Genomic DNA, 230,686 nt, shown 5'->3' on the forward strand with positions numbered 1-230,686 from the left:
CCTCAAGCATTATTAAAACATGCTATTTAAACATGTTAAAAGCAGTCAGTATGATGATTTAGTTATGATAAATAATATCTATACCTGCTAAAAATGGCAGATATAAACATAAAAAACACAAGTTCATATTAATTTTTACTAAAAAGTACATCCTAATACTGTGAGATTAGAAATTTTATAGATTTATATCAATAGTTTTTAGTAATTCTAAGAGTATAGATAATCTAATACCCATATTATGTATGCGCTGTGAGTTTGAAAATTTATTTCAAGCATTTTAAAGTAGAGGGTTTAATCTTGAGTATATAATTTGACTAGTACTTGCTAAAATAAAAACAATTCCTAGCAAAAAACTCTTATTATTAGATATGGTTTGATATTATTGCTAATACTATTCAAAAGTTATCCTTCTAAAATAGAGACTTTGTTTTGTGGTTAAAATAATAAAACAACTAAATAACCCCAAGTTATGAAAAAAAATCATTGTGTACAGAAGGCATAGTATTTAAGTTTTATAAACTAAAATAACCTAAGTATATACAATTTTTTCTACTATTTTCAATTGATATTTGGAACTCTATTTTAAATGGGCTGTCTGTAATTTTTTCCTCAATTTTTTTAATTTGTGATTTGATTTTTTCTATAATAGATTCATTCCTTCTAAGAAGGAATATACTGATATTTATAATATATATAATTGAGGGCATATTTCCTCCTAAGAAAGTGTTTCCAACGCTAGAGTGCCTTATTAATCTTTGTTTTCTTCTAATGTTAACTGGCTTTTCTGTATAATTTATTACAGTACAATAGTCTTCTGAGAGTAATTTGTATAGGCTATTTATTATGCTATCTATAGTGTGTTTAGGGGCAGATTTAATATAAGTATTTTCTTGTGTTAGTTTGTATAGCATTTTATTATCTAGAACGTATATATTTAGTAGAACTTTTATACCATATTCAAGCACTTGAATAGCCAAACTATTATTGTTTTGGATATATTCTTGATACATGCTTTGTAATTTGGCGAATGGCTTAATTTTAAATACATTTATTTTTACGTTTAGAGTTTCTTGATCTTCATAAATATCTAATATGGTATATGATGATACATTGTCTATTAGTACTGGTATAAGCTTTATTTTTTCTAAAGGGTACTTCTGATTCTTTAGAAAGCTTATAAAATTATTTAGTGAGATACTTTTATTGATATTATTGATATATTTCATTTTAAGATTTTCCGAATATAAATACTGTTTTACATGTTAAAAAAATCTTCAAAATAATTTTCATCTATCTGATCTGAAATACCTTCTGTAGTAGAATTTTGATTTTTTTTAGTATTAGTATGTTGTTTTATTCCTATTTCTTCTTTAATAGCATCTGTATCAGCCATTATTTTATGATTTTCTGTAGGAGTTTTTTTTACTTCTGAAGATGTTTCATAAAAGTAATTTTTATTTACCTCAGAAAAAGAGTTTAGAAAGTTATTTTCTGGCATTTTTTCAAGTGTATGTAAGAACTTGTTATAATCTATATTATACATTTTTTCAGCTATACTCCATTCTATACTTGATGAATAATAATCTATAGTCTTATGTATATTACTAATAAATGGTGCTATTTTTTGATATAAAGGGAAAAAAACTTCTGGGAAATACTCTTTAGGATCAAAGTTTGCTAATAGATTCTGGATATCATTATAGACAATAGACGTTTCAAATATCCTTTCACTATCGATCAATGATTTTAAAACTTCTATTTTCTCAATAAGCGTTATCCACTTTAAAGAACCTTTAGTAGTATTGTTAATATTTTCTGATAAGGTTTTTTGTATATTCTGACTAGAAGAAGATTTATTTGTAGCTTCTTTATCAGAGCTAACATCAATCTCTTGATACTTTTTCTCTTCTAATAGTAGTGAGTCTTTGATTTTTTTAAGGGTTTTATTTAATCGTAGATTTGTATCAGCATCATAATTAAGATGATTTTCATCAAAAAAAAATATTATGTTTTGTACTAAATCTATAATTGATTGTATGTCTTTAGATGAAAGATTATTATAGTTTTTTATTTCTGCGAAATTAGTTTGAAGCATAAATAAAAATTTATTCATACCTTTTTCAGATAATTCACTTTTTTGTTTTGGGTCTGCAGGACTTATTTCTGTAAATTTAGTACTTAAAAAAGAGTAATATGAGCTAATAATTTCCGGTATCTTTTCAAGTTCAGCTAAGCTAAGACATATTTCTGAGTTTAAGGCTAAAAATAAATTGTATATATCTATATTTTTTGTGTCATTAATAATATATTGTATTTTTTTAATAAAAGATTTATATTCAGCATTTTCATATTTTGCTTGAATTTGCATGTTGCTGATAAGATTTATTTTATTTAATGTTACTAACTCGATATTTTGCAATATATACATGAGTTCACTCATGAGTATCCCCTTTTGTTACTAACTTAAGAAAATCAACAAACTTATAGCGAATAAACCTACTGGAACACTAATTATTAATAATATTTTTATAATTTTATGATATCTTCGCAATGGTGGACTACTATTAACGGAAATATCAATAAAATTGTTTAAATCTGTTTCAGAAAGTTTATCTAAATATTTATCTACTTCTTTCTTGTAAGTAAGAAAGCTGTGATTGTATATATTTTCATAGTATTTACCATAAAAGTCATTATGTAAAATAATAGACATTGTTTGATAGCAAATTTGAGGATATATGTTATCAGATAAAAGATTATCTATTATTTCGAATACATATTCGCCACCATTTTTTCTATCATAATACTCTAATTGTAGTAAACTCCAAGAAATACTACTTCCTGATTGTTCTTTAAGTAACATTAGTTTCTCATCAACGTATGCAAGTATCGGAAAAACTACATACTTACATATAGTTTCACTATATTTTTCTAAAAGCTCTTCTTGAAGAAAGAAAATATTTTTTCTTATATTATTTCGATAATAAGCTATTTGTTCATTGTCAACATTATGCTCTTTAGTAATTTCGCTGGTATTTTCTATTATATTTAGAATAATTTCTATTTCTAAAAAACTTTCCATTTTATAATCCTTTATCTTAAGTCATTCAAAACTATTTTCTTAATAAAACAAAAAGTGTTTTGACTTATAAATTTGCATATAATATTTACAAAAAAATATAAAAAATGTTTGTGTTTTTTGTTATATTTATCAGTTGTAGTTAAAATTAGTTCATTTGTAATAAGATTCACTTCTACATTTTGTAACAATTCTGATAAGAATGATATATTATTAGTATCGACCTTTAAAAGCTTTGCTATAGCTAGAAAAGTTGTTTTTGAATATATATTCTTAGAAATAATCATATCTACCATATTAAACATAGAATTATGATTATAATTATGTATTGCATTATTTATAATTACTGGTGATATATTAGAATTAATCGATGTTATTGCGTTTGAACTAATTTCAATTATATCAGAAATTTCAGTTATCTGTGTCCAGGTTGCGTATGTATGAACTTTTGTTTCTACTATTTTGTTGCTAAGTTGCGGAAAGACTACATTATAATTTAGAGATTGTGTATTACGATTAAAATAGTACTCATTTAGTCCTGAGAAAAGAAAACTGTCAAAAGTACATTGTTTGTTATTTTCATAAACTGATAGTACTTCAATAGCTTGAGCATCATCTTTTTGATAATGCGCAAGCTTAATATTAGAAAAGTTAATCAGAGCAGTAGTTGAATTAGAATAATCATTGAAACTATTGAATACTGGGATTAAATTTGCTTTGAATAAGGAATTTATTTTTTCTTCAGGATAATTATCAATCATAACTTTTAAGAATAAATCTATTTTCTTAAAGTCATCGTTTTTATATTTGAATAAATCTTTAATCTTTATATTAAATCCATACATTAAACTAGGTAAGTGTAAATTGAGAATTAATATTTCAGTAGGTCTTAGCTGTATGTTAATAGGCTTAATTTCTATATCTCTCGTAGCATAGCTATGACTTGAAAACTCAATTCTTGCAGTAGCAGAGTTACTAATTATTTGATTAAAAATATACGTTGCAAGAAAAGGATTCTGAATGCATAATTCTGGATCTAACCATATTGTTAAATTATCATATTCAAAGTGATTATAAAAACTTATGGATAAATTTAAAGATGTTTCATTTTGTTTTATAGTTTTAATTTCTTGAATTGGTAATACTATGTTTTCTGATTTTGTGCTATAAGTCAAAACTTTATTATTTCTTTTATCCTCTATGAAAAAGTGTTCATTGGGATAAATATAATAGCCATTATGTCCTTTATCCTTTACTTCCAATAAACATGACTTAGGAAGGAAATAATAAAGGCTACTATAGTACTTAAATAATAAGCTATTACTATAGTCATTTATTCTTTTATCTAAGTCACTTATTATATTATTACCTATTTGCTCAAAAGTTCTTTTAAGAATAACAGCTTCACTTGTAGTTAATTCTTTATTTAAACCATCCATATAAAAAACCTTATTAAGTTGTTTTTACATTTATTTGTCCACTACTAATAAAACTAACCATTCCTCCGGGAGCAAACATACACATTGCTTTACTATTCATTGTAGTTATGGGAGCATCCTCTAATAATGTTGTTGGGTTAGTAGGGATAAAAAGAGAAAGATTTGGGATACATACCCAAGGAAAGCTAAATGGGTTCATAGTAGGGTTAGCTGGGTTTGTACACCCAGCAAAAGGCAGTATGTTCGTTCCGAGTTTAGAGTCTGTAATATTTGAAGCAGGTAGGCTGCCTGACAATGTATTTACCCTAGTACTAAGATAAGTACCTGGAGCTAGGCTGAAAGAGCATTTAATTTGAGCTCCCATTGAAGGTACTAAAGTTGATGCGTTATCTGATATATTTAGCTGTGTAGGTGATAGCAGAGTTTTTATATTATTTAATTCTGAAACTAAATCATCTATCGAATTTTTAATACTTTTATCATTAGCTTTTATTTGCTCTAAGCGTTTTAACGAGTCATCTATATTAGCTAACATCTAAACTTTCCAGTAAATTTCTTGTTTATTTTTCATATTATCAAAAATTGAAGTATTTGCAACATCTTTGATCACTAAATAAAAATTGTGTGAAACTGGGGGGAGGTTATATATTCCTATTAATCTAGGAGATGAGTAATATGTTTTACATAAAAGCTGCATAGTCAAATTTTTTGCGGTTAATAAAGCTTTTTGATATTTGGCATTAGCAATACTTTTATTTATTTTGGCTAATTCTTTATCAATGTTAATATTTAAATTGTTAAGAACCGTTGTAGTTTTAATTTCTTTAAAATTTAAAAACTCTTTTTTATTTATAAATAAATTAAGTTTATATATATCTGCTGAATTTATAAAATTTTGATTATTAATTATATTAAGTTCTTTAGTTTTAAGTGTATTATAAGCTTCTATTAATAAATAGTTTGATTTGATAATATTTGAAATTTTTTTATTCAATATCTGCATATCTAGCTGAGAATTTCTAGATATCTCTATAGCTAGTTGATTGAAATATTTTTCAAAATCTAAAAAAGGCGAGATTAGTTCTAAGTCATTTTTTGATAATTGAATATTTATTATTGTTGCTACTTCGAGTAACATTTGAAAGTATTTATTAGCTATTTTTGTTAACAAAGTCGCAGGAGAATTTTCTATAATTGTTTGTAGGTGTCCTTTATAACTATCTTTATTAAAGAGATTTTTATATGGTTCATCTTTAGTATTTATTTTATTATAAAGAGTATTTGTATCAAAAATAATAGTCGGTAGATCTTTTAAAGAGTAAATTAATTGCTCTAGAGATTCAGGGCTTGCTATATCTACTTGTTGATAGCGAGGTGGAAAAAAAATATCATTTATACAAAAATCAGAAAAAAATCTAGATAGACGAAATACTTGTAACTCTATATACTCTATAATTGATCGTAAATCTTTAGATTGTTGTGTTGTTTGAATTTTATTTAAAGTTTCAATGTTGTTATTCTTCTCTACATAAATATTAACTATATCTAACTTTTCTATATCTTGCTTCGATGAGAAAAAAGCTTTTAAAAGCAGGATATCAGTATTGCATAGCCTATTTTTCTTATAAGAGCCATTTTTGATTAGATACGCTAGTTTTAGTAAACTTAGAATAGGATTTTTTTTTAGCGGTATGAAATTTTCTATAGTGTGTCCTTCTTTTAAGAAGGCGTTGAGACGATTAAAAAAAACTATATATTGATCAATTATAACCTGATTCGGGTTATTTATGGTTTTGCTATATATTTGCACAAGCTCATCTTTGTTTATGATAAATATATCTTCTTCAGTTAATTTATCAAATAGTTTAACTGTTAGTTCAGCAATATTTTTTATTTTTATATCTTCGATTTTCTCAGAAAAATCTTGACCTAAAGTTAGTTTGTATTTTTCTATAAGAGTTGTTAGACTCTTAAAATGAATTTTGATTTCCTCGTAGTTGTTTGAACTTGATATATTCTCTAGTATTACTGATATTGCCTCACTCAAATATATAGTTTTGTCTGAGGGAATATAATTTGTCAAATATTTTATCTCTTCAATAAGAAATGTAAGATTATAAACATCACTTCTTTTAGAAATTGGCTTATAGATAAACTCTTTTGTAATCTTTAGACAATTATCTAGCTTTGAAGTAATGGATTGATATTCTTGCTGATAATATATAAAAATATTCACAACTAGAATTTCAAAACTCTTATCTATATTATTCATGACTATCCTACCATAGTAGCTGCAGAGCCTTTTATACTTGCTGTGGCACTTCCTTTTATATTTACATTTACACCTTCAGCATTAAGACTAATATCAGCTTTGATACTAGTATTTAAGCTTTTTATACCAATATTCTGAGATGCTTTAATATTTGTGTTTGCAGAACTTACATTAATTGCATTAGATTCAATAGAAATGCTAGAATCATCAAGGACTATTGTCGAATTGCCTATTTTTAGAACAATTTTATTATCACTTAGCATGATGCTTGATTTTTTTGTTGCTAGGATTATTTCTTTCTCAGATATTGAGATTTTTGAGTCTTTAACATTTTTAATGATTTGTTTATCTGCGCTTGATTCTATAGACTCAGTTGCATTGGTAGTAATCTTACCAGAGGATTCTAGTTTTGTTGAGCAGCCTTTAGATTCATCTTTAATATCTATGAATAACCCTTTTTCCTCTAAGTTAAAAATATGGTCTGCTTTTGACATAGTAATATCCTTTAATCTTTTTCTATATTATCATTATTTACAATAAACTCATTTGTACTATCAGAATTTATTAAATATTTCCAATTTTTGGTCTTTTTATTTGGTAATATAAAGTACACGGCATAATTTTTATTATCTTTATCTAGAGTGAACTCATTTTTGCCTATTTTGAGATTGAATACCTTGATGTTATCGTTATAAATTCTCTGAGTAACTGACTGATAAGTATCAGAGTAGAAAATATTCTTGTTCGGTTGAGACTCTAGAACTATTTTTGTTTTAGGAACATTATTTTTGATATATAGACCATCACTTGTACAACTAGTAAGTCCTAATATTATAACTATTATTAAAAAAAGAGTTTTTAAAAAGTTATTGTACATTAGCGCCTCCTTGCTTTTTCCAACCTAGTATTCCTAAAATTTTTGACTCTACTTTAAAGCTTACAGAATATATTTTCCCCTTATGTTTTATTTTCCATGTGCAAATGTTATCTTGGCTACAGTCACCATCTTTGATTGCTTTTAGTATAGACCATTTACCTTGATAACTTATTTGGTCTGTACTTCCATCATCAAATTTTATAGTTATCGTTGTTGGCTCAGTTAAATTCCAATTGTATAATATTTTCGTACTTTCTGAGTATTCTATATTTAGTGAATTGACAAAGTTTTCCTTATCTAAAATAATGCTAAAGAAATTATAGTCATTATCTTTATTTGCAATTGGAGTCAGATCAAACTCAATAGGTTTTGGGTTTCTCTTATCATCCCATAGCAGCTTGTTTAAAGCATATACCTTATTAAATTTGATGAGATAATCTTGCTGTTCTGGGGTTGTCAAATCTTGGCTTTCCCATTTGTTAGTTTCATAATTATAAGTAAGTAACGGTTCCAGATATTTTACAAAATTAGAGTATATATAACCGTTATTATCAAAGTCTTTTGTTATTAGTTGATTTGAAACGACTTTATCGCTATTTTTGTTAAAAGGGAATTGACTATTTATTAGCTCGTATTCGAGGTTAACAGTATTGTCAAGATTGGTTATTGCATCTTGTATTGTAATTGCTCTGATAGTATCAATAGCAACATCAAGATGCTTCTTAAGTAGAATATATAAGTTATTATTATTTGGATCATTTATTGCCGATAAGTCAGAGTAGACTTTTTGTAAAGGTTTAAAGCCTTGTTTTATATCTTTATAAGTATTGGTATAGCCTTGTTCCCTTATTAGGTTATCAAGCTCCTTAAAGATATTTTTGTATTCTGTATAGCTGTTTGACTCAAGATAGTCATCACTTTCTTTGAAATAGTTATCTATAGGTGACCATAAGGAAACATCGTATTGTTGTTTACTATCTTGTTTAACTATACTGTTATCTGTCTTTTTATAAAATTGTTGAACATTGATTATTTTATTCGATTTACTATCTACTTCTTCATTTATTACTAGATTAGTATTTGCAGCATAAAAGTCAATCAAACTATTGAAAGAAGAGTCTTTTGATGACATTGCTAATAGATATAAGTTAAGAGAATTTTTACTTGTTATATTTTTATTAAATTCAGTATCGCTGTTAAGTTCACTAATCATCTGAGTATAAGCTTGAATATATTTAGAGTTATAATTGTTTATGGAACTTTTATAAATTGCTATCATAAAGTCAGGTTCTATATTGTAATTATTTTTTAGATTTTCAATAAGTCTATTAAATTTGTTATTGATAGGATCTATATTATCTTTTATATATTTTTTTGAATATATAGGCGATATTAGGATTCTTTTACTATAGAAATTAGGATTAAATTCCATATAAAGTTTTTTACTCACTGGACTTGTCAAAGGTAATTCTTTGTTGTTGTATGTAGAGTTAATAACGTTATTTAAAACATAGTTTATTAGCGAGATTGTTATTGATTGATATTGCTCCTTATTTTCATTAGATACTCCTTCAGCATTTTTCTCAAGAAATTTTATTAAGTAAGTGATATGATCTAGCATATCGCTGAAACTCTCAAATTTTTTACTTGTCTCTTTTTGATTAAATATTAATGAAACAGGCTTTGTAAGTGATTTAATGTATGAAGAATTACATAGTTTTTTTGACAAAATACCAATTTGTTCTTCATACAATGAGAAAATTTTATTTATCTCGATAGGGATTATATAGTTATGTTTTAGAGTATATATTGCGTTATCAATAGTACATCTATATAAGTATTTTGTATAAATATAGTTTATTATTTTAGCTCTTTGTATACTAGATATTCCTAAATATTCTGTGTTAAATCCTTGAGTACTTAAATAACCATCAGAATCAGCTCCTACTATGATAAGATGGTTATTATATAGTCTATTAGCTATATTGAGAACTAGTTGCATAGTTTCTATCTTTACCTTTGAACTAGTGTATTTCAGTACTATTTCAAGCTGGCTTTCAGATAAATTTGTTAGACTACTTATTACTTTGAGCATACTATCTAATTCAGGGAATGTGTAATGATTATTCATATACTCAAAAAATATCAAGAATGATGTCACCAGTAGCAAATCGTCAGTTCCACTATATTTTGGTAAGATTACATTCTTTAAAAGGTTGTTAGCATACTGTTCATAGATATAATGATATTTTATATTTTTAGGATAAATGCCTTCTAATAATAATGCATCATTAATTTTGTTTTTAAACTCTTGAAGTATTTCGTCGGTACTATTATTAGGTAGATCTTTTAGATTTTTAAGTGAGATTTTTTGTTTTAAATCAATTTGTTGGAAAATATTTATTATAAATATTAAGCTAAATAATAATGAGATGAAGTTTATAGTGATTCCTTTGGGAGAAGTGCTAAAAAATATAGCTTCTGTTTTTGCTGTTATATTATCAGGCTTATTTATGCTAAAGTTAAAAAATATTTCTTTATCGATATTACTAAACTCAGAATAAATTACCTTTAAGCATTTTCTAATTTGGTTGAGGGTTCTAACATTGAAATATTTATTGCTGACACTATCTTTTGAGTAAAGAATTTTATATAAAATTATTTGATCAACTTTCTTGTTAGCATTTTCATCTTTAGTAAGCTTAAATATTGATTTTTTACCAATTGATTTATTGAAGCTTTCAATATTTTCAGCGTTAGAGTTGCTATAAAATGAGACTATTAAGGTTTTAAGTCTTAATTTTGCTAAATCTTTGTATGTCTCCATAACTTTATTATCTTCATAAGTATGAGGATTTGCTATATCAAAACAGAAGTTTAATTTGTAAAAATGAAGATGGAGTTTTTTCTTAAGTTTTTTTAGGCTTTGAGTATTATCGTTAGCAAATATTACCGAAGTATTATTACTATCAATAGCTATTAATGGTAATTCATCATTATCAATAACTTTAGATTCGGGCTTTAATTTAATTATATAATCTCTTGCTGCGGAATAATCGCCATAGAATATATATAACTCACTTAATTTATTTTTTATTTTATGACTTTTAATCAGTGTTTTAGCTTGTTTTATGATATCCGATAAAGATTTCTTATTTGATGATTTGGATAAGTTGTGCCATTTATTTATAATAAAAGCACCGAAAACTAATAAAATGAGAGTTATTATTACTATAGAAATTACTATTATTTGATTATTTTTTATAAAATTCATATTTTAATTTCCTTTTGATTTATATCTTAGAAAAATTCCTTTTTTATCATTTATTAAAAAAGAGTTCTCACTAGTACTATTTAATTGCGTTAATGAGAAAGTCTCGCCATCACTTGTTTGGCAATAAGCAATTTCACAATTTTCTTTAGCACCTAATAACTGCCTTTGTAGGAGTTGTTTTTGCGCCTTTTCGGTCGAGATTGCTGAATTTGAAATTAATTCTTTAATTTCGCCTTTATTAATTGACTGTAGCTCAATCATGATAATATCACCATTTCTTAGAGGCATAAATTGGTTGTTGGCAGAATTTATATTTATCTTTGATGGAAGATATATAATAGGCTTCTCAGATGACTTGGTATAGAGCATCTCTTTAGCTATTTCTATAGCATATAAAATACCTGCTTTACTGTTTAATATTAAAGACGAACCTTTTTCATCTGATTCTTGAAATTCTGCAAAAGAACTTTCTTCTGGTTTATAGTTTTTAAAGAATTTATAAGCTTTTTTCGAGTCTTTATTTACATTTTCTCCAATTGTTATTTTACCAGTAATATAAAAACTATTGAATTTAATGTAAGCAGGATATTCTGGGTTTAGTTGCTCATAATCTTTTACAACATATTTTATAGTATTTCTATGAGTGAGGCTTGGGTATTTAATGTATGATATTTTTTCATATATATCAGACTCTGAATCACTTTGATAATGAAAATTAGATATGTTTTTATATAGCTCTTTAGTAGTATATTTGGTTCTTTTAAATGACAAAGTTTTTCTAATAATAAAAAAAATATTTGTATCACTTGAACCTAATAGATAATCACCATCATTTTCTAACTTCGTTAGGGAGATATCACTATCAATAAACGGTAGAGTATTTTTCGATATAAGCTCAAGTTCAAACTGGGGTAATTCTAATTCTTTATTATTATCAGGATCTTGTGAATAGTATGATATTGATCGTATATTATCTTGGTACATTTTAGAAAAAGCTTTTATTTTCGCATCTGAAATTGATTTTTCTTCTTTTCTAGGTGAGCTTATAACCATGTCAGGATTAACCTTATTCTCTTTTGTATAAAGTTGTGGTTTTTTTGAAACTAGTGTTTGTTTTTTCAAACAGCTTACATCATATACTGATAATTTGGTTTTTAAATCTTCATCTGAGTTAGCAATATTTTTTTGTAGTGAAGCATCAATCTCATCGGTGATATAATAAGTTAACTTGCCAGTTTTTTTATCACAAAAGTATTTTAAGAAACATTTGTTACACTTTAATTGCTCGATAAAAAAATCATAAAAGCTTCTGTTTAGAGTGGATATAAACACTTGAGGCATACGTGATTTTAGTTTATTACTTTTATTGGTATCTAATGTTAATAAACTATCAAAAAAGAAATTATCTTTAAATATATCATCTAAGCTCTTGTTGATGTCTATGTATGAAGGTTTATGAATCATCCATAATGATTTTAGAGGGTCATAAAAGTTTAATCTGAATTCTTTAATTCCTGACGAAAAATTCTTAGAGTATGAATATATACTATATTGATAATCTTCTTGAATATTAACTTTGTCAGGGGTTAAGGCTATTGCTACATAGCGAGTGAATCGCGTATGATGATCTTTTTTTGACTCTTTTTTAAAGAAATTAAAAGTGTCGTCTATTTTAATATCGATTAATAAAGGCTGATTTGGAATTAATAAGAAATCAAAATCTTTGTGATTATTAGTATAAGCTAGTTGAAACGTTAAGCTTCCTTCTAAGCCATATATATAATTTTGAATTTCTAAGCATTTTATATGTAAGTTATTTAGTTTAAGAGATTTTTCTTTAAATGATTGTTTGTTTTTTGATGAAATAAAATTTAGATCTTGAGGTTTAAAATTTGAGTCTAGTGGTTTTATACTTATCGTTAGCTCTTGTTTTTGGAGTAAAGAGTTATAGGCGATTGTTTTAGTAAGAATGCTTTCTAATTTGTTGAACCGTTTTAATATTTTTTTGTCTAGCTCATGAGATCTTTGTATTGCGTTGTTAAGAATATTCATGAGTATGTCTAACTTTCTGATATATTCAGATGGCAACTCCAGAATAGTTTCATTTGAACATGACTTTTCAATTTCATTAAGAGCAAAACTAAGTTTTAATTTGTCTTTATGGCTATTAGAAAAATATAATATATAATCAACTATATTTTGTTTTAACTTAGAGATCTTGTAGAATTTTTGGAATTTTTTATAGTCTAATTCTGATAATACACCGCTGTTATATAATGCTTTTGTATTTAATAACTGAGTATTCAACAGTTTAAAATCATTACAATTAATACTTATAAGGTAATCATTAATCTGTACAGCCACTTCTGCTAGAGACTGGTTACTTTCACTAACTTTAATTTCAGAAGCTAGTTTATATACTAAATTATGTATATTTAATTCCGATATTTTAGCTAGTACTTTCATCACTTTTGAACAAATCCTCAATTATAAAAAATCACAATAATAACTAACTCACTTATATTTATATTGTAGCTATGAATAGTTTAAATGACAAGCTATATAGACATTTATAACTCAATCAGCTAAGTTATTTAATTTTATACTTATTTTTTTGTATTGAGTATTAATTTTTGTATTTATACTGAGGTTATTGAGATGTTTATTGTAAAAAAAAGAAGTGAAAAAGTTAAAAAAAATTGAAAAAGCCCTTGCGTTGTAGTGAGGTGATGTGTATTATATGTCTTCACACGGCTGGCGGGTGATGTTAGCGGTTGAGAGGCAAAAATTTCTAGTGATATTTAAGAGGTATATTATATACAAACACTTTGTTAAAGAATTTGAGTATCAGTAGTTAGAGTAAGAATTTGATTTAAACTGAAGAGTTTGATCCTGGCTCAGATTGAACGCTGGTGGCATGCTTAACACATGCAAGTCGAACGGTAGCAGGACTAGCTTGCTAGTTGCTGACGAGTGGCGGACGGGTGAGTAACGCGTAGGAATCTGCCCATCTGAGGGGGATACCAGTTGGAAACGACTGTTAATACCGCATAGTATCTGTGGATTAAAGGTAGCTTTCGAGCTGTCGCAGATGGATGAGCCTGCGTTGGATTAGCTAGTTGGTGGGGTAAGGGCCTACCAAGGCCACGATCCATAGCTGATTTGAGAGGATGATCAGCCACATTGGGACTGAGACACGGCCCAAACTCCTACGGGAGGCAGCAGTGGGGAATATTGGACAATGGGGGAAACCCTGATCCAGCAATGCCATGTGTGTGAAGAAGGCCTTAGGGTTGTAAAGCACTTTAGTTGGGGAGGAAAGCCTTGAGGTTAATAGCCTTTAGGAATGACGTTACCCAAAGAATAAGCACCGGCTAACTCCGTGCCAGCAGCCGCGGTAATACGGGGGGTGCAAGCGTTAATCGGAATTACTGGGCGTAAAGGGTCTGTAGGTGGTTTGTTAAGTCAGATGTGAAAGCCCAGGGCTCAACCTTGGAACTGCATTTGATACTGGCAAACTAGAGTACGGTAGAGGAATGGGGAATTTCTGGTGTAGCGGTGAAATGCGTAGAGATCAGAAGGAACACCAATGGCGAAGGCAACATTCTGGACCGATACTGACACTGAGGGACGAAAGCGTGGGGATCAAACAGGATTAGATACCCTGGTAGTCCACGCTGTAAACGATGAGTACTAGCTGTTGGAGTCGGTGTAAAGGCTCTAGTGGCGCAGCTAACGTGATAAGTACTCCGCCTGGGGACTACGGCCGCAAGGCTAAAACTCAAAGGAATTGACGGGGACCCGCACAAGCGGTGGAGCATGTGGTTTAATTCGATGCAACGCGAAGAACCTTACCTGGTCTTGACATCCTGCGAACTTTCTAGAGATAGATTGGTGCCTTCGGGAACGCAGTGACAGGTGCTGCACGGCTGTCGTCAGCTCGTGTTGTGAAATGTTGGGTTAAGTCCCGCAACGAGCGCAACCCCTATTGATAGTTACCATCATTAAGTTGGGTACTCTATTGAGACTGCCGCTGACAAGGCGGAGGAAGGTGGGGACGACGTCAAGTCATCATGGCCCTTACGACCAGGGCTACACACGTGCTACAATGGGTATTACAGAGGGCTGCGAAGGAGCGATCTGGAGCGAAACTCAAAAAGGTACTCTTAGTCCGGATTGCAGTCTGCAACTCGACTGCATGAAGTCGGAATCGCTAGTAATCGCAGGTCAGAATACTGCGGTGAATACGTTCCCGGGTCTTGTACACACCGCCCGTCACACCATGGGAGTGGGTTGCTCCAGAAGTAGATAGCTTAACGAATGGGCGTTTACCACGGAGTGATTCATGACTGGGGTGAAGTCGTAACAAGGTAGCCGTAGGGGAACCTGCGGCTGGATCACCTCCTTAACGGAAATACGAAAAAAAATAAGTAAATAAGCTTTAATTGTTGATCAAGTGATTTAGCATAGTGTTTGTAGGTAATGTATTTTAGTGTGAATAAAATACGGGTCTGTAGCTCAGTTGGTTAGAGCGCACCCCTGATAAGGGTGAGGTCGGTAGTTCAAGTCTACTCAGACCCACCAATTTATGTTTTGTTGGGGCCATAGCTCAGCTGGGAGAGCACCTGCTTTGCACGCAGGGGGTCAGCGGTTCGATCCCGCTTGGCTCCACCAATATTTTATTTACATGAAAATAGAGATATTTAACAATTTAGTATAGAAATAGACTTAAGAAAATAAGTGCAAGCGGTGGATGCCTTGGCATTCAGAGGCGATGAAGGACGTGATAATCTGCGATAAGCTTCGGTTAGCTGGTAAATGAGCTATGATCCGGAGATTTCCGAATGGGGAAACCTGGCTAGAGAATAATCTAGTCACTCACTCGAATAGGGTGTAGAGCGAACGAGGGGAACTGAAACATCTAAGTACCCTTAGGAAGAGAAATCAATTGAGATTCCCGTAGTAGTGGCGAGCGAAGTGGGAGGAGCCTGGTATGATTTAGCTGTAATTATAGTAGAACAAGTTGGGAAGCTTGACGATAGAGGGTGATAGTCCCGTATACGAAATAATGACAGTGGAACTAAGCATACGAACAAGTATGGCGGGGCACGTGAAACCTTGTCTGAATATGGGGGGACCATCCTCCAAGGCTAAATACTACTGAATGACCGATAGTGAACTAGTACCGTGAGGGAAAGGTGAAAAGAACCCTTATAAAGGGAGTGAAATAGAATCTGAAACCGCTTGCATACAAGCAGTAGGAGCATGATTTAGTCATGTGACTGCGTACCTTTTGTATAATGGGTCAGCGAGTTACTTTTAGTGGCGAGGATAACTGAATAAGGGATCCGTAGCGAAAGCGAGTTTTAATAGGGCGATTAGTCGCTAGGAGTAGACCCGAAACCGGCGCGATCTATCCATGGCCAGGTTGAAGGTTAGGTAGTACTAACTGGAGGACCGAACCCAATACTGTTGCAAAAGTATGGGATGAGCTGTGGATCGGAGTGAAAGGCTAATCAAGCACGGAGATAGCTGGTTCTCCCCGAAAACTATTTAGGTAGTGCCTCGTGTATAACTCATTGGGGTAAAGCACTGTTTCGACAATGGGGGTTTTACGACCTTACTGACTCGATGCAAACTCAGAATACGATGAAGTTCAATCACGGGAGACACACTGCGGGTGCTAAGGTCCGTAGTGGAAAGGGAAACAGCCCAGACCGCCAACTAAGGTCCCTAAGTCATAGCTAAGTGGGAAACGAAGTGGGAAGGCCCAGACAGCCAGGAGGTTGGCTTAGAAGCAGCCACCCTTTAAAGAAAGCGTAATAGCTCACTGGTCGAGTCGGCCTGCACGTAAGATTTAACGGGGCTAAGCTATGCACCGAAGTTGCGGAATATATTTAGTATATTGGTAGGGGAGCGTTCTGTAAGCCGATGAAGGTGAACTGAGAAGTTTGCTGGAGGTATCAGAAGTGCGAATGCTGACATGAGTAACGTAAAATAAGTGAGATTCTTATTGGCCGAAAACCCAAGGATTCCTACGCAATGTTAATCAACGTAGGGTAAGCCGGCCCCTAAGGCGTAGCTGAAGAGTGAAGTCGATGGGAAACAGGTTAATATTCCTGTGCCGCTTATTATGAACGAAGGAGGGACGGAGAAGGTTAGGTAGGCCTGGCGGATGGTTGTCCAGGTGAAAGTATGTAGGTAGAGGTGCTAGGCAAATCCGGCATCTTGTTAATCTGAGATACGAGACGAAGTCAAACTTGTTTGACGAAGCTATTGATACCATGCTTCCAGGAAAAGCTTCTAAGTATAATTGTATAAGCGACCGTACTGTAAACCGACACTGGTGGGTAGGTAGAGAATACTAAGGCTATGAGATAACTCTGGTGAAGGAACTAGGCAAAATGACACCGTAACTTTGGAAGAAGGTGTGCCCTTGATGGTGATAAGACTTGCTCTTTGAGCTGTTGGGGGCTGCAGATACCAGGTGGCTGCGACTGTTTATCAAAAACACAGCACTCTGCGAAATCGTAAGATGAAGTATAGGGTGTGACGCCTGCCCGGTGCTGGAAGGTTAATTGAAGGGGTTAGCACAAGCGAAGCTCTGGATCGAAGCCCCAGTAAACGGCGGCCGTAACTATAACGGTCCTAAGGTAGCGAAATTCCTTGTCGGGTAAGTTCCGACCTGCACGAATGGCGTAACGATGGCCACACTGTCTCCACCAGAGACTCAGTGAAATTGAAATCGCTGTGAAGATGCAGTGTACCCGCGGTTAGACGGAAAGACCCCGTGAACCTTTACTACAGCTTTACACTGGACTTTGAATATTTATGTGTAGGATAGGTGGGAGACTATGAAGCAGCTACGCCAGTAGCTGTGGAGTCGTCCTTGAAATACCACCCTTGAATATCTGAAGTTCTAACTCAGGAGAAATTCGAGGACAGTGTATGGTGGGTAGTTTGACTGGGACGGTCTCCTCCTAAAGAGTAACGGAGGAGTACGAAGGTGCACTCGGTACGGTCGGAAATCGTGCCAAGAGTATAAAGGCAAAAGTGCGCTTGACTGCGAGAGTGACGGCTCGAGCAGGTACGAAAGTAGGTCTTAGTGATCCGGTGGTCCCGAATGGAAGGGCCATCGCTCAACGGATAAAAGGTACTCCGGGGATAACAGGCTGATTCCTCCCAAGAGTTCATATCGACGGAGGAGTTTGGCACCTCGATGTCGGCTCATCACATCCTGGGGCTGAAGCAGGTCCCAAGGGTATGGCTGTTCGCCATTTAAAGTGGTACGCGAGCTGGGTTCAGAACGTCGTGAGACAGTTCGGTCCCTATCTGCCGTGGGCGTTAGAGATTTGAGAAGAGTTACTCCTAGTACGAGAGGACCGGAGTGAACGAACCACTGGTGTTCCGGTTGTTTCGCCAGAAGCATTGCCGGGTAGCTACGTTCGGACGGGATAAACGCTGAAAGCATCTAAGCGTGAAGCCTCCTTCAAGATTAGATCTCTCTGATGTAAATCAGTAAGGAACGTTGGAGACTACGACGTTGATAGGCTGGGTGTGGAAGTATAGCAATGTATGAAGCTTACCAGTACTAATGATCCGAGAGACTTAAGTCTATTTCTATACTGAATTGTTAAATATCTTTATAATCCCAAAACACAGTTTTGGCGATGATAGCTTGTAGGAACCACCTGATCCCATTCCGAACTCAGAAGTGAAACTACAAAACGCCAATGATAGTCTGGCATTGCCCAGGTGAAAGTAGGTAGTCGCCATCTTCTTAGTTTATCCAAAGACTTATCGTGATAAGCTCAAATACAATGCCTCATAAAAATATGGGACTTGTTGTTTTTTGCATTTGTAAACTTATACATATTGCTAGTTTTTCTTCCTATGTAACTTTAAGAATTTTGTAAATAACTAGCAGCAATCTATTTTACTTTAAATTCTTTTTTACTTTTAAAAAAGATCAATTATAGCTATCTGCTGCTAGCTAACATGTTTTCGTTTTATGCAAGGTGCTGGAGAAAGTATACAAATAGATATTGTCTTTTAATGGGTAAAATTATATGTCTTTAGTTTTCCTACAGATAAAATAATCGAACATTTACAGAAGAAGATACTACTGTATATTAATGTCAATGATGAACCTTTGTTAATTTAAAAGTGCTTGAAAAATGTTTAAAATAATGTTTTTAGAAAATTAAAAATTGAATTAAATTTATGACTACTGTTATGAATGGTTGCATTATAAAAAATAATAAGTTTGATCCATTAAAAGGGATAATTACCAATACTAATACAATAACAAAGCCATATTTTTCTATACTATTATATCTGTATACTAGATTCACTGGTAATAAAGAGGAGATTATTCTACTACCATCTAGTGGTGGAATTGGTAATAAGTTTAATATCATAAGTACTACATTTATCATTATTCCATAAAAAGCCATACCTTGGATATAAGGATGTAGAGTTATGTATTTTGCTACTATTGCCCAAATAAATGCCATTATTAAATTTGCTAATGGACCAGCAATTGCAACTAAAGACATATCGAACCTAGGATTATTTAACTTAGAATAATCAATTGGTACAGGTTTAGCCCAACCAAAAATAAAAGGAAACCCAAACAAAAATGATGAGATAAGCATTAGTCCAGGAAATAAAATAGTGCCAAGAGGATCAATATGAGATACTGGGTTTAATGTTACTCTGTTCAATTTATATGCTGTATCATCACCACGAATTTTAGCTACAAAACCATGGGCAGCTTCATGGATTGTAATTGCAAAAATCAGAGGGATAGCTGCCATTAATGCAGACATCAAAATATGGTTAATATCCATCTATGAGCTATAAATCTATAACATTCATAATATCAAATTATAGAGACTTAATGAATAAATATGAAGTTTTAAATAAATAAAATAATTTAAAAATATCTAAAAAAATGTAAATAAAAGCTTAAATTATCTTTTTTGTATGATATAAGCTTAAGTGACAGCCTAACTATTTAAAATAACATATTTAAAAAACTGTAAGAAAAAAATAATCGCAATTGTTTTAGTTTCATGCGTATTAGCTTCATGTGTGTCAACATATGAGCCAATACTTGGAAATAACCAATCTCAGCAGTAATAATGTACAGGATATAGTAGCTATGAAAATGAATACATGGATTGTTTTTGATGACTTTAATATCTTGTATAATTTAAAATCAATGTCCAACTAAAAAAGATGCTAATAGTAACGTATAATATAGATTCTAAACGCATGTACATCAACCCACTTATTTAGTAAGTATAATTCCTTTACCATAATCTAAAAATAAGGTTATTCTTTAGTATGTAAAAAGTTTACAAACAAATTTAAATTCTATGATTTACATATTAATATTTTCAACTAGACGCTTAGAAAAATTATAATATTAAACTTCTTTTATTTTTAAGATAAGTAATAGCTTTTTGAAAGTTTATTATTACCTCCGCCAACTTTAATAAAGTAGTTAAAATGCAATAATTGCTGTAAAAAGGTTGTTGCAAATAATAAAAGAAGCTGTAAGATAAATACTTTAGGTGGGTCGTTTATATTAATAAAAGTATAAGTTTGAGGAGACTCGTTTGTATGGCAAATCAATATTCTGGAAATTTTGAGCAAATTGTTAAAAATAGATTTAAATGTTCAGCTAAAGAGATCTTATTAAAATGCCAAAGAGAAGGTCTAAGTTATCAAGATGCTGAAAAAGTTTTAGGTTTCAAGCATGTTACTATCAGAAAGTGGGCAAAGAGATTTGATATTAAGTTACCACCTAGATTTAGGTCTCACGATGAGCATCTTGAACAAAAAAGAGAGATTGCATATGTAAATCAATGTAAAACAAAGAAAATCAACAAGACAAATATTTTTAGTCGTTGTTGGATAAATATGAATCTTTATTCTGTAATTAAAGCTAAATTTTGATTGACTTGGATTTTGATGTTAGTTTGATTCTCATCAAATTTGAAATTAACGTTATTTCCAGAAGTTAAAACAATTACAGTTGAACCAAAGTTAAACCATCCAAGTATATCACCTTTACTAAATTTGATATTAAATTTATCACAGTTGTAGTTCCAAGCTTGTACACCTTTGTAGTAGTTTGGAGCAATTTTACCATGCCATACAGTTTCTATACCTGCAACTAAAAGAGCACCAACAAAAATTACAGCAACTTCTCCAATTAATGTATCAAAATAACAGATTAGACGTTCATTTTTTGCAAAGAGATTATCAACCCTCCTGGTTGTTGTTTTATTAACAGAGAAAAGTTTACCTGGAACATAAACCATCTTTGTAAGCTTACCATCTATAGGCATATGCACTCTATGATAATCTTTTGGTGAAAGATAGATAGTTGCAAATTTAGTAAAATTAGTTGTTGAGCTTGCAGCAATTAATGACTCTAATGAAAATAGCTTATCTTTAGCTTGAACTAAATTATTATTGGTTATTGTGCCGAATTGGCTTAATACACCATCTGCCGGTGATGAGATGACATTTTTGTCATTAGAAATAGGTCTTAAATCATCCTTAAGTTTTCTTATAAAAAAATCATTGAAAGATTGATATTTGTTTATATCGGTTTCTTTAGCTTCAGCTAAATTAATGTTGAATTTTTTGATAGCAAGTTTTATTAGATAGTTTTTAATAATTTTATTTTTTGAATCAGTAAGTTTACTAACTAAACGCGATGTTATAGCGTGAGGAAGTAAATATTGTAAATATATAAATAAATTGTCTTTCATTTTTTGCCTATTTATTTATTAAAGCTTTCATTAATATTAGTATATCACTGTGCTATAATTATAAGTCAATTTAATTAGTTAGTTATATTGCTAAAAATGAAAAATACTATCAAGATAGTTATTTTATTGAGTCTTGGGATGTTACTGCAAAATTGTACTACTAATGGTGTTGAGAATGATTTTTCGTATGAGAACTTGACGGATACTATAAGTGGTTCACTATTTAGAAATAGAAAGTATGATTATGCAAGAGTAAAAGTTTCCGAAGAACCAGCACTAAAAATTCCAACAGGATTAAATGGTGAAAAAATAAATCCCGCATTAAAACTTCCTGATGGCGATAATAATTATGCCAGATCACAAGTGACAGAAGCACAAAAACAAATGCTGCCACCAAATTATTCGGTTAAATTTGATATGGCTAAGATTATTAATGATCAAATATTAAAAGTTTCAATTAGTGTTATATATGATGATACAGGTTCATTAAAGCTTGTATTTAGAGAACCTTTGCCGATAACTATTAATCTTTTAGAGAATTATTTCAAAGAGAATCTTGATAATTATATTATTACTGCTGAGAAAGATGAGATACTATCTGGACATTTGATAACTATAAGAGATACTAAGAAGGATTTAATTTTTGTGATACTAGCTCGTAAAGTAGACGAATTATCAAGTTTAGTTAAAGTCAATGCAGTATTTATTAATGATGGCAAAACTTTATCTCCAAATCATATAGATGAAAGTGTTAGAATCTTAAGTGGTATTCGTAAGGATTTAAATAATACCGAACTTAAAAATGATAATAATATTCAAATTGCAAAACAAGTTGGGGCCAATCTGGTAGCTTCAGAGAAAAGTACTAAAAATGGTAGATCTAGTCTTGAAGGATTGTTAGGCTCAAAGAAAAGTACTTTTGTTGGTTCATACGATAGAACTATTTATAACTCCCTAGAGCAACAAAAAACTAATACCATCCAAGAACAACAAGATTACACACAAGCAGCGGTGCCAGCAGATGATAACATCTATGATAGTCAAACTCAAGCCCAAGTATTAAATACATAGGTGAATAGATGTATGATATTTCAGTTTTTATAGGAAGGTTTCAACCTTTTCATAAAGGTCATTTGCATAATATATTAGTAGCACTACAAAATAGCAAAAAAATTATCATAAATGTGGGTAGTTGTTTTAATGCGCCAAATATAAAAAATCCTTTTTCTTTTGAGCAAAGAAAGCAGATGATAGAAAGTGATTTGCAAATTACTGGAATTGATTTAGATATTGTAGTCATAGAGCCTTTAGCTGACTATTTTTATCAAGAACAAAAGTGGCATGATGAGTTACGTAAAAATGTTTATAAGCACGCTAAAAATAATAATAGTATTGCTATTGTTGGACATATCAAAGATAGTTCTAGTTATTACATGAAAAGTTTTCCTGAATGGGGTTATATTGCTGTTGATAATTACAAAAACCTTAATGCTACTGAATTTAGACAAAAGTTTTATAAGGGGATTATACTAAAACAATACATGTGTAGTAGTGATCCTAAGCTAGGCACTTATAATTTCTTGATAGAGTTTATGGCTACAAAGGCATATAAAGAACTAATTGCAGAAAATAAATATGTTATTGAGTGTAGAAAATTATGGCAAAATGTTCCTTTTAAGCCAAACTTTGTGACAGTTGATGCTTTAGTTATAGTAAATGATCATATTCTGATGGTGCAGAGAAAAGCTTTTCCTGGTAAAGGTTTGTGGGCATTGCCAGGAGGATTTCTAGAGTGTGATGAAACTATATCACAAGCTATAATTCGAGAATTATTTGAAGAAACAAATATCAGCTTAACTCAGGAACAGCTTACTATAGCAAAACGCTGTGAAAAAGTTTTTGACTATCCTGATCGTTCAATAAGAGGTAGAACAATTAGCCATGTTGGACTGTTCGTTTTTGATCAATGGCCAATCTTACCAGAAATTAATGCTACTGATGATGCAAAGGCTGCCAAATGGATGGCTTTGGATTCTATTATTGAAAATATCTATGATAAAATGCTAGAAGATTATTATCAAATTATCACAATTTTATTGGAAGAATGTGGTAAGAAACTATAAGGAGTTTTTTTATTATGGGTTTATCAGTTGTTATTTTGGCTGCAGGTAAAGGTTCAAGAATGAACTCAAATAAACCAAAAGTTTTACAAACATTAGCTGCAAAACCTCTAATTGAGCATGTTGTTAGTTCTGTTGAGAAGCTAAGCCCAGATAATATAGTTGTTGTCACAGGACATCTAAAAGAGCAAGTTGAAGATATATTACAAGGAAGAAATATAACATTTGTTTATCAACAGCAGCAACTTGGTACAGGTCATGCTGTGTTACAAACACTACCATATTTAACAGATCAGAAAGTTTTAATCCTATATGGAGATGTACCTTTAATTTCGACCGAGGTTTTAGAAAACCTAGTTGATACTACCAAAGATGTTGATCTTGGCGTTCTAACAGCATTTGTTGAAAACCCCCAAGGTTTAGGTAGAATTGTTAGAGATAGATTTGGTGCGGTTACAGAAATTGTTGAAGAAAAAGATGCTAATGATATCCAGCGCCAGATAAAAGAAATTAATACAGGAATTTACTGTGTTCATAAAAAATTGCTGCAAAAATGGTTGCCGCAGATAAAAGCAAATAATGTTCAAAAGGAATATTATCTAACAGACATAATTACATTTGCAAAAACTGATCATGTTTCGATAAATGTAACTCATCCAATTAATGAGTTTGAAATTTTAGGTGTAAATGATAGAGATCAATTGGCTAGCCTTGAGCGAGTTTGGCAAAGAAATGTCGCTAAAAAGATTATGGCTATGGGTGTGAGTATTGCTGATCCAAATAGGTTTGATGTGCGTGGTAACCTTGATGTTGGTAAAGATTGCTGGATAGATATCAATGTGATAATCAAGGGTAATGTAAGACTTGGTAATAATGTTGTCGTTGGTGCTAATTGTATACTCAAAAATTGTATTATCGAAGATAATGTTAGAATCAAATCTAATAGTATGATAGATGGTTCTATTATTCGTGAAGGTGCAATAGTTGGTCCTTTTGCGCGTGTTAGACCTGAATGTGATATTAAACAAGGAGCAGTTATAGGTAACTTCGTTGAGGTTAAGAAAACTGTTCTTGGTAGAGGTTCAAAGGCGTCGCATTTAACTTATCTTGGTGATAGTGAAATCGGTGCTAATTGTAACATAGGTGCTGGTGTTATAACTTGTAATTATGATGGTGTCAATAAGCATAAAACAGTTATAGGTGATTATGCTTTTATTGGATCTGATTCGCAACTAATAGCTCCAGTTAATATTGGTCAAGGTGCAACTGTTGGTGCTGGATCAACTATTGCAAAAGATGTTCCTTCTGATAATCTTGCAATTTCAAGAGCAAGACAGCGTCATATTGATACTTGGCAGAGACCTGTCAAGAAAACAGATAAATAAAAAAAAATAAGGTTTGTGTTATGTGTGGAATAGTAGGTGCTAACTCTACAAGAAATGTTACTAATATTTTAATCGAAGGTTTAAAAAAACTAGAGTATAGAGGTTATGATTCTGCTGGTTTGGCAATAATTGACGAAAAAAATCACATAGATATATGTAAAGAAGTTGGTAAAGTTGTTGAGCTAGAAAAATCTGTGCATAATTTAGTTAACTTTAAAGGTGATATAGGTATCGCTCATACTAGATGGGCAACTCATGGTAAACCATCTAAGAGTAATTCTCACCCTCATGCTTCTGAAAGCTTTTGTATAGTTCATAATGGTGTCATAGAGAATTTTGCTGAACTTAAAAAGATTCTAATTAATGATGGTTATAAATTCATGTCGGATACTGATACCGAGGTTATCGCCCACTTATTGCAAAAAGGGTGGCGTGATAATCTTTGTATAGTTGAGAATGTTAAGTATGTTATATCTATGCTTAAAGGAGCTTATGCACTAGCAATAATCTCACAAAAATTCCCTGATAAAATTGTTGCGGTACGCTCAGGCTCGCCACTTGTAATTGGCGTTGGTATAGATGAGAATTTTATTTCATCAGATTCGTTATCATTGTTACCGGTTACAAATAAATTTTCTTATCTTGATGAAGGTGATATTGCAATTATTTCAAAAGATGATGTTGAAGTTTTTGATAATAATGGTGTAGCAAAAAAGCTTAAAGTTGAAGAATATAATTACTCATCAGCGAGCGCCTCTAAAGATGGTTATAAACATTATATGCTCAAAGAGATATATGAACAGCCAGAAGCTGTTTCAAATACTATCTTAGCATCATTAGCTGATGACGAAATTAGTTTAGATAGTTTTGATAAAAGAGCTGAAGAATTATTTGAGAAAACTAAACATATTTGTATTGTTGCATGTGGAACTAGCTATAATGCTGGGATGACAGCAAAGTATTGGATTGAAAACTATGCAAAAGTTCCATGTAGTGTTGAAATAGCAAGTGAGATCAGGTACAGAGATAATGTTGTAGTTGATGGTTCTTTGTTTGTGAGTATTTCTCAATCTGGTGAAACAGCTGATACTTTAGAGTCGCTTAGAAAGAGCAAAAAGCAAAATTATGTTGGTAGTATGTGTATTTGTAATGTGCCAAATAGTTCGCTTGTGAGAGAGTCTGATATTGCTTTTATGACAAAGGCTGGTATTGAGATTGGTGTAGCTTCCACTAAAGCATTTACAACACAGCTAGTTGCATTAGCGATATTTACACTAGTAATGGCTAAACTCAAAAATAGTTTATCAGATCAGCAGATAGCTAAATATACTGAAGAACTCAAAAATATCCGAGCTTTGGTTATGGGAGCATTAAAACTAGATGCTGAAATAGATCAGATAAGTGAGTATTTTTCTGATAAAGAGCATACTATCTTTTTAGGGAGAGGATTATATTATCCTATAGCTATTGAAGGAGCATTAAAACTTAAAGAGATTTCTTATATCCACGCTGAAGCGTATCCATCAGGGGAGTTAAAGCACGGTCCTTTAGCTTTAGTTGATAAGAATATGCCAATAGTTGCAGTTGTGCCAAATGATGAATTATTAGATAAAATTTTATCTAATCTACAAGAGGTGCATGCTCGAGGTGGTAAGCTAATTCTTTTTGTCGATAAAACTATTAAAGAAAGAGTTAATTTCAATAACAGTATTGTATTAGAATTAGATACAGGTCATGATTTTAGCGCACCTGTAGTATTTACTATACCACTTCAGCTATTGTCGTATCATGTAGCTATAATCAAAGGTACAGATGTTGATCAACCTAGAAACTTAGCTAAATCTGTAACTGTTGAGTAAAGTCTAAACGTTTTGCTTTCTAATCATTTATTTTTTCGAAGATGCTAATCACCAGTCTGCAGTTAGTTTTAAACATAAGTAAAGTGGGTTTATGGACTTTAATAATCTGTTATGATGTAGTCATTCAGATAATGACTCAAAATGATTTTGATGAGCTATTTGAGATTGTCAAAGATCATGAAATATAGGTGCAACGTAATGATAAAATACGATGTGAGTTAAATGGCTTTAGAAGGTTATTTAAAAGCTTGGTTTTAACAATCCGCAAAATTTTATATGTTATTTTACTTAAAATAAATTGGTTAGTTCAACTAGATATTATGAATATAATTTTAAGTAATCATCAAATATATACCATTCTATACCAAAAAAATACTGTGGTACCGAACTTAAATAGAAAAGTTTAAAAGATACTGCTAGACTATGCTTTTAAATTTGTTGATGATGTGTTTTTTTGATGTCTGGGATAAAAACTTTAGCTCACAAAAAGCAGTAGCTAAGTTAGGCGCTAAAATTTATAACAGAGATGTTACAAGAAATAATTTAGTATTTAGATTGACTAAAAAAGATTGGCAGCATAGTATAATATTCTAGATTAAGTAAAAGTTCTTATCTGAGAAGTTCTTGCTCTTTTGATGGCTTGGCGTTTTGCTATCTTTCTTTTTTCTGTTGGCTTTACGTAGTGCTGTCTATCTCTAAGTTCTTGCTTGATACCAGCTTTTTCGCAAGCGCGTTTGAAGTTTCTTAAACTTATATCAAATGGTTTGCGCTCATCTACTCTAATACTTGGCATTATAGTACCTCAATATTGATAGCTTCAGGACCTTTTTTACCTTCTTGAGTTTCAAAAATAACTTGCTGACCTTCAGCTAGAGTTTCACCATTTAATTTTGATATATGTACAAATACATCTTTTCCACCATTTTCAGGCGTGATGAAACCAAATCCTTTTTGATCATTGAAAAATTTTACTGTACCTTGTGATCTATTATTCATTTTTATTCTCTTTAGTTTTTTTATTTATTTAGTTTTAGCTATAAAAGCTAGATTTATTAGTGTATGGAATTATCAAATGACAATTTAAGAGATTAAGCAAAAATTGAAATTAAATAACGAAAATTTAAATTGAGTAGAAATTTTCTTTACCCTTACGAAAGTAGATTGTAGTACAAAATACTACTAAAAGATATACGTAGCTAGCAAAATATTTAAAGTAATCTAAAATTGCTACTAAGTATTTGTCGAGACTACTAATTTGTATGAGCTCAAACTTAATCTAACTTATCTCTTCTAGCTTTGAGTAAACGCTTTAGCTTTATTCCATTGCTGTACTAGAGGTTTTAGAGCTTATATTTTTGTGCAAACTCAGTCTCTAAATCTATGTTATATGCATTGTTAGTTCAAGTAAAATTTTAAATGTAAGTTCTGCTTTTGATTTCTTTCTACATTATTTCATTTGTCATTCACCAATTTTTTATTTGCATACTATTTATTGATCGATTATATTTATTTTAGTTTTGCAATAATTTTAACATCCTTTCGTAACATCTATATATTCATCAACTGATGGTTTATAATATATAAAATAATAATTTCTTAAAATTAAATATTGATTGCTGATGAGTCAAATAATAATAAAAACTCCACAAGAAATAGAAAAAATGCGTGTTGCTGGTAGGTTAGCAGCAGAGGTTTTAGAAATGATTACTCCTTTTGTTAAAGAGGGAGTGACAACTGCAGAACTTGATAGAATTTGCCATGAATATATAGTCAAAGACCAGGATGCATATCCAGCACCGCTTAATTATAATGGTTTTCCTAAATCTATTTGTACCTCAATAAACCATGTTGTTTGTCATGGAATTCCAGCTGATAAAAAGCTTAAAAATGGTGATATAGTAAATATTGATATCACAGTTAAAAAAGATGGCTATCATGGTGATACAAGTAAGATGTTTATGATAGGCAAGCCATCAGTTATAGCTAAAAAGCTAGTTGAAGTTACTCATGAATGCTTATGGAAAGGTATAGAGGTTGTCAAACCTGGCAATCATTTTGGAGATATCGGTGCAGTTATAGAAAAGCATGCAAAGAAGTTTGGTTATTCGATAGTTGATGCTTTTTGTGGTCATGGAATTGGTGCTCATTTTCATGAGCCACCTCATGTTATGCATAATGGTAAGGCCGGTACAGGTGCGATGTTTGAAGAAGGAATGATATTTACAATCGAACCAATGATAAACATCGGTAAAAGAGCAGTGTCAGTGCTAAAAGATGGTTGGACTACCGTTACAAAAGACCGATCACTCTCAGCGCAATGGGAGCATACAATTTTGGTTACAAAATATGGGTATGAAGTCCTAACACTAAGAGAAGAAGAAAAAAACTAGTATGTCAAAACAAGTAGCTCAGAGGCTGGTAAATCAAAAGTGTAATCTTTTACGAGCCCAAAATGAAGAGATTACTGTCAATAAAGTTCGAAAACTTATTGGTGGTGGTGTATCTATTATTGATTTAGTAGAAAAGGTTACTTTATATAAAGAGGATAAAAAGCAAGCTTTAGCAGTTGCAGAGCAAGAAACACTAGAGATTAATCAGCCAGTGCATGATGAACTACTTGAAACTGTAAGAAGTACGCTAAAAAATTTTGGTGTTGATAGAGATAATATTGCTTTTAGTTTACGCAACAATATTATGCAATATATTCAACAACAAATATCTAAAAGTACTACTAAGCTCAAGTACAAGCAGGTTGAGCTTTCTAATAAAAATGATAGTTTAGAAATTTCTAATCTTAGCTTAGAACGTTGCTATAAAGAATTACTAGAAAAATATACTCAACTCAAAGAAGAAGTGTATAGTATAAAACAAAGTTATAATACGAAGTCTATCAAGTTCTTAGAAAAAGAAACAACAGATAAAATGCTCTTAGCTTGGGAAGATTTTAAGGGTATCAAAGAGCAATTAGCTAGCTTGGCGATTTATTCTAAGATTGCTGCGTATGATAAAAGTGGTGTTATTGTTATTAAGTTTCCAGCAACAGATTTTTTGACTCAAGAATGTAGAGCTGGAGTAAGTAGATACCTAAAGGCAAAAACTGTATTTGATTATAATATTCAAGCTTGGGTTCTCTCTGGCTTTAAGGATATTCTAAAAACTTTAGATTTTTTAGAAAGAAATAAGTTTGTTTTTTCAAAAGAACTACAAACTATAGCCTATCTTAGAAGACATAAGAGTTAAGCCTACAAAATGTTTTTGAACGCTAGTAGCTAATTGTCTAGTATAGTGGGCTTTGTTAATATATTATTTAAAAATAAGTTACTTAATATTTTCTGTATATACATGGATTTATTCTCAAGTTTAGAAAGAACTCGCTCTGTAGCTGAATTTTCCGAACAAGCATACCTAAATTACTCAATGTATGTGATCCTTGATAGAGCTTTGCCACATATTTCTGATGGTCTTAAGCCAGTACAAAGGCGTATCATATATGCGATGAGTGAAATTGGTTTAAGTCATTTATCTAAGTATAAAAAATCAGCGCGTACAGTTGGTGATGTCTTAGGTAAATACCATCCTCATGGTGATAGTGCTTGTTATGAAGCTATGGTATTGATGGCACAAGACTTTTCCTATCGTTATCCTTTTATTGATGGTCAGGGTAACTGGGGATCTATAGATGATCCAAAGTCATTTGCAGCGATGCGTTATACTGAGTCGCGTTTATCTAAATATGCGGTATTACTTCTAGATGAATTAAAAAAAGGCACTGTAGATTGGGTCAAAAATTTCGACGGGACAATGGATGAACCTAAACTTTTGCCTGCTCAGGTGCCAAATATTTTACTTAATGGTGCTATGGGTATTGCTGTGGGGATGTCGACATATATTCCACCACACAATATTACAGAGATTATAAATGCTTGTTTACAATTATTGTCTAAGCCTAATTCGATTATTGAGGAAATTCTTGAGATTGTCGAGGCTCCTGACTATCCTGGTGGTGCTAATATTATCAGTAGCAAACAAGAAATTGCCGAAGTATATAAGTCAGGTAATGGATCGATACGCCAGCAAGCAGTTTATGGATATGATAATCATGGTAATGTTGTGATTACAAAATTACCTCATCAGGTTTCGAGTGCCGCAGTAATGGAGCAAATTGCTAACGAGCTTAAGCAACAAAAAATTACTTGGATAAAAAATATCCAAGATGAATCAGATGATAAAGAGCCTGTGAAAATAGTCTTATATTCGGCAACGACAAAGAAGAATATCAAGAAAATAATGGAACATTTGTTAGCGACTACAGATCTTGAGAAAAGCTATCGTGTCAATATGAATATGATTGGTTTAGACAATCGGCCACAGGTGAAAAATCTTTTAGATATACTTAACCAATGGCTAGAGTATCGTAAGCATACCTTACGAAGAAGACTACAGGCTAGCCTAGATAAGGTTTTAGACCGTTTACATATATTAGAAGGTTTATTGGTAGCATTTCTAAATATAGATGAAGTTATTGATATCATTAGAAACTACGATGATCCTAGTTTAGAGTTAAAAAATAGATTTGAACTTTCTGAAATCCAAGCTGACGCAATTTTGAATATTAGATTACGTAAGTTAGCAAAGATTGAAGAAATTGAGATTAAAAAAGAGCAAATGGAATTGCAAAAGGAAAGAGAATTACTTGAGGGTTATTTAAATAGTGAAGTTAAGTTTAGAAACTTAATGAAGAAAGAATTCAAGCAAATATTAGTAAATTTTGGCGATTCTAGACGCTCGAAAATTATTGCTGTAGAAAAGGCTCAAGCTCTAAAAGAAAAGGATCTGATGCCTAATGAGAGAGTAACTATTATCTTGTCAAAAACTGGTTGGATTAGATGTGCTAAAGGTGAAAATATTGATCCGTCAGGTTTAAGTTATAAGCCCGAGGATAAGCCATTTTTGGTAACTTCAGGTAGTAGTAATATTAAGCTGGTATTTTTTAGTAAGCTTGGTAAGGCTTACTCTATGTATGTAGATAAATTCCCATCTGCAAGAGGTTATGGTGAGCATATAACTACATATATCCCGCTGGATAAAAAAGATCAAATTATAAATATGGCTTTTGTAAATGCTGCTGGATATTTCTTAATTGCTAGTGAAAGTGGCAAAGGTTTTGTGATACCTGCTGAAGATCTTATTACAAATAAAATAACGGGAAAAAATATTTTTGATGCTGATAATGTCTTTAAGTTTATACCATTTGAGCAAGATCATAAGGTGCTAGCTATAAGTTCACAAGGTAGGATGATTGTACGTGATTTTGCTAGTTTTGTATTACTTAAAAAAGGTAAGGGTAAATCAATCATTAAGCTAGATAAAAAAGACAAACTTAAATTTATTGAGCTATTTACAGCAAATCAAGAGTTAACACTAAATGCGGGTAAGAGATTTATTCGTATTGATAGTAAAAATATTGAGACTTACTATAGCGATAAGCCATCTGGTGGTGGAGTGCTATTACCTCAAGGTTTTAGAAAAATAACCAAAATTGATATAGAAACTATAGAGAGTAAACAATGAAAAAAATTGCAATATTAGGAGCAATGGAGATAGAGATCCAACCAATTTTAGATAAGTTAGATAGCTATGAGACTATAGAGTATGCAAATAACAAATACTATCTGGCAAATTATCAGGCTAAAGAGCTTGTAATAGCCTATAGTAAAATTGGTAAAGTATTCTCAAGTTTGACGGCAACGATAATGATTGAGCGCTTTGGTGTTGAGGCATTATTGTTTATAGGTGTTGCCGGAGGACTGCAAGATTTAAAAGTAGGTGATATGATTGCTGCAACTGCTACAGTACAACATGATGTTGATGTGACAGCTTTTGGTTATCCATATGGTAAGATTCCTATTTCAGAAGTTAAGATAACAACATCGACTCGGCTTTTAAAACAAGCTCAAAATGTTGCTAATGAACTTGATATTAAGCTACACACTGGTGTTATTGCTACAGGAGATCAATTTGTCCATTGTGCAGATAGAAAAGATTTTGTGATCAAAGAGTTTGATGCAAAGGCTATAGAAATGGAAGGAGCAAGTGTTAATCTTGTTTGTAATGAAATGGGCGTGCAAAGTCTAATTCTAAGAAGTATTTCTGATACTGCTGATGGTAATGCGCCTGAAAATTTCGATGAGTTTGCTAATATGTCTGCTAAAAGGTCAGCAAACTTTGTAATGCAAATGCTTAGTAATATATAAATTTATCTTTGTATTGTTTATTTTTCGCTGTTATTAATAAAGCTCTAGATATCTCAATAATACATACCACTAGCAAAACTGGGTCTAAGAGATAGTTCCATATATTACCCTGTAAAATACCATTAAAGAATGCAACAGTAGCGATAACAATAATAATATTAAATAATGTAAATCTATTAGAAATCAAAAGTAGTATTAGTCCATAGGTAAATACGCCAGCTAATACTAAATATGCGTTATAACCAATGTCGTAAAGCTTATATGACACTATAAAGAATAAACCATAAAATATAATAAGCATTAATATAAAAGCTGTACTGGTATATGGAAAAATAATAGTTCTCTTACTTATAAATGTAGTTACTATAATAAATATCAGTAAGATAAATGAAGAAAAGCTAAAATAGTTTATAAATCCAGTAACAAAATAAAATATAGTCTCATTGTCAGAACTTATATTTATAAAGTTAAAGCAAAGTAGTATTAATATTGCTAGTAGTAATAATCTTTTAGGTAGAAGAGTAAATATTCTCAAAAAAAAGTATATCACAAAAAGGTTGGCTGTCAAAAGGTTATAATAGTTAAGCATTAGAATTTTCTCCTTTAATCTCAACAACTCTTATTGTCCCTTTAGCTTTATTAGAAAATGCTAAAATAATATTACTTTGATACAAAGTAAGTGCAGGGTATGAAAGCTCTCCTTTAGATTTATTTGGGAATTTATAAATATTTTGCCACTGTTGAGAATTATCTGCTTTGAAGGCTAGACTAAGATTGGAACGACTATTAGTAGAATTGTTGTAGGCTAATAGGATACCATTTTGTATTTTTATTGCGGCAATACCAGAGTCTGGATTATCAAGTCGTGTTGGTTTTACTTTTGACCATGATATACCACTATCAACGGTTTCGTTTGTATATATTTTTTTTATAGGACTATGCATCTGTCTATATAGAGCCAAAGCATGAGTTTTTGATAGTCGAATTACTGTAGGTTGTAAATTTATGCTATCATTAGTCATTTCTGAAACAAATGTAAGTTCACCATCATTATTAAAGACAAACCATCTACCTTTGAGATTATTAAATTCTTTGTATACAGGAATCGCAAATCTATTATTATCTAGTTCGATTGCTGATCCTCTTGTTAATGTGCTGAAATTAAATACTGGTGAAGAGATTATAGTTTTTGGTGTATTCCAAGTTTTACCTAGATCATTTGAGTACATAATATTTAAAGAAGAAGTTACCCATCCACCGCTAGATGAGGTAAAAACTAACCACAATTTTTTTCCTTGAGAATATATAATTGGGTTACCTAAATGATGAATATGTTTCTTAAATATATATTGAAACTTTTGTTTATCCATAACGGGTCTGATTTTATCGAAGTGCCACTTTCCAGCTACTTTCTCAGCTATTGCAAGCATTATCTTAGTATTTGGCGCAGTTTCTTGATTGCCACTATACCAAGTAATAAAAAGTTTATTATCAATAGTTGTCATTGATGAAGCATGATTATATTTGAGATATTTTAGATTAGCTATAGTCTTAACATTTAATTTTTTTGCAATATTATTATTTTTAAGTGTAGATATAGCAAAATAATAATTATGTTGAATACGAAAGTAATAGAAAACTAACAACAAAATCAAGTATATAAAAGCAAATATAAAAAATAGTTTTAGCTTATTTTTCATAGTTTTAAGAAATAATTTTTAGTAGCCACATCGTATTATTGTAATTTAATTAAGCTAAATATACTAACTTTTGCTTATGAATATCTAGAAAGTTTTAGAATATTGATTTTAAATTATGATTATTACGACTGAGGCTTGATAATGATTAGTTTTTTAGTGTTAATAATGTTAGTATTTTAGTAGAATAATTTTCTAATAGTCAAGTTATTGTGATTAATAAAAAGTTTATATCAAGTTGCATGTTGATTTTATCTAGTGCTATTGGCTATAGTCTCACGACACAACAAGTTAAATATTCTCAAAAAGCCATAGATGCATTAGCTAAAAAAGACTATAAATCATATTTTTATTATAAATCGAAACTCAAAGATACTAGTATTTACCCATATTTACAATATAAAGAAATAAGTACAGATCCTAATATTTTTAAGCAATCAACAATAGATGAGTATTTCAAGCAAGATAATAGCTATTGGCAAAACCGACTTAGTGATGATTTAGCGCAATATTATGCCAAAAAACATGACTGGAAGCTCTTTGGCAAGTATTATAAAGGCGATTTAGGGGTACCTGGTAAATGTTGGAGTATGCAAGCAGAATATGAATTAGGTAAAAAAACTAAAGCATTAAATGAATATGGCCAACTTTGGCAGAATCGAGTGTATATGCCTGCTGCATGTAATAAAATCCAAAAATATTGGGATAATTCTAATTATAAACCAAGAGCTTATCTAACAACTAAAGCATATACTCTTGCTTTTGCCAATAAGTTTGATGATAGTCTGTGGTTATTAAATACTTATGTCAAAGATAATAAAGATTATCTCAATTATATAAGTGCATGGAAACAAGCTACTAAAGATTCGAGTAAATTAGACAGTTTTATTAATAGGTTTAATAACTATAATTATTTTGACAAAGTCATTGTTGATATTTCTAGAGATTTAATAAGAAAAGACGCCGAGGGCTATGCAAGAGTATGGGATAATCTAAAAAATAAAAGATATCTAAGCACAAAAGTAAAACAACAGTGTATCTCAGCAATAGTGGTAAGTTTTGCAAGATCTAAATCATCACAAGCAAAACAGTGGCTAACTAGAGTAGATAAAAAATATCTCGATACGACAGCTTTGGAGTGGTTATTAAGAGTTGATTTATACAACAATAACTTTGCGGATTATATAAAAACATATAGTCAACTTCCTACTAAATCACAACAAAACCAAGCATGGAAATATTGGCTAGCATATAGTTATGATCAGCTAGGTGAGAAACAAAAAGCGGAGAAAATCTTTGCTGAATTAATACAACAACCGCTTGATTACTATTCATTTTTAGCGTCTGATAGGCTTGGTAAACCATATAATTTTGGTAATGATACTGCTACGGCATTAAGTAATAGTAAAAAACTACTGGCAGAAGATGCTACCGCACAGGCTATCGATTTATATCAGGTTGGTCAATACAAAGATTCAACAAGTATTTGGAAATGGGCAATCAGAAATAAGCTTAGAGATAAGCATATTGATGAGATTAAACAACTTGCAAGTTTAGCTGAAGTTAATCATATGTATTATGCGGCTATATTTAATATGTCAGTTATTGGTAATTATAATAATATTTATATGCTCTTTCCTAAAGCTTTCATAACCACAGTTAATCAAAATGCCCAAAAATTTGGTATTGATAAAGCTCTTGTTTTATCAATTATGCGTAAAGAATCATTATTTGATATTGAAGCGTGTTCTTCAGCTGGAGCAAAGGGATTGATGCAGGTTACAGAGCCAACCGCAAAATTTATTGCCCAAAAATATAAATTATCTTTAATTGGTGATAAATCTCAAGGTATGACTGGTCAGATATTTATTCCTGAGAATAATATTAAACTAGGTATAGCAAATTTATATTTCTTAGAGAAGCTTTTTGATAAAAATATTGTACTAGATATAGCTGCATATAATGCTGGCCCAGGTAATGTTGCTAAGTGGCTAAATGAAAAGGAAGCCCCAGCTGCGATTTGGATAGAAAATGTACCATTTGGTGAGACACGGCACTACATTCGTAATGTGCTTGTATACATGATTGTTTATAATAATTTTGTATTTAAAGATAAAAAATATCATATTAGTAATTTTTTAGATTATAAAATATCTAATAAGCAAAGTTTTAGGAAATAGTACTAGCGACTACTAAAGAGTATTCTAAATCAACATTTTATAGAGATATAAATAGTATATAATCATAATAAATATTTTATTGTGTTTAGGAATTAGAGAATTGTGTGTATAATAAAACAATGTCAAAAGAGAAATTTCCTGGCGTATTTTTTGACATATGTGGGCTGTAACCCTAACAATTTAAATAACTTTAACCACCTCATTAGTATTTAATTTAGGTTTGTTTTATTATGTTACTCAAATGGCAATGAGTTTATCATTTTTTATGTTTAGTATTTTTGCAATTTTATTTGCGACATTATCAGATGTATTTACTGCTAAAAAGTACTATTTCCCCCAGAGTCTATTAATATTTGGATTAATCGGTTTAGGGCTATCAAGATAGTATCTATATTGTTTATATCTGTTTTGTTAGTTTGGGATTTGGTACTGGTTGTTATTCATCTATTGCTAGATCACTTAGTATCACTAAATGCTGATAATAACAATTAAATGAAAAAAGATTATTCAGTATTATCAATAATGATAATTGTTGCACCAATAGTTAGTACATATTTAGCATTGTCTCTTATTCCTATTTCATATAGATTTGCTTGTTTTTGTATGGTGATGATAGAAATATTATGGTTTATATTTTCAGTTAGCATATTAAGAGCTGATGCGCAAAAACAATTGTAATTTCAGCATCAAAAATGCTGTTAGGTTTTGTTCATGCTTTGTCACAACCAGGATATTTGTTGAGTGTCATGATTATAGCGATACTTTTTTTCTTTTTCGCTCGGTTGTTTTAAAGAGCTCATTTAAAGGATTATTTGTAGATGAATTAAATATATCTAATAAATGTTTTAAATCTGATTTTAGTAACATCTATTATATATTTTAAGGTTTTTAGCTATCGAATCAAGTAGAGAAAAGCCATAAGAAACGCTACAACCTTGGGATTTTAGCGATGGTTTTTATTTTTATAGCTCTTATAGTTTTTACAGGTGTCATCATAGTACTGTGACAACTCTGAATTTAATATGTTATTTTGTGGCTATTTTATACCTATGACAAACAGGTACGGCTATGAGTAATATTACTTAAAGGCCATGGGCACAGCTGCTACTATGATAATATTTTCTGTAGCATTGTGTATGTTGTCTATATGGGAGTTTTATGAAAGCTCATCTTAATATGTCTAACTATAATTTTATGCTTCTAGCATTGTAGGTTAGTTTTAGTTTGGCACTACTACTCAACATTATTGTAGTTTTTGGGGGTTGAGAGAAAGCAATGGTAACAAACGATCGTGTATTTTAAAGATATTTTTAAATATTTTAAAAAATACTGCAAACCTGATGTAACAAAGTTCTGTGAGTCGCTAGAAAAGCAAATACTGTATGTATAAATTATTTTAAGGCTAAGACTGTCTCTACATATTTGATTTAGAACATAACACGCCAACAAGAAAAACTGTAAGCCTTTCCAATGTGTTATTTGCTGCTAGATAATTATTAGGGGATTTTTGTTGATTAATTATATATGTTGATATGCTAAATATTAGGTACAGTGATGGTGTATACTCTTATATAGCTATTAATTTTATAATAATATTTTGCAGTTCTAGCAAGATACTTATTAATTTGAGTAGTATTTATTAATACTGGCTGACAAGAAAATTTTGATAAATTAATTCATAGTATAAATAGTATAAGTTTCGCTAACTTTATACCCAAAATTCGCAACTATAGTTCCACCATTTCTAAACATATTAGTTTGTTGCTTCCAACCACAATTAGCAATAAACAATAACTTTTTGAAGGTTTTTTGCTAGTATCATCATGATTATTAATGTTGAGTAATTTTTAGGTAATTTATAAAGACCACTAGTATCTTTTTTAAAATTGGATACCATATTAGTATGTGTAAAAACGAAAGCAAATAGTAAAACAAAGCCTAATATAAATAAAAAAACTTTTAGTAGTCATTATTTCTATAAAAGTTGTATAATGTCGGTTCTTTATTAAAAGAATTGTTACAGCAAAACTTATTACAATCATATAGTTTTAAGTTATTTATATTTATAACTAAGTTCATATTTTTAAAAAAGTATCTACAATGATTTCTCATCTTATAGTTTTATTGTCTATGATTGATAGTACTAGATAATATTTTTGCTATTTTAAGGTTTTTTATATGGCTATAGTTTTTTTATAAAAATATAATTAAAATATTAGTTTTGAGTATGTAATTTTTAAAAACCATTTAAGGAGCAGAGTTAAAATTATTTTTTTATTAAAACACCAGTTGTCTATAATTATGAGTAAATTATTGTTTCAACCGTATTTTAGCGATAATAAAGTCTTTATAGCTGCCTAGCTACTTCAAAGATATAAAATTTCCTTTTATTCCCATAAAATTAACATAGAAACATTAAATGACTTACTCTCAATTATTACTACAAGTATGCTTACAATAATAGTCTTTGGTAGTAGGTTATATAGTAGATGCTTATAATCCAGCTAGTAATGCTTATCACACTCTCATATTAACTTTATTGCTAAAGGATAATTCTTCACAAAATGCTCACTCTAATTTTATTTATGGTTTTATTTATGGAGTAGTTGCCACTATTGGTGTTAAGTCAGAAATATTTAATCAAAATGGTATATTGTTTATTTTTAAAACTACTATTTTAGTATTTAATTATAGTAATTTCTACTTTTATAATTGCCAAACTTGGTCAAGTAAGAATTTCATTAGCTAAGTTCACGAAAATATCAAGAAGTATATGAAAGATCCATATATGGACTGCAATAAGTTTACTGTTGATGAAATGCTAAAAAGTGTTCCTATCTATATAGGGGAATATAGTTTTTAAAACTGATATTTCTCCAGAAAATTTAAATACATTATGCAAAAAAAAATAATGAAAAGTATATATCATATGGGCACAATGGTAAGCATTTAATAAGTTCCTTATATATTGGCCTATAAGCTCATCTAAACACCTCTCTCTCAAGGAAACATTAGATGAAGTAGTTAAAAAAATTATGTTCTATCAAGAAAGAGTTATGCAGGTAATACCCTTTGGGGGCTTACAATACTTAGTGAAATCTCAGCAAAAGCAGTTTTTAACAATGATCCTTATACTCCTTATTATAGCGATTGATCTTCTTATAGGTATACTAGATAGTTTATTTGAAACACAACCTAGTCAAAATGTAATTTATAAGAATTTATATGTAAAAGAGATCACTATAAACAGTTTATTAATAAGTAGTTGAACACATTAGAAGTTATGGGAGTAGTAATGTTATTAGTGGCTAAACATCTACAAAATAGTATAGCAAACGTTGCTAAGTAACTTAAAAATGATGACGAAAAATTTGTTAAATATTTGGAACAAAATATAAATTAGTAAACTTTATGTAAAGTAATTTAAAAGCACACACAAGAAAAGAGAATAGATCATTATTAATCTACATCTGTCCGTTATGATATACAGTTGTAAATATAGTAACATAATCTGAACCTAAGTTAATTATAATTCCAGAAAATGCTTATTGGCGTGTAATATCATAAGGATATAAATATTCAATAATTTTTTAATCATTTTGTATTATAAATTTTAACGGTAAATATTGTCTGCATGCAGCTATTGGATTAGTAATACAATTTTGCGTGTTTCAAATTATATTTTTTTTGAAAAAAGTACTGGCATATATATGCTAAACGCACTCTGAAATGCTGTAGTATTTGGTTCATTATAGATGTTACCTTTAAAATTCAACAACGTTGTAATGGGGTAATTTATATCTGAACCCATTATTTATATCTATCTACACGTTATTTGCATATACTGTTATCATACAAAAAATATCGTTATCGATGAGCCTATTTGTTTAATCATAATTCTATCCAAGTTTTATTAATTCATAATTATAAATTTTCTGTTCATTCACCTCTGATAGCTGCTCAGTTTACTAATTATCAATGCATATTGAACTTTTAGAAAAAAATCTAAAGTTTGCAAAACTCTCAATTTCTTTTTTGTGTACAGAACCTAATAAAATAGATTGTTTTAATTATTGTAAGATTTTGTTTTTTCGTTTATTTTTAGTTTAAATAATACCTTAAGCTCGTAGCTTATATAGTTTTTGAATTTAAGTTAAAGTTAAAATGATAAAGTTTAAGCAAACAGATCAATTATTAAATAAGTTTCTAACTTAGGCTACTTTTATAGTAATATTTGTAGTTAAGTTCATAATTTAAAAAATATCTACAATGATTTCTCACCTTAGAGTTCATACTGGATTTTCTATTGTTGATAGTACAGTGCGCCTAGGCGATCTTTTTGCAAGAGCAAAAGATAAAAATATTGTTGCGATAGCTCTCACTGATGTGTGTAATTTGTTTGCGGCAATTAAGTTTTATAAACAAGCATTAGCTAGTGGGATTAAGCCAATCTTTGGTGTGGAACTGAAGATTGATACTGAATTTGGTATTGCTGATTTAGTGTTACTAGCAGAAAACAATTATGGCTATCAAAATATGGTTAATTTGATTTCTAGAGCATATCAACAAGCAGATAGATTTGGTTCAATCCCTATTATACCTAAAGCTTGGCTTAAAGAGGTAAATCTAGAACATATTATTTGCTTAAATGGTGGACAGCATGGGGAGTTAGGCAAAGCTATCTTAGCCAAAGATTATATTAAGGCAGATGAAATTATTACTCAAAACATTGCGATATTTGGGGCTAATAATTATATTATCGAAATTCATAAGTTAGAGTATGAAAATGAAGGTTTGTATAATGAAAAAGCTCTAGAATATGCAAGTAAGTATAATCTCATAGCTGTAGCAACAAACTTAACTGTATTTATGGAAGCAGATGATTATGGTATTCATGAAATTAGAGCTTGTATCAATGAGAAAACAACAATCTTAGATGAGTCGCGTAAATCTAAATTTACTAGAGAACAATATCTAAAATCAGCTGATGAAATGTATGAAACTTTCTCTGCACTAACAGTGCTTGTAGATAATACTCTAGCGATTGCAAAACGCTGTAATGTCACATTTGAACTAGGCAAGCCATGTTTGCCAACCATAGATATTCCGGTTGGTTTGACAGAAAAAGAATACTTTTCAAAATTATGTTATCAAGGCTTAGGTAAGCGTTTAGAAAAAATATTAGCTAATAAATCAGCTGATAAGCATGAAAATATCACAAAAGTCTATAAAGATAGGCTACAAAGAGAGATTGATATTATTTGTGATATGGGTTTTCCAGGATACTTTCTAATTGTTGAAGATTTTATCCGTTGGTCAAAAGAAAATAATATCCCAGTAGGACCAGGGCGTGGTTCTGGAGCTGGTTCATTAGTAGCGTATTCTTTGTTAATTACGGATATAGATCCATTACCGTATGGACTACTTTTTGAGAGATTTTTGAACCCTGAAAGGGTATCAATGCCTGATTTTGATATAGATTTTTGTATCCAAGGTAGGGATAGAGTTATCAAGTACGTTGAGCGAAAATATGGCAAAGATAGCGTTGCGCAGATTATAACCTATGGTACGATGGCAGCTAAAGGTGTTGTGCGTGACGTCGTGCGTGTAATGGGACAAAGTTTTAGTTTTGGTGATAGAATTGCCAAGCTTATTCCAGAAACACCTGGTACAACCTTTAAGAAAATTCTAAAAGAGGGAGAGCCATTATATGATGAAATGCGAGCAAATGAAGCAATTGCTGATGTTATTGAAAGAGCGCAAAAATTAGAAGGTTTGCCGCGTAGTTTAGGCAAGCATGCTGCAGGTATTGTAATTTCTCCAACGAAAATTTCAGATTTTGCACCGATATATTGTGAAGATAAAGGTGGCGATCTTGTTACCCAGTTTGATAAAGGTGATGTTGAAGATGTAGGTTTGGTTAAGTTTGACTTTTTAGGGCTAAAAAACTTAACGATTATCAATAATACTATTAAAAGCATTAAGGATAAAAGATCAGCTGATCAAAAGACTTTAGATATTGCTGATATACCCTTAGATGACAAAAAAACATTTAAGCTTTTGCAAGCAGGGAACACTACAGGAATATTTCAGCTTGAATCACAGGGTATGCGCCAGATTGTCAAGGATCTAGGTACTTCTAATTTTAAAGAGATTATTGCCTTAGTGGCATTATATCGCCCTGGGCCGATGGAGAATATTCCTACTTTTATTGATCGTAAGCATGGTAGAAAAAGAGTTACATACTTGCATCCTCTACTTGAGGAAGTGCTAAAAGAGACTTATGGTATCCCGGTATACCAAGAGCAGGTAATGCAAATGGCACAAAAACTAGCTGGATATACACTTGGAGCTGCCGATTTATTACGCCGTGCTATGGGTAAGAAAAAGCCTGAAGAAATGGAGCAACAACGTAAGATTTTTAAAAAAGGTGCTGCTAAATATCATGGCATCGATGCCAAACTTGCTGATGAAATATTTGACCAAATGGAAGCTTTTGCCGGATATGGTTTTAACAAATCTCATGCTGCTGCGTATGCACTAATTGCTTATCAAACAGCTTGGCTAAAAGCACATTATCCAGACGAGTATATGGCTGCTTTGATGTCTGGTGATATGGGAAATACTGATCAACTCGTTAAATTTATCCTAGATTGTAAAAATATGGGTATTACAGTCTTAGAACCAAATATTAATAAAAGTGTCTATGATTGTATAGCTATCTCAAAAGGTACAATCTTGCTTGGCTTAGGCGCTATCAAAGGACTTGGCAGTGAAGCAGTTAAAAGCATACTTACAGAAAGACAATCAGGTGGAGAGTTTAGCTCAATATTTGATCTATGCCGTAGAGTTGATTTACGCAAAGTCAATAAAAAAGCGCTTGAGGCTTTGTGCTTTGCTGGTGCAATCAAAGATATATCTAGAAATAGAGCTACAGCATTTAACTCTATTGAGAAAGCTATCAAAAATGCGGGTTATGTTAATGAGATGAACGCTGCTGGACAGGATGATTTATTTGGTTTTACAGAGCAACAGAGTGATACTGATACAGAGTTTGAAAAAGAATGTATAGTAGAAGAGTGGAACCTCAAAGAGTTACTAATCAATGAGAAAAAAGCTTTAGGAATGTACTTTAGTGGGCATATCATTGATGAGGAGAGTCATTGGCGCAATCATGTTAGCTTTAGTGATCTTAATAAGATTCAGCAGCCTAATATGGATGGTAATTTTGTGAGAATTATCGCAAGTATGATAACACCAGCTATACGCCGAAAGACTAAAACAGGAAAAGTTCTGTATATCATCAATATTGATGATGAGTTTGATAGAGCTGATTGTCTGATTAGTGAAGATGTTTTTGCTGCTGTTAAAGATAGCATTCAAGTTGATGATATCGTTGTTGTTGAGGGTAAAGTTAGTTGTGATGTACAGCGCGAGTGTAATAAACTAAGTGTAGACAAAGTCCAACTAATATCACAATATATTGATGAAAATTTTAGTAAAGTTGAACTAACATTAAGAAGTCAAAATGTAAATCCAACTAATCTCAAGAAAGTCCTTAGTAATCTCAAGGAAAATATAGACTCAACCAATACTCAAAAACAAAATACCTTAGAGATAACAATTTCTCTTGATGATGTTGTTGGTAAGTTTGATTATTTACAAAAGCCGTTTTCTATCTACAAATTTGTAAATGATGTTAGCAGGCTAATAGCCGATGGTAGTACTGTTAGTTTGAGTGTGGTTTAAATTTTAATATGTTATCCCTAAACTTGTTTGACTAATTTCACTAAGAGCTTTGAATAGTGACGTGTAATAGATGGTTTAGCTATATACTTATTAGCTAACATAAATAATGTTTTATATATAAAAGTGTTTATATCAGATATTAAGCAAAGGTTTATTAGCATAAAAATATGCTAGTTAATGACTTTACTTCATAAACTGGTGTACTACGAAGTAGCAGAAAATATTGAATCTGTAATATTAAGAGAAAAACAGCTTAATTGTTGGCAGAGAGATTGGAAGTTTAATTTGATTAATCATAAGTTTAGTGATTTTTACTATAGTTTGTAATAAAATGCTGAATACATACTCAGGATGACTACAAACACTATGTTTAAAATGTATATATGTTGTATGAATATCCAAATTTATACAATATAATGATCCAAATAACGAGGTCTTTTATCAAAAATGTAAACCTATAACAGACAAAAAGTGTTGAAATACAGAATATCATCACAGATATGCGTGAGAAAATGCATGTTAATGGTTATTGTACTTGCAGCTAACCAGGTTGGCTATGGTTATCAAGTTTTTATGATTGAGTTCGATAGCTATAATTACAAGGTATCCACTATATTTTGAAAGTGTGCCATACCAAGTATTTATAAACTCCAAGATTACGAAAAAAGCATCAAAGCAAAGAGTTTTTTGGTATAGTTGTTTTGAGTGTATTAGGTAATAAAAGAGGTAAACTTGCAGCATACACAAAGAGATTGAGTATGCAACATATAACCAAACATAGTGAGAAAATGGCTGGCAAACTTGATTCTGTAGCTGCTGTAATATTCAAGCATGAATTTAATCATTATTGTCTCTCTCTATGTTGATTTTATACTATAAATATGGGATAACGAAGAGCTGCAAGCTAAATTTTCTAGTGGGTGAGCTTAAAGCTTAGCAATTATGATTGATAATGTTAAGTAACGATAGTTAATCCAGCAAGATATATGCTAATCTTGTGGATTTGAGATTTTAGTGATTTTGTCACCTTTATTGCTTATATTAATTTGTTATCTTGGATTAATGTGGTACCCATAAGCTGCTTTTAGCAAAAATTAGTAAAATTTAACAAGTCTAATAAATTTTAAATAGTTAATTAGTTTCTCTATGATACAAAAAAACAGTTGTTATTACATAAGTTATGACAATTTGTTAGATGATTTTGAAATGTTTTTTATTGGCTTAATATGTTATTCTATAGAATAATTTTTATTGCTAAAAAAGGATTTTAATGTTTAAGAGCTTACCACTATTTATTGGATTAAGATATATTCGTGCAAAAAAACGTAATAGGTTTATATCTATTATTTCGGCAATATCATTTTTGGGTATTTCTTTAGGGGTCGCTGTACTTATCACAGTGATGTCAGTTATGAATGGTTTCGATCAGCAGATTAAGAACAGAATTTTAATGATGGTACCACCTTTAAAGGTTTATCAATTAGGTGGAGAGGTTACTGACTGGCCAACATTAGCCAAAGAAGTTGAGAAAAGTACCACAAGTGTCACAGCAGCCGCTCCGATAGTGGAGTCACAAGGGTTGCTTAGTGCAAATACTGCTGGTAGTACTACAGCATTTGTACAAATTCAGGGTATAGAGCCTAAGTATCAAACCAAAATAATCCCTGTAGCTGAGCATATAGTTGATGGTAAGCTATCATCATTAGATGATAACCAAAGATATAATATAATTTTAGGTAGTGTCTTAGCTAATAATTTAGGTGTTAAAGTTGGTGATAAAGTCACTTTAATTGTGCCAAAGATTAGCTTAACACCAGCAGGGATGATTCCGAGAATTAAGCAGTTTAGAGTATCTGGGATATTCTCTGTAAGCTATCAATACGATGCTTATTATGCTTTGATTAACATCAAAAATGCGCAAAAAGTTTTTGAAACAGGTAATTCGGTATCATCTCTTCAGCTAGGTGTAAAAAATATCTATGATGCGCCACTTGTGAAAAACAAGCTTAATGATGGTGCAATCCCCCCTTACTATTTCACTCGTGATTGGACAGATGAGAATAAATCTTTCTTTGATGCCTTAAAAATGGAAAAAACGATGATGTTTTTTATCCTATTGCTAATAATTACTGTTGCAGTATTTAACTTATTATCATCTTTAGTTATGGTTGTCACCGATAAGCGTAGTGATATAGCTATTCTTAGAACTATGGGGATGTCATCACGACAAATTATAACGGTATTTATATATCAGGGTTTTATTATTGGATTAATAGGTACAGTTATTGGTGTATTGCTTGGTATACTTCTTTCAACTTATGCTACAGAGATAGTTAATTTTATCCAGAATGTTACTGGTAAGCAATTTTTAAGTGCAAGTGTTTATCTTATAAATTATATTCCATCAGAGTTAATGTGGTCAGATGTTCTAAAAGTTACTTTAGTTTCTATGTTTTTAAGTTTCTTAGCGACACTTTATCCTGCTTGGAGTGCTTCTAAGGTTCAGCCAGTGGAGGCATTAAGATATGAATGATGTTGTTTTAAGTTGCAAAAATGTTTCAAAAAAATATACAGAATTTAAAACTGATATAGCTATCTTAAAAGATGTAAACCTTGAAATTAAAAAAAGTGAAAAAATTGCTATCCTCGGATTATCTGGATCAGGTAAGACTACACTATTAAATGTTTTAGGTGGACTAGATAAATGTAGTGCAGGTGAAGTATATCTGATGGGTGAGAGGTTTGATAATCAGTCTGTAAATAAGCGTGCAAAAATGCGCAATAAGCATTTAGGCTTTATTTATCAATTACATCATTTATTGCCAGAGTTTACAGCTATTGAAAATGTGATGATTCCATTAGTTATTACTAAAAAATATAGTAAAAAAGAGTCGATCAAACTTGTTAATAAAATTCTCACAAAAGTTGGTCTTGAGCATCGTGCTCATCATAAACCAGCTGAGCTTTCAGGTGGGGAGCGTCAGCGAGTGGCTATTGCTAGAGCATTGGTTACAAATCCAAACTGTATTCTTGCAGATGAGCCTACTGGTAATCTAGATAGTCAAAGATCAGAGAGTATATTTGCATTGATGCAACAGCTTAGTGATGATTTTGGGACTAGTTTTGTGATTGTCACACATGATGAAAAATTAGCTAGTCGTATGAATAAAATTTATAGCTTAGTAGATGGTGAATTAGAATTAGTCGAAAAGTCTAACTAGATTGTGGTTGCTATATTTTTACACTGCACTAATATATAGTTATTTCTATAAGTTCTAAAATTATGAAGACTGTTGTATTTGTCTATAAAGACACTCTAAAGTAATATAAATAAAAATTTTTACTAAAACTTAAAACCATCATGAGTATCATATTTAACAGTTGATGATTTTCTGAAGTTGTTGAAATTCTTGAAGAAGATTCTAGGATATTCTAAATCGTTTTAGATAGAGCTAGTTTCAATATTGAATTTTCATAATATTGCCCACTTGATACAAAAGTTGCAAATATTTGTGGCATCTGATTATAGTCAAAGTATTAAGCTTAATTTGTGTGACTTTAATCTAAATATCAACTTTTATACAGTATGATGTCTTAGCAGGTGAGGATTCTGACTTTCATCATAAAACTATCACAAATTACTTTAACTTATAATATTAAAACCTTTAACTTATTGAATTATGTTTTTACGTCATCTTTTAGCTAATGATGTCGTTAAACTACAAGAAAATAAAGCTCAATATGGCTGTATGCTAAATCATAATGCTGGTATTGTTGATGATTTGATTACTTATAAAGTTGATGCTGAACATTTTAGAATTGTTGTAAATGCTGGCAATAGAGAGTCAGATGTTGCATGGTTTATGGAAAATGCTAAATATTTTGATGTTACAATAATTACACAGACTGATCTAGCTATAGTTGCAGTACAAGGGCCAAAAGCTGTTGAGGTTCTTAAGCGTGTTGTTACTAAAGAAATTGCTGCTGAAATTGAAACACTTAAGCCTTTTTCATTTAAGTTTTTTAGTAAATGGATGATAGCGCGCACTGGTTATACGGGTGAAGATGGTTTTGAGGTAATTCTCCCTGCAGCGCAGGTAAAAAAAATCTGGAATAATCTGCTTGAAAGTGGCGCAAGACCTGCAGGTTTAGGTGCTCGTGATACGCTAAGATTAGAGGTAGGAATGCATCTATATGGTGCTGATATAGATACATCTACAACACCTTTAGAAAGGGGCTTGGGCTGGAGCGTTGATTTATCTGACCAGCATAGAGATTTTATTGGTAAGAAAGCATATCTTACTAAAAAAGCACAAGGATTTGATACTAAGTGGGTTGGTGTAGTACTAAAAGCAAAAGGTGTCCTTAGAGCAGGTCAAGAGATTGATTTTGATAATGGTGAAAAAGGCTATATAACAAGTGGTAGCTTTTCGCCAACTTTAAAAGTTGCTATTGCATTAGCTTATGTGCCTAAACAAGCTAATAACTCTGTGGTAAATATCAGAGGTAAAGAGCTAGAGATTGAGTTAGTTAAACCAAAGTTTGTTAAAAATGGTAAATCTTTGATATAAAGTACATAAGGTTCTTCAAAACAATTAATAGTAGTCAATACGGAGTTATAAAATGTTAAATGTTCCTAAAGAATTAAAATATACAAAGTCGCATGAGTGGGTCAAAATAGATGGCGATGAAGTGACTATAGGTATTACAGCGCATGCACAGTCTTTATTAGGTGATTTAGTCTATATTGAGTTACCAGAAGTAGGCAAAGAGAGTTTGCTACTGGTGATGATATTTGTGTCGTTGAGTCTGTCAAAGGAGCCTTTGATGTACATGCTCCTTTTGATGGTGAGGTAATTGAAATTAATGAATCTTTGATTGATAATCCTTCACAAGTAAATCATACACCATATAAAGATGGTTGGTTATTTAAACTTAAAATTTCTTATGAATTTCATTTAGCTGACTTGTTAACTGCTGATACTTATGCAAAAACTCTTGAGGATGCAAAAACTCTTGAGGATGCAAAAACAACAAATCTATTTTTTTAATCTTTTTATAAAATCTTGTACAAAGACGTGGGGGAAGTATGTCTTTTATTCCACATAAACCGGAACAAATTAAAAAAATGCTTGATGCTATAGGAGCAAACTCTATAGATCAATTATTTGATGAGATACCAACTCAGTTAAGAGCAGCTAAACTTAAAATAAAAGATGGTATTAATGAAATTCAGTTAGCAAATCTTATGAGAAAAAGAGCTAACAAAAATCATCATAATATAAACTTTATTGGAGCTGGTGCATATAGTCACTATATTCCAGCTGCAATATGGGATATTGTAGCTCGTGGAGAGTTCTATACCGCATATACACCGTATCAAGCAGAGGCTTCTCAAGGTAGTCTGCAGGTGATTTATGAGTTCCAAACTATGATGGCAGAGCTAACAGGTATGGATACCTCTAATGCATCTATGTATGATGGTGCAACTGCTCTAGCTGAGTCAGTACTTATGGCAATTCGCTCAAATAAAAAAGCAAGGTCACAAAAGATCTTAATTGCTGAAGCTTTACATCCTACTTATTTAAATGTATTAGAAACTATTACAAAACATCAAGGTATTGAAGTTGATGTTGTAAATCTTGATTCTAAGCTGGGTAAGGCTAATATTGCTAAACTAGCTGATTTTGCTGATACTAACTATGCTGCTGTAGTGATACAAAGTCCTTTTTAGGTCAAGTTGCTGATGTTGATAGCCTTACAAACTGGGCTCATCAGCGTGATGCTCTAGTAGTGGTAGTAATAGAATCCTATGTCTTTAGTAATCTTAAAACCACCAGGAGAATGGGGTGATAATGGTACGGATATAGTCTGTGGTGAGGGTCAGCCTATGGGTGTACCTCTTACTTCAGGTGGCCCATATTTTGTTTTATGACTTGTAAAATGCCTCATATTCGCCAAATGCCAGGTCGTATTGTTGGTAGAACAGTCGATTTAGATGGTAAAGAGGGTTTTTGTTTAACTTTACAAGCGAGAGAACAGCATATTCGTCGTGCTAAAGCGACATCAAATATTTGTACTAACCAAGGATTAAATGTTACAGCAGCAACTATTTACATGAGCTTACTTGGTGTGGAAGGCTTAGAAAGAGTCGCAAGTGTTTCTCATGAAAATACGAAAACTTTGGCAAATAAACTAGCTAAAATAGATGGTGTAAATATAAGATTTGATAATACTTTCTTCAATGAAGTTGTAATTAATTTACCTGTTAATGCAAAAGTATTTGTTGTAGAAATGGAAAAAGAAGGTATTGATGCAGGTTACTTCTTAGGTGAATATAGTAGTGATTTGACTAACTCTATTATGGTTTGTGCTACAGAGATTCATACACCTGAAGATATCAATGAATATATTACTACAACGAAAAAAGTTCTAGCTAGGTTAGGAGGTGTTAATTAAATGGTTATTTTTGAAAAAACTAGAGGGGTCAACTCACCAACTATAATGCCTAGCAAAAAGGGAGATATTGCAAGTATTCCGACAAATATGCTACGCACTAAAAAACCTATACTTCCAGAGCAAGCAGAGTTAGATGTTGTAAGACATTATACACAACTATCACGTAAGAACTTCTGTATAGATACTAATTTTTATCCACTAGGCTCTTGTACTATGAAATATAACCCGCGTGCAGCTCATAAGTATGCTTCACTTACGGGTTTTTTAGAAAGACACCCTTATGCAAGCGCTAAAAGTATACAAGGTACTCTAGAGTGTTTATATGATTTACAAAACTTAATCAAAGAGTTAATTGGGATGACTTGTGTATCTCTTGCTCCTATGGCTGGAGCGCAAGGCGAGTTTGCTGGTATAGCTATGATCAAAGCGTATCATCACAAGCATGGTGATTTCGACCGCGATGAGATTATTGTGCCAGATGCTGCACATGGTACAAATCCAGCAACTGCAAAAGTTTGTGGTCTAAAGGTTATCGAGATTCCTACCAAGAAAGATGGTGATATTGATATCGAGGCTCTTGACAAAGTTCTTGGCCCAAAGACTGCTGGTATTATGCTGACTAACCCATCTACAGTAGGCGTGTTTGAGAGAAGTATTGTTGTCATTGCCAAGAAGGTTCATCAAGCTGGTGGTTTGTTATACTATGATGGTGCAAACTTAAATGCAATTATGGGTAAAGCATCTCCTGGTGATATGGGCTTTGATGTCTTACACATGAACTTGCATAAAACTTTTGCTACTCCTCATGGAGGTGGAGGTCCAGGTGCTGGTCCAGTTGCCGTTAATGACAAACTAAAAGAGTTTTTACCAGTACCAATGGTTGGTAAAAAAGATGACAAGTTTGTATGGTTAGAAGAAAAAGATCTACCAAATACTATCGGTAGACTATCAGCATTTAACGGTAATATTGGTGTACTAATCAGAGCATATATCTATGGTACTATGCTAGGTGGTAATGGTCTGATAGAAGCATCTGAGATAGCAACTCTAAATGCTAACTATATGATGGCTCGTTTTAAACAAGAGGGCTTTAAAATAGCATATCCTGATAGAATGGCATCACATGAGTTTATTGTGACTTTAAAACCTGAATTTCAGAAATATGGTGTTACAGCTACAGATTTTGCTAAGTGCTTGATAGATAAAGGAGTGCATGCTCCTACTATGTACTTCCCGCTATTAGTGCCAGAGTGCTTACTTATAGAGCCTACTGAAACTGAAAATGTTGATAGCATTGAAAAGTTTATTCAAGCAATGGTAGAAATCAGAGAGGTTGCCAAACAAAACCCTGAATATCTGAAAGGAGCTCCATATAATCTACCGTCTCGCCGTTTAGATGATGTCAAAGCAGCGAAAGAGCTAGATATTGTTTGGAAGCCTAAGTAGTTTTTAAATATTCTACAATAGTGCAATTTTACTTTATCAAATTTTAATAAGGTTAAACTAGCTATACTTCATTTACAATATTAAATAATCTATTTAGCATAGATATATGATACTCTGTCTATATTAGAGTGTTCTAAATTCACTATAGAAACTAAATGAGAATTATTAGTATTAAAAAGCTTAGTGTATTAATTCTTACTCTTATATCTATCAGACAGTTGTTTTGGGCTATGCTCATACAATACTAATGCTTGAGAATAACTGTAGTACAGATGTGTTATACACTATCACAGATGTCCAGCATAAGTCTTCATTTAACAAGTATTAAAGCCACATCAATATTACACAACTAAAGAGTTATCTAACGATATTTTTTTACTTAACATCACTCTATGATATTAGCTTTAGATAATAGCATGAATCATATGGTTCTGTTAAATATATATTATCTAATAACTTTTTCTACTTTGGAGAGAAGGGTACTAATATGGTATTATTCAAAGATGCTATTGAAAAGGTAGTAGCGAAGAAAACAGTGATTGTTTGTCTACCTAATCTTAGTATAACGGGAGAGTCTAAGTTCTAAAAATAAAGCTTATACTGTTTTATAAGTTTAGTAATATACATACATACCTTCACCACCTATATGGAAAATATCATTTTATTGCAGTATTCTAGTAGATAGTTCATTTTATATAAGCGTAAAAATACTATTTTTGCTTGCTTTATTAGGCTTATGAATTGAGTATTTTGTTCCAAATCAGCAGATGATTAGATAGGAGTTGCATCAACTACTAAATCATATAGCCCTTCAAAATATATACCTAGTATACCTAGCTCTTTTCTTTTTTGAGCTACTTTTATCAGCATTTCTACCAAGAATGGTTACGTTGATACCCCTAAGTCTTGGATTACTTTTAAAGTAACTCTAGAAAAACTCTACCATTGCCATAAATTACAGCTGTTTTGATATCTTGTTTTAGACTCTTTAATACATTTTGTTAGTACAGCGTGCAAACTGTAGCAATCGGTATTGTAGCCATGAGTTTATCATCTTTGTTTTATGTAGTATTTATAAAGGCTAAAATTTGTTGAGCAAGTGGCTTAACTAGTCTAAAAATGGTATTTAAAACCATTATGAGCTAGTGACGTGTGCCACCATTTACAAAATGAGTTCTCTAAAATATCATCAGTATTATAAGTTTTAGCTGAAATTTTTCCACTAAAAGTAAAGTAACAAAAATTTAGACCAAGTTTTTGTATCGCAATATTGTTGTTCTATGCATTTATTAATTATTCCCAGATGTTGAGAGTAATATACTTAGTTTTAGTATTTAAAGGGATTTTAAATAAACTTGACATTTTTTTACCTATTTGTTTTTTAAAAAAAACTATCTAACTGTGTATAATCATTAATGAATAAGATTTTAAACCTGGAAGTTCACCAGAGCTTACTATTTGGATAGTTTCGGTACCAGCTTTTTCGTGATTTGCGACAATATGCCAAATTTTATTAGCTGGTATTGGCATAAATGCATTGATATCATAACCGTCTATAGAAGTCGCATTATAGATGACAATAATATCTTGCCAGCTATCGCCATTAGCATTATTTTTGAAATGTGAAATAATCACACCAGATTTAGAATCATGATGAGCTGTAGTCATATTTAAGTTCTTTTCTATAGTTTCACGGTCTTTCATTCTAAAAGCAGGATGCTCTTTTCTGATCTTAATAAGCCCTGCAATATAATCAAAGAATACTTTGTAGTGAAGCTTATCTGACCAATGAAAAGCATTGATACTATCGCCACTTTTGTAACTGTTGTGATCGCCTTGCTTGGTTCTGAGAAACTCTGAACCGCCGTGAATAAAAGGTATACCTTGCGCTGTTAAAACAATTCCTAAAGCAAGAGCATTTTGTCTAACAAAACGATGTTCAAAAATATTTTCAGGAAGGTTTTTACGATAATATCCATTGGGAATATCATGACTTTGGCTTTTTTCAACCTGATCCCAAAGGGTGTAGTTATCATGAGCATCGACATAGTTGACAGACTCACCAGGCATTGCTGTTAAGCTATAAATTGAGCCACGTAATCCTTCAATTACATTACTAATATTGCTAGGATTATGAGGATCTCCATTGATAAAACCATTACTAGGATTGTTATTGCCGCGAATAGCATCACGGAAATAATCGTTAAATATTGAGAATTGCTGATTTCTTTGGGTGCCTCTATGCGTACCATTTACTAGTGGTGAGTCGCCGCCTTTCCATGGTTCGCCATAGATAATTACATTTGGATTGATTTGCTTAACTTTGGTAACAATATTTTTAATTGTATTAATATCAATAAGTTCCATTAAGTCAAAACGGATACCATCAATTTTGTAGTTTTTGACCCAGTGAATCACTGAGTCTTGGATAAACTTGCTAACCATAGGCTTTTCACTTGCTAATTCATTACCACATCCTGAACCATTGGTGAAATTGCCTAGTGCATCTGTTCTGAAATAATACTTAGGTACAATTTTATCTAAATTTGAAGTTTCTGTCATATGGTTATAAACCATATCTATTATTACACCAATACCTCTTTGGTGAAAACCTAATATCATATTTCTAGCCCCTCTAATTCGTTGTAGTGGATCATAAGGGTTTGTAGAATAGCTACCATCTAGAGCATTATAGTTTTGTGGATCATAGCCCCAGTTCCGATTATCTTTTTCATTATTTTTTTCTTCATCTACTGATGAAAAATCAAAAATCGGTAAAAGATGAATATGAGTGACTCCAAGCTCAACTAAGCTATCTATACCTGTTGACACTTTTTGTTTTGTGACAGAATCTATATAGTAAGTATTATCCTCAACTGCACCTAGATATTTTCCTCTTAATTCTTCGCTGATACCACTTTCTGGACTAATCGTGAAATCGCGCATGTGTACTTCATAGATGATAGCATCTTCTCTATTTATGCAGTTAGGGTTATGTAATTGTTGCCATTGTTCGGGAGCAACTTTAGCATCATTAAGATCTACTAAGAAACCTTTCCTGCCGTTTAGACCAACTCCATAAGCATATGGATCAACCACATACGTTGTTTTAATAAATTTTTGACCTTTGTTATCCAAATCTTCAAAATGCAATCTGTAGATGTAATATTTGTTTTCATAACTTTTACGACAAATTTCTATATGATGAGTACCATGACTTCTCTCAGCTATTAGTTCATGGACAAAATCTGGTTGCTTTTTATTATTGTCTAAATCTTCGTTATAGAGTAGAACTTCAACCTTAATTGCTGTAGGTGCCCAAATTCTTAGTGATATTAGTTCATCACTAAAGCTAACACCAATACTATAAGGATAGTAGAAATTATTTAAATACTCTCCCATTAATACTTTTGCTGCAGCAAAAGTATTATTCGCTCTTATTTCTACAAGGTCATATGGATTTATGTGTGGTAAACCAGTAAATATAAGCTGCTTAGAGTGATGTTTTACGATTAAGTCAACATTTTCAACTTTTTTTGAATTTACCCAAAGTTCGAAAGATGTACCAATTCTAGGGATATCTGATAGATAAGCAATAATTCGAGAGGCTTCATTCATCACAGCATGTACTATCCTTGGATTAGTTTTATTGATGACGTCTTCTAGAGACCTATAGATTACAGCATTATCACCGTGAATAATATAGTAATTTTGATGTTTTTTTGAAATCTTAAAACAACTAGTTTGTTCCGCCCAATCATTATGCCAGTTTATATCCCAAATTCTCTTTCTAGCAATGACATTTTTATTTTGACAAAGTCCATATAAACCAAAATCACTTCTATGTGAAAGTGAAACTGTATGAGCTGGTCTATTTTTATTGAAATTCCATAAATCCCAGTCGAAATTCTTACCTTTGTATTGTTGATCTTTTTTTATAAAATGTACAAGTGAACCTTTTCTTTTTTCTTTAACAATAGTAAATATCCTTTGAGCCTTAAGTTCGGGATTATTTTTAGCAAAGCATAAGACTTTAACTTCTGTTAAATTACTGACACAAGGATCTATTAAAAGTTTACTATTAGCTAAAGTTATTTTTGAATTTTCAGGGCCAACATGCCATTCAACATCAACAATGTTTTGATAGCCAGTAATTGATTTTGTTATAGCAATTAGCTCTAGGTTAAAACCTGGGACTACATAATTTTCAGAAGCTTTAATTTCGAGAGTACCTTTTGCTACTTGCCAATTAAAGCTAAGTGGTATCAAATCATGATCATTTATAGAAACCTTAAACTCTTCACCAGCTAGGCTTACTAAGATAAATGAATATTTGTTTGTTCCTGCGTTAAGAGTTGATATGTTAAAAACATCTTTGGTTAACCATAAACTACCATCATCATTATCAGTAGTCCAAGTAAGCTTATACTCTTCAAGTTTTTGCCAATTATTAAAATTAGCAATTACATAACCATGTAAAAAACCATATGCTTGGATGCGAAACCTAATACTATTAGTTTCAAAATCCAGGTAAACTTGATGAGTTGCATTAAGGTGAGTAAAATTACCAAATTTATCTTGTATCCATATATTTCGATTTGTTGCTTGCATAAACTATTAAATCTCTATTGTAAAAAAATAGTTATTTGATAAGTTTGATTACGAGTGTTGCCATAGGTGGAATTTTGATTGTCACTCTCTGCTCAAAACCATGTAATGATTGTGGTTCGGTGAAAATATCTGCAGCCATAACTTGCCCTGAGCCACCGAATTCAAGACTATCAGAGTTGAATACCTCTTTGTATAACCCCGCATCTGGAACTCCTAAATGATAGTCATAATATGTCACAGGAGTAAAATTACAAATAAAAATCAGTTTTTGTTTATCATCTTTATTACTTCTGATAAAAGATAGAATACTTTGCTGAGAATTATTGGCATCTATCCATCTGAAACCATGATATTCATAGTCACACTGCCATAGTGCAGCTTCACTACAATAAAAGTCATTTAACTTTTTGAAAAAGTGAAGAGTTTGTTTGTGAGTATCGTATTCATTGATTACCTGCCATTGAAGTTGCTCATATTCACGCCATTCAATAAATTGACCAAACTCACTACCCATGAAGATAAGCTTTTTACCTGGATGTCCAATCATGTATGACATATATAAGCGTAGTCCAGCATATTTATTCCACAAATCTCCCCACATTTTATTGATCAAAGATTTCTTGCCATGAACTACCTCATCATGCGAGATCGAGAGAATAAACTTTTCTGAATAATGATATACCATAGAAAAAGTTATCAAGTTATGATGATGCTTGCGATAAACAGGATCTAGCGAAATATATCTTAACGTATCATTCATCCAACCCATATTCCATTTAAAGTTAAATCCTAAACCACCCTGCTCAGCAGGAGTTGTGATATCTGGCCAAGATGAAGATTCTTCAGCAATGGTAATAACACCTTTACAGGTGTATTTTAGAACACTATTTAGCTCCTTAAGGAAAACTATACCTTCAAGATTTTCATGACCACCATAAATATTAGGTATCCACTGACCATCTTCTCTATCATAATTAAGATAAAGAATATTTGACACTGAATCAACACGCAATCCGTCTATATGAAACTCATTAATCCAGTACATCGCATTTGAAATCAAAAAGCATTTTACTTCATTTTTGCCTAAGTCGAAATTATGCGTTTCCCAACCTTTGTTAATTGCTTTTGTTGGCTCTTGATATTCATAGCACGGACTACCATCGAAGTATATTAATCCATGTTGATCTTTACAGAAATGTCCTGGTACCCAATCTAAAATTACGCCTATGTCATCATTGTGTAGCTTATCTATTAGACGTTTTAAGCCAATTATATCGCCATGACGACTATTCACAGAATAAAATCCAGTTGGCTGATAGCCCCATGAAGCATCTAATGGGTGTTCGTGTAACGGCATAAATTCAACATGAGTATAGCCCATGTCTTTGATGTATTGAGGTAGAGTTTCACTTAGATCATCGTATGTCATGAATTTACCATCTTTAGTTTTCCATGAAGCTAAATGTAGCTCGTAAACATTCATAGGATTATCATAGTAGTAAGTTTTAGAACGTTTTTCTAGCCATTTGTCATCACTCCAATTATATTCTGTTTCTGTAGTGATTATAGAAGCTGTATTTGGTCTTAATTCAGAGAAAAAAGCATAAGGATCACTTTTATAGACATAATAATTAGTATCTTTGTTAGTTACTACAAACTTATATTTATCACCATTTTTTGCATTTGCGATAAAAACACTCCACAATCCTACTTCACTAATACCACTCATGTAGTTGCTACCTTGAATTTCCCAGTTACTGAAATCACCAATAACACAGATACTTTTAGCATTAGGAGCCCAGGTGGTAAATCTTATACCATCAACACCATTTTCATGAGTTTTATGAGCTCCCATAAAATTATAAGCATATATATGTTTGCCTTCGTGGAAGTAATACTTATCTTGATCGCCTATAGCAACATTATGGCTTTGTTTTGAATTTTCATTTTTCATAAAAGCTCCTAAAATTTTTAGACTATATAAAGTTCTTTTAAATACTTTATTAATTACAATCTTAATAGTTTATGTTAGCTTAGTAAACTATAAAAATAATTTTACAAATAATACAATTATTGGTTATTATAAATTCAAGGAGATAGTGATAAGATGAGTGATATATGTTTTTAATTAATAATGCTACCTAACATTGACTAGAGCTCACTATTTAGGTGTATATTTAACCGATAAATACTAGGGTAAAAAATGGCGATTCAAACTATATCAACCAAACCTTTTGCTAATCAAAAACCAGGTACATCTGGACTACGAAATAAAGTTATAGCTTTTCAACAGCCAGCATATCTTGAGAATTTTGTTCAATCAATATTTAATTCACTGACTGATACCACAGGTAAAACTCTAGTAGTCGGTGGTGATGGTCGCTATTACAATGATATTGCAATACAAACTATTGTTAGAATAGCAGCTGCAAATGGTTTTGCTAAAATAATAGTTGGTCAAAATGGGATATTATCTACTCCAGCTGCTAGTTGTATACTTAGAAAGTACAATGCTGTTGGTGGTATTATATTATCTGCAAGCCATAATCCAGGTGGCTATGATGGTGACTTTGGTATCAAGTATAATGTTGCAAATGGTGGTCCAGCACCAGAAAAGATTACAGAAAAAATCTATCAAGAGACACAAAAAATTACTGAGTATTTGATTAGTGATGCTAAATATGATTGTTTTGATTTGACTAAGATAGGTACTTATAAGATAGAGGATGCAACGGTTGAAGTTATTGATTCAATAAGTGATTATGCTGAATTGATGCAACAGATTTTTGATTTTGATAAAATTCGTGAATTATTTGCACAAGGATTTAAAGTACGCTTTGATGCTATGAACGCTGTATCAGGCCCTTATTCAAAATATATTTTTGAGAATCTTTTAAATGCTCCTACTGGGACAGTGGTAAATGCGGAGCCTTTAGAGGATTTCGGTGGACATCATCCTGATCCTAATCCAGTAAATGCTGCTGATTTAGTCAAACGTATGCGTAGTGGAGAATTTGATTTTGGCGCAGCGTCTGATGGTGATGCTGATAGGAATATGATTGTTGGTAAAGAAATTGATGTATCGCCATCAGATAGTCTTGCCATTATGGCAGCAAATGCGCATCTTATTCCAGCCTATAGTGATGGTATCAAAGGTGTAGCTAGGTCGATGCCAACCTCAACAGCTGTTGATAGAGTGGCACAATCATTACAAATACCTTGTTACGAAACTCCTACTGGCTGGAAGTTCTTTGGTAATTTACTTGATGCCGAAAAAATCACTTTATGTGGAGAGGAAAGTTATGGCACAGGTTCTGATCATGTTCGTGAGAAAGATGGCGTTTGGGCAGTACTTTTCTGGTTAAACTTAGCTGCTGCAACTAACAAAAGTATTGACCAGCTTGTAGTTGAACATTGGCAAAAGTTTGGACGTAATTTTTATTCAAGACATGACTATGAATCTATAGATAGTGAAATTGCTAATAAGATCATGGTTTCATTAAGACAAAACTTACCAAATTTAGTAGCGAATCAGTTTAATGGTGAGTCTATAGAAATTGCTGATGATTTTAGCTATACCGATCCTATAGATGGCTCAGTATCAAATCATCAGGGAATAAGAATTATTTTTGCCAATGGCTCGCGTATTGTATTTAGGTTATCTGGTACAGGGACTCAAGGTGCTACTTTACGCGTTTATCTAGAAAAGTATCAAGCAGATAGTAGTAAATTTACTGTACCAACACAGAAAGCTTTAGCAGATTTAATTGATATTACTGAACAGCTAACCAAGATTAAGTCTCTAACAGGTATGAAAGAACCGACTATAGTTACTTAACTAAAAATTTTTTTAACACAAAGGAGCTTTATGATATGGATAATCATAATTCATCACCACAGTTGTACAAAAAAACTATGGCATTGGTTTTAGCTGGGGGGCGTGGATCGCGTTTGTACAACTTAACTGATACTAGAGCAAAACCAGCAGTATACTTCGGAGGTAAATTCAGGATTATTGATTTTGTTTTATCTAACTGTTTGAATTCTGGTATTCGTAGGATAGGGGTAGTAACTCAGTATAAATCACATTCACTATTACGCCATTTACAGCGTGGCTGGGGCTCTTTACTTGGCGATCTAAATGAATTTATAGATCTTTTACCAGCACAGCAAAGGGTTGATGAAGAGCATTGGTATAGAGGTACAGCGGATGCTGTTTACCAGAATATCGATATTTTACGCTCATATGGTCCTGAGTATGTGATAATTCTTGCTGGTGATCATATATACAAGATGGATTATTCAGTTATGCTTAGAGATCATGTTAAAAGTGGTTATAAGTGTACTGTAGGATGTGTTGAAATTAATAAAGAAGAAGCTTTTGCATTTGGTATAATAGGTGTTGATAAAGAGCGTAGAATAACTGGTTTTATAGAAAAACCAAAAAAAGATGCGCCTACTATGCCAGGAGACCCTAACAGATGTCTAGCAAGTATGGGTATCTATATATTTAACTCAGACTACTTATATAGCTTGCTTGAGGAAAATATTGCTAATAAGGCATCAAGTCATGATTTTGGTAAAGATATAATCCCAAGGATAGTTAAGGAGAACCAAGCTTTGGCTCATCCATTTAGTATGTCTTGTGTGCCAAGAGGTGACGGTGTTGAGCCATACTGGAGAGATGTTGGTACTATTGATGCTTTCTGGGAAGCTAACCTTGATTTGGCAACAAATATGCCTGAGCTAAGTATCTATGATAAAGATTGGCCAGTTTGGACAGCACAAGAACAGCTACCACCAGCTAAATTTGTTCCCGATAGAAAAGGTAAGCATGGTGTTATTACCAATACTTTAGCTGCTAGTGGCTGTATTGTTTTAGGTTCAGAGATATCAAAATCGCTTATGTTTTCAAACGTTAGAATCTCGTCTAACTGTGTTATAGATCAGTGTGTGATTATGCCTGATGTTGTTGTTGGTGAGAATTGTTGCTTGAAAAAAGTCATAGTAGATAGGGGTTGTGGTATTCCTGATGGTATGATTATCGGTGAGAATCCTAAAGAGGATGCTAAAAATTTCTTTAGAACTGACAAAGGGGTGGTATTAGTTACTAAACAAATGATTGATAATTTAAAAAAATAAATTAGGGTAATAAGAGACTATGCGAGTTTTACATGTATGTAGTGAACTATATCCACTACTAAAAACAGGCGGATTAGCAGATGTCACAGCAGCTTTACCTCCAGCATTATCTAAGTTTGGTGTTGATAGTAGAGTTTTAGTTCCTGGGTTTCCAGAATTTATTAATGCTGTTGAGAATAAAGAGCTTTTGCTTGAGCTTCCAGGACGATTTGGTAGTGATGAAATAGCAGTTTTTTTAGCTAGGATTCCTGACTCAAAGCTTAATATATATGTAATTGATGCTCCTAGTCTATATAATCGCCCTGGTAATCCTTATGCAGATAATAAAAATCAAGCTTATTCAGATAACTACTTAAGGTTTGCTTCGTTAGCTTGGATTGCAGTAAGACTTTCTGAGGGGTTAGATTCTCATTGGAGACCAAATATAGTGCATAGTCATGACTGGCACGCTGGGCTAGTACCTGCATACATAAAGGCAAGTGAAATTGCTACGGGGATTAAAACTGTCAAGACTGTCTTTACAATACATAATCTCGCGTATCAAGGACTTTTTCCACTAAGTGTTTTCTCAGAGCTAGATTTGCCAGATCATTTCTTAAGCATAAATGGTTTAGAGTTTTATGGTCAAGTATCTTTTATGAAGGCAGGATTATACTTTGCTGATAAGATTACTACAGTTAGTCCAACATATGCTAAGGAAATACAGACTTATCAACATGGATGTGGTCTTGAGGGTTTGCTGGCAGATCGTCACAATGACTTATATGGCATTTTAAATGGGGTAGATCCACAAATATGGAATCCTAAAAAAGATTCTTTGATTGTTGCTAATTACTCGATTACTACAGTGGCTGCAGGTAAAGCAAAGTGTAAAACAGCTCTGCAAGAAATGACAGGTCTAGCAAAAAAAGAAGATGCTCTTTTGTTTGGTATAGTAACTCGTCTAACTGAGCAGAAAGGCTTAAATCTGTTAATTGAAGCTTTAGCAGAGATAATAAATAGAGGCGGACAGGTAGTATTGCTAGGTAGTGGTGATAAATATATTGAGGATATTTTTGTAGCTGCTGCTAAAAAACACCCTAAGTCAATTGCTGTACAGATAGGTTATGATGAAGAGCAAGCTCATCGTATAGTTGCTGGTTCAGATGTGATACTGGTACCATCACGCTTTGAACCATGTGGTTTAACACAATTATATGGTTTAACTTATGGTACTTTACCATTAGTCCATAAAGTTGGTGGATTAGTTGATACTGTTACAGATTCTTCTTTGGAGAATTTAGCTGAAGGTACTGCTACTGGATTTGTCTTTGATGAATTTAGTGTTGAGAGTTTGTTATTAGCAATTCGTAGGGCATTTGCTTTATATAATCGTAAGACAGATTGGAAGAAAGTTAGAAAAACAGCTCTGCAACAGAAAGTAACTTGGGACTCATCAGCTGAAAAAATATATCAAATATATAAAAATTTAGTCCGAAAAAATAGTTAAATAATATTGTTATATCATTGTATAGAAAATATTTTAATGACATTATATTCTTTATTGAAATCAATATTTTAAACTCAAATCAATTTCTTATTAAAGGTTTTGTATAATGAATGAAATAAATCAAATTAAATTATATCTTGAAAAAATATTAAATTGTGATGTAAGTGCAGCAAATGATCAAGATTTGTATTATGCATTACTAATTTATGCTAAAGATCAGATTGTAAAACTTCCAGAGCAAGACTATAAAAAGAAAATTTATTATATTTCTAGTGAATTCCTAATAGGTAAAATGCTAATTAGCAATCTGATAAATCTAGGCGTGTATAATGAGGTCTGCCAAATACTAAAAGAAAGTGGCAGAGATATTGTACAGATTGAGAAGTTTGAGCCAGAGCCATCACTTGGTAATGGTGGTCTAGGTAGATTAGCCGCATGTTTCTTAGATTCTATAGCATCACTAGGTATTCCTGGTACAGGTATTAGCTTGAATTATAATTATGGTTTGTTTAAACAAAAGTTTAAAAACCATTATCAAAATGAAAAACCAAATCCATGGATTGAGAAATTAGGCTGGTTAAATAAAAAAGACACTAGATATAAAGTTGATTTTAATGACTTTAGTGTTGAATCACAGTTATATGAGATTGATGTTGTTGGCTATCAAAATAATTTTGTCAATAAGCTATGTTTATTTGATATTACTAGTGTTGATACAAGTATCATTGAAGATAATATTACTTTTGATAAAACAGCTATTGAGAAAAACTTAACATTGTTCTTATATCCAGATGATAGTGATGAGGCTGGTCATCTTTTAAGGATTTTTCAGCAGTATTTTATGGTTAGTAATGCGGTGAGTTTGATTTTATCTGATATAACTAACAAAAGCTATTCATTAGCAAACTTACCAGAGCATGCAGTTGTTCAGATTAATGATACGCATCCTACTTTAGTTATTCCTGAGCTAATTCGTAAATTAGTGGCTAGTGGTATCGATATCGACAAAGCTATAGATCTTGTAAGTAAAACAGCAGCTTATACTAATCATACAATTTTAGCAGAGGCTTTAGAGAAGTGGCCTTTGAGATATTTAGAGAAAGTTTTATCTAAAGAAATTATAGATATCATTAAGTATTTAGACAAAAAAGTAAAACAACAATATAAACAGCCAGAGTTAGCTATCATAGATGCTAATGACTATGTGCATATGGCGCATATTTGTATTCATTATAGCTTTAGTGTTAATGGCGTTGCAGCATTGCATACAGATATTCTTAAAAAAGCTGAGTTAAAACATTTTAATGAGATATATCCAAATAAGTTTAATAACAAAACTAATGGTATTACTTTCAGACGCTGGTTATTACAAGCTAACCCAGAGTTAACTGCTTATTTAAAAAGCTTGATTGGTGATAGCTTTGTACAAGATTCTAAACAACTTGAGAAACTATTAGCATATCATAATGATAAAAATGTCTTAGCTAAACTTGATGAAATTAAGAAAACTAAAAAAGCGCAGTTTATTGAGTTTGCTAGCTATTATTCTGGGGTTGACCTTTTAGAAAATGGTATATTTGATGTGCAAATAAAGCGTATTCATGAATATAAACGCCAACAAATGAATGCTTTGTATATCATTCATAAATACCTTGAGATTAAGTCAGGACTATATCCAAAACCTAAGCGACCAATCAATTTTATCTTTGGTGGAAAAGCAGCGCCTGCGTATATAATAGCAAAAGATGTTATTCATCTTATTTTATGTTTACAAGAGCTTATAAATAACGATGCTGATCATTATATACGAGTTTTATTTGTAGAAAATTATAATGTTAGTATTGCTGAAAAATTAATTCCTGCAGCTGATATATCTGAGCAAATCTCATTAGCATCAAAAGAGGCTAGTGGTACTGGTAATATGAAATTTATGCTAAATGGTGCTATTACACTTGGTACTATGGATGGTGCTAATGTTGAGATTGCTGATTTAGTAGGAAGTACAAATATTTATACTTTTGGTAAAGATAGTAACACTATTATTGATTTATATAAAACTAGTGGTTATAAAGCTATTGAGTATTATAATAATCCAGTTATTAAAAATGCTGTAGATTTTATAACTTCACCAACAATGTTGACTATTGGTGATAAAGATAAATTAACCAGACTATTTAACGAGCTTATAAATAAAGATTGGTTTATGACTTTAATTGACTTGATTGATTATATTAAGATCAAAGACAAAATGCTTAGAGATTATGAAAATCGCGAAGATTGGTTAAGAATGAGTTTAGTAAATACTGCTAAGTCAGGCTTCTTTAGCTCTGATAGAACTATTGGACAGTATAATAAGTATATCTGGAAAATCTAAGGTTACTTGAATTCAAATAAGAGAAAATCTATGAAAAAAGCTGGATTATTGTTAGCTATTGCAAGTTTACCTAGTCAGTTTGGTATAGGCGACTTAGGTGAGAGTGCTTATGAGTTTGTTGATATTATCAAACAAATAGGTACTAAGATTTGGCAAGTATTACCACTTACCCCATTAGGTTTTGGTAATTCGCCATATCAGTCTAGTTCTTCTTTTGCAGGTGATGAAATATATATTGCTGTTGATAAGCTAGTAGAGATTAGCTTATTGGATAGTAAAGATCTTAATCATTTTAATGTAGATGCAGGTATTATCGAGTATGATGCTGTCAGAGTTCACAAAAACCAGTATCTAAAAAAAGCTTTTGGAAATTTTAATAAATCACAAAACTCAGAGCTTAAATCAGCATATCAAAAGTTTATAACTGAAAATGACTGGGTTAAGAATTATGCTATCTTTAAAGCTTTTAGAAAGGCTAATGATAACCAAGCTTGGAATTTTTGGCCTCAAGATTATAAAAGTTGGATTAAAGAAAGGACTATAGGATTTGAGCAGTTTCAAGAAGAAATAGATTACCAAATATTTTTACAATTTATCTTCTATAAGCAGTGGTTTGAGCTAAAAGATTATGCTAATAAAAATAATATTGAAATTATGGGTGACTTACCTATCTATCTAGGTTTTGACTCTGCTGATGTATGGGAACATCAGGAAATGTTTTTATTAGATGAAAATCAAAATCCAACTTTTGTGGCTGGTGTTCCTCCTGATTTTTTCTCAGAAACTGGTCAATTATGGGGAAATCCTTTATATAATTGGGATAGGTTACAGGAAACAAATTTTGACTTTTGGATTGAACGTTTAGAAGGTAACTTTAAACTATTTGATATTATTAGAATTGATCATTTTAGAGCATTTGATACATATTGGCAGATTCCTGCAAGCGCCAAAACTGCGGTGACTGGCAAGTGGGTTGAAGCGCCTGGATATGATTTTTTTGATACAGTATATAAGCGTATTCCTAATGCTAATATTATTGCTGAAGATTTGGGAGATTTGCGTCAAGAAGTATTTGAATTGCGTGATCACTATAATCTAAAGGGCATGAAAGTCTTCGCATTTCATTTTGATCTTAAAACAGCTAGATTTATTGATGGTAATAATATTATTGCTTACTCAGGTACTCATGATAATAACACCTTAAAAGGTTGGTATTTCGATGAGCTAAATAGATATCAAAGAAAACTACTAAAGAGAAATTTTAAGGCAAATAATAACAATATTTTTAGGAAAATAGTTAAATATTTACTTAGCTGTACAGCTGAGTATGTAATCTTGCCGCTACAAGATATTTTAGAGTTAGGTAGTGAGGCTAGACTAAATACTCCTGGTACAGTTGGTTCGCCTAATTGGCAATGGAAATTGGTTGATTTTTCATCACTAACAATTAAAGCAGCCTGGTTATCACAGCAGTTAGCTAATTCTAAGCGCTGCTAATATTTTGATACTTTTATAAGATACTTATTGATAGCTAAATGTGATAAAATCTTTTACAAAATTATAATTATGTGAAGATTTTAATTAGTATGCTTACATTTCAAGAAATTATTTTAAAGTTACATCATTATTGGGCGTCAAAAGGTTGTGCAATTATTCAACCATTAGATATGGAAGTGGGTGCTGGAACATTTCATCCGGCAACTACGCTAAGAGCAATAGGTCCAGAGCCTTGGACAGCTGCGTATGTACAGCCATCAAGAAGACCTGCAGATGGTCGCTATGGTGAGAATCCAAATCGTACGCAACACTACTACCAATATCAAGTTGTGATGAAACCATCACCAGATGATATTCAAGAGTTATACCTTGGTTCGCTTAGAGAGCTTGGTATCGATCCATTAGAGAACGATATTCGTTTCGTGGAAGATAACTGGGAATCACCAACATTAGGTGCTTGGGGTCTTGGTTGGGAGGTATGGTCAAATGGTATGGAGATTACACAGTTTACATATTTCCAGCAAGTTGGCGGTCTTGAATGTAAGCCGGTGATGGGTGAAATTACTTACGGTCTTGAGCGACTAGCAATGTATATCCAAAGTGTTGATAGTATGTATGATATCTTATGGGCAAATACGCAGAATGGTCCTCTGTATTATCGAGATGTGTTTTTGCAAAATGAAGTTGAGATGTCAACTTATAACTTTGAAGAGGCAAATGTTGATGAGCTATTTAAGCAATTTGATTTATTAGAGAAAGAAGGTTATCGATTAGTTGAGAAAAATCTGCCTATACCTGCTTATGAGTTTGTGTTAAAAGCATCACATACATTTAACTTATTAGATGCTCGCCATGCAATATCTGTTACAGAAAGACAAGGCTATATTCTAAGAGTTAGGAAGTTATCTCTAGAAGTTGCTAAAGAATACTACAGTGCTAGAGAAAAACTAGGTTTCCCTGCTTTTAAAAAATAATTTTCAAGATTTTGTAACTTACTATGTAAGTTTTAGCGTATACTTATTTTGCAATAGTAGAAAAAATTATGAAAAACTGCCTAGCATATGTTCACGCTTTATTGCAAGCCGCAAGCTCGAACAGTTGTAGAGATTGATACTATGACTTTAACAATAGCTTACACAAAGTACTTTGGTTGCAGTGAAAAAAATGAAAAATCAAAATCAAATATTAGAATTCCTGGGAATTAAGGCTTTAGATGATAAAAATATTCTAATTCAATCACTCTATTTAGATAGTCGTAAATGTGATGATAAATCAGTATTTATAGCGCTAAAAGGTCAAATTACTGACGGTAATAAATATATTGCTAATGTTTTGGCTAAAGGCGTAAGACTTGTTTTATCTGATAATCCTAAGCTAGCTAATGGAGAAAATATTTTTTTTGTAGATAATCTAAAGGATAGGCTCAGTGAATTAGCAAAATGGTTTTATGATTATAGGAAACCACAGAATATAATAGGAATAACAGGCACAAATGGTAAGACTTCTATTTCTAATTATATTGCACAGTTTTTAGATTTAAGTTCGCAAAAAACATTACTTTTAGGTACAAATGGCAATGGTATATATCCTGTTTTGAAAGAAAGCACTCATACAACGCTAGATGTTTTATCATTATATGAGGTTATATTTAGATTTAACTCATCTGATAAAGTAATACCATGTCTTGCTTCACAATCCACCCCTTCATACTTCAGCAATCTCAGTGACCATGAAGGTGAATTGAGAAACTTAGTAATGGAAGTTTCTTCACATTCATTAGATCAAAAGCGTGTTGCTGGTTTAGATTTTGATATTGCAGTATTTAGTAATCTTAGTCATGATCATCTTGATTATCATAAAACAATGGATAATTATTTTGAGGCTAAAGCTAAGTTATTTAAGTTTAAAAGTCTAAAAAAAGCTGTAATAAATATAGATGATGAGTATGGTCAAAAGTTTTGTGAAATTTGTTATTGCGATGTTATAACTGTTAGCTTAAAATCAAAAAATGCTGATGTCTATATAAGTGTAAAAAATATACATAATATGCAAATAAGCTTTGATTTGTATATTTCTCAAAAGCATATAGGTACTTATCAAACATCTTTGGTTGGTGAGTTTAATCTAATGAATTTAGGTTTAAGCCTAGGTGCATTGTATAGTTATATTGCTAGAGAACAACTTTTAGCAAGTATTGCTAGCATTAAGCCAGTAAAAGGTCGTATAGAAGTTATTGAGTTAGATAATAGTACTAAGGTTATAATCGATTATGCACATACTCCTGGTGCTTTAGAAAAAGTATTACAGACTTTAAAACAATATTCAAAATCTAATTTGTGGTGTATATTTGGCTGTGGTGGTGATAGAGATGTAACCAAAAGGCCTAAAATGGCTCAAATAGCTGAGAGATATGCTAACAAAATAGTAGTTACAGAAGATAATAATCGCTTTGAGAATATTGAAAATATTTTTAGTGATATTAAGAAAGGTTTTAATAATCCAGAAAACCATATTTTTATTACCTCTCGTGAAAAGGCTATCAAGTATAGTATAGAGAATACAAGTCAAGGTGATATTATTCTTTTAGCTGGCAAAGGTCATGAGTGTTACCTTGATAAAAATGGTGTTAAAGAGCATTTTGATGAGCGAGATATTGTAACTAAGTATAAGTTCCAGTTCAAGTGTTGAAGGAGAATGTTAAAGTATTATGGAGAAATAAATGATTAAATCACTAAAACAATTAGCAACCCAAGCAGATTTGGAATATTTTGGTGAAGATGTATCAATACAAACAGTAGCTATCAATTCAAATGAAATAAGACATGATGGTCTATTTGTTGCAATTGTGGCTAATCGTGATGGACATGAGTTTATTCCAAATGCTATTGCTAATGGTGCCAAAGCAGTTTTAGTTTCAAAAAAGCAAGATTTAGATATTCCGCAAATAGTTTGTCAAAACACTATAAAAGGCTTACGAGCAATAGCAAAAGAATATCGTAAGTCATTAACTATGCCAATAATATCTATAACAGGTAGTTGTGGTAAAACATCTGTTAAAGAAATGATTGTAGCTCTACTTGGTGAGAAAAAAATCCATTTTACTCGAGGTAATCTAAATAACTACCTTGGTGTGCCAATGACAGTATTAGAAACTTTACAGAATGCTGATTTTACAGTTATTGAGGCTGGGACAAATGTTGTTGGTGAGATAAAAGCCGCTGCTGATATCATCCAGCCAAATATAGCAATGATTACAAATATTGGTGCTTGTCATATTGAGAACCTTAAATCTCTTGATGGTGTAATGATAGAGAAGGGTGAGCTTCTAAAGGCATTACCTAAAAATGGCTACTGTATCGTAAATCTTGATGATGAAAGAATTATAAATTATGCTAAGCAACTTGAGTGTAAAAAGCTTACCTGCTCAATGACTAATCCAAAAGCTGATATTTTAGTATTAGATTATAAAGTGACATCAAAAAGTTATGCTGTTAAGATTAGAATCTTTGATAAAGAGTATGATTATCAACTACCAAATATTGGCAAGCATAATTTGTTTAATAGTGTCTTAGCTATATCTAGTGTAATTGCTGCAGGGCTTAAGCCAGAAGAATTTCTTACAAATACACAAAATATCAAAAGCTATAAAGGTAGATTCTCAAGTGAGCATCTTACAGATAAGCTAATTTTGGTTGATGATACTTATAATGCTAGTGCTGCTGCTATTGAGGCTGCTATCGAAGATTTAGCAGAATTTGATGGTAAGAAAATCATTGCTATTAGTTCAATGCGTGAACTAGGTGACGAGGCTGAAAATTATCATAGAAAGATAGGACAGTGGCTTAAAAAGGTAAATTTAGATAAGATATTTTTATTTGGCGAGAAAAATCTAATAGATTATGTTTTAGCAGAATATCCAAACCAAAATGCTAAGTACTATGATTCCAAAGATGAGCTTAATAATGATTTAACTAAAGTATTGGATGAATATAAATCACAAAATACTAAGCTAACTGTCAAGGGAGCTAGAAGTTTTAAAATGGAAGAGGTTGTGGCTTTTGTTAAGCAAAGAAAATAGATGGGATTCTATTTTGGAATGAAATTCTATCTTTAATAATATTCAAAACTCGTCTAAGCGGTTTTGGGAGCTCCCCGTAGCAACTGTCGCAGGTATTTTAGGGTATCTTCTTTATCATTATCATTACTTTAACCCATATTGATTACCTTGAGAAATCTTTTGCTTCTATTCGAGCTTGAGAATGTGATCTTAAGCTAGGTACTCTGACATATACGCCTTCAACAGGAATAGTTTTTTTAGGTTCTAAGATTTTGTGTTCTGTAGCTACTTTAATAATTCTTCTTTTGTCTATCCATTTGGAATAGCAACATTCATCCGAGGCAGGATATTATAAGCTAAAGTTTGTACAGTTTTTTTGTTGAGGGATTTTAAATGAGTCTTTTTAGAATATCTTCATTTACATCATTGGCCTTGCTCAAAAGATCTGTTTGCTGGTGGGTATTTTGTATCGCTGCAGAACCGGCTACTGAGATTGTTTGATAAGTACTAGAAAACCAATTCAACAAGATCTTCTTTAAGTAGCCCATCTATAGCTAGTGATATTAAACTAACAGTACAGTTTTACTACCTATAAAATCTTTTTTATCATTTCAATGGCATAGATTATTTGGTTATGATTTAGAGGATCTGAAACTAGAGTACTACTTTGATCTAAGCGTAGTGAAAGATGCAGCATCTATACAAAAAACCTGCCAGCCATAAGCTCTTAGTTTATGAGGACTTCTTTTTGGTGTATTTACTACCTTGGCAATTCATAAGTATATACATTTTATTAGGTTACTCAATAAATATTGGCATTTTATAACGTGTACCATATTGTTGCATCAATCCAGAAGGATGTTGTCCTACTTGAGATGTAGAAAAAAATGTTGGTGAAATATCATTTAAATATTTTGACTCGATCATACAAGACATAAAAATTGAGCCAACTATATTTCCGCGCCATCCAAAAAAAACTAACTTTAAGCATGAAAACCATCATAATCTAATTAGTGATAAAATTTACTGTTAAAGTATAATAACAAAAGTTAGTAAATTCGCTAAAGCTAGCTAATATGAGTATTTATGCTAGCTCTCAAGGATCATCAGAGATAAGTGTGACATTTGCAGTAAAGCCAGAAGATGAGACTCGTGGTGTTCATGCAATGCGCTGTCACTATAAAATACTGTAAGTGATGATATCGCAATTAAGGTAATTGGTACTAATATAGGTAAAGCTTTTATCAAGCAGTTTAAGCAAACTTATGAGAGAAGATGGTATATGGTATAAATCTATGTATTAGTCGTTACTACTAATTCAAAGAAAATGCGTATATCTTATGAAAGTTACTATTTGAAAATATAGATAATTTGCTTGAAGAGAATACATAGCAAGTTAATTTAGAAGAGTTAGTTGAATTTATGTCCTCGCATCAAAAAGGTATACGTGTAGTTACACCAAAATATGCAAACTCTGGTAGTTATGAGTTATATCAAGAGCTAAGAAAAGTTGCAAAACAAAATAGTACTAGTTTCTTGTATGAAACAAATGTTTGTGCCGGTTTTCATTTGATAATTACATTAAGAAGTATGGTCCAAGGTGGTGATGATAATGTTAAAATCATCAAAGGAATTTTCTCCGGTACATTAAGCTATTTACATAGTTAAGTAATGGTGTGATTTTCTCTGATGCAGTTAAGATAGCTTATGATGCTATAGATAAGAACTATCTATAAGACAAGATTTATTAGGTATGGATGTTGCTAGAAAGACAGTAATCTTAGCAAGAGAAATAGGTCTAAATATAGGTCAGGTCTAAAAGATTTAGTTATCGAAAATTTTAAGAGAATGTAGTGTTGAAGAGTTAGATAAGATTTGTAATAATGCTTTTACTTTTGGTGTGTCAGTACGCTTAGATAAGAACGCATCAGTTTTAGAACTTTTTCATGGTCTAACTTTGTCTTTTAAAGATTTTGGTGCCAGATTTTTAGCAAATTGTTTAAGCTCTATAAATAGCAATAAGCTATTTACATATTTTAATTGCAACTTCTGGCGATATTGGATATGCGGTATTAGGCTGTTTTTTTGGCTAAGCAAATGTGGGCTTTCCAATTGATAAAATATCAATGAGCTTAAATGCTTAATGATACTGTTGTTGACTATATAGAGACTGGTAAGTTTAATCTTAAAGCAAGTATTGAAACACTATCAAATGCTGTAGATGTTGGTAATCTTGAAAGACTTTTATATCTATTAACAATGTCAAAGCAGTTTGTGCCTCTGATTTCTAAATTATAGAAGAGATAAAGCAAGTTGATCGCCAGTATGATGAAATTGTATGTTCATATACTGAGACTGGCTTTTTTTGGCAAAAGAGGTCACTTTTATGCTAATAAAGATTATATAATTTATAATCGTAGCAAACTCTACACATCCAGCTAAATTTGATGGTGTTGTTGAGCTGATATTAGATATACAAATGCCCCCTTCAGCTTTACAGAAGCTACTATACAAAGGTTTCAATACAAAGGGAAAAATCAATAAGTCTATGGATAAGCTTTATGAGGTTTATGCAAAAGCTTTTGAGTTATAAGCTGCTATAAAATTATCGTAATGTAGTAACCTGTATAATCTCACAATCTTTAGAAATTTTTATATAATTACCGTCTTTGAACCAATCGCCTAGTACATATCTAGTGTAGTCATTTGCAATATGTATTGCCATTTTATGTGTATGACCATGAATAACAATATCATAACCTTTACGATATTTTTCTATACCTATAGAAGTGACATCTACATTTGGGTGTTTGAGGTTTTTTGCATAACTAGTTTTACGCACATTTTTTGCAGTATATTCTCTTATAAATAGCGGTAATCTTTTAAAAATAAATCTTAAAATAGGGTTGTATGCGATCCATTTTCTATACCACTGGTAGCTTTTATCATTAGTACAGAATAAATCGCCATGTGAGAAAACTATTTTTTTATCAGTAATATTTAGATAAAAAGGATCTTTAATTAGTGTAATGCCACTTTGTTTAGCGAACTTTTGGCCAATTAAAAAATCGCGATTACCGTGCATAAAAGATATTTCTAAGCCTTTATCAGAGGCTAGTTTTAACCAAGCTGTAATCTTGTGATAGAAATCATCTCGATGATTATCTCCAATCCAGTAGTCAAAAAAATCACCTAATATAAAAAGTTGATTCTGCTGTGATGTAATATTATCTAGAAATTTTTTAAAAAGCTCTGCCATTTCAGTACAATTTGTATTTAAATGTAAATCAGAAATTATATAAATATCTTTGTTATGAGCCATATTTTTGACGATATTGTTTAAATTTATTAATCATGGTTCCATCAAGATTTTTTTTAACATACTCAAAAATACTTTCAAAGTTTGTCACAGCTAAAACTGGGATGTTAAAGTCTAGAGATATTTTCTTAGTTGCTGAAATATTACTATCTTTAGCTTTCTCCTGGCGATCTATGGATAGTACAACACCAGCTATTTCAGCATGGATGCTTTTAAATTTGTTGTATGACTCATAAAAAGCAGTACCTGCTGTCATTACATCATCAATAAGTAATACTTTTTTGTTTGTCATATCAGCCCCAACAAATATGCCACTTTCACCATGGTCTTTTACTTCTTTACGATCAAAGGCATACGGTATATCGATATTGTATTTTACAGCTAAAGTAGTTGAAATAGCTGCAACTAAAGGTATTCCCTTGTATGCTGGACCAAATAAAATATCGTATTTGATATTACTTTTTATAATTAACTGTGCATAGTAATCAGCTAATGATGCAAGCTGTCTACCAGAGTTAAATAAACCAGCATTGAAAAAATATGGACTTATACGACCTGACTTGAGGGTAAACTCGCCAAATTGAAGTACTTTGCTCTCAAGAGCAAACTCTATAAACATTTTTTATCCTTAAACTTTAAATCTACTATAAGTATAAATAATAACTTTGACAATACCAAGTCAATATAACTAACAACTAAAGTAATATTGATTTAATCTTAGTAAACTACTATAATCTAGCCACTTAATATTATAAACGTTTTTAAAAAAAGACTGAATGTCAAAACATATTCATATTTTAGGTATTTGTGGTACCTTTATGGGTTCACTAGCGGTATTAGCAAAACAAAAAGGTTATAAAGTAACAGGTTCTGATGCTAATGTTTATCCGCCAATGAGTACTTATCTTGAATCTCAAGGTATAGAAATATTGCAAGGATTTGATTGCTCTCAGTTAGAGCTAAATTCTGATGAGATTATTATTGGTAATATTATGAAGAGAGGTATGCCAATAATAGAAAAAATACTTGCAGAAAAGTTAAACTATTTTTCAGGTCCTGAGTGGCTATATCAAAATATCCTTAAATATAAAAAGGTTATTGCAATAGCTGGAACACATGGTAAAACCACAACTACGACAATGACTATAAAAATACTTGAACAAGCTGGATTAAATCCAAGCTTTTTGGTTGGTGGTGTTAGTAGCGATTTTAGGGTTTCTTCACGCTATACGGATTCTCAGTATTTTGTTATTGAAGCAGATGAATATGATACTGCTTTTTTTGATAAGCGTTCAAAGTTAATTCATTATGATCCAAATATTTTTGTGATTAATAATATTGAATATGATCATGCTGATATTTTTAAAGATGTTGATGCGATATTTTGGCAATTTCATCAACTACTTAGAAAAATGCCAGCTACAGCAAAGATTATTTACAATGCTAAGGATGATAATGTACAAAAGGTAATATCTATGGGTTGTTGGTCAGAGCTTATCAAAGCAAATTCAGCCGATGGATTTTTTATAACTAAAAATAACTCCGACTACTCTAAGTTTGAATTAGCTAGTGATGGTAGTAACAGTATCCAAATATCATGGGGTTTAATAGGTGAGCATAATGCTTTAAACTCTATGAGTGCTTATGCTGTAGCGAAGCAGCTTAATATCTCTGGTGGAAATATTAAGCAAGCTTTAGATGGGTTTAAAGGTGTTAAAAGACGCCTAGAAGTATTGTCACATCGAGATAATGTTACTTTGTATGATGATTTTGCTCATCATCCAACTTCGATTAAATTGACTTTAGAAGCTGTACGTAATAAAGACAAAGATGCCTATGTAGTGGCTCTTATTGATCCACGTTCAAACACTATGCGTCAGGGGGATAATAAAGATAATCTTTCAGTATCAATAACACAAGCTGATAAAGTTTTGCTGTATAATCATAGTCTATTAAAATGGGATGCTAAAGGGCTGCTCAAAAATATTGATAATGTTGATTTTATCATGGATATTGAAGATTTTGTTACACAAATAAATGACTTACTAAATATTCATCAACACAGAAACTTACAACTTGTGATGATGAGTAATGGCTCATTTGATGGCTTAAGAGAAAAGCTAGTAAAACTTTTGGAGGCTAAATGAGTATTTTAATTTATGGAATTAATGCTGTTGATAGCTTGATAGTATCAGATCAGGCAAAAGAAATATTAGTGTTAAAAAAACAAAATCTTAATCCTAAAATAAAAGCTATCATTGTTAAAGCAAATTCAAAAGATATAAAAGTTACTTTTATTGATGATTTAAAGTTACTTCCTAGCCGTATTAGAAAAGATGCTAATCATCAGAATATTTTTGCACTAGAAAAAAAAACTTTTAAAACTTATACGGAAAATGACATTGAAAGCTTAGTTCCACAAGATAAAAATGCATTTATTTTGATATTAGATAATGTCCAAGACCCTCACAATTTTGGTGCATGTATTCGCAGTGCACATTCAGCAGGGATTGATTTTATAATTATTCCAAAAGATAATAGTGCGCCAATAAATGCGACTGTTAAAAAAGTTGCTTGTGGTGCTGTAGAACATACAAAAATTGTCATAGTTACAAATCTAGCGAGAGCTATTGAAAAGCTCAAAAAACTAGATGTTTGGATAGTTGGCTTAGCTGGTGAAGCTGATGATAGCTTATATGCTATGAACTTAGCTGACCCTATAGCAATAGTTGCTGGTGCTGAGGGAAGTGGTATGCGCCAGCGTACAAAAGCAAGTTGTGATTTTTTAGCTAACTTACCAATGTTAGGTGAGGTCTCTAGTTTAAATGTTTCAGTAGCTACTGGTATAGCATTGTATGAAACTGTTAGACAAAGAATAAGTATTATTTAGCCTCTAATAAGAGTTTTATTTTTGAACATTTATTTTGTGTGATATATACAAACTAATTAGAGTAGGACTACAATTAAAATTGCAAAAAAAATAGATCATAAAAGATAAAAATGCTCCGATAATTAATCGGATAATGAAACTTAAGATTGTATTGCTTAATATTCGTTACATCATGGTATCTTTCCAGCAATCATATGTAAAAGTTTTAAAAGATTCATAGTTAATATAAGAAACTAATTTTAGTAGAATGAAATCTATAAAATATATTATTCATTACTACACTCATAATCGTAGCAATATTAGCAAGGATAATAAAACCACAAAACTACTATCATGTAAGGCACATTTATGTGTAATATACAAGTGCTACTATATATAAGAGCAAACAATGAAGATATAACAATACGAAACTTATAATAGTCATTCGCATCATTGACTCCATTAATAAAAGCTAGCTGGTAGTAGTTTTTTATATTGTTTTGTCATTTTTAATCTTTAAACTTATATTTTTATAGTTAAGACTTAGCTTTTTTATACCACTAAGTGGTATAAAAAGTACTATTGTGATTAAATAATAGTCAATTGTTGTATAGGTAAGTTTGATACAAGCTTGAATTGTGTATGACAATATGAGAATAAATCGTAACAAAAATACTAAGAAGTGATACACTAAGATCAATACGTGTAAATACTTTAAGTTTAACTGATTCACTAAATTTTTTTAATATTCTCTTTATTGTGAGCGTAATATCATATAAATAAGCTTAGAGAAAGCATTTTTCAGAAGTTTCCCAAACATCTTGCTCTCATCAATATAGAGTTCTCTTTAGATAAATCTACTATTGCAAAACTTTATAAAGAACCTGCTTTATTAGAGTTTAAAAATATATAATGAAGAGTCTTTTAATAACGTATTTGGTAATATCAAGAAAAATAAAAGAATAGTTTACAAAGAGCAGTTACGTTTTGAAAGAAATATTTTACCACTAACTTAATAATAAGTAGAATACTAAACTTATAAAGATGAGAGTTTTATCTTTTATATAAAGATGTTTATTTATATCAAAAAACTAGCGTTAAGAGTATAACTATATCTTAAAGATTTCTAAATATTGATAAAAAAGCATAGTTATGGTAGCATATAACGGTTTTATTTTTAATATTTTTTATAATATATGAAGTCTGCAATGAATCTGCACGCAAAGAATATTTTAATCCCAGTGCTTATTACCACGATTATAATAGATGTAATGGGTGCAGGGCTTGTTTTCCCTATTATGCCGTCGTTATTTTTTGGTCAGTCATGTATTACTTTTGGTGATCCAGGCGGTAACTTTCAGAACTGGTATTATTCAATAGCTTTGGCATGTTGGCCATTAGGCTTAATGATCGGCTGTCCTATTATTGGTGAATTATCAGATAAGTATGGACGCAAAATTATCCTAATTGTTGCTTTATCAACCACATGTGTATCATATATTTTATCATCATATGCTATATACTCACATCACTATCTATTATTTGTAGCAAGTAGATTTGTTTGTGGTTTGGCTGGAGGAGCTTTCGAAATTGCTCAAGCTGCAGTCATTGATATATCTACAGAAGAAGATAAGTCTAAAAATTTAGGTTATATTACGATGGCAGCATCTTTAGGTTTTGTTGTTGGTCCGATAGTTACAAGTTTTGTTTCAGTAATGAATGTCAGTCATACATTACCGTTTATTTTTGCAGCGATATTATCACTGATTAATATTGTTTTTATAGCTATTATCATGACTAAAGATTTACCGAAGAATCCTGGTTTAGTTATTCAACTTGGAACAATCTACAAGACAATATCATTTTTATTATCTGATAAGCGTGTTAGATTAATTGGAGTAGTATATTTATTAGTTCAATGTGCGTGGGGATTTTATGGCCAGGGCATAGCATTGTTTTTAAATTTGACTTATAGCTATACAGTTTCACAAACAGGCGCCTTTTATGCTCTTATGGGATTATCTACAGCAGTCGTGAGTATTGTTATTCAACCTATAATTTTTGCAAAGTTATCTAATCAGATAGCTTTTGTAAAAGCCGCAGTTATTTGTGGTATAGGTTTTATTTTTGTGACTATTTTAATTAATCAATTCACACAATGGTTGCTGACAATAGTTTTATCAGCATCTCAACTTATTTGTTATACAGCTCTTTTAACAATGATTTCAACAGCAGTTACTGATAAGGAACAAGGTAAGGCAATGGGTGCTGCTGGAGCTGGTTTTGGTTTAGCTTGGTTTTTAAATGATATTATGATGGGACATCTTACATCAATATCTCTGAGTTTGCCAATTTCATTTGGTGGATGGATGTATTTTACTGCATCGATTATCTTTGTAATTTTCTATTAAAATATTGCGTGAAAGAGTACAAAAATCATCATTATTTGATTATTTTTATTAACTTTAGGTTAATATATTTTTAAAATGTAAGCCTAACTTTGGTAAGCAAATAGTCTTTGATAAGGTTAATTTAGAAAAATTTCAAAAGGTCAAAGAATTTGCTTGATAAGTCGTAATGCTCCAGGGTAACATCACTAATAAAAATTATTGAAGGTAAGGTAATACCCCAGACGGTCGTGAGGTTATTGTGTATAATAATGCTATTGTTTAAAGTATGATTCAGGAAGTTCATAGTGATATGCAAGGAAGTGTAGCTGATGTTATACCTCAAGGTAGTAATTCAGGTAGAGTATTTATCGCATACCAGCAAGACTTTAGGGTCAAATCCATAATCTGCTGAACTTGAACACTTACATAGTTATATCGATGAGAATCATGATTCTTTATTAATTCGTTAAAGAAAATTTCTCAATAATGTTGCTAAAAGTATAGTCTAATTAGATAGAGGACATTTGTATTGTTTTGATGGTAAATTATACTAAGTTTGTTGAGAAAAAAGCAAATACTTGATGCTCAAGAAAAGGCCTAATAGTGAGTTTAGTAAAAAGTAAGCTCAAGAAGAAGCGTGGGGTCGTTAGAGGATTAAAGCATGACGTACAAGAAATGAATGGCGAGTCAGAGCTTTAGAGCAGATGAGTCATGAAAGCAAACAAAAGCATGATTGGTAGCTGATGTTGAAGTTGCTCAAGTTGGATAAATCATCGAAAAAGATTATTCAAGCTGACAAGATTTATTTTGAATATGCTGGTAAGTATTTATTTAAAGATTTTTCAAGGCTGTGTGGCAAAAAAAAATTTTTAATTGTTTGCTTAGGCTGGATAAACTATCTCAAGGTACTCTAGCAGATAATATTAAATTTTTTGCTTTGATCATTTACATTATACACTTACCGATTACACATCAAGCTGGTGGTGAAAAGAATCGGCTTTTACTGGCAAAGATTTTATTAAAACTTAGCAATATCATACATAGTCCTTGATGAACCGTCAAATGACTTGGATATAGAGACTTTAGAAATACTTGAGGAAATGCTTATAAATTATCAAGGTACAATAATTATAGTAAGTCATGATATAGAGTTTATAAATAATATTACCAAGAATAATATATTGAGCAATTTTTAAAATAAGCTGACTTATGAACAAAAAAAACAACTACGCACAATCTGCCAAATCAGATAGAAAAAATTGAGTCTAATATTGAGATTAGACAACAACAAATGTCACAACTAGATTTTTATCAAAAATTCCAGCAGGGGATTGCAAAAGTATAAAAGTAATTAGAAGATTTAAACCGCGATCTTGAACAAAAATTGGAAAGAAGATTTTAGAATTAGAATAATCAAAATATAGTTAGGTATTTATGCCTATCATAGAGCATATGTAAGTTTAATTTTAATTGTTTAGTTTAACTATGACTACCAAAGATATAAATTCTAGAGATCTCTCAGAGAAGAGAAAAAAGTTTTAGCACAATTACCTCACTAGCTGAGTTTACTGAGCGTTATGGCTACAATAATCATTGTTGATATTCTTATTTGATCGGTAAGTTTCAAATCTCTCAAGATTTATTAGCATCTTTAGTTGGTACAACTTTTTCAATGGTTTATATCTAAGTTATTCTGGTGGTTTTGTTGCTGAGAAATATTTAGGCTATTATCGTCGTGTACTGGTTATTAGATTCTTTTTTTTTGTTAGGCTGGTTTTTTTATACTAGCATATTCAAGTAGTTAGATTATTATATAATTTATGTTTAAGTTTTGTTTATGTCATTACTGGTCTTATAAAATCAAATATGTCAGCTTTTATTGGTAGATTTTACGATAAAAGTCTAGCCTAAAATATTCAAATTAAGTAGTTTTGGTGTTTCTATACTAGATAAAATGATAATTACTTATTCTTTTAATGCTTGTGCATTGGTGTGCCTAAGTACTAAAACCAGTTTGTTTAAAGGTGATAGTTTTTTTTGTTTATCATAATCTGAAAACATAGTAAGAATCTCTTGATTGTATGGTATGTTGTGATTATTAAATTTGAGAAACACATAAGGTTTACTTATTTTAATAATGCTCCAACTAATAACATTTGATTATAAACAGGTCTATTACCTTATGACATATGTATGATTTAAATTATTTTTGATAAATTATTCAGCCTTGACAGCAATTTATTACAAAAGTTTTTAGTTGTAAGCTGAGGAGAAAAAATATGTTAAAGTGTTATAAAATATAAAAACTGTAATGTCTATTAAAATAAAAACCAATACAATATTATAGAATATTTTATCCTTTATATTGATTCAAATAAATAAAATAATACTGGTAATGTTAGCGACATTGTACATATTTGCAAACCTTATTTTAAATGTGTGTTGTATGGGTTTGCAAAATAAAAAAATACTAAAGGTATAAACCACACACCACTAAAAGACTAGTTAATTTTTCTAACGAAGTTTTATTTTTAAATAATATTTTTTTTTTGCCGTAAACCGAGAAAAATTATAAATCACAACGGTATAGATAATAACCTAAACTAGATAAATTGGATAACTGTGCGTATAGGATTCAAAATTATAGTTATATAACTACTTTCGGAGATATTTACTTCGCCAATAGCATATTTGATAGGTGCAAAGTGACTATAGTATAAGCTAATAAGTAAATAATTAAAGATATTAAAGTTTATAGTGATTAGTAAAAAAATAGAAGTAATTAATAAAAACCTATTTCAAATTTTGAGTACATTCCTAGAGCTGCTACTATAGCCAAAGTAATAGCAAGTCATTATCCAAAAAAAGCATTACATTTTGGTTAAACTTTACAAAACTATAATCCCAAAATACGCTAGATAACCTCGCTAATATATATTAAAAATAATATTAAAACCAAAGTTGTATTATGATTGAAATATAGCTTTAGAAGTTTATATAAAAAAAAGTATTTATATAAGCATACATATACAACTACATATAAGTCCAGATAAACATAGGGTTAAAAGTTATATTAGTACAAGATTTATTAGAAGGAACCAATAATTGGATGTTTATTGTAAACTATATTAAAGTTCCAAATATCCATATACAAAAAAGAAAAATAACATATAATAGTTTTTTCGAGTTTGATAACATTTTATGTATTCTTTGAATTAGTTTCTAAGAGTCACAATACGATTAAATACTAGCTTATGCTGAGAACAGTCTTTTAGGTCAGCAATGAAATAACCAACTCTGTTAAACTGGAATCGCTCTTCAACTTTGACATTTTCAAGAGATCTTTCAACTTTAGCATTTTTGATAACTTGTAATGAGTTTGGATTTAAAACATCCTCAATACGATCAGCATTTGCCGGATTTTCATCATTAAATAGGCGATCATAAATCCTAACTTCAGCATTAAGACAATTATTAGCATCAACCCAATGGATAATACAATTAGGCTTAATACCATCATTTGGCTTTTTACCACCTAGAGTTTCTGATAAATAAGAGCATTGTAGTTCTATAACTTCGCCATTAATATCAGTTATCACTTCTTGACACTCAATTACATATCCGTTTAGTAAACGAACTCTACCATTTGGACTAAATTTTTTCATATTTTTTTCTTGTTTGAAAACAAAATCGTCTCTTTCAATAAATATTTGAGATGATATTGTGATCTCTCGGCGGCCAAATTCTGGATCTTGTGGATGGTTTGGTACATCTAGATGATGGCTAGGCATATCTTTTATGCTTACTTTTATTGGATCTAAGACAACATTTTTTCTTAAAGCATTTTTGTTTAAATCGTCTCTAATAGCATCTTCTAAAACCGAAACGTCAATAACAGAATCTTGTTTAGATATTCCTATCGTGTCACAAAAATTACGAATAGATTCTGGAGTATAACCTCTGCGACGGTAGCCTTTTATAGTCGGCATACGTGGATCATCCCAGCCATTGACAAGCTTATTATCAACCAAATATTTTAGTTTTCGCTTACTTGTAATTGTGTAATTAAGATTAAGTTTTGAAAATTCAATTTGTTGTGGCTTTATCTCAAATTCTGTTTCCTCAATGACCCAATCATAGAATGGTCTTTGGTCTTGGAATTCTAAAGTGCATAGTGAATGAGTTATTTTTTCGATTGCATCCTCAAGTGGATGAGCAAATGTATACATTGGGTAAATACACCATTTATCACCTGTTTTAGGGTGGTGAGAGACCTTTATTCTGTATAAAGCTGGATCTCTAAGGTTTATATTGCCAGAGGACATATCAATTTTTGCTCTCAAAGTTTTACTACCTTCAGTAAATTTACCATTTTTCATACCTTCAAATAATTCAAGGTTCTCAGTGATACTGCGTTCTCTATATGGACTATTTTTACCTGGCTCTTTTAGCGTGCCACGGTACGTGCGTATTTCTTCTGCTGACAAATCACAGACATAAGCCTTGCCTTTTTTTATAAGTAATATAGCTAGTTCATACATTTTATCAAAATATTCAGAAGCAAAACGCGGTTGATTTTCCCATTTAAAACCAAGCCACTCTACATCTTCTTGGATAGCATTTATATACTCAATATCTTCTTTGTCAGGATTGGTATCATCAAAGCGTAGATTGCATTTACCACCAAATTCTTGTGCAATACTGAAATTAAGACATATAGATTTTGCGTGACCAATATGAAGGTAGCCATTAGGCTCAGGAGGGAAGCGAGTTAGAATACCTGAGACTTTCTTTGTTTCAATGTCTTTCTTGATGATATTTTTTATAAAATTAGTCTTGTTCACTTTAATTTCACTAGTCACTTTTGTCGTAGAAATAATTGCTTAAATTATAGTTTATTTAATAGTTTACTTTATTACAAAAACAATAACATTTTTTTTGAAAAAAAAATATATACTAGCTATAATTTTTACTTAATATTTAATTGCTTTGTAAGCTAAGGGACTTTTGTTAATGGATCCTTCAACCATAGATGAAAATAAGTATCTATATACTTGTGAAAATGTGCATAAAAACCTTTCTCTCGAAGAATTAGCAAAATATGCACATAATAGCGATGGTTTTATATGTTATGATGGTAAAACATTAGTGGTTGACAGTGGTGAGATCAAAGGTAGACTCCCTGATGATAAATACATTGTTGAGACTAAATATGCTATAAAGAATATCTGGTGGAGCGAAGATGGATCAGATAATAAAAGGTTAAAAAGAAAAAACTGGAAGTTAATCAAAGAAAAGCTACTTCAAGAATTAGCAACAAAGGATCTTTTTGTTGTTGATGGTTTTTATAATCATGATGAAAGAAATACCATAGCAGTTAGATTAATAACTACTCAGGCTTCAGCTGCTTATTTTTTAAAGTTAATATCGATAACTCCGAGTAAAAAAGAATTAGAGTCATTTGATCCACAATGGGTAATAATGCATTCATACGAAACGCAGATAGATGATTATCTAGATCTTAATTTAAACTCTCCAAAGGTAATAGCAACTAATCTCAAACAGCGAGAAAGTATATTAGTTGGGACTATGTATCTTGCTGAGATAAATAAGGCACTGTTATCAGTTATGAGCTATTATCTTTCATTGAATAATATTGGCGTATTTTACTGTGCTGTCAGTGTTGATACCGAAGCTAATAGTACGATGTTTTTTGGCTTATCTGGTAGTGGTAAAACAACGCTAGCTTTAGACCGAAATAAGAGTCTAGTTGCTAATGAGGCGATTGCCTGGACAGAAATGCGCGGTGTATATAGCTTAGAGTCAGGTTTGACAATTAAATCAGCAAGTTTTAAAAAAGATGATCTACGGATTAGAGAAGCATTAGCTGGAGATCTTTTGATAGAAAATCCTAACTTTGATGATAGTCAAAATATTATATTTGGTGAGAAAAGTAATTCACAAAGCAATACCTATGTGACTTTCCCGCGTGAAAACTTTGATAATGTTGTAAATACTGATAATCCTAATACAATAATCTTTCTTGTAAAAGACGCAAAAGGTGTGCTACCAAGAGTTGCAAAACTTAGTAAGGGTCAGGCAATTTACTATTTTTTATCTGGGTATACTTCTACTTCTATAGGTGTAGAGGCAGGTGTTACAGAACCTAAACCAGAGTTTACAAGTTGCTATGCACAACCATTTTTACTACTTAAGCCAACTAGATATGCTAATATATTACGCCAGCGCTTAAAGCATAGCAATGCTAAAATTTATATGATAAATGTTGGCTGGATTGAGGGTGATTATAAGACAGGTAGGAGAGTTCCTGTTGAGGAGACAAAAAAAATTGTTAACTACTTATTGACTAAACCGGAGAATGTTAGCTTTAAATTTACTCGTCAAAAGTATTTTAATTTTAAAGCTTTAACTTCAATAAATGATAATGGTCAAGAACTTCAACTTACCAATAATTGGATTGATAGCGCTGAATACAAAAAAGAATATAAATCGTTAGTAAGAGCTTTTATCAAAAATTATGAGCAGTTCGAAAATGATGATTTTGCGATGAAATATAAAAAATTCGAGCCAACTATCTAGAGACTGATTTTGACTCTATTAAAAAAATAACATATTATATGTATAAATACTCGAAGGTAATTAAACATTTTTAATATGCTGATTTATATTTTTGTATGGTTAAGCCGTTTCAAAGGTTTAGAAGTTTTTAGTAGTTATGTATCAGTAAGAATAATCATGATTTCGATAACATCGTTACTAATTACTCTTTCTCTTGGTAGGCCGATGATTAGGTGGTTACAGAAGATGCAAATAGGTCAAGTTGTTAGAGATGACGGTCCACAAAGCCATTTTTCTAAAAGAAATACCCCAACTATGGGAGGTATTTTGATTCTTTCATCAGTTATTATTTCTTGTATACTTTGGGGAGATTTGACAAGTATATATTTATGGATTTTGATTTTAGTGGTTATTTTCTTTGGAGCTATTGGATTCTTTGATGATTATTTGAAGCTGGTACTTAAGCATCCTAAAGGTTTAAGAGCTAAGTACAAGTTTGCTTTGCAATCAATTTTCTCAATAGTTTTGGCTATAGTTTTATTTTATCTATTGTCTAAGAATGGTCAGATAAGTTTATTAATACCGTTCTCAAAGAGTATATATATCCCAATGGGTATTGTTTTATTTGTGGTTTTGACATTTTTTATTGTCAATGGAAGTAGTAATGCTGTTAATCTTACTGATGGACTAGATGGTTTAGCTATTGTACCTGTTGTGCTTGTCGCGGCTGGATTAGGTATTTATGCATACATTGAGACTAATAGTACTTTAGCAAATTATTTATTGTTGAACTATTTAGGTAACTCTGGACTTGCTGAGGTGGCAGTTTTTTGTGCAGCTTTGTGTGGTTCTGGTTTAGCATTTTTATGGTTTAATTCTCATCCAGCGGAAGTATTTATGGGAGATGTTGGCTCGCTAACACTAGGTGCAGTACTTGGTGTAATTGCAGTGATTATACGTCAAGAGTTGATATTTTTTATTATGGGATTATTATTTGTTGTAGAGGCTTTATCAGTGATGTTACAAGTAGGCTCATATAAGCTTAGAAATGGTAAAAGAATTTTTAGAATGGCACCTATACATCATCATTTTGAATTAAAAGGTTGGCCAGAAACAAAAGTTGTAATACGCTTTTGGATAATTTCTTTGATACTTTTTTTAATTGGTTTAGCTGCTATCAAGGTTAGGTAATGTTTGGTTTTTATTTTAATTATAACAAGATAACCAAACTACTGATGGTTGGTTATGGCTCTACAGGTAAGTCTGTTTGTGATTTTCTCGCAGGTTTTATCGATATTACAGTTGATATATCGCATAATAATGATGAGTTTGTTAATTATGATTTAGATAATTATGACTTAATTACAGTCAGCCCAGGAATTCCTCTTAATAAGTCACCATATAGAGTGCTAGCTAAATTTAAAGATAAAATAGTCAGTGATGTTGACATATTTTATCAGTATATTAAGAATACTAAAGCTAAAACAATTGCTGTCACAGGATCAAATGGTAAAAGCACAGTAGTGACAATGACTGATTTTGTCCTTAAAGACCTTGGTTATAAAAGTATTCTTGTTGGTAATATTGGTACCCCAGCTCTAAATAAAATATATGAAAAATTTGATTACTGTATTGTTGAACTATCGAGCTTTCAGATAGATTTATTAAATTGTGTCAGATTTGACTTAGGTTGTGTTATTAATGTCTCACCAGATCATTTAGATAGACACCAAAATTTTGAGGAATATAAGCAGTCAAAACTTAATTTAGCAAAATTTAGTAATGATTTTTTTGTTTATGATGTACATAATAATGGCATCAAGTATGCTGGTGAATATCAAATAGTAAGAGGAGTTATCTATAAGAACTCGACAAAGCTATTAGATATTAATGAGACTAATCTGTTTGGTTGGCATAATTTAGAAAATATTATTGTGGTGCTAAATATCCTTTATAGGTTAGGCTTAGATATTAATCAATCAATAAACTCTATTAAAAAATTTAAAGGTTTAGAACATTGCTGTAAGATTGTAAAGAAAGTAAATGGCATAACTTATATAAATGATTCAAAAGGTACCAATGTTGGTGCTACAATAGCTGCTCTTAACAGTATAACAAATTCTAAAAATATCATATTATTATTAGGTGGAGTAGCAAAGGGTGGTGATTTTAGTTTGATAATAAAATCGCTAGATAAATATGTTAAATATGTCTATTTATATGGAGATGATAAAGAATATATTGAAAGCTGTATCAAAAGCTATTGTAAATATCAGCTATGTAATAATATGAAACAAGCTTTCGAACTAGCTAGTCAAAAAGCTCAAGATAATGAGATAGTATTATTATCACCAGCATGTGCAAGCTTTGATGAGTTTAATAGTTATGCACAGCGTGGTGAAGTTTTTCAAAATCTTGTTGCTCAGCTAGAGCAAAAAAGTTAGGAAGTAAAAGTGCTATATAGATTAAAGCTGTTATTAAGCAGGAAAAACTCAAAAAAAGAACGTGTAAGAGCCAAACTAGAGATTGATGTTTCAATTGTCTTTATAATGCTTGGTCTGCTTACTTTTGGTTGGGTGATGGTGACTTCTGCATCAATGATTGTTGCTCTAGATGACTACAATAATCCTTATTTTTATTCTATTAGGCAGGGTTTTTTTGCAATTATTGCAATCTTTTTGTTTTTATTAACTTTATTAGTACCAACTAAGAATTATGAAAAGAATTATAATACTTTTTTCTTTGTGATGCTGATTATTTTGGTTGCTGTACTTGTGCCAGGAATTGGAAAAAGTGTTAACGGTGCGCGACGCTGGATACCTTTGTTAATTATTAATATCCAAGTTGCAGAGTTAGCTAAACTTTTAACAATTATATTCTTCTCAGGTTATATCGCTGAAAATCTAAAAAAAATGGCTAGTTTTAAAGAAGGAATTCTCACACCAATCACTTTATTGGGTTGTATCGCTATATTGTTGTTGATGCAGCCAGATTTTGGCTCTACAGTTGTTATCTCAATATGTGTTATGGGGATGCTGTTTGTATCAGGTAACAAAGTGCGTTGGTATGGTTTACTTTTGGGTGCTATGGTTATGATGGCAGCAATGTTAGTAATTATATCACCATATCGAATGCACAGAATCACAGGTTTTTTACACCCATGGGAAAATGCTAATGGCTCTGGCTATCAGCTTGTTCAAGCGTTGATAGGTTTTGGACGTGGTGGCTGGTTTGGTGATGGGCTTGGCAATGGTATTCAAAAACAGTTTTTCTTACCAGAGGCACATACTGACTTTATCACTTCTGTAATTACTGAAGAGTTAGGTGTTGTTGGCTTGATGGTTTTACTTGCAGTGTATTTATTTATTGTGTTTAGAGCTATGAGTATTGCTAAAATGGCCTTTGAACTTAAGAGATACTATCAGGCTTTTCTTGCTTATGGTGTTGGCTTTTGGATTGCCTTTCAAGTTTTTGTTAATATTGGTGTTAATATAGGATTACTCCCTACTAAGGGGCTTACACTACCACTTATAAGTTATGGAGGAAGTAGTTTATTAATTATGTGTTATACATTAGGCGTCTTGGTTAGAGTTGATTTTGAGAACAAACTTTTAGCAGATATGATTAATCCACGCTATATCTACAAGAAGGTAAAATAGTAGTTATTGTAGTATAATGTTGTGATCTTTCTGATCTTTTAGCGCTTGTTTGGAGTTTAAGTATGCAAATTCTTTAACGCGTGATTGCGATATTGGGTCTTTTATATCAATATCAACAGCAGGGTGACACATTATTATGCCACCATCTTTAATTTCGGCGTAAGCTTCTAGAATAACTCTTCTAAAGTCTTGATTATTACTCTCTAACGAGTAGATACCAGAAAAACTTGAGTTATGTTTGATATTATTGTTTATTAACATTTTATAGAATTTTTTTGCGCCGCTATGATAAATTATTAGTGACTTAAAATTTGACTTATCCATTTTATATGTTGAGCGAATATATGTTTGCTTAGTATACATATTGAAATCTTTATATAGATTTATAACAGCTTTTCTAATCACTGGAAAATGATGAACATGCTGATGACCATCTATAAAATCAGGTAACTCACCCCAATGTTCGATAAATTTATTTATCTGAGCTTTCAACTCATTATAAACATGGTCATAACTTATTGCTCTGAGTTTTGATTTAACAAGAAGTTTTGATAGCGATAAAAATTTGCGATTACTAGTTATAGATTTTGGATTTGTAAAAGCACTACCCTCAGTTAAATTTAAATGTATGCCAACATGACTAAAATCATCATATATTTTTCTCAATTGAACAATTCCTAGTTTGAATGCTGGCATATTTGGCATACAGCTAGTGGCATTAATAATCTTTTTTTCTAAAAGATTAATAATAGCGCTGTTAATATTATCACTCATACCAAAGTCATCTGCACAAATTATTATTTTTTTTACCATAACTTTTATTTGCTAGTATAATTACTGCCTTTACTACTATATATTTTATACTTTCATAGTTATAATATCATTATAATTAAGCTTAATGTAGTTTGTATTTGTGATGACAAGTAGGAATGTTGATAAACCGATTGTTTATGCGGTGATACCAGTTTATAATGAAGAAGTACTAATAGATCCCTTTTTGAGGGAGCTAGCAGCTAAACTTAGCCAAATTACTATAAACTATAAAATAGTAGTTGTTGATGACGGAAGTTCAGATAATTCTAAGAGAATTATTCAAAAATTAGTTGATCAGATCAATATCAAATTTATTAGTTTTTCAAGAAACTTTGGTCAGGAGGCAGCTATTACAGCTGGTCTAGAAGCATCTAAAGATGCTGATGCTGCAATAATAATGGATTGTGACTTCCAACATCCTATTGAAATAATAGATCAGTTTTACAGCAAATGGTGTGAAGGCTACTCTAATGTTTATGGCGTAAGAACAAGAAATGATCAGAGTGCTACAAGAAGTTTTCTATCTAAGACATTCTTTAAGCTTAGCAATAAGCTTATGGGAGTGAAAATTCCTTCTAATGCTGGTTATTTTAGATTATTAGATAAACAATGTATAAAAGCATTTAATTCACTACCTGAGAATAGTCATTTTATTAGGGGGATTTTTGCATGGATTGGCTTTAGCTCTTATGCTGTCCCATTTGAGGTAGCAGATCGTAAAGATGGTACTTCAAGTCGCTGGGGATACAAAAAACTCTTTAAGCTAGCATTTACTGGTATATTCTCTTTCTCATCAGTTCCTCTTAGATTGATATCTGTTTTAGGTATTGTAATTTCAATATTTGCATTGACATACGGCTTTTATATTTTTGTTCAAAGCTTGTTCTTTAATAATGTCAATGTATCAGGTTGGCCAACTATAGTTGTGAGTATTATGTTCTTTAGTGGTGTTCAGCTTATTTCTCTGGGAGTTTTAGGTGAGTATATAAGTCGTATATTTGATGAGGCAAAAAAGCGCCCTAGATATATTATTGATGAATATGAAAGTAGAAATATTTAAAATCTTATATATTTTCTATTTTGTAACCCTGTTTATCTAATTGATCTAAGCTTTTATTTTTAGTTAGAAAGAAAAAAGTCTTTTGGTAAGTAATTGCTTACTTTTGTCGAGTTACCCAATTAATCTTATGCATATTAATATGCTTAAATACTAACATTTAATTAGTGTTATTTTAATTTTAATAGGAGCAAAAATTTTAACTTTATGTTTTTAAAACTCACTAAAAGTTAAGTAGTTTAATTATTAATAGTCTTCAATTTAGTTATTTTACAACCATGACTACAACATTTTTATTATAGCTACCTTTAATTTCAAAATTTATGCTAGGGTATGTTTGTTTTAATTTTTGTAACTGTTTTTCAGAAGTAAAGATAATAATATTTTTGTTAGTATTTAGCAGTTTATTAAATTCAGGATAAGTTATTAGATATTTAGGCCATTGACCATTATGTGCTTGTTTATATTGGTTTATGCCATAGTAAAATTCTCTTGCCCAGTTATCGATTTCAGGCTTATAAGTATTCCAGTTGTAAACTATGTAGATATTACCATTGAGTAATATTGGTAGATCTTCATCATAGCCTTTTTGTTTTAGCTCTTCTTTCAATATAAAATGTTTTGGTTGTGGCCTATTATAATAAACAAAGATAGTATCTGAATTAGAATCATTGAGTACCTTAGTAACGAGAGGCTCAGAAGTTCTTAGATCAAAATAAGGAATTACAAGTTGTCCTAAAATATTAAGTAGCATTAGAGCAAAAATTATTAGCGTAATTGCCTGTTTAATTTGATTTTTTAATGATAATTTAAGACTAAAAGCTATTATCAACGCAGTTACTACTACTAAAGTAGTATATAGCAAAGGTACTTCAGTATTTAAAAGAAGCTTTTGCATTAAAGAAAATACGATAATAGCAACAGCGGCTACTAGAAATATTATGCTTGTAATAATATGCATTTTTTTAAACATAGTAATATTGTCATTATTTTTAACTATTTTCTCAAATGATAATGCCATTAATAGTGATAATGGTGCAAATATAGGCAAAATATAGCTTACGATTTTTGAGCTGGGAATTGAAAAAAATACTAAAATTAACAAACACCAAGATGCTATTAAAAAAGTTGTGGAGTCTTGCTTTCTATTTTGCCAAATTATTTTTGTACCTTTAAATAATCTATTAAGGAGTAAGACACTAAATGGTAAGAATACAGCGAGGATGACTACAAAATAAAACCATGGTCCTATTGCATTGTTAAAGCCATGACCAACAAAGCGATAAAATTGTTGAAAATAGAAGAAAAAATATAAAAAGTCAGGGTTTTGTTGCTGTGCTAATACTAGCCAAGGTGTGACTATAGCAACAAATAATACTGCTCCTGTAGGTATATATAGTTCTTTTAGTCTATACCAATTATTAGTTATAAGCATCCAAATAAATATAGTCATGCATGGAAAGACAATAGACATAAGTCCTTTAGTTAGAAATGCTAGGGCAGAGACAAAATATGCTGTATACATAAGCAAGCGCTTAGCCTTAGCATTAGTCTGTTTTAAACTAGCTAGGCATAAAAAAAATGCAATCCAAAGTAGGTTAGCTACTATAAGATCCATATTTGCATAGTGAGCCTCAAAAAAATAAAGTACATTTGCAGATAAAATAAGACTAGCTAGAATTCCAGCAAAGCGCGAATAGAAGTACCTACCAAAAGTATATATCGAAATACATCCTAATATACCAAATAAAGCTTGAGGTAGCCTAATTGCCCATGGGTTAATACCAAAAAAATTGATTGAAGTAGCCTCAAGCCAATAATAAAGAGGCGGCTTATCTAAAAAAGGTACACCATTGATAGTTGGAGTAACCCAGTTACCAGAGCTTAGCATTTCGCGTGCTATTTCGGGATAGCGACCCTCATCGGGTATACTAAGATGGCGCCAACCAAGAAAGATAAAGAAATATACTATATATATGCTTAGTAAAATAAATATATCAAAATAGTAAGAATTTTTAAATTTACTCATGTTAGTATTTTCTGTCAAAAGCATGGGGTAAATTTAGCTGTAATTAATCAAAAACTCAAGAAAATATTAGCCTTAAGATTATTTGCAACTATATTTCACTGAATTGTTCTGGTTTTTCTTCTTCATTCTGAAATAGAAATTTATGCATTTGTTCTTTGAGAAATTCTTTTGCTTTTTGATCAATTAGATTTAAACGGTATTCGTTAATCAAGATGGTTTGATACGCTAACCATGCTTGCCAAGCTTGATTAGAGATTTCCGCATGAATTTTTTTACCTAGCTCGCCAGGTATTGGCTGAAATGGAATTGCATCTAACTCTTGATGATATTTTTTACAAAAAACTTTTGTCATATGATTTTACTCCTTTAATCTTAAATACATCGTTTAGGTTTAGGCAAACCAGCTAACTTAGCTGCTTGTACGGCTGGTGATACTGGAAATAACATTTGTAAATATAGACTACTACCTATTTTTTCATCGTATTTTTCCTTCAAAACTTTTACAAGCTCTCTAATTGCTGGCGATTTATTGGTTTGTTGATAAAATTGACGTAGAAACTTTATAACAAGTATATGATCTTGTGTCAGTGATATATTTTCTTGTGCAGCAGCTAAATTGCAGAAATTTATATCCCAACTTGCAAAGTCAAGTAAAAAGCCTTGCTCGTCTGTGTTGTAGTTATTCACAAATATGGTAAAATTTAATATAAGTTCTTACTATCTACAATTATAACAAATTAGAGTAGTTGTTTTAATCTATAAAAAGGCATATTTGATGAAAGTTACATTATATACAACAAAGTATTGTCCATATTCGCTTAGAGCGAGAATTGCTTTATCAGAAAAAAAAATGTCAACAGATATTGTGGAGGCTGGGGACTTAGAACCAGGTATGATCAAGAAGATCTCTCCTAATGGTGTTTTCCCTGTTTTAAGGGAGAAAGACTATAATATTAATAATAGAAAAGCATTGTTAATCTATATAGATGAGAGGTTTCCTGCTCCAAGTTTGTTACCAAGTGTGGTCAATGAGCGTATAAAGATACGCTTATCGCTTGATAAGATTGATAACGAGTGGTATCCAGTACTAGATCAAATTCGCAAGAACAGGACAAACGAGGCGAAGCTTAAATCGATATTCAAAGATTTAAAAGAAAGTCTACTAGTGATGGAGAAAGCTTTTACTGGATCAGAGTTTTTTATATCTTCTGGCTTTACTCTAGCGGATTGTTATATATCTGCTTTGATTATTTGTTTAGAAGCAGAAGGATTTATTCTAGATGAGGAGTATGGTGCAATTTATGAATATATGAAAAGGCTCTTTGCTAGAGACTCCGTTAAAAAAGCTAACTTAAAAGGTGGCACTGGTGAATCATTGCTTAAAACTCTAAGAGCACATAGATAAGGATATAATAGTATGTGGTATCAAAGTTTTATAAATTTTGTATTTTTTGCCTTTAGTACTTTGTTAGTTGTTGCTGCTATAATCTTTGTAATTGGTAGTTTTTTTTCATTATTAAGCAAAGCAAAACAAGAAGCTGTAAGGCTAGCTAAAGGTAAGCTTGAGATAAATAAAATAGCAGTTGAATATAAACAGACTAAACAACAGCTCTTAGAGACCTTACTTGAGAAAAAAGAGTATAAAAAGTTTTTAAAGGAGCAAAAAAAATTAAATAAGCAAGATAAGCCAAAACAAAAAGCTTTTGTTCTTAATTTCAATGGTGATATCCATGCTTCGCAAGTCGAAAACCTGCGTAATGAAGTTTCAGCTGTCTTAGCAGTAGCTAACTCAGAGAATGAGGTTATTGTTAGGATAGATAGTCCAGGAGGTGTTGTTAATGGTTATGGTTTTGCAGCAGCGCAACTAGAGCGCATTCGTCAGTCTGGAATAAATCTGACAGTTTGTATTGATCAAGTTGCTGCAAGTGGTGGCTACATGATGTCAGCTGTTGCACATAAAATAATAGCAGCACCATTTGCTATAGTTGGCTCTATTGGAGTTGTTGGCACTATTCCTAATATTAGAGAATTACTTGAAAAAAATGGCATCAATGTTGAAATGCATACTTCTGGAGAGTATAAGCGTACATTAACCACAGTTGGTATTAATACTGAAGAAGGACGTAATAAGTTTAAGCAAGATTTAGAGAGTATTCATGAGCTATTTAAAAAACATATTTTGGTATATAGACCAAGTCTAGATATTAATAAAGTAGCTACTGGCGAATATTGGTTTGGTAAAGATGCCCTTGAGTTAGGCTTGATTGATAAAATTCAGACTTATGATGATTATTTAATCGATTTACTTAACAAACAGTATGATATATATGAAGTAAGTTATGTTATAAAAAAAGAAAAGGGATTATTAAAGTCTAAGCTTAATATGCTTAAAAGAACTATAGCAAACTTCTTGTATGCACATAAAATAATATAGCATAAAAGTGTTATCTCTAACTACACATCAGCAACTTCTAGATAATTTTCTAGAGCAAAAAGCTAAGCATATACTGCATCATGCTTTTATATTCAGAGTAGAGGATGCTGTATTGCTAGATAGCTTTATTAACTCGTTGTGTCAATTATTGTTAGGTGAGAAAACACTTAGTTATAATGACTCGCCGTATATCAATATAGCAGCGATTGAAAATGATGAGATTAAAGTTACAGAAATTAAAAAAATAATCAAAAATTGCGAGTTGACCGCACATAATGATTTAGCAAAGATTATTATAATTCAAGAGCTTGATTTATTAAATGAATCAGCCGCTAATGCATTATTGAAAACTTTAGAAGAACCAACACAGAATACTTTTTTTTTGATGTTTACAAGAAACTACAATGGTGTTTTAGCGACTGTCAAAAGTAGATCTTTAGTTTATGATATCAAATTTACTCAAAACGATAAGTATAATTATCTAAAATATACATTTGATATGTCAAAAGATGCTATTGAAAAGTCACTACAAATGACACGTAATGATATAAATATAATTGCTAAAATTAAGCTTGAGCAACATTTTTGGCGACTGAGAAATAACTTGATTAAAGTGCTGGCTAATCAGGTTAATCTAAATGTGTTTCTGAAAGCAGATAACCTACATTTTAATGATACTCTTTATTGGTTAACTAGTATAGTTATAGATGTTTATTACTATAAACTTGATGAGCAAAACCAAGACATAGCAAACTATGATAAACTAGCAGTGATAAAATATCTTGCGGCTAAATTTGATGCTGATTATATATACAAACTGTATTCTAAAGCTCTAAAGGCACGAAGTTATTTTGTAAAATTTAAAAATGTAGATAAAGAATTAGTCCTAGAACACTTAATATTAGAAATTATAAAATAGGTAAAAATAAAATGGATGTAAAACAACAAAAAAAATTAAAAGCTCAAGTACACAGCTTAAAGCCAGTCGTTCTGATAGGTGAGAAAGGCTTAACAGAAAATGTAATTTTAGAGATTGACTTAGCTTTAGCATCACATCAATTAATAAAGGTAAAGGCAGGTCGTTTACCTAAAGAAGAAAAGCAACAAATTGCCAGTGAAATTACTCAAACCACAAAGTCTGAGCTTGTGCAGATTATTGGCAATATTATAGTCTTATATAGAAGAAACCCAAATAAAGGCAAAAGGTAGGTATAGAATATGAGTTTTCCAATATCACGTCCACGCAGACTTAGGATTACACAAGCTTTTCGCGATATGGTTGCCGAGACAACTTTAAATGTTGATGACTTGATGTATCCAATATTTGTCGTACATGGTCAAGGCATTAAAAAAGAAATTTCAAGTATACCAAATCAATATAACTGGTCAGTAGACAGACTTGATGAGTTGGTTGATCAAGTTGTCAAGGCTGGAATAAAAAGTCTAATGATATTTGGTATACCCAAAACTAAAGATCTTGTTGCATCGGAGAATTACGATCCTAATGGTATAACACAGCAGGCAATTAGAAAAATTAAACAAGTTGCTCCAGAGCTTGTAGTAGCTACAGATGTATGTATGTGTAGTTTTACACCACATGGGCATTGTGGGGTTTTAGATGAATATGATTATGTTGATAATGATAAAACATTAGAAATATTACAAAAAACAGCTGTTTCTCACGCGCAGGCTGGAGCAGATATTGTAGCACCAAGTGGGATGATAGATGGGATGATAATTGCAATACGACAAGTTTTAGATGAGGCAAATTTTGAGACTGTAAGTATTATGTCATATTCTGTCAAATATGCGTCTGCATATTATGACCCATTTAGAAGTGCTTGTAATTCATCACTTAATGGTGATCGTAAAACTTATCAGATGGATTATCGCAATAAGAAAGAAGCAATCCGTGAAGCGCTTGCAGATGTTGAGCAGGGTGCGGATTTTATTATGGTTAAGCCAGCATTAAGTTATCTGGATATCATCAATGAGCTAAATCATATTATAGATTTACCAATAGCAGCATATCATGTCAGCGGTGAGTATGTGATGATAAAAGCTGCCGTTAGTGCCGGCTTAGTTGATGAAAAGCTAATTACTATTGAAACACTTATATCGATGAAAAGAGCTGGCGCTAAAGTGATACTTACATATAGTGCTTTAAATATGGCTAATTGGTTAAAAGATTAAAATATTAAAATATGATAGATATAGTTTTATACGAACCAGAGATTCCGCCTAATACGGGGAATATTATTCGGCTGTGTGCTAATGTTGGAGCTAATTTGCATCTTATTGAGCCTTTAGGTTTTAAGTTAGAAGATAAACAACTAAGAAGAGCAGGTTTAGACTATCACAAGTTTGTCGATCTTAAGATTTATAAAAACTTCGCTGAGTTTTATCAAGAAAATAAAGATAAGCAAATTTGGGTATGTACAACCAAAGCAAAACAATATTATCATCAAGTAAATTTTGGTTGTGATGACGTTTTGCTTTTTGGCCCTGAAACTAGAGGTTTACCTGCAGATGTATTAGAGCTACTTAGACAAACACAGCTTAAGATACCAATGCATAAAAATAGTCGTAGTTTAAATTTATCAAATTCTGTGGCGGTTATTTTATATAGTGCTTTAAACAAAATCGGTTTTGAAAAATTAGGATTGTTATAGTATAGCAATAGCTTATAAATTCTGTCTTTTAATAGTTTTTTCTAGTCTTGATGTAGAATTATGCCTCAATCAGGATTCTATTATTACTTTAGTTAATAGTAAATATTATATGAGTAGATATTTTAAAAAACTGTAGTTGCTATAGCTATATTTTATTATTATATTTAGCTTGCTTGAGCAGCTTGACCAAATGTGTACATTGTCGAAACTAGTACTATTTGCTGTCTATAAAGCTGGAAGTTTATCAATTAGTGAGACATTTGAGAAAAAGAACCAGCTTTTAGTAAATTAGCGAATATAAAGAACAATTTTATAATATTGATAGTGTATATAAAACAATGCTACTGTGAATTAAGTTTGCTGAGTATGTACAAAAACTAATGTATGATCCAAATATTGATGCTGTGATTATTACTCATTATAATGATAGTATATAGTACAAACAGCGGTTTCCCTTAATCAAGTTTAGATGTAAAGAAACCTGTTGTTTTACTTAGTTACTGCCGTAAACAAACAGTCGATTGGTAAGCGTGTCTTAGTTGTGATGAATGAAGAAATTTTAACTGCAATTGCTGTTGCTAAGACTATTACAACAAATGTTGATACATTTCAAGTTCCAAATTATGGTAAATTAGGTACAGTATTATACTAATGATGTTGATATTATTATCAAAGTCCTAAATATGTTAGTAATAATTCAAATATCGATGATTTGCAAAAAATAACTGCCTTACCTAAGGTTTGTGATTTATGAATCAGCTGATATTTCTGCACAGTTTTTAGATAGTGTGTTGGCTATAAATATTACCTTGCAGGTCTTGGAGATGGTAATATTCTACATCTGATCAAGAAGATTTGCTTAGGAAAGCACGAGCTAAAGGTTTGTATTGGTACGTTCAAGTTATGTCGGTTCTGGTAAGGTTACTCATAACTATAATGTTTAAATTATAAAATATTTAGATTATAAATTTGATCTTGTATCCTCAGTGACTCTTTCGCCAGAAAAGGCGAGGATATTTTTGCATTTGTGCTTAATAAAAAAGCGTTTTTAAAAAGATCAAAAAACTATTCTATAGATTTTAGTAAGTTAATAAATAAAAGTTATTTTATTTACTAATAAGTTTTCTTTTAAATGGCTATAAACTAAAAGAAAAAAATGCAACAACTATTATGCTAATACCTATCACCAAAAAGAGCTGAATATATTTGTCTAATGATGATAAAGCATTTATGAAGAAACTTGTTCTTTGCTAACAGCTGTTATTTGTGCAATTAGGCCACTTAATATTGAGGCAAATGCTAAAAAAAACTACCATATTCCTATCATAAAGCCATTAACTTTAGCTAGAGCAAGTCGAGTAAACATCGATAACTACATTGCTTATATCAGGTTCGCCTAATGCCTGTAAAGCATATCTAGCAAATAACCAATATGATTTGAGTACATAATATATCGCTAGAATTGGTCTTAGTACAAAATATCCAGAAAGTTGTTTAAGGCTTGAAAAGTCTCATAGCGCCCCCTAAGATTAGATGATCAGTATTTTAAATTGTGAAAATATTACTGAAGATGCCATTTGTATATAATATGAATCATATATACTATGGCCTCACATAACTAAGAATAACTATTAGTTTAGCTACAAATAAATAAGAGCTAATAGTGCTTTAACTAATATATCATCACTGCTGCACCTATAATGACCCAAAATATGTAATATAAATTAAGCTTACACCAGCGTATGTTGAAATATGTTTCATTGTAAAGCTAAAGCCTACAAAAGTTACTATAGCAAAAAAGCCATAGAGATAACAACAAAACTAGTTTAATAGCCATATAAGAAATGTTTAAAAGCATTGCTAATTTGTTCTGAATCACTATGGTCATAACATTTAGATAGTAGGCTCGTTTGTTTTAACTTTAATAAAGCCCTGTGCCCACACAAATCAAGCCACATAAAGTTGTCTCTTTATCACCAATAGCCCCAAAAGTATATAACCACATAATAAGATAGTAAGACCAAAGACAAAATAGTTTTCGTTTTGATCCTAAAATAAAGTCGCCAATATAACCACCTAAGACAATAAAAGCACATACTAAATCGGCAAGGTTCATACGTTCGATTGCTTGACTTTCATTAAATGAGTACTTTCTTTTTGCAAATAGACAACTAAAATAGATATTAGAGCTTGATAACCAAAGCGCTCACATATTTTTCTAGCATAAAAATAGTATGAAAAGCCTTTGGTTACTTGAAGATTTTTAACATAAATTTACTTAAAACTAAAAATTATTAAATCTTAATGCTTAATTTATTCAAAAAGAAAATGATTATTTAAAATAATTAAAGATTATCATAAGTTGAAATTTATCTCTTACATTCTCTCTGGAATAGAGATACCTAATAAATCTGAAGCGATTGTCATAGCTTTAACAGTTGCCATACATAGAGCAATTCTTGCTTTTTTAAATGACTTATCATCAAGATTAATAATAGGACAATTAACATAAAATTTGTTAAAACTATTAGCTAATGAGTATGCATACTCGCAAATATGATGTGGTTGCGAATTTTCATAAGCTCTTTGTACAGCAATAGGAAACTGTATTAATTGCAACTGGAGTTTTTCTTCATGTTCATTATGTGCATTTACAACTTTGTAATCTTTTATTAGAATTAGAGATTGGATATCATAGTTTTCACCAAATATTTTTCTAAGAATTGATTTGGCTCTAACTGCAGTATATAAAAGATAAGGGCCTGTTTTACCTTCATGCTGCGCAAATTTTTCTAAATCAAAGATATAATCATTAGCATAGTTATTGACTAGGTCACCAAATTTAATAGTTGCCATAGCTACTTGATCAATAATACTATCATCGTGCTCGTCAGGCATCCTGTTTTTGGCATATTCTTTTGCTTGAGAAATTAAATCTGCCAAATGCATCACACCACCTTCACGAGTTTTAAAAGGGCGACCATCTTTGCCATTAACTGTGCCGAAGGCTACGTGTTTAAGTTTACATTTTTCACTGACAACTTTTGTTCTCTCAGCAACGCTAAATACTTGTTTAAAATGAAGAGACTGTCTTTTATCAACTACATAGATTATTTCATCTGGATCGAGATCTCTACTGCGTTGCCACAAAGTAGCTAGATCGGTAGTACCGTACATAAAACCACCGTCTTTTTTGATGACTATAAGAGGTGGTACACCATCTTTATTTGTATTTATAATCCAAGCACCTTGATCTTCATAGATAAAATTATTAGCTTTAAAGTAATTAATCATCTCATTGACAAATTTATTAGCATCACTTTCACCTAACCATAAATCAAAATGTACATCTAAGCTATCAAAATCTTTTTTAATTGCATCTATCGAAATTTTTACAAAATGTTGCCAAAGTGCAACATAGCCTCTGCGGCCTTGTTGTAATTCAAAGGTAGCTAGTCTAACTTTTTCCATTTCAATTATGTCAGATTTACATCTTTTCGAAGCACGAGGATAAATTTCAGCTAGCTCTTGAACAGTTACTGGTGATTCAGAAGGATACTCTCCGGTATAAGTTTCATCAAAATATGCAAGTTGTGGCGATTGTAGTTTTATTTCCTCTATAAGCATACCCATTTGCGTACCCCAATCACCTAGGTGTACGTCAGAGACAACAATATCATCATAGAATCGGTGGATCCTTTGTAAAGCATCACCTAAAAGTGCCGATCTAATATGACCAACATGCATTGGTTTAGCAACATTAGGACCACCAAAGTCAAGAACTACTTTTTTAGATGATAAATAATTTTGAGCACCAAACTTAACGGAATTTAAAAACTTATCTGTAGTATTAGCTAAGAATCTTGGTGCTAAAGTCATGTTTATAAAACCTGGTTTAGCAACTTCTAGTTTTGCAAAAACATCCTTGGCATCAATATGCTCTATTATCTCTTCGGCAATTATAAAAGGTGGTTTTTTTACAAATTTAGCTAAAGGCATAGCTCCATTACACTGAAAATGTCCCACACCTTCACGAGTTGAGGTTACAACTTTAGCAAAACTTTCTGCATAACCTAGTTTTTGGAATACTTTTGCAAGAATTTCTGATAAATAATTTTCTATATTCATTTTAATAGCCCAATTGTTTTGTTATATCTAGATTTTTAAATTAGAATGGAAATATCTTTCAAATGTAGATATAATACCACGGTTATTTTTTTAAAACTCAATAAATTAAGGCTTTCAAGGTCAATTATGTTAAATTGGATTAATAAGTATCTGTTGATGTGTTTTGGTACTGTATTGTTTACAGTGCAGGCAAATGCTGCGCGGATAATAAGTAATAACCCTATTAAAGAAGATTGGCAGTGTAAAGTTGTCGACGGCGAGTGGAGTTGTAAAAGAGCAAAGAAGCCAAAAAATGTTTTCAGTAAAGAGCTTATTACAGCAGAAAAAGAAAAAGCTATTGCAGATGATCTAGCATGGGTTAATAAGCCATCATATTTTGTTGGTGGATACTACAGTAACGATAGTCAGTTTACTAAAGCATTATGTGAGTCTAAAAAAACAGATCTTAGCTATGAGAGATCTGAGTTTGATAATGATGGAACATTAATAGCATCTGGAAATGTCCAAGTACTACAATGTGATCAGGAACTGTATGGTAATAATGCGATAATAAACTTAAATTATAATAACAGTGCTATAAGGTCGCTAGTTATGACTGGCAATGTTATCGCTAAGCAACCATCGACAGGTATAGTTATCCGTACTACAGAGTTAGATGCTGATATTATGAATAAAACTTATAGTACCGGTGAAGCATACTTTAGATTAGCACGCGAAATGCCTGATACTCGTATATATGATAAAGATCATTTTAGTGGTTATTTACGTGGTTATGCTAAAACATTCAAAAAAGAAACTTCAGGTGACCTAATACTCACTGATGGATATATTACCTCAGGTGATCCTTATGATAATGCTTGGAAAATTACCGGTAATAATATTGATATAGATACAAATACTGGAATGGCATATGTAAAGAATGGTTATTTTGAAATCCAAGATATTCCAGTAATGTACGTGCCATTTTTTTCACATCCAATTAATAATCAAAGAAGATCAGGTTTCTTGTTTCCAAGTTTTGTGCAAAATGCTAATTCTGGTATTGGTTTATCGGTGCCTTATTATTTTAATCTTGCCCCTAATTATGACTTGTTACTAAATAATGTTATATGGTCTGAAAGAGGTATAATGGAAAATGGTACATTCCGTTATATGACTAAATATTTCCAAGGCCAGTTTGAGGGCTCAATAGTGCCTTATGATTTTAAAAAAGGAAAAATACGTGGCGCCTTTACCTTATCAACTACAGGTCAGTATGAGAATTTTAATACAAACTTGAAATATGAGTATGTTAGTGATCAGAACTACTATAATGATTTTTCGGCTGGAAATATTAACTTAGTTACAAAGACATTATTAGATAGAGAGTTTAATCTAAACTATGGTAATGACTATATAGATTCTGGTATAACTGTATTAGACTATGGTGTTGTAAATCCAACTATTGACCTTGCTAATATACCTTATGCTAAACTTCCTGAGGCGAGGTTTAATGTAACATCAGATGGTTACACTCCTGATTACGTGACACTTAGTGCAAATACCCTAAATACGTATTTTTACAAATCACCATGGCCAGTTAATCCAAGTGTGAGTTCTGTAGAAGGAACTAATGTGAGTGGTTTTAGATCTTATGAAGCTCCAAAGATAAAAGGAAATTTTGCTAATAACTGGGTATATCTAAACCCATCGTTAGAAGTACCTATTCGTTATTATCAATTAAATAATAAAACTACAGATACTATTCAATTTAGTAAAAATAGTGTGACTAGTGTGTTACCTATATTTAATATTGATGCAGGGGCGTATTTTGATAGAGATTATACTACTGAGAATGGTTCATACACTCAGACCATCAGACCTAGACTATTTTATACTTATATCCCTTATCAGAATCAGAATGATATCCCTATATTTGATACGAACTTACAGAATGAGCAATATATGCAAATGTTTCAAGTGAATAGGTTTACCGGTTATGATAGGATTAATAATGCCAACAAGTTGACATATGCACTAGAGTCTTACATTACTAGCCAAGATGATGGAAGTACTTTAGCATCTGCTAAAATTGGTCAGATGGTGTATTTTGCTGATAGAAAGGTTAATTTGTGTCAAGGAAACTCAGCTTGTCCATATCCTGGCTTGGAAGATCCATATTCAAAAAATATTTTCTCACCTGTTATGTCATCTTTTGAGTTTCAGGTTATGAAAAATATTTATCTTTCAGCACAAATTAACTATAGATTCCAAACTCAAAAAGTAGATTATCAAGTCTATCAACTATCATATAAGGATGAAAATGAGAATATTTTCAATATTTCATATAATAATATTTTAGACAACTGGAACTCTATTACTCAGGAGCAAATAAACCAGGGACAAATGCCTCCATCTCAAGAAACTATCACTCTATCAACAGTTCTAAATGTTACTGATCATTGGGGTATTACATCATTATGGAACTATAACTTTAGGCAAAAGCTAATCTCTAACGTATTTGTAGGTGTTCAATATAATGCTAAGTCTTGGGCAGTTAGAGCTCTATGGCAAGCAAGTGCATATACCAATCAAGATCCTAACAATCCAACAAAACTTGGTGATTTGACTAATACTTATATGGTTGAATTTGAGTTAAAAGGCCTTGGAGGTATTGGTAATACTAGTAATATATCTTCATATCTACAACAAATAAATGGTTATAAAGTAGGAGAGTGGGGAGAAGGTGTGTAATGAAGAAGTTAATGATAATTATTTCGTTGGTCCTCATATTAACTAATGCTTATTCAGATATCTCTTCAGCTATGTTTCAAAACTCTTTTGATGCTACATCGGCAGTGTCAATCAATACATCAGATAAAAAGTATCTTGTAAACAAGACAGTTGCCATAGTAAATAGTAAACCAATTACATCTTTTGAGTTAGATCAAGAGGTTGCTAAGCTAAAAGCAATGCAGCCAAATTCAACTTTTAATACAGATCCTCTAAAACTAAAAAGACAGGCGCTACAAGACTTGATATCTCAAAGTGTTTTATTGCAACTTGCGGAGCGTAATAATATTACAATATCTAACCAACAATTAGATACCACAATACAAGATATTGCTGCAAAAAATGGTGTATCGATGTGGTCTTTAAAGCTTAATATCGAAGCAGCTGGTATGTCTTTTGATAGTTATAAAAAAAGAATTAGAGATCAGCTTATGATAAGCCGACTGCAACAGCAAGCTATAGCACAGCAAGTATATGTTTCCCCTGAAGAAATACAGAAATATATTAAAAAACATCAAAAACAGTTTGATAAAGAAATGGCTCCTATTAAGTTATATACGCTTAAAAATCTTATTGTGGCTTTACCAGATTCTCAAAAAGCGCGCCAAAAGAAAATAGATTTGTTTAAAAAACTAGCTCTTGCTGTCAATGACGGTAGTATTGATTTTTCTGAAGTTGTTAAGCAGTTTTCTCAAGCTTCAAATGCAATCTCTGGAGGTATAGTTAGTCAACAGGTTAAGTTTGATTCAATACCTGAGATATATAAGAAATATGTAAAAGGACTTAAAGATCATCAAGTATCGCAACCTTTTATAGTTAATCATACATTGCAAATGATATATATAGATAATCTTGATGAAAAAGCACCAATTTTAAGTAAAAAAGTAACAAAGTATTATGTTTATGCCATAGAGATAAAGCTCGATGGTAGTATGACCGAGGATGGTGCTAAAAGTTCTCTTGAAAGAGCAAGAATTGCTATTGAGAGTGGTCAAGAATTTGCTAAAGTTGCGATGAAATATAACCAAAATTATGATCATCCTAATGGTAAATTTAGATGGGTATCAGAACTTGATAGTCCACCTTCATTACCTCTTGCTGCGTTTGCACAAATTAAGCAATTAAAAGAAAACGAATTATCAGAACCTTTTCAAGCTGATGGTAAAACTTGGATGATTATTAAATATACCAAAACCAAAGAGTATGATGCTACTGAGCAGCTTAAAGAACAAAAAGCATTAGAAGCAATATTCTCTGAAAAGGCTCAAGAAATTTATAAAACTTGGCTAACATCAATGAAAGATGATGCATATATAGAAATACTCGAAGAAGATTTTAAAACACCTGAACTTTACTAAAATGCAATATAAGACAAAGGCAGAGAAATCGCTAGGACAGAATTTTCTACAAGATGAAAATATAATTCGTAAGATTGTTCAGCTAGCTAATATAAAAAAGCATGATATAGTCGTCGAGATTGGACCTGGTTTAGGGGCTCTGACAAGATATTTACTTTCAAGTAGTGATAATGTCAGTGTTGTTGAGTTTGATACAAGTGTTATTGATATACTGGTAGCAAATTGCCAAAAATATGGAATTCCACGTATATATAATCAAGATTTCTTGAAATTTGATATGTCTTCTTTGGAGAGTACATCAAATAAAAAAATAAAACTAATAGGTAATCTTCCTTACAATATTTCCTCACCAATCCTTTTTAAAGTAATCAAAGATAGTGAGAAAATTGTTGATGCTCATTTTATGCTACAAAAAGAAGTTGTTGAAAGAATAGTTTCTTTGCCTAATAGTAAATCCTATGGAAGATTATCGGTGATATTACAGTATCACTTTAACTGTAGTATGATTTTAAAAATTCCTCCCGAAGTTTTTTATCCACAGCCTAAGGTTGACTCAGCTATTCTACGACTTAAACCTAAAGATAATAAATTATTACTAAAAAACTACAATTTTTTTGAAAAAATTGTCAAACAAAGCTTTGCGCAACGTAGAAAAACTTTGCATAATAACTTAAAGTGTATATTAAAAGAGCGAAAAATTGATCATAACACACTGCGTATAGATACTAATCTTAGAGCAGAGAATTTAAGTGTTGGAGATTTTGTCAGCTTAGCAAACTTTTTAAGTTAAGGCATAACAACAAGATGGCTACATATGTTATTGGTGATGTACAGGGCTGTTACGATGAACTGCAATTATTACTACAAAAGATAAATTTTGATATACAAAAAGATAGACTTATTTTTGCTGGTGATATTATTAATAAAGGTCATAAGTCTCTTGAGACTATAAACTTTATCATGTCTTTGGGCAGTTCAGCGCAGGTTACTTTAGGTAATCATGAAATATTATTTTTAGCCGTTAGTTATGATTATTTACCATCAAACAATAAAAATACCTTTAATGATGTTATCAAAGCAAAAAATCTAAAGGAGATTCAAGATTGGTTGTGTAATCAAAATCTTTTAATAAGAATTGATGATATTTTTATAACTCACGCAGGAATTCCACATATTTGGTCACCTAAAAAAGCAATGAAAAGGGCAAATGAAGTAGAGTTTGTGCTAAAAAACCAAACAACTAGAAGACTTTTATTAGCAAATCTTTTTAACAATGAAGGTGATAAATGGGATAAGGAATTAGAGGGTATTGAAAGATGGTTATGTATTCTGAACTACTTCACAAGGATGAGAACTATTGATAAAAATGGTCGTTTGAACCTTAAATTTAGTTTAACTATCGATCAGATACCTGAAAACTTTAAACCATGGTTCAAATTAAAGCATAAGAAATTTACAAATAACTATAAGATAATCTTTGGACACTGGGCAGCTATCAAAGGTGAGACAAAAGATAACAATGTAATAGCTTTAGATACAGGATGCGTATTTGGAGGTAAGCTTAGTTGTTATTGTATTGAGACAGATAAAAAGTATGCAGTCAAAGCACTCAGAAGCTATAAGGATATTTAGATATATGGATATTTTAGTTATTAATGGCCCAAATCTTAATCTATTAGGTGCTCGACAACCAAAGTTTTATGGTCATAAGACTTTAACTGATATTAACAATAATTTGTTAGAAACTGCCAAAAAGAATAATATAAGTATTGATTTTTACCAGAGTAATCATGAGGGTGAAATTGTAGATAAAATACAGCAGACAGCTGCAAAAATTATCATTATAAATCCCGCGGCTTACACATATACAAGTGTTGCAATAAGAGATGCTTTTTTAGCTATAAATAAGCCTTTTATTGAAATACATTTGTCTAATATATATAATAGGGAAGAGTTTAGGACTAAATCGCTTCTATCAGATATAGCTTATGGATGTATATTTGGGTTTGGGCCAAATGGTTACATGTTAGCTTTAATAGAAGCAATAAATTATATAAATAATGAAAGGAGAGTAGAAAAAATGGACTTACTAAAAGCGATTGATAGAGTGGCTGAAATTCTTAACTCAAGTGATATAAAGGAAATCAGAGTTAAAGATGGTTGTTCAAGCATCTTTATGACAAAAAATAATACAGCAGCTATTACAGGTGTAGTTTCTACTGCACCTGTTGTTAGCAGCGTTGCTCCAGCTTTAGCGACTCCTACTGCTACTTCAACAGTTACTCCAGTAGCACCAGCAGATACAGTTGAAGAAATACATGGTGAAGAGATTAAGTCTCCAATGGTGGGTACTTTCTATAGTGCATCTTCACCAGATGCTGCTCCTTATGTTAAGGAAGGTCAAGAAGTTAAAAAAGGTGATGTGCTATGCATTATCGAAGCAATGAAAATTATGAATAAGATTGAAGCAGAAAGAGCAGGTAAAATTGTTAAAGTGATTGCTAAAGATGGTGAGCCTGTTCAGTTTGATCAACCTCTATTTATTATTGAATAATAAGCTATAAGTGATAATTGAAATAGAGACACTTCATAGTATAAACTTTTTTAAAGGTAATACAAAATGATTAAAAAAATACTAATTGCCAATAGAGGTGAGATAGCTCTTAGGATTTTAAGAGCTTGTAGAGAGCTGGAAATTAAGATAGTTGCTGTGTATTCTACAGCTGATGCTAACCTTATGCATGTTAAACTAGCTGATGAAGCAGTTTGTATAGGTCCTCCTGCTCCTAATCTTAGTTATCTAAATATCCAAGCTATTATAACTGCTGCTGAAATTACTAATGCTGATGCGATACATCCAGGTTATGGTTTCTTATCAGAAAATGCAAAATTTGCTAAAGCTGTTGAAGAGAGTGGCTTCATATTCATCGGCCCACGTGCAGAAAGTATAGAGATAATGGGTAATAAAGTTGAAGCTATCAAATACATGAAAAAAGCTGGTGTCCCATGCGTACCAGGTTCAGGTGGTCCATTAGGAAGTGATGAAAAGAAAAACTTAGAAATTGCTGATAAAATTGGCTACCCAGTTATAATTAAAGCTGCTGGTGGTGGCGGTGGTCGCGGGATGAGTATTGTTAGAAAGAAAGAAGATCTTATTAGTGCTATTTCTCTAACAAAGAGTGAAGCGAGAATAGCTTTTAATAATGATATGGTTTATATGGAAAAATTCCTAGAAAATCCTCGCCATATTGAAATCCAAGTTTTTGGTGATGGTGAAGGTAATGCCGTATACCTATTTGAAAGAGATTGCTCTACTCAAAGAAGACACCAAAAAGTTATTGAAGAAGCTCCAGCAATTGGTCTTACTGATGAGGAAAGAAAGCGTATTGGTGAGCAGTGTGTTAGCGCATGTAAGATATTAAAATATCGTGGGGCGGGTACTTTTGAATTCTTGTATGAGGATGGTGAGTTCTACTTTATTGAGATGAATACTAGAATTCAGGTAGAGCATCCTGTTACTGAGTCAATTACTTCTACAGACCTTATCAAAGAGCAAATCAGAGTTGCTAATGGTGAAGGTTTAAGCTGGAAGCAAGAAGACATAGCTATAGTAGGACATGCAATTGAGTGTAGAATAAATGCAGAAGATCCTGAAAGAATGATTCCTTCACCTGGTAAGATTGATATGTATCATCCGCCAGCAGGGCCGAGAGTGCGTGTAGACTCACATATATATTCAGGTTACGTTGTTCCCCCAAACTATGACTCAATGATAGCTAAGGTTATTGTGCGTGGTCATAATAGAGAGACAGCGTTACAGAAAATGTGTGCGGCTTTAGAAGAAATGGTGATTAATGGTATTAATACAAATATACCACTTCATCAAGAGATTCTAAATAATGAAGATTTTATTAAGGGTGGAACTAATATTCACTTCTTAGAGAAATTATTAGAGCAAAAAAACAAAGCTAAATAACTAAATCTATCTTATATTACATCTGCATTTAATTTCTACTTTTTTTCTTATATAATTGACTATTATTTATTAAATAATTAGTTAATCGTAAAATTTTATGCATAATTTTCAAACTTTTCTAAAAAGTGTTAGAGGTTCTCGACAGCTTAAACGAGAAACTATAGCTGATGCTATTAATTTATCAGTAGAAACTATACAACTTATAGAAGAAGCTGATAATGATAGTCTATTACTAAATTCTAGTAGTGTACTTAAGAATCAAATTAGGAGATATTGTGAATACTTAGAGGTTCCTGAGAAAAAAATAATATCGATACTTAATAAAATAGATATCCTTTATTATAAAAAATCCCGCTATGGTAAGTTAAAGTTTTTTGACTATATCAATAGATTAATAATACTAGTAATAGCAATAGCAATCATTATTTTAGTAACTCAACATATTAAAAAAAACATCAATACTATAACTCCAGAAAATTCAAAGACTGCTATTATTTATACTCCTATCAATTATGATATTGATAATTCTAAGCAACAACAGCCATCTCTACCTTCAAATACTAGTAATGAAAAAACTAATGATAATACAAATAGTAATCAAGCTATTCAGCTACCAGCAGCTACAGATACTTCAGCATTTGCGCCAAAAACATTAGTAGCTCATACACCACTGCAAATATAAATAATGTCGTGATTGATGATGAGACAACACAACAGCAATCAGAAAATAGTTAGATACAAATATAAAGTTTTGGATATACATAATTTATAAAATGAATCTTTAAAATAACATACTACTAAGAGTTGAGAACTATTCTACTACGTATATTAACTTTTGATTGACTTTGTTATATGGTTTAGTTCTTAGCATAGTTTATAATCTTTACTAGAAAGTCTTTTTAGTAATTAAGCATTAAAATACAATTAGATATTCATTTGTAAAATCATTTAAGCTGACACTATATTAAATATTTGGTCGTATTTTTACCTGTGTTGGTTTACCTGTTATAGTTTATTTACTAGATTATAAAAAAGTTATTGTTTCATGCTCGGATAAAATTTTTGATTTTTGTATTTATTTAACAATTATTATTAGTTGATTTAGGTTTTTGTATAAAAGTAAAAATATTGCTATATATAGGAAATAAAAAAGCAGAAAAAAGATGATTATGAGATTTTAAAGATATCAATGCTATATTTAAAGCCTTAGAAAACTTAGCGCTATAGTGGTTATCAGTAGTAAGATTTTGGTAGCTTTTCGTGTGCCTCTTACAGCTTAATGGGCTTTTAGTGAGGTTGCTTTTGCTGGCCTTAATCTTTCAAAAGTACTCTTCTGACAAATTTATTTAGTGGTACCATCAAAAAAAATTGGCACTTTAACTATACTAAAAGTTGATAATTATGAAACAGCACCAATGCATATACCAAACTCGGTATTTCTGAATACTTTGTCAAATGCATATACGCATAGTACAGTTTATAACTATTGATTATAAAAAATATCGATAAAATTACTATTTTTAAACAAAAAAAATTAGAAATAATTAAATCACATTCAAATATTGATCAAAATAAAACTCTAGCAGTCTCATTAGCATCAGGATGTATCAATATTTCTATTTCTGGTAAGTCAGAGGGAAGTTTTGGTAGTAGTGGCATTAATATACAAATTTATGCGATGGTTAATAAAGTTTTTTTAGTGATTTTATAAATGTTCATGATGAAATTTTTATTAAATATTGCTAAAGAATTAAACGACTTAAATATAGAGTCTGCGATAAATCCAGTTACGCTGCTACAAATATTAATAATCTAATCTAAAATACTGAGATTTTTTATATCGCTAATACCCTCTAAACTCATAAGTAGTCTATCAAAGCCTAAAGCAACTCCGGAACATTCAGGAATATTTTCTAAACACTCTAGAAGTTTAGTATCAATATCTAAAAGAGACTTTTGTTGTTGTTTTCTTGTTGCAAGATCATTCTCAAAGCGCTTTAATTGCTCTTTTTTATCTATAAGTTCATAGTAACCATTTGCTAGTTCTATACCATTATAAAAAACTTCAAATCTTGCGGCAACTAATTGATTATTTTTATCATTAATTATTCTAGCTAGAGCTGACTGGTGGACTGTATAGTCATAGATAAAATAAACAGTATTTTGCTGATTGAGGTTTTTTTCTATTTTATAACTAAAAAGAATATCTAAGCAATCTGCTATAGTTGGATTTTTAAAGCCATGAATTTCACCAACATTTTCTCTAACTAGTACTTGTAGTTCAGATAAACAAATATCGTGTGGATTAATGTTACAATATTTTTGAAATGCTTCTTGATAGCTTAAGTAGATAAACTCTAAATTTGCTTTGAGTATAGCAAATAACTTTTGCATTTCCTGCATTAGTTGAAAGTAATCTATATCTACACAATACCATTCTATAATTGTGAATTCATGATTATGTAACTTATCACAAGGTTCATCACGAAAAGCTTTACAAATTTGATAAATACTACCACTACCAGCTGCAAGTAATCTTTTCATTGCATATTCTGGAGAGCTTTGCAGATACTTTTTTCCAGCTAATGTATTTATAACAAATACATCTATAAATGGATCAGTAACCGCATAATCATATGCTAGAGGGGTATCTACTTCTAGGACATCTAAATTTTTGAAAAAATTACGAATCTTTGTAAGATATTCAGCGCGTTTTTTAATATTTTCTAAATTCATTTTATAACTCTAATTTTATTAATATTAGCTAATTCAAATTTACAATAATTATTATTTTCATCTATGATTTTTAGTCTAAGATCTTTAGAAATACCTTTGGTGATACCTTGATAGCTTTGATTAGCATAGTTAAAAATAATTTTTTTATCTAAGATATAATCATAATTAGCTAATTGTGCTAGCGCAGTGGTATCACTTGTATTAAAGCTATAAATAATTCTTTTAACTAAATCAACTATAACCCTAGAGGAGTTTAATTGTTGGTTATTTATGTTTGATAAAGATGTCCATTCGCGATCAATATTTTCATCAGTATTTGTCATATTGACATTAATACCTACACCAATAATAATATCAAAACCATATTTTTTGATATTTTTAGTTTCTATGAGTATCCCAGCAAGTTTTTGATCTTGAAAATAAATATCATTTGGTAATTTTATTTTTAGGTATTGTCGTAGATTTTTGGGTATATATTTTTTGATAGCTACTAAGACCCCTAAGGCTATTTTGATACTTTTAAGTGAATCAGCTGTGATAGCAGAATTACAATGAAATGCTAATGTTGAGTAGATATTATCTTTATCTTCAGAAATCCACTTATCACCACGACGACCACGACCTTTTGTTTGCTTATCTACATAACAAAAGTGATATTTATGTGTCAAATTTGTTGCTAATAAGTAGTCATTTGTTGAATCTATAGTTGGAAAATATTCAATTTTTATATCATCTATATATTGGTTAAGTTGCGTTTTTATGTAGTGATGATTTTTCATTTTTCTATAGTTTTAATATTAAGTGATAGACTTACCTATCTTAAGAATTTTTCTTTTTGTAACTCATAGCAGGCTTTTACATAGTCGCCGATAGCTAGCTGGTCTAGTATTTTATTGTAAGTAGCATTAAACCATATTGTTTTGATTGATGATAGATTTTTATAGCGTAATACTAGCTGAGTATGAATTTTATCTTTACCAATAAAGCGTAAATTTTAAGTCATAAATTGATTACAAAACAAAGGTTTTTCAAATTTTCCGCCAAAAGGTTCTAAAGCATCTATTTTATCTAAAGTTTCTAAGTTAAAATGATGCTTTTCAAGTTCAAGATCATACATGCTAGGCTTGAGAATTATATTTTGCTTAGTAACAAAGTTATTTCGCTTTCAAATAACTGATAGAAGTTGTTTTAAAATCAGATTTTTTATTGTTAAGCCTGCCAGTACCTTTATGACCATCATATTTAATGATTAGTTGTGGTTGTTTAACAGCTATACTATCTATCTAGATAGAGTTTTGATATGAATATTGTCTATGCTTAGTGCTGATCTTTTACGTTTGGAGAAAATAATTACTTGTTTACCAAACATTTCTTTAATTCTACTTGCTGATATGCCATGAATTCTAGAATGACCATCCTCCAGAAGTATACATGAGTTTTTTGCTGACTTAATTTATGCGATTGAGCTATTATGGCTTCTTGAGTAAGTTTTTTTTGAATGTGCGACTTCTAATAAACCAATAACCTTCCTTTAATCTATGACCAATATATGAGCGGATTTTTTCTTTAGCGTAACCAAATATTTTTGTTAAAGCTTCATATAAAATTGCGTGTGAAGTCTGACCATCACAGTCATGATCAGTTTCTAATCCAGTAACTTTATTATTTTGTAGTGCCTGATAGAGTCTTTATACAGCTTTTTCAATATCTTTGAATAAAAATGGTGATGATAAACCTTTGATTGAACCATTTAATATTAGCTCAATATTATCTATTCCTCTTACTTTAGCTGAGATTATTTTTGCCGTAAAAGAATTATAGCCTTTAGCTAGTAGAGTACTAAAGATATTGTTATCAATTTTTTTTGTTTGATTAGCATAGATTTATATCAGCCTGAGCTTTTTTACCTTTCAGATGATTTCTAAACATATTTACACCTGAGATAAATAGCAGACCTAGTGGTATTGCAAAGAATATTCCCCATAGCCCCCATATACCACCAAATATGAGAATTGCCGAAACAACACCTACGGGATGCATATCTAGAACTTCTGAAAAAAGTAGAGGTACTAACAAATTACCATCAAGTGCTTGGATTATAAAAAACACTATCAACATTGATACAAAAGTACCATTTAAGCCAAACTGCAAAATTCCTACCATTACAACAGGAATTGTAATAATTACCATGCCAACATAAGGAATTATTACTGATAAGCCAACTCCAACAGCTAAAAGTACCGCATAGTTTAGATCAAAGTAGGCAAAACCAATATATGTAAGAGTAGAAACGATAATAAGTTCGATTGCCTTTCCTCTTACATAGTCAGCTAGTTTTGGTTTTAGATCATTCCAAACATAGTATAAAGCACCATTTTTTTCTGGTAAAAATGATTTAAACCAATTAATCATTTTTTCTTTATCTTTGAGAAAATAAAAAACCATTAATGGTACTAGAAACAGATAAATTAGTACAGAAAATAAAACTGGTAATGTTGTTGCAGTGTTTTGTAAAATAAAAGAACCAACATTTGAGCTAATTTTTTTCCAATCAATACTATCAAACCAACTTACGATAAAATTTATACGTTCTTCTGTAAGGATTGTAGGATATTTTGCTGATAGTTCCTCTAAACTAGTTTTTAAACTTGATAATATATGTGAAGCTTGTTTTACAAAGTCAATAAGCTGATTAATGATAATTGGTAGTAATATAAATATTAGTGATAGAAGTGCTATCAAAAACATAATATAAACAATGTATACTAAAACTATACGCTTAAGCTTAGTAACTTTTTGTAAAATATTTACAAAAGTATCAAGTAGATATGCAATTACTAGTGCAGCCAGTATTGGAGCTATATAATCACCTAAAAAAGTTAAAATTAGATAAAAAAATAGCATTAAACCAACAAATACTATTGGCTCATTATTTTGATATCTGTTTTGGTACCAATCTTTTATAGTTTTTAAAAGCATTTATTATATAGAAAATTGTCAATTAAAGTGTTGATATTGTAACAGTTTTAGACAATATTTGAATATTTTTAGAGTGTTAAAGTTTTTTATAGGTAATAGATTTATTTTTTAATGGCTATAACTGCTGGAATAATTAGTGCAATGACAACACCGATAATAAGCATCATATCAAAGTTTAAAACTGAAATAGCCATATTATCTATGGGAATAAATCCAACAATTATCGCTACTAAACAGCTAAAGCATCCTAACAAAGCCATTATAATAGTTCCAAAAGAACCCTTCCATATTTCGTATTGACCTTCTTGAAGTGGCGAACTGATTTTTAGTTTTACAGCGGTGATAAACATCAAGATATATGCTATCACTGCTAGTTGTGCAGTTAAATCACTAAGATACCAATATGCTTCATTTACTGATGGCATAAAAATATATGAGAAACAAAATACAGTAAAAACAAGTGCCTGAGTAATAAGTATAGTATCAGGAGCATCATTCTTATTTGTTCTACCAAATATTTGTGGCAAGACGTTGTCATTACTAACAACCATAAAAGCTCTAGATAATCCCATAATCCAGGCCGACGTTGTTGTAAATGCACCAAATATCAGCGTTACTGCGATTATATAAGTCATCCATGGCATATTAATTTGACTAAAGAAGTAGTGGAAAGAAACCATCAGACCTGTAACGATATCAACATCACCAATTTGTAACTGACTACTTACTAATATCACCGCAATATTTAATAAAATCAAAGACCCTAATATTATTGAACCAGAAATTAGTAGGGCACGAGGGAAGTTTTTCTTAGCATTTTTAACATTTGCTGCGTGTATAGCGCTCATTTCTAAACCAAAAAGGCTAAACATTACTGTTATAAATAAAGCCCAGCTACTGATATTCTTACCTGATGGAATAAAGTCAGAAATATTTGGTACAACAAGCTCAGCAGCATGAGATATTGACCATATTATTGCTATTATGATGATAATAAACATTGGTAAAAGTGTACCAATAATGGCACCAAGTGTACTTATTGTACTTGATGTTTTGATGCCAAATAAATTAATTGCTGTGGCACTCCAAAACATCACTAAACTCATTGATATCATATACCATGGATTAGCGACTAATTGATTAGCATCTTGTCCTATTAGCGGTGCTATGACATAAGCAATCACTCCGGCAAAAAAACCGCAAATAGATGGAAACCAAACTAAGTTGTAAACCCACTGTAACCAGATAACTAAAAAACCTAATCTTTTACCAAATGCCTTTTTAACCCAGATATATATACCACCAGTTTCTTGTGAAGAGCCTGTAGACATCTCCGCTGTTAGTAGTGCACATGGAATCAAGAAGAAAATTCCTGCTAAAATATAAAAAGTTATAACGATCCAGCCTGCTTGAGCAGTGATAGAAATATTTCTTAAGCTATCAACAGCAATAATATTTATCATTATTAATCTAATAAGACCAAACTTTTTACTACTAATAATTTGTTCCATTATTTTACTTATTTATTTCTTCAATACCACGCTTTAGTATATACTTAAAGTTATTTTATAACAACTAGAGTGTGTGTTGCTTTTATGAAACGAAAGGTTTTTATTATTGGCCTGATAGTTAGCTTGTTTAATTTGGTATATTCAAAAGATGATTCATACATTTGTGATAATAAAATTCTTAAAACTCCTATCACAGCTACACAAACTAGAACACAGTTAAATTTTACTAACTGGGCAAACTATATATCTCCTAATATAGTACCATGCTTTTCAGAACTATCTAATACTAGAGTCAAGTATATTTATACCTCTGACGATAATATGACTCGTGCTAAAATAATGACAGGATCATCTGGTTTTGATCTAATCGAGCAAGGTGCACTATATCTAAATAGCGAAATAGTATCTAATGCTCTTATCAAACTTGATAAATCAAAGCTACCAAATCTAAAATATCGTAATAAAGTAATTTATGATAAAGTTTCACAGATAAATGATCCAGGTAATAACTATGCTATGGTATATAGTTATGGAACAACAGGGTTAGCGTATAACAAACAAAAAATAGAGCAAAGACTTGGTAAAGACGTGGTTCCTAATAGCTGGAAGTATGTTTTTGATAAAAAATACCTCAAACAAATAGCTCCATGTGGAGTTTCGTTACTTGATGAACCAGAGCAAATATTTGGAAATTATTTTTTCTATCATGGTATTGATCCAAATACGAATAACAAAGCTGCGTATGAAAAAGCAGCTTTAGATATTATTAGAAATGTGCGTCCATATATTAAATATTTTGATAGTAATAAGTATCAAAATGATTTCACTGCAGGTAACCTTTGTTTAGTTATGGGCTATTCTGGTGATGTAGTTAGATCTGTAGAAAGAGCAAAGTCAGTGAATCCAGATGTCACACTTGCGTATGTTATCCCTAAAGAGGGTACTAATATTTGGTTTGATATGCTAATGATACCAAAAGGAGCTAAAGATTTAGATAAAGCTTATGCTTTGATGAACTATATCATAGATCCATATGTATCAGCACAAAATAGTAATTATTTGTATCAACCCAATGCTGTTACGCAAAACAAAAAATATCTAGATGATATATTTGATAATACTAATATCAGACCTACTGATGAGATGATTAAGAAAATGTATGTTCTTAATATCCATGATGCAAAAATGCAAAGCTTTATTAGTAGAATATGGATGAATGTTAAATATGGCATAGAATTTACACCGAAGTATTATAATCCTCAAAAAAATAAATAATTCTTATAAATATTATCTTTTCTTTTAGCTTGATATTAGATTAGTGAAAAATTATATTCAATTTGAAGGGTATTAGCTGTAGCTGATTGGTTGATAATAATGGATGTATTTTGTTTTTATTTTTTAATTTCTGCTAGTATTCTATGATAATTCTTAAAACGAATAAGGTTGATATTACCAAGATTAACTTGTTTGACTATTTCACAACCTTTCGCTCCTTCTCTATGTGAGCAGTTTCTAAATTGACACATTCCTCTGTATTTTTTGAAATCTAGAAAACTATCGAAAAGCTCTTCTTGTGAGATATGCCAAAGTCCAAACTCTCTAATACCTGGAGAATCAATAATATTCGTAGTGTCATTAATTTCATACAGGGTTGAGCAAGTTGTTGTATGACACCCCTTTTTGGTCGAGCCTGGAACCTCAGTTGTGGCAGTGATTTTTTCACCAAGTATTGTGTTTAGTGTTTCAGACTTACCAACTCCAGACTGTCCTAAAAAAATAGCTGTCTTATTAGCAAGAGTATGAACTAACTGATTTATTCCAATGTTATTCTTTGCTGATATATAAAAAATCTTGTAATCTATATTTTTGTATATATCTACAATATTTTGTAGATGTTGTTTATCATCTTGAGACTGATCATCAATCTTATTGATGACTATTATAGGTTCAATATCACTATTGTGGAGAGCAGCTAAATATCTATCAATGTAATGTTCAACTGGAGCAGGTGAATGCGCGAGAATAATCACGGCATTATCAATATTAGCAGCAATATTTTTATTTTTACGCTGATATTGATTTGGACGTGATATTAGATTTTTTCTATCAAGTAGTTTAGTAATTACATAAGTGGAATTTGTGTATTCTAATTCGACATCATCACCAACTGTAAGTTTTCCCTTTAGGTGACTACGCTGTAATGCTGAAACTTTTTCACCAGTGGTGAGCTTCACAGAAATACTACCACCAAAATTTATTATGACTTTTGCTAGCAAAAATTATTAAAAAGTTATTTTTTATAGTTTAAATTATAAGCTTTTTTTATAAAATTGTTAATAATAGTTATTAAGTATATTTGAATAAAAATCGCTTGTTTGTTACTATCGAGAAATTAAGCAAAAAAATGTATTTATGAAAAAAAAGAGTAGGTAATGAAAGAATCAAAAATCTTAGTGTTGATAGCAATTGCAGTTTTTGGAACTACAGCAATGTCTTTTGCAGCAGATGTTGATAAGTCCAATTCAACAGACAAACTATCTCCAGAAGGTTATTGGGTTCAGTTTGATGAGGATAACGATGCTGGTCGTGGTATACCTGAAGGTATTATCCATACATATTTTGCTAAGAACGATAAGTATGGTAAAAAAGGTACACTACAGGTGGAAATCGTAGTGCCGCTAATGTATGTTGATTCATCTGGTAAGCCTACTAAACCAAGGGCTACCTGCTATAATTGTTCTAATGGCTCTTATAATGGTTTTAACTATAGAGGTAAAAATGCACCTTTAGAATGTTTTGTATTTGCAGGTAATATGCAACCAGAAGCTGGAACAGCTGTTGCTAACCAAAAAAGTGATGTTTATAAAAATGGTGGGGTAATAAACCCGAATGATGGTAAAGTTTACTCCTCAGAAGTCCAAGTCCAAGATGGTGGGGATACTATGTTTGCCAAAGCCGCATATATTGTTTGGGGTAAAGAGTTAGGTAGTAAATCTGCGCATTGGAAGAGAATAACAAAAGCTGACTATGAAAAAGTCAAGACAGATTGCGGTGTTACTGCTGATGGTCAGTATACGAATAGTGATACAAAAGTCACAAGCATGTGTACTAATTATCCAGTTGGTCAATTTGGTGTTAAAAGTCCAGTCTAATTAGTTTATATAATTACAAATTTTCTTTATACTATTTTTCTAAAAGTTAATCTAAATAATCTTTAATAATGTTGTGTAAGTTGATTGTTATAATCGTTACTATTTTTGTATTTTCTTTTGCTTATACAGAAGAAGATTGGCAAAATCTCTATGCTACTGGCTATTGGTTGCAGCGAGATAATGTTACAAAAACAAATGTTGCTGTTATTCATGCTTATTATAATCAGTATGGTAATTTAAATGCCAAAGTCTATGTACCATTATCAAATGTTGATGATGACATAATCCATGAACCAATTATTTACTGTGAAAAGTGTGGAAAAGGAGATGCTTATGGTAATATTTATGATTATTCAAGTGGCAAAGATAAATATCAAGGCTTAGAATTTGTTTGGAATGCTAAAAAAACTGACTCTGGAGATCCTGCTAAAGGTAAAGGTCCACTATATACAGATGGTGCGGTTCTAAATCCACATGATGGTAAATACTATCATATAAAAGCTAGAACAATAGAAAATGGTAAAAAGATTTATGTAAGAGCTTACTGGGGTTTTTTAGGTAAGAGCGAGTATTGGCAAAGATTATCTGCTGATCAAGCTGAAAAAATAAAAAAATTATGCGGTTTGACAGCAGATAATGTCTATACCTATGAGGGTAAAAACGGTAAGGTTAACGATAAAAAGCTATTTAAAGAATGTGCCACCAGAAACTTTGTAAGAGATCCTTTATAACAAAAATATGCAACCACAAAAACATGACTACCGTCAAATAAAAATTCTACCAGAGAGTCTAGCTAACCAGATAGCTGCTGGTGAAGTTATCGAAAGGCCATCTTCAGTAGTCAAAGAGCTTATTGAAAACTCTATTGATGCAGGAGCAACTCAAATAACAATTGAAATTCAAGAGGGTGGTAAGTCGCTAATTAGAATTAGAGATAATGGCAAAGGAATTGCACAACAAGATTTAGAATTAGCGTTAGCTCCACATGCAACAAGTAAGATTTATACCCTTGGTGAGCTTGAGGCTGTGGCTAGTATGGGTTTTCGTGGAGAGGCTTTGGCAAGTATTGCTTCAGTTGCTAAGTTAAAGATTATCTCTAAATGTCAAGATGCCCAAGATGCTTGGCAAATTAATAATCATACTAGAGAAGTTATCCCTGCTGCACATGTTACAGGTACAACAATCGAAGTTTGTGAGCTTTTTTATAATACTCCTGCGCGACGTAAGTTTCTTAAAAAAGATAATACTGAGTTTTTATATATTTATGATTTATTCAAGAAATATATGCTTTGCTATTTTGGTGTTGCTTTTAAGCTTATAAATAATGGTAAAGAAGTCAAAGATTTAATTGTAGCTGAAGATGCGCAACTTAAATATAATCGTGTCTTAGATTTGTATAGTCGCGAGTTTATTGAAAATACTATTTATGTAGATAAACAAGTTGGTGATGTTCATCTGTGGGGATGGATAGCCAGTCCAAGATTTAATCGAGCTCGTCCAGATATGCAGAATTTCTATATCAATGGGCGTATAATCAAAGATAAAATTGTTGCTCATGCGATGAAAAATGCTTATAAAGATGTGATGTATGGCAACAGATATCCTGCATTTTTACTTTATTTGGATATTGATTATCGTGAGGTTGATGTTAATGTCCATCCGGCAAAAAGTGAAGTGCGTTTTAGAAATCAAAAATTCATCTATGATTTTCTCTTTGGTAGTGTCAATAAAGCGATAACTACTAGTTCGGATATAAAAATATCCCGTCATCAACAAGTAACTAGTCAAGAAAAACATGCTAGTGATAACAACACGCTTAATATTGGTAATATGAGCTTGAATATTAATATTGAAGATGGAGTAGAGACTAATACAAATCTTCACTTGCTTGATAAAGATTTTGAAAAGCAAACCACAAAACAAAATCAAATTAGTATCTCACACCAGTCAAAATCTAGTGGCTTAGGTCAGGCTATTTGCCAAATCCATGGTATATATATTCTCTCACAAGTTGAGGATGGTGTTGTACTTGTAGATATGCACGCAGCACACGAGAGAATACTGTATGAAGAGATGAAAAAAACTTGGCACGCAGATACTGATAAATTTAAGCAGAATCTATTAGTGCCGCTAACTTGTCAGCTAACTAATAATATAGTTGCAACTATAGAAGAAAATCTAGAAGCCTTTGAAAAGTTAGGTTTTGTAATATCTATAGTTGCTGATGATGTTATACTTGTTAGGGCAACACCAATATATGTCAAAAATAAAGATATCCAAGATTTAATATCAAATGTAGCTACAGAGCTTAGCTCTTCTAGTAAAACAAAAAGTATCGAGTTTTATTTAAATCATATTTTAGCTACAGTATCTTGTCATGCTGCCGTTAGGGCTAATGATAAGCTTAGTATTCCAGAGATGAATCATTTACTTAGACAAATGGAAAATGTTGAAAATTCAGGGCAGTGCAACCATGGGCGACCAACTTGGGTGAAGCTTAATTTTGCACAGTTAGATAGTTTCTTTTTAAGGGGTAGATGAAAAACGACATATATCTAGTTCTTTTTATTTGTGCAATAGTTTCAAAATATATACTGTTCTTAAATTTACTTTATTTAATTAATAATCATTGATTATGATAATCGATACATAGTATCTTTTACATTAAATTTTAACGGCCAAAAGTTAGTGATTTTAAGGATATAACTATAAGGGACTAACTTATGACAGATTATACTAATTCTCAAGGGATTTAAAGCTTAACTAAGAGTTTCATTGGCTAAATTCCTTTTATCTATTAATTAGCTGCCTATTTAGCAAATGTAATTATACCAGGTATGCTCCAAGTAATCGTGATTTCGAAAGTGAATTTTCTATAATTCAAAACTTCATTAACAATTTTTATATTAGGGGTTGTGGTACTATATTACATATTTATAGGACTCATAGCTAACATTATAGGAAGGCGTCCTGTGGATGATATTAGGTTGTTTGTTTTTTTATTAAACACAATTTTTATTATATTTCACCAAATATTAGTTACTTTATTCTTGGGAGATTCTTATAAGATGGTTATGTTTTATAGGTACAATTGGTATGTCATTGTTTAAGAGATATTACTATAAATGGCCAAAGTTGTATGCACCACTTCATATTATGAAGTACGCAGCTTGATTAGTAGGTCCTTTGTTAGGTTAGATTATTGTAGAAATTATTCCATTGGAGAGTTGATTTTTCTAATTCTTGCGTTATTATCTGTCTTGGCCTTAAGGTGTATAATAATAGTGTTATATAGTGCGTCAAGACAAAATACTTAAGCTAAATTTCGTTAAAATTTATCGTAATTACGTTAAGCTTTTGATTTCATTTACATTCTTTATATGTGCTGTAAGTTTAGGCTTTAAAAGTGTTTCTTTTATAGTATGGCTTGGAATACCCCATCTATTCTATTTATAGAAAATTCTCATATTAGCACTATAGAGTATGGTTTATGGAATTTTTTTTTAGTTTTATTAGAAAGCTTTATAATGAGGAATAAAAGTAGAAGTTTCTCTCTAAAGGCACTTATAAAAATAGGCACTGTATTAGCATTAGCTTCATTAATTGTGTTTTGTTTATATGGATTTAGTCTTATGGTTTAGTATAACACCTTTAATAAGATTTACTATTCTCAGCAATTAGAATAGGTATACAGTCAGTAGCAACTAAAGTTTCAGCTGCTTATAAATATACTTGGTGAACAATCACTCTAAATATATCAACATCTCTATTTTCAATAATCAACATACTCATCAGTAGACATCAAATGATTAAAATGAGATAGGTTTTAAAATATGCTTCATTATTTTAAATCTAGAAGTAGACTATAAAGAGCAAGGCGACTATAAATATTTGGATTGCGAAGGCAAGTAGACATTATTTTAAAACTAAATAAACACTGTCATACTTAATAATTTTAATTATTGAATATTATATTACAGCTAATATTTAATTTAAAAAATGAAGAAGTATATTTTACTGATCTAGATTGTCTAAATATTTTTCTGCATCTAATGCAGCCATACAGCCAGTACCAGCTGAAGTTACAGCTTGTTTATAAATATGATCCGCGACATCGCCAGCAGCAAATACTCCTTTGATATTTGTTTGTGTAGCATCTCCAGCTAGTCCTGATTTGACTTTGATATAGCCATTTTCCATCTCAAGCTGACCAGCAAAAATATTAGTGTTTGGTGTATGACCAATAGCAATAAAAACACCAGCGACATCAATTTGAGATTCTTCGTTAGTTTTGATATTTTTTATACGCAGAGCATTAACCCCCATATCATCACCAAGTACTTCTTCTAATGTCGTATCCCAGATGATATTTACATTACCATTCTCTACTTTTCCCATTAGCTTATCAATAAGGATTTTTTCAGATCTTAGAGAGTCTCTACGATGGATTAATGTTACAGACTTAGTGATGGTTGATAAAAATAGTGCTTCTTCAACAGCTGTATTACCACCACCGACTACTGCGACATCTTTATTTTTGTAGAAAAATCCATCACAAGTGGCACATGCAGATACACCTTTGCCCATAAATTTTTCTTCTGATTTTAACCCTAGATATTTAGCTGTAGCACCAGTTGCTATGATTAGAGCATCACATGTATATTGCTCTACTTCACCAACTAGTTTAAAAGGTTTATTTTGTAGATCTACAGCATTGATGGTGTCATAGATTATTTGGGTATTAAACCTTTCTGCTTGTTTTTGTAATTTATCCATTAGTTCATGACCTATAATACCATTAGGCTCACCAGGCCAGTTATCTATATTTGTAGTAGTCGTAAGTTGACCTCCTGGTTGCATACCTGTGATTATCACTGGTTTTAAGTTTGCACGAGCTGCATATATTGCTGCAGTATGGCCAGCAGGACCAGATCCTAAAATTATTAGTTTATGATGATTTGCCATTTTGAGAAAATTGCTTAAATAAAACTATGAGCAAAATTATAGCATAGTGCTTAGCTAAGTAAAATTTATAAGTCTTCTAACTTAGGGTTGGCTTACCTAATTAAGTTAAATTTCCAATCTCTATGGTCAGTATTTGAGTTGTTTTTCCTTAATATAGCAGATTCAATATTTTCTGCTATTTACAATATACTAGCTGTTCGATATTTTTTTAGTAAAGTCCTCAACTAACATATTCTTATGTTGATATACTCCTTTGCATTCATTGTATCTAAGGTAGATCTATTCATTTAAAGAGTTTAATATGAGATCATGAAACAAGTTAAGAATTAAATTTAGCTTATAAGATATTTTATTTCAGCAAAATCATCAATATGAGCAAAGCTCTCTAAAGACTTAAGGTCAATACCATTATGATAGCCATAACTAACTATTACTACTTTTATATTAGCACCTTGTGCACATAAGAAATCACTCATTGAGTCACCAACCATTAAACTCTCATCCGGCTTAGAATTTAACTTATTCATAGCAAAAAGTAATGGTTTTGAGTTAGGTTTATAACTAGGAGTTGTATCACCACCAACAATAATATCAAAATAATCAAGTAGATTTAAATGTGATAGAGATTGTATAGCATCTTCCTCATGCTTATTTGTGACAACAGCCATCTTAATATTTTGCTGTTTCAAGAAGTCTAATGTTTCAAACACATTTGGATATACTTTGCTATTAGCACTATTTAGTGTTTTATAAGTATCACTTACTATTTTGACACCAACATCTGTGATAGATTCAATATACTTTTTATCAGTAAAATCTAATGCCAATACTTTTCTAACAGTAGTAGGATAGCCTTTGCCAATAATATTAGCTAAGACATCTTTGGATACTGGTTTAAGTCCAAAATACCTACGCATAGTATTTGTTGCGACTGTTAGATCGCCTACTGTATTTACAAGCGTTCCATCTAAGTCAAAAAATATGTTTTTTATCATAAGCTAAATAATAAGTTATTTTATAAACAAAATTATATATCTTTAAATTCAAAAAAAAATAAGTGATTCAAAACTTATTGATATGACTAATTTTGTTATTAAATCGTTAGTTTAGAATAGATTTACTTATCAGTTTGTGTTTTTTTGTAGCTATTTCATTAGTTTGACTAATTTAAATTTCTAAAGTGTAGAGCGACTATCTCGTCAAATTTTCTTAGAAGCAGAACAATGAATATTTGTTACTTTTGTACTAATCTAATATTTCTCTTACATTCTTCTAATTGATGCCATCACCTGGCATTACTTGTATTTGGCTACTAAATTATTGTTGCAGCAACTTTAAAGTTTCTAAACCTTTTATTACATTCATAGCAGTTCCTGATGTCAGGATTCTATTGAAACCAGAGTAATTATCTCTTGTGTAGATTTGTATATATCCGTAGTTAGATCAGTAACTCTATGAAAAGTTAGCTCTTTTGTAAGTTTAATAATAAATGGTTTTTAAAAAACTCCTGATCTACTTTATTATCTTTTGTTAATGCACCAATAACACCATCGACATCAAGCTTAAGCATAGTTTTTAGATTAACAAGCATAATCTGTTGATCTAATTGATCGCAATAAAATATCACTACCGCGATAGCGAATCATAGCTTGTAGAGTGAGCCTTTAAAATTAGTTTTAGCAAATTTTACTAGGCTAGGTGATGTGGTTCCCTAAACACTTAATGCTGAACAAAGTCCCAATCTATAAGCACCAGCTTGTGTTGTGCATTTAGGATTGATTGTGAGTTATCTGCACAGATTTCTAAGTTATCATTATTTAAGAAGTTTCACAGAGTTATATCCATATTATAGCTAGTTGCTTTTAAGAAAGTCTATTATAATAATGTTTTGCTATTTACTGGGTAAGTTATAGCATAATACTTTTTTCATGGCAGTCCTTCGACACTAGTCATGCAAAACTGCCTAGAACTTATGCTATCGTAGTTTAAAATAAATGGAAAATAAAAAACAACCAAGTCATTTTGAACTAGTTTTAAAATCTCAAGAAATTTAGCTATAATTATTTGTGAAAAAAATATTTTATTAATAAGTTATTGATCGTATATTTGGGTGGTAGTGCTCTAAAAGCAAATATTGAGTTATACAATATATAGTTTGTCGTTGGTGAAACTATTGAAAATACTTATGAGCAACTTAGAAAAAACTGGTTTAGTACTATTTAGTCTTTATTATTCATTAATTTTTCAATACCTGCAAAAGCTACATTAAATTATTACTGGACCAAGAAATATTTCCAATAAAGCCAAACGCATGAATACCTCCCATAATACCTATTAGTGAAGCAACAAAGCTAAGCTTAACTTTTTTGTTAATAATCCTAGGTTGCATTATATTATCTGTAAAAATATTTAGGCTAAAACCAATAATCAAAATAACAATAGCTTTTGTTGCACCATATATGACAAATACACTTGCGCTAATTAAGATATAAATTATGCCAACCATAAATGGTATCATTGAAGCAATGGCTGCTACAAATGCAAATAATATAGGGCTTGGTTATACTTAGCCAAAAGAATGTAATCGCCATAATACTACCTACAAGCATTACCGTTAGAAATATCGCTAAACTAACTCTACGAGTTATTACAATAGCAGTTGATACAAAACCTATCACTATCGTGAAAGTCTTTTAGAACAATTTTTTTAGAAATTTTTCTAAACTAGTGCTACTTATTAAAAACTGATAGACTAATAAGAGTGTTATCAAGAAATCAGTTACTAAACTTACTGAGGTAAAGCCGATGTACCTTATTGTGGGTAATATTTTTCCAAGATTAGAAATTAACACATCTTTATCTTGGTTAACCACGTTAATGAGTTTTTCAAAATGCTCATGAAGAGTATTGCCAATGTAAGGAATATTAGCTATTGATTTGCTTAATTGTGAGAAAGTTTGAAAAAGAGATTCACTATGTTGCAAATATGAAATAATTTCTGTAATTACATATGATAGGACAACAAGGAGAGGTATGAAAATACATAATAAAATAGCAATCACAATTATAAAGCTACTTTTATGTTTGCCAATATGTTGCTCTAGATATACTTGTAGTGGTGTAAGAATTATCGCAAGCAGACCAGCAAATAAAATAGGGTAGATAAAAGGATATAAAACCCAAGCAATTAACCCTCCTACTAAACAAATAATGCTTAATTTTTTGATAGTAGTGTAAGAAGTCATTTTAAAATTATAATCATCAGCGAAATTTATACTCTTGACTAAGAATAACAGTTTAATTTTTATTATTAAAGTTTATGTTATCAATTTATCATGGTTGTTGGTTACCCTGTGCATCTGAGAACTTTCCAGAATCTTCAATCTTTAGTGAGCTAATAACCTTAGTCATATCGTGTATACTTTTTTAACTTCTCTACCCATAGCAGTTTTAACCCAGTCGTATCTTAGACTTATAGTTATTAGTTTCAGAACATTCATCAGCAAATGTTTTAGTTAATATATTAAGTTGCTTTATAGATACGATAGGCATAGCCAAAATCAGCTTGTGTTTGACTTATGGATTCAGCTTGGCTAAATATTTATAACTATTGGTTTATTTGGTCTTAGTAAATTATTCTTAAAATTATGTATAAGATAAAATGGACTTGGGCAATTGGTTTTAAAAGCATTATTTACCCAATTTGGATTTGTATTAGATATGCTAATTCTTCTGTGGTGTTCTGGATAGATACTAGCTTATTTATAAGTATATCAAGCGTGATATGATTATATTTTTGCAAGCCTATTCTGATCTACGACATCTGTAACATCAAGTTTTCTCTATAAATTATATTATCATTATAGAACTTTAGTAAATTGTTGCAGCTCAGTAGCTTCAGCAAGAGCCATATAAATAGCTACAACGATATGGTTGTTTTAGGTAATACTTTTACCAGGACCTATTCATCTATTTGCATTTGTTATCAGAATAGTCTTTTGATTTATATTTGCCATGTTTTATTGATTTTCCCTTAGAGCATATAACACTGACTATGTCAATCTAGAAGCTGTTTGAATTGGTAATTCAACACTATGACACTAGCACCTAAAAGAGTTGTGTCTGTTATTTGTATTAGCTGAATTATAGGATTTTTGCTTAAGCTACTACTATCAAACATCATTGGTGATATTATGCACAACACCTACCATTCCACCTAAAAGACTAACAGGAACCATTATCACTGTTGCAATACCAATACTAGCAGCGTAAATAGAAGTCGTGATCTCACTATAGCACTATATATCTTTATTCACAATCTTTTGTCTTATTTATTATCTTGGTAGTCTAATTTTTTTAGGAGTTTGAGTATTTGGAGTTTTAGTTTGTGGTAAGTACTATAAGTAGTGTACAATAACATACTTATTTTTCTAAATATAATTAAATATTTTTTATATAGAATATACTATCACTTTAAATCAAAGTTGTAATAAATATAGGATATAAATTTAAAAAAATAATGAGAGAAAATTTTAAGAAGAAAAGATTACCAGCCAGTAATTTCTTTAAGCTTTTTGCCGATATCAGCAGGTGATCTAGTGTAAGCAATTCCAGCAGCTTCAAATGCAGAGAATTTCTCTTCAGCTGTACCTTTACCACCAGAGATTATAGCACCAGCATGACCCATACGCTTCCCTGGAGGAGCTGTAACACCAGCAATATAACCAATCACTGGTTTAGTAACATTATGCTTGATGTACTCAGCAGCTTCTTCTTCAGCTGTACCACCAATCTCACCAATTAAGATAATTGCTTCTGTTTGTGGATCATTCTCTAGAAGTTTAAGAGCTTCGATTTGGTTCATGCCTGGAATAGGGTCACCGCCTATACCAATACAAGTAGATTGACCAAAACCTAATTTAGTAGTTTGCGCAACTGCTTCATAAGTTAGAGTACCTGAACGGGAGATGATACCAACTTTGCCTTTCATATGAATATGACCAGGCATGATACCAATCTTACACTCACCTGGAGTGATTACGCCAGGACAGTTGGGACCAATTACTCTTACATCTTTATCTTTTAAGTACTCTTTAACTACTAGCATATCTAGGGTAGGAACGCCTTCTGTGATGATTACTACTAACTTAACACCAGAATCAATAGCTTCGATTGCAGAATCCTTTACAAATGGAGCTGGTACATAAATTACCGATGCATTAGCACCGGTAGTTTTTACAGCTTCTTCCATTGTATTGAAAACTGGCTTACCTAAGTGAGTTGTACCACCTTTACCAGGAGTTACACCACCTACAATATTTGTACCATAAGCCATAGCCTTTTCTGAGTGGAAAGTACCATTTTTACCAGTAAAACCTTGTACTAAAACTTTTGTATTTTTATCAACTAATATGCTCATTATTTAATAATCCTTTTAACTGTTTTAATTTATTCACTTAGTGATTTAACAACTTTTTCAGCAGCATCAGCTAAACCATCAGCAGGTATTAGTTTTAGACCTGAACCAGCTAATATTTTAGCACCTTTTTCTACATTGTTACCTTCTAGACGAACAACTACGGGTACGGTTATATTTACTTCCTTAACAGCTTCAATAATTGCTTCTGCGATCATATCACAACGAACAATACCACCGAAAATATTAATTAAAACAACTTTTACATTCTCATCATCTAGGATTAGTTTGAAAGCTTCGATTACTCTTTCTTTAGTAGCGCCACCACCTACATCTAGGAAGTTTGCCGGCTTACCACCATATAGTTGGATAATATCCATAGTAGCCATTGCTAGACCAGCACCGTTTACCATACAGCCAATGTTACCTTCCAGAGCTACATAGTTTAGCTCATGCTCAGAAGCTTTTAGCTCTTTAGCATTTTCTTGAGATTTATCTCTTAATGCTAACAGTTTTGGATGTCTATAAAGAGCATTTGAGTCAAGGTTGATTTTACCATCAACACAAACAATCTCACCATTTTCTCTTACAGCAAGAGGGTTGATTTCAAGTAGGGAAAAATCACATTCGATAAATGCTTTATAAGCACCTAGCATTGTTTTAACAAAATCATTGATTTGCTTACCTTCTAAGCCAAGTTTGAAAGCTACTTCGCGAGCTTGGAAAGGTTGTAGACCAACTAATGGATCAACTTCTACTTTAAGGATTTTTTCAGGAGAGTTGTGTGCAACTTCTTCAATATCTACACCACCTTCAGTTGATGCCATAAAAGTTACTTTACGGCTAGATCTATCAACTACAGCACCTAGATATAATTCACGTGTAACAGGATAAACATCTTCGAAAACACCTACAGAATTAACTGGCTGACCTTCAGCATCAGTTTGGAATGTCACAAGATTTTTACCGATTAAGATTTCTGCTACTTCACGAGCTTCTTGAGATGATTTAACAACTTTTACACCACCAGCTTTACCACGACCACCAGCATGTACCTGAGCTTTAACCACAGCAAATTTGCCACCTAGTTGGTCAAATGCTTGAGCAGCTTCATTAGGGTTATGAGCTACGATACCTTTTTGAACTTTTAGACCATAGCTTTCTAAAAGATCTTTAGCTTGATATTCATGTAAGTTCATTGATTTTCTTCCTTATTTGATCGTTTGACGAAAATTTTTGTTAATAACAGATAAAATAATAACTCATTTATGCTATTATTTCTAATAAAAATGCTTATTTAAATGTTTGATTTGCCTATAAATAATTGGTATGTTAATTTGGTAAAATTATAAAAAAAGGTAGTTAAAAATGTTTGATTATATATTTAACAAAATCAAATCGACTATTTTTTCGAAAATTACTCCAGCTCAATTGCTTCTTACTGCTATTTTAGCATTTGTATTTGGATTTATTCCGGTGATTGCCTATTCACCATTACTTTTCATAGGGGTACTACTTTTAGTCATAATTCTAAGAATAAATATCGGAGTATTTATCTTTATTACGCTTACTGCTAAAGCTTTATCTCATATCTTACAAGGACTTAGCTTTGCTGTAGGGACATTTTTACTTGATGGTTTTACGCAACCATTATTTAAAATTCTAGTAAATACCCCTGTAGTTGCATATGCAGGTTTTAATTATTACCTTGTAACGGGCGCGTTTGTTATTGCCATAGTTTTGGGATTAATCTTTGGGATTATTATCGCAAAGATTTATAAGAAAATAGTAGCAAAAATGGCAGCAGTTCAGTCTGGTACGGAGCTTTATAATAGAGTAACAAAAAACTTTTTTGTTAAAATTGCTGGCTGGATTTTCTTAGGCAATAATATTGCTAAAGTTGACTGGGTTGAGATGCAAAATAGTAAGTTTAGGCAGCCATTTAGATTAACTGGGATTGTCCTAGTAGCTTTGATTGTCACAGCTTTAATATACTCACCAAAGCTTTTAGAAACATCGATGGTATCAAATATCATAAAACAGCAGTTAACCAAAGCTAATGATGCAACTGTTGATTATCAATCTTTAAATCTGGATTTAACTAATGCTAAACTAGAGATAATAGGCTTAGGAGCAGCAGATCCAAATAATCTTAATAAAGATAGATTCTATGCACAATTTGTAAGTGCAAGTATAAATATTTCAAACCTACTCACACGACAAATCACCCTAAAAGATGTTGTTATAACTGGAGTGGCTTTAGATAAACAAAGAACTACTAAAGCTGAGTTATACATTAATACAAAATCATTGGCTCCACAACAATCTAAGATTAGTTCAGAGGCTGTAAAAAAACAAGCTATTGAGACTGTTGTTAAGGTTGGCGAAAAATTACAACAAGTTGACCTTCAAAAACTCAAAGAAAATACCAAAAAAGCTAAAGATATAGCTAATGGTATCAAACAGGTGGTTGAGTTTTTATCTAATTTTAGCTCTAAAAATGATAATACTGGAGGACAAGATGTTCAAGGTATTACTACAAAAGCTAAAGCTAAAGTATATGGTTATGCAAATATTGAAAATGAGACTTTACGTGAAAAGTATCCAAATTTTATAATTCAGAATATGGATATAAAAGGCTATGAAAATGCAGGAACCGTATATGATACTAATGTAACTAATATATCAACAAACCATCAATTATTAGGGTTACCAACTACGATAATTATTAAATCAACAAATAATAATGATGTTGATATCAATGTGGTTATTACTAATAAACCAAATGTTGATAATACAGTTAAGTTTAACTTACAAAATATTGTTGGTAATGCTATTAAAGGTTTAACTGTTGAAGGTGTTGATTTATATGCCCAAAGCTTAACTGTATCAGGTCAGGGAACTTGGCAGTTTAATGGCATAACAAATATAGTGTTTAATATTCCACTTCAGCTGGACTTTAACAATGCTAGTGCTAGTCTTAATCAGTTTAAAAAAAATGTTTCTAAACTAACATTTAAAGGGGCTATCTCAGGAGATTTAAATAATATTAGTTTTGTTGTGGATACATCATCGTTACAGAACTTGCTAAGTGTTGATACAGTCAAAGATGCTGCAGGACAAATAGCTAAGCAAACAGGCCTAGATAAAAAAGCACAGCAAGTTATCAACAACACTAAGATAAATGGCAAATCTATCAAAGATTTAAATGCCAACGATTTAAAGAATATCAATAAAAAAGATATTCAGAATATTGCTTCTCAGTTTGGAATTAATATTAACTAAGTTGTTTGTCTATACTAATTCTAATTTAGTTCTCGATTATAAGTTACCTATCTAAAATACAAAATCATTTTAATAGTTTATTCACTTTTTTAGTTAATTTTTTATATTTAGTTTAGTATCAGTAATGTATTTTAGAGATTCAAAAAAAAAACAATAATATATATAAAAAAAAGATTTGGATAATATTCCTAGAAAAACTAATAATCCTAGTTACAAAAAACACCTTTATTCATAGCAAAAATAATCTTAATTTTGTTACGATATAAGAGATTAATGTTAAGGAATTACTTTACGAAAAAGATATTAATTGCTGTTTTAGGCATTTCAGCACTAGCATTATCAAGTTGCACTAATCATTAAAATACTCAAGCAGCTGTAATTACTAATGCTGATGAGAACTCTAACGATTATGCTAAGATTATATCTATTCCAGATGTTGTTAATGATTTGTTGAATGATCCGGCAACCCCTATACAGTAGGACCTCGAGATGCTAATAAAGCTGTTGTAGTATTTTTTGATTATGGGTGTGGTAAGTGTGCTGAAATTTCTAAAGAAATTAATAAACTTAAAAATAAAATTACAGTGTCAAGTTTATCTTTAAGGCTTATCATTTTCCAAAAAGAGATGCTAAGGTAGCCAAATGCTTCTTTAGTTGCTAATGAGGCATATTTAGAAGGAGGCTGTGAGTTATTTTAGCATATTAATAAAGCAGTTTTTTCACAGCGCAAGACCTAATGCTAAGCTTACATATCATGATGTTGGTAATTTAGTTAAGCAGCTAGGTATCAAAGTAAATGACGTTAAATTTAAAGTAAAAAGTTGCTGCTAATATTCAAACACAGCTTAATTAATATTAAGTAATTTAGACTATATTTCATTCTCAAAAACTTCTAAAGCTTTTATAGAAAGTATCAATATTTGCTTCTTTTTTTATAGTATTTTCAATTAATAAGACGATATGTTTTAGAATTAGTTAAGCTATTAAATAAGTTAAAGGTGTGCTTAGTTATATTGTTAAGTTTTATGTATGGATCATTATCTATTTGAATTTTTATATATCAGCCATTTTATAACCAATTTCTAGCGCCGAGATATCGGCACTAGGCTGATTATATAAAATATTATCAAAGTCTTTAAATAACATAGGATTTGTGTGCCCATCTACCTATCATAACACTATCTACATGTTTAAGGTGTTGCTTAGTTTCTTCAAGCGTTGTAATTCCACCATTAATACCCAGGCTCAAGATTTGGAAAATCTGTTTTGATACTGTAAACAACATCATATTTAAGCTTAGGAATGGTACGATTTCTTTTGGTGATAGGCCTACAAGCATGAACACAAAGATAATCTGCACCGGCTTGAACTTGCTTATCAACGAAATTATATGGTTTCTCATAACTATCATTATGGTTATAGCCAATACGACACTTAACAGAAATTAGAATATTTTTATTACTTTGACACAGCCTGCTACAAGCTCTAGTTCTGCATTAATGATAAGCTAAATTTGCCTTTTTAAACTCTTTCGCTTAGGCAACCAACATTTTATATTATGTAAGATTGCATTTAATAGTAACCATTTCAGTATATAACATTGTATGTTTGGTAATTAGACGCATCATGTAAGCGATAATGCCTATCAGTCAAGTCAAGCACTAGGCTATACATATTTTCTAGTGTTATTTCATCTTAAAATCTATAAGAAATTTAGTTTGTTACAATTATAGAGGATCATCATCAAAAGTTAAGCGACGAATTATTTTATCAATTTGAGGACGATATTTTTCAGTATCTTGTGAATACCTACTATAGCGAGGGTTTGATCGGTCATACAACCAGTTTGCTAGATCCCAGTTGTATGTTGTATCAAAGCAAAGTTTACCAAACTCAGTTAGGTTAAATTCTGCTTGAGTTTGTAGACATCCAGTCATAAAAACATCAGCATATGTTTGTAAGATAGGATATTTTTTATTAGGAAATTCGGCATCCTTAAAATCTTTAATATACATCCAAAAATCACCTTTTGGTAAACTCTTGATACCTAGAGGTACGATATTTTTACGTGGTATTTTTACACGACAATATGATGCTTCTCTGAGATCTGTTGCTGAGATATCTTTTGTATCGGCTTTATAGTATATTGCATTCATTACATAACCTTTATTAGGCACTGCAAGTAAGAATGTAGCACGAGATTTTTCGCTGCGTGATGCCCATACTCTTTCAAAACCACTGACTAAAATTGGTGCAGCATATGTTGCACCTGGAACTGTTATTCTTCTAGAATTTTTATTCATAAGGCTACCATAGCCGATCACATAATTATCTTTGTTTTGATTAACTTCAGGGCGACAGTTGATACTATCTTCAGGTGTTTGATATAATTTACTTTGCTCAAGTATCCTAAGCACACTTTGATGAATGGACTCAGCTTTATTAAAACCTAATTTTTTTCCTAGTAAAAAACTTGCTGTTATGACAGCAACTATTACCATTACGATAAATATATTTTTCTTTTTCAAAAAAATTGACCTATCTGCAAAATTATTAGAGTAATATTAGCATTTTTGGATAAAATGAAAAACCATCAATGTTTATTATAACTTACATTGTTATCAACATTAATAATCAAGATTTATTTGTGCTATAATATCTAGCGATTGAATTTAAAATAATAACTATAAATTTGGAGCTTGTTAATGTCTGAGAATAAAGCTTATGACTCATCTAGTATAAAGGTACTTAAAGGTTTAGATGCTGTTAGGAAAAGACCTGGTATGTATATTGGTGATACTGATGATGGTAGTGGCTTACATCATATGGTATTTGAGGTTGTTGATAATGCTATCGATGAAGCCTTAGCTGGTTATTGTGATGATATTAAAGTTATTATAAATAAAGATGGTTCTGTTTCTGTAGCAGATAATGGTAGAGGTATTCCTACAGATATTCATAAAGAAGAAGGGCGCTCTGCTGCAGAGGTTATTTTGACTGTACTGCATGCTGGTGGTAAATTTGATGATAACTCTTATAAGGTATCAGGAGGTCTACATGGCGTTGGTGTATCAGTTGTAAATGCTCTGTCTGAACAATTAAAGTTAACAATATATAGAAATGGTATAGAGTATTATCAAGAGTATGTTCACGGGGTACCACAATTTCCATTAAAAGAAGTTGGTCCAACAGATAAGACTGGAACGCTAATTACTTTTAAACCAAGTAAAGAAACATTCTCATTTATAAACTTTGATTATGATATCTTGATGAAGAGAATCCGTGAGTTATCTTTCTTAAACTCTGGTGTCAAAATTGAGCTTATTGATAAAATTAACAATAGGTCAGAAGTATTTAAATATGATGGTGGTATTGTCGCTTTTGTTAAGTATTTGAACAATAGCAAAAAACCTATTCATGAAAATGTTATAGCTATAAATGGTATAAAGGATGATATCCAAGTAGAGCTTGCTTTACAGTGGAATGACTCATATAAAGAATCAATTTTTTGCTTTACAAACAATATTCCACAAAGAGATGGTGGTACACATTTGTCTGGTCTTAAAGCAGCAGTTACTCGTACAATGAATAACTATATTGAGTCAGAAGGTTTAAATAAAAAGCCAAAAGCTACTTTAACAGGTGAAGATACACGTGAAGGCTTAGCCGCGGTATTATCTGTGAAAGTTCCTGATCCAAAATTTTCATCACAAACTAAAGACAAACTAGTATCATCTGATGTTAAGTCAGCTGTAGAGTCATTAGTTAATGAAAAGCTACAAGAGTTTCTTTTAGAAAACCCTAAAGAAGCTAAAATTATATGTGAGAAAATTTTAGACTCAGCAAAAGCTCGTGAAGCTGCTCGTAAAGTGCGTGATATGACTCGTCGTAAGGGTGCTTTGGATATTGCTGGTTTACCTGGTAAGCTGGCAGACTGTCAAGAAAAAGATCCAGCATTATCTGAAATTTACCTTGTTGAGGGAGATTCTGCGGGAGGATCAGCAAAGCAGGCTCGTGATCGTAAAACTCAGGCAATCTTGCCATTAAAGGGTAAAATCCTGAATGTTGAAAAGGCTCGCTTTGATAAAATGCTTAGCTCTCAAGAGTTAGCTACACTTATTAAAGCTTTAGGTTGTGGTATAGGTACGGAAGATTATAACCCTGATAAAACTAGGTATCACAAAATTATTCTAATGACAGATGCTGATGTTGATGGATCCCATATTCGTACTTTGCTATTGACATTTTTCTACAGACAAATGCCAGAGCTTGTTGAGAGAGGTTATTTATATATTGCTCAACCACCTTTATACAAAGTAAAAAAAGGTAAGCAAGAAACATATCTAAAAGATGAAGATGCTTTAGCAGAATATCTTGGTAATATAGGCTTAGAAGGCGCGTGCATCTATCTAAATAATGGTAATGTTATTTCTGGTCAAGTTTTGGCTAACTATTATGAGCTTTATCAAAAATCACAGAAAGTAATCAAGAAGTATACAAAAACATATCCTGAGAAACTTCTTAGAGTTATGGCGTATGGAACTAAATATGTTGATGAAAGTACTGATATTTCTCAATGGTGGCAAAAAATCGTTGAGAACTGTAATCAAAAAGCTTTAGCATATGAGCGCTTTAAGCTTATCGAAACAAAAGATATAAATGAAGATGGTAAAGAGACTATATCGTATGGAGTTAACCATTATATTAATGGTTATGATACTGACTATATAGTTAAGAGTAGTTTCTTTAGCACTAAAGATTATGAAGATTTAGTGACATACGGAGATTTTTTATTGGATATATCTTTTGAAGGGGCTTATGTAGAAAGAGGTACTAAAAAAGAATATGTTGATGATTTTGAGTCAGCTATTGGTTGGTTGCTTAAAGAAGCTAGAAAAGGTAATGATGTGCAGCGTTATAAAGGTCTAGGTGAGATGAACCCTGGTCAGCTTTGGGAAACTACTATGGATCCTGATAATAGAGTTCTTTTACAAGTATCAATAAAAGATGCAGTTGAGGCAGATACTTTATTTACTACTCTTATGGGTGATGAGGTGGAGCCACGAAGAAACTTTATTGAATCAAATGCTCTTAATGTTATTAACCTAGATGTTTAGTTTTTAAAAGGTTTATATTTTTACTAAGCCTTTGATTATTAATAATCAATTAGCTTGTTTTTGTTAAGCCTTGTATATTATTCTAATAAACTTACTGGCTTAGTCCATATATTTAGTAAAGTACATAGTGAGCCAGATTTTTATGGTATTTTTCTACCAAATTTTTATAGCTTTGTAAAAATAAATTCAAATAACTGTTCAAAGCATTTCTATACTTTGAAACTTGAGTTTTATGATCTATATTAATTTCATTAAGATGTAAGAAGTTATTTGTATTATTGGTATTAATAATAACATTTTTGGAGACATTTCTAAAAAATAAAAGCTCTCATTTGACAGTCTATACCATGATATTGTTTAACTCCATATCCATTTGTATCAAGAAAGATAGTATTGGTAATATTTTATTGGTAATATTTTCAAATGACGAGATGATGTTGTCTACTTGAAGTATTTTAGCCTCCTATCTAAGTATACGTCTAGTGTGACATTATTATATCCCAACTCCTCAATATCTATTTTTCTTTTATTTAATATATTCTTTTATTGCTTTTTGGATATTGCTGTTTTTTAGAGAAAAGGTTATTGAGAAGCATTTTAGTTTGAATGTCACATTTACCTAGAGTATATTAAGTTATATCTTTATCAGATAAAGAACTTAGCTTTTTAGATTTAATATCTAAGAAAAGATCTTAATTGTTGTTTAAAAATTAGCTAGAGCTTCTCCTACTTTAGAATATATTTGATATCCTGTTTTAAATTTACTAACACTTAGCATGTATTTTTGTAAGTCATTATTAATTGAAGAGACAAGCCTGGTGAATTACAGCTAAATATACTAAAGTTGTAAGATAAGTAAGTTTCTTAGAAGAGGTGTTGGTGTTTTTAAGGCTCCAACTTGAAATATTATAAAAATTTGCTTTTTTCAGAGCATTGGAGTGGTGTTTGCACCATTCTATTTTAGAAATTGCAGAAAATACTTCTATTATGCGCTCATTTCCTCTACTATACTCATTTGTAATTGCCATTGTTCATATGCTTCAATTCCATTTTCTGATATAAAATACCTTTAAATTTTAATTCTACCTAATGATTTCTTTAAATTATTTTCTTCAATCTTGGGATAGATTTAAAATTTTATACTGCTCAATAGCATCAAGAAAAGCTTGTTTAATAGCTTTAGCACTTATGAATTTGATTATTTCCATTATAAAACTATACTTTTGTTTATTTTTTTTATAAGGTATTTTCTATAATAATTTATATAAAATATTTACCAATTGTAACATTTTGTAATTATCTTATTTAAGATAACTTTAACTCTAATTTAGTTATAAGTTGGTTTATGAACATATGGTTTAATAATTTTTTTAAATTTAAAAATACTTGTAACTTTAAAAAGTATGCCCTCACTTATTATATATAATTTTTTAAAAAATTAACTTATCTATAGCACCTAAAAAAATTATAATTCTTTGAGTTAGTTAGTATGACAAAATTAAGGGAGTCAATAATGTCAGATATTAACATAAAAATTGGTTTAGCAGAAATGCTAAAAGGTGGGGTTATAATGGATGTTGTCAATGCTGAACAAGCAGAAATAGCTCAACAAGCTGGGGCAATAGCTATAATGGCTCTTGAGAGAGTTCCTGCTGATATCAGAAAAGATGGCGGTATAGCTAGAATGTCTGATCCTAAGCTTATTAAAGAGATAATGTTGGCGGTTTCCATACCAGTAATGGCAAAAGCTCGAATTGGTCATTTTGTCGAAGCACAAATCCTAGAGTATTTGGGGGTTGATTTTATTGATGAGAGTGAGGTTTTAACTCCAGCTGATGAGTTAAATCATATTGATAAGGATAGCTTTAAAGTGCCATTTGTATGTGGTTGTGCAAACCTTGGTGAGGCTTTACGTAGAATAGGCGAAGGTGCAGCACTAATTCGTACTAAAGGTGAAGCAGGTACAGGTAATATAGTTGAAGCAGTAAGACAGTTAAGACAAGTTAACAAGGATATAAATTATATCAAAAATGCCGATAAATTAGAGCTTATGGCTATAGCAAAAAATATGCAAGCACCTTATGATCTGGTCAAGTATGTGCATAAGAATGGTAAATTACCAGTACCAAATTTCTCAGCAGGAGGAGTATCAACTCCAGCAGATGCAGCATTGATGATGCATCTAGGAGCTGAGTCGGTATTTGTTGGATCAGGAATATTTAAGTCTGCAGATCCTCTTAAGCGGGCTAAAGCAATAGTTAGCGCTGTGACATATTATAATGATGCCAAAATATTAGCTGAAGTTTCGGAAGATCTTGGTGAACCAATGACAGGTATTAATTGCGATTTTGAGAAATTTTCACAAAGAGGTTGGTAATAATGGCACAAAAAGTCGGGGTATTGGCAATTCAAGGAGGTTATCAAAAGCATTCTGATATGCTCAAATCTTTGGGTGTTGAGATAAAACTGGTTAAGTTTGCAAATGATTTTGATAGTATTGATAGACTTGTTATTCCAGGTGGAGAGAGTACAACCTTGTTAAATCTGCTAAATAAGCATCAAATTTTTGATAAGCTACATAGCTTTTGTAGCAATAATCCAGTTTTTGGCACATGCGCTGGTAGTATAGTTTTGTCAAAAGGAGAAAGTTATCTAAGCTTGATAGATCTAGAGGTTGAGAGAAATGCCTATGGGTGTCAATTGGATAGTTTTGTTACTGATCTGAGCTTTAATAATAAAAATATTGTTGGTGTTTTTATTAGAGCCCCAAAATTTGTTGTAGTTGGCAATCAAGTTGATATCTTATCAAAATATGAAAATTCACCAGTATTACTTAGACAAGCAAATATTCTTGTTAGTAGTTTTCATCCTGAGCTGACTCAAGATACTGCAATACATGAGTATTTTCTTTCGATGTAAGTTTATTTTTGGCACTTTTTACAAAAAAAAGTATTTCTTTGAGCTATAACTAAACTTTCTATTTTTGTATTACATACATAACATTGCTGGTTAGCTCTGCCGTAGACATTTAGTTGTTGAGTAAAATAACCAGGCTTGCCCTCAGTGTTTTTATAATCTTTAAGTGTAGTTCCACCTTGAATGATAGCTTTTTCAAGTATTTTTTTAATAGAATATACTAGTTCGTATATTTCTTTTTTAGTGATAGTATTAGAAGCCCTTGTTGGCAAGATATTACTATCAAATAGTGTTTCACTGGCATAAATATTACCAATACCAACGACAATATTATTATCCATAATTGTTTGCTTGATTTTTCTTGATGTATGCTTAAGTTTAGAAACTAGATAATCACCATTAAAATCAGCTGTTAATGGTTCAACACCATGTGATACTAAAACTCTATGTCTAAGAGGATTGTGATTAGTATTTACCAGCCAATAACCAAATTTGCGTGGATCATTGTATACTAAATTTAGATTATCTGATAGTTTTACAACGATATGATCATGTTTAATTTTGTTGTAGTTTGCTGAGTCTATAACTTTAATGACTCCAGACATACCTAGGTGGATAATTAATTGTAAGTCATTCTCAATAATAACTATTAAGTGTTTACCTCTGCGTTGAATTTGTTTGACTACTTTATTTTTAATTTTTACTAACTGATTTTTATCAATAGTATAGCGAAGCTTATCAGTATTAATTTCAATATCAAGTATAGTTTTATCGATGATAGTTTTAATTAAGCCTCTTTTTACTATTTCTACTTCAGGAAGTTCAGGCATAAAATAATTTTATTAAAAAATTAAAGTGAGTATATGATAACATAATACTTTATCTATGCTTACTATTTATGATTTGATACTGGTAGGAAAATGCGTTTAAAACAGCTTAAATCTTCAATACATAAAAGGCTAAATCAGCGTTACATATATGATTGTAATAAAAACATTGATTTTAAAAACTTTAAAAATGGCTCAATAATTGTTGCTAATGATACTACTATAGTTACAGTATTAGCATTGAAGACTTACCTTGAAGATAAGCATATTACAGTTCTAGGAGCTTTTGATGATAGGGCTAAAGGTCTTGAGAAGGCTTTGGCCAAAATCGGTATTAAATATATCGATCATATTAGCTTTTGGGATCATCAAGGCGTACTATTAGTTAATAAAAACTTAACTTCTCAAGTTGAGCAAAGTGAAAATAGATTGATATTGTTTATCTGTGGTCCAGAAATGCCATATTTTTCACAACGAAGAAATTTAGACAGGCAAATTTATTTTGATATTGCTAAGCTAGAAAATCTTAGATGCTTGAATGATGAGATTGAGAATCTTTCTATCAAAACATGGGAAGGGTACCTAAATCAACTCAAAGAGCCTGCAGAAATATGGTTTAGGCAGATGCTTAATGCTAAAAATAATCTAGTGTTAACAGATACAACAGGTGTTGCATTAGATGGTTACAAATTTGCTGCTGGTGCAGTATTGATGTCTAAAAAGCTTCAAGAAATTATCCAACAAGAGAATAATGTTGGTGTCTGCTTACCGACAAGTGGCGGTGGTTATTTGGCAATTTTAGCACTCATCATGAGTGCTAAAGCAATAGTTAATCTAAACTACACTGCTTCTGAGGAGACATTAAGACATTCTATTAATAATGCTGGAATAAAAACTATCATTACTTCAAAAGCATTTGTTGAGAAGCTAACATATAAAGGTTTCTTTGTTGAAGAAGTTTTTTCAATGTGTAAGATTGTTTATCTTGAAGACATTAAGGCTAAAATTACTAAAGTAGAAGGTATAAAAACATTTTTAGAAATTAAAATTTTGCCGGCTTCATGGTTAGTCAAAAAATATCTCAAGCCAACTAAGCTAGATGATGTTTCATTTATAATATTTAGCAGTGGTAGTGAGGGTGTGCCTAAGGGAATAGTTATAAAACATAAAAATCTCTTGGCAAATGTATATCAAAGTACAAATGTTATAGAATGTAAGGAAAATGATTCTGTAGCGGGGATACTTCCAATATTTCATGCTTTTGGGCTTACTATTTCATTGGTGTCACTATTTCAAGGTGGCTATATCGCGTGTCATTCTGATCCAACAGATGCAAAGGGAGTTGCAAACTTAATTAGAAAGAATAAAAACACAGTACTATGTGCCACACCAACATTTTTGCGAATTTATACTAAGAATAAATCAGTTAAGAAAGAAGATTTTGCTACACTTAGATTAATTATTACAGGTGCTGAGAAACTTTCAAGAGAAGTCCGTACAATGTTTGAAGATAAATTTGATAAGATTATTAACGAAGGTTATGGTACTACTGAGCTTTCACCTGTGGCTGCAGTTAATAGACCGACTAAATCACCAAACAAAATAGGTACTGTTGGACTAACTGTACCAGGAGGGCAGTTTAAGATCATCCATCCTGAATCACATGAGGAGCTTCCAGTTGGCGTCGAGGGTATGATTATATATAGAGGTGTTAATAAGATGGATTACTATCTCAATGACCCTAAAAAGACGAATGAAGTGATGATACAAAAATATGGTTATACATGGTATATAACCGGCGATAAAGGTAAAATCGATGGAGAGGGCTATTTGACAGTTGTCGATAGGTATTCTAGATTTGCTAAAGTTGCTGGAGAGATGGTGAGTTTAGGCTTACTTGAACAAAAAGTCTATGATGCTTTAAGAGAAAATGGTTATGATTCACACAAGATAGATTTTGAGGTCTTGGCAGTAGCTACTTCAGATACAAAAAGAGGAGAGATAATTAGCTTACTTTATACTCTAGAAGCGCTTGAACCATCTGATCTTAAAGAGATTGTAAGACATTCAGGTATAGAGAATTTGTACAAGCCAACAAACTATTTTCAGGTTATATCTATACCTAAGCTTGGTTCTGGTAAAACTGATTTTTCAAAAGCCAAGAAGTTAACTAATGAATTAGTCAAGGCATAATCTAACATGCATTATTCAGTATTGCTGCAAGAGTCTATTAATGATTTGAATGTTAATCCTCAAGGTGTCTATATCGATGCAACTTTTGGTAGGGGAGGACATTCAAAGGCTATTTTGGATAGGCTTACTATAGGGCGTTTAATAGCTTTTGATAAAGATCTTGATGCTATCAGCTACGCTAAGCAAAATTTCCAGTTTAGTAATTTCGAGATAGTTCATGCAAGTTTTGCTAGTATTTATGACTACTGTTTGCAAAATAACATCCTTGGGAAAATTGATGGCGTAATTATGGATCTTGGAGTCTCTTCGCCACAACTAGCTAATGCTGCTAGGGGCTTCAGTTTTATGCATAATGGTCCACTAGATATGCGCATGGACGTTTCTAAAGGTATTACAGCTAGACAAGCTTTAGAAGAGTTATCAGTAGATGATCTAAGTTATATATTTAAAGTTTATGGTGAGGAGCGTTTTGCAAGAAAAATAGCACTGCGCATCAAAGATTATATCCAACAAAGTGGTAGTATTAATACAACATTAGAACTAGCAGAACTTATTCGCACAACTATTGGTAAAAGAGAAAAGAAAAACCCAGCAACACGCTGTTTCCAAGCTTTAAGGATTTATGTTAATAATGAGCTTAAAGATTTAGAAGTCCTGCTAGAAAATATTTTAGCAGTTATTAAAGTTGGTGGTAGGATAGCTGCTATATCTTTTCACTCATTAGAAGATAGGATTGTGAAACAAAAATTTAGCGTACTTATAAATCCAAAACGAGAACTTAACAGAATTACAAAGATGTTACCACAAGATAGTAGCCAGATAAAATTAAAATGGATTACAAAAAAAGCCAAAGCTAATAACGATGAACTTAATCAAAATGTTCGCTCAAGAAGCGCTATACTAAGGGTGGTCGAAAAGCTATGATGTTAACAAACCGTCAAATAAGGATAAGGTTATTTGAATCACTTAAAAATAGTTTCTTTAAAAAAACAGTTGGTATTTCTTTTGCATTGTTATTCGTATTGCTTATTACCGCATTTAGCCTTATAGTTGTGCGTTTTGAATATAAAATGCAGCTAAATGAGCAAAAAAATCTAATTCTTGAAGATACTCGTTTAGATGAGCAATGGAGTCAGATTGTATTAGAATATAGTTCTTTAGCTACACCAACTGCTGTAGAAAAGTTTGCTCAAAAAGAAAAAATGGCGTTACCAATACGTAAAAATATTGGTTTTTTGAGTGAGTAAAAAGAGGAGTTAAATTGATGAGTAGTTATCAACCAAAACTGCGTCATCTTGTTGTAATTATTTTACTGCTACTAAGTTTTATTGTTTTATTTATAAAGCTTATCTATATGGAAACTATCGAATATCCTAAGCTTAAGCAAGAAGGCGATAATCGTAGTGATAGAAGTATAGATATAAAAGCATACAGAGGAATAATCCTTGATAGAAATGGTAATCCTTTGGCAATAAGTACACCTGTGGATACAATTTGGGTTGACCCTTTTTATGTTAGTGCAGATAGTCATGAACTAAATAAAGTCATGGATATTTTAAATCTACTTGAAAAAACTAGAGAAAAGATAAAAAGACAAGTTAAGGTTAGAGAGGGAAGAAGTGGTTTTGTATATATTGAAAGAAAGGTTCAACCATACTTATCTCAAAAAGTTAAGGACCTTGATATTACAGGTATTCATGTAATACGAGAGTTTAAACGCTATTATCCAATGGCTGAAGTAGCGTCCCATATTGTAGGTTTCACTAATATTGATGGTAAGGGACAAGAAGGCTTAGAGCTTGAGTTTAATAAGTTTTTAAGTGGTCATGATGGTTATTTTGAATACAAGAAAGATCTTCATGGTGGAGTTGCTTCTAAAGTTGAGGATAAATATGTCGAGCCTAAGAATGGTCATAACCTGCAGATAAGTATTGACTCTAGGTTGCAATATATCGCATATAAATATCTCAAAGAATGGGTTATTAGAACCAATTCCGAAGCAGGTTCTGTGATAGTTGAAGATGTCCATACTGGCGAGATATTAGCAATGGCAAATTATCCTTCGTATAACCCTAACAGTATGGCTGATGCTTACCCTGATAGGAGAAGAAATAGAGCTATTACAGATGTCTATGAGTTGGGTTCGGTAATGAAAACTTTTGCAGCAGTAACAGTTTTAACTTATGGTGATAATGTAACTCCAGAAGAGCCAGTAATTGATACTCATCCAGGCTTCTATCGTATCGGTAAAAATACCGTAAGAGATGAGCGAGATTATGGTTATATTGATTTAAGACATATCTTAATGAAATCTAGTAACGTAGGTATCTCAAAGATGATTTTAGGTTTGACAGAGCCAAGTATATTAGAATTTTCATTAAGAAATTTTGGTTTTGGCAATAAAACGGGGATAAAATTACCTGGTGAAAGAGATGGTTATGTTCCAACTAAAGATAAGTGGGGTGATTTCCAACTAGCGACATTATCTTTTGGTTATGGTATGAATGCTACAGACTTACAGCTGATAGCTGGTGTCTCTGCAATTGCTAATAATGGTCAGTATATTAAACCAGCTATTCTAAAAAGAAGACCTGGGGAAGAGATTGAAACAAGACCTATCATCTCTGAAAAGAATTCGAAAGAAATGATAAGTATGATGCAGTCTGTTGTTGAAGACCTTGGTGGAACTGGTTCTAAAGCACAAATTCCACTTTATCATGTTGCCGGGAAAACAGGTACAGCTAGGATGCTTTCTGGAGGTAGTTATGGTGCTAAATATTTAGCAAGTTTCGTTGGTGTTGTTCCAGCAACTGATCCTAAACTAGCTATAGTTGTGACAATCAAAGATCCTAAAGGTGATAAGTATGGCGGTGGTTCTGTAGCCGCGCCAGTTTTTGCAGATGTTGCATTAAATAGCTTGCAGATACTAGGTGTTAAGCCAGATAAGATTACTAACTAAACTTTTTGTTTTTTTATAGTTATGGTATATAATCACCTATTGGTAAGCTGTTCCTTTGTGCGGTTTGCTTGATGTTAATTTAAGACAAATGGAGTAAATTTATGTTAACAACTCAAGATAAACAAAAAATAATTAAAGAAAATCAATTAGCAGAAGGCGATACTGGATCACCAGAAGTGCAAGTAGCTCTTTTAACTGCTAGAATCAATGATTTACAAGGTCATTTTGAAACACATAAAAAAGACAATCACTCAAGAAGAGGTCTTTTAAGATTAGTAAGTCAACGTCGTAAGTTATTAGACTATCTACATGATAAGGATGTTGAAAGGTACCGTAGTCTAATCAAGAAATTAAATATACGTAGATAATATACTTAATCGTTCTTACGTCATTAAATTCAAGAAAAAAGGTTAAACTGTGAAAATATTTAGAGAAGTCTTTGAACTAGGTAATAAAGAAATAGTTCTTGAAACAGGTGGTATGGCACGTCAAGCAGATGGTTCAGTGATTGTAAGTTGTGGGAATAATGTTGTGTTGGTAACTACTGTAGTTAAAAAATCAGTAGCTGATGGTGCTGACTTTTTTCCGTTATCGGTACATTATTTAGAGAAAACTTACGCTGCTGGTAAAATACCTGGTGGTTTCTTAAGAAGAGAAGGTAGACCTTCTGAAGAACAGATTCTTATTTCTAGGTTAATAGATAGATCTATAAGACCGTCATTCCCAGAAGGGTTTTTAAATGAGATTCAAATCGTTGCTACAGTTTTATCTTATGATGGTGCTTTTTCACCTGATATACTAGCTTTGATAGGAGCTTCGGCATCTTTAGCAATATCTGGAGCTCCTTACGATAATATTGTTGCTGGTGTAAGAGTAGGTTATATAAATGGTAAATACATTCTTAATCCAAATAAGCATGATTTGAAAGAATCAGATTTGGATCTAGTAGCATCTGGAACGGATGATGCTATTTTGATGGTTGAGTCTGAATCTAATAGCCTTCCAGAATCTGTTATGCTTGGTGGGATCTTATATGCTCATAAGCATTTAAAAACTATTATTAACTCAATTAATAGACTTGCTAAAGTAGCATCTAAACCTCGTATAGAATATTCTATATATCAAATCAATAAGTTTCTTAAATCACAAATTAAGTCACTTTTTTTGAGTGAGATTAAGAACGCTTATACTATAGCATCAAAGCAAGAAAGAAACCTAAAGCTTAATTCGATTAGAAAAAATGTTCTAGAGTATATTTTCTCTAGTGATGTTGATGGTAATGAATATAGTGAAAAAGAAATATTAGAGTCTTTCCAAGATATTGAAAGAGATCTTGTAAGATCGAATATTCTTGAAGGTAAGCCAAGAATAGATGGTAGATGTACAGAGACGATTAGACCTATTAATGTCAAAATAGGTGTTTTGTCAGGTGTACATGGCTCTGCTTTGTTTACACGTGGTGAGACTCAAGCTTTAGTTGTAACTACTTTAGGCAGTGATAGAGATGCGCAGATTGTAGAATCTTTAGATGGTATAGAGAAATGTCGTTATATGTTGCACTATAATTTTCCACCATATTCTGTAGGAGAGTGTAGTATGGTTGGTATGGCTCCAAAGCGTCGTGAGATTGGTCATGCTAACTTAGCTAAGCGTGCAACTCAGGCAGTATTTCCTAACGAAGAAGCATATCCTTATGTTGTTAGGGTTGTTTCTGAAATTTTGGAGTCAAATGGTTCAAGCTCTATGGCGACGGTATGTGGTTCTTCTTTATCAATGATGGATGCTGGTGTGCCAATTGCTGAGCCAGTAGCTGGTATTGCTATGGGGCTTATCAAAGATGGTGCAAAATATGCTGTATTATCAGATATTTTAGGTGATGAAGATCACCTGGGCGATATGGATTTCAAGGTTGCTGGTACTAGATATGGTGTTACAGCACTACAGATGGATATCAAAATTAAAGGCATTTCAAGAGAAATTCTGGAGCAAGCACTAGAGCAAGCAAGGGTTGGTAGATTACATATCCTAGAAATTATGAATGAAGTAATAAAAGAGCACAAAGAAGCTGTATCTGATGTTGCGCCACAAATTCATGTGATGAATATTAATCCTGCTAAGATTAAAGATGTTGTTGGTCGAGGAGGTTCTATTGTAAAAGGTATTGTCGAAAAGACTGGTGCACAAATTGATACCAGTGATTCAGGTGAGGTTAAGATCTTTGCTAAAGACAAAAAATCTATGGATATGGCTATAGCAATTATAGAAGAAATCGTTGCAAAAGTTGAGGAAGGACAAATTTACAAGGGTAAAATAGTTAAGCTTTTAGATTCTGGAGCTTTTGTAAACTTGTTTGGTAATCAAGATGGTTATTTACCTTTTTCTGAAGTTGAACAGGCTGGTATGAAGACTAACTCTCTAATTGAAGGCCAAGGTCTAGAAGTCTTAGTACAGAATATTGATAGAGGTGGTAGAGTTAAACTTTCTCTTGTAGTGAGGTGATTTTATGAGTGTAGAAGTTAAAAGTATTGAGCCAATAAACTTTACAGAGGCTGCTTCTTTAAAAGTCAAAGAGTTGATTGAAGAAGAGGGTGATAATTCTCTTAGCCTTAGAGTATATATCACAGGTGGAGGTTGTTCTGGATTTCAATATGCCTTTGCTTTTGATAATGAAGTAAAAGAGGATGATATGGTTTTTACTAAAAATGGTGTTCGTCTTGTTGTTGATTCGATGAGCTTTCAGTATCTAGTTGGTGCTGATGTTGATTATATGGATGATGTTGAAGGCGCTTATTTTGTAATTAGAAACCCAAATGCCAAAACTACTTGTGGATGTGGTTCATCTTTTTCTGTATAATGGCTATAGTTGTATTTAAATAATTTTAAGTAAAAATCTTATGAAAATTGCTAATTTTGAAGTAGGAAATGGCAAGCCATTTTTCTTAATGTCTGGTCCTTGTGTTATTGAATCTGAGCAAATGGCTATGGATACTGCTGGGTACCTTACTGAAGTAACTAAGGATCTTGGTATAAATTTTGTGTATAAGTCGTCTTTTGACAAAGCTAATCGCTCATCTATAGATAGTTTTAGAGGATTGGGCGTAGATAAAGGTATTGAAATTTTAGCAAAGGTTAAAAAAACTTATAATATACCTATTGTTACAGATGTTCATGAAGATACACCATTTGCTGAAGTTGCTAAAGTTGTTGATGTACTACAAACGCCAGCCTTTTTATGCCGTCAAACAAATTTTATCGTTGAGGTTTGTAAGCAAGGAAAGCCAGTAAATATCAAAAAAGGTCAATTTCTAGCACCTTGGGATATGCAGCATGTAGTAACAAAAGCTAAGTCTACAGGCAATGAGCAGATTATGGTTTGTGAAAGAGGAGTTAGTTTTGGTTATAACAATCTAGTCTCAGATATGCGTTCACTTGAGATTATGAAAGCTACAGGTTGTCCTATAGTATTTGATGCTACGCATTCGGTGCAATTACCAGGAGGTCAAGGTAGCTCTTCTGGTGGTCAAAGAGAATTTGTACCAGTTTTATCAAAAGCAGCAATGGCAGTTGGTATAGATGGACTTTTTATGGAGACCCATCCGAAACCTGATGAAGCTAAAAGTGACGGCCCTAATTCGTTCCCTATGTATAAAATAAAAGAGCTTCTAAGTTTACTAAAAGAGCTTGATAATTTAGTAAAAAGTCAACCAAAAATAGATACTATAGGGTACAAATAATGGCTGGTAAAGGCGATGTTTTCATAATAGGTATAGTTGGTGGCTCTGGCTCTGGTAAAACATTATTTTCGAATGCTATCATCAATAAATTAAAATCAAAACATTTAAACAAAATCGCAGTAATTTCTGAGGATAGATATTATAAAAACTGGGGTGAAATGCTTGGCTTTGAAGAGGCTTGCAAAGTAAACTATGATCATCCAGATGCTTTTGATCATAAATTACTAAGAAAAGATTTAAATAATTTAGTCCAAGGTAATGATATCTATATTCCTCATTATGATTACACTACTCACTCAAGGATTGAGGAAAAAGCAGAGAAAATTGTTGGTGGTGTAAGTGTAATTATCCTTGAAGGAATTATGCTGTTCAATGATCATAAGTTATTAAAAATGATGGATTTTAAGGTTTATATGGATACTCCTGCTGATTTATGTTTTATCAGACGCTTGATGCGTGATCAAAATGAAAGAGGTAGAAGTGTAGAGAATGTTATAAACCAATATCTAGAAACCGTGCGACCAATGCACATTAAATTTATTGAGCCATCAAAGAGAAAAGCAGATATTATAATTCCTGATGGTGCACAAAATAAAACTGTGATTGATATTATATATAATAAAGTAAGACAATTATTGAAAAAAAATGGAGTGAAAAATGGCTAGAGTAACAGTGGAAGATTGCTTAGATAAAGTAGAAACAAGATTTGATTTAGTAGTTTTAGCCTCTATGCGAGCAAGTAAGATACTAAAAAATGGCTATTCTGAATCTATAGAACATGAGAAAAAAGAAAAAGCTACAGTTGTAGCTTTGAGAGAAATTGCTGAGTCAGAAATCACCCCAGAGCAAATATTAAGAAATGAGATAGAAGGATAATATTAATTAATCTGCTTAAAAATATTCTTGATTTGTATTAAAATTTCTATATAATGCATTGCTATCGGGTGCTTAGCTCAGCTGGGAGAGCATCGCCCTTACAAGGCGAGGGTCGGGGGTTCGAGCCCCTCAGCACCTACCACGGTCTAGAGCGGCTTTATGCCTAAATTTTATTTTCAGGTGTTATTTTATACTAATAAAATCTGCTTAGCATGAGGTAGAATTTGTTTAGAGGCATATCTAAGGATATTATATGAAAAAAGTTTTGTTAGGTTCATTAGTAGCAGTGGCAGCTAGTTCTATATCTTATGCTGATAATACTTTAGCAGCAGTTTGTCCAGCTGACTTAAAATATAAAACTATTAGCATGAGAGACATGTCTTTTAAATATGCACAATATAAAGATCATATTTGCGCTATTTTGGAAGTTGAACTTAATAAAAATAAACAATGGCAAGAACAAGGTAGTGGTTGGTTTGCCGCTGGCTTTGGAGCTAATACCATGAAGGATTCAAATATGTTTATATTTGTGCCGCAAAAATCTCAATCTCAATATGTACACTACGATGTTTTTGCAAATATTGGTGGTGCATATGGTCCAATTAAATCTTTAGATACTAAACCACAAAAAGGACAAATAGAGCTTTTATCATCTTCATTAGCTAAAGTTGAGTTCGCATTATATCCACAAAAAATACCAGGTTTAAAAACTAGTGGAAAGATAGATATGATTTTCTCACATTCAAAAGCTGGAGTTTATCAGTTTGCTCCAGGTCATGTCGCGGCATACGATGGTAAAGCTATTAATATAAAATAATAAAAGCCAATACTAACTTTTGTGATTAAGTTGTATTTGTTATTTGAATTAAATACAATTGTCGTAATATTTTTTCGTTGAATTATTTATGGGAATATCTAGACGTCATAATAAGCTAAAAGGTGGAATCTTTGAGGCAGAAATTACAGCATTAAGTCATGATGGTAGAGGTATTGCAAAAGTTGATGGTAAAACTACTTTTATACCTTTTACATTACCTGGAGAAATAGTAAAATTTGAATATACCTTTACAAAAGCAAAATTTGATGAAGCAAAAGTGGTTGAGTATATAAAAAAATCTCCTAGTAGAGTTACACCACCATGTGATTATTTTGAAATATGTGGTGGTTGTAGCTTACAGCATATGTCTACAGCATCGCAAATTGAGCATAAACAACAGACTTTACTTAATCAATTAAAATATATTGGAAATGATGTTGAGCCGGAGAATATTTTACCACCACTACACACAAATAATACCAAAGGTTACCGTAATAAGGCGCGTCTTGGTGTACGCTATGTTACAAAAAAGGACAAAGTACTTGTAGGTTTTAGGGAACGCAATGGTAGGTTTTTAGCTGATATAGATAAATGCATAATATTAAATCCGCTTGTAGGTGAGAAATTAACTGAAATAGCTTCTTTTATAGAGACTCTATCTATACATCAACATATAGTACAGTTAGAGATTGCAATAGATGATACAAGGCCAGCGCTTATTGTACGTCATCTAGAGCCATTTGTGAATGAAGACCTTGAAAAGCTAAAAACTTTTGGTTCGCAAAATAATTACTGGATATATCTACAGTCAAAAGGTCCAGATACAATTTTTAGATTATATCCTGAAAAAGATATTGCTCCAGTCAAGTTAAGTTATCAACCTATTGATGGTATTAGTATTGGTTTTGAGCCAAATGATTTTACCCAAGTAAATAATGATATTAATAGAAAAATGATAAAAAGAGCCATACAGCTTCTTGATATATCAAAGCAAGATTCTATTATCGATTTATTTTGTGGTTTAGGTAATTTTACACTACCAATCTCGAAATATGCTAAAGCTGTAATTGGTGTTGAGGGTGATGCTATGATGGTACAAAGAGCTAAAGAAACTGCAGCTAATAATAACATTACAAATGTTAATTTTTATGCAGCAAATCTTTTTGAGAGTTTTGAGAATAAAGAGTGGTTTAATAATTTTGAATACAATAAGATGCTTTTAGATCCGCCTCGAGCTGGTGCACAAGAAGTTTGTAGCAATATTGAGAAATTTAATGTTGAGCGCATAGTGTATGTTTCATGTGATACTGCTACTTTAGCACGTGATGCTGGCATTTTAGTTAATAGCAAAGGTTACAAATTGATAAGTGCCAGTGTAATGGACATGTTTCCTCATACAATGCATGTTGAGTCAATAGCTATTTTTGAGAAGGTCTAGTAGACACTTATGTACATAGGTTTAGATATCGGTGGTAGTAAATATCTCTACTGGTATTTTTGATGAGCAAAAAAACTGCTTAAGACTTCTAAGGTAAAATCAAAGGGTAAAAGTGATGCTGAGTAATCCTAGCGTAAATTTTCAAAGTAATAATAAATTAATTGATAATATTAAATAAAGGTAAGATAAAAACAATAGGTATTGATTTGGTATTGCTGGCTTTGTTGATTCAAAATTAGGAGTCTTAAATTTCAGCGCTAATATTAACCTTAATGGTATAAATATCGCTAAAAAAGTCAACCAAAAGTTTTCAAATGTAACCAGTATTTATCGAAAATGATGTTAATGTTGGTGTGTCATCGGCGAGTGAAAATATGGTGCTGGTAGATGTCACCAAGTTGAGATATTTGCTGGTACTGGTATTGGTGGTGGTTAAATAACTAGTTTTTATATGGAGTTACAGGTGGTGCTGGTGTTTGTTGGTAATGTAAGCATTAATAGTCAAGGAACTTCTTGTCAAAGCTGTAGTTCACAATGATGTTTAGAAACTTATGCTGGTAAAATTGGTATCGAAAACTGGCTTATTAATTTGCATAAAAAAAGTATAAAAAGCATCTTAATAGATTTTGTCTTAGATATAAAAGATAAATTTAAACTTGGAGATGTAAAAAAATATAAAATAATTCTATCAACAAAACATCAGCTTCTCATATAATTCAATTATTACAAATATTATATTTGACAGCTGCCAGGCAGTGAATAATTTTATTCCAATACGATCACATTATCCAACTATATTTTCTCAAATGTTCCAAATAGTATTTCTAGAATCAAATCAACAGCTTCATCCAAACCTAAATAAGATAAATATTGGGTTAGTTATTATGAAGAAACAAATCAAAACTTTAAACTTATTATATAGTAACTAAAAATTATATAACAAGCATAGATTTACAAACTGTATCTGAGTATTTTTTATGAGCTATTATATTTAAATCATAACTGTGAAATAAGTATTAATAATTATAAATAAATATGAGCATTTTTAAAAATTTTGGAAAAAAAGAAGAGTCACAGTAATTCAAGTGGATTTAATAATATCGAAATTGTTAAATGTTGATCTTAACCTTCATCACCATAAAATGAAATTGAAAAATTAGTAAAATATAAGAGCTTAGGCTATTTGTTGTTTAGCTTGAGAACTACGTCTTACTTGGACAGCTTCAGCTAGCATTTCTAGCATATTAAGAGTTTCTTCAAAGTCAACACATTTATCTGTAACACTTTGTCCATAAGTAAGAGGTTTGTTATTGATATCTTGATTGCCAGCAACAAGATTACTCTCAATCATTACCCCAAAAATATCATTACTTTGCTTTATCTGCTCACAAATATCTGTTAATACTGTAATTTGCTTAGTATGGTCTTTTTGACTATTACCGTGACTACAGTCAACCATTACCTTAGTATGAATATTAGCTTTTTTAAGTTTAGCAATACAGTTATCAACATGCTCTTTACTAAAGTTAGGACCAGAAGCACCACCACGAAGAATTACATGACCATTTTGGTTACCTTTAGTTGCAAATATTGCTGTTGAACCAGATTTTGTCGTACTTAAAAAATGATGCGGATAAGTAGCAGATTTAACTGCATCTACAGCTACTTGGATATCACCATTAGTAGCATTTTTGAAACCAATCGATGCAGAAAGACCAGAAGCTAATTCTCTATGTACTTGGCTTTCAACAGTTCTAGCACCAATTGCTCCCCAAGTGATTAGATCAGCAAAGTATTGAGGGGTGATCACATCTAGAAACTCAGTTGCACACGGCAGTCCAATACTAGTTAAATCTGATAATAAATTACGCGCAAGACGCAAACCTTTGTTGATATTATATGAATTATCAAGGTCAGGATCATTAATAAATCCTTTCCAACCAATCGTTGTGCGTGGCTTTTCAAAATATACTCTCATTATAATAAGTATATTTTTGTGAAATTTCTTAATTTGCTCTTTTAGCTTAGTAGCATACTCAATTGCAGCAACAGGGTCATTGATAGAACAAGGCCCTACAACAACAGCGACTCTATCATCATTTCCATGGATAATATCAGTTATTTCTTTCCGAGATTTTCTTACAGTTTCAAAAGAAGTCTTTAAAAGAGGTATATCTTGGATTAGCACTTCTGCAGGAATCAATACTTTTTCCTTTTTTATATTTATATTAGAAACTTTATCAAAGTTTTTATCACCTATCATTGATTTAGTATATGTCCTTATATTTATTATATACTTATTTTCTTTTACCAAAAAGACCTGACATATTCGCCATACCTTGCATAGTAGGCATGCATTTCATTAAGTTTGCCATACCACCTTTTTTACCAATAACGCTTTTCATCATTTTTTTCATTTGCGTATGTTGCTGAAGCAGTTTATTAAGATCTTGAATTGTAGTTCCAGACCCTTTAATAATTCTCTGCTTTCTACTATGTTTTATAAGTTCTGGTTTTTTACGCTCAATTGGAGTCATGGAATCTATCATAGCCTCAATCTTCTTGAACATATCATAACCAACATTACCTTGTAGATTTGCTGGCATATTTGGTAGTTTAGACATAATTGAACCTACACCACCCATTTTTTTCATTTGTTGGATTTGTGCCTTGAAATCTTCTAAATCAAAGCTCTTACCACTTTTAAGCTTTTTAGTTAGCTGTTCAGTAGATTTCTTTTCTGTTTTTTGCTCTATATTCTCTATCAAGCTAAGAACATCACCCATACCTAGAATCTTAGAAGCAATTCTATCAGGATAGAATGGCTCTAAAGCATCAGTCTTCTCACCAGTACCCAAGAATTTAATTGGCTTACCGGTGATCTCTCTGATTGATAAAGCAGCACCACCTCTAGCATCTCCATCAGTTTTTGTCAAAATCACACCAGTTAACTCTAAAGCGTCATTAAATGCTTTGGCTGTTACTGCAGCATCTTGACCTGTCATACTATCAACAGTAAAGAATGTTTCAATTGGGTTAGCAATTTTGTGGATTTGCTTAATCTCATCCATCATGTCATTATCAATATGCAATCTACCTGCAGTATCGATGATAAGTACATCTATAAGTTTAGTTTTTGCTGTTTTTATAGCAGCTGCTACAATATCCTGAGGCTGTTGTGAAGAATCTGACTCAAAAAACTCAACATTTAAACTATTTGCTAAATTTCTTAGCTGATCGATAGCAGCAGGGCGATAGACATCGGCACTGACTACCATGACTTTTTTCTTGTGGTGCTCTTTTAGGTATTTAGCTAGCTTAGCTGTAGATGTTGTTTTACCAGCACCTTGTAGACCAGCCATTAATATAACAGCAGGTGGCTGAGTTTTTAGGTTTATCAGTACAGTCTCTTCACCTAGTGCTTTTTCAATTTCTTTTTTGACAAAAGAAATAAAAGTCTGATCTGGGGTAAGACTTCTTTTGACTTCTTTACCAATAGCTTTTTCTTTGATGTTAGCTATAAACTTTTTGACTACTGTTAAGGCAACATCAGCTTCTAAAAGTGACACTCTAATATCACGCAGCGCCGATTGGATATTCTCCTCTGTTAGATAGGCTTGGCCTTTTATCTTTTTTAAAGACGATTGTAGTTTCTCTGATAAACTAGTAAACATATTGCTATAAGTTTCTTACTCTTAGGGGTACATTATTTATAATAATAAACAGAATACTAACATTTTTTTTAAAAATATACTATCTAACAAACGATACTTATGACTATTATTATGAATAATACTATACAAACTAATATATAAGTGTAATTTTTATCTCTTATAAAAAATATTAGCTCAAGAAAAATTCTTAATAGTGGCGAAATTATTATCAACAAAATGCCAATACTTATAATACTTTTTGCAGTATCGGCATTTCCTAAAAAGGTGTTTAGCGTGCCAATAGCTATAAACAAGATAGCTATAAATAAATTTAATTTCAAGACTTTATAAATAACATCATCTTTAATCATACTAACCCCTTAATAATCATTTGTATTGCTGATATAAATACAACCACAAAAAAAATTAATCTAAGAACTTGAGTTGGGATATGTGGCATTAATTTTGAACCAATTGTCGCACCTAATAAAGTACCTAATGCTGCAGCTGCTGTGATAGAGCTGTCTATATATCCAGCAGAGTAGTAAGTTGAAGTTGCAGCAAATGCAGTGATACCCATAATGAAGTTACTTGTCGAGGCACTAACTCTAAAAGGTATTTTCATAATTTTATCCATAGCTCCAACTTTAAATATCCCAGCACCAATACCAAGTAAACCACCAATAAACCCAGCACCAGCCATAGAAATAAAACCAAAGATAGGGTGGTTAACATTATAATTTTGCTTTTGCCCACCTATAATAATACTATCATTAAGCTGTAGTTTATTAGCTATAAAAAAATGCTTTGGTAATTTAGTTTTAGCGTTTGATTTTTTCTTAATGAAACTTAAAATTGCAACCACAATAAGTATGCTACCAAAAATCAAAAATAATACTTTAGCTCTGAGCATCACAGCTAGCTTACCTCCAAATATAGCTCCTACAGCTGTTGCTAATGATAAAAATAAACCTAATTTATCTTTGGTTAATCCATGTGACTTTAATGAAACTAAAGATGTTGCTGTAGATGTGCAGATAATAGCTACTAGTGATGCACCTATTGCATAGTGAAGAGGTACTTCAAGCACTGTTGTTAGCAATGGGGTAATTACTAATCCACCGCCTAAGCCAATGACAGCACCAATACCACCGCCTAAAACAGCAACAATAAAAATTATTAATTCAAAGAATAAGTAGTTTTCCAAGCCTAAATTTTTGAGTACTGAGTTCTGATAGCGAGATTATAACCTTTTTAACAACTATTTATTCAAAAAAATTGTGTTTTTACTTAAATGCTTTTAAAATATATGCTGTTTTGTGTAACTATTGAAAACATAATTAAATGGAGAAGAGGCCAGTATGGCGAAAGAAGATTGTATAGAAATGGAAGGTATTGTTTTAGAAGCACTTCCAAACACAATGTTTAGAGTTGAACTTGAAAATGGACATGTGGTAACAGCTCATATCTCAGGTAAGATGAGAAAAAACTATATCCGTATATTAACTGGTGATAAGGTTGTAGTTGAGATTACTCCTTATGATTTAACTAAAGGTCGTATTAAGTTCCGCAGCAAATAATAATTTTCAAAACTCTTAATATTTATATTTATCATAAAGAATTACTATTTTATTAAGATTAATAAAGCAGGTGTTATTACTGTAAGCATAATTACAATAGTTATAACTAGTGGCACTACTTTATTACTATAAAGTATTTCTAACTATAGGTTTATTATGCTTTAAATCTCAAAAAATCTCTCAAGTTATAAGTATAATAAAACTATAATTAGAGCGAGGAAAAGTATCAATGATTTATATATTTTTAATAATTTTTTAATTTAATTTTTCTATAAAATATAAAAAACACTACAGGTATGATTGACAATACAAAGCATACAGACAACATTTGAATAAATTCTAATAGATTACTATATAAATTATCTGGAGGGACAAAGCCAACAATCACACACAAAATAGTGCCTATAATACCTAAAAGACAAACAACAGCCATACCAATTTTTCCGCCAGGGATATGAAAATCATCTGTATTTCTTACTGTTTTATTGTTTGTTAACTTTAGTTTTAAAGCAGCAAAAAACATAATGAGATACATCAAAGAATATATTTGCGTACTAAGAGCTGTAAGAAGCCAGTAATAAGCTTGAACCGAAGACACCAACTCTAATAGTAGACATATTATAGTCATAATTATAGCTTGAAGTATTAGTATACCACTTGGTACATCATGTTTATTTGTTTTATCTAACATATCTGGTAAAAAATGGTCGTCAGCTGTTTGGAGTAATCCTCTTGCTGGTGAAATCATCCAGTTAATCATTGATCCTATTGATCCAACAAAAACCATTAAACCTAAGAAATAGTAGAAAAACATTGGAATTCCTAAATCATTTAAATAAACTTTAAAAGTTTTGATAGTACCATGAACAACATCAATTTGTGACTGTGGAAATATAATCGCAACAGCCAAAGCACCTAGAACCATTGTAAATATTATAAATATTACTGAAATTAAAAGTGCTATGGGAAATGTCTTTTTAGGATTTATAACTTTTCTAATATGCACAGTTGCTAACTCAAGCCCCAAGAAAGAAGCTATGATAGCTGTTAATCCCATCCATGATTCTGTAGATGTGAAACTAGGAATTAGATTATCTAGATGAAAATGGATATTTAGGTTATAACTATTAATAAACCAAATTAATGCAAATAGTACCATTAATAGCATAGGGATTACCATACCAAAAAAAGTACAAGTACTAGCAAAAATTGCTGATACTCTTAGACCTTTGAGATTAAGAATTGTCAAAGACCAAAAAACTACAGTTATAAATATAATTGTAAACTTTATATTCTGCGCAAAATCAGGATTAAATAAGTATGCAATTGTTCCTGCGAGAAATGTTAGAATACTTGGAAACCAGATAAGAGTATTTATCCATTGAAACCACACAGCTATCATCGCGACATTAGGGCCAAAAGCTTTTTTAACCCAACCGTATACTCCTTCTTCACCCTTAGCAGTATATGTTGCGGTCATTTCTGCAGATACTAATGCAACTGGTGCTAAAAATAAAAAAACAGCAACTGCAAAAAAGAAGAATATGTATGTTCCTGAAGTAGCTGTGGAGGGAAGGTTTCTAATATTATCAATAGCTCCCGTCATTAATAATACTAGCAAGATTAAACCAATTTTTTCTTTTGCTGATGAGTTTACTGTCATAGTTACATATTTATGAACACTTTAGTTATATAATAACTTAATGGTGTCTAAATTGGCAATCATTTATGCGATATACAATGGCATTACTTGAAAAAGTTTCTCTAAGGTTTGTAATGCGTTTTTATTATCGACTTTTATTATTAATCTATCTTGATCTTGTATTAGTAAACTATCAGCATAAAACCTTGGGATATTATCAACTTTCATTATCGCAATGATTTCTAGACCTTGAGGTAATTTTAAGTCACCGATCTTTTTACCTATAACAGTAGACATATTCTCTTGACCATGTACTTTAAGCTCAACAAGCATGTCTTCACTATCTTCGATCTCGTACATTCTTAGCATATCAACCTGAGTTAAAAATGCCTTAATTGTTGTATATGAGAAATTATGTGGCGAAATAGAAATATCAATAAGTTTTAGATCTCTAGTAATATCATAGTATTCGGCACTATTAACTGTAGCTATAGTTTTCTTAGCACCAAGTTTTTTTGCCAAAATTGATGACATAATATTTATCTCATCAGAATTTGTCAGAGCAAAAAACATATCTGCTTCATCAATACCTTCAGCAATTAATAAATTATTATTAACAGGGTTATAATGTAAAATTGTTGATTTAGATAACTCATTCAAAGCAAACTCGCATTTTTGAGCACTTGGATCTATCATTTTAATAATATATCCTTTACTCTCCAAAGATTTAGCTAAAGTGATACTTGCATAATTTATACCTGCTATAAATATCTTTCTGATGTTAGCTTTTTTTGGTTGAAATATTGATAGTATTTGTGATGAATATGCTTTTTTTGAAAGATACATAACTCTATCACCAGGATTAACTAAGACACCAGTATCATCAATATCTAATTTTTGGCCACCTCTATATACAGAGATAATATCAACTTTAATATCACCTAGACCTAAATATATATCTTTAACTGCAAGACCTATAAGAGGGGAATCTGATGATACTTCAACACCTATAATCTGAACACGCTTGTCAAAAAAACTTGATATAAAATATGCTCCAGATAAGAAAATTAATTGTTCTAATCTTTTTGTAGTTTCAAAAAATGACTTTATAACCAAATCGATATTATTCAGCAGTTTAGGGAATCTATTATACTCAGTATCGCGAATTCGTGCGATTTTATAAGGTGTTTTATATAACTTGTAAGCCATATCACATACAGCTATATTTGTAGTATCATTTGATGTCACAGCTATTATCATATCAGTATCTTTAAAATTAGCTTCCATCATAATATTTGGTTTTGTAACATCACCAATAATTGTCTGCACATCAAATGCTGATGAGATAAAGCCAAGTTTTTCTTTATCTAAGTCAATGACAGAAACTTGATGGTCCAAACTTAGTCTTTGAGTCAAATATACCCCTAATTGCCCAGCTCCTAAAATAGCTATTCTCATAATTAAATTGTTATATTACTTTAAATGATAGTATGTAAGTTTAAACATGCTAATATAAGGCAGGAAAATAATCAAATTTTTAATTTACATTTATCCTTGTAAATATTATTATGTAGGCATATGATACTAAATCAGTATAGATTGAAGATAATTATGCTTAAGGTAAGTAAATTACTCGACTACGGTTTACTAGTAGTTGTTACAATAGCACAGAATGATTCTAATCCATATAGTGCTGCAAAAATTGCTGAATCTACGAGACTCAATATCCCAACAGTAAGAAAGCTACTAAATCAACTATCTTTGACAAATATTGTAACCTCAAAGCGAGGTATCGAAGGAGGCTACACACTAGTTAAAGATCCAATAAATATCACTGTTTTAGATATTGTTAAATGTGTAGAAAAAAACGTAAATCTAACAGAATGTTGTGATTTGCAAAAAAAATGTAACTTAGGAAACTGTATGGTGAGTGGTTATTGGAGAGTTTTAAACAGTCAACTACTTGATTTACTATCAAAAACGTCAATTTATGATATTATCAACAACAAAGAAAAGAGTTAAAATAAAATGAGTGATAATTTAGATAAAATAATTGAGCGAGACTATGAGCATGGTTTTGTTACTAATATTGAAGCAGAAACGATTGAAGCCGGTCTAAATGAGGATGTGATTCATCTAATATCAGCAAGAAAAAATGAGCCTGAATTCTTATTAGAATGGCGCCTAAAAGCTTATAACAAATGGCTAGAAATGAAGTCGCCTAAGTGGGCTGATTTAAATTATCCTCATATAGATTTTCAGGCTATTAGCTATTACTCGTCTCCTAAGTCACTAAAAAATCATCCAAAAAGCTTAGATGAGATTGACCCAGAAATTATTGAGACTTATAACAAACTTGGTATACCTTTGCATGAGCAAGAAATGTTAGCAGGTGTGCGAAATATTGCTGTAGACGCGGTATTTGACTCAGTATCTGTTGTAACAACATTTAAAGAAAAGTTAGCTGAAGCAGGAGTAATATTTTGCCCAATATCAGAAGCAGTGCAAAAATACACTGAACTTATACAAAAATATCTTGGCTCAATAGTTCCTCAAGGTGATAATTTTTTTGCCGCTCTTAATTCAGCGGTATTTAGTGATGGTTCATTTGTATATATTCCTAAGGGTGTGACTTGCCCAATGGAATTATCAACATACTTTAGAATTAATGCTATGAATACTGGACAGTTTGAAAGGACCTTGATTATTGCTGATGAGGGTAGCTATGTAAGTTATTTAGAAGGCTGTACTGCTCCAATGCGTGATGAAAATCAACTTCATGCCGCAGTTGTTGAGTTAGTAGCACTAGATGGTGCTGAAATTAAATACTCGACAGTACAAAACTGGTACCCAGGTGATAAAGATGGTAAAGGTGGAATTTATAATTTTGTAACAAAAAGAGGAGTCTGTTACAAAAAGGCAAAAATTTCATGGACGCAGGTTGAAACAGGCTCTGCTATCACATGGAAATATCCTTCTGTAGTTTTACGTGGAGATAATTCAACTGGTGAGTTCTATTCTGTAGCACTAACTCGTCATGCTCAACAAGCTGATACAGGTACAAAAATGATTCATCTTGGTAGAAACACTAAAAGTACCATCATTTCAAAAGGTATATCTGCAGGCAAGGCGTCACAAGCATATAGAGGTTTAGTAAGAATTGCACCGAATGCTACTAACTCAAGAAACTTCTCACAATGTGACTCTTTACTGATTGGTCATAGTTGTGGGGCACATACTTACCCATATATAGAAAACAAAAGTAATTCCTCACAGATAGAGCACGAGGCTACAACCTCTAAGATTTCTGATGATCAGCTTTTCTATTGCAAACAAAGAGGTCTATCAGAAGATGATGCAATTGCTATGATTGTAAATGGTTTCTGTAAAGAAGTATTTAATAAACTTCCTCTTGAGTTCGCTGTAGAAGCTCAGAAACTTATGGAAGTTAGTCTAGAAGGTGCGGTTGGTTAAGCTATAAGTTATAATAACTTGATAAAAAGGTTTTAAAAATGTTATTAGAAATTAAAGATTTACATGTAAGTGTTGGTGAGCAAAAAAAACGAATATTAAAAGGATTAAACTTAACAGTTAAAAAAGGTGAAGTTCATGCAATTATGGGACCTAATGGTGCTGGTAAGAGTACTTTAAGTAATGTTTTAGCTGGTAAAGATGGTTATGAAATTACTCAAGGTTATATCACATTTGATGATAAAGATTTAAATGACTTAAGTATCTCAGAAAGGGCTGCAGCTGGTATCTTTTTAAGCTTACAGTATCCCATTGAAATACCTGGAGTTAGTAATGTCCAATTCCTTAAAACAGCTATAAATAGCGTTAGAAAGCAAAATGGCAAAGATGAGATTGATGCTATTTCTTTTATGAAAAAACTAAAAGAAAATATGCAGATATTAAAAATTGATCAAAAATATATGTCACGCGGTGTTAATGAAGGTTTCTCTGGTGGTGAGAAGAAGCGTAATGAGATGCTGCAACTTATGATGCTTGAACCAAAATTAGCCATATTAGATGAAACTGATTCTGGCTTGGATATTGATGCTCTACAAGTAGTATCACAAGGTGCAAATAGTATGAGATCTGCAAATAGAAGTTTCTTAGTAATTACTCATTATCAAAGACTTCTAGACCATATTCAACCAGACTTTGTCCATGTTTTAGCAGATGGCAAAATAGTTAAAACTGGTGGCAAAGAGCTTGCTCTTGAATTAGAAGAAAAAGGTTATTCTTGGTTAAATAGCTAAAGGTTGCTAAAAATGTTAATAAATAACAAATCTCTACCTACAACTAAACAAGAAAGCTGGAAGTATACAAATATTGCTTCTATTTATGACAAAAATAATATCAAAGAATTACTAAAAGAATCGCCTCAGTCAAAAGACTATCTTGAAGGCTTTAAGTTTGATACACAAGAGAATGTTGTAATCATACTTGATGGTGTGCTAGCTATTGATTATAACAAAAAACTAAAGCATATTAGTGCCTTAGAATTACACAAAGACGATAGAAATATGTCTAAACTAGCTATAGAGAATTCTAAACACTTCGGTATTAATATAGCTAAAGATACTAAAGATTGCTTAAGCCTAATTTTCATAAATACTGATATGGCTAAGAATAAATTAACAAATATATCACTAAAGCTTGATGTCAATATGTTTGCTAGTCTAGATTTAGATATTGACTTTGTAAACCTTACTGAAAATTCTGCGATAAATTTATTTTTAGATATAAATATTGCTGAATCTGCAAAAGTCAATTTTACCAACAATACTAATAATCCAAATAATACTAAGTTAATCACAACAGCAAACTATTTAATAAATTTAGATAGAGCCGCTGAGTTCAATGGATTTAATCTTATTAATAAATATGCTCTATTAAGAAGTGATTTTGTAGTTAATCTCAATAAGCCTCATTCAAGATTTGATGTCAGAGGACTATACTTGGTAAATGATAATATTATTGCTAACACTTGTTTTTTAGTTAATCACAATGCCTCACATACTTTTAGTAGTGTTAACTTCCGTGGTGTTGCTAATGGTAATGCTAAGGCTTGGTTTAATGCTAAAGCGATAGTTAATAAAGGTATTGAGAAAATACAAGCATATCAAAATAATAAAAACATACAATTAAGCAATAAAGCTGAGATAAACACTAAGCCAGAGTTAAAGATTTTTGCTGATGATGTAGTCTGTACTCATGGCGCTACGATAGGGCAGCTAGATAAAGATGCTTTATTCTATTTACAATCTAGGGGGCTAGAGCTTCATTATGCCCAACATTTTCTTCTAGAAAGCTTTTTAAAATCTCAGCTGACAGCCGATGATTTTCCTTTTGAAAATAAAATTAAAGAAAAGATAATGGAATCTTTAGATGATATCCTCCATACTATTATTTAATAGTATTAATAGCTAACAATAAATTCTTATTTATTTTTCTTTTATATGGTAAATTAGAGCTATATTTAAATTAGTTTTTAAAATAAAATACTTATGAAAGAAGTTTTGATGTGCCGACCAACGGCTTTTTATGTTGTTTATGCTATATGATCCATTGATGCAAGTTAATAATAAATAATAAACCTAATAAAACTTTAGCATTTAACAATGGCAAAATCTTTATGACACTGATCAAAAACTTGGTTCAAAAATCAATTTAATTGAACAGGGCGAAAATGCTCCAGATATGATCTTTATAGCAAATGCTGAATATAGCAGGTAATTTTCGTCCTGTAGAAAGAAGGCCTGAAGAAGTATGATTCCAAAAATGGTTTAATGATAATGGCTATAGGTTGAAACTCTAGATTGCTACCATAGTTGGCGAAGGAAATGCTCTATTATTCTATAATAAGCTCTATTGTGGTTATGGATACCGCAGCAGTTTAAAGACAACTCAACAATTAGCGCTAAATTAGTTGATGTTGAAGCAGTAGAATTAAAGATTGTTGATTCTTTCTTTTATGATCTTGATTAACTATTTTGTCATTTAAGTGATAGAGACACTGTATGTACTATTGAAAAAAGCATATGCTAATGCTCAAAAAAAGCCAAGAATCATAAATGCTATTTATTTGAACTGACTCTTATGAGCAGATTGCTAATCAATTTGCACAAATAAGTATTTATACAAATGGGAAACTAATTATTAGTGGTTGGAATGATAAGCTTAGAAAACAGTTATATTAGATGTCAGTGATTTAGAAAAGCAGCAAGTAGTGTGGCATTAAGTGTATGATTCTTAAGCTAGCTTAATATAAAATATTTGCTGGCAAATATAATTAATTAAAATTTATATATCTGCTAAACTCAATAATGAGATTATTGTAGAGGAGTTATTAATTCATGAAAAAAAAGATTATTTCTATTACTTTAGTAAGCCTTTTTACAACGACATCATTTGCTATAGCATTTGGCGATTGTCATTATCATAATACAATCAAATATTCTGCTCAGGCTGAAACTACAGTTAAAAGTGAGAGTATACTTGTCCAGGTTACAGGCTATGCAACAACAACATTTGAAAAACAAAATAGTATAGAAAAACAAATTTCAGGTAATGTTAATAATATAGTTAAATCTAACTGGAAAGTGAAAAAAATTGAGCAGACTGCTAGCAATAGTGGTGCGATTAATATCACTATCAAACTACAAGCTAGAATATCACAAAGTGATCTTAATAAGCTGCAAACAGCATTTGAGAATCAAGACAAATCTTCAGGCACAAAACTAGTTGTCGATGTATTAGATTACAATCCTCCTGCTAAAGATATACAAGCAGCAAAACAAAAGCTAATGATTAAACTTTTTAATGATACTAAAGATTATCTTGCTAACTTTAATAAACAAACTAATAGTAATTATACTATCCAATCTATACAATACATTGATGTAGATGATGGTTATCAGCCTAGGAATAATTTAATGTTAATGAAAACATCTTATAACGCTAATGCAAGCTCAAATAGCTACAATACTATAGCTGTATCTCAATGTATTAATATCAAGGCTAATGTTACATTTATGGAGAAATAAACTATGGCATTGAGTAATGTTATAAAAACAGATAAAGCTAATTTTGAAAAACTTATTAATAGCACAAACAAGGTTGTTTTAGTTAATTTTTACGCTGATTGGTGTGGACCATGTAAGACACTAGGTCCGATTCTTGATCAACTTTCAAAAGACTATCAAAATGCTATGATTGTTAAAGTAAATGTTGATGACAATCAAAATTTAGCTACTAAATTTTCTATTAGAAGTATCCCAACCTTGATTATTTTTAAAAATGGTAAGCAAGTTGAGACTCTAATGGGCGTCCATACCGGCTCTCAGTTAGAGCAAAAGCTAAAAGTATATGAGTAAAGAGTTCAAATCTCAAGGTTTATGCCAGTGGTATTTTAAGACGCTTTTTGAAATACCAGTTAAACCAAATAAATTTCCTAAAGAATTTGCTATAATAACCGCTTATAATCCACTTAATCAAAAACTAACTACTCAAGAAAACATTTTTAGAAATATTCTCTTAAAATACCAATTAACTAGAAAATATAATTGGGTGTATCAAATCAACGGCTTTGATAAAAGTACTCAATACAAAGAAAATGGTTTTATGTTTAATTCTGAATCTTTAGATAGCGCTTGTGAACTTGGTCAAAAATATTCTCAAGATGCTATTTATTATGTAATTGGTAATATTCTCTATGTTTGTAAGTGTGAGCCAGGTAAAAGGAAGCTTATCGAAGTAGGTAAGTTTTTATCTAGGATTTGCTGATACAAAATTAACAATTCTTTTAAATTCATCAACATAATCAAGAAAAATCTATTTTCCTTTATTTGTGATTTTATAAGTTGTCATTGGTTTACCAGATTTGAAAGATTTGTTATTTATAATATAACCATTTTTAATAAAGACTTTCATATGTGTACTAATATGCCTATCAGTTAATTCTAATAAAGTTTTTATATCTTTAATTGTCGACTACTGAATATATAATAAGTAATTATTTTTGTCATAATTGGTTGATGTAATATATAATTAAGCGTGTTTTACCTATTTTTTCTAGTATTTTAAATAATAATATAAAATACTATGTATTATAAATACAATTTCTATATTATTTTTAATAAAATCATTTTTCCAAAATTAGATATTTTTTTATTTTACAATACTTTTTTACATATATCCTATATAAAATAGAAAATAATAAAACCAATACTATACCTGAATATATGACAATGCGTTGCTCATAATACAACAAAACATTCATAATATAACACATGAGTTAAAGGTAATACTTAAAAATAAGGTATCAAAGGAAATCCCCATGCTTTAAAGCGGAGATTTTAAATTTGTGATTCTTAGTGTAAGAGATTTTCCGAAGAAAATCTTAAATTCCTCAATGAAAATCAAAATGAGTCGGCTATACCAGCTAGAGATGACTATACTAATGGTTAGTATAGGTTGTAGTATGTATATAATTGGTGTGTATATAAAGAGAGGCATCTTAAGTATTTTATAGTTATATAGTTAATATATTCTAATCTGCTGTACAACCTATTTTAAAATAAAATAGGTATATGGCAAAATCTTAAATTTAGAATAAACACCAAAATAGTGTGGCATGGCAGTAATCACGCAAATAGAGAAGAACTGCACAAAAAAAGTTTTGACTCCGCTAAAAAATATTAATGAAAATTCTAAATATGCTGATAATTTAATTATAAACCATTCAAGGAAATTGCCTTAAGGAATTTTTATGGACAGTAATATAAAAGATGAGTATTTATCCTCACCAATTTCACCAATACTTGCCGCAATTGCTAATATTTCAAGTAGTAATGTCTGTGTGTACATAAAGGATATAAATTCTAAATACGTTTTTTTTAGCAAAAATTTTCAAAACTTAGTAGGCAGTGATTCATACCTAGAGATTGGTAAAAGTGACTATGATTTATGGGACAATAGATTAGCAACTGCATTTAGAAAAGACGATTTAGTTGTATTAAAAAGTAAGGAACCACACATATCTAAGTATCTAACACCTAAAGGTAAAGAGCTGGTATGGATAAAAACAGAAAAAATTCCAATCCTCGACAAACAAAATAATCCTATTGGTATACTTTGTATTGTTGAAGATTTATCACACAAAAAGATAATAAGACCTAAAGAAGAATCAATTACAAAAACTCAGATTAGAATAAAACAAAGAAACCCTGCGGCTATTGTCTTAGAAGTAATTGAAGAATACATACGAAATAATTATAAGAATCAAATAAATCTCTACGATGAATATTCATTTATCAGAAATTCATTTATAAAAAAATTATCTTGTGAATTAACCACAAAAAATGAGCAACATCTTTTCAGCTATATAAATTTAGAAAATCAATTAAAAAGAACTTTATCAATATTCATTGAGAACAGAGAGTTGATAATTATTGGCACTGGGAAAGTTAAATACAAATATTATATATATTTAGTAATTTGTCTATGCTTCATTGAGCTATACAAAAACAAATCTCTCAGAGAAAAAATTATGATCAATATCGATGATAACACAATTAGGCTAATGATAAACAGGGCAGGTGAAAGGTATAGATTTTGCATAGATGATAACCACTCTGACCACAAATTTATAACAAATTATCTCACTTCTGATATAGTAAAACTACTAAATTTAGATTTAGAAATTTTTACTATAGATGGATTAGTTTCAGCAGTAAATGTGATAATTGATAATCAAGACATTACCTTAACTGACTAACCATCTACAAATATTGCCTAAATCGACACAGTTAACTGCGATTATAGCAGTTATATTAAGGTAATTATTACAAATTCAATATCACTACAAACCCAATAATTATACAAATATTTTTATAAAATATATATGGTTTATTGTAATAATTTATATAAAGTTGCAGAAACTATACTAAATTTTTATAGCAAACTGTTTATAAAAAAATAAGATATATTAAATAATACACAACAGTTTAAAATGCTAAGAATAAGCATTTTCAATACTTTCAGTAGGAAAGTATAAATTAATTTATAAAATCAAAAATTTTTGTTATAAGAATTTTTTATAAGGAACAAAAGTGATATTTTTCAATGTTGAGAGTATTTTTTGCTATTTTGCAAGACTATTTTTTCTCTTTTTCAATAGTTATTATCTTAGGCAAGGCAAGTTCATTATAAATTTTATAAGCTAGACAAGAAGGATTCTCTTTACTAGTTGTTTTTTTGTATAAAGTTTTTTTGTTTAAAATTGAAAGTTTAAATGGTTTGAATGATGATAGAAAATACTAAAGTAGTATTAGTATTCAATAGAAATAGTATTTTCATCATATCAATCTATTTATGTTAGTAACTTTATATACTAAGGAGAATCTAATATGTCTAGAAGATATTATGTCATAAAAGAAAATCAAAAAATGAGGACATTATTATCAATAATTAAATCAAATTACAACTCAGATAATAAAGATTCATTACAAGAGGTAAATCTAGAACATGTTCTAAATAGAATTTTTAATCAAGATATTAGAGTTTTAGTAAGAAATGCTTGGAAAGATTTAGAAACAATAGCTGGTCAAGAAATCAGGTTGCTAGAAAATAATTGTAAGAAAAATTTTATAAATCGGCTTTATAAAAAAAACAAAGACATGAATTTTATTGTTAAGACAGAACTTAATGATGAAATAGCAGTTATAAACTTTAATTCTACAAATAATCTAAAACTTGAACACAAATATATAAACATTTAATCTATTTTGTGAATCTAATACTACAAATTAAAATCAATAGTTTGATAAGTATTTAACTTTTTTCACAAATATATAAACATTCGCATAATATATATTATGTTAAATTATTTAAATATATAAATATAACATCTTCTGCTTGTGGATAACCCATGCTTACCACCAGGAAATTTCCCAATAGTTACTATATGTATGAAATTTTTGTCTTAGGCTTATGTAGACTTTAGCTTTATCTTCATCTAAAATTATCGCCACTGTGCGGCATTAATTTGTGCCATTTTTGTAAAAAGTAAATTAGTACTAAGAAATATATATATGTACCAAAATCATAAAAGTGAAATTTTATTAGCAACACCGCTTATAAAAGATGATACAGTATTTACCAAATCAGTAATTTATTTGTGTCAAAATAACCGCCATGGTGCTATGGGTTTGATAATAAATAAACCTCTTACAGATACATTAAGAGATGTTTTTGAAGAGCTGCATATACCTCATAGTAATACTTTCGAAGAAATTTTAGAATATCCTCTTTATATGGGCGGGCCGATAAGCCCACATAAAATTATGATATTGCATACCACTAATGGTCGCAACTATAGTTCAACGATAAAATTAGATGAGGGTTTAGCTATAACAGCTTCGATGGATATTTTAGAAGATCTTGCCAACAATATTTTGCCCGAGTATTTCTTGCCAGTTGTTGGTTATAGTTGCTGGACTGCCAATCAGCTTACAGATGAGATTAAATCAAATGATTGGATAGTAACTAATAAGCTTAGTAAGAAAATTTTGTTCAATCATGAAAACAAGGTAAAATGGCAAAATCATTTAGAACATGCTGGCTATACTTTACGAAGTCTTGATGCATTATTTAATAGGAATACAGGTAATTGCTAATGTTTCGGTTATTGATAGCTATTGATTATGGTAAAACGCGTATAGGCTTAGCTAGTGGTCAAATGATTACAAGAACTACAACACCTATAGGTACTGTTGAAGCTTATGATGGAGTACCTAACTGGATTGAGCTTGATAAAATTATCAAACGCTGGAACCCTTCAAATATTATCATTGGTTTACCATTAGATACCCAAGATTTTGAAACTGATATTACTAAAGCTGTTAAAGATTTTGCCAAAAAAGTACAGCAAAGATATCAAAGAAAAGTTTACCTTATTAATGAAGCTTACTCAACTCGAGAAGCTAGATGGCGTCTAGAAGAAGTCAAAAGTAAAAAAGTTTCTCATATAAAAGTAGATGCTCTAGCAGCCTGTGTAATATTAGAAACATGGATGTCTGAAAATTAATTTAATAATACACGTATTAAATCTGACTGTAATTATTTGCTTATTTAAAAAGATTAGTTTGATAAGTCATTTAAAAGATTATTGGCTAGTGCTAAGCTAGAAAAGCAGTTTTAAAGAAGACTAACTGAACATCTAGATATTTATGATATTTTCACTTAAAATTATTTAACATATTTTATTCAAACTATAATAAACCTAGGTCTTAATTTCAAATGAATGAATATAATTTTAGTGATATAGAAAAATCGGCACAAGATTATTGGAGTAAAAATGCTTCTTTTAAAGCTGTAGAAGATAAAAATAAACAAAAATTTTACTGTCTTTCTATGTTGCCATATCCTAGTGGTACGCTACATATGGGACATGTACGTAATTATACGATTGGCGATGTAATTGCAAGATATCAAAAAATGCAAGGCAAAAATGTCCTTCATCCTATGGGTTGGGATGCTTTTGGTCTACCTGCGGAGAATGCTGCAATTAAGCATAAAAAATCACCATACGAATGGACAAAAAGTAATATTGCTCACATGAAATCACAACTTGACTCTTTAGGCTTTAGTTTTGACTGGTCAAGAGAAATTACAACTTGTGATCAAAACTATTATAAATGGGAGCAATGGTTTTTTATTCAGCTATACAAAAAAGGCTTAGCATATCGTAAAAACTCTGTTGTTAACTGGGATCCGGTTGATCAAACAGTTTTGGCAAATGAGCAAGTTGTTGATGGTAGAGGTTGGCGCTCTGGTGCTTTAGTTGAGAAAAAAGAAATTCCTCAATGGTTCCTAAAAATTACTAATTATGCTGATGAACTTTTACAAGATATCACCAAATTAGAGGACTGGCCAGAAGCCGTTAAAACCATGCAAACTAAGTGGATTGGTAAATCTAAAGGTTTAACAATTAAGTTCAAAATTAAAGAATCCAACCAATATCTTGAAGTGTTTACAACTCGTCCTGATACAATAATGGGCGTAAGCTATCTTGGTATTGCACCTGAACACCATCTTGCTCTTGAAGAAGCTAAAAATAATCCAGAGCTAGAAGTATTTATAAATGAATGTAAGAAATCATCAACAATGGAAGCAGACTTAGTAACTCAAGAGAAAAAAGGATTTAAGACACTAATTAAAGTAATTCACCCTGTTTCTGGTGAAACTGTAGATGTTTGGGTAGCCAATTTTGTGCTTATGGGATATGGCTCTGGTGTTGTTATGTCTGTACCTGCGCATGATCAAAGAGACTGGGAATTTGCACAAAAATATAATATACCATTAAAACAAGTTATACAGCCTAATGACAAAAAACTACAAATTGATTTACAGAAGGCTGCTTTTATTGAAAAAGGCATACTAATAAACTCAGGCGAATTTGATGGTCTAGACTTCAAAAATGCTTATCAAGCTATCAAGAAATACCTTATAGATCAAGATAAAGGTTATGAAACTACTAATTTTAGAATTCACGATTGGGGTATTTCACGCCAAAGATATTGGGGTTGTCCTATTCCTATGATCAACTGTGATAGCTGTGGCATAGTACCTGAAAAAGAAGATAATTTACCAGTAAGATTACCTACTAATGTAACCTTAACAGAAGCAGGCTCACCACTTAAAGATATTCCAAAGTTTATGAATGTAGCTTGCCCAGAATGTGGTAAACTAGCAAAGCGTGAGACTGATACATTTGATACTTTTTTTGAATCATCTTGGTATTATGCAAGATATACTTGCCCTACTGCTAACCAAATGCTTGACCAAGAAGCTAATTATTGGCTACCAGTAGATAAATATATTGGTGGTATTGAGCATGCCATCATGCACTTACTATATGCTAGATTCTTTCATAAATTAATGCGTGATCAAGGATTACTTAGCTCAGATGAGCCTTTTAAAAACCTCATTACACAAGGAATGGTGCTAAAAGATGGTGCAAAAATGTCTAAGTCCAAAGGTAATACTGTAGATCCTCAAGAGCTTATTGATAAATATGGTGCTGATACTGTAAGATTATTTAGCATGTTTGCGGCACCTCCTGAGCAATCACTTGAATGGTCGGAAACAGGAGTTGAAGGAGCAAATAAATTTCTACGCAAAGTATTTAATTATGCTGAATTAAATAAAGATATATTTGCTAAAAACATAACTCTAAAGCATCAAAAACTTACAAAACAAGATAAAAAAGTACGCTTTGAAATACACTCTAATCTAAAGCAGGCGATTTTTGATTTTGATAAGAGTCAGTTTAATACTGTAGTATCTGCTTGTATGAAAATTTTAAATTCCCTTAATAACTATGATAACCTCTCTCAAAGTGTCAAGGTTGAGGGATTTAGTATTTTACTAAGAGTTCTAGCACCATTTACGCCACATTTGTGCCATCATCTATGGCAACAGCTAAATTTAGGAGAAGATATACTTCATACTAGTTTCCCAACGGTTGATAATAATGCTCTAAAAAAAGATGAATTTCTTTTAGTAGTGCAGATTAATGGTAAGTTAAAAGCTAAGCTAGAATTAGATGCTTCATTATCTCCAAATCAAGTTGAAGAAGCAGTGTTAGCTTATGAACATGTCAAATCATTTATAGATAATAAACAAGTTGTTAAAGTAATTTATGTTCCACAAAAACTTATCAATATTGTAATTAAATAAGGTAAATATAATGAGAATAAAATATTTTCATATTATATTTTTGTTTATTGCAACAATCATATTAGTTAACTGTAGTTTTCATGCACGTGGAGTTTTGGCTGATGGCAATGCAGGTAACTTTGATAGCTTAGTTGGTACTAAATTTTATATTCAAAGTAATGGATATTATAGTCTAACAAATGAACTAAGACATAATTTGATAGCTTATAAAGCGATTGTTATTAAAAATGAGGAATTGGCTGATTATATAATTAATATCCAACAGGTAAATAAAAGCTCTCAATTAACAAGTATTGTTGGAGGTGCATCTAATAATACTTATCAATTAATTTATACAATAACTTACAATTTAGTAAGACCTAAGATAAAGACTCCTGTCATACATAATACTACTATTAATTCACAAATGTTTTGGCAGTCTAACTCAGGTACACAGTTAGCTCAAAATAATGAATCAACTAGGATATATAACTATCTCCAATCAAATTTGGTTACAAGGATGATTTTACAGATAGCAGAGCTTTTACCAAGTAAGAATATATCCTCTAGAGATAATTCTATGCAATAAACCTAAGGAGCTCTCTATTTTTTTTTTCAAAAAGAGAATAATTTATCTATTAGATATCTATACAATAAAATTTCTGTAGATCAACAACTTTTAGAAAAATTAAGTAAAGAAGGATCTTTTCTAGTAGGTTTTTTATCACTGCAAAAGCTAATGAAAAGCTTACAAATATTAGCTTGTTTTGTGCCTATATTGAAAATGACATATATACAATAATCCAAAAATACATCTAGGCTTGACGTTTTTGATTAGAGAACTTCAAGCCTATACTCAATTTGGCTTACCTGTTGAGTTATATATATTGAGTTATATATTTGCTGGTTTACATACGTTCGATTTAAAAGCTTTCCAAGCTTTAGCACTTAGGTAAGGTAACACCAACTTGACCTTGGTATTTACCGCCTTTGTCAGCATAAGAAGTTTCACACTTTTCATCAGATTGGAAGAATAACATTTGAGCCACACCTTCATTTGCATAGATTTTAGCTGGTAATGGTGTAGTATTTGAAAACTCTAATGTCACATAACCTTCCCATTCTGGTTCAAGAGGAGTCACATTTACTATGATCCCACATCTTGCATAAGTAGATTTACCTAAACAGACTACTAAAGTATCTCTTGGGATTTTAAACTTCTCAACTGTACGCGCTAAAGCAAAAGAGTTTGAGGGAATTATACAAACATCACCTTTGAAATCGACAAAATTTTTATCATTAAAATCTTTAGGATCAACTATTGAAGAGTTTATATTTGTAAATATTTTAAACTCATCTGCACAGCGCACGTCATAACCATAGCTTGAAGTTCCATAGGAAACTATTTTTTGGTTATTGATAATTTTTACTTGACCTGCCTCAAAAGGCTCTATCATGTTATGCTCTTGAGACATTTTTTTTATCCATTTATCTGATTTTATTGTCACGTTTTTGCTCTCTTAATTTTCTAATTTAATACCAATAGAATCTAAATTACTTGCTTTAGGTAATTTCTCAATTTCATTTAAGGTATTTTCAGCTACAGTCATATAACTTATATTGATAATATCATCCTTGTCTAAACTTACATAAGGTTTACCATTATCAGCATTCTCACGAATATCTTTATGCAGCGGTAAATTGCCTAAAAACTCAATATTATTTTTGCCACATAAAAGATGAGCGCCATCATCACCGAAAATATGTTCACTGTTACCACATTTAGGGCAAATATAATAACTCATATTTTCTATTACACCTAAAGTTTTGATATCAACTTTTTGAAACATTGCTACAGCCCTTCTTGCATCAATTAATGATAAATCTTGGGAAGTAAATTAGTACTAAGAAATATATATATGTACCAAAATCATAAAAGTGAAATTTTATTAGCAACACCGCTTATAAAAGATGATACAGTATTTACCAAATCAGTAATTTATTTGTGTCAAAATAACCGCCATGGTGCTATGGGTTTGATAATAAATAAACCTCTTACAGATACATTAAGAGATGTTTTTGAAGAGCTGCATATACCTCATAGTAATACTTTCGAAGAAATTTTAGAATATCCTCTTTATATGGGCGGGCCGATAAGCCCACATAAAATTATGATATTGCATACCACTAATGGTCGCAACTATAGTTCAACGATAAAATTAGATGAGGGTTTAGCTATAACAGCTTCGATGGATATTTTAGAAGATCTTGCCAACAATATTTTGCCCGAGTATTTCTTGCCAGTTGTTGGTTATAGTTGCTGGACTGCCAATCAGCTTACAGATGAGATTAAATCAAATGATTGGATAGTAACTAATAAGCTTAGTAAGAAAATTTTGTTCAATCATGAAAACAAGGTAAAATGGCAAAATCATTTAGAACATGCTGGCTATACTTTACGAAGTCTTGATGCATTATTTAATAGGAATACAGGTAATTGCTAATGTTTCGGTTATTGATAGCTATTGATTATGGTAAAACGCGTATAGGCTTAGCTAGTGGTCAAATGATTACAAGAACTACAACACCTATAGGTACTGTTGAAGCTTATGATGGAGTACCTAACTGGATTGAGCTTGATAAAATTATCAAACGCTGGAACCCTTCAAATATTATCATTGGTTTACCATTAGATACCCAAGATTTTGAAACTGATATTACTAAAGCTGTTAAAGATTTTGCCAAAAAAGTACAGCAAAGATATCAAAGAAAAGTTTACCTTATTAATGAAGCTTACTCAACTCGAGAAGCTAGATGGCGTCTAGAAGAAGTCAAAAGTAAAAAAGTTTCTCATATAAAAGTAGATGCTCTAGCAGCCTGTGTAATATTAGAAACATGGATGTCTGAAAATTAATTTAATAATACACGTATTAAATCTGACTGTAATTATTTGCTTATTTAAAAAGATTAGTTTGATAAGTCATTTAAAAGATTATTGGCTAGTGCTAAGCTAGAAAAGCAGTTTTAAAGAAGACTAACTGAACATCTAGATATTTATGATATTTTCACTTAAAATTATTTAACATATTTTATTCAAACTATAATAAACCTAGGTCTTAATTTCAAATGAATGAATATAATTTTAGTGATATAGAAAAATCGGCACAAGATTATTGGAGTAAAAATGCTTCTTTTAAAGCTGTAGAAGATAAAAATAAACAAAAATTTTACTGTCTTTCTATGTTGCCATATCCTAGTGGTACGCTACATATGGGACATGTACGTAATTATACGATTGGCGATGTAATTGCAAGATATCAAAAAATGCAAGGCAAAAATGTCCTTCATCCTATGGGTTGGGATGCTTTTGGTCTACCTGCGGAGAATGCTGCAATTAAGCATAAAAAATCACCATACGAATGGACAAAAAGTAATATTGCTCACATGAAATCACAACTTGACTCTTTAGGCTTTAGTTTTGACTGGTCAAGAGAAATTACAACTTGTGATCAAAACTATTATAAATGGGAGCAATGGTTTTTTATTCAGCTATACAAAAAAGGCTTAGCATATCGTAAAAACTCTGTTGTTAACTGGGATCCGGTTGATCAAACAGTTTTGGCAAATGAGCAAGTTGTTGATGGTAGAGGTTGGCGCTCTGGTGCTTTAGTTGAGAAAAAAGAAATTCCTCAATGGTTCCTAAAAATTACTAATTATGCTGATGAACTTTTACAAGATATCACCAAATTAGAGGACTGGCCAGAAGCCGTTAAAACCATGCAAACTAAGTGGATTGGTAAATCTAAAGGTTTAACAATTAAGTTCAAAATTAAAGAATCCAACCAATATCTTGAAGTGTTTACAACTCGTCCTGATACAATAATGGGCGTAAGCTATCTTGGTATTGCACCTGAACACCATCTTGCTCTTGAAGAAGCTAAAAATAATCCAGAGCTAGAAGTATTTATAAATGAATGTAAGAAATCATCAACAATGGAAGCAGACTTAGTAACTCAAGAGAAAAAAGGATTTAAGACACTAATTAAAGTAATTCACCCTGTTTCTGGTGAAACTGTAGATGTTTGGGTAGCCAATTTTGTGCTTATGGGATATGGCTCTGGTGTTGTTATGTCTGTACCTGCGCATGATCAAAGAGACTGGGAATTTGCACAAAAATATAATATACCATTAAAACAAGTTATACAGCCTAATGACAAAAAACTACAAATTGATTTACAGAAGGCTGCTTTTATTGAAAAAGGCATACTAATAAACTCAGGCGAATTTGATGGTCTAGACTTCAAAAATGCTTATCAAGCTATCAAGAAATACCTTATAGATCAAGATAAAGGTTATGAAACTACTAATTTTAGAATTCACGATTGGGGTATTTCACGCCAAAGATATTGGGGTTGTCCTATTCCTATGATCAACTGTGATAGCTGTGGCATAGTACCTGAAAAAGAAGATAATTTACCAGTAAGATTACCTACTAATGTAACCTTAACAGAAGCAGGCTCACCACTTAAAGATATTCCAAAGTTTATGAATGTAGCTTGCCCAGAATGTGGTAAACTAGCAAAGCGTGAGACTGATACATTTGATACTTTTTTTGAATCATCTTGGTATTATGCAAGATATACTTGCCCTACTGCTAACCAAATGCTTGACCAAGAAGCTAATTATTGGCTACCAGTAGATAAATATATTGGTGGTATTGAGCATGCCATCATGCACTTACTATATGCTAGATTCTTTCATAAATTAATGCGTGATCAAGGATTACTTAGCTCAGATGAGCCTTTTAAAAACCTCATTACACAAGGAATGGTGCTAAAAGATGGTGCAAAAATGTCTAAGTCCAAAGGTAATACTGTAGATCCTCAAGAGCTTATTGATAAATATGGTGCTGATACTGTAAGATTATTTAGCATGTTTGCGGCACCTCCTGAGCAATCACTTGAATGGTCGGAAACAGGAGTTGAAGGAGCAAATAAATTTCTACGCAAAGTATTTAATTATGCTGAATTAAATAAAGATATATTTGCTAAAAACATAACTCTAAAGCATCAAAAACTTACAAAACAAGATAAAAAAGTACGCTTTGAAATACACTCTAATCTAAAGCAGGCGATTTTTGATTTTGATAAGAGTCAGTTTAATACTGTAGTATCTGCTTGTATGAAAATTTTAAATTCCCTTAATAACTATGATAACCTCTCTCAAAGTGTCAAGGTTGAGGGATTTAGTATTTTACTAAGAGTTCTAGCACCATTTACGCCACATTTGTGCCATCATCTATGGCAACAGCTAAATTTAGGAGAAGATATACTTCATACTAGTTTCCCAACGGTTGATAATAATGCTCTAAAAAAAGATGAATTTCTTTTAGTAGTGCAGATTAATGGTAAGTTAAAAGCTAAGCTAGAATTAGATGCTTCATTATCTCCAAATCAAGTTGAAGAAGCAGTGTTAGCTTATGAACATGTCAAATCATTTATAGATAATAAACAAGTTGTTAAAGTAATTTATGTTCCACAAAAACTTATCAATATTGTAATTAAATAAGGTAAATATAATGAGAATAAAATATTTTCATATTATATTTTTGTTTATTGCAACAATCATATTAGTTAACTGTAGTTTTCATGCACGTGGAGTTTTGGCTGATGGCAATGCAGGTAACTTTGATAGCTTAGTTGGTACTAAATTTTATATTCAAAGTAATGGATATTATAGTCTAACAAATGAACTAAGACATAATTTGATAGCTTATAAAGCGATTGTTATTAAAAATGAGGAATTGGCTGATTATATAATTAATATCCAACAGGTAAATAAAAGCTCTCAATTAACAAGTATTGTTGGAGGTGCATCTAATAATACTTATCAATTAATTTATACAATAACTTACAATTTAGTAAGACCTAAGATAAAGACTCCTGTCATACATAATACTACTATTAATTCACAAATGTTTTGGCAGTCTAACTCAGGTACACAGTTAGCTCAAAATAATGAATCAACTAGGATATATAACTATCTCCAATCAAATTTGGTTACAAGGATGATTTTACAGATAGCAGAGCTTTTACCAAGTAAGAATATATCCTCTAGAGATAATTCTATGCAATAAACCTAAGGAGCTCTCTATTTTTTTTTTCAAAAAGAGAATAATTTATCTATTAGATATCTATACAATAAAATTTCTGTAGATCAACAACTTTTAGAAAAATTAAGTAAAGAAGGATCTTTTCTAGTAGGTTTTTTATCACTGCAAAAGCTAATGAAAAGCTTACAAATATTAGCTTGTTTTGTGCCTATATTGAAAATGACATATATACAATAATCCAAAAATACATCTAGGCTTGACGTTTTTGATTAGAGAACTTCAAGCCTATACTCAATTTGGCTTACCTGTTGAGTTATATATATTGAGTTATATATTTGCTGGTTTACATACGTTCGATTTAAAAGCTTTCCAAGCTTTAGCACTTAGGTAAGGTAACACCAACTTGACCTTGGTATTTACCGCCTTTGTCAGCATAAGAAGTTTCACACTTTTCATCAGATTGGAAGAATAACATTTGAGCCACACCTTCATTTGCATAGATTTTAGCTGGTAATGGTGTAGTATTTGAAAACTCTAATGTCACATAACCTTCCCATTCTGGTTCAAGAGGAGTCACATTTACTATGATCCCACATCTTGCATAAGTAGATTTACCTAAACAGACTACTAAAGTATCTCTTGGGATTTTAAACTTCTCAACTGTACGCGCTAAAGCAAAAGAGTTTGAGGGAATTATACAAACATCACCTTTGAAATCGACAAAATTTTTATCATTAAAATCTTTAGGATCAACTATTGAAGAGTTTATATTTGTAAATATTTTAAACTCATCTGCACAGCGCACGTCATAACCATAGCTTGAAGTTCCATAGGAAACTATTTTTTGGTTATTGATAATTTTTACTTGACCTGCCTCAAAAGGCTCTATCATGTTATGCTCTTGAGACATTTTTTTTATCCATTTATCTGATTTTATTGTCACGTTTTTGCTCTCTTAATTTTCTAATTTAATACCAATAGAATCTAAATTACTTGCTTTAGGTAATTTCTCAATTTCATTTAAGGTATTTTCAGCTACAGTCATATAACTTATATTGATAATATCATCCTTGTCTAAACTTACATAAGGTTTACCATTATCAGCATTCTCACGAATATCTTTATGCAGCGGTAAATTGCCTAAAAACTCAATATTATTTTTGCCACATAAAAGATGAGCGCCATCATCACCGAAAATATGTTCACTGTTACCACATTTAGGGCAAATATAATAACTCATATTTTCTATTACACCTAAAGTTTTGATATCAACTTTTTGAAACATTGCTACAGCCCTTCTTGCATCAATTAATGATAAATCTTGGGGAGTTGTAACAATCACTGCACCAGTAACTGGCATATTTTTTGATATAGTTAACTGGATATCACCAGTTCCAGGAGGTAAATCTAAAAATAAATAATCTATATCACCCCAATCTGTATCATTTAAAAGTTGCATTAGAGCTCGAGATACTATGGGACCACGCCAAATTACTGCTGATTCTGGGTCTATCAAATTACCGATAGAAATCATCTTTACCCTGTAACGTTCTAACGGAATAATTTTTTTCTTATCAGTAGTTTGTGGATTTTGCTTAAGATTTAGTAAAGTCGGCTGGCTTGGGCCATAAATATCTGCATCTAAAATCCCAACTTTTGCGCCCATTTTTGCAAAGCAAACTGCTAAATTTGCTGTGACAGTAGACTTACCTACTCCACCTTTTCCGGAGGCTACTAAGATAATATTTTTGATATTAGGTAAAAGTTTTTGTCCCTGTTGAACTTTCCTTTTGATAACATTTTCAATTCTTATCATATTAAAACTATTAGTTTTTATAATTTATTTGCTATTGTAACGATAATTTTATTGTAATTATACTTAATTAAAGATGCTTTAAAAAGATGATTTTAAAATGTTTTACTCATTTGTCAAATAGTTACTATTAAAGTATAGTGTTTGGTATATTTTTTTGCATAGATAAAACTGTAATAGTAACTACATATTTTTCTAAGTGATGATTATTTGGCGTGTAGCATTTATGTTTGTTGGTGGTATTGCCGCTATTATTAGTTCTCTTTCTTTTAGAAAAGAAATTGATGAGATTGGATATTCTTAAACTAAAAAACTCATTATAAATTTCATATTATTAATTTATTTAAAATAGAGAAATTAGCAATAGTTAGGGCTGTGTTGCTGCTATTTCAATTTTACAATGGTAGTACTTCTTTTACTTACCAATATATTTTCAATTAAATCACATCGCAAATAGCTCGAGTTTGATACTTGTCAACCTATTTGTTTTCTGTAGTATCTATCCCAGCAGGTTTTTTCTTGCTGATAAATTTATATACCACTACTATACTATTTATCTGGCGCGATAGGCTTAGTAATTTTTTACTATAGTGTCGTTACTAACTCTAAATATTTATTCTTTTATTATAATATTTTTATGGAACTAGTTGTATGAGTTGCTTTTAACTATTCAAGTACCACATTTTTAACTATGGGGTGAGAGCTAGTGGCTTAGGTTTAAGTTATAACATTAGTTTTGTGCTATTTTAAATGACGCTTTTTTGGTTTTGGCAAGTTTAGGGTATTGCTAAAGGTTTTATATTTACTTTTACTCTATTATATATTGGTTTAGTAGTGATTATTATCTCTGCCATTATACTAATATTTACGCGTAGTAACCTTCCATTTCTATCTAGCACACTATCAAGTGTGATAAAATTTTTTTAAAAGATCTTTTATTTTATTAGTAATGGAAAAATTCTTATCAAGTTTAATATATATATTAGAAGCTAATACGATTTTATTTGTTTGTCAGATTTTTACTATTTTTATCGTATTAAAACTAATTGTTGATAAAAGATCAGCATCAAATATCCTTGCATGGATTTTAGCAATATTGTTTATCCCGTACATTGCCATTCCATTTTTCTTTATATTTCAACGTAAAGATAAGCGTAGCTTTTGGCAAAAAGAAGCTATGAATATTAGTCAACCATCACTAGATTCATTCTGCTTAGATAAAAGTGAAAATTGTAAAAATCTACCTAATGAAATTATTAATGTTTTTGCTAATATGGAATTAAATACTCTTACAAGTAAAAACTCTTTTGAAATGTATTGTGATGGTGTTAAATCATTTCAAGCTTTTATGCAAGCTATTAAGTCTGCAGAACAAAATATTTATATCCAAACATATGTATTTAAAAATGATACTACCTCTAAGCTAGTAATAAATGCTTTAGAAAAAAAAGCTGCTGAAGGTGTTGAAATTAAGATTATGATTGATTCTCTAGGTTCATTTTATGTATATCGTCATAATAGAAAAATATTCAAAAAATTACGTAATTTAGGTGCTAAAGTAGTATTTTTTATGCCGGTGATATCTAATCCTTTGCGTAATTATATTAATTATAGGAACCATAGGAAAATATATATTTTTGATAATCATACGGTATTTAGCGGTGGTATGAATATTGGTGATGAATATATGTCACCTATCGAACATGAAGGAATGTGGGATGACTTACTATTTAAAATTCAAGGGGAATCGTTAATATATTTTTTAAAGATTTTTTGTTCTGATTGGCACTTTGCGACAAATCAAGAAATTGAATTTAATATGGAGAATGCCATAACAACACAAGAAGGTTTTGTGCAAGTAATTCCTTCTGGACCAGATCTAAAAGAAGACCAACTATATTCTGGGTTAATCACTGCAATTAATTCAGCTAAACAAAAATTATGGATTATAACTCCATATCTAATACCTTCAACAGAATTATATCATTCAATAGTTCTAGCTAAGAAAAAAGGTATTGAGGTAAAAATTATCACACCCAAAAACTCCAATCATAAGTTAGTTGATAGAGCTAGAGCGAGTTATATAAGAGATTTTTTAGAAGCTAATATTGATATTCATTTCACTAAAAACATGATACATGCCAAAGCTGTATTAATTGACGATAATATAGCAATGATAGGCTCAGTAAATTTAGATATTCGTAGCCTATTTTTAAATTATGAAATTGCTACATTTTTGTATAGCAAAAATGATATTGTAAAAATGTATCAATGGGCAGATAAAATCCTAGAGGACTCAACTCAAAGTACCCAACACATGAGCACAAGTCGTGGTAGTCTGATTGCAGAAAGTATACTTAAAATACTTACTCCTTTAATGTAGAGCGAGATCTTAATAAAAAGGTTTAAACATTTATTAGCTTATTTTTGAATACATTCTTTAATATATATTTTAAAATAAAAACTAATTATAACCGCTTGATTTTCTAGGTTAGTATGTCCTTTGCTTTTGATTTATTTAACTAAATAAGTTAAAGAGGCTAACAAAAAATGTAAAAGCTAAAAAATATACTTAATAAAACAATTTTTTATTAGTTTTAGGTGCTATGCTATGATAATTACTCGCATGTTCTGACAAAAAAACAATCAAAGTGGTGTTTTAATTATCCTTTAGAGCTTAATAATAATGTTACACAGCTTGAAGCTACTTTTGATGAATATTAGTAAGCTTAAAATGAATCAATTTTTAAAAATAGGCTTTTATTAAAGCTATATAGAAAAAGATGGTAAATATCCTGCTATAATGCTTGATATCGATAAGTTAATAATCTTTTAATAATATTATGATAACAGAGGTACCAAACCAACTATCCCTTATATGCTGATTTTGTTTAAAATCAATGTTTCAAACAAATTATAATCACATACCGTCTTTTTACTTGAACAATAACAGTCTTTGTACTATGTGCAGCCAAAAACCAATTTTGCTTACAAAGATTCATTTAGGACAGCATCATCTTGAACAAAGAAATGTTTACTGGTTAATGTACTATATATACTACTATCGGTGATAAAAATGTAGATTGGTATGGTTCTAATAACCAAATAACTATTACGATGATCTAAGTAGCTGTAGTTTTGATAACCAACCGTAACAGTTTCCTACTCAAAGTTGCTATAATAGACACATCATGAAATATTAGAAGTATGGAACAATCAATTTACTGTAAGAATTTTCAAAGATAATCAATATTATTTAAATGAATAAAAATATAACAAACTGCCAAAGAATTTTGTGAAAAAAATAAGTACATATTTATTAAACTTCGAGAGCAAGTGCTTGAAGCTATTTTAAAATCAAGATAATTCTCTAAGTGCCTATGATATTTTAGAAATTCTTTCAGTAAAAAAACAAATAAATACCCCAACTGTATTTGTATATAGAGCTATAGATTTTTGGCTAAAACATGGCTTTATGACATAAGATACATAAAGGTTTTGAAGTATTTATTTGCTAGAACTGTGGTTTTGTTAATGAGTCACATTTTTGTAATCTATATATTTTAAAAGAATTTCAAAGACTTACATCCTATCAGATTAATAGTTGAACCTTGAGTTAAAAGGCTTATGCAATAAAGTATATAATATAAAAATAAATAAATATTAGTTAATTTAACCAAATTTATCTCAAAAAAGTTTTTTGATTATATTTAAGATCTTTGCTCAATATTAAATTTAGATTTCAGTGCCTCTAGGATTTTATCTGTACTTTCAATAATAACCTTATCATCTAAAGTTTGTAAGTTATCTTGAAAAAGTATGCTTAACGCTATACTCTTTCTTTGATCATAATGGTTTTCATAGACATCGAAGATATTGACATCTTTTAAGATATTTATATCTAAATCTTTTATAGCTTTGATAATATCTCCAGCAAAGACAAACCTATCAACCAAAAATGAGATGTCCCTTATTACTGATGGATATTTAGATATTTTCTCAAAACTTGGTATTTGTTTTTTTGTTAAAATAGCTAAATCCAATTCAAAAACTATTGGTGCTTTAGCCTTAATTTGGAAAGTTTTTAGTACACGTGGATGAATCACTCCAATTACTCCAATCATATTACCATTAGCTAAGATATAAGCAGATTGACCTGGATGAAGCCAATTGATATCATCACAAACTTCAAAGCTTAGGTTTGTAACATCATTACATAATGCTTCAACATCTGCTTTAACATCAAAAAAGTCTACTTTTTTACAGTTAGACCAGTTAATATTTAAAAGCTCACCGTAAACTAAACCTGCAATTCTATCAACTTGGATTCTCTGGTTATCTTGTAGTTTAAAACAAGCACCGTTCTCAAATATTCTAATTCGATTTTGCTGGCGCGAAGCATTTGCCTTAAAAGTACTAATCAAACCAGGTATCAAAGATTGTCTCATTATAGATAAATCTTGTGAAATAGGATTTTTAATTGCAATACCTCTATCAGCAAAGAAAAACTCGTCATATTTTGGATCTATAAAACTATAGTTAATAGTCTCATGATAGCCTCTATCTATCAAACGCGCATTTATCGTAGCTAAAGACTGGAATGTTTCAGATATATCAGTTTTAGCCACTGCATATTTAGGCATAGTTTCTGGAAGCTTTGAATAACCATAAATACGTGCTACCTCTTCGATTAAATCTTCTGGTATTTCCATATCAAAGCGATACGCTGGTGGTGATACTTCTATATAATTACTATCAAAAGTCTCTGTAACATCTATATGTAATGCTTGTAGTATTTCAGTAACACACTCCAAACTGAAATCTGTGCCTAATACACGATTTAGCTTCTTAATAGAAAGATTTATTTTGTTTTCTTTATTTAATCTCTCTAAATCCTCAGCTCCATGAATTGGCGCAACATCACCAGCTGCTATTTGTGTTATTAGTTGAATAGCTATTTTTATAGCATTTTTAGCTAATTGTGGATTAACTCCTCGCTCAAAACGATGAGAAGAATCAGTATGGAGATTATATCTACGTGCTTTACCAGCAATCTTTTCAGGAACAAAAAACGCACTTTCTAAGAAAATATTAGTAGTATCAGCAGATATTGATGAATCTAAACCACCCATAACACCAGCTATTGCTAGAGCTTTTTTATCATCTGCTATTACTAAAGTATCAGAGCTTAATTTAACTTGTGTTTGATCTAGTAGTGTTAGTTTTTCATTATCTTTTGCATAACGAATATTAATACTACCATCTAGTTTATCAAGGTCAAAAGCATGCATTGGTTGACCAGTAAGTAGCATTACATAATTTGTTACATCAACAAAAAAAGATATACTATCAATGCCACTTCTTCTTAGTTTTTCAACCATCCATAAAGGTGTTTGGACTTTGTTATTAACATTTTTTATGATACAGCCATAGTATGACTGACATCCATCTGTAGCAATTATATTAACTTGTTTAATATCATCTATTACTACTTTAGGTTCTACTATTTCTAAATCTCTAAGTTCAGTTTTTATTAGAGCTGATACTTCACGAGCGATACCATATACACTGAGACAATCTGCTCTATTTGGTGTTAGATCAACTACTATAATATTATCATCTAAGTTTAAATATTTATTAATATCTGTGCCTACTGGAGCATCTGCTGGTAAATCCATAAGACCATCAGCTTTGTTAGCTAAACCAAGTTCCTCTTTCGAACACAGCATCCCAAAAGATTCTTGACCACGCAGTTTAGATTTTTTGATTTTAAAATTACCTGGTAATACTGCTCCGATTTTTGCAACAGGAGCTTTCATACCTTCATAAATATTGCTAGCACCACAAACTATCGTTAGCAACTTATCTTCACCAGCATCAACACTACAAACATTTAATTTATCTGCATTAGGATGCTTTGCGATAGTTTTAATTTGTCCAACCACTACGCCACTAACTTTTTCTGCAACAGCCGGCTCAATGGCCTCAACTTCTAGGCCTGCCAAAGTTAAGGTATCTGCTAAATCTTGGCTATTCTGAGTATCACTTAGATATTCATTTAACCATTTATGTGAAAATTTCATTTATAAACCTCAAATAATAATTAAAACTGTTTTAAAAATCTCAGATCATTTTCAAAGAACATTCTTAAATCATCAATACCATATCTAAGCATAGATAATCTTTCTACTCCTATACCAAATGCAAAGCCTTGATATTGTTGTGGATCAATATTACCTGCTTTTAATACTTTTGGATGTACCATACCACAGCCTAAAACTTCTAGCCAACCAGTATGTTTACATACTCTACAACCATTATCATCACACATTACACATTCGATGTCAGCTTCTGCTGATGGCTCAGTAAATGGGAAATATGATGGTCTAAAGCGTACTTTCAGATCCTTTTCAAAGAATGAATTTAAAAACGCATGTAGCAGACCTTTTAAATCAGCAAAAGAAACATCCTTATCTACAAGCAAACCTTCTACTTGATGAAACATTGGCGTGTGGGTAATATCTGAATCACAACGATAAACCCTACCTGGAGCAATTATTCTAATTGGTAGCTGTTGTTTTTCCATTGTTCTAATTTGTACCCCAGATGTGTGCGTTCTCAAAACATGAGTTTCATCGATATAAAAAGTATCATGCATAGTGCGAGCTGGATGATGAGAGGGAATGTTTAAAGTTTCAAAATTATAATAGTCACTTTCAATCTCAGGACCAAATTCAATTGCAAAGCCATTTTGTTTGAAAAATGCTTCTATTCTATTTAAAGTTTTTGTTACAGGATGAAGTGAGCCTTGATTTTGCCCTACACCACTTAATGTCACATCAATCTTTTCTTGAGCCAGTTTTTTATTTAACTCTTGTTCTTCAAAATTAGCTAGTTTTATATTGATTGCTTCTTGTAAAGCTTGTTTTGCAATATTTACCGCTTGGCCTAGTTTTGGTTTCTCATCATTAGGTAATGTCGCTATTAGCTTCATCATCTCAGTTAATTCCCCCTTTTTGCCAAGATATTTAACTCGAATATCATCTAAAGATTTTTTATCTTTGACAAGATTTAGCTCCTTAAGAGCTCTATCTCTCATTTGCTCGACTATTTGCATATTTATCCTTTATTTCAAAACTTGAGAGATATTATAGACAAAAAAGATTTTTATTAAAATGTTGCTGAAAAAAATAAAATCTTTATAGACTTTTTATGCCAAAAGATATACATGAGAAGCTAATAAAGGAAATATGTAAAGAAAGAGAAACGATTCCAAGCATTTTAAAACTGCTTAATAATAAACATGACCTAGATAAGATAACCAACAACAAGCTAAAATAAAAAAAATACACTAATTTTTATAAAGTTTTTGGAAATAAAACCATACAACAAATAGATGAGAGCTAGTACTTAAAGTTAATATAGCTCCAAAGAGTCTTGTAATTGTACAAGGCTATCCTCGAAAAACAGGATGGTGAACTTCAAGATTTGTGCTTTTGACTATAATAATTATTTCGGCTTACACTGTTTTGAAGAAAATTGTGGTGTAAAATCCAAAAACTCTGATGTTCAAGTTGAAACTTTTAAAGATGTTGGGCAATAGTGTTAGGATATTATTTTAAATTAAATACTGTAGGTAAGTTTATAAATTAAGAGTGTGAGAGAATTAATGTTATTGATTAGAATAACACAGATCAATTATTGATTAGAATAACACAGATCAACTAGAATAGATACTCTATGAGAGTACTTCTTCATTAGACGCTCAAGAATATCAAATAGAATAAAAGATGTGATTAATATATAATAATTTTGATAAGTTCTTTAGTTATTGATAATCCTAAGCTGTCTAAATCTTATTTGTTATAACTTATTTGTTATAATCTAGTAAAGTTTGCTGCTGATCTACACTTAAATTATCAGGAATTTTTAGTTTAAAATGATTATATGCTAATAAAGTAGCTATGCGCCCTCTAGCTGTACGCATAATATATCCTTGCTGGATTAAATAAGGTTCAATAACATCTTCAATAGTACCCTTTTCCTCACTTAGAGCTGCTGCCATTGTATCTAAACCTACAGGTCCTCCTGCAAATTTTTCCATTAAAGTAAGTAAGTATCTATGATCCATATGATCAAAGCCAACGGGATCGACTTTAAGCATAGTCAAAGCCTTATCAGCAATTTCAAAGCATATTACTCCAGAACCTTTAACTTGGGCATAATCTCTTACTCTTCGTAAAATCCTATTAGCAATTCGCGGTGTCCCTCTTGAGCGTTTTGCAATCTCCATAGCTCCATCAGCAGTGATATCTAAATCTAACAACTTTGCTGAACGATAAACAATTTTCGACAGATCTTCTATAGAATAAAACTCCAGGCGCTGAATAATTCCAAATCTATCGCGTAATGGTGAAGTTAAAAGCCCTGCCCTTGTAGTTGCTCCAACGAGTGTAAACGGCGGTAAATCAATTTTTATAGATCTCGCAGCTGGGCCTTCACCTATCATTATATCAAGCTGATAATCCTCCATGGCAGGATATAGAATCTCTTCTACAACAGGACTTAAACGATGAATTTCATCAATAAACAAGATATCATTCTCTTCAAGATTAGTCAAAAGTGCTGCTAAATCACCTGCTTTTTCTAGAACAGGCCCACTTGTTTGTTTGAGTTCAACACCCATTTCATTCGCAATGATATTTGATAAAGTTGTTTTACCTAAACCTGGAGGTCCAAATATAAGTGTGTGATCAAGAGCGTCATTACGTGCTTTTGCTGCTTGAATAAAAATTTCCATTTGTTCACATACAGCTGGTTGACCTTCATATTCTGCCAAAGTTTTGGGTCTGATAGATCTATCTATAATATTTTCATCACTAGTTTGAGCTGTATTAGCTGAGATTATTCTATCTGTTTCGATCATACTTTAGTTTTAAAACAAAATTTAGTAGGAATTATAACATTTTTATTCTCTATATTGATAATAATACTATTGCGCTGTATAACCACCATCTATAGGAATTAAACTACCAGTCATAAACTTACTTTTATCACTAAGTAGAAAAATTACTAATTCAGCAATTTCTTGCGGCTTAGCGATTCTATTTAAAGGAAATTCTTTTTCTTCCTGCTTTTGCGCTTCATCAAAGGATATTCCAACATTATTTGCATATTTTTGTATCAAATTTCGATACAAATATGTATCAACAGTACCAGGACAAACAGTATTAACTCTAATCTGATATTTAGCTAAATCTAAAGCCAATGATTTAGTCATTTGTGCAATAGCCCCTTTACTTATGGTATATGCAAAACTATTTGGTTTGGCAATAAAGCATTGATCAGAGCCGTTAAATACTATTGAGGCGCCAGTTTTGAGATTATTTTCTAAACCTTTGATAAGATAAATACTTGACCAGACATTCAAATCTAATACCTTTTTGATACTTTGAATATCTATATCAAAGATAGAACCTTTTATCAAAATCCCCGCATTTAAAAAAAATCCGTCAAAGCTAACATCTTTGATAAGATCTAAAGCTTTAGAAATATCTTGTTGTTTAGTTAAATCAACTTTGATAAATTTTAGGTTTTTAGCAATAAAACTTTCTTGTATATCTATATTAATAACACTATTAATTTTATTTTGTAAAAGTAGTTCAATAACTGCCTTACCTATACCATTTGAACCGCCTGTTACTAAGTAATTTGCCATAGTTTATAAACTAGATCTCATCATATAACAAATAATATATGATAAACTTTGAAAAAGACAAATATTTTGTCTAAAATCTAATTATCAACTCGATATTATATTGGAGATAATTTCTGTGGATCTAAAAGACTTTAAAAAGATAGAACTTTCTCACTTTACATATGCTAAATCGGTCAGTTTCCTAAGAAGTGACATTAATCATCTTTTATATTTAGATAGCCCAGCTTTAGAGGTGTTTCGTGACTTTAAAGAACATGATGCTCTAGTCGTTAAAGCAGATGTAAACTTAAAAGACGTAAAAAACAAATTGATAGATAATCATAAAGATTTTATTCTTGTAACTGATGAAGAAGATAAAGTCATTGGAAGCATAGCTTTACATCATATAGAAAGTCAAAAATTACAGGAAAGAGCCAGAAGTTCTGGCGCCAAACCTACAGATCTGACAGCAAATGATATTATGTTACCAATAGCTATGGCTAATGTAGTTTCATACTCAATTATTGAAAATTCAAAAATAGGTCATATACTAAATACGCTAATTAATTCGGAATATCATCATGTCATAGTTTATGATGAAGATAAAAATGATGAAAAATATATTCGTGGCTATTTTTCTTTACCTTATATTAGAAAAAAGCTTGGCCTAGATGTATATCATGTTTACCAAAAAGAAGGGATTTCAAACTTAAACAAAGATATATAAATAAGTATCTTTTTATTTTTTGAGATATTTATCAATTAATATACATAGAATTTTCTTTTTAAGATCATTTTCACCAGGGGTAATAAGAACTATCTTAGGATTTTTGAGTAGTTACTTTATTAATTTTCTTAGTAACTCTTGTTGAGTGGTTTCGCCAGATGTACACATAATTTGTAACTGGCTGCTTGAGCATTTCAGCAAGCTGTGGGCGGATAGTTATATTTTATCCACAACATATCCTGCTTGTAAGACTATAACCAAAAGCTACAATAGTTTCGCCTTGAGATTTAGCATTAACTATTGGCCAGTTATTATAATTTTTAACAAAAAAAACACATAGTAAACTAAATCATACTAATAACTTACACTTTTATAAACTATTTTAATAGTTTATCTAACTCTTGAGATATCTTTTCAACACAAAGATTACTTTGAGCTAATAATAAATCTTTTGTACCATGATTGAGAAATTTATCTTGAAGACCAAAATTTCTAACGGTTATTTTTTTACTAAGATCTTTGGCTACAAAATATTCGTTAACAGCAGAGCCTGCACCGCCAGCAATACAATTTTCTTCTAAAGTTAATATTATCTCGTGAGTTTGAGATACTTGATGAAGTATATCTTCATCAAGTGGTTTGACAAAACGCATATCTATAACTGTAGCATGATATTTCTCATTTAGTTGTTTGGCTATAGGTAATAATGTTCCAAAATTTAAAATTGCAATTTTTGAACCTTGTTTAATCAGTTTCGCTTTACCTATTTGTAAGTCTAATTTATCAGTAATTTCAGCACCAATACCAGCACCACGCGGATAACGTACCATAGCTGGACCATTATATTCATAACCAAGCTCCAGCATATGGTAAGCTTCGTTCTCATCACTTGGTGTCATAATCACATGATTAGGGATACAGCGCATAAATGATAAATCAAAGCTACCATCATGAGTAGCACCATCAGCACCAACTAGACCTGCTCTATCAATCGCATATAGTACATCTAAATTTTGTAGAGCTATATCATGTATTACCTGATCATAAGCTCGCTGTAGGAATGTTGAATATATTGCCACGACTGGCTTTAGTCCTTGACAAGCCAAGCCACCAGCAAATGTAACAGCATGCTGCTCAGCGATAGCCACATCAAAATATCTATGCGGATATTGTTGTGAAAATTTAATTAAATCAGATCCCTCTCTCATTGCTGGTGTTATTCCAACTAAACGCTTATCTTTGGCAGCTTTTTGACAAATCCAAGTACCAAAAATATTTGAATAAGTTGGTTTAGGAACTTTGGTAGTTATATTCTCACCACTATGAAAACTTGGAGCAACATAATGAAATTTAATTGGGTCTGATTCAGCTTTTGTATAGCCTTTACCTTTTTTAGTAATCACATGTAAAAGTTTTGGACCCTTGTGCTCTTTTAGTATTCTTAAAGTTTTGACCAATTCTGTAACGTCATGACCATCGATAGGACCAACATAATAAAAACCTAAATCTTCAAAGAAATTTGCTGGTACAAACATACCTTTGGTTTGAGTTTCAATTTTTTTGACAAACTCAAATATCGGTGGAATATTCTTTAATACTTCCTTACCTTTTTCACGTATAGAATTATAAAAACCACCAGAAATAATTTTACTGAAATGTGCCGAAAGTCCACCAACATTATCAGAAATTGACATCTCATTATCATTAAGAATAACAAGAATATTTTCCTTGATACCGCCAGCATGGTTTAAAGCTTCAAAAGCCATACCACCAGTTATAGCACCATCACCGATTACTGCTATGGTATTAGATAATTTACCTTGTAGCCTGTCAGCTATAGACATACCTAAAGCGGCGCTTATAGAGGTACTTGAATGACCAACTCCAAAAGTGTCATATTCACTCTCACTACGTTTAGGAAAGCCTGAAATTCCACCATCTTTTTTAATCGTGATAAGTTTATCTTTTCTACCAGTGAGAATTTTATGAATATATGTCTGATGACCTACATCCCATACGATATTATCATATGGAGCATTATAAACATAATGCAAAGCAACGGTTAACTCTGTAGCACCAAGACTACTTGCAAAATGCCCACCACTTACATCTAAAGTATCTACTAAAAAAGCTCTTAGCTCTGATGATAAGATTTTGAGCTGACTCTCAGGAATTAGCTTAAGATCAGATGGGGTATTTATTTTATCTAAAATGATATATTTTGACATAGTTTAAAATCTTCATCTAACTCAAAAGTATGTAAAAATACTTTTATAATTAAACATTTATGTTATAGCACAGAGATGCGTTATTCCCATTCAATTGTTCCAGGTGGCTTTCCTGTCACATCGTACACAACTCTTGATACTTGTTTTACTTCATTTACAATTCTATTTGAAACTAGTGATAGAAAATCATAAGGCAAATTAGCCCATGTTGCCGTCATAAAATCAATACTTACTACAGCTCTTAGAGCTATTACATACTCATATCTACGCTGATCGCCAACTACACCTACAGATTTAACAGGTAAAAATACTCCAAAAGCTTGTGAAATATCGTGGTATAAATTATGTTTATAAAGCTCTTCTGTAAATATAGCATCAGCCTTTTGTAACGTTTCTACATACTCTTTCTTAATTTCACCCAATATACGCACACCTAAACCAGGACCAGGAAATGGGTGTCTATAAAGCATATTATAAGGTAATCCTAAACCTAAACCTAATTTACGAACTTCATCTTTAAAAAGTTCTCTTAATGGTTCTAAAAGCTTAAGTTTCATTTCTTTTGGTAAGCCACCAACATTATGATGAGATTTAATCACATGTGCTTTAGATTGTTTATTACCAGCTGATTCAATTACATCACTGTAGATAGTACCTTGGGCAAGCCATTTAGCATTCTCTATCTTAGCTGCCTCTTCATTAAAAATATCAACAAACAGCTTACCTATAATTTTACGCTTTTGTTCTGGATCACAGATACCTCTTAGAACATCTAAGAATCTATTTTTTGCATTTATGCGAATAACATTAATATCCATATGCTCTGCAAATACTTGCATAACCTGATCACCTTCATTAAGGCGTAGTAAACCAGTATCTACAAATATACAAGTTAATTGGTCTCCGATAGATTCATGTAATATAGCTGCCACTACAGAAGAGTCAACACCTCCAGATAGGCCTAAAATTACTTTATCACTACCAACTTTTTGCTTAATTTCTTTTATATCATTTTCGATAATGTTTTCTATATTCCACAGAGTATCACAACCACAGATATTAACGACAAAGTTCTCAATAATTTGCTTACCATTCTCTGTATGAGTTGTCTCTGGGTGAAACTGCACACCGAAAAAAGGCTTAGTTTTATGCGCAACTGCGGCTACTGGAGCATTTGTCGAAGATGCAATTATCTCAAAGTTCTCACCAGTTTTAGTGACTTTATCACTATGACTCATCCAAACTAGCTGTTCATGCTTCATATTTGAAAATATATTATTTGTTGAATTTAGGATATTTATAATTGCCCTACCAAACTCACTTTGATCAGCTCCTTTTACCTCACCACCATGCTGCATTACCATTGTTTGCATTCCGTAGCAAATACCTAAAACAGGAACTCCAAGCTCAAAAACTATCTTAGGAGCTTTGAAATCAGAATCATAAACTGATTCAGGACCACCTGATAGAATTATGCCTTTTGCTTGATAATCTTTAATAAAATTAACTGCCATATCATGAGGAAAAATTTCACAAAAAACCCCTACTTCTCTTACTCTACGAGCAATAAGTTGGGTATACTGTGAACCAAAATCTAAAATTAAAATCTTATGATTATGTATATCTGTCATTTTATAAAAATAAAGATTTTCTTAAAAGGGTATTTTAACCTAAATGAAGTTGATTGTAATTAGCTTTTAATGCTAAAAGTAGTATTAAGTACTTTTAAGATTTTCTATTTCTAAGATAACATCTTTAATATTTTCTTCAATATCTTTGTTAGAAGGAAGCTTGGGTAATAATAAATATTTTGATAAAAATAACACTCCCAATTGCACTAATAAATTATCATAAGGAAAAGTAGTCAATAAGTTTAATACATGGATATATGAATAGCCAACAAACACATAATATAAGCACAAACAAATCATATTTGTTTAAAAGCACTTGAATAAGATATTTGCGCATAAATATTAAAGGCTACTAGAAATTATTAAACATAATAAATTAAAAGTTCCTGACTAATACTAAATATGATCAAGCACCAGGACCTGGTAAACAGCTAAGTAAAACTAAAGATGATAAGAAATTTACCAAAGTTGTCCAAGTTGGAAATTGAAACAAAAAAACTAAACCAACAAAAAAAGTTAATCCAAATACAATAAGATTGGCACATTATTTAATTTATTAGAACTAATTTTTTGAAAAACTTTAAGCCAAATTCCTGCAAAATCCTACCAGTAACAGCTGTATAAACGTTACCTGTATAAAGGGTGCTACGATTTCATTAATCAATAGTATAGTACAGATAATATGCAAGGCTAAATAAATTGAGTAAACCTAAAAGTGGAGCTATTCCAGCATTGAAACCATTGACTGATTCTACATTGTTAAGCTGATAACAACTGGAGCTATCAAAGATAGTAGTGATTTTGCTAGTTTAGGTAGGATTCTTAGCAGAGTTTGCAACTATTAGACTCTTTCAGAATACTGAAAATGCAAAGGCTAAGTCCGAGCATATTACGGTAATAAAAAAATTTACACTTATATGAGGAGATATTAGCATGATAATTCTTAAAAGATCCATAGAATAATGGCTAACATCCCTACGGCAATAGCTATAGGGCAAGAATATCTTCCAAATACTCACTTGAATTTATCTTTGCAACATTTTTTAGCTGATGAGTATTTAGGTATGTAAAACTTAGCATGATTACAAATACGACAAAAGCTCCATAATACGATAAAAAAAACACATGTTGAATCTGAAAACACAACTAAATGATACGCTTCTAATGTTAAATAGATAAGATAATTAATCAACATAAGGTAACGAATAAAAAGCCTAAGGTACGAGAATGAGATTAATACGTAAAAATTTCATTTCTCCTGTAGAAATGAAGCTACTTCAGCAAAACATAATGCTACAAGCAATGTCAAGCGAAGCTGTAATAAACCAAGAAATTATCACTCCTCGACCTGCTGTTTTGAACCATAATATAGAGAAAATAGCCAAGCCACTACCAATCATTCACCCAATGGATATAAAAACTACAGCCATTTTGTTGCTATCCTTTTATTTATATTAATTATCAGATTAATCTAACAAAACAAATTAATTATTTGGCGTTTGAAACTAAACTCTGGATATTGAACACCGGCAAAATACAAACCATGTGCTTTAACTGTCTTTGCGGCTTGTGTTCTATCTCTGGCTTCTAATACAGATTTAATCCAATCAGGAGATTCAAAACCCAAACCTACCTTTAATAATGAGCCTATAAAGTTTCTAGTCATGTGATGTAAAAAAGCATTACCAATAACTTCAAAAACAATAAAACTACCCTTCTTAATAAACTCGGCTTTTTGGATATTTCTAAATGGTGTATTTGACTGACATTGTGATGACCTAAAAGAACTAAAATCTTGCTCACCTAATAAGTACTTACAAGCTTGATTCATCTTGTCTATATTAAGCTCTCTATTTTCCCATAAACAATGCTCAGCAAAAATTGGTGAGCTAATTGGTGAATTATATATAAGATAATTATATATTCTATTTAAAGCAGTAAATCTTGAGTTAAAATCATTATTAACCTCTTTGACTACTAATATTTTAATATCTTTAGGTAGCAAAGCATTTGCACCACGCCGCCAGGTACTTAATGGTCTATCTGCATCTGAATGAAAATTGGCTATCTGTGAAGTAGCATGCACACCTGTATCTGTACGACCTGCACAATTTACTTCTATGGTTTGATTGGCTATTTTTGACAGTGCTTTTTCAAGTTCTGATTGAATACTTGGTGAGTGAGACTGCCTTTGCCAACCACAGTAGTTTTTACCAAAATATTCAATTTGTAGTAGATAGTTTTTCATAGAATTTTATTTAGAAAAATAATATGGACAGTATTGTACCAAAATTTAGATTAAAGTAGTTATTTTACTAATAGATAATTCAATACTTGCTAACTGTTTTCTGCGTTTAAATCCAAATTACCACTCTTTTTGAATAAGTATAGCGAGTTATTTCAAATTGCAAGATTTGAATTTAAAGAAGCATCTGCCTTTAGATTAAATCAACAGTTTTTAGTATCTTAGATACTCTGGAACTTTTAAAATATCTGCATAATAATCTTCAACTGAGTCATATAAGCCTATGAAACGATCGTGTTTATCATGGCTGAAGTAACTATTTGTGAATCATTATCACCTATAGAAAGATTAATAGTATATATAACCCTTCATTCATGGGTTAATTTTGTTATACTTCCACTTTTTATACTATCAAATGCACAAATAAATCTCTCGTTTAAAGATATAAATAGCTATTATATTCTATATTTGTGTCTTTTGTATTAGGTAAACTTATTGTTATATTATTTTTTAGTTGGCTTGCTGTAGTTACAAGAGTTACTACTTTTCTATCTGATCTAAATTGGAGACTTTAAAGTAGGAGGAGCAATATTTGGCTGGTACTTGGGTTTACAAAGGCATTGTTTATTGCCAATTTAGCTCAGTGGAGCAATATATGAACAGTATCAAACTTACTATAATTATTATTAGCCTCTAGTTTTTTTATTATTTTGGGCTTCTTTTCTTAACTATATACTCTCATATCAAAAATCAAAAAAACTGAGTGATTAGATAAAAAGACTTTTTCTAATAGCATAGTAGCGTATAGATAACTTTGAAAACTATTTTTTTTTCTGAAAGCGCTGACAATCATCTAAGTTTAATTTGATTCTCAAACCTATAATCAATAATTACCTTTCCAGTTATTTTAAAATACAAAAATTAATAATAAGATTTTCTTAATGCTTGTTTAGCCCTACTTATAGCGGTCCTTTTAGCAATTTTTCTTTTCTCTGTTGGTTTTATAAAAGTTTTTCTTTCCCTAAGTTCTTGTTTAATACCAGCTTTCTCGCAAGCTCTTTTAAAGTTTCTTAGACTAATATCAAAAGGCTTTTTGGGGTCAACTATTATTCTTGGCATATTATCCTCTCTTAATTTTATAATATTAAGAACAATTAAGTCCTTTTTAGGTTAAAATAATTTTTATTAAAATAAAGAATGAAGTATCTAAAGAAGATTTAGAGGCTTTATTTTATTTATATCTAAGTAATAGTAATATAAAGTAGCTATTAAAGATATTATATTGTATTAAATATCTGAAAGATAGATGCATATAACTAAGAATATTGACATATAATGACCTTTTATTAGTTAATAATGGTCATTTAAGTAATTGATTCAAAGGTAAATTGATTTTAAAAACAATAAAATGTTATATTTTTGATGATATAACTAGATTAAGTTAAGAAAATAAGAGTTAATTTTTTATGAATAGCTAGCTGTATTATTTCTTTATTTTTGATACAATCTATCCACACCTCGATTTGTACTACCCTCTTTAATTCCAGCTAAATCTTTGGGTGTTGGAGCTATTAATTATTACATTTCTAGTATCCTCTAATAATTTATTGGTTTTGAAGATACTTCTGTGCTGTTAAACTAGCAATTTTCTCATCAGAAACCAAAAAAAATTCTCCTCCATAACTAGTCTCAAATATAAGCTTATTTCTAATATCTCTAGGTATTTTAAATAAAAGCTCTGGATTAATCGGCAATCTTTTTTCATTTCTTGAGATTGCTATAACGCCATATAATGCTTATTCATAATTAGTTACTTATATATTTACCAACTATATAAGATCTAAAAAAAATATTTTGAGCTATATAATTATAATTATATTAGTGTTAAAAAGTTTAACAGATCAAAAAAGCTGATAACTAAAAGTCTATCTAAGAATAAATTTATAGAGAACTTGATACTTAATTATTAACTCGAAATAACTAATTATATACTATAAACTAGCCATATACCTAAAATATTCTAGCTTTAAATTATCATTATTAACCTGTTTTTCTTACTGAAGTTTGTAGTTTAAGATTAATATCAATTAAAAAAAATAGGATCGTTTTCAACAATTGACTGATTAATTGTATAACCTTTGTGCTATGTGCTGTTTTGAAGTCTGTGTTGCCCACTTTCTAAAGTGAATAGCTTTAGATGACTTTGTCTTCTAGCTAACTGCTAATAATATACTAAGGTTATATATTTCGATATTTGTTTTGCCATTCTAAAATCTTCTTTCTGGACTTGTGCAATTTTTGCACATTTTGAGTTTTTATCCATCTCATTATCTAAAATATTTCTATATGCTTAGTGTAATCATATTTCTTTCAACCTCAAAAATACTAGCTATATCTTTTGACTAGCCCAAATAATTTCGCTCTCGAAATCAGTTTTAAATTATAAGGCACTATTTTCAAGTTGATATATTATAGATATAAAACAATACAATCATTATTGAATAATGTATCTAATAATAAATTTCAATTAATTAAATATTATTCTAATAATATTTCTAATAAGCCTAAAATGATATTTATTCATCCTGCTTTTGGTGGTTGTGAAATGTATCAAGATTTTATTAATAGGCTTGCTAATGATTATTAACTGATGTAGTTGGTCTTACTATTATAGGTGGGTTAATTTTGGTTTAGTTATTATTGAGCTTAATCATTATTTTATTTATTAATTAGACAGACTGATAGCCTAAATTGACCAATATATTCAAATTCTCTAATGCTAAATTTGTAATTTTCAAAGCTATAATTATGATCTTTATCAATATCTAAGATATTTATAGACTTTATATCATAATAAAGCCCAACTCCTATGGCTTTTATAATAGCTTCTTTTAGATTTAAAACTCTAAAAAAGAATTCTCGTTTGTCTTTTGTAGCTAGAGAACTAAAATAATCAAACTCAGCTGGATGCATTATTATATGTGCTAATTGTTCTACATTTAACGATTTATCTATGTATTCAATATCTATGCCTATTTCTAAGCTTGATACCCCAGTAAATATATGCTCCTTAGCATAGGAAAAACTAAAATGAATGTCTTGATGGTATTTAAATTTTGGCTTATTGTAATTATTAGTATCAAAATCAAAATACTCTAATCTATATTTTTCTTTTAGAAATAAATATAATTTTTTTCTAGCTATAAATCTTTTATTTCTATCCTTTAGGTTTGTATATTTGTATATATCATTTTTCTGTTGACTATGAATTATAGATATGTCACCAATATTAGAGCTATTTAAAAATAACCCTAAATCGACAGAGTGATTACAAATTTTTATCGGTGTAAATTTTTCAATCTCAACAAATTCGCTAAATATATCCATATAGAGTTTATTTTTTATCAACTTAATTTAATGTTTTTAAGCATTATATGCTTAAGAAATACCACACATAGTCATCTAATACTCATCAAAACTTAAATTTTCTATGGCAAATATTTGTAAAAGCGGTAAATTGCTTACTGATAATTAGCAAACATCATCAGTTAGTTACATACTTTTATATAATTTTAATTTTGAGCAGCTACATTTAAGTTTACTAGTTATCTCAAAGATTATCTTAGCTTTTGTACATTTCTTTGTTAAAAAAGATAGTTTTATTTATTTTTTGAATCTAATCAATATCTACTAGTAGCATTTATAATATTGGAAAGTAGCTACTTTTATAAAACTACCTAATAATACAATAATTGATATTAAATTTGAAAAATAAAAGCCTAGCATCTCTTTGACTTCATCACTTTTGAGTGTGATACCAAGCCAGCTTTTGTATTATCATGCTTGAAAATTTTTTCTAAAATAGCATTATTTTCAGCTAGTTTAATACTTAAAATTCCTTTTTCTAAAGAAATTTTGCAGTCTTCTCTAAGATTTGGATGATGTGCTAAACCATACTTATACGTTTTTAATTGGTTATTATCTAATATCATATTGTTAATTCTCACCTACTATACAGTTTTGCATAGCATTTATAAGCTCAGCAAAAACATCTGCCATCAAAAATCAGTCAACTTTATGTCCAAAGTTATCTTCTTTGTTTAAATCCTTAATACCATATAAAAACTTAGCCACTTTAAACTGTAATTTAGTATTTGCTGTTTTACAAGTTGCTCATACCAAATATATTGCTAAGTCTAATGATATATCCACCATTTTGTATAAATGCTTTGATTATTATCATTAAGCATAGAACTATCTTGGCATGATATATTTATAATACTAATCAAGTTTGCACTTTTCAGCAATTTCAATATCAACTGGATAAGCATTATATACAAGCTACTCTATTAAAATATCTGTTTCCTCTTTGATTATAGGCTTAAATCGTACTTCGCATCTTTGTAGTGAGTCTACTACCTCTGTAATTTGTTTTTCAGACACACTGTCTTATAATTAGATAATTATTTATTAGATCTAGGTAACCATAAGTTTTTTTAAAATTTACTAAATGTTAATGACAACAGTTTCTGTTTGATATTCTCTTTTATTTGTGTTTTTTTTACTTACATATCTAGTTAGCTCAAGCTCTTCTATATACTCTTGTGCTTGTTGATTTATTACTTGAGCTGTGAGAATTTTATCCTCATGCATCAAGCAAAGTGCCGCAATGTGATTAAATCTATAATAGGTATTTCTAATAATTTAATAAACGGATTTACAAAACCACGCGATGATTGCGGTAAATTACTTTTACATGGAACAAACTCTAGTTAATTCAAATAAGTCATTCCAAAGTGATAAATCATTTAAATTAAAAGTAGAATATTAAGCGTTAAAAAACTAAGTAAACTGCCCGAGCCAGAACTGTATTTGTAACTTATGGGTCAGTTAAGTTTTGTTGATATTTCACACATTGGATAGCTTCAGGTTTTTTTTAGTATCGACTGTCCAAACTTCAGCATTCTTAATTAAACCTAGTCAATGCTTATTAATTGTTTTATAATTAGGGTATTTTATATAGACCCCATTTTCAGCTTTTCCTCTTTTTTTATTTGACTGATAGTTGTTTGTAGAGTGTTTGGTATATATGGGTTAAACAAAATTTTTAAGCAAATAGGTTTTAAAATATTTAATCGAGGCTGTATTGCATAAAATGTAGATGTCTAAACTAGTTCTTTCTGTTTACTTTGGTTATCACTGTAAGGCATAAATTAAATTATTAGCAGTAATAATAAGATTTTTTCATTTTTAAAAATGTTTAGTTTTTAAAATTTGAATATAATATGTTAAATCTAAAATCTAAAATATTTATTTCTAGCTGATTTATTTTACTAATATATTATTTTTTAATTTCAAAATTCTTATGTTCATTAAATTAAATATTTTTAGGAAAATATTTGACAAATAGTTGTCTGCGCAATGTATAAATTTGTTACATTAGAAGATTTTGAGGCTATGCGCTAACCTCTTCTAGATACCATGATAAAAAAAATATAAAAGGTACATTACCTCTTGGCTAATGAAGAAATCAATGGTACTGAAGGAATACGTAAAAATATAGATGGCTTACTAGCTTAGTTAAAATCAGACCCACGCCTAACAGATATTGATTATAAAGAGTCATATCATCAATAAATGCCATTTTATCGTTCAAAAGTAAAGCTTTAAAAAGAGATTGTTACTCTGGGCATTGATGAGATTGACCCTAACAAAGTTTGTGGTAAATATGTTGAGCCTAAAGATTGGAATGCATTGATTTCTGACTATGGGACTATGTTTATTGATACTGCAATTAATATGAGATAGAAATTGGTATTTTAAAAAATGCTATCAATCCTCGTATAGAGAATTTCCGCGAATTTCCTCAATATGTCGATGATAAACTCAACCCTAAAAAGCATAAAAAAAATAGCTATTATGTTTTGTACTGGTGGGATTAGATGTGAAAAATATACAGCACTACTTAAAGCCAAAGATTTTGAAGAAGTCTATCATCTAAAAGGTGGGATTCTTAAGTATTTAGAAGAAGTACTGAAAGAAAAATCTATGTGGCAATATGAATGCTTTAAGGGTTGCTGTAAACCATGGTCTTGAAAAAGGTACTATGATCAGTGTTTTGCTTGTAGTATGTCAATTATAGAAACTGATAAAAAAACGCCCTCTGAGTATGTCAAGGAGATAAGCTGTCATCGTTGCTATGATTAAAGTTACTAAAAAACAAAAAGCTCGCTTTACCGAGCGTGAAAAGCAATCTTAATTAGCTGCACAAAAAGGATTCCGGCATTTTGGCGATGAAGCAAAAAAACTTGCAGAACTAAATAAGCTAAAAAAACAACAAGCTAAAGCAGCAAGCTCGTAAAAAAGCTCAACAATAAATTTCTATTAATTAACCATTCAAATAGATACCACTATCTCTTATTACAATTTTACTTTGTTTCAAAAGTATCATGATAGCACGCTTAAATGCTACTTTACTAATACCAAATTCGCGTGCGATATCTTCCGGGTTAGATTTATCATTTAATTGAACCATCATGAGCTATGAGATATTCCTCGATAAGTGCGGCATTGTTATCTAAATTTTTATACACTAACTGTAACGATAATCTATACCGACCATCATAACGGATATTTCTAATATATCTTTTGGTATACTGTCCAAAACTCAATTTTCTAAAGACTTCTGAGTAATAAAGTATATAACACCTCATAGTAGCTATTATTGATAATTGCTTTGTAACCTATATTGTTGAGTGAGCAATTATAAGATCTACTTCTTGACTAGTTTTTAGTTCATCACCAGTATAATCTTTTATAAACTTGTTAATTTTTGAAGACACCGTGATTCATTAATCTTATCAAGATATAGTTAAACAATATAAGACTTACCAATCTCAAAATAACTATGTTCTTCTGCTAATGGCACAAAAAGATCTTTTTCCAAACCACAATCAAGAAATGCGCCTATGTTGGTAAGATTTTTTACTCTGGTAAATAAGTAACATCTTCCACTGTTAGGACTTTCTTTGTAGTGGCTATAAGTTCAGATTTAGAAAAGTACTTCGACATAATTCACTAATATTAATGATGTTATCAAATCAACTACAGAAAATTTTGCTTCATCAAGCTCTAGAGCATCTAAAACTAGCCAATTAATTCTTTTATCGAGAACTTTTAATTTGTGATATTTTCCAATATAAAACACTTATATTTTTAAGCAGATAAATCATATTATATATTTGCTCAAACTAGCCAAACATATCTTTTAATGCTGAGATATTTTGTTTTGAATTTTCCTGACGAGTTTCTGCACACTCTTTTTCTGTACCAACCCAATATAAATCTGTTTCTGGCAACTCATCAATAAACCTACTTGGAATCGAAACTTGTTTCCCAAAAAACTTTTTGCGGTATTTAGTCATAGTGATGGTTAGATTCTCTCTAGCTCTAGTGATTGCAACATAGGCAAGGCGACGCTCATCTTCTATTGAATCATCCTCGATACTTTGTTGATGTGGTAATATCCCCTCTTCCATCCCCATAATATAGACTTTTTTAAATTCTAGACCTTTTGACGCGTGCATAGTTATAATCTGGACTTTATTATCATTTTTATCCTCATTATCTCTATCTAAAATATCTATCAAAAGCATTTTGTTTAATATGGTTGCTAATGACTCAAGGCCATTATATGACTCATCTTCGAGTTGATTTGCAATCCATTTAGTAATTTCAATAACATTTGCATACCTACATTCAGCTTGCTTTTCAGAAGAGCTAGAGTCTATTAACCATTGTCTATACGAAATATTCTCAATAAAAATATTAATTATATTTTTTAGCTCTTGTACTGAGATACTTGAGTTTATCTGTTGTTGGGTATTGAGTATTAAATTCTTAAAAGATATTAGATTTCTCTTGGTAAAATCACGCAATTCAAAGTTTTCTAAATTATGCAATGTATTAAAAAAACTATAATGACGCTGGCTTGCATATTCACCTAACTTGTGAATAGTTGCACTACCAACCTCACGCTTAGGGGTATTTATCACGCGTAGAAAAGCTCTATCATCATTAGGATTAACAATTAACCTCAAATACGAAATAATATCTTTAATTTCCGCTTTAGAGAAAAATGAGCTACCACCACTAATAGTATATGGAATTTTGTGCATTTGCATATACCTTTCAAGTAAGTAAGCTTGATAATTACTTCTAATTAGCACTGCATAATCAGAGTTTTTAGATTTGGTTTTTATTCTATCAAAAAATATATCACTAGCAATGAATTGAGCTTCATCCTCATCATTTACTAGACTAATTACCTTAACAGGCTCACCATAGTCTTTATTAGACCACAGCTTTTTTTCAAAAATATGACTATTATTTTTTATAAGTTTATTAGCAACATTTAAAATTCTACCTGTAGAACGATAATTCTGCTCTAGTTTGATAACCTTTAGATCAGCACAGTCATCTTGTAAATGGCGTAAATTCTCAGGTTTTGAACCTCGCCATGCATATATAGATTGATCATCATCGCCTACTACAGTAAATTTATTTTTACCTTGTGTTAGATATTTTAACAATTGGTATTGCGATTCATTAGTATCTTGATATTCATCTATTAATATATACCTAAACTTATCTGCCCAAAGTTTCTGGATATAAGGGTGACTTCTAAATAACTGTATTGGTTGGAATATTAAATCATCAAAGTCAAAAGAGTTATATGATTTTAGATATTTTTGATATTTTTGATAAATAAAAGCTGCCTTCTCTTCTAATTCATCTTTAGTCACTACTTGATCAGGAGTAAGTAGTGCTGACTTCCAAAAAGATATTTTTGCTTGAATAAAACCAGCATTCTGCTTAGGTAATTGATATTCGTCATAGGCAATATCATATATCAAAGCTAAAGAATCATGACTATCAAATAGTGTAAAATTCTTTTTATATTCTAGCTCGCTAAAATGCTTTTTAAGAATAGATAAACCAAGCGAGTGAAATGTAGATATCATCAAGCCTTTTGATTTTTCTTTATCAAGACTCGATTTGACACGTTCTTGCATTTCTTTAGCTGCTTTATTGGTAAATGTCACTGCTAAAATACTTTTTGCTGGATATAAAAGTTGCTCAATAAGATAAGAAATCTTTTCTATAATTACACTAGTTTTACCACTACCGGCACCTGCTAATACAAGTAAAGGTGTTGCTATATACTTGACAGCTTGTTGCTGTTGTGGATTAAGGTGATCTAGCATTTAGTTATAATTTTGCCATTATCTAATTGATACTCTTGATCAGAAGCCTCTTTATGAAACATAACTAGCATGTAACATTGATTATCAACAAATACTTTATTAACAACATTTGCTAGAAGTTTGCCTTGACTATCTTTTAGATCAAAATCAGCAATATCTGACTGAGATTTAACTACTGCTAGTTCTTTCTTTAGTTTAGCTTTGTAATGCATCCTAGCTATAATTTCTTGGCCCATATAGCAGCCTTTAGTGTAGCAAATCAACTTATCAACATTGTCTAAATCTAACTCAGCAGGAAGAAACTTCTCAAAATTAGTAGCATTTATGGTTGCGAGTTTATTAAAGATATTCTCTTTTTGAACCTGCTCAAAAGTCATCTCAGAATATAAAGAATCTTTAGCTAAAATATCATGATTTAAAAAGCCAGCTTTTGTGAAAAATAAGTTATAGTTTTCATTAAGACTAAAAGTAACTTTAGAAAACATCCCATACTTTTTCAGCCATGCTAGTAGATTATCAAAAACCTCTTGTTCAACTGATAAGAGTAGTTTCTCATTGGATATAAACTTGACAAAACATAGTGAAATAATTCGTCCTTTTAAGTTAGTAAAAGCTGTAAGCAAAATATCATTATAACTTGATAATCCATTTAAGTCTGATGTTGTTAGCCCCTGCAAAAATTTTTTAATATCTACACCGTTTACTTCTAAAATTTTAAAATTAGTATACTTAAAAGTCATAACACAACCCACTTGTAAAGAATTTAACTAGTAGATTTTATAATATTTCCTTGTAGTTATCAAAAAGGATCTCAGATATATAGTAAGTTTTATTATATTATATAAATAAGGTAACAAAGATGCTAAATATGTTTAAGTTTAACAAAGCAATTATCTTTAATTAGTTGTATTGATTTATAGCTAATAGTATTATTCAGGATAATTTATGAGCTTATTGGTATCAATCTAACACAAACTCATGAAGTTATAGATTTCAAAGCTTGGCAAAACTTTCTAGACAAAATACACTGCCAAAAAGAACAATCAAGTTTATGTAAAATACTCAGCTGTAACATACTTAAGATCAACACCAACTTGGTCAAATAATCAAGCAGTACAATAATAAAAGTATAAGCGACAATTTAACTAATAATTCTAGGATTTATTTTCAGCAACATAATTGGAACTTAAATCCTACTTAATTTTGAAAGATAATAATACCAAATTGAAGTTCAAATTTTCAGATATACATCTAATAAACTTACTAAAAATATCTTAATTTATTATGGTTGAATCTATTTTTTATTTGGTACAGACAAAACTTTTATAATAATTTAACTTATTAAATAAGTACTTAGGTAAATTGCTAAATAATATATTGAAATAAAATAATATAAATACTAGCATTACAGTAATTAAATCTTAAGAAAATCTAAATATAATGTCTAAGTTACTAATTATGATTAATATTCAGAAAGGTTTTAACTACAAAGAAGTTGAGTGTATTGTAAACGAATTTAACAATAATCATTGCAAATTTGATCATATTTGCTTTTGTATGTTTGAAAATAGAAAATGTTTTCTTTTTGAGAAAGAGTTAAAGTGGCGAGCTTTTCAAAACCAGCATAAGATAAAGCTAATTGAAAAAATAAAAACACCAGAAAGTTGTTATTTTATAAGTCACCACAATTATATAGTCTATAATGCTGATATGAAAAAACTAATCAACAAATTAAATCCACAACAAATTTATTTGGCAGTAATATTTTCTTCTGATGTATTTATATTTAAAAAAACTATAGATATTTTTGATGATGGTGTGATAAATTATGTTATCGAATATTTAAGTACTTCACTTCATGGTCAGGAGGATCATAAAAATGGTGAAGTATAAAATAATTTCAATTAATGATATCAAATTATGAATTATCTTTACGAGTGGTTGATTAGACCATATCATACTTATGATACTTATATGATTTATTTAGAAGCTATTGCAGCATCAGTAGGTGTTGCTAGTGTTATATGTGCATATAAACGTAGTGTTTTTGTATATATATTAGGTTTTATATCAGCACTAATATATGTCTATCTATTATATAGTTGGGAGCTTTTTGGTGATATGATTTTAAACTGTTATTTTCTCCTAGCTAATATTGTAGGTTTTTTTGTATGGCTTAAACACATTGAAAAAGACAGTAAAACTATCATAAACATTAAAAAATCTACACCAAGTGAAAAAAAGAAAGCATTAATGATATTTATTGTGACAGTATTAATTACACCTTTTCTTTATGCGTCTCAAAAGAACGCAGCTATTTTAAATTTACCAGCATATTGCTATGTCGACTGTTGTCTAACAGCAACTTGCTTTACTGCTTTATATTTTCAAATTACTAGGAGTATCAATGCTTGGTACTTATGGATAACTGCAGATATTATATATATTCCGCTATTTATCTATAAAGGTGCTGGAATTACTGCTATTCAATATACAATATTCTTAGCTCTTGTCTACCTTACATTAAGAAAATGGCAAATCACATTGAAAAAACAGCAAAATATGAATGTTGATAATATTATCATACTTAATAGATAAGAGAGTAATAAAATGTCTAAAAATACTTTAGTTGTTATTGATGTTCAAAATTATTTTGTAAATAAGCATACTAAAACATTACCTAAAAAAATTAAAAAACTTATACAAACTAATGATTTTGATTATGTTGTTTTTAGTAAATATGTAAATAATCTAAAAAGTAATCATTATAAAATACTCCAATGGGATGAATGCCAAAATTCTCCCAGTATTGACATAGATGCAGAACTTTTAGAATTTACAGATAGTAAAAATGTTTTTGTGAAAAATACCTATTCAATATTTAAATCTACAATGTTAGATTTTTTCAAACAAGAAAATATTCATAAAATTTATTTAGCTGGCATAGATATTGATGCTTGTGTTTTAGCTTCAGCATTTGATGGCTTTGATTTAGGTTATGATGTTAAAATTTTACAAGACTTTTGTCTAAGTCATTTTGGGGAGGAATTTAACTATTTTGCCCTTAAAATTATGCACAAGAATTTAATTTGTCAATAAGGTAATTTAATATTTCAAAAAACTTTTAGAAATTAGTACTAGTACCACCGATACCTCTAGGTTGGTTATTTTGGAAACCTCCTTGAGGACCATTCATCATCATTTGTCTATTAAGAGATTTATCCTCATCACTGATTCTAATGTTATTTCTAATATTAATAGGTTCTGGCGTAGCTAAATTAGCTAGATTAGGATTCTGATCTTCTTTATCTGTATTTTTTATATCATTTTTATACTTATCAAGCTGTTTGCCATGATTATTATCAGCTAGATTTTGCTTATGATATTTTCTAGTTGCTCGAGGAGCTTGTAAATTCTCTTCTGATATACGGCCTAAATGCTTTTTGGTCATTTGATATACTTGTTGTTTATTTCTTTGATTAATATTAGGTGCTGAATTACGTGGCATAGGTTGCTGTGATATATTTGCAGTCCATGTGATAGGTTTACTCATATTTGTAACATTTGAAGTAACTTTATTATTATAAAATGATGTACTATCATTCGTATTATCAAAACTAAATGCTGTAACTACAAATACAGAGCCTATTATAGATGTGAATATAAACTTTTTCATCAAAAATACCTCTTATTTTATTATAAACTTTGTTTAATTATATTTTCTAATTCAATAGTATCTTTTGTAAATAATCTAATTCCCTCTGCTAATTTATGAGTGGCCATAGCATTTTCATTCATTTGCCAGCGAAAATTTGACTCGCTAATTTGTGGTTCTTGAGTAACAACACCATCATTTTTTGTTAGTTTAACTTCTAAGTTTTCATCATGATTTTCAAGCTCCTCAAGTAAAGCTGGAGATATGGTCAAGGCATCACAACCGGCTAAAGCGATAACTTGCTCAACATTCCTAAAGCTAGCACCCATAACTATTGTTTTAAAACCATGACTTTTGTATAAATCGTATATTGCTTTTATAGAGTTAATACCATCATCATCGGCAATAGCTGGAAAAGTTTTTAAATTATTTTGTTGCATTTGCCAATCTGTAATTCTACCTATAAATGGTGAGACTAGATATACACCTGCTTCGGCACAAGCTTGTGCTTGTGCTTTATCAAAAATAAGCGTAAGATTACAATTGATACCTTCTTTTTGTAGTATCTTGGCAGCTTTTATACCTTCCCATGTCGCAGCAATTTTTATCAAAACTCTATCTTTTGAGATACCATTAGACTCATATCTTGCAATAATACTTTTAGCGTAGTCGATAGTTGCTGCGCTATTAAATGATATTCTAGTATCTACCTCACTTGATACTTTACCCTCAATGACATCAAGTATTTTAATACCAAACATAACCAAAATTTCAATAGTGATTTCTTTAATAAGATCATCACGCTTAAGATCTGGACTATTAGTTTTTACTTTATTTATAGTTTCTGCAACCAAGTTGGAATATTTCTGTTCTTTGACAGCCTTGAGGATTAAGCTAGGATTTGTTGTAGCATCGACAGGTTTGTATTTTTGAATTAATTCAAAATCACCGGTATCAGCAACCACCATTGTTACTTGCTTAAGCTGTTCTAATACTGATTTTTGCATGATTATTTTTATAATTTGTACTTTCTTTATATAAAGTATACAACTTCAGATATATTAGTAAATAAACTAGCTATGTTTATACAATAAAAATATAACTCACTATATTAGTGAGATTAATTTAAGCTGGAAACTTATCCTTAAGCATCTGAAACATAGCTCTAACAGCCATCATTTCACCACCTTTAGGTTTACCTGGAGTAGAGGAAATATTCCATGCCATCATATCAAAATGAATCCAAGTAGGAGCATCTTTTATACCAACAAAATGCTCCATAAATAATGCTGCTTTTACTGCTCCAGCAAATGGTGATAAATCACAGTGTGAAATATCTGCAAACTCAGTTTCTAGATTCTTTCTGTAACAATCAGCTAATGGTAGACGCCAAACTTGATCTTGAGTTACTTGAGCATATTTATATACTTGGTTAGCCACATCGTCATTATTACAGAAAAATGCTGCAATCTCAGGCCCAACTGCAACTCTAGCTGCTCCTGTTAGAGTTGAAAAATCAATTAAATACTCAGGCTTTTTCTGCGCCTCTTCATACAAAGGTTCAGCTAGAATTAAACGTCCTTCAGCATCTGTGTTAGTAACTTGTACACTAGTACCATTTTTCATTTTAATAATATCACTTGGTCGATATGATTTTGCGTCTATAGCATTTTCAACCGTAGGAATCACTAAGCTCAGTCTGATATGTAGCTTATGCTTCATAATCATATACGCAAGAGCGATAGCATTGGCACTACCACCCATATCTTTATGCATCAGTTGCATTGCTGATGATGGTTTGACATCCAACCCTCCTGTATCAAAAGTTACACCCTTACCAACTATTGATACTTTAGGATGATTTATATTCCCCCAATTTAATCGTACAAGTCTAGGAGCCCTATGGCTACCTTTACCGACAGTATATATGCCCATATATCCTTGTTCTATAAGTTTTTCACCAACGATTTCTTCAAAATCAGCAGAAAACTCTTTGGCTAATTGTTGTATCACATTAGCAATATCAGCTGGTCCCATATCTTCGGCTGGAGTAGTAATAATATCTCTCACTAGATAATTAGCTTCTATAGTTGCTAATATATACTGGTATTGTTGTGGCAAAAATAATTTTACTTTTGACTGTTGTGTTTTAGATTTATATTTCTCAAATTTATAACTGCCTAAAGCAAAACCTATATAGTAAAGTGATAGGTCAGTTATATCAGTATGCTCAATATGATAATTTCCTTGTATCAGCTGATTTGGCAGATCTGCAATACTAAACATATCCTCAGATACAAGGCAAATTACTTTTTGAATATTTCCTAAATTACCTGGAATAGTTATAACATTTCTTTTTTTATCAAACTGCTTGACGTAATTCTGTAAAAAAATATCCTGTCTGCTAAGCCAATTTTTGAAATTATCCTTATTAATCACAAAAATTGGCAGAGAATTATTTTGTTTATGTTGTGTAAAACACTCTAATTTGGTTGATATATACATATTTATAGCTCTACATCTTGACCTAATAGTAACCAATTATTAAAATCTTGCACCGTTTTTGCTGTTAAAATTCCAGCTGCTTTATATAGACTTAGAAATCCCATAATATAATCAAATTCAGTATTGTTTAGCTGAATAAGGAATTGATAGTATTGGTTTAAAAGGATGAAATACTGGGTAATTGTTGTTGTACCTTGTTCATAGCGCTCTTTATATTTCTCATAGGCAATCTTTGCTGCTGCAACAGACTGGCGCAAAAATTCTATTTCTTTTTTCTTAAGTTGAACAAATCTAAAAGCATACATTGCATCGTTTTGTGCAACCCTCCCAGTCTGAATCATATTAAACTCAGAGGATTGATAATCATAAGCAGCCTTTTTTAATTGCGCATAATCTGTACCTCCAGCAAAAATATTCCATGTTAAATTAATCCCAAAATAAAATGCGTTTATCGTACCTTTAAATGGTAAAAAATTATCAAATACTTGGTTACCAAGTGAACTAACATCATTAAAACCAGTTGAATACTTAACTTCAAAGTTAACTTTAGGCATAAATGAACTTGTTGCGGATTGATAACTATAATATTTACTTTCTTTAGTATGCATCGAGCCCAAATAAGATGGGCTGCTACGCATTGTTAGCTCTTCCCAACCCTCTTCTGTATTAGGTGATGGTTCTTTGATTTTAAAATCATTGCTATATAATAATACTACATCATCATTATTAGTAAACTTACGTAATTCAGCACAGGCAACTTTTTCTTCCCTATTTGCGGTGGCATAATCAGCTTCGGCTATATAGTAGTTAGCTTTTGCAGTTTCATAATCAGCAACATTTGCTGTACCTGCATTAAATTTACTTTCTAACTCATTTAAACTTTCTTTGTTTGATTTTAAATTATATGAAGTATATTGAACATTCTTAATAGCTTTAGCTAAATTAAAATATGCATAGCTTACATCATATAAGAATTGCTGATAATTTGTTCGATAATCTTGTTGGGCAAACTGTGCTGTTTCTTCAGCTGATTGTAAATCCTTATATGCACCATAATCATATAGTGGCTGTGTCAAAGTTACCAAACCTTGAATCGAATTAAAACGCCCATATACAATATCACCATTAGCTAGCATTCTTTGGTCTAGAATATTTGTCGCCTTAATTGAACCACCTATATCTATCCTTGGTAATAATCTACCGAGCTTTATTGTTGGGCTCATTTGCCTTGAGTTAAGTTGGAAACCAATAAATTTATACTGGGGTGAGTTATTTATTGATTGCTTTATAGTACTAGTATAGTCAGCTACAGGATTAGCTATACCACTAACACAACAACCAAATATAACCAGGTATATTGATAAATATCTACGCACTATTTTCAACGTACCACTACTCTTTTATATTATCTAAAATAAACTGTTCTACTTGAGATAAAGCTTGATTTATATTTGCCGAGTTATTACCACCACCTTGCGCCATATCAGCACGACCACCACCTTTACCATCAATATGACTGCCTAGTTCTTTGGCTATATCTTCAGCCTTAATCAAGGTTGTCATACCACTGCTAATTCCAATTACAAACTGTACCTTACCAGCATTAGTTGTAGTTAAAACTGCAATTACCTTACTATTTTTTGACTTATAGTCATCGATTTTATCACGTAATATTTTGACATCTACACCATCAATATTCGCAACAACAACTTTTATATCACCTATATTACTTTCTTTGATATCATTATTAGAGTTTGATAGTAGCTCTTTTTTAAGTTTAGCAATTTGTTTCTCTTGGTTTTTTATTTGTTGAAGTATTGAATTTAGTTTATCTACTAAATTATCATCATTGGCTTTGAGGCTATCCTTAAGAGTTATGATTTTATTTTCGTTGGTAAAAGTATGTCTAATAGCCTTATCTGCTGTAACTGCTTCTATCCTTCTAATTCCTGAAGCGATACTACCTTCAGAAATTATCTTAAATAAACCTATATTTCCTGTATAAGCGACATGTGTACCACCACATAGCTCTATAGAAAAATCACCTATAGATATTACGCGTACTATATCACTATACCTTTCACCAAATAACGCCTTTGCTCCTAATGACTTAGCTTTTTGTTGTGATGTTTCTATAGTTTCTACAGAATAATTAGAGCGTATCTGCTGATTTACCAAAAGCTCTATTTGCTCTATTTCACTACGAGAAATCGACTTATCATGAGTAAAGTCAAATCTTAGCCTATTTTCGTCAATAAGCGAGCCTTTTTGCTCTGCATGATTACCTAAAACTACTTTCAAAGCTTTATGTAATAAATGTGTAGCGCTATGATTAGCTGCTGTAGCAAGTCTGTGTTGAACACTTACCTGTGCAGTTAGCTCATCATTTACATTTAATCGACCTTTTACTAACTTACCAATATGTAAGATTGCCTCACCGGACTTTTGTACATCCTCAACTATAAACTCAAAGCCAACACCTTCAAGGGTACCTTTGTCACCTACTTGACCACCTGACTTTGCATAGAAAGGAGTTTTATCTAAAACCACAACTGCTGGTGCCTCTTCAGCGATACTATCAACTAATTGACCATCTTTATACACTTCTAAAATTTTTGCATCTTCTATTAGTGTTAAGTAACCTCTAAATTCTGACTTAATTTTTGAGTTAATTAAACTATTATAATCAATATTAAATTTACCAGCTTTTTTTGATCTTTGCTTTTGGACCTGCATTTGAGCCAAGAATGCTTTTTCTTCGACTTTAAAGCCTTTTTCTCTTGCCATATCAGCAGTTAAGTCAAAAGGGAAACCATAGGTGTCATACAACTTAAAAGCTACTTCACCAGATATTGTATTACCTTTTAGATTCTCTATTTCAGCATCAAATATCTTGATACCATTTTCAATAGTTTTCAAGAAAAGTTCTTCTTCTTTTATAAGTGTTTTTTCAATCAGATCTTTGTTATCAATTAATTGTGGGTAAGCTTCACCCATCTGACTTATAAGCTCAGTAACTAACTTATAGAAAAATATCTCATTTGCTCCAAGTTTATTGCCATGGTGAATAGCTCTACGAATAATCCTTCTTAGAACATAGCCACGCCCCTCATTAGCTGGTAAAACCCCATCAGCAATTAAAAAAGAACATGAACGAATATGGTCAGCAACAACTTTTAGTGAAGGTGAATTTATATCTTTTGCATTTGTTATTTGTTGAGCTTTTTTGATTAAAGCTTGAAACAAATCTATCTCATAGTTGCTATGGACATTTTGTAACACTGCTGATATTCTCTCGAGACCCATTCCAGTATCAACAGACGGTTTAGGTAGATCTGTAGTAGAGCCATCAGCATGGCGATTATATTGCATAAATACAATATTCCAAATCTCGATATATCTATCACCATCCTCTTCTGGAGTGCTAGGTAACCCTCCGGCAACATCTTCACCATGATCATAAAAGATCTCTGTACATGGACCACATGGACCAGTATCACCCATCGACCAAAAGTTATCAATTGAGTCAATACGGATAATCCTATCTTTAGCTAAACCAATATGCTTATGCCAGACATCAAAAGCCTCATCATCGCTAGCATATATAGTTACCCATAGTTTTTCTACAGGGAGTTTAATTTCGTTGGTCAAAAATTCCCAAGCAAAACTGATAGCTTCTTTTTTAAAGTAATCACCAAAGCTAAAGTTACCTAACATCTCAAAAAAAGTATGATGTCTAGCTGTATAACCGACATTATCAAGGTCATTATGCTTACCACCAGCACGCAAACATTTTTGCACTGTAACAGCACGCGAAAAATCTCTTTTTTCAATTCCAAGAAAAATATCTTTAAACTGCACCATCCCAGCATTTGTGAATAATAAAGTATCATCACCAAATGGGATTAAAGATGAGCTAGGTTGATGTGAGTGATTTTTAGATTCAAAATAATTTATAAATTTATTACGTAACTCTTTAGTAGTAATCATATTTTACCTTTTAGTAGATAGTGCTACAGATTTATTAAAATTCAAAACAGATAGTTATTATAAATCATTTTGACGAACAAAATAAACTCTACTAATCGTATTTGAATATAATTAAGTATATAATCGATAAATAAATTGTCATTTTATAGACTGTAAAAATGAAAAAAAAATAATTATTGTTGCGATTATTATCGCAATAATCTCAGGGATTGCTTATTATTTTCATTATCAAACTGTACAAGAAGAGCTAGCAGAACAAGCTCAAGAAGAAGCTGCTCTTCCAAAGCCAACAGACTATTGTTTGATTATCTATCAAGAATCAGCTGATAATGGCAAAACTTGGCACAAAGTTAATGTTAACAATGGCCAAAAACCCATGTTTAAAGCACAATGCTGGAAAAGATATATCCAAATTTTAGATGGTTTAACTGCAAGAATTGATGCTAATGGTAAGTGGCTTAGTAAAACTCAATATGGCAATATTATTGTTCATCCTTCAATGTACTTTGCTGATAAACCATTTGAATTACAAGACAAAGTACTAGTTACGCAATAAGATACTAACTATAATATAGCTCTTCAATCGCAAAACTAATTACTTTCAGTTGTAATTTTTTCGTGATACCTTTAAAAGATTTATATTATGAAGCTTAGTCTTATCGCAATACTTAGATTTATTGAGATAATCTTTACACTAAACCAAGTTTCCTTCATATAAAAATCTCAGACTATTCTTAAATTTTAAATCACATGGATAAATATTTTTTTCTAATCTGATATCAAGATGATAAAAATGCGTAATATCATCCGATAAAACTTAAATAAATGCTTCTTAACTCTTGTAATTGCCACATAAATAGACGTCGTCCTTCCTATATTTATTTCGTGACAGATTTTGTTATTTTTATCACCAAAAATCCCCACTCTGTAGCATCATGAGCTTCCGATGCATCTCATAATTTTAATTTGATTATAGTTATTTTCGTTTTGCTGATTCGATCTAATATAAATAAGTTGATACAAAATCTCAATAAATTCTGCCAAGATATTTTTTTTCCTTTAACAAAAATAGTTATTCCATCAATAATCTATAGCCTATACTTGAATGAGTCTCTCTAAAGGCCTTAGAAATTTGTTTTTCTAAATCTAAACTTTGTAACATAATATAAAATCAATTGCTTTATTAGCTTTTTTATGCTCGTGGTATTTAAAATACTACGTCAACTAATACATAGATTTGCTAAGATATTTTTTTGTTTAAATACCTTATCTATAGTTTTGCTAAGAGCTGCGATAAGCTTTGCAAGCTGGAGAAATATCACTAGCCATTTGTATGACTAGTTTTTGCAAAAGGTCTTTTAAAAAGATATAAAAAAGGATAATCTAACATTGATTATATCCATAAATAGCTTTGAAAAGGTTCTCACTAAAGATATTTCTATCAGCAACGAAATTATAGGCTAAGTCGTGATATAAATAACTTAGAGCTCAAAAACTGTAGTTGAATTATACACTTACCGTACCAATCATTAGCTTTAACACCATTTTGTATTAGTGCTTTTCGTTTTAGTACTACTTTTATTACTACTGTCTAAAATACTTATATCAGTAGTTTTGTTTAGTCTAGGATAGGTTATAAATAAATTCGTTATGACATTTTTTATATTGACAATAAATATTATTTACCATCAACGATATCAGATTACCATAACGAAAAGTGTATGAAGGTGTATATTGTTAACATATTTAAAATCTTTTTCGAAGACTTCTAACATATAAGAAGATGTTGAGCCACGCCACTGATAGATAGTTTGATCGACATTACCAAAAATCATAATAATAAGTGCATAAAAAACTGCTGAACTTGGTTTATATCATCAATAACTTATATGCGAATACAAAAAAACTTTGTTGGTAGATATAATACATCGTAAGTTATAGCTTTTTGATTTTCACATTCTTAATTCAATTGGTTAAAGATTTTGTCTAATAATTTTTTCTCTTTTGAATTTAAATCTTTTATTTTGCTATTACCCAAATATAAATCTGACTTTAGTAATGAAATATATTTTTAAAATGTTTCTATTCACTCACTATCAATAGCTTTGGTTATTTTAAATTATTTCTGATAAGTTTTTAGTAGTTTAACGATGATAGCATCCACTTTATGTTCCTTGAGAATTTATTAGCTTGGCAATTTCCGGTTTGAGAACTTTTTTAGACGAGCAGCAAAATCAAGATGGGCTTATTATACATAAAAAATAGGATTTTATTCTGAGCTACTTGATTATTAACCAGATACTTAAATTCGTTCTATCAAGTTTACGTTTTGTCACTACCTACTACTCTGAAACCAAACAAAGCGTATTACTGATATCATAATTAATGATTTTTTGCTGTTACTGCTGTATTAGTTATTATAATTTTTTTGCTCTCGGTTATTTATGTTGAGATTGATTATTAGTTAATAATCTTATTACTACCACATAACCAAATGTCAAAACCAGCCTGCTTACAGATATTAACTATTATTTTAACTATAATGCTAGCAGAGTTACACTCATATATTAAAATAGTTAAAGAAATCCTTTTTTTATTACTAAATATAAACAATGTAAAACCAATAATTATCATTATATACGAAAACACTGTCCTAATTATTTGTTGATATCATTTTGAAAACCTATAAAACAGTAACTAGAACTATTGCAGTCAAAATAACTGAAAATAGAGAATAAAAATAAACTTTTTTCTTCATCTTTTATTCCTAAAACTTTTTGCTTTATTATATAAGATATAATCATTTAAATTAAACTTATGTTATAATCTTAAACTAAGTTTATAAAATATGTTAGAAAAATTTTCATGACAACAGATCAAAGACTAGAGGTTGTTTTAGAAGCTCTCGATGACCTAAAAGGTATCAATATTCAAGCTATAGATGTAGAGCATCTAACGGATATGATGAATAAAATTGTAATTTCTACGGCATCATCAACGACTCATGCAAAAGCTTTAGCAAAAAAATTAGAACAAGAATTAAAAAACAATGATATTACCATACTAGGTATTGAAGGTGACAATAAATCTGACTGGGTTTTAGTAGACATCGGTGATATTGTTGTGCATATCATGCTTGAAAAAACTAGAAATTTATATGCTTTAGAAAAACTATGGGATATCAAAATGCACAGAGATAATTAATCATGAAGCTTGAGCTTTATTTAGAGCAGTGGCAACTCAAAAATTGACTACGGTCTTTCTGAGTATATTCCATACTATAAAAAAAAATGGCTAGAGAATAAATTATCATGCTTATCTTTATTACATCATGGTAAAACATGGCTAAAAAAGGTTTATCGTCATTGTAGCTACGTTAAACTATCTTAATCAGTCAAAACAGAGGTTAAAAGACTCAGAACAACTAGCAATATTGCATATATTTCTCTATGTGTTCGTGGTAAATATAAAGTAATAAAAAAACTTCAAAAACTAGGTTAGTTTATTGATGAATTAGCAGGTGGACATCAGTTTAGAGTTTTCACGAATAGCGCTCCTGTTTTAGAGCGTCCATTCTCTAAAAAAAAAACAGGTTTATGGTGGCAAGGTAAAAGCTCAATGCTAATTAATAAAGTCCACAGGATTCATTTTTTTTATCGGAGTCATCTATATAGTTTAAGCATGTATCAAACTTTGCCATATGCAATACAAAACTGGGAAGATGATTGATTCACGCAAGTGCATCTCATACTTAACTATAGAGAATAAAGGCGCTATAACTACTAGAACTTAGAAATAAAATTGGCACACGTATTTATGGTTGTGATGATTGTCAACTAGTCTGCCCTTTTGACAATGCTGCACCTATAACAAACAGAAAGAGATTTTTAACAGCGTGATTTTTTGGTAAATAAACCGCTTCTTGAACTACTAGTATTGTCACACCAACTGATTTTGATAAAAATATCCAATAATCAGCCATTAAGAGAAGTGGCTATGCTCTTGTGGATAAGAGATATTGCTATTGCAGTCGGTAACTCACTGTTTAGTCAAGTAAATCTCCAAGCTTTAGGAGCTAAAAATCTGAATTTATTGATAACCAATTGGTTTTAGAACACATCGATTGGGAGATTAGCAAATAAAAACTTCTAAGTTACACAGATAAAACATTGTGATTTATAAACAGTTTGTTAGAATTACTAGGAGAAAGTATTCATTATCTAAATAACAGGAGAAACTAAATAATGAAATTAACTAAGGCTTTACTTATAGTGCCACTAGTTGCTGGTACCTTAATCGCTACTTGTTTCGCAGCAACACCAGATAACCAAGATGATGTAAGCTATTCTGTTGGCTACACAATGGGACAAACATTGAAAAATCAAATGGGTCAAAACAATATTTCTATAGATAACCAAGAAATGGTCGATGGTCTAAAAGATGGTATCAATGGTAAAAAATCAAAACTAACTCCAGATCAAATGCAAAATGCTATGATTGAATTCCAAAAGCAAGCAATGGCTGCTCAAAAGAAATAGTTAAAGGAGTAAATATTATGTTGGCAAATAAAAAAATTTTAAAAGCCTTAGCTATAGCTGCTATTACAACAAGTTTAGTAGCTTGTTCAGATAGTTCTAGTAATGATAAGTATTCAACTACTGCTACTAGCTCTAGCTCTGGTTCTAGTATATCTACAACTAAAACAGCTTCTCCTGCTGATAAAACTAATGTTATAGCTAATGCAAGCTATACTATTGGTTATGGTATGGGCTCTAGCATAGCTGCTGATAAAAATATCAAAGTATTTCAGCTAAACAATGATAAAATTATAATTGGGTTTGAAGATGCGATAAGTGCTAAAAAGCCAGCTATTCCGCTGCAGAGTATCGCAAATAACGTGAACATGCTACGCAATAAGATGCAACAGCAAATGAATGAAAAAGCAGTAACCAGCTTTTTAAAATTAAAAGATAGTATCTATGACTCTGATCTAACTCCTAAGTCTGATGTTAAAAACCCAGCAGTAGTTGTTTATGAGTTCTTCGACTATCAGTGTATGTACTGTTCTAAGCTTATTCCTGAAATAGAAAAAATTATGAAAGATAATAGTGATGTTAAAGTAGTATTTACTGAGTTTCCAATATTTGGTCAAAAAGCACCTGCTTCTGAATATGCAGCAGAAGTTGGTACTGCTATTTATAAATTATATGGTTCTGATGCTTACATTAAATATCACAATGGCATTTTTGCTACAGGTGAAGACGAAGGTAGCTTAAAGAACTTAACTGTTGACAAAGTAGCTAAACAAGCTGGTGCAGATATGACTAAAGTTAAAAAAACTATACAAGATGATAAGATTGCAGATCATCTTAAAGCTACACTAGAAATGGGGTTTGATCAGCTTGGAATCCAAGGTACACCATTCTTAGTCATAGCTCCTGCTAAAGATGCTACAGTTGCTAATACTACTATAATTGGCGGTTACACTGCTGTTGCTGATATACAAGCTGCGATTAATAAAGCTAAATCTGCGACTACTGTTGCAACAACTAGTTCTGTCAACCAAACTGATACTAAACAAGCTCAGGAAAACATTGATACAGTTGTAACTGAGGCTCAAGCAACTTCAGGTAGCACAAATCGATTAGCACAAAACCAAGATGATGGTAGTGTTAAAGCTTAATAGTATTATATCTCTACTAAAACTTCAACTATCTTTAATAGAGTGTGAGTTTAGTCTTTATTTTAATAGCAATAAGCTGGTTTAGCATAGTCTAAGCTTTATTTTTTAGGTTGATAAAACATTTTAGACAAGCTTAATGAACTTATAATGAACTTTTTGATATTAAATCAAGTTATTTATCTGTTAAAATAAGCTATTTAAATTAATTATCTAGTATATGATGTTCGAAATTAGAAAAGGTAGTAAATATCTTATTTTCTTTGTGGTAATTTTTGTAGCATTACCATCATTTGCGATTGATACTTATATCCCTGCTTTTTACAATATCGCTAATTTCTTTAGCGTCAATGTCAATAAAGTAGCTATTAGTGTATCTACATATCTTGTCGGTTTTAGCTTTGGAATGTTTTTTGGGGGAGCTCTATCAGATAGATTTGGGCGTAAGAAGATCCTCACTATAGGTATGCTTGTATATATAGTTAGTACCATACTTTGTTCATTGACACATAGCTTTGACATATTGATATTAATGCGTTTTTTACAAGGATTGGGCGATTCCCCTGCTACTGTGGCCGCAATGGCAGTACTTAAAGATTGCTATAGAGGTCAAAAACTGATAAAAAAGATGGCTACAATGGTTATGGTGTTTATGCTAGCCCCAATAGTCGCACCAATTATTGGTAGTTTGATTGTATATATAACTGGTAGTTGGCAAGATATTTTCCATTTTCTAAGTATTTATGGAGTTATACTATTAATCTTAACATTGATAATGCCGGAAACTAATCCATCATACAAACGCTCAAAGAATCTAGCGATAAGTTTTAAGGCTTATTTAAATCATTTTATGAATATTCCTTTTATAATTGGTGCTTTGACTGGCAGTTTGTGCTTTGGTGCTTTATTTACCTTTATCATAGCCTCATCAAATTTAATTATCGGTTACTTTAATCTTGGTTATACACAATATTGTGTATTATTTGGCTTAAATATTTGTGGGGTAGTTTTTGCTAGTAATTATATTAGGAGAAAAGTAACTCATCTTAACCAAAGAAAATTAATCCTGAATGGCTATTATTTTGCAATTATTATAGTAATAGTAAATATTTTAAGTTCATATTTTTTAAATAATATCTATATTTTTATATTTCTAAATGCTTTAGTAACAATTGGACTAGCACTTGTAAACATAATTACAACATCAAAAGCTATTGATTTATTAAAAGAAGGCTTTGCAGCTGGCAATGGTGTGATAAGGCTAGTTAAATTTACAGTTGCAGGTATTGCTGGACTTCCTCTAAGTTTTTTATCAATATCAAAACTTATGATTGGTGTACCTACACAACAATTAGGTTTTATAGTTATTTCAATAAGTTTATTTTTTTTGATAAAAAAACAGACTTTTCCAAATCAGCACAATTAAAAGATTTTCTTGTGAGTATGACAATAAGGTAAAGTACCTATTTTATAATAGTCAAGGTGATAGTCTTCAGCGGCGTATGGCTTCATTAATTTAATCTCTGTAGCAATTTTGTAGCTCTTTTGTGCTAATATTTGTTTTAGATCTTCCGCAATTTGTTTTTGCTTATCATCATAGTAGAAAATATCAGATTTATATTGCTCTAACTAATATCAGGTCCTTGACCATCAGCCTGTTTAAAATCATGGATCTCAAAGAAATATTTAAGAACTTGTTGTAATGAAACCTTGCTAGTATCAAATATAACTCTGACGACCTTAATATAACCAGTATCACCTCCATAGTGTAATTAGGATATGGTTGACTACCACAGTAACCTGGCTGAAATACTACTCCTGATAGTTTTTCATATAATATTCAACTCCATAAAAACACCCTGCTGTAACAATAATCTCTTCGGTATTACTAAAATCTTCTACAGGTATAAAATCTACTGAGCAGAGTTAACACAGTAGCGAGTGTTTAACTTAGTAGCCTTCATCATGAAATATATGGCTAAGGGTGACCATCACAATTATTACACAAAATCTCAGTTCTTCTGCCATCGGCATCAGGAAGTTGTTTTACATTATTCTCAATATGTATATCGTAACTTGGCCAACCACAAGTTGAAATAAACTTGCTATCAGCTCTAAACAGTGGCGTGCCGCAATATACACGCCTTTTTGATCTAAATTATTAATCTACCTGTAAAAGTGTCTTTCTGTAGCTTTATTGATGATAATATCGTACTCATATTGCGTTAAGCTCTTGTTTTTTTTTTTAGCATTTTACTTACCTTATTACCTTGTTAAATAATTGTTAATAATTATGATATATAAACTTTATAAAAAGTATATTCTAATCTACAATTTCTAATTGTAAATCCCAAGGTCTTTTTTAACAGATTTAAGGAGTTAAAAATGAACCAACTCAAAATCATAAAATTGCTAGTGTTAGCGTTATTTATCATAGTAATATTAGCTATCGGATATTTTGTTGGTATGGTAACATCAATAAATATCCAAAGCTGGTTTATCTACCTAG

156 protein-coding genes, 3 tRNA genes, 3 rRNA genes and 42 pseudogenes (1 of these 204 cut by a window edge) are annotated in these 230,686 nt (G+C 31.0%); 123 read left to right on the forward strand and 81 right to left on the reverse strand.

Translation table 11 applies throughout. The features are described 5' to 3' along the window. Positions 1-512: 512 nt before the first annotated feature. Genes iglJ through FSC845_RS04185 form a run of 10 tightly spaced genes read right to left on the reverse strand, consistent with a single transcriptional unit; the run spans position 513 to position 13,407 of the window. Positions 513-1,226, reverse strand: coding sequence for a type VI secretion system baseplate protein IglJ (gene iglJ, locus FSC845_RS04140; RefSeq protein WP_064460846.1), 714 nt, complete (start codon positions 1,224-1,226; stop codon positions 513-515). 29 nt (positions 1,227-1,255) lie between these two features. Then, positions 1,256-2,440 carry a type VI secretion system protein IglI family protein gene (locus tag FSC845_RS04145; RefSeq protein ID WP_064460847.1) on the reverse strand — a complete coding sequence of 395 codons (1,185 nt, stop codon included), beginning with the start codon at positions 2,438-2,440 and terminating at the stop codon, positions 1,256-1,258. 18 nt (positions 2,441-2,458) lie between these two features. Then, positions 2,459-3,082 (reverse strand): DotU family type IV/VI secretion system protein, encoded by a 624-nt coding sequence (locus FSC845_RS04150; protein ID WP_064460848.1) that lies wholly within the window; start codon positions 3,080-3,082, stop codon positions 2,459-2,461. Positions 3,083-3,093: 11 nt separating this feature from the next. Further along, positions 3,094-4,518, reverse strand: a complete 1,425-nt coding sequence (iglH, locus tag FSC845_RS04155) for a type VI secretion system baseplate subunit TssF/IglH (RefSeq protein ID WP_064460849.1) — start codon at positions 4,516-4,518, stop codon at positions 3,094-3,096. A gap of 13 nt (positions 4,519-4,531) precedes the next feature. Further along, positions 4,532-5,053, reverse strand: a complete 522-nt coding sequence (gene iglG / locus FSC845_RS04160; RefSeq protein WP_064460850.1) for a type VI secretion system PAAR-like protein IglG — start codon at positions 5,051-5,053, stop codon at positions 4,532-4,534. Beyond that, complete coding sequence (locus tag FSC845_RS04165; RefSeq protein WP_064460851.1) at positions 5,054-6,790, reverse strand: hypothetical protein; 1,737 nt, start codon at positions 6,788-6,790, stop codon at positions 5,054-5,056. Between the two features lie 2 nt (positions 6,791-6,792). Continuing rightward, a complete protein-coding gene (gene tssI, locus FSC845_RS04170) occupies positions 6,793-7,284 on the reverse strand; it encodes a type VI secretion system tip protein TssI/VgrG (RefSeq protein WP_064460852.1) in 492 nt (163 codons plus the stop codon). Positions 7,285-7,295: 11 nt separating this feature from the next. Continuing rightward, a complete protein-coding gene (gene iglE / locus FSC845_RS04175; protein WP_064460853.1) occupies positions 7,296-7,667 on the reverse strand; it encodes a type VI secretion system lipoprotein IglE in 372 nt (123 codons plus the stop codon). Beyond that, a complete protein-coding gene (locus FSC845_RS04180) occupies positions 7,657-10,941 on the reverse strand; it encodes a hypothetical protein (protein ID WP_064460854.1) in 3,285 nt (1,094 codons plus the stop codon). The genes iglE and FSC845_RS04180 overlap by 11 nt, the downstream gene beginning before the upstream one ends. Before the next feature lie 3 nt (positions 10,942-10,944). Next, the gene (locus FSC845_RS04185) at positions 10,945-13,407 is read right to left on the reverse strand and encodes a hypothetical protein (RefSeq protein ID WP_064460855.1); all 2,463 of its coding nucleotides are present in this window, start codon (positions 13,405-13,407) and stop codon (positions 10,945-10,947) included. A 408-nt stretch (positions 13,408-13,815) separates the two neighbouring features. On the opposite strand from FSC845_RS04185, the gene FSC845_RS04190 reads away from it, so the two are divergent. The 5 genes from FSC845_RS04190 to rrf all read left to right on the forward strand — a co-directional run bounded on the left by FSC845_RS04190 (position 13,816) and on the right by rrf (position 18,719). Then, positions 13,816-15,349: ribosomal RNA gene (locus FSC845_RS04190) — 16S ribosomal RNA — on the forward strand. Between the two features lie 99 nt (positions 15,350-15,448). After that, positions 15,449-15,525 (forward strand) — tRNA-Ile (locus tag FSC845_RS04195). 14 nt (positions 15,526-15,539) lie between these two features. Further along, a tRNA-Ala gene (locus FSC845_RS04200) sits at positions 15,540-15,615 on the forward strand. 52 nt (positions 15,616-15,667) lie between these two features. Further along, positions 15,668-18,557 (forward strand): 23S ribosomal RNA (locus tag FSC845_RS04205). 47 nt (positions 18,558-18,604) lie between these two features. Next, a 5S ribosomal RNA gene (gene rrf / locus FSC845_RS04210) occupies positions 18,605-18,719 on the forward strand. Together the 16S, 23S and 5S rRNA genes with 2 tRNA genes alongside form the textbook arrangement of a ribosomal RNA operon. Before the next feature lie 417 nt (positions 18,720-19,136). Here rrf and FSC845_RS04215 read toward each other — a convergent pair. After that, entirely contained in the window at positions 19,137-19,793 is a 657-nt protein-coding gene (locus FSC845_RS04215; RefSeq protein WP_064460856.1) for a site-2 protease family protein, read from the reverse strand. Positions 19,794-20,571: 778 nt separating this feature from the next. Here FSC845_RS04215 and fevR point away from each other — a divergent pair. Next, positions 20,572-20,907 carry a transcriptional regulator FevR gene (fevR, locus tag FSC845_RS04220; RefSeq protein ID WP_064460857.1) on the forward strand — a complete coding sequence of 112 codons (336 nt, stop codon included), beginning with the start codon at positions 20,572-20,574 and terminating at the stop codon, positions 20,905-20,907. Here fevR and asd read toward each other — a convergent pair. Beyond that, positions 20,880-21,731 (reverse strand): archaetidylserine decarboxylase, encoded by an 852-nt coding sequence (asd, locus tag FSC845_RS04225; RefSeq protein ID WP_064460858.1) that lies wholly within the window; start codon positions 21,729-21,731, stop codon positions 20,880-20,882. The two genes, fevR and asd, sit on opposite strands and share 28 nt — an antisense overlap. Before the next feature lie 96 nt (positions 21,732-21,827). Here asd and FSC845_RS04230 point away from each other — a divergent pair, with 96 nt between their 5' ends. The 5 genes and pseudogenes from FSC845_RS04230 to FSC845_RS04250 all read left to right on the forward strand — a co-directional run bounded on the left by FSC845_RS04230 (position 21,828) and on the right by FSC845_RS04250 (position 27,689). Then, on the forward strand, positions 21,828-22,802 hold the full coding sequence (locus tag FSC845_RS04230; protein ID WP_064460859.1) for a hypothetical protein: 975 nt from the start codon (positions 21,828-21,830) through the stop codon (positions 22,800-22,802). 8 nt (positions 22,803-22,810) lie between these two features. Beyond that, entirely contained in the window at positions 22,811-23,854 is a 1,044-nt protein-coding gene (locus FSC845_RS04235) for a bifunctional nicotinamide-nucleotide adenylyltransferase/Nudix hydroxylase (protein WP_064460860.1), read from the forward strand. Between the two features lie 14 nt (positions 23,855-23,868). After that, positions 23,869-25,236: a bifunctional UDP-N-acetylglucosamine diphosphorylase/glucosamine-1-phosphate N-acetyltransferase GlmU gene (gene glmU, locus FSC845_RS04240; protein WP_064460861.1), complete on the forward strand. Its 1,368-nt coding sequence runs from the start codon at positions 23,869-23,871 to the stop codon at positions 25,234-25,236. A 20-nt stretch (positions 25,237-25,256) separates the two neighbouring features. After that, a complete protein-coding gene (gene glmS, locus FSC845_RS04245) occupies positions 25,257-27,095 on the forward strand; it encodes a glutamine--fructose-6-phosphate transaminase (isomerizing) (protein WP_064460862.1) in 1,839 nt (612 codons plus the stop codon). Positions 27,096-27,283: 188 nt separating this feature from the next. Continuing rightward, a pseudogene (locus FSC845_RS04250) lies at positions 27,284-27,689 on the forward strand (GNAT family N-acetyltransferase). A 1-nt stretch (position 27,690) separates the two neighbouring features. Here the strand turns inward: FSC845_RS04250 and rpsU (FSC845_RS04255) are convergent. Together rpsU (FSC845_RS04255) and FSC845_RS04260 are read right to left on the reverse strand one after the other, a co-directional pair. Further along, positions 27,691-27,888, reverse strand: coding sequence for a 30S ribosomal protein S21 (gene rpsU, locus FSC845_RS04255; RefSeq protein WP_064460863.1), 198 nt, complete (start codon positions 27,886-27,888; stop codon positions 27,691-27,693). Further along, the gene (locus tag FSC845_RS04260; protein ID WP_064460864.1) at positions 27,888-28,091 is read right to left on the reverse strand and encodes a cold-shock protein; all 204 of its coding nucleotides are present in this window, start codon (positions 28,089-28,091) and stop codon (positions 27,888-27,890) included. The genes rpsU (FSC845_RS04255) and FSC845_RS04260 overlap by 1 nt, the downstream gene beginning before the upstream one ends. Positions 28,092-28,714: 623 nt before the next feature. Between FSC845_RS04260 and map the strand changes: the two genes are divergently transcribed. The 4 genes from map (at position 28,715) to FSC845_RS04280 (ending at position 33,349) form a co-directional block, all read left to right on the forward strand. Next, a complete protein-coding gene (map, locus tag FSC845_RS04265) occupies positions 28,715-29,485 on the forward strand; it encodes a type I methionyl aminopeptidase (protein WP_064460865.1) in 771 nt (256 codons plus the stop codon). Between the two features lies 1 nt (position 29,486). Continuing rightward, positions 29,487-30,335 (forward strand): hypothetical protein, encoded by an 849-nt coding sequence (locus FSC845_RS04270; protein WP_064460866.1) that lies wholly within the window; start codon positions 29,487-29,489, stop codon positions 30,333-30,335. Between the two features lie 102 nt (positions 30,336-30,437). Further along, a complete protein-coding gene (gene parC / locus FSC845_RS04275; protein WP_064460867.1) occupies positions 30,438-32,666 on the forward strand; it encodes a DNA topoisomerase IV subunit A in 2,229 nt (742 codons plus the stop codon). Continuing rightward, positions 32,663-33,349, forward strand: a complete 687-nt coding sequence (locus tag FSC845_RS04280) for a 5'-methylthioadenosine/adenosylhomocysteine nucleosidase (RefSeq protein WP_064460868.1) — start codon at positions 32,663-32,665, stop codon at positions 33,347-33,349. Before parC ends, FSC845_RS04280 begins: the two co-directional genes overlap by 4 nt. Here the strand turns inward: FSC845_RS04280 and FSC845_RS04285 are convergent. Both FSC845_RS04285 and FSC845_RS04290 read right to left on the reverse strand, forming a co-directional pair. Then, positions 33,336-33,938, reverse strand: coding sequence for a hypothetical protein (locus tag FSC845_RS04285; protein ID WP_064460869.1), 603 nt, complete (start codon positions 33,936-33,938; stop codon positions 33,336-33,338). The genes FSC845_RS04280 and FSC845_RS04285 overlap by 14 nt on opposite strands. After that, positions 33,931-35,049, reverse strand: a complete 1,119-nt coding sequence (locus FSC845_RS04290; protein ID WP_064460870.1) for an exo-alpha-sialidase — start codon at positions 35,047-35,049, stop codon at positions 33,931-33,933. Before FSC845_RS04290 ends, FSC845_RS04285 begins: the two co-directional genes overlap by 8 nt. Positions 35,050-35,258: 209 nt before the next feature. On the opposite strand from FSC845_RS04290, the gene FSC845_RS04295 reads away from it, so the two are divergent. From FSC845_RS04295 to gcvPB, 11 genes and pseudogenes are all read left to right on the forward strand, one after another. After that, positions 35,259-37,226, forward strand: a complete 1,968-nt coding sequence (locus FSC845_RS04295) for a lytic transglycosylase domain-containing protein (RefSeq protein WP_082343462.1) — start codon at positions 35,259-35,261, stop codon at positions 37,224-37,226. 492 nt (positions 37,227-37,718) lie between these two features. Further along, positions 37,719-37,904, forward strand: coding sequence for a hypothetical protein (locus tag FSC845_RS07840; RefSeq protein ID WP_144416473.1), 186 nt, complete (start codon positions 37,719-37,721; stop codon positions 37,902-37,904). 3,591 nt (positions 37,905-41,495) lie between these two features. Further along, positions 41,496-44,975, forward strand: coding sequence for a DNA polymerase III subunit alpha (dnaE, locus tag FSC845_RS04310; RefSeq protein ID WP_064460873.1), 3,480 nt, complete (start codon positions 41,496-41,498; stop codon positions 44,973-44,975). 394 nt (positions 44,976-45,369) lie between these two features. Further along, positions 45,370-45,851, forward strand: a pseudogene (locus FSC845_RS09680) (peptide deformylase); the annotation flags it as partial. A gap of 394 nt (positions 45,852-46,245) precedes the next feature. Further along, positions 46,246-47,508: a lipoprotein-releasing ABC transporter permease subunit gene (locus FSC845_RS04315; protein ID WP_064460874.1), complete on the forward strand. Its 1,263-nt coding sequence runs from the start codon at positions 46,246-46,248 to the stop codon at positions 47,506-47,508. Then, positions 47,501-48,196, forward strand: a complete 696-nt coding sequence (locus FSC845_RS04320) for an ABC transporter ATP-binding protein (protein WP_064460875.1) — start codon at positions 47,501-47,503, stop codon at positions 48,194-48,196. The genes FSC845_RS04315 and FSC845_RS04320 overlap by 8 nt, the downstream gene beginning before the upstream one ends. 62 nt (positions 48,197-48,258) lie before the next feature. Next, positions 48,259-48,649 (forward strand): annotated as a pseudogene (locus FSC845_RS07270) (lysine decarboxylase LdcC); the annotation flags it as partial. A 9-nt stretch (positions 48,650-48,658) separates the two neighbouring features. Continuing rightward, a pseudogene (gene gcvT, locus FSC845_RS04325) lies at positions 48,659-49,546 on the forward strand (glycine cleavage system aminomethyltransferase GcvT); the annotation flags it as partial. 52 nt (positions 49,547-49,598) lie between these two features. Next, positions 49,599-50,026 (forward strand): annotated as a pseudogene (gene gcvH, locus FSC845_RS04330) (glycine cleavage system protein GcvH). Between the two features lie 77 nt (positions 50,027-50,103). After that, positions 50,104-51,434, forward strand: a pseudogene (gene gcvPA, locus FSC845_RS04335) (aminomethyl-transferring glycine dehydrogenase subunit GcvPA). Beyond that, entirely contained in the window at positions 51,435-52,880 is a 1,446-nt protein-coding gene (gene gcvPB / locus FSC845_RS04340; RefSeq protein WP_064460876.1) for an aminomethyl-transferring glycine dehydrogenase subunit GcvPB, read from the forward strand. A gap of 582 nt (positions 52,881-53,462) precedes the next feature. Here gcvPB and FSC845_RS10060 read toward each other — a convergent pair. From FSC845_RS10060 to glgB, 3 genes and pseudogenes are all read right to left on the reverse strand, one after another. Next, positions 53,463-54,242, reverse strand: a pseudogene (locus FSC845_RS10060) (shikimate dehydrogenase family protein). A gap of 33 nt (positions 54,243-54,275) precedes the next feature. Further along, positions 54,276-57,491 carry a type I pullulanase gene (gene pulA, locus FSC845_RS04350; protein WP_064460877.1) on the reverse strand — a complete coding sequence of 1,072 codons (3,216 nt, stop codon included), beginning with the start codon at positions 57,489-57,491 and terminating at the stop codon, positions 54,276-54,278. Between the two features lie 31 nt (positions 57,492-57,522). Continuing rightward, entirely contained in the window at positions 57,523-59,445 is a 1,923-nt protein-coding gene (gene glgB / locus FSC845_RS04355; protein ID WP_064460878.1) for a 1,4-alpha-glucan branching protein GlgB, read from the reverse strand. A 249-nt stretch (positions 59,446-59,694) separates the two neighbouring features. Here glgB and FSC845_RS04360 point away from each other — a divergent pair, with 249 nt between their 5' ends. The 8 genes from FSC845_RS04360 (at position 59,695) to FSC845_RS04395 (ending at position 72,071) form a co-directional block, all read left to right on the forward strand. After that, positions 59,695-61,329 (forward strand): alpha-D-glucose phosphate-specific phosphoglucomutase, encoded by a 1,635-nt coding sequence (locus FSC845_RS04360; protein ID WP_064460879.1) that lies wholly within the window; start codon positions 59,695-59,697, stop codon positions 61,327-61,329. A gap of 35 nt (positions 61,330-61,364) precedes the next feature. Further along, a complete protein-coding gene (gene glgC / locus FSC845_RS04365) occupies positions 61,365-62,633 on the forward strand; it encodes a glucose-1-phosphate adenylyltransferase (protein ID WP_064460880.1) in 1,269 nt (422 codons plus the stop codon). A 19-nt stretch (positions 62,634-62,652) separates the two neighbouring features. Continuing rightward, positions 62,653-64,122 (forward strand): glycogen synthase GlgA, encoded by a 1,470-nt coding sequence (gene glgA / locus FSC845_RS04370; protein WP_064460881.1) that lies wholly within the window; start codon positions 62,653-62,655, stop codon positions 64,120-64,122. A gap of 106 nt (positions 64,123-64,228) precedes the next feature. Beyond that, on the forward strand, positions 64,229-66,496 hold the full coding sequence (glgP, locus tag FSC845_RS04375) for a glycogen/starch/alpha-glucan family phosphorylase (RefSeq protein WP_064460882.1): 2,268 nt from the start codon (positions 64,229-64,231) through the stop codon (positions 66,494-66,496). Positions 66,497-66,526: 30 nt separating this feature from the next. Continuing rightward, entirely contained in the window at positions 66,527-67,993 is a 1,467-nt protein-coding gene (gene malQ / locus FSC845_RS04380; protein WP_064460883.1) for a 4-alpha-glucanotransferase, read from the forward strand. Between the two features lie 89 nt (positions 67,994-68,082). Then, complete coding sequence (gene glyQ, locus FSC845_RS04385; RefSeq protein WP_064461730.1) at positions 68,083-68,967, forward strand: glycine--tRNA ligase subunit alpha; 885 nt, start codon at positions 68,083-68,085, stop codon at positions 68,965-68,967. 190 nt (positions 68,968-69,157) lie between these two features. Beyond that, positions 69,158-70,681 (forward strand): Mur ligase family protein, encoded by a 1,524-nt coding sequence (locus FSC845_RS04390; RefSeq protein ID WP_064460884.1) that lies wholly within the window; start codon positions 69,158-69,160, stop codon positions 70,679-70,681. A 31-nt stretch (positions 70,682-70,712) separates the two neighbouring features. Beyond that, positions 70,713-72,071, forward strand: a complete 1,359-nt coding sequence (locus FSC845_RS04395; protein ID WP_064460885.1) for a UDP-N-acetylmuramoyl-tripeptide--D-alanyl-D-alanine ligase — start codon at positions 70,713-70,715, stop codon at positions 72,069-72,071. Here FSC845_RS04395 and FSC845_RS09685 read toward each other — a convergent pair. Next, positions 72,055-72,986 (reverse strand): annotated as a pseudogene (locus tag FSC845_RS09685) (aspartate-semialdehyde dehydrogenase). The gene FSC845_RS04395 and the pseudogene FSC845_RS09685 sit on opposite strands and share 17 nt — an antisense overlap. Before the next feature lie 110 nt (positions 72,987-73,096). Between FSC845_RS09685 and FSC845_RS09690 the strand changes: the two are divergent. Together FSC845_RS09690 and FSC845_RS10065 are read left to right on the forward strand one after the other, a co-directional pair. Further along, positions 73,097-73,914, forward strand: a pseudogene (locus tag FSC845_RS09690) (bifunctional aspartate kinase/homoserine dehydrogenase I); the annotation flags it as partial. Then, positions 73,915-74,643: pseudogene (locus FSC845_RS10065) on the forward strand (threonine synthase); the annotation flags it as partial. A 12-nt stretch (positions 74,644-74,655) separates the two neighbouring features. On the opposite strand, the gene FSC845_RS04410 reads toward FSC845_RS10065, so the two are convergent. Both FSC845_RS04410 and pyrE read right to left on the reverse strand, forming a co-directional pair. Then, positions 74,656-75,372 (reverse strand): UDP-2,3-diacylglucosamine diphosphatase, encoded by a 717-nt coding sequence (locus tag FSC845_RS04410; RefSeq protein WP_064460887.1) that lies wholly within the window; start codon positions 75,370-75,372, stop codon positions 74,656-74,658. Next, on the reverse strand, positions 75,362-75,988 hold the full coding sequence (pyrE, locus tag FSC845_RS04415) for an orotate phosphoribosyltransferase (RefSeq protein ID WP_064460888.1): 627 nt from the start codon (positions 75,986-75,988) through the stop codon (positions 75,362-75,364). The genes FSC845_RS04410 and pyrE overlap by 11 nt, the downstream gene beginning before the upstream one ends. A 157-nt stretch (positions 75,989-76,145) precedes the next feature. Between pyrE and mpl the strand changes: the two genes are divergently transcribed. The 7 genes and pseudogenes from mpl to FSC845_RS10075 all read left to right on the forward strand — a co-directional run. Further along, on the forward strand, positions 76,146-77,516 hold the full coding sequence (mpl, locus tag FSC845_RS04420; RefSeq protein WP_064460889.1) for a UDP-N-acetylmuramate:L-alanyl-gamma-D-glutamyl-meso-diaminopimelate ligase: 1,371 nt from the start codon (positions 76,146-76,148) through the stop codon (positions 77,514-77,516). Beyond that, entirely contained in the window at positions 77,513-78,259 is a 747-nt protein-coding gene (gene rlmB / locus FSC845_RS04425) for a 23S rRNA (guanosine(2251)-2'-O)-methyltransferase RlmB (RefSeq protein ID WP_068594364.1), read from the forward strand. The genes mpl and rlmB overlap by 4 nt, the downstream gene beginning before the upstream one ends. A 714-nt stretch (positions 78,260-78,973) precedes the next feature. Beyond that, a pseudogene (locus FSC845_RS09695) lies at positions 78,974-79,375 on the forward strand (FUSC family protein); the annotation flags it as partial. 71 nt (positions 79,376-79,446) lie between these two features. Further along, positions 79,447-80,701, forward strand: a pseudogene (locus FSC845_RS04430) (MFS transporter). A 213-nt stretch (positions 80,702-80,914) separates the two neighbouring features. Further along, a complete protein-coding gene (locus FSC845_RS10070; protein WP_407637676.1) occupies positions 80,915-81,040 on the forward strand; it encodes a hypothetical protein in 126 nt (41 codons plus the stop codon). Positions 81,041-81,107: 67 nt separating this feature from the next. Then, positions 81,108-81,970: pseudogene (locus FSC845_RS07285) on the forward strand (ABC transporter ATP-binding protein); the annotation flags it as partial. 143 nt (positions 81,971-82,113) lie between these two features. After that, a pseudogene (locus FSC845_RS10075) lies at positions 82,114-82,530 on the forward strand (peptide MFS transporter); the annotation flags it as partial. A 1,313-nt stretch (positions 82,531-83,843) separates the two neighbouring features. On the opposite strand, the gene FSC845_RS04440 reads toward FSC845_RS10075, so the two are convergent. Beyond that, the gene (locus FSC845_RS04440; RefSeq protein WP_064460891.1) at positions 83,844-85,490 is read right to left on the reverse strand and encodes a glutamine--tRNA ligase/YqeY domain fusion protein; all 1,647 of its coding nucleotides are present in this window, start codon (positions 85,488-85,490) and stop codon (positions 83,844-83,846) included. A gap of 151 nt (positions 85,491-85,641) precedes the next feature. On the opposite strand from FSC845_RS04440, the gene FSC845_RS04445 reads away from it, so the two are divergent. From FSC845_RS04445 to ftsW, 4 genes are all read left to right on the forward strand, one after another. Then, on the forward strand, positions 85,642-87,228 hold the full coding sequence (locus FSC845_RS04445) for a phosphoenolpyruvate carboxykinase (ATP) (RefSeq protein WP_064460892.1): 1,587 nt from the start codon (positions 85,642-85,644) through the stop codon (positions 87,226-87,228). Between the two features lie 75 nt (positions 87,229-87,303). Beyond that, positions 87,304-88,398 (forward strand): phospho-N-acetylmuramoyl-pentapeptide-transferase, encoded by a 1,095-nt coding sequence (gene mraY / locus FSC845_RS04450; protein ID WP_064460893.1) that lies wholly within the window; start codon positions 87,304-87,306, stop codon positions 88,396-88,398. Beyond that, complete coding sequence (gene murD, locus FSC845_RS04455; RefSeq protein WP_064460894.1) at positions 88,398-89,651, forward strand: UDP-N-acetylmuramoyl-L-alanine--D-glutamate ligase; 1,254 nt, start codon at positions 88,398-88,400, stop codon at positions 89,649-89,651. The genes mraY and murD overlap by 1 nt, the downstream gene beginning before the upstream one ends. A gap of 9 nt (positions 89,652-89,660) precedes the next feature. Further along, positions 89,661-90,866: a putative lipid II flippase FtsW gene (gene ftsW, locus FSC845_RS04460; RefSeq protein ID WP_064460895.1), complete on the forward strand. Its 1,206-nt coding sequence runs from the start codon at positions 89,661-89,663 to the stop codon at positions 90,864-90,866. 3 nt (positions 90,867-90,869) lie between these two features. Here ftsW and naxD read toward each other — a convergent pair whose 3' ends face one another. Next, positions 90,870-91,679 (reverse strand): N-acetylhexosamine deacetylase NaxD, encoded by an 810-nt coding sequence (gene naxD / locus FSC845_RS04465; protein ID WP_064460896.1) that lies wholly within the window; start codon positions 91,677-91,679, stop codon positions 90,870-90,872. Positions 91,680-91,779: 100 nt separating this feature from the next. Between naxD and FSC845_RS04470 the strand changes: the two genes are divergently transcribed. Next, entirely contained in the window at positions 91,780-92,739 is a 960-nt protein-coding gene (locus FSC845_RS04470; RefSeq protein ID WP_144416475.1) for a glycosyltransferase family 2 protein, read from the forward strand. Positions 92,740-93,001: 262 nt separating this feature from the next. Here the strand turns inward: FSC845_RS04470 and FSC845_RS04475 are convergent, their stop codons facing one another. From FSC845_RS04475 to FSC845_RS04485, 3 genes are all read right to left on the reverse strand, one after another. After that, complete coding sequence (locus FSC845_RS04475) at positions 93,002-94,765, reverse strand: ArnT family glycosyltransferase (RefSeq protein ID WP_064461732.1); 1,764 nt, start codon at positions 94,763-94,765, stop codon at positions 93,002-93,004. Positions 94,766-94,853: 88 nt separating this feature from the next. Further along, complete coding sequence (locus FSC845_RS04480) at positions 94,854-95,117, reverse strand: oxidative damage protection protein (RefSeq protein WP_064460898.1); 264 nt, start codon at positions 95,115-95,117, stop codon at positions 94,854-94,856. 20 nt (positions 95,118-95,137) lie between these two features. Beyond that, entirely contained in the window at positions 95,138-95,452 is a 315-nt protein-coding gene (locus FSC845_RS04485; RefSeq protein WP_064460899.1) for a TusE/DsrC/DsvC family sulfur relay protein, read from the reverse strand. Positions 95,453-95,537: 85 nt separating this feature from the next. On the opposite strand from FSC845_RS04485, the gene sspA reads away from it, so the two are divergent. From sspA to FSC845_RS09700, 7 genes and pseudogenes are all read left to right on the forward strand, one after another. Next, positions 95,538-96,170, forward strand: a complete 633-nt coding sequence (sspA, locus tag FSC845_RS04490; protein ID WP_144416476.1) for a transcriptional regulator SspA — start codon at positions 95,538-95,540, stop codon at positions 96,168-96,170. A gap of 12 nt (positions 96,171-96,182) precedes the next feature. After that, positions 96,183-97,199 carry a protease SohB gene (sohB, locus tag FSC845_RS04495; RefSeq protein ID WP_064460901.1) on the forward strand — a complete coding sequence of 339 codons (1,017 nt, stop codon included), beginning with the start codon at positions 96,183-96,185 and terminating at the stop codon, positions 97,197-97,199. A 7-nt stretch (positions 97,200-97,206) separates the two neighbouring features. Next, positions 97,207-98,118: a DNA polymerase III subunit delta' C-terminal domain-containing protein gene (locus tag FSC845_RS04500; RefSeq protein WP_064460902.1), complete on the forward strand. Its 912-nt coding sequence runs from the start codon at positions 97,207-97,209 to the stop codon at positions 98,116-98,118. 11 nt (positions 98,119-98,129) lie between these two features. Further along, positions 98,130-98,408: a ribosome assembly RNA-binding protein YhbY gene (gene yhbY / locus FSC845_RS04505; protein ID WP_064460903.1), complete on the forward strand. Its 279-nt coding sequence runs from the start codon at positions 98,130-98,132 to the stop codon at positions 98,406-98,408. 9 nt (positions 98,409-98,417) lie between these two features. Beyond that, positions 98,418-99,392, forward strand: coding sequence for a porphobilinogen synthase (gene hemB, locus FSC845_RS04510; RefSeq protein ID WP_064460904.1), 975 nt, complete (start codon positions 98,418-98,420; stop codon positions 99,390-99,392). Positions 99,393-99,403: 11 nt separating this feature from the next. After that, positions 99,404-99,871 carry a tRNA (uridine(34)/cytosine(34)/5-carboxymethylaminomethyluridine(34)-2'-O)-methyltransferase TrmL gene (gene trmL, locus FSC845_RS04515; RefSeq protein ID WP_064460905.1) on the forward strand — a complete coding sequence of 156 codons (468 nt, stop codon included), beginning with the start codon at positions 99,404-99,406 and terminating at the stop codon, positions 99,869-99,871. 141 nt (positions 99,872-100,012) lie between these two features. Beyond that, positions 100,013-100,954 (forward strand): annotated as a pseudogene (locus FSC845_RS09700) (asparaginase domain-containing protein). Between the two features lie 838 nt (positions 100,955-101,792). Here FSC845_RS09700 and FSC845_RS08880 read toward each other — a convergent pair. Together FSC845_RS08880 and argS are read right to left on the reverse strand one after the other, a co-directional pair. Continuing rightward, on the reverse strand, positions 101,793-101,987 hold the full coding sequence (locus FSC845_RS08880) for a hypothetical protein (protein WP_227806656.1): 195 nt from the start codon (positions 101,985-101,987) through the stop codon (positions 101,793-101,795). A 260-nt stretch (positions 101,988-102,247) separates the two neighbouring features. After that, positions 102,248-103,999 carry an arginine--tRNA ligase gene (gene argS, locus FSC845_RS04530; protein ID WP_064460906.1) on the reverse strand — a complete coding sequence of 584 codons (1,752 nt, stop codon included), beginning with the start codon at positions 103,997-103,999 and terminating at the stop codon, positions 102,248-102,250. A gap of 126 nt (positions 104,000-104,125) precedes the next feature. Here argS and FSC845_RS04535 point away from each other — a divergent pair, with 126 nt between their 5' ends. The 9 genes and pseudogenes from FSC845_RS04535 to FSC845_RS10080 all read left to right on the forward strand — a co-directional run bounded on the left by FSC845_RS04535 (position 104,126) and on the right by FSC845_RS10080 (position 113,921). Further along, positions 104,126-106,732 (forward strand): LPS-assembly protein LptD, encoded by a 2,607-nt coding sequence (locus tag FSC845_RS04535; protein WP_064460907.1) that lies wholly within the window; start codon positions 104,126-104,128, stop codon positions 106,730-106,732. Continuing rightward, positions 106,732-108,129, forward strand: a complete 1,398-nt coding sequence (locus FSC845_RS04540; protein ID WP_064460908.1) for a SurA N-terminal domain-containing protein — start codon at positions 106,732-106,734, stop codon at positions 108,127-108,129. The genes FSC845_RS04535 and FSC845_RS04540 overlap by 1 nt, the downstream gene beginning before the upstream one ends. A gap of 1 nt (position 108,130) precedes the next feature. Further along, positions 108,131-108,919 carry a 16S rRNA (adenine(1518)-N(6)/adenine(1519)-N(6))-dimethyltransferase RsmA gene (gene rsmA, locus FSC845_RS04545; RefSeq protein WP_064460909.1) on the forward strand — a complete coding sequence of 263 codons (789 nt, stop codon included), beginning with the start codon at positions 108,131-108,133 and terminating at the stop codon, positions 108,917-108,919. 14 nt (positions 108,920-108,933) lie between these two features. Further along, positions 108,934-109,761 carry a symmetrical bis(5'-nucleosyl)-tetraphosphatase gene (locus FSC845_RS04550; RefSeq protein WP_064460910.1) on the forward strand — a complete coding sequence of 276 codons (828 nt, stop codon included), beginning with the start codon at positions 108,934-108,936 and terminating at the stop codon, positions 109,759-109,761. A gap of 4 nt (positions 109,762-109,765) precedes the next feature. Next, positions 109,766-110,204: pseudogene (gene aroQ, locus FSC845_RS04555) on the forward strand (type II 3-dehydroquinate dehydratase). Positions 110,205-110,209: 5 nt separating this feature from the next. After that, positions 110,210-110,683, forward strand: coding sequence for an acetyl-CoA carboxylase biotin carboxyl carrier protein (accB, locus tag FSC845_RS04560; protein WP_064461734.1), 474 nt, complete (start codon positions 110,210-110,212; stop codon positions 110,681-110,683). A 66-nt stretch (positions 110,684-110,749) separates the two neighbouring features. Beyond that, a complete protein-coding gene (accC, locus tag FSC845_RS04565; RefSeq protein WP_064460911.1) occupies positions 110,750-112,105 on the forward strand; it encodes an acetyl-CoA carboxylase biotin carboxylase subunit in 1,356 nt (451 codons plus the stop codon). Positions 112,106-112,202: 97 nt separating this feature from the next. After that, positions 112,203-112,840: pseudogene (locus FSC845_RS04570) on the forward strand (helix-turn-helix domain-containing protein). A 56-nt stretch (positions 112,841-112,896) separates the two neighbouring features. Beyond that, positions 112,897-113,921: pseudogene (locus tag FSC845_RS10080) on the forward strand (mechanosensitive ion channel protein MscS). Here the strand turns inward: FSC845_RS10080 and epmA are convergent. From epmA to gadC, 5 genes and pseudogenes are all read right to left on the reverse strand, one after another. Continuing rightward, positions 113,918-114,841 (reverse strand): EF-P lysine aminoacylase EpmA, encoded by a 924-nt coding sequence (gene epmA / locus FSC845_RS04580; RefSeq protein WP_064460912.1) that lies wholly within the window; start codon positions 114,839-114,841, stop codon positions 113,918-113,920. The pseudogene FSC845_RS10080 and the gene epmA sit on opposite strands and share 4 nt — an antisense overlap. Beyond that, complete coding sequence (locus FSC845_RS04585; protein WP_064460913.1) at positions 114,838-115,620, reverse strand: biotin--[acetyl-CoA-carboxylase] ligase; 783 nt, start codon at positions 115,618-115,620, stop codon at positions 114,838-114,840. Before FSC845_RS04585 ends, epmA begins: the two co-directional genes overlap by 4 nt. A 35-nt stretch (positions 115,621-115,655) precedes the next feature. Further along, positions 115,656-116,720 (reverse strand): annotated as a pseudogene (locus FSC845_RS08890) (hypothetical protein). Further along, entirely contained in the window at positions 116,714-117,820 is a 1,107-nt protein-coding gene (locus FSC845_RS04595; protein ID WP_064460914.1) for an AI-2E family transporter, read from the reverse strand. The pseudogene FSC845_RS08890 and the gene FSC845_RS04595 overlap by 7 nt, the downstream one beginning before the upstream one ends. Before the next feature lie 101 nt (positions 117,821-117,921). Next, a complete protein-coding gene (gene gadC / locus FSC845_RS04600; protein WP_064460915.1) occupies positions 117,922-119,331 on the reverse strand; it encodes a glutamate transporter GadC in 1,410 nt (469 codons plus the stop codon). Positions 119,332-119,415: 84 nt separating this feature from the next. On the opposite strand from gadC, the gene FSC845_RS04605 reads away from it, so the two are divergent. Next, positions 119,416-120,606, forward strand: a complete 1,191-nt coding sequence (locus FSC845_RS04605) for a polyamine ABC transporter substrate-binding protein (RefSeq protein ID WP_064460916.1) — start codon at positions 119,416-119,418, stop codon at positions 120,604-120,606. 116 nt (positions 120,607-120,722) lie between these two features. Here FSC845_RS04605 and rsgA read toward each other — a convergent pair whose 3' ends face one another. Next, entirely contained in the window at positions 120,723-121,607 is an 885-nt protein-coding gene (gene rsgA, locus FSC845_RS04610; RefSeq protein WP_064460917.1) for a ribosome small subunit-dependent GTPase A, read from the reverse strand. A 156-nt stretch (positions 121,608-121,763) separates the two neighbouring features. Between rsgA and FSC845_RS04615 the strand changes: the two genes are divergently transcribed. The 3 genes from FSC845_RS04615 (at position 121,764) to mutL (ending at position 125,024) form a co-directional block, all read left to right on the forward strand. Beyond that, positions 121,764-122,483, forward strand: coding sequence for a DUF2147 domain-containing protein (locus FSC845_RS04615; protein ID WP_064460918.1), 720 nt, complete (start codon positions 121,764-121,766; stop codon positions 122,481-122,483). A 68-nt stretch (positions 122,484-122,551) separates the two neighbouring features. Continuing rightward, a complete protein-coding gene (locus FSC845_RS04620) occupies positions 122,552-123,214 on the forward strand; it encodes a DUF2147 domain-containing protein (RefSeq protein ID WP_064460919.1) in 663 nt (220 codons plus the stop codon). A 7-nt stretch (positions 123,215-123,221) separates the two neighbouring features. Beyond that, positions 123,222-125,024 (forward strand): DNA mismatch repair endonuclease MutL, encoded by a 1,803-nt coding sequence (mutL, locus tag FSC845_RS04625; protein ID WP_064460920.1) that lies wholly within the window; start codon positions 123,222-123,224, stop codon positions 125,022-125,024. A gap of 1,473 nt (positions 125,025-126,497) precedes the next feature. Here the strand turns inward: mutL and trxB are convergent. The 3 genes and pseudogenes from trxB to FSC845_RS04645 all read right to left on the reverse strand — a co-directional run. Continuing rightward, positions 126,498-127,448 (reverse strand): thioredoxin-disulfide reductase, encoded by a 951-nt coding sequence (trxB, locus tag FSC845_RS04635; protein ID WP_064460922.1) that lies wholly within the window; start codon positions 127,446-127,448, stop codon positions 126,498-126,500. Between the two features lie 332 nt (positions 127,449-127,780). Next, on the reverse strand, positions 127,781-128,443 hold the full coding sequence (locus FSC845_RS04640; RefSeq protein WP_064460923.1) for an HAD-IA family hydrolase: 663 nt from the start codon (positions 128,441-128,443) through the stop codon (positions 127,781-127,783). A gap of 207 nt (positions 128,444-128,650) precedes the next feature. Continuing rightward, positions 128,651-129,248, reverse strand: a pseudogene (locus FSC845_RS04645) (copper homeostasis protein CutC); the annotation flags it as partial. 357 nt (positions 129,249-129,605) lie between these two features. Between FSC845_RS04645 and FSC845_RS09705 the strand changes: the two are divergent. Further along, positions 129,606-129,671: pseudogene (locus FSC845_RS09705) on the forward strand (DUF1543 domain-containing protein); the annotation flags it as partial. On the opposite strand, the pseudogene FSC845_RS04650 reads toward FSC845_RS09705, so the two are convergent. The 3 genes and pseudogenes from FSC845_RS04650 to sucC form a co-directional block, all read right to left on the reverse strand. Next, a pseudogene (locus FSC845_RS04650) lies at positions 129,668-130,693 on the reverse strand (AI-2E family transporter). The pseudogenes FSC845_RS09705 and FSC845_RS04650 sit on opposite strands and share 4 nt — an antisense overlap. Before the next feature lie 1,301 nt (positions 130,694-131,994). Next, positions 131,995-132,867, reverse strand: coding sequence for a succinate--CoA ligase subunit alpha (sucD, locus tag FSC845_RS04655; protein WP_064460924.1), 873 nt, complete (start codon positions 132,865-132,867; stop codon positions 131,995-131,997). 29 nt (positions 132,868-132,896) lie between these two features. After that, a complete protein-coding gene (gene sucC / locus FSC845_RS04660) occupies positions 132,897-134,063 on the reverse strand; it encodes an ADP-forming succinate--CoA ligase subunit beta (RefSeq protein WP_064460925.1) in 1,167 nt (388 codons plus the stop codon). Between the two features lie 169 nt (positions 134,064-134,232). Here sucC and FSC845_RS04665 point away from each other — a divergent pair, with 169 nt between their 5' ends. Further along, positions 134,233-136,149 carry a TIGR03546 family protein gene (locus tag FSC845_RS04665; protein ID WP_064460926.1) on the forward strand — a complete coding sequence of 639 codons (1,917 nt, stop codon included), beginning with the start codon at positions 134,233-134,235 and terminating at the stop codon, positions 136,147-136,149. A gap of 518 nt (positions 136,150-136,667) precedes the next feature. After that, positions 136,668-136,787, forward strand: a pseudogene (locus tag FSC845_RS10085) (hypothetical protein); the annotation flags it as partial. A gap of 231 nt (positions 136,788-137,018) precedes the next feature. Here FSC845_RS10085 and FSC845_RS08335 read toward each other — a convergent pair. Next, positions 137,019-137,825, reverse strand: a pseudogene (locus FSC845_RS08335) (tRNA-dihydrouridine synthase). A gap of 51 nt (positions 137,826-137,876) precedes the next feature. Then, the gene (gene chaC, locus FSC845_RS04675; RefSeq protein WP_064460927.1) at positions 137,877-138,677 is read right to left on the reverse strand and encodes a gamma-glutamylcyclotransferase ChaC; all 801 of its coding nucleotides are present in this window, start codon (positions 138,675-138,677) and stop codon (positions 137,877-137,879) included. 177 nt (positions 138,678-138,854) lie between these two features. On the opposite strand from chaC, the gene gyrB reads away from it, so the two are divergent. The 3 genes from gyrB (at position 138,855) to pdxT (ending at position 144,185) form a co-directional block, all read left to right on the forward strand. Continuing rightward, entirely contained in the window at positions 138,855-141,266 is a 2,412-nt protein-coding gene (gene gyrB / locus FSC845_RS04680) for a DNA topoisomerase (ATP-hydrolyzing) subunit B (RefSeq protein ID WP_064460928.1), read from the forward strand. Positions 141,267-142,779: 1,513 nt separating this feature from the next. After that, positions 142,780-143,643 carry a pyridoxal 5'-phosphate synthase lyase subunit PdxS gene (gene pdxS, locus FSC845_RS04690; RefSeq protein ID WP_064460930.1) on the forward strand — a complete coding sequence of 288 codons (864 nt, stop codon included), beginning with the start codon at positions 142,780-142,782 and terminating at the stop codon, positions 143,641-143,643. A gap of 2 nt (positions 143,644-143,645) precedes the next feature. Next, the gene (pdxT, locus tag FSC845_RS04695) at positions 143,646-144,185 is read left to right on the forward strand and encodes a pyridoxal 5'-phosphate synthase glutaminase subunit PdxT (RefSeq protein ID WP_064460931.1); all 540 of its coding nucleotides are present in this window, start codon (positions 143,646-143,648) and stop codon (positions 144,183-144,185) included. A 2-nt stretch (positions 144,186-144,187) separates the two neighbouring features. On the opposite strand, the gene mutM is transcribed toward pdxT, so the two are convergent. Beyond that, complete coding sequence (mutM, locus tag FSC845_RS04700; RefSeq protein WP_064460932.1) at positions 144,188-145,012, reverse strand: bifunctional DNA-formamidopyrimidine glycosylase/DNA-(apurinic or apyrimidinic site) lyase; 825 nt, start codon at positions 145,010-145,012, stop codon at positions 144,188-144,190. A gap of 90 nt (positions 145,013-145,102) precedes the next feature. On the opposite strand from mutM, the gene migR reads away from it, so the two are divergent. The 14 genes and pseudogenes from migR to FSC845_RS10090 form a co-directional block, all read left to right on the forward strand. Then, positions 145,103-147,202: an iglABCD operon regulator MigR gene (gene migR / locus FSC845_RS04705; RefSeq protein ID WP_064460933.1), complete on the forward strand. Its 2,100-nt coding sequence runs from the start codon at positions 145,103-145,105 to the stop codon at positions 147,200-147,202. A 6-nt stretch (positions 147,203-147,208) separates the two neighbouring features. Then, positions 147,209-148,126, forward strand: a complete 918-nt coding sequence (gene rsmH, locus FSC845_RS04710) for a 16S rRNA (cytosine(1402)-N(4))-methyltransferase RsmH (protein ID WP_064460934.1) — start codon at positions 147,209-147,211, stop codon at positions 148,124-148,126. Next, positions 148,123-148,449, forward strand: coding sequence for a cell division protein FtsL (gene ftsL / locus FSC845_RS04715; protein ID WP_064460935.1), 327 nt, complete (start codon positions 148,123-148,125; stop codon positions 148,447-148,449). The genes rsmH and ftsL overlap by 4 nt, the downstream gene beginning before the upstream one ends. 17 nt (positions 148,450-148,466) lie before the next feature. Beyond that, positions 148,467-150,161 carry a peptidoglycan D,D-transpeptidase FtsI family protein gene (locus FSC845_RS04720; protein ID WP_064460936.1) on the forward strand — a complete coding sequence of 565 codons (1,695 nt, stop codon included), beginning with the start codon at positions 148,467-148,469 and terminating at the stop codon, positions 150,159-150,161. A 101-nt stretch (positions 150,162-150,262) separates the two neighbouring features. Then, complete coding sequence (gene rpsO, locus FSC845_RS04725) at positions 150,263-150,529, forward strand: 30S ribosomal protein S15 (RefSeq protein ID WP_014547865.1); 267 nt, start codon at positions 150,263-150,265, stop codon at positions 150,527-150,529. Positions 150,530-150,578: 49 nt separating this feature from the next. Next, entirely contained in the window at positions 150,579-152,660 is a 2,082-nt protein-coding gene (pnp, locus tag FSC845_RS04730; protein ID WP_064460937.1) for a polyribonucleotide nucleotidyltransferase, read from the forward strand. 4 nt (positions 152,661-152,664) lie between these two features. After that, positions 152,665-153,015, forward strand: coding sequence for an iron-sulfur cluster insertion protein ErpA (gene erpA / locus FSC845_RS04735; RefSeq protein ID WP_064460938.1), 351 nt, complete (start codon positions 152,665-152,667; stop codon positions 153,013-153,015). Positions 153,016-153,055: 40 nt separating this feature from the next. Then, positions 153,056-153,895 (forward strand): 3-deoxy-8-phosphooctulonate synthase, encoded by an 840-nt coding sequence (gene kdsA / locus FSC845_RS04740; protein WP_064460939.1) that lies wholly within the window; start codon positions 153,056-153,058, stop codon positions 153,893-153,895. After that, the gene (gene udk / locus FSC845_RS04745; protein ID WP_064460940.1) at positions 153,895-154,560 is read left to right on the forward strand and encodes a uridine kinase; all 666 of its coding nucleotides are present in this window, start codon (positions 153,895-153,897) and stop codon (positions 154,558-154,560) included. The genes kdsA and udk overlap by 1 nt, the downstream gene beginning before the upstream one ends. Further along, on the forward strand, positions 154,553-154,771 hold the full coding sequence (gene rpoZ, locus FSC845_RS04750; RefSeq protein WP_064460941.1) for a DNA-directed RNA polymerase subunit omega: 219 nt from the start codon (positions 154,553-154,555) through the stop codon (positions 154,769-154,771). Before udk ends, rpoZ begins: the two co-directional genes overlap by 8 nt. 66 nt (positions 154,772-154,837) lie before the next feature. Beyond that, a tRNA-Val gene (locus FSC845_RS04755) sits at positions 154,838-154,913 on the forward strand. Positions 154,914-155,024: 111 nt separating this feature from the next. After that, positions 155,025-155,588 carry a hypothetical protein gene (locus tag FSC845_RS04760; protein ID WP_064460942.1) on the forward strand — a complete coding sequence of 188 codons (564 nt, stop codon included), beginning with the start codon at positions 155,025-155,027 and terminating at the stop codon, positions 155,586-155,588. An 88-nt stretch (positions 155,589-155,676) separates the two neighbouring features. Continuing rightward, positions 155,677-157,026, forward strand: coding sequence for a 23S rRNA (uracil(1939)-C(5))-methyltransferase RlmD (gene rlmD / locus FSC845_RS04765; protein ID WP_064460943.1), 1,350 nt, complete (start codon positions 155,677-155,679; stop codon positions 157,024-157,026). A gap of 9 nt (positions 157,027-157,035) precedes the next feature. Beyond that, positions 157,036-157,699, forward strand: a pseudogene (locus FSC845_RS10090) (ROK family protein); the annotation flags it as partial. A gap of 501 nt (positions 157,700-158,200) precedes the next feature. On the opposite strand, the gene FSC845_RS04770 reads toward FSC845_RS10090, so the two are convergent. From FSC845_RS04770 to FSC845_RS04785, 4 genes are all read right to left on the reverse strand, one after another. Then, positions 158,201-159,289, reverse strand: coding sequence for a 3-deoxy-7-phosphoheptulonate synthase (locus tag FSC845_RS04770; protein ID WP_064461736.1), 1,089 nt, complete (start codon positions 159,287-159,289; stop codon positions 158,201-158,203). Positions 159,290-159,323: 34 nt separating this feature from the next. Further along, on the reverse strand, positions 159,324-160,700 hold the full coding sequence (ffh, locus tag FSC845_RS04775) for a signal recognition particle protein (RefSeq protein ID WP_064460944.1): 1,377 nt from the start codon (positions 160,698-160,700) through the stop codon (positions 159,324-159,326). A gap of 83 nt (positions 160,701-160,783) precedes the next feature. Further along, positions 160,784-161,050: a DUF1634 domain-containing protein gene (locus FSC845_RS04780; protein WP_064460945.1), complete on the reverse strand. Its 267-nt coding sequence runs from the start codon at positions 161,048-161,050 to the stop codon at positions 160,784-160,786. Then, on the reverse strand, positions 161,047-161,886 hold the full coding sequence (locus FSC845_RS04785) for a sulfite exporter TauE/SafE family protein (protein ID WP_064460946.1): 840 nt from the start codon (positions 161,884-161,886) through the stop codon (positions 161,047-161,049). The genes FSC845_RS04780 and FSC845_RS04785 overlap by 4 nt, the downstream gene beginning before the upstream one ends. Positions 161,887-162,040: 154 nt before the next feature. Between FSC845_RS04785 and infA the strand changes: the two genes are divergently transcribed. After that, on the forward strand, positions 162,041-162,259 hold the full coding sequence (gene infA, locus FSC845_RS04790) for a translation initiation factor IF-1 (protein WP_064460947.1): 219 nt from the start codon (positions 162,041-162,043) through the stop codon (positions 162,257-162,259). Between the two features lie 244 nt (positions 162,260-162,503). On the opposite strand, the gene FSC845_RS04795 is transcribed toward infA, so the two are convergent. Continuing rightward, positions 162,504-163,922 carry an APC family permease gene (locus tag FSC845_RS04795; RefSeq protein WP_064460948.1) on the reverse strand — a complete coding sequence of 473 codons (1,419 nt, stop codon included), beginning with the start codon at positions 163,920-163,922 and terminating at the stop codon, positions 162,504-162,506. Positions 163,923-163,985: 63 nt separating this feature from the next. Further along, complete coding sequence (gene trkA, locus FSC845_RS04800; protein WP_064460949.1) at positions 163,986-165,359, reverse strand: Trk system potassium transporter TrkA; 1,374 nt, start codon at positions 165,357-165,359, stop codon at positions 163,986-163,988. 153 nt (positions 165,360-165,512) lie between these two features. Between trkA and FSC845_RS04805 the strand changes: the two genes are divergently transcribed. From FSC845_RS04805 to FSC845_RS04835, 7 genes are all read left to right on the forward strand, one after another. Next, positions 165,513-165,923: an SUF system Fe-S cluster assembly regulator gene (locus tag FSC845_RS04805; RefSeq protein ID WP_064460950.1), complete on the forward strand. Its 411-nt coding sequence runs from the start codon at positions 165,513-165,515 to the stop codon at positions 165,921-165,923. Between the two features lie 6 nt (positions 165,924-165,929). After that, the gene (gene sufB, locus FSC845_RS04810; protein ID WP_064460951.1) at positions 165,930-167,375 is read left to right on the forward strand and encodes a Fe-S cluster assembly protein SufB; all 1,446 of its coding nucleotides are present in this window, start codon (positions 165,930-165,932) and stop codon (positions 167,373-167,375) included. Between the two features lie 38 nt (positions 167,376-167,413). After that, complete coding sequence (gene sufC / locus FSC845_RS04815) at positions 167,414-168,163, forward strand: Fe-S cluster assembly ATPase SufC (protein ID WP_064460952.1); 750 nt, start codon at positions 167,414-167,416, stop codon at positions 168,161-168,163. A 12-nt stretch (positions 168,164-168,175) separates the two neighbouring features. Next, positions 168,176-169,321: a Fe-S cluster assembly protein SufD gene (gene sufD / locus FSC845_RS04820; RefSeq protein ID WP_064460953.1), complete on the forward strand. Its 1,146-nt coding sequence runs from the start codon at positions 168,176-168,178 to the stop codon at positions 169,319-169,321. Positions 169,322-170,263: 942 nt separating this feature from the next. Then, positions 170,264-170,953, forward strand: a complete 690-nt coding sequence (locus FSC845_RS04825; RefSeq protein WP_064460954.1) for a hypothetical protein — start codon at positions 170,264-170,266, stop codon at positions 170,951-170,953. Positions 170,954-170,956: 3 nt separating this feature from the next. Beyond that, positions 170,957-171,283 carry a thioredoxin gene (gene trxA, locus FSC845_RS04830; protein ID WP_064460955.1) on the forward strand — a complete coding sequence of 109 codons (327 nt, stop codon included), beginning with the start codon at positions 170,957-170,959 and terminating at the stop codon, positions 171,281-171,283. Further along, positions 171,276-171,692 (forward strand): DUF3293 domain-containing protein, encoded by a 417-nt coding sequence (locus tag FSC845_RS04835; protein WP_064460956.1) that lies wholly within the window; start codon positions 171,276-171,278, stop codon positions 171,690-171,692. Before trxA ends, FSC845_RS04835 begins: the two co-directional genes overlap by 8 nt. Here the strand turns inward: FSC845_RS04835 and FSC845_RS04840 are convergent. Next, positions 171,675-171,934: pseudogene (locus FSC845_RS04840) on the reverse strand (transcriptional regulator). The gene FSC845_RS04835 and the pseudogene FSC845_RS04840 overlap by 18 nt on opposite strands. Positions 171,935-172,677: 743 nt before the next feature. Here FSC845_RS04840 and FSC845_RS04845 point away from each other — a divergent pair. Further along, on the forward strand, positions 172,678-173,685 hold the full coding sequence (locus FSC845_RS04845) for a PAS domain-containing protein (protein ID WP_064460957.1): 1,008 nt from the start codon (positions 172,678-172,680) through the stop codon (positions 173,683-173,685). Between the two features lie 631 nt (positions 173,686-174,316). Beyond that, positions 174,317-174,688: a hypothetical protein gene (locus tag FSC845_RS04850; RefSeq protein ID WP_064460958.1), complete on the forward strand. Its 372-nt coding sequence runs from the start codon at positions 174,317-174,319 to the stop codon at positions 174,686-174,688. A 152-nt stretch (positions 174,689-174,840) separates the two neighbouring features. On the opposite strand, the pseudogene FSC845_RS08900 reads toward FSC845_RS04850, so the two are convergent. Further along, positions 174,841-174,963 (reverse strand): annotated as a pseudogene (locus FSC845_RS08900) ((deoxy)nucleoside triphosphate pyrophosphohydrolase); the annotation flags it as partial. A 37-nt stretch (positions 174,964-175,000) separates the two neighbouring features. On the opposite strand from FSC845_RS08900, the gene FSC845_RS04855 reads away from it, so the two are divergent. From FSC845_RS04855 to FSC845_RS08905, 5 genes and pseudogenes are all read left to right on the forward strand, one after another. Continuing rightward, complete coding sequence (locus FSC845_RS04855) at positions 175,001-175,585, forward strand: YqgE/AlgH family protein (protein WP_064460959.1); 585 nt, start codon at positions 175,001-175,003, stop codon at positions 175,583-175,585. Then, positions 175,585-175,995 (forward strand): Holliday junction resolvase RuvX, encoded by a 411-nt coding sequence (gene ruvX, locus FSC845_RS04860; RefSeq protein ID WP_064460960.1) that lies wholly within the window; start codon positions 175,585-175,587, stop codon positions 175,993-175,995. The genes FSC845_RS04855 and ruvX (FSC845_RS04860) overlap by 1 nt, the downstream gene beginning before the upstream one ends. Positions 175,996-176,207: 212 nt before the next feature. After that, positions 176,208-178,649 (forward strand): leucine--tRNA ligase, encoded by a 2,442-nt coding sequence (gene leuS / locus FSC845_RS04865; protein ID WP_064460961.1) that lies wholly within the window; start codon positions 176,208-176,210, stop codon positions 178,647-178,649. Positions 178,650-178,659: 10 nt separating this feature from the next. Continuing rightward, the gene (locus tag FSC845_RS04870; RefSeq protein ID WP_064460962.1) at positions 178,660-179,217 is read left to right on the forward strand and encodes an LPS-assembly lipoprotein LptE; all 558 of its coding nucleotides are present in this window, start codon (positions 178,660-178,662) and stop codon (positions 179,215-179,217) included. A gap of 49 nt (positions 179,218-179,266) precedes the next feature. After that, positions 179,267-179,584 (forward strand): annotated as a pseudogene (locus FSC845_RS08905) (mechanosensitive ion channel family protein); the annotation flags it as partial. Here FSC845_RS08905 and dcd (FSC845_RS04875) read toward each other — a convergent pair. Continuing rightward, positions 179,570-180,136, reverse strand: coding sequence for a dCTP deaminase (dcd, locus tag FSC845_RS04875; protein ID WP_064460963.1), 567 nt, complete (start codon positions 180,134-180,136; stop codon positions 179,570-179,572). The pseudogene FSC845_RS08905 and the gene dcd (FSC845_RS04875) overlap by 15 nt on opposite strands. Positions 180,137-180,148: 12 nt before the next feature. Then, positions 180,149-180,523, reverse strand: a pseudogene (locus FSC845_RS04880) (P-loop NTPase); the annotation flags it as partial. A gap of 24 nt (positions 180,524-180,547) precedes the next feature. On the opposite strand from FSC845_RS04880, the gene FSC845_RS04885 reads away from it, so the two are divergent. The 5 genes and pseudogenes from FSC845_RS04885 to FSC845_RS08910 form a co-directional block, all read left to right on the forward strand. Beyond that, the gene (locus FSC845_RS04885; RefSeq protein WP_064460959.1) at positions 180,548-181,132 is read left to right on the forward strand and encodes a YqgE/AlgH family protein; all 585 of its coding nucleotides are present in this window, start codon (positions 180,548-180,550) and stop codon (positions 181,130-181,132) included. Beyond that, on the forward strand, positions 181,132-181,542 hold the full coding sequence (ruvX, locus tag FSC845_RS04890; RefSeq protein ID WP_064460960.1) for a Holliday junction resolvase RuvX: 411 nt from the start codon (positions 181,132-181,134) through the stop codon (positions 181,540-181,542). The genes FSC845_RS04885 and ruvX (FSC845_RS04890) overlap by 1 nt, the downstream gene beginning before the upstream one ends. Before the next feature lie 212 nt (positions 181,543-181,754). Then, positions 181,755-184,196: a leucine--tRNA ligase gene (leuS, locus tag FSC845_RS04895; RefSeq protein WP_064460961.1), complete on the forward strand. Its 2,442-nt coding sequence runs from the start codon at positions 181,755-181,757 to the stop codon at positions 184,194-184,196. Between the two features lie 10 nt (positions 184,197-184,206). Next, on the forward strand, positions 184,207-184,764 hold the full coding sequence (locus FSC845_RS04900; protein ID WP_064460962.1) for an LPS-assembly lipoprotein LptE: 558 nt from the start codon (positions 184,207-184,209) through the stop codon (positions 184,762-184,764). A gap of 49 nt (positions 184,765-184,813) precedes the next feature. Continuing rightward, a pseudogene (locus FSC845_RS08910) lies at positions 184,814-185,131 on the forward strand (mechanosensitive ion channel family protein); the annotation flags it as partial. Here FSC845_RS08910 and dcd (FSC845_RS04905) read toward each other — a convergent pair. Next, on the reverse strand, positions 185,117-185,683 hold the full coding sequence (gene dcd / locus FSC845_RS04905) for a dCTP deaminase (RefSeq protein WP_064460963.1): 567 nt from the start codon (positions 185,681-185,683) through the stop codon (positions 185,117-185,119). The pseudogene FSC845_RS08910 and the gene dcd (FSC845_RS04905) sit on opposite strands and share 15 nt — an antisense overlap. A 12-nt stretch (positions 185,684-185,695) precedes the next feature. Continuing rightward, positions 185,696-186,556, reverse strand: a complete 861-nt coding sequence (locus FSC845_RS04910; RefSeq protein ID WP_144416479.1) for an Mrp/NBP35 family ATP-binding protein — start codon at positions 186,554-186,556, stop codon at positions 185,696-185,698. A 946-nt stretch (positions 186,557-187,502) separates the two neighbouring features. Here FSC845_RS04910 and cls point away from each other — a divergent pair. Together cls and FSC845_RS07340 are read left to right on the forward strand one after the other, a co-directional pair. After that, a complete protein-coding gene (cls, locus tag FSC845_RS04915) occupies positions 187,503-188,936 on the forward strand; it encodes a cardiolipin synthase (protein WP_064460964.1) in 1,434 nt (477 codons plus the stop codon). 877 nt (positions 188,937-189,813) lie between these two features. Further along, positions 189,814-190,220: pseudogene (locus tag FSC845_RS07340) on the forward strand (Fur family transcriptional regulator). A 43-nt stretch (positions 190,221-190,263) separates the two neighbouring features. Here FSC845_RS07340 and pheT read toward each other — a convergent pair. Together pheT and pheS are read right to left on the reverse strand one after the other, a co-directional pair. After that, the gene (gene pheT / locus FSC845_RS04920; protein WP_064460965.1) at positions 190,264-192,636 is read right to left on the reverse strand and encodes a phenylalanine--tRNA ligase subunit beta; all 2,373 of its coding nucleotides are present in this window, start codon (positions 192,634-192,636) and stop codon (positions 190,264-190,266) included. A 20-nt stretch (positions 192,637-192,656) separates the two neighbouring features. Next, on the reverse strand, positions 192,657-193,670 hold the full coding sequence (gene pheS, locus FSC845_RS04925) for a phenylalanine--tRNA ligase subunit alpha (protein ID WP_064460966.1): 1,014 nt from the start codon (positions 193,668-193,670) through the stop codon (positions 192,657-192,659). A gap of 57 nt (positions 193,671-193,727) precedes the next feature. On the opposite strand from pheS, the pseudogene FSC845_RS10095 reads away from it, so the two are divergent. Next, positions 193,728-194,197: pseudogene (locus tag FSC845_RS10095) on the forward strand (glucosaminidase domain-containing protein); the annotation flags it as partial. 226 nt (positions 194,198-194,423) lie between these two features. On the opposite strand, the gene ruvB reads toward FSC845_RS10095, so the two are convergent. Together ruvB and FSC845_RS04940 are read right to left on the reverse strand one after the other, a co-directional pair. After that, positions 194,424-195,479 (reverse strand): Holliday junction branch migration DNA helicase RuvB, encoded by a 1,056-nt coding sequence (gene ruvB, locus FSC845_RS04935; protein ID WP_064460967.1) that lies wholly within the window; start codon positions 195,477-195,479, stop codon positions 194,424-194,426. 66 nt (positions 195,480-195,545) lie between these two features. After that, a complete protein-coding gene (locus tag FSC845_RS04940; RefSeq protein ID WP_064460968.1) occupies positions 195,546-196,271 on the reverse strand; it encodes an SDR family NAD(P)-dependent oxidoreductase in 726 nt (241 codons plus the stop codon). Between the two features lie 115 nt (positions 196,272-196,386). On the opposite strand from FSC845_RS04940, the gene FSC845_RS04945 reads away from it, so the two are divergent. Next, entirely contained in the window at positions 196,387-196,977 is a 591-nt protein-coding gene (locus tag FSC845_RS04945) for a CBS domain-containing protein (RefSeq protein WP_144416480.1), read from the forward strand. A 48-nt stretch (positions 196,978-197,025) separates the two neighbouring features. Here the strand turns inward: FSC845_RS04945 and FSC845_RS10100 are convergent. From FSC845_RS10100 to FSC845_RS09725, 6 genes and pseudogenes are all read right to left on the reverse strand, one after another. Beyond that, positions 197,026-197,311: pseudogene (locus FSC845_RS10100) on the reverse strand (arylesterase); the annotation flags it as partial. 43 nt (positions 197,312-197,354) lie between these two features. Further along, positions 197,355-199,205 (reverse strand): 1-deoxy-D-xylulose-5-phosphate synthase, encoded by a 1,851-nt coding sequence (gene dxs, locus FSC845_RS04950; RefSeq protein ID WP_064460970.1) that lies wholly within the window; start codon positions 199,203-199,205, stop codon positions 197,355-197,357. An 80-nt stretch (positions 199,206-199,285) separates the two neighbouring features. Then, positions 199,286-200,836 carry a glutamine-hydrolyzing GMP synthase gene (gene guaA, locus FSC845_RS04955; protein WP_064460971.1) on the reverse strand — a complete coding sequence of 517 codons (1,551 nt, stop codon included), beginning with the start codon at positions 200,834-200,836 and terminating at the stop codon, positions 199,286-199,288. Positions 200,837-200,920: 84 nt separating this feature from the next. Continuing rightward, positions 200,921-202,236, reverse strand: a pseudogene (locus FSC845_RS09720) (APC family permease). A gap of 71 nt (positions 202,237-202,307) precedes the next feature. Beyond that, positions 202,308-203,084: a tRNA pseudouridine(38-40) synthase TruA gene (gene truA, locus FSC845_RS04965; RefSeq protein ID WP_064460973.1), complete on the reverse strand. Its 777-nt coding sequence runs from the start codon at positions 203,082-203,084 to the stop codon at positions 202,308-202,310. Positions 203,085-203,297: 213 nt separating this feature from the next. Further along, positions 203,298-203,378 (reverse strand): annotated as a pseudogene (locus tag FSC845_RS09725) (antirestriction protein ArdA); the annotation flags it as partial. 6 nt (positions 203,379-203,384) lie between these two features. On the opposite strand from FSC845_RS09725, the gene FSC845_RS10105 reads away from it, so the two are divergent. Then, complete coding sequence (locus tag FSC845_RS10105) at positions 203,385-203,567, forward strand: Na+/H+ antiporter NhaA (protein ID WP_144416481.1); 183 nt, start codon at positions 203,385-203,387, stop codon at positions 203,565-203,567. Positions 203,568-204,002: 435 nt separating this feature from the next. Here FSC845_RS10105 and rpsU (FSC845_RS04970) read toward each other — a convergent pair whose 3' ends face one another. The 5 genes and pseudogenes from rpsU (FSC845_RS04970) to rdgC form a co-directional block, all read right to left on the reverse strand. After that, positions 204,003-204,200 carry a 30S ribosomal protein S21 gene (rpsU, locus tag FSC845_RS04970; RefSeq protein ID WP_064460974.1) on the reverse strand — a complete coding sequence of 66 codons (198 nt, stop codon included), beginning with the start codon at positions 204,198-204,200 and terminating at the stop codon, positions 204,003-204,005. A gap of 485 nt (positions 204,201-204,685) precedes the next feature. Next, entirely contained in the window at positions 204,686-204,835 is a 150-nt protein-coding gene (locus tag FSC845_RS07860; RefSeq protein ID WP_156507920.1) for a hypothetical protein, read from the reverse strand. Positions 204,836-205,799: 964 nt separating this feature from the next. Beyond that, complete coding sequence (locus FSC845_RS04980; RefSeq protein WP_064460976.1) at positions 205,800-206,468, reverse strand: 4'-phosphopantetheinyl transferase family protein; 669 nt, start codon at positions 206,466-206,468, stop codon at positions 205,800-205,802. 303 nt (positions 206,469-206,771) lie between these two features. Further along, a pseudogene (locus FSC845_RS04985) lies at positions 206,772-207,073 on the reverse strand (hypothetical protein). A gap of 4 nt (positions 207,074-207,077) precedes the next feature. Next, positions 207,078-207,853: pseudogene (rdgC, locus tag FSC845_RS04990) on the reverse strand (recombination-associated protein RdgC); the annotation flags it as partial. A gap of 649 nt (positions 207,854-208,502) precedes the next feature. Between rdgC and trhO the strand changes: the two are divergent. Beyond that, a pseudogene (gene trhO, locus FSC845_RS04995) lies at positions 208,503-209,442 on the forward strand (oxygen-dependent tRNA uridine(34) hydroxylase TrhO). A gap of 27 nt (positions 209,443-209,469) precedes the next feature. Here the strand turns inward: trhO and FSC845_RS05000 are convergent. The 3 genes and pseudogenes from FSC845_RS05000 to ygfZ form a co-directional block, all read right to left on the reverse strand. Then, positions 209,470-210,288, reverse strand: a pseudogene (locus tag FSC845_RS05000) (GntR family transcriptional regulator). 43 nt (positions 210,289-210,331) lie between these two features. Continuing rightward, positions 210,332-212,347 carry a UvrD-helicase domain-containing protein gene (locus FSC845_RS05005; RefSeq protein ID WP_064460977.1) on the reverse strand — a complete coding sequence of 672 codons (2,016 nt, stop codon included), beginning with the start codon at positions 212,345-212,347 and terminating at the stop codon, positions 210,332-210,334. After that, positions 212,341-213,087 (reverse strand): CAF17-like 4Fe-4S cluster assembly/insertion protein YgfZ, encoded by a 747-nt coding sequence (gene ygfZ, locus FSC845_RS05010; RefSeq protein ID WP_064461740.1) that lies wholly within the window; start codon positions 213,085-213,087, stop codon positions 212,341-212,343. Before ygfZ ends, FSC845_RS05005 begins: the two co-directional genes overlap by 7 nt. Before the next feature lie 718 nt (positions 213,088-213,805). On the opposite strand from ygfZ, the pseudogene FSC845_RS05015 reads away from it, so the two are divergent. The 3 genes and pseudogenes from FSC845_RS05015 (at position 213,806) to FSC845_RS05025 (ending at position 215,446) form a co-directional block, all read left to right on the forward strand. Continuing rightward, positions 213,806-214,271 (forward strand): annotated as a pseudogene (locus FSC845_RS05015) (cysteine hydrolase). After that, positions 214,268-214,945, forward strand: coding sequence for a nicotinamide riboside transporter PnuC (gene pnuC / locus FSC845_RS05020; RefSeq protein WP_064460978.1), 678 nt, complete (start codon positions 214,268-214,270; stop codon positions 214,943-214,945). Before FSC845_RS05015 ends, pnuC begins: the two are co-directional and overlap by 4 nt. A gap of 12 nt (positions 214,946-214,957) precedes the next feature. Then, on the forward strand, positions 214,958-215,446 hold the full coding sequence (locus tag FSC845_RS05025) for a cysteine hydrolase family protein (RefSeq protein WP_064460979.1): 489 nt from the start codon (positions 214,958-214,960) through the stop codon (positions 215,444-215,446). 25 nt (positions 215,447-215,471) lie between these two features. Here the strand turns inward: FSC845_RS05025 and FSC845_RS05030 are convergent, their stop codons facing one another. The 5 genes from FSC845_RS05030 to alaS form a co-directional block, all read right to left on the reverse strand. Continuing rightward, positions 215,472-216,023: a hypothetical protein gene (locus tag FSC845_RS05030; protein WP_064460980.1), complete on the reverse strand. Its 552-nt coding sequence runs from the start codon at positions 216,021-216,023 to the stop codon at positions 215,472-215,474. A gap of 20 nt (positions 216,024-216,043) precedes the next feature. Next, positions 216,044-217,009, reverse strand: a complete 966-nt coding sequence (gene tal / locus FSC845_RS05035) for a transaldolase (protein WP_064460981.1) — start codon at positions 217,007-217,009, stop codon at positions 216,044-216,046. 118 nt (positions 217,010-217,127) lie between these two features. Beyond that, positions 217,128-218,507, reverse strand: coding sequence for a M17 family metallopeptidase (locus FSC845_RS05040; RefSeq protein WP_064460982.1), 1,380 nt, complete (start codon positions 218,505-218,507; stop codon positions 217,128-217,130). A 2-nt stretch (positions 218,508-218,509) separates the two neighbouring features. Then, a complete protein-coding gene (locus FSC845_RS05045; protein ID WP_064460983.1) occupies positions 218,510-219,892 on the reverse strand; it encodes a TolC family protein in 1,383 nt (460 codons plus the stop codon). Between the two features lie 7 nt (positions 219,893-219,899). Next, entirely contained in the window at positions 219,900-222,497 is a 2,598-nt protein-coding gene (alaS, locus tag FSC845_RS05050) for an alanine--tRNA ligase (RefSeq protein ID WP_064460984.1), read from the reverse strand. A gap of 145 nt (positions 222,498-222,642) precedes the next feature. On the opposite strand from alaS, the gene FSC845_RS09730 reads away from it, so the two are divergent. Together FSC845_RS09730 and rsfS are read left to right on the forward strand one after the other, a co-directional pair. Next, positions 222,643-223,053, forward strand: a complete 411-nt coding sequence (locus FSC845_RS09730; protein WP_064460985.1) for a hypothetical protein — start codon at positions 222,643-222,645, stop codon at positions 223,051-223,053. Positions 223,054-225,362: 2,309 nt separating this feature from the next. Next, positions 225,363-225,701, forward strand: a complete 339-nt coding sequence (rsfS, locus tag FSC845_RS05065; RefSeq protein WP_064460986.1) for a ribosome silencing factor — start codon at positions 225,363-225,365, stop codon at positions 225,699-225,701. Between the two features lie 628 nt (positions 225,702-226,329). On the opposite strand, the gene FSC845_RS08190 is transcribed toward rsfS, so the two are convergent. Beyond that, complete coding sequence (locus FSC845_RS08190; RefSeq protein ID WP_158506402.1) at positions 226,330-226,479, reverse strand: hypothetical protein; 150 nt, start codon at positions 226,477-226,479, stop codon at positions 226,330-226,332. A gap of 262 nt (positions 226,480-226,741) precedes the next feature. Between FSC845_RS08190 and fipA the strand changes: the two genes are divergently transcribed. The 3 genes from fipA (at position 226,742) to FSC845_RS05080 (ending at position 229,603) form a co-directional block, all read left to right on the forward strand. Next, positions 226,742-227,035 (forward strand): infectivity potentiator lipoprotein FipA, encoded by a 294-nt coding sequence (fipA, locus tag FSC845_RS05070; protein ID WP_064460987.1) that lies wholly within the window; start codon positions 226,742-226,744, stop codon positions 227,033-227,035. Positions 227,036-227,055: 20 nt separating this feature from the next. Then, the gene (locus FSC845_RS05075; protein ID WP_144416533.1) at positions 227,056-228,180 is read left to right on the forward strand and encodes a thioredoxin domain-containing protein; all 1,125 of its coding nucleotides are present in this window, start codon (positions 227,056-227,058) and stop codon (positions 228,178-228,180) included. 220 nt (positions 228,181-228,400) lie between these two features. Continuing rightward, entirely contained in the window at positions 228,401-229,603 is a 1,203-nt protein-coding gene (locus FSC845_RS05080; RefSeq protein ID WP_064460989.1) for an MFS transporter, read from the forward strand. Here FSC845_RS05080 and FSC845_RS07360 read toward each other — a convergent pair. Beyond that, positions 229,600-230,385 (reverse strand): annotated as a pseudogene (locus FSC845_RS07360) (peptide-methionine (S)-S-oxide reductase). The gene FSC845_RS05080 and the pseudogene FSC845_RS07360 overlap by 4 nt on opposite strands. Positions 230,386-230,562: 177 nt before the next feature. Here FSC845_RS07360 and FSC845_RS05085 point away from each other — a divergent pair. Next, positions 230,563-230,686, forward strand: a pseudogene (locus tag FSC845_RS05085) (TspO/MBR family protein) (it continues 352 nt past the right edge of the window).

The sequence above is a fragment of the Francisella persica ATCC VR-331 genome (assembly GCF_001653955.1).
GTDB lineage: Bacteria > Pseudomonadota > Gammaproteobacteria > Francisellales > Francisellaceae > Francisella > Francisella persica.

Excerpts from the sequence above, each read along its gene's own strand:
- iglJ (WP_064460846.1), bottom strand. The coding sequence starts at position 1,226 with ATGAAATATATCAATAATATCAATAAAAGTATCTCACTAAATAATTTT.
- FSC845_RS04145 (WP_064460847.1), bottom strand. The coding sequence starts at position 2,440 with ATGAGTGAACTCATGTATATATTGCAAAATATCGAGTTAGTAACATTA.
- FSC845_RS04150 (WP_064460848.1), bottom strand. The coding sequence starts at position 3,082 with ATGGAAAGTTTTTTAGAAATAGAAATTATTCTAAATATAATAGAAAAT.
- iglH (WP_064460849.1), bottom strand. The coding sequence starts at position 4,518 with ATGGATGGTTTAAATAAAGAATTAACTACAAGTGAAGCTGTTATTCTT.
- iglG (WP_064460850.1), bottom strand. The coding sequence starts at position 5,053 with ATGTTAGCTAATATAGATGACTCGTTAAAACGCTTAGAGCAAATAAAA.
- FSC845_RS04165 (WP_064460851.1), bottom strand. The coding sequence starts at position 6,790 with ATGAATAATATAGATAAGAGTTTTGAAATTCTAGTTGTGAATATTTTT.
- tssI (WP_064460852.1), bottom strand. The coding sequence starts at position 7,284 with ATGTCAAAAGCAGACCATATTTTTAACTTAGAGGAAAAAGGGTTATTC.
- iglE (WP_064460853.1), bottom strand. The coding sequence starts at position 7,667 with ATGTACAATAACTTTTTAAAAACTCTTTTTTTAATAATAGTTATAATA.
- FSC845_RS04180 (WP_064460854.1), bottom strand. The coding sequence starts at position 10,941 with ATGAATTTTATAAAAAATAATCAAATAATAGTAATTTCTATAGTAATA.
- FSC845_RS04185 (WP_064460855.1), bottom strand. The coding sequence starts at position 13,407 with ATGAAAGTACTAGCTAAAATATCGGAATTAAATATACATAATTTAGTA.
- FSC845_RS04215 (WP_064460856.1), bottom strand. The coding sequence starts at position 19,793 with ATGGATATTAACCATATTTTGATGTCTGCATTAATGGCAGCTATCCCT.
- fevR (WP_064460857.1), top strand. The coding sequence starts at position 20,572 with ATGGCAAATCAATATTCTGGAAATTTTGAGCAAATTGTTAAAAATAGA.
- asd (WP_064460858.1), bottom strand. The coding sequence starts at position 21,731 with ATGAAAGACAATTTATTTATATATTTACAATATTTACTTCCTCACGCT.
- FSC845_RS04230 (WP_064460859.1), top strand. The coding sequence starts at position 21,828 with ATGAAAAATACTATCAAGATAGTTATTTTATTGAGTCTTGGGATGTTA.
- FSC845_RS04235 (WP_064460860.1), top strand. The coding sequence starts at position 22,811 with ATGTATGATATTTCAGTTTTTATAGGAAGGTTTCAACCTTTTCATAAA.
- glmU (WP_064460861.1), top strand. The coding sequence starts at position 23,869 with ATGGGTTTATCAGTTGTTATTTTGGCTGCAGGTAAAGGTTCAAGAATG.
- glmS (WP_064460862.1), top strand. The coding sequence starts at position 25,257 with ATGTGTGGAATAGTAGGTGCTAACTCTACAAGAAATGTTACTAATATT.
- rpsU (WP_064460863.1), bottom strand. The coding sequence starts at position 27,888 with ATGCCAAGTATTAGAGTAGATGAGCGCAAACCATTTGATATAAGTTTA.
- FSC845_RS04260 (WP_064460864.1), bottom strand. The coding sequence starts at position 28,091 with ATGAATAATAGATCACAAGGTACAGTAAAATTTTTCAATGATCAAAAA.
- map (WP_064460865.1), top strand. The coding sequence starts at position 28,715 with ATGAGTCAAATAATAATAAAAACTCCACAAGAAATAGAAAAAATGCGT.
- FSC845_RS04270 (WP_064460866.1), top strand. The coding sequence starts at position 29,487 with ATGTCAAAACAAGTAGCTCAGAGGCTGGTAAATCAAAAGTGTAATCTT.
- parC (WP_064460867.1), top strand. The coding sequence starts at position 30,438 with ATGGATTTATTCTCAAGTTTAGAAAGAACTCGCTCTGTAGCTGAATTT.
- FSC845_RS04280 (WP_064460868.1), top strand. The coding sequence starts at position 32,663 with ATGAAAAAAATTGCAATATTAGGAGCAATGGAGATAGAGATCCAACCA.
- FSC845_RS04285 (WP_064460869.1), bottom strand. The coding sequence starts at position 33,938 with ATGCTTAACTATTATAACCTTTTGACAGCCAACCTTTTTGTGATATAC.
- FSC845_RS04290 (WP_064460870.1), bottom strand. The coding sequence starts at position 35,049 with ATGAAAAATAAGCTAAAACTATTTTTTATATTTGCTTTTATATACTTG.
- FSC845_RS07840 (WP_144416473.1), top strand. The coding sequence starts at position 37,719 with ATGAAAAAAGATTATTCAGTATTATCAATAATGATAATTGTTGCACCA.
- dnaE (WP_064460873.1), top strand. The coding sequence starts at position 41,496 with ATGATTTCTCACCTTAGAGTTCATACTGGATTTTCTATTGTTGATAGT.
- FSC845_RS04315 (WP_064460874.1), top strand. The coding sequence starts at position 46,246 with ATGTTTAAGAGCTTACCACTATTTATTGGATTAAGATATATTCGTGCA.
- FSC845_RS04320 (WP_064460875.1), top strand. The coding sequence starts at position 47,501 with ATGAATGATGTTGTTTTAAGTTGCAAAAATGTTTCAAAAAAATATACA.
- gcvPB (WP_064460876.1), top strand. The coding sequence starts at position 51,435 with ATGGTTATTTTTGAAAAAACTAGAGGGGTCAACTCACCAACTATAATG.
- pulA (WP_064460877.1), bottom strand. The coding sequence starts at position 57,491 with ATGCAAGCAACAAATCGAAATATATGGATACAAGATAAATTTGGTAAT.
- glgB (WP_064460878.1), bottom strand. The coding sequence starts at position 59,445 with ATGAAAAATGAAAATTCAAAACAAAGCCATAATGTTGCTATAGGCGAT.
- FSC845_RS04360 (WP_064460879.1), top strand. The coding sequence starts at position 59,695 with ATGGCGATTCAAACTATATCAACCAAACCTTTTGCTAATCAAAAACCA.
- glgC (WP_064460880.1), top strand. The coding sequence starts at position 61,365 with ATGGATAATCATAATTCATCACCACAGTTGTACAAAAAAACTATGGCA.
- glgA (WP_064460881.1), top strand. The coding sequence starts at position 62,653 with ATGCGAGTTTTACATGTATGTAGTGAACTATATCCACTACTAAAAACA.
- glgP (WP_064460882.1), top strand. The coding sequence starts at position 64,229 with ATGAATGAAATAAATCAAATTAAATTATATCTTGAAAAAATATTAAAT.
- malQ (WP_064460883.1), top strand. The coding sequence starts at position 66,527 with ATGAAAAAAGCTGGATTATTGTTAGCTATTGCAAGTTTACCTAGTCAG.
- glyQ (WP_064461730.1), top strand. The coding sequence starts at position 68,083 with ATGCTTACATTTCAAGAAATTATTTTAAAGTTACATCATTATTGGGCG.
- FSC845_RS04390 (WP_064460884.1), top strand. The coding sequence starts at position 69,158 with ATGAAAAATCAAAATCAAATATTAGAATTCCTGGGAATTAAGGCTTTA.
- FSC845_RS04395 (WP_064460885.1), top strand. The coding sequence starts at position 70,713 with ATGATTAAATCACTAAAACAATTAGCAACCCAAGCAGATTTGGAATAT.
- FSC845_RS04410 (WP_064460887.1), bottom strand. The coding sequence starts at position 75,372 with ATGGCTCATAACAAAGATATTTATATAATTTCTGATTTACATTTAAAT.
- pyrE (WP_064460888.1), bottom strand. The coding sequence starts at position 75,988 with ATGTTTATAGAGTTTGCTCTTGAGAGCAAAGTACTTCAATTTGGCGAG.
- mpl (WP_064460889.1), top strand. The coding sequence starts at position 76,146 with ATGTCAAAACATATTCATATTTTAGGTATTTGTGGTACCTTTATGGGT.
- rlmB (WP_068594364.1), top strand. The coding sequence starts at position 77,513 with ATGAGTATTTTAATTTATGGAATTAATGCTGTTGATAGCTTGATAGTA.
- FSC845_RS10070 (WP_407637676.1), top strand. The coding sequence starts at position 80,915 with ATGATTCAGGAAGTTCATAGTGATATGCAAGGAAGTGTAGCTGATGTT.
- FSC845_RS04445 (WP_064460892.1), top strand. The coding sequence starts at position 85,642 with ATGGATCCTTCAACCATAGATGAAAATAAGTATCTATATACTTGTGAA.
- mraY (WP_064460893.1), top strand. The coding sequence starts at position 87,304 with ATGCTGATTTATATTTTTGTATGGTTAAGCCGTTTCAAAGGTTTAGAA.
- murD (WP_064460894.1), top strand. The coding sequence starts at position 88,398 with ATGTTTGGTTTTTATTTTAATTATAACAAGATAACCAAACTACTGATG.
- naxD (WP_064460896.1), bottom strand. The coding sequence starts at position 91,679 with ATGGTAAAAAAAATAATAATTTGTGCAGATGACTTTGGTATGAGTGAT.
- FSC845_RS04475 (WP_064461732.1), bottom strand. The coding sequence starts at position 94,765 with ATGAGTAAATTTAAAAATTCTTACTATTTTGATATATTTATTTTACTA.
- FSC845_RS04480 (WP_064460898.1), bottom strand. The coding sequence starts at position 95,117 with ATGACAAAAGTTTTTTGTAAAAAATATCATCAAGAGTTAGATGCAATT.
- sohB (WP_064460901.1), top strand. The coding sequence starts at position 96,183 with ATGTGGTATCAAAGTTTTATAAATTTTGTATTTTTTGCCTTTAGTACT.
- yhbY (WP_064460903.1), top strand. The coding sequence starts at position 98,130 with ATGGATGTAAAACAACAAAAAAAATTAAAAGCTCAAGTACACAGCTTA.
- hemB (WP_064460904.1), top strand. The coding sequence starts at position 98,418 with ATGAGTTTTCCAATATCACGTCCACGCAGACTTAGGATTACACAAGCT.
- trmL (WP_064460905.1), top strand. The coding sequence starts at position 99,404 with ATGATAGATATAGTTTTATACGAACCAGAGATTCCGCCTAATACGGGG.
- FSC845_RS08880 (WP_227806656.1), bottom strand. The coding sequence starts at position 101,987 with ATGAACCTTGCCGATTTAGTATGTGCTTTTATTGTCTTAGGTGGTTAT.
- argS (WP_064460906.1), bottom strand. The coding sequence starts at position 103,999 with ATGAATATAGAAAATTATTTATCAGAAATTCTTGCAAAAGTATTCCAA.
- FSC845_RS04535 (WP_064460907.1), top strand. The coding sequence starts at position 104,126 with ATGTTAAATTGGATTAATAAGTATCTGTTGATGTGTTTTGGTACTGTA.
- FSC845_RS04540 (WP_064460908.1), top strand. The coding sequence starts at position 106,732 with ATGAAGAAGTTAATGATAATTATTTCGTTGGTCCTCATATTAACTAAT.
- rsmA (WP_064460909.1), top strand. The coding sequence starts at position 108,131 with ATGCAATATAAGACAAAGGCAGAGAAATCGCTAGGACAGAATTTTCTA.
- FSC845_RS04550 (WP_064460910.1), top strand. The coding sequence starts at position 108,934 with ATGGCTACATATGTTATTGGTGATGTACAGGGCTGTTACGATGAACTG.
- accB (WP_064461734.1), top strand. The coding sequence starts at position 110,210 with ATGGACTTACTAAAAGCGATTGATAGAGTGGCTGAAATTCTTAACTCA.
- accC (WP_064460911.1), top strand. The coding sequence starts at position 110,750 with ATGATTAAAAAAATACTAATTGCCAATAGAGGTGAGATAGCTCTTAGG.
- epmA (WP_064460912.1), bottom strand. The coding sequence starts at position 114,841 with ATGAATTTAGAAAATATTAAAAAACGCGCTGAATATCTTACAAAGATT.
- FSC845_RS04585 (WP_064460913.1), bottom strand. The coding sequence starts at position 115,620 with ATGAAAAATCATCACTACATAAAAACGCAACTTAACCAATATATAGAT.
- FSC845_RS04595 (WP_064460914.1), bottom strand. The coding sequence starts at position 117,820 with ATGCTTTTAAAAACTATAAAAGATTGGTACCAAAACAGATATCAAAAT.
- gadC (WP_064460915.1), bottom strand. The coding sequence starts at position 119,331 with ATGGAACAAATTATTAGTAGTAAAAAGTTTGGTCTTATTAGATTAATA.
- FSC845_RS04605 (WP_064460916.1), top strand. The coding sequence starts at position 119,416 with ATGAAACGAAAGGTTTTTATTATTGGCCTGATAGTTAGCTTGTTTAAT.
- FSC845_RS04615 (WP_064460918.1), top strand. The coding sequence starts at position 121,764 with ATGAAAGAATCAAAAATCTTAGTGTTGATAGCAATTGCAGTTTTTGGA.
- FSC845_RS04620 (WP_064460919.1), top strand. The coding sequence starts at position 122,552 with ATGTTGTGTAAGTTGATTGTTATAATCGTTACTATTTTTGTATTTTCT.
- mutL (WP_064460920.1), top strand. The coding sequence starts at position 123,222 with ATGCAACCACAAAAACATGACTACCGTCAAATAAAAATTCTACCAGAG.
- trxB (WP_064460922.1), bottom strand. The coding sequence starts at position 127,448 with ATGGCAAATCATCATAAACTAATAATTTTAGGATCTGGTCCTGCTGGC.
- FSC845_RS04640 (WP_064460923.1), bottom strand. The coding sequence starts at position 128,443 with ATGATAAAAAACATATTTTTTGACTTAGATGGAACGCTTGTAAATACA.
- sucD (WP_064460924.1), bottom strand. The coding sequence starts at position 132,867 with ATGAGCATATTAGTTGATAAAAATACAAAAGTTTTAGTACAAGGTTTT.
- sucC (WP_064460925.1), bottom strand. The coding sequence starts at position 134,063 with ATGAACTTACATGAATATCAAGCTAAAGATCTTTTAGAAAGCTATGGT.
- FSC845_RS04665 (WP_064460926.1), top strand. The coding sequence starts at position 134,233 with ATGTTTGATTATATATTTAACAAAATCAAATCGACTATTTTTTCGAAA.
- gyrB (WP_064460928.1), top strand. The coding sequence starts at position 138,855 with ATGTCTGAGAATAAAGCTTATGACTCATCTAGTATAAAGGTACTTAAA.
- pdxS (WP_064460930.1), top strand. The coding sequence starts at position 142,780 with ATGTCAGATATTAACATAAAAATTGGTTTAGCAGAAATGCTAAAAGGT.
- pdxT (WP_064460931.1), top strand. The coding sequence starts at position 143,646 with ATGGCACAAAAAGTCGGGGTATTGGCAATTCAAGGAGGTTATCAAAAG.
- mutM (WP_064460932.1), bottom strand. The coding sequence starts at position 145,012 with ATGCCTGAACTTCCTGAAGTAGAAATAGTAAAAAGAGGCTTAATTAAA.
- migR (WP_064460933.1), top strand. The coding sequence starts at position 145,103 with ATGCGTTTAAAACAGCTTAAATCTTCAATACATAAAAGGCTAAATCAG.
- rsmH (WP_064460934.1), top strand. The coding sequence starts at position 147,209 with ATGCATTATTCAGTATTGCTGCAAGAGTCTATTAATGATTTGAATGTT.
- ftsL (WP_064460935.1), top strand. The coding sequence starts at position 148,123 with ATGATGTTAACAAACCGTCAAATAAGGATAAGGTTATTTGAATCACTT.
- FSC845_RS04720 (WP_064460936.1), top strand. The coding sequence starts at position 148,467 with ATGAGTAGTTATCAACCAAAACTGCGTCATCTTGTTGTAATTATTTTA.
- rpsO (WP_014547865.1), top strand. The coding sequence starts at position 150,263 with ATGTTAACAACTCAAGATAAACAAAAAATAATTAAAGAAAATCAATTA.
- erpA (WP_064460938.1), top strand. The coding sequence starts at position 152,665 with ATGAGTGTAGAAGTTAAAAGTATTGAGCCAATAAACTTTACAGAGGCT.
- kdsA (WP_064460939.1), top strand. The coding sequence starts at position 153,056 with ATGAAAATTGCTAATTTTGAAGTAGGAAATGGCAAGCCATTTTTCTTA.
- udk (WP_064460940.1), top strand. The coding sequence starts at position 153,895 with ATGGCTGGTAAAGGCGATGTTTTCATAATAGGTATAGTTGGTGGCTCT.
- rpoZ (WP_064460941.1), top strand. The coding sequence starts at position 154,553 with ATGGCTAGAGTAACAGTGGAAGATTGCTTAGATAAAGTAGAAACAAGA.
- FSC845_RS04760 (WP_064460942.1), top strand. The coding sequence starts at position 155,025 with ATGAAAAAAGTTTTGTTAGGTTCATTAGTAGCAGTGGCAGCTAGTTCT.
- rlmD (WP_064460943.1), top strand. The coding sequence starts at position 155,677 with ATGGGAATATCTAGACGTCATAATAAGCTAAAAGGTGGAATCTTTGAG.
- FSC845_RS04770 (WP_064461736.1), bottom strand. The coding sequence starts at position 159,289 with ATGATAGGTGATAAAAACTTTGATAAAGTTTCTAATATAAATATAAAA.
- ffh (WP_064460944.1), bottom strand. The coding sequence starts at position 160,700 with ATGTTTACTAGTTTATCAGAGAAACTACAATCGTCTTTAAAAAAGATA.
- FSC845_RS04780 (WP_064460945.1), bottom strand. The coding sequence starts at position 161,050 with ATGATTAAAGATGATGTTATTTATAAAGTCTTGAAATTAAATTTATTT.
- infA (WP_064460947.1), top strand. The coding sequence starts at position 162,041 with ATGGCGAAAGAAGATTGTATAGAAATGGAAGGTATTGTTTTAGAAGCA.
- FSC845_RS04795 (WP_064460948.1), bottom strand. The coding sequence starts at position 163,922 with ATGACAGTAAACTCATCAGCAAAAGAAAAAATTGGTTTAATCTTGCTA.
- trkA (WP_064460949.1), bottom strand. The coding sequence starts at position 165,359 with ATGAGAATAGCTATTTTAGGAGCTGGGCAATTAGGGGTATATTTGACT.
- FSC845_RS04805 (WP_064460950.1), top strand. The coding sequence starts at position 165,513 with ATGCTTAAGGTAAGTAAATTACTCGACTACGGTTTACTAGTAGTTGTT.
- sufB (WP_064460951.1), top strand. The coding sequence starts at position 165,930 with ATGAGTGATAATTTAGATAAAATAATTGAGCGAGACTATGAGCATGGT.
- sufC (WP_064460952.1), top strand. The coding sequence starts at position 167,414 with ATGTTATTAGAAATTAAAGATTTACATGTAAGTGTTGGTGAGCAAAAA.
- sufD (WP_064460953.1), top strand. The coding sequence starts at position 168,176 with ATGTTAATAAATAACAAATCTCTACCTACAACTAAACAAGAAAGCTGG.
- FSC845_RS04825 (WP_064460954.1), top strand. The coding sequence starts at position 170,264 with ATGAAAAAAAAGATTATTTCTATTACTTTAGTAAGCCTTTTTACAACG.
- trxA (WP_064460955.1), top strand. The coding sequence starts at position 170,957 with ATGGCATTGAGTAATGTTATAAAAACAGATAAAGCTAATTTTGAAAAA.
- FSC845_RS04835 (WP_064460956.1), top strand. The coding sequence starts at position 171,276 with ATGAGTAAAGAGTTCAAATCTCAAGGTTTATGCCAGTGGTATTTTAAG.
- FSC845_RS04845 (WP_064460957.1), top strand. The coding sequence starts at position 172,678 with ATGGACAGTAATATAAAAGATGAGTATTTATCCTCACCAATTTCACCA.
- FSC845_RS04850 (WP_064460958.1), top strand. The coding sequence starts at position 174,317 with ATGTCTAGAAGATATTATGTCATAAAAGAAAATCAAAAAATGAGGACA.
- FSC845_RS04855 (WP_064460959.1), top strand. The coding sequence starts at position 175,001 with ATGTACCAAAATCATAAAAGTGAAATTTTATTAGCAACACCGCTTATA.
- ruvX (WP_064460960.1), top strand. The coding sequence starts at position 175,585 with ATGTTTCGGTTATTGATAGCTATTGATTATGGTAAAACGCGTATAGGC.
- leuS (WP_064460961.1), top strand. The coding sequence starts at position 176,208 with ATGAATGAATATAATTTTAGTGATATAGAAAAATCGGCACAAGATTAT.
- FSC845_RS04870 (WP_064460962.1), top strand. The coding sequence starts at position 178,660 with ATGAGAATAAAATATTTTCATATTATATTTTTGTTTATTGCAACAATC.
- FSC845_RS04885 (WP_064460959.1), top strand. The coding sequence starts at position 180,548 with ATGTACCAAAATCATAAAAGTGAAATTTTATTAGCAACACCGCTTATA.
- ruvX (WP_064460960.1), top strand. The coding sequence starts at position 181,132 with ATGTTTCGGTTATTGATAGCTATTGATTATGGTAAAACGCGTATAGGC.
- leuS (WP_064460961.1), top strand. The coding sequence starts at position 181,755 with ATGAATGAATATAATTTTAGTGATATAGAAAAATCGGCACAAGATTAT.
- FSC845_RS04900 (WP_064460962.1), top strand. The coding sequence starts at position 184,207 with ATGAGAATAAAATATTTTCATATTATATTTTTGTTTATTGCAACAATC.
- FSC845_RS04910 (WP_144416479.1), bottom strand. The coding sequence starts at position 186,556 with ATGATAAGAATTGAAAATGTTATCAAAAGGAAAGTTCAACAGGGACAA.
- cls (WP_064460964.1), top strand. The coding sequence starts at position 187,503 with ATGGAAAAATTCTTATCAAGTTTAATATATATATTAGAAGCTAATACG.
- pheT (WP_064460965.1), bottom strand. The coding sequence starts at position 192,636 with ATGAAATTTTCACATAAATGGTTAAATGAATATCTAAGTGATACTCAG.
- pheS (WP_064460966.1), bottom strand. The coding sequence starts at position 193,670 with ATGCAAATAGTCGAGCAAATGAGAGATAGAGCTCTTAAGGAGCTAAAT.
- ruvB (WP_064460967.1), bottom strand. The coding sequence starts at position 195,479 with ATGATCGAAACAGATAGAATAATCTCAGCTAATACAGCTCAAACTAGT.
- FSC845_RS04940 (WP_064460968.1), bottom strand. The coding sequence starts at position 196,271 with ATGGCAAATTACTTAGTAACAGGCGGTTCAAATGGTATAGGTAAGGCA.
- dxs (WP_064460970.1), bottom strand. The coding sequence starts at position 199,205 with ATGTCAAAATATATCATTTTAGATAAAATAAATACCCCATCTGATCTT.
- guaA (WP_064460971.1), bottom strand. The coding sequence starts at position 200,836 with ATGACAGATATACATAATCATAAGATTTTAATTTTAGATTTTGGTTCA.
- truA (WP_064460973.1), bottom strand. The coding sequence starts at position 203,084 with ATGAAAAACTATCTACTACAAATTGAATATTTTGGTAAAAACTACTGT.
- FSC845_RS10105 (WP_144416481.1), top strand. The coding sequence starts at position 203,385 with ATGGCTGAAGTAACTATTTGTGAATCATTATCACCTATAGAAAGATTA.
- rpsU (WP_064460974.1), bottom strand. The coding sequence starts at position 204,200 with ATGCCAAGAATAATAGTTGACCCCAAAAAGCCTTTTGATATTAGTCTA.
- FSC845_RS04980 (WP_064460976.1), bottom strand. The coding sequence starts at position 206,468 with ATGGATATATTTAGCGAATTTGTTGAGATTGAAAAATTTACACCGATA.
- FSC845_RS05005 (WP_064460977.1), bottom strand. The coding sequence starts at position 212,347 with ATGCTAGATCACCTTAATCCACAACAGCAACAAGCTGTCAAGTATATA.
- ygfZ (WP_064461740.1), bottom strand. The coding sequence starts at position 213,087 with ATGACTTTTAAGTATACTAATTTTAAAATTTTAGAAGTAAACGGTGTA.
- pnuC (WP_064460978.1), top strand. The coding sequence starts at position 214,268 with ATGAATTATCTTTACGAGTGGTTGATTAGACCATATCATACTTATGAT.
- FSC845_RS05025 (WP_064460979.1), top strand. The coding sequence starts at position 214,958 with ATGTCTAAAAATACTTTAGTTGTTATTGATGTTCAAAATTATTTTGTA.
- FSC845_RS05030 (WP_064460980.1), bottom strand. The coding sequence starts at position 216,023 with ATGAAAAAGTTTATATTCACATCTATAATAGGCTCTGTATTTGTAGTT.
- tal (WP_064460981.1), bottom strand. The coding sequence starts at position 217,009 with ATGCAAAAATCAGTATTAGAACAGCTTAAGCAAGTAACAATGGTGGTT.
- FSC845_RS05040 (WP_064460982.1), bottom strand. The coding sequence starts at position 218,507 with ATGTATATATCAACCAAATTAGAGTGTTTTACACAACATAAACAAAAT.
- alaS (WP_064460984.1), bottom strand. The coding sequence starts at position 222,497 with ATGATTACTACTAAAGAGTTACGTAATAAATTTATAAATTATTTTGAA.
- rsfS (WP_064460986.1), top strand. The coding sequence starts at position 225,363 with ATGACAACAGATCAAAGACTAGAGGTTGTTTTAGAAGCTCTCGATGAC.
- FSC845_RS08190 (WP_158506402.1), bottom strand. The coding sequence starts at position 226,479 with ATGGCTGATTATTGGATATTTTTATCAAAATCAGTTGGTGTGACAATA.
- fipA (WP_064460987.1), top strand. The coding sequence starts at position 226,742 with ATGAAATTAACTAAGGCTTTACTTATAGTGCCACTAGTTGCTGGTACC.
- FSC845_RS05080 (WP_064460989.1), top strand. The coding sequence starts at position 228,401 with ATGTTCGAAATTAGAAAAGGTAGTAAATATCTTATTTTCTTTGTGGTA.